The organism is Methanolobus bombayensis (assembly GCF_017873415.1).
Taxonomy (GTDB): domain Archaea; phylum Halobacteriota; class Methanosarcinia; order Methanosarcinales; family Methanosarcinaceae; genus Methanolobus; species Methanolobus bombayensis.
This window is the reverse complement of record NZ_JAGGKD010000002.1, coordinates 57672-288357: the sequence shown is the minus strand read 5'-3', so window position 1 is coordinate 288357 and position 230686 is coordinate 57672. Positions and strand designations below refer to the sequence as shown.

Annotated in this window: 208 protein-coding genes and 1 tRNA gene (2 of these 209 only partly in view); 109 read left to right on the top strand and 100 right to left on the bottom strand. The window is 37.8% G+C overall.

Going from position 1 to position 230686, the window contains the following annotated elements; translation table 11 throughout:
• Together tes and J2746_RS03625 are read right to left on the bottom strand one after the other, a co-directional pair.
• Positions 1-452 carry the beginning of a tetraether lipid synthase Tes gene (tes, locus tag J2746_RS03630; protein WP_342451783.1) on the bottom strand. The gene continues 1027 nt to the left of window position 1, outside the view, so 452 of the gene's 1479 nt are visible here — the first part of the coding sequence; its start codon is at positions 450-452; its stop codon lies beyond the left edge, outside the window.
• Positions 453-585: 133 nt separating this feature from the next.
• Positions 586-1371: a TrmB family transcriptional regulator gene (locus J2746_RS03625; protein WP_209616444.1), complete on the bottom strand. Its 786-nt coding sequence runs from the start codon at positions 1369-1371 to the stop codon at positions 586-588.
• 104 nt (positions 1372-1475) lie between these two features.
• Here J2746_RS03625 and J2746_RS03620 point away from each other — a divergent pair, with 104 nt between their 5' ends.
• From J2746_RS03620 to J2746_RS03605, 4 genes are all read left to right on the top strand, one after another.
• Positions 1476-3797: an efflux RND transporter permease subunit gene (locus tag J2746_RS03620; RefSeq protein ID WP_209616441.1), complete on the top strand. Its 2322-nt coding sequence runs from the start codon at positions 1476-1478 to the stop codon at positions 3795-3797.
• The gene (locus J2746_RS03615) at positions 3794-4858 is read left to right on the top strand and encodes a COG1361 S-layer family protein (protein ID WP_209616438.1); all 1065 of its coding nucleotides are present in this window, start codon (positions 3794-3796) and stop codon (positions 4856-4858) included. The genes J2746_RS03620 and J2746_RS03615 overlap by 4 nt, the downstream gene beginning before the upstream one ends.
• 45 nt (positions 4859-4903) lie before the next feature.
• A complete protein-coding gene (locus J2746_RS03610) occupies positions 4904-5695 on the top strand; it encodes a TrmB family transcriptional regulator (protein WP_209616435.1) in 792 nt (263 codons plus the stop codon).
• 1674 nt (positions 5696-7369) lie between these two features.
• On the top strand, positions 7370-7723 hold the full coding sequence (locus J2746_RS03605; protein ID WP_209616431.1) for a hypothetical protein: 354 nt from the start codon (positions 7370-7372) through the stop codon (positions 7721-7723).
• Positions 7724-7874: 151 nt separating this feature from the next.
• Here J2746_RS03605 and J2746_RS14945 read toward each other — a convergent pair whose 3' ends face one another.
• From J2746_RS14945 to J2746_RS03585, 4 genes are all read right to left on the bottom strand, one after another.
• Entirely contained in the window at positions 7875-8276 is a 402-nt protein-coding gene (locus tag J2746_RS14945) for an ArsR family transcriptional regulator (protein WP_209616689.1), read from the bottom strand.
• Positions 8179-8433: a peptidyl-tRNA hydrolase gene (locus J2746_RS03595; protein ID WP_209616428.1), complete on the bottom strand. Its 255-nt coding sequence runs from the start codon at positions 8431-8433 to the stop codon at positions 8179-8181. The genes J2746_RS14945 and J2746_RS03595 overlap by 98 nt, the downstream gene beginning before the upstream one ends.
• A 13-nt stretch (positions 8434-8446) precedes the next feature.
• Positions 8447-8620, bottom strand: a complete 174-nt coding sequence (locus tag J2746_RS03590) for a hypothetical protein (RefSeq protein WP_209616412.1) — start codon at positions 8618-8620, stop codon at positions 8447-8449.
• Between the two features lie 82 nt (positions 8621-8702).
• Positions 8703-9887 carry a transposase gene (locus J2746_RS03585; protein ID WP_209616409.1) on the bottom strand — a complete coding sequence of 395 codons (1185 nt, stop codon included), beginning with the start codon at positions 9885-9887 and terminating at the stop codon, positions 8703-8705.
• A 185-nt stretch (positions 9888-10072) separates the two neighbouring features.
• Between J2746_RS03585 and J2746_RS03580 the strand changes: the two genes are divergently transcribed.
• The 9 genes from J2746_RS03580 (at position 10073) to J2746_RS03540 (ending at position 17160) form a co-directional block, all read left to right on the top strand.
• Complete coding sequence (locus J2746_RS03580; protein ID WP_209616406.1) at positions 10073-10402, top strand: hypothetical protein; 330 nt, start codon at positions 10073-10075, stop codon at positions 10400-10402.
• Positions 10389-10709 carry a helix-turn-helix domain-containing protein gene (locus tag J2746_RS03575; protein ID WP_209616403.1) on the top strand — a complete coding sequence of 107 codons (321 nt, stop codon included), beginning with the start codon at positions 10389-10391 and terminating at the stop codon, positions 10707-10709. The genes J2746_RS03580 and J2746_RS03575 overlap by 14 nt, the downstream gene beginning before the upstream one ends.
• 265 nt (positions 10710-10974) lie before the next feature.
• Positions 10975-12156 (top strand): MFS transporter, encoded by a 1182-nt coding sequence (locus J2746_RS03570; RefSeq protein ID WP_280921212.1) that lies wholly within the window; start codon positions 10975-10977, stop codon positions 12154-12156.
• Positions 12157-12216: 60 nt separating this feature from the next.
• Complete coding sequence (locus tag J2746_RS03565; RefSeq protein WP_209616395.1) at positions 12217-13695, top strand: sulfatase-like hydrolase/transferase; 1479 nt, start codon at positions 12217-12219, stop codon at positions 13693-13695.
• Positions 13696-13749: 54 nt separating this feature from the next.
• Complete coding sequence (locus J2746_RS03560; RefSeq protein ID WP_209616392.1) at positions 13750-14547, top strand: metallophosphoesterase; 798 nt, start codon at positions 13750-13752, stop codon at positions 14545-14547.
• Between the two features lie 80 nt (positions 14548-14627).
• Entirely contained in the window at positions 14628-14852 is a 225-nt protein-coding gene (locus J2746_RS03555) for a sulfurtransferase TusA family protein (protein WP_209616389.1), read from the top strand.
• Between the two features lie 30 nt (positions 14853-14882).
• Positions 14883-15302: a DsrE/DsrF/DrsH-like family protein gene (locus J2746_RS03550; protein WP_209616385.1), complete on the top strand. Its 420-nt coding sequence runs from the start codon at positions 14883-14885 to the stop codon at positions 15300-15302.
• 39 nt (positions 15303-15341) lie between these two features.
• Complete coding sequence (locus tag J2746_RS03545) at positions 15342-16508, top strand: cysteine desulfurase family protein (protein WP_209616382.1); 1167 nt, start codon at positions 15342-15344, stop codon at positions 16506-16508.
• Between the two features lie 16 nt (positions 16509-16524).
• On the top strand, positions 16525-17160 hold the full coding sequence (locus tag J2746_RS03540) for an iron-sulfur cluster assembly scaffold protein (RefSeq protein ID WP_209616380.1): 636 nt from the start codon (positions 16525-16527) through the stop codon (positions 17158-17160).
• A 391-nt stretch (positions 17161-17551) separates the two neighbouring features.
• Here J2746_RS03540 and J2746_RS03535 read toward each other — a convergent pair whose 3' ends face one another.
• Complete coding sequence (locus tag J2746_RS03535) at positions 17552-18019, bottom strand: hydrolase (RefSeq protein WP_209616376.1); 468 nt, start codon at positions 18017-18019, stop codon at positions 17552-17554.
• A gap of 161 nt (positions 18020-18180) precedes the next feature.
• Between J2746_RS03535 and J2746_RS03530 the strand changes: the two genes are divergently transcribed.
• The 3 genes from J2746_RS03530 (at position 18181) to J2746_RS03520 (ending at position 20320) form a co-directional block, all read left to right on the top strand.
• The gene (locus tag J2746_RS03530; RefSeq protein ID WP_209616374.1) at positions 18181-18717 is read left to right on the top strand and encodes a DUF2284 domain-containing protein; all 537 of its coding nucleotides are present in this window, start codon (positions 18181-18183) and stop codon (positions 18715-18717) included.
• Positions 18718-18792: 75 nt separating this feature from the next.
• A complete protein-coding gene (locus J2746_RS03525; protein WP_209616343.1) occupies positions 18793-19599 on the top strand; it encodes a ribonuclease III family protein in 807 nt (268 codons plus the stop codon).
• Positions 19600-19765: 166 nt separating this feature from the next.
• Positions 19766-20320, top strand: a complete 555-nt coding sequence (locus tag J2746_RS03520) for an LbetaH domain-containing protein (RefSeq protein ID WP_209616340.1) — start codon at positions 19766-19768, stop codon at positions 20318-20320.
• A 111-nt stretch (positions 20321-20431) separates the two neighbouring features.
• Here J2746_RS03520 and J2746_RS03515 read toward each other — a convergent pair whose 3' ends face one another.
• The 3 genes from J2746_RS03515 to J2746_RS03505 all read right to left on the bottom strand — a co-directional run bounded on the left by J2746_RS03515 (position 20432) and on the right by J2746_RS03505 (position 21713).
• The gene (locus J2746_RS03515) at positions 20432-20947 is read right to left on the bottom strand and encodes a dihydrofolate reductase family protein (RefSeq protein WP_209616336.1); all 516 of its coding nucleotides are present in this window, start codon (positions 20945-20947) and stop codon (positions 20432-20434) included.
• 27 nt (positions 20948-20974) lie between these two features.
• Positions 20975-21160, bottom strand: a complete 186-nt coding sequence (locus J2746_RS03510; protein WP_209616332.1) for a hypothetical protein — start codon at positions 21158-21160, stop codon at positions 20975-20977.
• 124 nt (positions 21161-21284) lie between these two features.
• Positions 21285-21713: an NTF2-like N-terminal transpeptidase domain-containing protein gene (locus J2746_RS03505; RefSeq protein WP_209616328.1), complete on the bottom strand. Its 429-nt coding sequence runs from the start codon at positions 21711-21713 to the stop codon at positions 21285-21287.
• Between the two features lie 212 nt (positions 21714-21925).
• Here J2746_RS03505 and J2746_RS03500 point away from each other — a divergent pair, with 212 nt between their 5' ends.
• Positions 21926-25390: a nitric oxide reductase activation protein NorD gene (locus J2746_RS03500; protein ID WP_209616325.1), complete on the top strand. Its 3465-nt coding sequence runs from the start codon at positions 21926-21928 to the stop codon at positions 25388-25390.
• A 108-nt stretch (positions 25391-25498) separates the two neighbouring features.
• On the opposite strand, the gene J2746_RS03495 is transcribed toward J2746_RS03500, so the two are convergent.
• Positions 25499-28414, bottom strand: coding sequence for a GLUG motif-containing protein (locus J2746_RS03495; RefSeq protein ID WP_209616322.1), 2916 nt, complete (start codon positions 28412-28414; stop codon positions 25499-25501).
• A gap of 343 nt (positions 28415-28757) precedes the next feature.
• On the opposite strand from J2746_RS03495, the gene J2746_RS03490 reads away from it, so the two are divergent.
• Complete coding sequence (locus J2746_RS03490) at positions 28758-29453, top strand: flavodoxin family protein (protein ID WP_209616319.1); 696 nt, start codon at positions 28758-28760, stop codon at positions 29451-29453.
• A 134-nt stretch (positions 29454-29587) separates the two neighbouring features.
• Here the strand turns inward: J2746_RS03490 and J2746_RS03485 are convergent, their stop codons facing one another.
• Positions 29588-30001, bottom strand: a complete 414-nt coding sequence (locus J2746_RS03485) for a PPOX class F420-dependent oxidoreductase (RefSeq protein WP_209616317.1) — start codon at positions 29999-30001, stop codon at positions 29588-29590.
• 195 nt (positions 30002-30196) lie between these two features.
• Positions 30197-30982, bottom strand: coding sequence for a helix-turn-helix transcriptional regulator (locus tag J2746_RS03480; protein WP_209616314.1), 786 nt, complete (start codon positions 30980-30982; stop codon positions 30197-30199).
• Positions 30983-31337: 355 nt separating this feature from the next.
• Here J2746_RS03480 and J2746_RS03475 point away from each other — a divergent pair, with 355 nt between their 5' ends.
• Complete coding sequence (locus J2746_RS03475) at positions 31338-34193, top strand: PGF-pre-PGF domain-containing protein (RefSeq protein ID WP_209616311.1); 2856 nt, start codon at positions 31338-31340, stop codon at positions 34191-34193.
• 364 nt (positions 34194-34557) lie between these two features.
• Positions 34558-35115 carry an FKBP-type peptidyl-prolyl cis-trans isomerase gene (locus J2746_RS03470; RefSeq protein ID WP_209616307.1) on the top strand — a complete coding sequence of 186 codons (558 nt, stop codon included), beginning with the start codon at positions 34558-34560 and terminating at the stop codon, positions 35113-35115.
• A 333-nt stretch (positions 35116-35448) separates the two neighbouring features.
• On the opposite strand, the gene J2746_RS03465 is transcribed toward J2746_RS03470, so the two are convergent.
• The gene (locus J2746_RS03465) at positions 35449-35895 is read right to left on the bottom strand and encodes a PEF-CTERM sorting domain-containing protein (protein ID WP_209616303.1); all 447 of its coding nucleotides are present in this window, start codon (positions 35893-35895) and stop codon (positions 35449-35451) included.
• An 835-nt stretch (positions 35896-36730) separates the two neighbouring features.
• On the opposite strand from J2746_RS03465, the gene J2746_RS03460 reads away from it, so the two are divergent.
• A complete protein-coding gene (locus tag J2746_RS03460; RefSeq protein WP_209616300.1) occupies positions 36731-37951 on the top strand; it encodes a TolB family protein in 1221 nt (406 codons plus the stop codon).
• Positions 37952-38430: 479 nt separating this feature from the next.
• On the opposite strand, the gene J2746_RS03455 is transcribed toward J2746_RS03460, so the two are convergent.
• Both J2746_RS03455 and J2746_RS03450 read right to left on the bottom strand, forming a co-directional pair.
• Positions 38431-39069 carry a hypothetical protein gene (locus J2746_RS03455; RefSeq protein ID WP_209616298.1) on the bottom strand — a complete coding sequence of 213 codons (639 nt, stop codon included), beginning with the start codon at positions 39067-39069 and terminating at the stop codon, positions 38431-38433.
• 100 nt (positions 39070-39169) lie between these two features.
• Entirely contained in the window at positions 39170-39961 is a 792-nt protein-coding gene (locus J2746_RS03450) for an META domain-containing protein (RefSeq protein ID WP_209616295.1), read from the bottom strand.
• A 421-nt stretch (positions 39962-40382) separates the two neighbouring features.
• On the opposite strand from J2746_RS03450, the gene J2746_RS03445 reads away from it, so the two are divergent.
• Positions 40383-40967, top strand: a complete 585-nt coding sequence (locus tag J2746_RS03445) for a YkgJ family cysteine cluster protein (RefSeq protein ID WP_209616292.1) — start codon at positions 40383-40385, stop codon at positions 40965-40967.
• Positions 40968-41024: 57 nt separating this feature from the next.
• Here the strand turns inward: J2746_RS03445 and J2746_RS03440 are convergent, their stop codons facing one another.
• Positions 41025-41450 (bottom strand): hypothetical protein, encoded by a 426-nt coding sequence (locus tag J2746_RS03440; RefSeq protein ID WP_209616289.1) that lies wholly within the window; start codon positions 41448-41450, stop codon positions 41025-41027.
• A 159-nt stretch (positions 41451-41609) separates the two neighbouring features.
• Between J2746_RS03440 and J2746_RS03435 the strand changes: the two genes are divergently transcribed.
• Positions 41610-42161, top strand: a complete 552-nt coding sequence (locus J2746_RS03435) for a YkgJ family cysteine cluster protein (protein WP_209616286.1) — start codon at positions 41610-41612, stop codon at positions 42159-42161.
• Between the two features lie 95 nt (positions 42162-42256).
• Here the strand turns inward: J2746_RS03435 and J2746_RS03430 are convergent, their stop codons facing one another.
• Positions 42257-42448 (bottom strand): TRAM domain-containing RNA chaperone, encoded by a 192-nt coding sequence (locus J2746_RS03430; RefSeq protein ID WP_209616283.1) that lies wholly within the window; start codon positions 42446-42448, stop codon positions 42257-42259.
• Between the two features lie 334 nt (positions 42449-42782).
• On the opposite strand from J2746_RS03430, the gene J2746_RS03425 reads away from it, so the two are divergent.
• Positions 42783-43091, top strand: a complete 309-nt coding sequence (locus tag J2746_RS03425) for a (2Fe-2S) ferredoxin domain-containing protein (RefSeq protein WP_209616279.1) — start codon at positions 42783-42785, stop codon at positions 43089-43091.
• An 87-nt stretch (positions 43092-43178) separates the two neighbouring features.
• Here J2746_RS03425 and J2746_RS03420 read toward each other — a convergent pair whose 3' ends face one another.
• Complete coding sequence (locus tag J2746_RS03420) at positions 43179-44255, bottom strand: KamA family radical SAM protein (protein ID WP_209616276.1); 1077 nt, start codon at positions 44253-44255, stop codon at positions 43179-43181.
• Between the two features lie 238 nt (positions 44256-44493).
• Here J2746_RS03420 and J2746_RS03415 point away from each other — a divergent pair, with 238 nt between their 5' ends.
• The 5 genes from J2746_RS03415 to J2746_RS03395 all read left to right on the top strand — a co-directional run bounded on the left by J2746_RS03415 (position 44494) and on the right by J2746_RS03395 (position 48341).
• Positions 44494-45114, top strand: coding sequence for a hypothetical protein (locus J2746_RS03415; RefSeq protein WP_209616273.1), 621 nt, complete (start codon positions 44494-44496; stop codon positions 45112-45114).
• Positions 45115-45173: 59 nt separating this feature from the next.
• Positions 45174-45935: a formylglycine-generating enzyme family protein gene (locus tag J2746_RS03410; protein ID WP_209616271.1), complete on the top strand. Its 762-nt coding sequence runs from the start codon at positions 45174-45176 to the stop codon at positions 45933-45935.
• Positions 45936-45980: 45 nt separating this feature from the next.
• On the top strand, positions 45981-46352 hold the full coding sequence (locus J2746_RS03405; protein ID WP_209616268.1) for an iron chaperone: 372 nt from the start codon (positions 45981-45983) through the stop codon (positions 46350-46352).
• A gap of 482 nt (positions 46353-46834) precedes the next feature.
• Entirely contained in the window at positions 46835-47560 is a 726-nt protein-coding gene (locus tag J2746_RS03400; protein WP_209616266.1) for a hypothetical protein, read from the top strand.
• 175 nt (positions 47561-47735) lie between these two features.
• Positions 47736-48341, top strand: coding sequence for a hypothetical protein (locus tag J2746_RS03395; protein WP_209616263.1), 606 nt, complete (start codon positions 47736-47738; stop codon positions 48339-48341).
• A gap of 68 nt (positions 48342-48409) precedes the next feature.
• On the opposite strand, the gene J2746_RS03390 is transcribed toward J2746_RS03395, so the two are convergent.
• The 3 genes from J2746_RS03390 to J2746_RS03380 are packed head-to-tail and all read right to left on the bottom strand — an operon-like array spanning position 48410 to position 51154.
• The gene (locus J2746_RS03390) at positions 48410-49195 is read right to left on the bottom strand and encodes an alpha/beta fold hydrolase (RefSeq protein WP_209616260.1); all 786 of its coding nucleotides are present in this window, start codon (positions 49193-49195) and stop codon (positions 48410-48412) included.
• Positions 49173-50444: a radical SAM/SPASM domain-containing protein gene (locus tag J2746_RS03385; protein ID WP_245249974.1), complete on the bottom strand. Its 1272-nt coding sequence runs from the start codon at positions 50442-50444 to the stop codon at positions 49173-49175. The genes J2746_RS03390 and J2746_RS03385 overlap by 23 nt, the downstream gene beginning before the upstream one ends.
• A gap of 26 nt (positions 50445-50470) precedes the next feature.
• Positions 50471-51154, bottom strand: coding sequence for a hypothetical protein (locus J2746_RS03380; protein WP_342451769.1), 684 nt, complete (start codon positions 51152-51154; stop codon positions 50471-50473).
• Positions 51155-51494: 340 nt separating this feature from the next.
• On the opposite strand from J2746_RS03380, the gene J2746_RS03375 reads away from it, so the two are divergent.
• A complete protein-coding gene (locus tag J2746_RS03375; protein ID WP_245249961.1) occupies positions 51495-52100 on the top strand; it encodes a methyltransferase family protein in 606 nt (201 codons plus the stop codon).
• Between the two features lie 132 nt (positions 52101-52232).
• Positions 52233-52517 (top strand): ferritin family protein, encoded by a 285-nt coding sequence (locus J2746_RS03370; protein ID WP_209616255.1) that lies wholly within the window; start codon positions 52233-52235, stop codon positions 52515-52517.
• A 16-nt stretch (positions 52518-52533) separates the two neighbouring features.
• Here J2746_RS03370 and J2746_RS03365 read toward each other — a convergent pair whose 3' ends face one another.
• The 3 genes from J2746_RS03365 to J2746_RS03355 form a co-directional block, all read right to left on the bottom strand.
• Positions 52534-53151, bottom strand: coding sequence for a VTT domain-containing protein (locus J2746_RS03365; RefSeq protein ID WP_209616252.1), 618 nt, complete (start codon positions 53149-53151; stop codon positions 52534-52536).
• 141 nt (positions 53152-53292) lie between these two features.
• On the bottom strand, positions 53293-55689 hold the full coding sequence (lon, locus tag J2746_RS03360; RefSeq protein WP_209616249.1) for an endopeptidase La: 2397 nt from the start codon (positions 55687-55689) through the stop codon (positions 53293-53295).
• A gap of 79 nt (positions 55690-55768) precedes the next feature.
• Complete coding sequence (locus J2746_RS03355; RefSeq protein ID WP_209616245.1) at positions 55769-56188, bottom strand: MarR family winged helix-turn-helix transcriptional regulator; 420 nt, start codon at positions 56186-56188, stop codon at positions 55769-55771.
• A 164-nt stretch (positions 56189-56352) separates the two neighbouring features.
• Between J2746_RS03355 and J2746_RS03350 the strand changes: the two genes are divergently transcribed.
• From J2746_RS03350 to J2746_RS03335, 4 genes are all read left to right on the top strand, one after another.
• Positions 56353-56580 (top strand): ChaB family protein, encoded by a 228-nt coding sequence (locus J2746_RS03350; protein WP_091710625.1) that lies wholly within the window; start codon positions 56353-56355, stop codon positions 56578-56580.
• Positions 56581-56687: 107 nt separating this feature from the next.
• Positions 56688-57344 (top strand): YggS family pyridoxal phosphate-dependent enzyme, encoded by a 657-nt coding sequence (locus J2746_RS03345; RefSeq protein ID WP_209616242.1) that lies wholly within the window; start codon positions 56688-56690, stop codon positions 57342-57344.
• Positions 57345-57477: 133 nt separating this feature from the next.
• Positions 57478-58164: a YIP1 family protein gene (locus J2746_RS03340; protein ID WP_280921211.1), complete on the top strand. Its 687-nt coding sequence runs from the start codon at positions 57478-57480 to the stop codon at positions 58162-58164.
• A gap of 115 nt (positions 58165-58279) precedes the next feature.
• The gene (locus J2746_RS03335; protein ID WP_209616238.1) at positions 58280-59173 is read left to right on the top strand and encodes a hypothetical protein; all 894 of its coding nucleotides are present in this window, start codon (positions 58280-58282) and stop codon (positions 59171-59173) included.
• A gap of 39 nt (positions 59174-59212) precedes the next feature.
• On the opposite strand, the gene J2746_RS03330 is transcribed toward J2746_RS03335, so the two are convergent.
• The 6 genes from J2746_RS03330 to J2746_RS03305 all read right to left on the bottom strand — a co-directional run bounded on the left by J2746_RS03330 (position 59213) and on the right by J2746_RS03305 (position 63237).
• Complete coding sequence (locus J2746_RS03330; protein WP_209616235.1) at positions 59213-59998, bottom strand: helix-turn-helix transcriptional regulator; 786 nt, start codon at positions 59996-59998, stop codon at positions 59213-59215.
• 43 nt (positions 59999-60041) lie between these two features.
• Positions 60042-60830, bottom strand: coding sequence for a helix-turn-helix transcriptional regulator (locus J2746_RS03325; RefSeq protein WP_245249960.1), 789 nt, complete (start codon positions 60828-60830; stop codon positions 60042-60044).
• Positions 60831-61055: 225 nt separating this feature from the next.
• Positions 61056-61454, bottom strand: a complete 399-nt coding sequence (locus J2746_RS03320) for a hypothetical protein (protein WP_209616219.1) — start codon at positions 61452-61454, stop codon at positions 61056-61058.
• 130 nt (positions 61455-61584) lie between these two features.
• Positions 61585-62103 (bottom strand): pentapeptide repeat-containing protein, encoded by a 519-nt coding sequence (locus tag J2746_RS03315; RefSeq protein ID WP_209616217.1) that lies wholly within the window; start codon positions 62101-62103, stop codon positions 61585-61587.
• Positions 62104-62192: 89 nt separating this feature from the next.
• Positions 62193-62549, bottom strand: a complete 357-nt coding sequence (locus J2746_RS03310; protein WP_209616214.1) for a hypothetical protein — start codon at positions 62547-62549, stop codon at positions 62193-62195.
• Between the two features lie 31 nt (positions 62550-62580).
• A complete protein-coding gene (locus J2746_RS03305) occupies positions 62581-63237 on the bottom strand; it encodes a hypothetical protein (RefSeq protein WP_209616211.1) in 657 nt (218 codons plus the stop codon).
• A 211-nt stretch (positions 63238-63448) separates the two neighbouring features.
• Here J2746_RS03305 and J2746_RS03300 point away from each other — a divergent pair, with 211 nt between their 5' ends.
• On the top strand, positions 63449-63964 hold the full coding sequence (locus tag J2746_RS03300; RefSeq protein WP_209616208.1) for a PGF-CTERM sorting domain-containing protein: 516 nt from the start codon (positions 63449-63451) through the stop codon (positions 63962-63964).
• Positions 63965-63967: 3 nt separating this feature from the next.
• Positions 63968-64606, top strand: coding sequence for a CDGSH iron-sulfur domain-containing protein (locus tag J2746_RS03295; RefSeq protein ID WP_209616205.1), 639 nt, complete (start codon positions 63968-63970; stop codon positions 64604-64606).
• 46 nt (positions 64607-64652) lie between these two features.
• Here J2746_RS03295 and J2746_RS03290 read toward each other — a convergent pair whose 3' ends face one another.
• Positions 64653-65120 (bottom strand): metal-binding protein, encoded by a 468-nt coding sequence (locus J2746_RS03290; protein ID WP_209616201.1) that lies wholly within the window; start codon positions 65118-65120, stop codon positions 64653-64655.
• Positions 65121-65210: 90 nt separating this feature from the next.
• Between J2746_RS03290 and J2746_RS03285 the strand changes: the two genes are divergently transcribed.
• The 3 genes from J2746_RS03285 to J2746_RS03275 all read left to right on the top strand — a co-directional run bounded on the left by J2746_RS03285 (position 65211) and on the right by J2746_RS03275 (position 68103).
• Positions 65211-65693, top strand: a complete 483-nt coding sequence (locus tag J2746_RS03285) for an META domain-containing protein (RefSeq protein WP_209616198.1) — start codon at positions 65211-65213, stop codon at positions 65691-65693.
• 53 nt (positions 65694-65746) lie between these two features.
• Entirely contained in the window at positions 65747-66601 is an 855-nt protein-coding gene (locus J2746_RS03280; RefSeq protein WP_209616196.1) for an HD domain-containing protein, read from the top strand.
• Positions 66602-66732: 131 nt separating this feature from the next.
• Positions 66733-68103, top strand: a complete 1371-nt coding sequence (locus J2746_RS03275) for a hypothetical protein (protein WP_425342641.1) — start codon at positions 66733-66735, stop codon at positions 68101-68103.
• Positions 68104-68134: 31 nt separating this feature from the next.
• On the opposite strand, the gene J2746_RS03270 is transcribed toward J2746_RS03275, so the two are convergent.
• Positions 68135-69307, bottom strand: coding sequence for a type III PLP-dependent enzyme (locus J2746_RS03270; RefSeq protein ID WP_209616192.1), 1173 nt, complete (start codon positions 69305-69307; stop codon positions 68135-68137).
• Between the two features lie 274 nt (positions 69308-69581).
• Positions 69582-70313, bottom strand: coding sequence for a hypothetical protein (locus tag J2746_RS03265; protein WP_209616190.1), 732 nt, complete (start codon positions 70311-70313; stop codon positions 69582-69584).
• Positions 70314-70468: 155 nt separating this feature from the next.
• Here J2746_RS03265 and J2746_RS03260 point away from each other — a divergent pair, with 155 nt between their 5' ends.
• Both J2746_RS03260 and J2746_RS03255 read left to right on the top strand, forming a co-directional pair.
• The gene (locus tag J2746_RS03260; RefSeq protein WP_209616188.1) at positions 70469-71908 is read left to right on the top strand and encodes a ribulose-bisphosphate carboxylase; all 1440 of its coding nucleotides are present in this window, start codon (positions 70469-70471) and stop codon (positions 71906-71908) included.
• Between the two features lie 32 nt (positions 71909-71940).
• A complete protein-coding gene (locus tag J2746_RS03255; RefSeq protein WP_209616186.1) occupies positions 71941-72720 on the top strand; it encodes a CPBP family glutamic-type intramembrane protease in 780 nt (259 codons plus the stop codon).
• A 454-nt stretch (positions 72721-73174) separates the two neighbouring features.
• On the opposite strand, the gene J2746_RS03250 is transcribed toward J2746_RS03255, so the two are convergent.
• Together J2746_RS03250 and J2746_RS03245 are read right to left on the bottom strand one after the other, a co-directional pair.
• A complete protein-coding gene (locus J2746_RS03250; RefSeq protein ID WP_209616184.1) occupies positions 73175-73600 on the bottom strand; it encodes an FKBP-type peptidyl-prolyl cis-trans isomerase in 426 nt (141 codons plus the stop codon).
• A gap of 130 nt (positions 73601-73730) precedes the next feature.
• Positions 73731-76070 carry a nitric oxide reductase activation protein NorD gene (locus tag J2746_RS03245; protein ID WP_209616183.1) on the bottom strand — a complete coding sequence of 780 codons (2340 nt, stop codon included), beginning with the start codon at positions 76068-76070 and terminating at the stop codon, positions 73731-73733.
• A gap of 226 nt (positions 76071-76296) precedes the next feature.
• On the opposite strand from J2746_RS03245, the gene J2746_RS03240 reads away from it, so the two are divergent.
• From J2746_RS03240 to cas1 (J2746_RS03220), 5 genes are all read left to right on the top strand, one after another.
• Positions 76297-77016, top strand: a complete 720-nt coding sequence (locus tag J2746_RS03240; RefSeq protein ID WP_209616181.1) for a hypothetical protein — start codon at positions 76297-76299, stop codon at positions 77014-77016.
• A gap of 523 nt (positions 77017-77539) precedes the next feature.
• Positions 77540-79633: a vitamin B12-dependent ribonucleotide reductase gene (locus J2746_RS03235; RefSeq protein ID WP_245249959.1), complete on the top strand. Its 2094-nt coding sequence runs from the start codon at positions 77540-77542 to the stop codon at positions 79631-79633.
• 47 nt (positions 79634-79680) lie between these two features.
• Entirely contained in the window at positions 79681-80337 is a 657-nt protein-coding gene (locus J2746_RS03230) for a phosphoribosyltransferase (RefSeq protein WP_209616178.1), read from the top strand.
• Between the two features lie 191 nt (positions 80338-80528).
• Positions 80529-81965, top strand: a complete 1437-nt coding sequence (locus J2746_RS03225; protein ID WP_209616175.1) for a TrkH family potassium uptake protein — start codon at positions 80529-80531, stop codon at positions 81963-81965.
• Positions 81961-82815 carry a CRISPR-associated endonuclease Cas1 gene (gene cas1 / locus J2746_RS03220; protein ID WP_209616674.1) on the top strand — a complete coding sequence of 285 codons (855 nt, stop codon included), beginning with the start codon at positions 81961-81963 and terminating at the stop codon, positions 82813-82815. Before J2746_RS03225 ends, cas1 (J2746_RS03220) begins: the two co-directional genes overlap by 5 nt.
• Before the next feature lie 165 nt (positions 82816-82980).
• Here cas1 (J2746_RS03220) and J2746_RS03215 read toward each other — a convergent pair whose 3' ends face one another.
• From J2746_RS03215 to J2746_RS03205, 3 genes are all read right to left on the bottom strand, one after another.
• The gene (locus J2746_RS03215; RefSeq protein WP_209616172.1) at positions 82981-84534 is read right to left on the bottom strand and encodes a class I SAM-dependent DNA methyltransferase; all 1554 of its coding nucleotides are present in this window, start codon (positions 84532-84534) and stop codon (positions 82981-82983) included.
• A gap of 3 nt (positions 84535-84537) precedes the next feature.
• Entirely contained in the window at positions 84538-85740 is a 1203-nt protein-coding gene (locus J2746_RS03210) for a restriction endonuclease subunit S (protein WP_209616169.1), read from the bottom strand.
• 103 nt (positions 85741-85843) lie between these two features.
• Positions 85844-88204, bottom strand: coding sequence for a DEAD/DEAH box helicase family protein (locus tag J2746_RS03205; protein ID WP_209616167.1), 2361 nt, complete (start codon positions 88202-88204; stop codon positions 85844-85846).
• A 152-nt stretch (positions 88205-88356) separates the two neighbouring features.
• Between J2746_RS03205 and J2746_RS03200 the strand changes: the two genes are divergently transcribed.
• The 3 genes from J2746_RS03200 (at position 88357) to J2746_RS03190 (ending at position 90996) form a co-directional block, all read left to right on the top strand.
• Positions 88357-88716 carry a hypothetical protein gene (locus tag J2746_RS03200; RefSeq protein ID WP_209616165.1) on the top strand — a complete coding sequence of 120 codons (360 nt, stop codon included), beginning with the start codon at positions 88357-88359 and terminating at the stop codon, positions 88714-88716.
• Positions 88717-88738: 22 nt separating this feature from the next.
• Positions 88739-89626 carry a hypothetical protein gene (locus tag J2746_RS03195; RefSeq protein WP_209616163.1) on the top strand — a complete coding sequence of 296 codons (888 nt, stop codon included), beginning with the start codon at positions 88739-88741 and terminating at the stop codon, positions 89624-89626.
• Between the two features lie 293 nt (positions 89627-89919).
• Complete coding sequence (locus J2746_RS03190) at positions 89920-90996, top strand: NERD domain-containing protein (protein ID WP_209616161.1); 1077 nt, start codon at positions 89920-89922, stop codon at positions 90994-90996.
• A 67-nt stretch (positions 90997-91063) separates the two neighbouring features.
• On the opposite strand, the gene J2746_RS03185 is transcribed toward J2746_RS03190, so the two are convergent.
• On the bottom strand, positions 91064-91276 hold the full coding sequence (locus J2746_RS03185; RefSeq protein WP_209616160.1) for a hypothetical protein: 213 nt from the start codon (positions 91274-91276) through the stop codon (positions 91064-91066).
• Between the two features lie 133 nt (positions 91277-91409).
• Between J2746_RS03185 and J2746_RS03180 the strand changes: the two genes are divergently transcribed.
• Genes J2746_RS03180 through J2746_RS03170 form a run of 3 tightly spaced genes read left to right on the top strand, consistent with a single transcriptional unit; the run spans position 91410 to position 96875 of the window.
• Positions 91410-94088: a type I restriction endonuclease subunit R gene (locus tag J2746_RS03180; protein WP_209616158.1), complete on the top strand. Its 2679-nt coding sequence runs from the start codon at positions 91410-91412 to the stop codon at positions 94086-94088.
• Positions 94085-95509 carry a class I SAM-dependent DNA methyltransferase gene (locus J2746_RS03175; RefSeq protein WP_209616156.1) on the top strand — a complete coding sequence of 475 codons (1425 nt, stop codon included), beginning with the start codon at positions 94085-94087 and terminating at the stop codon, positions 95507-95509. Before J2746_RS03180 ends, J2746_RS03175 begins: the two co-directional genes overlap by 4 nt.
• Entirely contained in the window at positions 95493-96875 is a 1383-nt protein-coding gene (locus tag J2746_RS03170; RefSeq protein WP_209616154.1) for a restriction endonuclease subunit S, read from the top strand. Before J2746_RS03175 ends, J2746_RS03170 begins: the two co-directional genes overlap by 17 nt.
• A 147-nt stretch (positions 96876-97022) precedes the next feature.
• On the opposite strand, the gene cas1 (J2746_RS03165) is transcribed toward J2746_RS03170, so the two are convergent.
• The gene (gene cas1, locus J2746_RS03165; RefSeq protein WP_209616151.1) at positions 97023-98237 is read right to left on the bottom strand and encodes a CRISPR-associated endonuclease Cas1; all 1215 of its coding nucleotides are present in this window, start codon (positions 98235-98237) and stop codon (positions 97023-97025) included.
• Positions 98234-99094, bottom strand: coding sequence for a hypothetical protein (locus J2746_RS03160; RefSeq protein WP_209616135.1), 861 nt, complete (start codon positions 99092-99094; stop codon positions 98234-98236). The genes cas1 (J2746_RS03165) and J2746_RS03160 overlap by 4 nt, the downstream gene beginning before the upstream one ends.
• A gap of 170 nt (positions 99095-99264) precedes the next feature.
• Here J2746_RS03160 and J2746_RS03155 point away from each other — a divergent pair, with 170 nt between their 5' ends.
• The 4 genes from J2746_RS03155 to J2746_RS03140 are packed head-to-tail and all read left to right on the top strand — an operon-like array spanning position 99265 to position 103116.
• The gene (locus J2746_RS03155) at positions 99265-99405 is read left to right on the top strand and encodes a hypothetical protein (RefSeq protein ID WP_209616134.1); all 141 of its coding nucleotides are present in this window, start codon (positions 99265-99267) and stop codon (positions 99403-99405) included.
• Positions 99402-100046 carry a hypothetical protein gene (locus J2746_RS03150; protein WP_209616131.1) on the top strand — a complete coding sequence of 215 codons (645 nt, stop codon included), beginning with the start codon at positions 99402-99404 and terminating at the stop codon, positions 100044-100046. Before J2746_RS03155 ends, J2746_RS03150 begins: the two co-directional genes overlap by 4 nt.
• A 26-nt stretch (positions 100047-100072) precedes the next feature.
• A complete protein-coding gene (locus J2746_RS03145; RefSeq protein WP_209616128.1) occupies positions 100073-100423 on the top strand; it encodes a hypothetical protein in 351 nt (116 codons plus the stop codon).
• Positions 100420-103116: a DNA polymerase domain-containing protein gene (locus J2746_RS03140; protein ID WP_209616125.1), complete on the top strand. Its 2697-nt coding sequence runs from the start codon at positions 100420-100422 to the stop codon at positions 103114-103116. Before J2746_RS03145 ends, J2746_RS03140 begins: the two co-directional genes overlap by 4 nt.
• Before the next feature lie 301 nt (positions 103117-103417).
• Here J2746_RS03140 and J2746_RS03135 read toward each other — a convergent pair whose 3' ends face one another.
• Together J2746_RS03135 and J2746_RS03130 are read right to left on the bottom strand one after the other, a co-directional pair.
• On the bottom strand, positions 103418-104761 hold the full coding sequence (locus J2746_RS03135; protein WP_209616122.1) for an ApeA N-terminal domain 1-containing protein: 1344 nt from the start codon (positions 104759-104761) through the stop codon (positions 103418-103420).
• 149 nt (positions 104762-104910) lie between these two features.
• A tRNA-Leu gene (locus tag J2746_RS03130) sits at positions 104911-104994 on the bottom strand.
• Positions 104995-105080: 86 nt separating this feature from the next.
• Between J2746_RS03130 and J2746_RS03125 the strand changes: the two genes are divergently transcribed.
• Entirely contained in the window at positions 105081-105854 is a 774-nt protein-coding gene (locus J2746_RS03125; protein ID WP_209616120.1) for an MBL fold metallo-hydrolase, read from the top strand.
• Between the two features lie 51 nt (positions 105855-105905).
• Here the strand turns inward: J2746_RS03125 and J2746_RS03120 are convergent, their stop codons facing one another.
• From J2746_RS03120 to mtaA, 4 genes are all read right to left on the bottom strand, one after another.
• Positions 105906-106448 carry a DJ-1/PfpI family protein gene (locus J2746_RS03120; RefSeq protein ID WP_209616116.1) on the bottom strand — a complete coding sequence of 181 codons (543 nt, stop codon included), beginning with the start codon at positions 106446-106448 and terminating at the stop codon, positions 105906-105908.
• Positions 106449-106721: 273 nt separating this feature from the next.
• Positions 106722-108710 carry a methyl-accepting chemotaxis protein gene (locus J2746_RS03115; RefSeq protein ID WP_209616114.1) on the bottom strand — a complete coding sequence of 663 codons (1989 nt, stop codon included), beginning with the start codon at positions 108708-108710 and terminating at the stop codon, positions 106722-106724.
• Positions 108711-109026: 316 nt separating this feature from the next.
• Positions 109027-111078 carry a methyl-accepting chemotaxis protein gene (locus J2746_RS03110; protein WP_209616111.1) on the bottom strand — a complete coding sequence of 684 codons (2052 nt, stop codon included), beginning with the start codon at positions 111076-111078 and terminating at the stop codon, positions 109027-109029.
• Between the two features lie 355 nt (positions 111079-111433).
• The gene (gene mtaA, locus J2746_RS03105; protein WP_209616106.1) at positions 111434-112471 is read right to left on the bottom strand and encodes a methylcobamide:CoM methyltransferase MtaA; all 1038 of its coding nucleotides are present in this window, start codon (positions 112469-112471) and stop codon (positions 111434-111436) included.
• 233 nt (positions 112472-112704) lie between these two features.
• On the opposite strand from mtaA, the gene J2746_RS03100 reads away from it, so the two are divergent.
• A complete protein-coding gene (locus tag J2746_RS03100; protein WP_209616102.1) occupies positions 112705-113514 on the top strand; it encodes a COG1361 family protein in 810 nt (269 codons plus the stop codon).
• A gap of 8 nt (positions 113515-113522) precedes the next feature.
• The gene (locus tag J2746_RS03095) at positions 113523-114476 is read left to right on the top strand and encodes a DUF7490 domain-containing protein (RefSeq protein WP_209616098.1); all 954 of its coding nucleotides are present in this window, start codon (positions 113523-113525) and stop codon (positions 114474-114476) included.
• An 86-nt stretch (positions 114477-114562) separates the two neighbouring features.
• Here J2746_RS03095 and J2746_RS03090 read toward each other — a convergent pair whose 3' ends face one another.
• The 4 genes from J2746_RS03090 to J2746_RS03075 form a co-directional block, all read right to left on the bottom strand.
• A complete protein-coding gene (locus tag J2746_RS03090) occupies positions 114563-115156 on the bottom strand; it encodes a Maf family nucleotide pyrophosphatase (RefSeq protein ID WP_209616095.1) in 594 nt (197 codons plus the stop codon).
• 114 nt (positions 115157-115270) lie between these two features.
• The gene (locus tag J2746_RS03085; RefSeq protein WP_209616077.1) at positions 115271-116356 is read right to left on the bottom strand and encodes a DUF7544 domain-containing protein; all 1086 of its coding nucleotides are present in this window, start codon (positions 116354-116356) and stop codon (positions 115271-115273) included.
• 56 nt (positions 116357-116412) lie between these two features.
• On the bottom strand, positions 116413-116814 hold the full coding sequence (locus J2746_RS03080) for a tetratricopeptide repeat protein (RefSeq protein ID WP_209616074.1): 402 nt from the start codon (positions 116812-116814) through the stop codon (positions 116413-116415).
• Positions 116815-116903: 89 nt separating this feature from the next.
• On the bottom strand, positions 116904-117221 hold the full coding sequence (locus J2746_RS03075; protein ID WP_209616071.1) for a cobalamin B12-binding domain-containing protein: 318 nt from the start codon (positions 117219-117221) through the stop codon (positions 116904-116906).
• A 315-nt stretch (positions 117222-117536) separates the two neighbouring features.
• Here J2746_RS03075 and J2746_RS03070 point away from each other — a divergent pair, with 315 nt between their 5' ends.
• The 3 genes from J2746_RS03070 to J2746_RS03060 are packed head-to-tail and all read left to right on the top strand — an operon-like array spanning position 117537 to position 121912.
• Positions 117537-119024 carry a small ribosomal subunit Rsm22 family protein gene (locus tag J2746_RS03070; RefSeq protein WP_245249958.1) on the top strand — a complete coding sequence of 496 codons (1488 nt, stop codon included), beginning with the start codon at positions 117537-117539 and terminating at the stop codon, positions 119022-119024.
• Between the two features lie 35 nt (positions 119025-119059).
• Positions 119060-121525 carry a U32 family peptidase gene (locus J2746_RS03065; protein ID WP_209616068.1) on the top strand — a complete coding sequence of 822 codons (2466 nt, stop codon included), beginning with the start codon at positions 119060-119062 and terminating at the stop codon, positions 121523-121525.
• A 42-nt stretch (positions 121526-121567) separates the two neighbouring features.
• Complete coding sequence (locus tag J2746_RS03060) at positions 121568-121912, top strand: hypothetical protein (protein WP_209616066.1); 345 nt, start codon at positions 121568-121570, stop codon at positions 121910-121912.
• Between the two features lie 17 nt (positions 121913-121929).
• On the opposite strand, the gene J2746_RS03055 is transcribed toward J2746_RS03060, so the two are convergent.
• Complete coding sequence (locus J2746_RS03055; RefSeq protein WP_209616064.1) at positions 121930-122718, bottom strand: winged helix-turn-helix domain-containing protein; 789 nt, start codon at positions 122716-122718, stop codon at positions 121930-121932.
• 202 nt (positions 122719-122920) lie between these two features.
• Between J2746_RS03055 and pncB the strand changes: the two genes are divergently transcribed.
• The 4 genes from pncB to J2746_RS03035 all read left to right on the top strand — a co-directional run bounded on the left by pncB (position 122921) and on the right by J2746_RS03035 (position 127858).
• On the top strand, positions 122921-124129 hold the full coding sequence (pncB, locus tag J2746_RS03050; RefSeq protein WP_209616061.1) for a nicotinate phosphoribosyltransferase: 1209 nt from the start codon (positions 122921-122923) through the stop codon (positions 124127-124129).
• Between the two features lie 772 nt (positions 124130-124901).
• Complete coding sequence (locus J2746_RS03045) at positions 124902-126137, top strand: ABC transporter substrate-binding protein (RefSeq protein ID WP_209616059.1); 1236 nt, start codon at positions 124902-124904, stop codon at positions 126135-126137.
• Complete coding sequence (locus tag J2746_RS03040; protein ID WP_209616056.1) at positions 126134-126829, top strand: GTP-binding protein; 696 nt, start codon at positions 126134-126136, stop codon at positions 126827-126829. Before J2746_RS03045 ends, J2746_RS03040 begins: the two co-directional genes overlap by 4 nt.
• A 15-nt stretch (positions 126830-126844) precedes the next feature.
• Positions 126845-127858, top strand: a complete 1014-nt coding sequence (locus J2746_RS03035; RefSeq protein WP_209616054.1) for an ATP-binding cassette domain-containing protein — start codon at positions 126845-126847, stop codon at positions 127856-127858.
• Positions 127859-127930: 72 nt separating this feature from the next.
• Here J2746_RS03035 and J2746_RS03030 read toward each other — a convergent pair whose 3' ends face one another.
• Complete coding sequence (locus J2746_RS03030; protein WP_209616051.1) at positions 127931-128704, bottom strand: hypothetical protein; 774 nt, start codon at positions 128702-128704, stop codon at positions 127931-127933.
• Positions 128705-128802: 98 nt separating this feature from the next.
• Here J2746_RS03030 and hgcA point away from each other — a divergent pair, with 98 nt between their 5' ends.
• From hgcA to J2746_RS03015, 3 genes are all read left to right on the top strand, one after another.
• Positions 128803-129882 (top strand): mercury methylation corrinoid protein HgcA, encoded by a 1080-nt coding sequence (gene hgcA / locus J2746_RS03025; protein WP_245249957.1) that lies wholly within the window; start codon positions 128803-128805, stop codon positions 129880-129882.
• Entirely contained in the window at positions 129882-130175 is a 294-nt protein-coding gene (gene hgcB, locus J2746_RS03020; protein ID WP_209616048.1) for a mercury methylation ferredoxin HgcB, read from the top strand. The genes hgcA and hgcB overlap by 1 nt, the downstream gene beginning before the upstream one ends.
• Before the next feature lie 243 nt (positions 130176-130418).
• Positions 130419-130625: a TRAM domain-containing RNA chaperone gene (locus tag J2746_RS03015; RefSeq protein ID WP_209616045.1), complete on the top strand. Its 207-nt coding sequence runs from the start codon at positions 130419-130421 to the stop codon at positions 130623-130625.
• Positions 130626-130882: 257 nt separating this feature from the next.
• On the opposite strand, the gene eif1A is transcribed toward J2746_RS03015, so the two are convergent.
• The 3 genes from eif1A to J2746_RS03000 all read right to left on the bottom strand — a co-directional run bounded on the left by eif1A (position 130883) and on the right by J2746_RS03000 (position 134153).
• Positions 130883-131218 (bottom strand): translation initiation factor eIF-1A, encoded by a 336-nt coding sequence (gene eif1A / locus J2746_RS03010; RefSeq protein ID WP_209616664.1) that lies wholly within the window; start codon positions 131216-131218, stop codon positions 130883-130885.
• 309 nt (positions 131219-131527) lie between these two features.
• Positions 131528-132820: a DEAD/DEAH box helicase gene (locus J2746_RS03005; protein WP_209616042.1), complete on the bottom strand. Its 1293-nt coding sequence runs from the start codon at positions 132818-132820 to the stop codon at positions 131528-131530.
• A 193-nt stretch (positions 132821-133013) separates the two neighbouring features.
• Positions 133014-134153 (bottom strand): DUF2254 family protein, encoded by a 1140-nt coding sequence (locus J2746_RS03000; RefSeq protein ID WP_483414099.1) that lies wholly within the window; start codon positions 134151-134153, stop codon positions 133014-133016.
• A 389-nt stretch (positions 134154-134542) separates the two neighbouring features.
• On the opposite strand from J2746_RS03000, the gene J2746_RS02995 reads away from it, so the two are divergent.
• Positions 134543-134866: a Rieske (2Fe-2S) protein gene (locus J2746_RS02995; RefSeq protein WP_209616037.1), complete on the top strand. Its 324-nt coding sequence runs from the start codon at positions 134543-134545 to the stop codon at positions 134864-134866.
• A 29-nt stretch (positions 134867-134895) separates the two neighbouring features.
• Here the strand turns inward: J2746_RS02995 and J2746_RS14620 are convergent, their stop codons facing one another.
• Positions 134896-135234 (bottom strand): hypothetical protein, encoded by a 339-nt coding sequence (locus tag J2746_RS14620; RefSeq protein WP_245249955.1) that lies wholly within the window; start codon positions 135232-135234, stop codon positions 134896-134898.
• A 36-nt stretch (positions 135235-135270) separates the two neighbouring features.
• Positions 135271-135648: a class I SAM-dependent methyltransferase gene (locus tag J2746_RS14615; RefSeq protein WP_245249954.1), complete on the bottom strand. Its 378-nt coding sequence runs from the start codon at positions 135646-135648 to the stop codon at positions 135271-135273.
• Between the two features lie 237 nt (positions 135649-135885).
• On the opposite strand from J2746_RS14615, the gene J2746_RS02985 reads away from it, so the two are divergent.
• Positions 135886-136929, top strand: coding sequence for a hypothetical protein (locus J2746_RS02985; protein WP_209616034.1), 1044 nt, complete (start codon positions 135886-135888; stop codon positions 136927-136929).
• Positions 136930-136968: 39 nt separating this feature from the next.
• On the opposite strand, the gene J2746_RS02980 is transcribed toward J2746_RS02985, so the two are convergent.
• The 7 genes from J2746_RS02980 to J2746_RS02950 all read right to left on the bottom strand — a co-directional run bounded on the left by J2746_RS02980 (position 136969) and on the right by J2746_RS02950 (position 147685).
• Complete coding sequence (locus J2746_RS02980) at positions 136969-138042, bottom strand: PKD domain-containing protein (RefSeq protein WP_209616032.1); 1074 nt, start codon at positions 138040-138042, stop codon at positions 136969-136971.
• 155 nt (positions 138043-138197) lie between these two features.
• Positions 138198-139538: a bile acid:sodium symporter gene (locus tag J2746_RS02975; RefSeq protein WP_209616029.1), complete on the bottom strand. Its 1341-nt coding sequence runs from the start codon at positions 139536-139538 to the stop codon at positions 138198-138200.
• A gap of 375 nt (positions 139539-139913) precedes the next feature.
• A complete protein-coding gene (gene mtaB, locus J2746_RS02970; protein ID WP_209616026.1) occupies positions 139914-141293 on the bottom strand; it encodes a methanol--corrinoid protein co-methyltransferase MtaB in 1380 nt (459 codons plus the stop codon).
• A gap of 11 nt (positions 141294-141304) precedes the next feature.
• Entirely contained in the window at positions 141305-142069 is a 765-nt protein-coding gene (gene mtaC, locus J2746_RS02965; RefSeq protein WP_209616023.1) for a methanol--corrinoid protein MtaC, read from the bottom strand.
• Between the two features lie 640 nt (positions 142070-142709).
• Entirely contained in the window at positions 142710-145841 is a 3132-nt protein-coding gene (locus J2746_RS02960) for a PAS domain S-box protein (RefSeq protein ID WP_209616020.1), read from the bottom strand.
• A 282-nt stretch (positions 145842-146123) separates the two neighbouring features.
• Complete coding sequence (gene mtaC, locus J2746_RS02955) at positions 146124-146888, bottom strand: methanol--corrinoid protein MtaC (protein ID WP_209616018.1); 765 nt, start codon at positions 146886-146888, stop codon at positions 146124-146126.
• A 428-nt stretch (positions 146889-147316) separates the two neighbouring features.
• On the bottom strand, positions 147317-147685 hold the full coding sequence (locus tag J2746_RS02950) for a VOC family protein (RefSeq protein WP_209616016.1): 369 nt from the start codon (positions 147683-147685) through the stop codon (positions 147317-147319).
• A gap of 255 nt (positions 147686-147940) precedes the next feature.
• On the opposite strand from J2746_RS02950, the gene J2746_RS02945 reads away from it, so the two are divergent.
• Together J2746_RS02945 and J2746_RS02940 are read left to right on the top strand one after the other, a co-directional pair.
• Positions 147941-148273: a carboxymuconolactone decarboxylase family protein gene (locus tag J2746_RS02945; RefSeq protein ID WP_209616013.1), complete on the top strand. Its 333-nt coding sequence runs from the start codon at positions 147941-147943 to the stop codon at positions 148271-148273.
• A 190-nt stretch (positions 148274-148463) separates the two neighbouring features.
• Positions 148464-148784 (top strand): DUF6951 family protein, encoded by a 321-nt coding sequence (locus tag J2746_RS02940; protein WP_209616010.1) that lies wholly within the window; start codon positions 148464-148466, stop codon positions 148782-148784.
• Between the two features lie 160 nt (positions 148785-148944).
• On the opposite strand, the gene J2746_RS02935 is transcribed toward J2746_RS02940, so the two are convergent.
• From J2746_RS02935 to J2746_RS02915, 5 genes are all read right to left on the bottom strand, one after another.
• A complete protein-coding gene (locus J2746_RS02935; RefSeq protein WP_209616007.1) occupies positions 148945-150237 on the bottom strand; it encodes a PAS domain-containing protein in 1293 nt (430 codons plus the stop codon).
• Between the two features lie 194 nt (positions 150238-150431).
• A complete protein-coding gene (locus J2746_RS02930) occupies positions 150432-150755 on the bottom strand; it encodes a DUF6951 family protein (protein ID WP_209616004.1) in 324 nt (107 codons plus the stop codon).
• Positions 150756-150970: 215 nt separating this feature from the next.
• Positions 150971-151771, bottom strand: a complete 801-nt coding sequence (locus J2746_RS02925; RefSeq protein ID WP_209616001.1) for a formylglycine-generating enzyme family protein — start codon at positions 151769-151771, stop codon at positions 150971-150973.
• Positions 151772-152130: 359 nt separating this feature from the next.
• Entirely contained in the window at positions 152131-152463 is a 333-nt protein-coding gene (locus J2746_RS02920) for a DUF6951 family protein (protein WP_209615998.1), read from the bottom strand.
• A gap of 61 nt (positions 152464-152524) precedes the next feature.
• The gene (locus tag J2746_RS02915) at positions 152525-152845 is read right to left on the bottom strand and encodes a DUF6951 family protein (RefSeq protein WP_209615995.1); all 321 of its coding nucleotides are present in this window, start codon (positions 152843-152845) and stop codon (positions 152525-152527) included.
• Between the two features lie 115 nt (positions 152846-152960).
• Here J2746_RS02915 and J2746_RS02910 point away from each other — a divergent pair, with 115 nt between their 5' ends.
• Positions 152961-153131, top strand: coding sequence for a hypothetical protein (locus J2746_RS02910; protein WP_209615992.1), 171 nt, complete (start codon positions 152961-152963; stop codon positions 153129-153131).
• Here J2746_RS02910 and J2746_RS02905 read toward each other — a convergent pair.
• From J2746_RS02905 to J2746_RS02895, 3 genes are all read right to left on the bottom strand, one after another.
• Positions 153121-153285, bottom strand: a complete 165-nt coding sequence (locus J2746_RS02905; protein WP_209615988.1) for a hypothetical protein — start codon at positions 153283-153285, stop codon at positions 153121-153123. The genes J2746_RS02910 and J2746_RS02905 overlap by 11 nt on opposite strands.
• 107 nt (positions 153286-153392) lie before the next feature.
• Positions 153393-154127 carry a DUF3307 domain-containing protein gene (locus J2746_RS02900; RefSeq protein ID WP_209615985.1) on the bottom strand — a complete coding sequence of 245 codons (735 nt, stop codon included), beginning with the start codon at positions 154125-154127 and terminating at the stop codon, positions 153393-153395.
• Positions 154127-154837 (bottom strand): hypothetical protein, encoded by a 711-nt coding sequence (locus tag J2746_RS02895; protein ID WP_209615982.1) that lies wholly within the window; start codon positions 154835-154837, stop codon positions 154127-154129. Before J2746_RS02895 ends, J2746_RS02900 begins: the two co-directional genes overlap by 1 nt.
• Positions 154838-155106: 269 nt before the next feature.
• Here J2746_RS02895 and J2746_RS02890 point away from each other — a divergent pair, with 269 nt between their 5' ends.
• The 4 genes from J2746_RS02890 to J2746_RS02875 all read left to right on the top strand — a co-directional run bounded on the left by J2746_RS02890 (position 155107) and on the right by J2746_RS02875 (position 159975).
• Positions 155107-155850, top strand: coding sequence for a protease inhibitor I42 family protein (locus J2746_RS02890; RefSeq protein WP_209615980.1), 744 nt, complete (start codon positions 155107-155109; stop codon positions 155848-155850).
• Between the two features lie 227 nt (positions 155851-156077).
• Positions 156078-156272, top strand: coding sequence for a hypothetical protein (locus J2746_RS02885; protein WP_209615977.1), 195 nt, complete (start codon positions 156078-156080; stop codon positions 156270-156272).
• Positions 156273-156487: 215 nt separating this feature from the next.
• Complete coding sequence (locus J2746_RS02880) at positions 156488-158599, top strand: M4 family metallopeptidase (RefSeq protein WP_209615973.1); 2112 nt, start codon at positions 156488-156490, stop codon at positions 158597-158599.
• Positions 158596-159975: a PqqD family peptide modification chaperone gene (locus tag J2746_RS02875; protein ID WP_209615969.1), complete on the top strand. Its 1380-nt coding sequence runs from the start codon at positions 158596-158598 to the stop codon at positions 159973-159975. The genes J2746_RS02880 and J2746_RS02875 overlap by 4 nt, the downstream gene beginning before the upstream one ends.
• A 15-nt stretch (positions 159976-159990) precedes the next feature.
• Here the strand turns inward: J2746_RS02875 and sfsA are convergent, their stop codons facing one another.
• The 3 genes from sfsA to J2746_RS02860 form a co-directional block, all read right to left on the bottom strand.
• Positions 159991-160746: a DNA/RNA nuclease SfsA gene (gene sfsA / locus J2746_RS02870; protein WP_209615966.1), complete on the bottom strand. Its 756-nt coding sequence runs from the start codon at positions 160744-160746 to the stop codon at positions 159991-159993.
• A 45-nt stretch (positions 160747-160791) separates the two neighbouring features.
• Complete coding sequence (locus J2746_RS02865; RefSeq protein ID WP_209615963.1) at positions 160792-161406, bottom strand: hypothetical protein; 615 nt, start codon at positions 161404-161406, stop codon at positions 160792-160794.
• A gap of 124 nt (positions 161407-161530) precedes the next feature.
• Positions 161531-162214, bottom strand: coding sequence for a hypothetical protein (locus tag J2746_RS02860; protein ID WP_209615960.1), 684 nt, complete (start codon positions 162212-162214; stop codon positions 161531-161533).
• Between the two features lie 157 nt (positions 162215-162371).
• On the opposite strand from J2746_RS02860, the gene J2746_RS02855 reads away from it, so the two are divergent.
• From J2746_RS02855 to J2746_RS02825, 7 genes are all read left to right on the top strand, one after another.
• Positions 162372-165212 carry a type I restriction endonuclease subunit R gene (locus tag J2746_RS02855; protein WP_209615957.1) on the top strand — a complete coding sequence of 947 codons (2841 nt, stop codon included), beginning with the start codon at positions 162372-162374 and terminating at the stop codon, positions 165210-165212.
• A 3-nt stretch (positions 165213-165215) separates the two neighbouring features.
• Complete coding sequence (locus J2746_RS02850) at positions 165216-166421, top strand: restriction endonuclease subunit S (protein ID WP_209615954.1); 1206 nt, start codon at positions 165216-165218, stop codon at positions 166419-166421.
• Between the two features lie 63 nt (positions 166422-166484).
• Positions 166485-166706, top strand: coding sequence for a type II toxin-antitoxin system HicB family antitoxin (locus J2746_RS02845; protein ID WP_245249953.1), 222 nt, complete (start codon positions 166485-166487; stop codon positions 166704-166706).
• On the top strand, positions 166707-166949 hold the full coding sequence (locus tag J2746_RS02840; protein WP_209615951.1) for a type II toxin-antitoxin system HicA family toxin: 243 nt from the start codon (positions 166707-166709) through the stop codon (positions 166947-166949).
• A 78-nt stretch (positions 166950-167027) separates the two neighbouring features.
• Positions 167028-168533, top strand: coding sequence for a type I restriction-modification system subunit M (locus J2746_RS02835; protein ID WP_209615948.1), 1506 nt, complete (start codon positions 167028-167030; stop codon positions 168531-168533).
• A 73-nt stretch (positions 168534-168606) separates the two neighbouring features.
• Positions 168607-169020 carry an HIT family protein gene (locus J2746_RS02830; protein ID WP_209615945.1) on the top strand — a complete coding sequence of 138 codons (414 nt, stop codon included), beginning with the start codon at positions 168607-168609 and terminating at the stop codon, positions 169018-169020.
• Between the two features lie 111 nt (positions 169021-169131).
• Positions 169132-169329 (top strand): transcriptional regulator, encoded by a 198-nt coding sequence (locus tag J2746_RS02825; protein ID WP_209615943.1) that lies wholly within the window; start codon positions 169132-169134, stop codon positions 169327-169329.
• Between the two features lie 310 nt (positions 169330-169639).
• Here the strand turns inward: J2746_RS02825 and J2746_RS02820 are convergent, their stop codons facing one another.
• Complete coding sequence (locus J2746_RS02820; RefSeq protein ID WP_209615940.1) at positions 169640-170032, bottom strand: secondary thiamine-phosphate synthase enzyme YjbQ; 393 nt, start codon at positions 170030-170032, stop codon at positions 169640-169642.
• Between the two features lie 116 nt (positions 170033-170148).
• The gene (locus J2746_RS02815; RefSeq protein WP_209615936.1) at positions 170149-171411 is read right to left on the bottom strand and encodes a diaminopimelate decarboxylase family protein; all 1263 of its coding nucleotides are present in this window, start codon (positions 171409-171411) and stop codon (positions 170149-170151) included.
• Between the two features lie 370 nt (positions 171412-171781).
• On the opposite strand from J2746_RS02815, the gene J2746_RS02810 reads away from it, so the two are divergent.
• The gene (locus J2746_RS02810; protein ID WP_209615933.1) at positions 171782-172288 is read left to right on the top strand and encodes an Hsp20/alpha crystallin family protein; all 507 of its coding nucleotides are present in this window, start codon (positions 171782-171784) and stop codon (positions 172286-172288) included.
• 123 nt (positions 172289-172411) lie between these two features.
• Positions 172412-173113, top strand: coding sequence for a pirin family protein (locus J2746_RS02805; protein WP_209615930.1), 702 nt, complete (start codon positions 172412-172414; stop codon positions 173111-173113).
• 28 nt (positions 173114-173141) lie between these two features.
• Here J2746_RS02805 and J2746_RS02800 read toward each other — a convergent pair whose 3' ends face one another.
• Positions 173142-173876, bottom strand: coding sequence for an SIR2 family NAD-dependent protein deacylase (locus J2746_RS02800; protein WP_209615927.1), 735 nt, complete (start codon positions 173874-173876; stop codon positions 173142-173144).
• 380 nt (positions 173877-174256) lie between these two features.
• On the opposite strand from J2746_RS02800, the gene J2746_RS02795 reads away from it, so the two are divergent.
• The gene (locus tag J2746_RS02795) at positions 174257-176971 is read left to right on the top strand and encodes an ATP-binding protein (RefSeq protein ID WP_209615924.1); all 2715 of its coding nucleotides are present in this window, start codon (positions 174257-174259) and stop codon (positions 176969-176971) included.
• An 11-nt stretch (positions 176972-176982) separates the two neighbouring features.
• Here J2746_RS02795 and J2746_RS02790 read toward each other — a convergent pair whose 3' ends face one another.
• The gene (locus J2746_RS02790) at positions 176983-178917 is read right to left on the bottom strand and encodes a hydantoinase/oxoprolinase family protein (protein ID WP_209615921.1); all 1935 of its coding nucleotides are present in this window, start codon (positions 178915-178917) and stop codon (positions 176983-176985) included.
• A gap of 247 nt (positions 178918-179164) precedes the next feature.
• Here J2746_RS02790 and J2746_RS02785 point away from each other — a divergent pair, with 247 nt between their 5' ends.
• From J2746_RS02785 to J2746_RS02775, 3 genes are read left to right on the top strand one after another with little or no spacing between them, the layout of a single operon-like run.
• A complete protein-coding gene (locus J2746_RS02785; RefSeq protein WP_209615919.1) occupies positions 179165-179740 on the top strand; it encodes a helix-turn-helix domain-containing protein in 576 nt (191 codons plus the stop codon).
• Between the two features lie 22 nt (positions 179741-179762).
• On the top strand, positions 179763-180179 hold the full coding sequence (locus tag J2746_RS02780; protein ID WP_209615917.1) for an acyl-CoA thioesterase: 417 nt from the start codon (positions 179763-179765) through the stop codon (positions 180177-180179).
• Positions 180180-180197: 18 nt separating this feature from the next.
• On the top strand, positions 180198-181844 hold the full coding sequence (locus J2746_RS02775) for an AMP-binding protein (RefSeq protein WP_209615914.1): 1647 nt from the start codon (positions 180198-180200) through the stop codon (positions 181842-181844).
• 75 nt (positions 181845-181919) lie between these two features.
• Here J2746_RS02775 and J2746_RS02770 read toward each other — a convergent pair whose 3' ends face one another.
• Together J2746_RS02770 and nudC are read right to left on the bottom strand one after the other, a co-directional pair.
• Positions 181920-183830, bottom strand: a complete 1911-nt coding sequence (locus tag J2746_RS02770; protein WP_342451782.1) for a DUF2341 domain-containing protein — start codon at positions 183828-183830, stop codon at positions 181920-181922.
• Positions 183831-184034: 204 nt separating this feature from the next.
• On the bottom strand, positions 184035-184937 hold the full coding sequence (gene nudC / locus J2746_RS02765; protein ID WP_209615909.1) for an NAD(+) diphosphatase: 903 nt from the start codon (positions 184935-184937) through the stop codon (positions 184035-184037).
• Between the two features lie 97 nt (positions 184938-185034).
• On the opposite strand from nudC, the gene J2746_RS02760 reads away from it, so the two are divergent.
• Positions 185035-185718: a 2,3-bisphosphoglycerate-dependent phosphoglycerate mutase gene (locus J2746_RS02760; RefSeq protein WP_245249952.1), complete on the top strand. Its 684-nt coding sequence runs from the start codon at positions 185035-185037 to the stop codon at positions 185716-185718.
• A 28-nt stretch (positions 185719-185746) separates the two neighbouring features.
• Here J2746_RS02760 and J2746_RS02755 read toward each other — a convergent pair whose 3' ends face one another.
• The 6 genes from J2746_RS02755 to J2746_RS02730 all read right to left on the bottom strand — a co-directional run bounded on the left by J2746_RS02755 (position 185747) and on the right by J2746_RS02730 (position 191374).
• On the bottom strand, positions 185747-186139 hold the full coding sequence (locus tag J2746_RS02755) for a thioredoxin family protein (protein ID WP_209615906.1): 393 nt from the start codon (positions 186137-186139) through the stop codon (positions 185747-185749).
• Between the two features lie 125 nt (positions 186140-186264).
• A complete protein-coding gene (locus tag J2746_RS02750) occupies positions 186265-187686 on the bottom strand; it encodes a 2-oxoacid:acceptor oxidoreductase family protein (protein WP_209615903.1) in 1422 nt (473 codons plus the stop codon).
• A 2-nt stretch (positions 187687-187688) separates the two neighbouring features.
• Entirely contained in the window at positions 187689-188747 is a 1059-nt protein-coding gene (locus tag J2746_RS02745; RefSeq protein WP_209615901.1) for a 3-methyl-2-oxobutanoate dehydrogenase subunit VorB, read from the bottom strand.
• 15 nt (positions 188748-188762) lie between these two features.
• A complete protein-coding gene (locus J2746_RS02740; protein ID WP_209615899.1) occupies positions 188763-188996 on the bottom strand; it encodes a 4Fe-4S dicluster domain-containing protein in 234 nt (77 codons plus the stop codon).
• A 123-nt stretch (positions 188997-189119) separates the two neighbouring features.
• Positions 189120-190793 carry an AMP-binding protein gene (locus J2746_RS02735; RefSeq protein WP_209615896.1) on the bottom strand — a complete coding sequence of 558 codons (1674 nt, stop codon included), beginning with the start codon at positions 190791-190793 and terminating at the stop codon, positions 189120-189122.
• Positions 190794-190819: 26 nt separating this feature from the next.
• Positions 190820-191374 (bottom strand): helix-turn-helix domain-containing protein, encoded by a 555-nt coding sequence (locus tag J2746_RS02730; RefSeq protein WP_209615893.1) that lies wholly within the window; start codon positions 191372-191374, stop codon positions 190820-190822.
• Between the two features lie 348 nt (positions 191375-191722).
• Here J2746_RS02730 and J2746_RS02725 point away from each other — a divergent pair, with 348 nt between their 5' ends.
• The 3 genes from J2746_RS02725 (at position 191723) to J2746_RS02715 (ending at position 195490) form a co-directional block, all read left to right on the top strand.
• Positions 191723-193156: a DUF92 domain-containing protein gene (locus tag J2746_RS02725; RefSeq protein WP_342451763.1), complete on the top strand. Its 1434-nt coding sequence runs from the start codon at positions 191723-191725 to the stop codon at positions 193154-193156.
• Positions 193157-193281: 125 nt separating this feature from the next.
• Positions 193282-195039 (top strand): ATP-binding protein, encoded by a 1758-nt coding sequence (locus J2746_RS02720; RefSeq protein WP_209615890.1) that lies wholly within the window; start codon positions 193282-193284, stop codon positions 195037-195039.
• 49 nt (positions 195040-195088) lie between these two features.
• Positions 195089-195490 carry a Mov34/MPN/PAD-1 family protein gene (locus J2746_RS02715; RefSeq protein WP_245249951.1) on the top strand — a complete coding sequence of 134 codons (402 nt, stop codon included), beginning with the start codon at positions 195089-195091 and terminating at the stop codon, positions 195488-195490.
• 15 nt (positions 195491-195505) lie between these two features.
• On the opposite strand, the gene J2746_RS02710 is transcribed toward J2746_RS02715, so the two are convergent.
• Positions 195506-197158, bottom strand: coding sequence for a PAS domain-containing sensor histidine kinase (locus tag J2746_RS02710; protein ID WP_209615887.1), 1653 nt, complete (start codon positions 197156-197158; stop codon positions 195506-195508).
• 730 nt (positions 197159-197888) lie between these two features.
• Between J2746_RS02710 and J2746_RS02705 the strand changes: the two genes are divergently transcribed.
• The gene (locus J2746_RS02705; RefSeq protein WP_209615884.1) at positions 197889-198305 is read left to right on the top strand and encodes a PaaI family thioesterase; all 417 of its coding nucleotides are present in this window, start codon (positions 197889-197891) and stop codon (positions 198303-198305) included.
• Between the two features lie 49 nt (positions 198306-198354).
• Here J2746_RS02705 and J2746_RS02700 read toward each other — a convergent pair whose 3' ends face one another.
• Complete coding sequence (locus J2746_RS02700; RefSeq protein WP_209615880.1) at positions 198355-199203, bottom strand: methanogenesis marker 8 protein; 849 nt, start codon at positions 199201-199203, stop codon at positions 198355-198357.
• Between the two features lie 36 nt (positions 199204-199239).
• Positions 199240-200541, bottom strand: a complete 1302-nt coding sequence (locus J2746_RS02695; protein WP_209615877.1) for a phenylacetate--CoA ligase family protein — start codon at positions 200539-200541, stop codon at positions 199240-199242.
• A 269-nt stretch (positions 200542-200810) separates the two neighbouring features.
• Between J2746_RS02695 and J2746_RS02690 the strand changes: the two genes are divergently transcribed.
• The 4 genes from J2746_RS02690 (at position 200811) to J2746_RS15005 (ending at position 208064) form a co-directional block, all read left to right on the top strand.
• Positions 200811-202097, top strand: coding sequence for a M1 family aminopeptidase (locus tag J2746_RS02690; protein WP_209615874.1), 1287 nt, complete (start codon positions 200811-200813; stop codon positions 202095-202097).
• Between the two features lie 244 nt (positions 202098-202341).
• Positions 202342-204930, top strand: coding sequence for a PAS domain-containing sensor histidine kinase (locus tag J2746_RS02685; protein ID WP_209615871.1), 2589 nt, complete (start codon positions 202342-202344; stop codon positions 204928-204930).
• 256 nt (positions 204931-205186) lie between these two features.
• Positions 205187-207841, top strand: a complete 2655-nt coding sequence (locus J2746_RS02680; RefSeq protein WP_209615868.1) for a PAS domain S-box protein — start codon at positions 205187-205189, stop codon at positions 207839-207841.
• Positions 207842-207929: 88 nt separating this feature from the next.
• Positions 207930-208064: an ATP-binding protein gene (locus J2746_RS15005; RefSeq protein ID WP_209616650.1), complete on the top strand. Its 135-nt coding sequence runs from the start codon at positions 207930-207932 to the stop codon at positions 208062-208064.
• Between the two features lie 49 nt (positions 208065-208113).
• On the opposite strand, the gene J2746_RS02670 is transcribed toward J2746_RS15005, so the two are convergent.
• Both J2746_RS02670 and J2746_RS02665 read right to left on the bottom strand, forming a co-directional pair.
• Positions 208114-209415: an APC family permease gene (locus tag J2746_RS02670; RefSeq protein WP_209615866.1), complete on the bottom strand. Its 1302-nt coding sequence runs from the start codon at positions 209413-209415 to the stop codon at positions 208114-208116.
• Positions 209412-210719 carry an APC family permease gene (locus J2746_RS02665; protein WP_209615863.1) on the bottom strand — a complete coding sequence of 436 codons (1308 nt, stop codon included), beginning with the start codon at positions 210717-210719 and terminating at the stop codon, positions 209412-209414. Before J2746_RS02665 ends, J2746_RS02670 begins: the two co-directional genes overlap by 4 nt.
• Before the next feature lie 222 nt (positions 210720-210941).
• Here J2746_RS02665 and J2746_RS02660 point away from each other — a divergent pair, with 222 nt between their 5' ends.
• On the top strand, positions 210942-213971 hold the full coding sequence (locus J2746_RS02660; protein ID WP_209615858.1) for a PAS domain S-box protein: 3030 nt from the start codon (positions 210942-210944) through the stop codon (positions 213969-213971).
• 259 nt (positions 213972-214230) lie between these two features.
• On the opposite strand, the gene J2746_RS02655 is transcribed toward J2746_RS02660, so the two are convergent.
• On the bottom strand, positions 214231-215601 hold the full coding sequence (locus J2746_RS02655) for a monomethylamine:corrinoid methyltransferase (protein WP_209615855.1): 1371 nt from the start codon (positions 215599-215601) through the stop codon (positions 214231-214233).
• 477 nt (positions 215602-216078) lie between these two features.
• Between J2746_RS02655 and J2746_RS02650 the strand changes: the two genes are divergently transcribed.
• A complete protein-coding gene (locus J2746_RS02650) occupies positions 216079-217683 on the top strand; it encodes a BCCT family transporter (RefSeq protein ID WP_209615852.1) in 1605 nt (534 codons plus the stop codon).
• An 89-nt stretch (positions 217684-217772) separates the two neighbouring features.
• Here the strand turns inward: J2746_RS02650 and J2746_RS02645 are convergent, their stop codons facing one another.
• The 3 genes from J2746_RS02645 to J2746_RS02635 form a co-directional block, all read right to left on the bottom strand.
• Positions 217773-218618, bottom strand: a complete 846-nt coding sequence (locus tag J2746_RS02645; RefSeq protein ID WP_209615849.1) for a DMT family transporter — start codon at positions 218616-218618, stop codon at positions 217773-217775.
• Between the two features lie 213 nt (positions 218619-218831).
• Entirely contained in the window at positions 218832-219428 is a 597-nt protein-coding gene (locus J2746_RS02640; protein ID WP_209615846.1) for a flavodoxin family protein, read from the bottom strand.
• 23 nt (positions 219429-219451) lie between these two features.
• Positions 219452-220012 carry a class I SAM-dependent methyltransferase gene (locus J2746_RS02635; protein ID WP_209615843.1) on the bottom strand — a complete coding sequence of 187 codons (561 nt, stop codon included), beginning with the start codon at positions 220010-220012 and terminating at the stop codon, positions 219452-219454.
• Positions 220013-220251: 239 nt separating this feature from the next.
• Between J2746_RS02635 and J2746_RS02630 the strand changes: the two genes are divergently transcribed.
• Complete coding sequence (locus J2746_RS02630; protein ID WP_209615840.1) at positions 220252-220545, top strand: putative quinol monooxygenase; 294 nt, start codon at positions 220252-220254, stop codon at positions 220543-220545.
• Between the two features lie 5 nt (positions 220546-220550).
• Here J2746_RS02630 and J2746_RS02625 read toward each other — a convergent pair whose 3' ends face one another.
• Together J2746_RS02625 and J2746_RS02620 are read right to left on the bottom strand one after the other, a co-directional pair.
• Positions 220551-221420, bottom strand: coding sequence for a DMT family transporter (locus J2746_RS02625; RefSeq protein ID WP_209615837.1), 870 nt, complete (start codon positions 221418-221420; stop codon positions 220551-220553).
• Between the two features lie 426 nt (positions 221421-221846).
• Positions 221847-223148 (bottom strand): PEGA domain-containing protein, encoded by a 1302-nt coding sequence (locus J2746_RS02620; RefSeq protein WP_342451781.1) that lies wholly within the window; start codon positions 223146-223148, stop codon positions 221847-221849.
• Positions 223149-223389: 241 nt separating this feature from the next.
• Here J2746_RS02620 and J2746_RS02615 point away from each other — a divergent pair, with 241 nt between their 5' ends.
• The 5 genes from J2746_RS02615 to J2746_RS02595 form a co-directional block, all read left to right on the top strand.
• Positions 223390-223863: a YqaA family protein gene (locus J2746_RS02615; protein ID WP_245249950.1), complete on the top strand. Its 474-nt coding sequence runs from the start codon at positions 223390-223392 to the stop codon at positions 223861-223863.
• A gap of 284 nt (positions 223864-224147) precedes the next feature.
• Positions 224148-226151 carry a type I restriction-modification system subunit M gene (locus J2746_RS02610; protein WP_209615831.1) on the top strand — a complete coding sequence of 668 codons (2004 nt, stop codon included), beginning with the start codon at positions 224148-224150 and terminating at the stop codon, positions 226149-226151.
• Positions 226148-227482, top strand: coding sequence for a restriction endonuclease subunit S (locus tag J2746_RS02605; protein ID WP_209615828.1), 1335 nt, complete (start codon positions 226148-226150; stop codon positions 227480-227482). Before J2746_RS02610 ends, J2746_RS02605 begins: the two co-directional genes overlap by 4 nt.
• Positions 227479-229275, top strand: coding sequence for a GmrSD restriction endonuclease domain-containing protein (locus J2746_RS02600; RefSeq protein ID WP_209615825.1), 1797 nt, complete (start codon positions 227479-227481; stop codon positions 229273-229275). The genes J2746_RS02605 and J2746_RS02600 overlap by 4 nt, the downstream gene beginning before the upstream one ends.
• Positions 229276-229318: 43 nt before the next feature.
• Positions 229319-230686 carry the 5' portion of a type I restriction endonuclease subunit R gene (locus J2746_RS02595; RefSeq protein ID WP_209615821.1) on the top strand. It continues 1641 nt past the right edge of the window, so the window shows 1368 of its 3009 coding nt (coding positions 1-1368); it begins with the start codon at positions 229319-229321; its stop codon lies off the right edge, out of view.

Below are 230686 nucleotides of genomic sequence, written 5' to 3'. Positions count from 1 at the left end.
ACAGTTGGTTCACCACCAGAAAATTGGACCGCACAGCATGGAACAGGTTTCTGATTCCTAAGCATAAGTAGCATATTCTGAATCTGTTCTTCATTTGGCTCATAAATGAATCCACTTCTTTTTGCATTCGCAAAACATACAGGACAGTTAAGATTACATCTATTTGTTACATCAATGTTTGCCAGAATAGTGCTGGTTGTATGTTTTTCACATAATCCACAATCAAGAAGATGATTCTCGCTCTTTATTGCAGGATTTAAAACACCTGTGCCTACTACATGAGATTGACAGAACTTATTATAAAGTTCAAAATCAGACCAATAGATATCTTGGAAAGTACCATGATTAGAACAATACTTGGAAAGGTAAACGCTGCCATCTTCTGTGAAAATTTCAGCAGGAATTTTGTCCAAGCATTCCGGACAAAGTGAGATTGTATTTTTTATGTGCAACCTTTGTTTTTTATTTAGCTCATCCGTTTCGCTATTTTTTGAAACTACATTTATACTCAAATTGCAGTCTGTTGTGCATTTGCTAGTCATTTGCTCACCATTTTTATTACTTTTATCTGCTATGGATACGAGACTATTCTATTGATGCAGATTGATTCCACTCTGCATCAATGAAATGCCTGAAAACACGAACATGCTCTTTCCCACAGTACCATGTAGCATTGAGGTTAGGAGGAAATATTTCATCATTGACAGTGACTACAAGAAGTTCTTTCTCATCAACAGAAAGGATACCACCCATTAGAGGACTAGAATTGTTCTTTTTATTATACACTTTGACTTCAGCACCGGGCAACTCTGTGGCAATTTCATCTGCATAAATTTTATCATTGACAGTTATTTTAACCTTCACGCCCTCACTGATTTTTTCACGAATCTCTTTCCAAATACTGCCCATAATAGGATAAACAGCAACAATTTGGTTCAATGGAACGTATGACGAAGAAAAAAGAATCTCTTTATTGGATGATTCAAGCATTTGAAGTATCTTGTCAGTGACATTCTTCACACCATTAATATTCCATGCCGAGTTATCTTCTAAAGTCCCTTCCTGTTTTTGATAGATATTTTCAAGTTGTTCCAGGGAAAAATCCACAGCAACCGCGTAATCTTTTGTCAACAGAGTGATTATTCTTTCGGGTTCCTGTGCTTTATATCTCATTGGTTTGGAGTTCTGAATCTCGATTAACCCTCTGTTTTTAAGTTTGTCTATTACACCATACACAGCAGAACGTGGGACACCCGAAAGAGTATGGAGGTCAGCTGCATTCCTGCTTCCGTACTGCGTTAGTGCTGCCAGAATTTTGGCTTCATAGGCTGTCAAACCTAATTGTTGCAGAGATTCTATTAACAATTGCATAATAACATTGATATAAGTATCTTCTATTTACTATCTTCGGTACAACAATAAACTAGTATTAAATAACTATTCATATTGTTAGTATTCTATTACTAACAGATATCATGTCTGCAAAAAAAATATTTGAACAAATTGGAGCTGTGATTGAGAAATGGCCTCTGGGAATAATTATCGTTGCGATTCTCATGATGCTGATTGCATTTCAAGGAGCAGGCTTGATAGAACATAAAAGTGGAACAGACACTTTTGTAGAAAAAGACTCTGACCTCTATCAGAACTATGATCATATCTACAAGCAGAATTTTGGAAACGAAGTTATAATGGTGCTCATCGATTCTGATGATGTAAGGGAATCTGAAGTCATCGAAGCAATTGATGATTTTGATACGCTGATAGCCCGAGATAAGGATGTAGAGAATGTTATCAGTATGGCATCACTGATTAAGAATACTGCATATTCCGTCACCGGCCATTCTGAAATACCCAATAATTACGATTCCATTCTGTCAATAATTGATTTACTGCCTTCTGCTTATGTTGACCAGTTGATGCCTGACAACACGCATACTATTATTATGGTGCAGTTGCCGGGAAACATAGATGAAGACAACAAGGAAAGAGTGCTTACGCGGGTAGAGAGAACAATTGAAGTGGTTGATTTTCCCACAGGCACAAATGCTGTTGCAACAGGTGAACCTGCTTTTATGATTGCGATGTCCGAAGAGATGAGCTCAAGTCTCCAAACAATGCTTATCCTTGCATTTGTCCTGATGATCTTTGCATTGCTTATGGTATTCAGACATGTCAGGTGGTGTCTGATGCCATTGCCTGTAGTTCTTATAGGTTTGATATGGACTTTTGGTGCAATGGGTTATCTGAACATACCCATGACGATGGCATCCATGGCAGTATTCCCAATTCTTATCGGACTTGGTGCCGACTATGCAATTCAGTTCCATAACCGTGTGGAAGAAGAACTTGCAAAAGGTGAGAGTGTCGAAGAAGCCATTATTGATACAATCACACATACTGGTCCTGCTGTTGGGAGTGCTGTTGTAGCCACATGTCTGGGTTTTATCGCTCTTTTAATATCCCCGGTTCCTATGATACAGGATTTCGGCAAAATGAGTCTTGTGGGTGTGCTACTCTGTTACATTGCTTCAATGTTTGTTCTTGTATCCATCTTATACCTACTTGACAGACGAGAAGAGAAAAAGAAACGCAGGTATCCTGCAAGACAGGCTTCTGTAAAAAAAGCAGAACAAAAGGAAACAGCTATTGGGAAAGTACTTTCCCATGTTGCCATGTTCTCTGCAAAAAGACCTTTGATCATCATTGTGCTGGCATCTGTTCTTGCAGCGGGAGGATTGTATGCTGATGAACATGTAGGTGTTCAGACCGAGACAAAGGATTTTGTACCACAGGACATGCGGGCTTTGCAGAATCTGAATAAACTAACAACAGTGGTGGGTGGAATTGATCAGATAAACATTATTGTCAGAACAGATGATGTCCTTGATCCAGACCTGCTGCAATGGATGTTAGATTTTTCTGAAAGAGAAGAAGAAAGCAATAGCTATATAACAGGTTCAAGCAGCATTGCCTCCCTGATCGAATCAAGTCATGGTTCGATTCCCTCAGATAAGGATACCATTACTTCTGTCACTGATAGCATGTCCTCGGTTGTAACGGATCAGTACATCGAAGGAAGCAATCTTGCTGTAATAAACCTGAAACTTGAGAGTGACCTTCCTTCTGAGCAAATCACAACAGCCATTGACCTTGTCAAAAGTGACATGGAATGGTATGATCCTCCAGCAGGTACTACGGTAACTGTCACAGGTTCAAAGGTAATGACAAATTCCATTATAGATGCCCTGACATCCGGCAGGACAACTATGGGTTATCTTGGGATGGTAATTATCTTCTTGGGAATGCTTGTGATCTACAGGGACTGGCTGAAGGCTGTATCCACAATATTACCAATTGTAATGGTAACAGGCTGGATAGGGGGAGTGATGTATCTCCTTGACATGCCATACAATCCGCTGACTGCCACTCTTGGTGCTCTTGCAATAGGCATTGGAGCAGAATTCACAATATTGATGCTTGAACGTTACTTTGAGGAACGTGAAAAAGGCATGGAACCATATGATGCAATGGAAAAGGCTGCATCTTCAGTTGGTCCGGCTATCATTGCATCAGGTTCTACTGTCATATTTGGCTTCTCAGCCCTTATTGTATCCTCGTTCCCAATGATAAGTGATTTTGGAAAAGTTACAGTGATAGCTGTTGCATTTTCCTTGTTGAGCACAGTTATTGTGCTGCCACCCATCATGGTAAACCTTGATAGGTGGAGAATAAAACACCAATCTTCAGATAAATTAGAGAACAAAAATACAAAATATAGCAAGGTGAATGTATGATATCCCTTAAAAATGTAAAGATGCTCACGATAGCACTCTTGGTGCTAAGTTGTATGCATAGTGCGTCTGCAAGCATAGATGAAGACGTTATTTCAGAAATAGCAAGTGATTACTACGATCTTTACGGTTCCCCTCATCTAGTAGCAAACCTCGCCTGCGATGATGTATTTGAGAGAGGTGAAGATGCTGTCCTGTACGTGAACATCATGAACGATGGTCAGATCACAGGACTTGAAGCCGATGAGGATGAGATTGAGGATGATTTCAGAGATGGACAGATTGGTGAGACACTTACCAGGACTTACATGGCAAGTGAACTCGCTTCTGACAGAGCCATTACAAAAGCTGAGGATATAACAGCAACACTTTCACTTGTAGACCCGGATACTCCCATAGACATAAAACTTGATACCCTGCTTCTGGGTTCAATTAGTTCAGGTAAATCCTTAGAATCACCTGCCGAATTCCCTATAGAGGTATATGACAATGCAGAAGCTGGTACTTACAGATTGAAACTCAATGTGAAATACAGGTACCAAAAAGATTCTGCTGTAACTCCTCCCTACGGTGACACATACTACTGGCATGAAGAAATGAACCAGACAATGTACCTTGATATTTTTGTAGAGGAGGAACCATATTTCAAGGTGATAAAGACAGAATCTGGTCTTCAGAAGGGTGATAAGGAAACCATCAACATAACCTATGCGAACATTGGAGATGATGTTGCATACGACTGTATTGCAAGGATAAGTGTTGTGGATCCATTCACAACCAGCGATGACGAAGCATATCTTGGTGACATGTACCCCGGAGATTCAAAGACTGCAACTTTCGAGGTTAATGTGGCAGATGATGCTACAGTGAAACCCTATGCGATCAGCACTGAAGTGAAGTATACTGACAAACACGATGAAAGTCAGTATTCCGATGATCTCAAGGCTTCGGTGAATGTTGGTGAGTCCGAATCCAGCCTGAATGGAACTACTATGTTAGGTGCTGTAGTCCTGGTGGGTATTGTCAGTATACCACTGTATTTAAGGTCCAGAAAAAAGGAGTAGAGATGAAGAAAATAACAAATAGGATGTAATAACGTAAGTACTATGATGAATTCATTAATAGATTCTCTTCAATTGTTTGGCCTCACGTCCTATGAAGCAAAGATCCTTGTTGCACTGACGCAGTACGGAAGCAGGAATGCAGCGGACATCCATGCTCTTTCGGGTGTCCCACGTTCTGCAGTTTATGGTGTGATAGACCGCTTAAATGACAGAGGTATAATCGAGGTCCAGAATACAAAACCGATGCGTTATAGGGCTCTATCCCCAGATATCGTTATTGACAGACTCAAGGCTAACTATGAAGATGCTATCAAGTTTTGCAGGGAACAGCTTGAGAACATCTATAGTGAAAATGCGGAACACACAGAAGAAAACTCTGCATGGAATATCAACGGTGTGAAGAATGTCAATGATAAGATACTGCAAATGATGGAATCTGCTACCGAGGAGATTATTTTTGCATCCTTCTATCCTTCACTAACTCGTGTGATAGAAGTTTACCCTATAATGGATGCCATCAAGGATACTATCCATAAGAAAATTGCTATGGGTGTAAAACTGAAGCTTACAGGACGTGAAAAGAGCCACGTGGGAGATCTTGTAAAGGAGTTTCCTGGAGTACAGGTCCGTACGTACAGCAATGGAAAAAGAACCCAACCTCTTAAAGGTGGAATACTGGTCATTGACAACAAAGGGATACTTGTTATTACTATTAATGATGATGTGGTTCCAATAAGCCTCAATGCCACATGGTACAACGGAAAAGAGCATGTTCAGATCTTCAAGCATTTCGTAGATACCGAGTGGGAATCTTCCACTCCATTTGAAATTGGATGACTGGTTTGCAATATAAAGGCAAAAAAGCAAGGTTCGAATGATTTAACGGAGGCAGGTCAATGATTTTATCTCAATGTTCTTTATTTGGTTCAAGAATGATTGAAGATCTCGTTCAGTATAACATGAATATTTAGCAATTATTTCATGAGATTACACATGAATCCTAAAGTCTTTAACAATAATAAAATAACAATAAAATTGATATTGCTATGTTTGACATACATCACTTTATTTATTTTACTTTTAATTGCCAATATCACATTATATATCATATATTATTAATGTTTATCACCATATAATGATTTATTCAAAATTTGACTCTGTAGAAAACCTATCGAAATCAGCACCTATAGCTAAAATTCTGCGATAGCAATCATTATTAAGGGTTACATATCGAATTTCTATTGACTTGGATAATAGCTTGAATTTTGAGGATTTCTACAAAGCCTTTTAAACAAAACCAATTTAAAGCATTTAGAAACAGTAGTGCTGTATTTGATCCCATCTCTGAAGAAATATCTCTGAATGTTGAAAAAATACTTGCGAAAACAGTATCATCAGATTCTCAATTAGCAAATATCGATTTATCAGAATTAATACAAGAATATAAATCTGGAAATAATGATTTCAATGATCTTATTTTACAAGATGTTTGTAAAACAAACAACTATATCCTCGTCACAAATGATTGCGATTTTCATTGTAATGACATCGATATTCTTACGGCGAATAAAAAGTTGTTAAAATCAAATTGAAATCTTGATGATATTTCTTTTAAGCCCCTCATACTGCACATAGTTCCATATGTGTAGGAAAAACATTCAAGGACGCTAACTTTGAGTGTTGTGATTAAAAAAGTCAGGTGTACGGTCTTGATGAAGATATGACCGTTAATATGTCTGATCATTATATCCTGTTTTGTTAATTTTATGATTGATGGTGATGTGGATTAAGGTGTTATTTCACCTTTTCTCTTTTAAGTATCCTATAGACTTTTTAGTTTCTTTTTGAATAAAACCCTTTTTTAGTTGTTTTAAGTCGAATGTTTTTAAATACGAATGTTACCGTATAGAAATGTAGCGCGGGATGATAACCTGCTATAACATACAGGTACCAACTAAGAACCACCCCGAAAACAAAATATTATCCCGCTCACGTTATTGTTGGCCACTCTTCATGCTTTGCTCCCTTTACAACTACTGAAAAAGAGACTTTTGTTGTGGCCAACAATAGTATGTTATCCCCTTGAATACTGATTTTTTCAGTGTTCATACAGTTAATAAATTCAATTATAATGTTGAAAGCTCTACAGGTGTGTTTCAATACATTGAACATCAAAAAAAGGTAATTGTTCTAAAAAGACATTGATTTTGATCCATCTTGCCCTAATATCTTACTTACAACTTGCTCAAACATTGAATCATAATGATACTTATGACAGTACACAAAAGATCAATTCGAAAGCAATAGCCAATAAAAAATTGAAACTCAATGTCCGGATGTGGTAATATGGATGTGTCGAAAATATCAAGATTCAAGTTGGCAAGGGATAGCGATTTCAAACCGATGTCTAATGAAGAAATGTATAGCCGAGAAATTGCAGACTATGGTAGCGAACATTATATGGGATATAGGTTTATGGAACGCCTACCATTAAATCAAAAAATAGTATTATTGGCACTCGCCAAAATACATGAACAGGTATATCCTATCCCTAAATATGTGTACCACTCTGAGATACTCCATGTTTGCATAGAGTGGACGAGAGATACTGAACTTGAAAAGATTAATCTTCCGAATGATACCTATACCACTCTTCCGTTCCCTGTGGGTACTGTTCGGAACTGTTTAGAGGGAATGGCATCGACCTATTTACCTCATTTTGTGGAAGCCCGATACATGTCTAAAAAAGACAAATCAAGAGGATATCGGTTCACTGAACGTTTGTCACTCGACAAGGTAAAGAAAGCCGTGACAAGAGATGAGCCTTTGCTAATCCCTTTACTTGATGCCAAAATTGAATTATAATAATAGATATGTTATGTTTTCGGTATCGTAACACTTAATTTATTTGTGTGAAATCTTCGATGTGATCGCAATTCAAAAGCAATATCCACTAAAACAAGGATTGAAAACAAGAAATGATACTGGAAGAACGGGTTAACGTTCTTCAAAACAATTATTCTTCTGCAATATTTACTTTAACTTTCAAGATGCTGATAGGTTCAAGTTTTTTCCACTCAACTGTGCAACTCTTGTCAAAAACGTAATCATTAACGTTCTTATCTGAGAAAACACCGTCCACGTCATAGACAAAGAAACCTTCCTCACCATTGGTTGAAACAATATTGTCCTGACCGTGAACGTCTTTCACTTCAACAATTGCTGCTTTTTTGAGTGCTTCCAGCAATGTAGCACCTTTTTCAACTTCAACTGTTCTAATAGGTGCGAATATGTTAAGCGCATTGAAAATATTCTTATTGTTAAGCTGCAGAACATGGGTCTTTCCATAAATCTTGCGCTGTATAAGTTCTGCATCTTCCAGTATGTTTGCGTGTTTTGCAGCAACTGGTACAGAAATACTGAGTTCCCTTGTCGAACCATTCTTTAATATCACCAAGATGGTCCAGATTTTTGAGGATTGGAGTTATCGATGCATGAGCAACCTGAACTCCAAGTTTCCCGGGAGACAATTCCACATCTTCAGGTATCACTATAACTTGTTTGTACTCCCACATGCTTTTTCACTCTTTAGATAGCTTTATTTTTTGATAATTTAGTCTTATTTTTTCTAGGCTTGTTCCAGTAAGGGGATTTACATTTTGGACATATCACAGGGTCTTCATTTATTTTAGTACGTGGTACCCATTCATGTCCACATCTTCCACATTTATGTCCATCTTTTTGTATTTTTACAGTTGCCATGTAATAAAAATAACATCTATGATATTTAGATATTACTAAACAGAGTTTTAATAAACTATACTTATAAATTATATAGAATAAACTAGAAGTTTGCTGCGGGCGAGCATGCAACTGTAATTAACAATGAAGATAGAAAACTAATGGCTGCTATTTGACGTTTCCCTTGTCGCTTGAAAGGATCTGAAAATATGCAAGCGTTAATTAAAACCCATAAATTGTATAATATAATTGAAAATAGGAAAAGAAATAGACGAATTCTATAGTCTGTTGCAGCTGTTTTTGTTCTAAATATATTGCACATTCTATAGCTAGTTTCAATACCCCATCTTTTAGAATATAATAAGTACAACTCTTTAATTTCATCAGATGAAAGAGACATATTTGTAGCAAATACACCTATTTCTTTTTCGTCATTTGCTTGGTTATTATTTTTTGACCTTTTATCTGATTCTACAAAAATCAATTTAACTAAAGTACCTTTATTTTTCGATTTCAACCTATATAACCGGGTTGCTGGTAGTTTAACTTTTTCTGCTAATTTTTTTATATTTTTGGATTTTTTTGCAGGCATCAAAAAATGAATATCCATTTTTTTTAATGTTGAGATTATAGCAACCGAATAAAAGCCTCTATCAAAAAAAACTCTGTTAATTTGAACTTTTGATTTAGCATAATACAAAAGATTTTCGACTATAGCTTTTAAATGTTCACTATCACGTGATTCAAGTGGTAATGCCCTTAGAACAAACCTTTTGTTTTTTTCGACTATAGTTACGGTTGCAAATTGATAAGCTTTTGTTGTCCCTCTCTCAGCTTTTGTTCCAACAACCATCTTAGTATCGCGTTTGCCATAAAATTTTATACTTGTCCAATCAATTGCAAGATCAACTTTACTATTAAGTAACCCTTGTTTTTTTGCTTCCCTAAAAATAGAATCAAAAACAAATGTGAATCTTTTTAGTATTTCGTCTATATCATTTTTTTTGATGTGATAACGAACAGTATCTCCATTTGGAACATTTGAATATCCATCAAATATTAATGATTCAGAAGCATTTTCTATAAAATTATTAGTCAATGCTCCTCTCATTACTACATGTAATATGTCTCTATCTGAATAGAGACAATTATGCTTCATGGTAAATAAAATAGAAGGATTTATAATGCTTTTAAAAGCATGTCCTATTTTTGATCCTATAACATTTTTATTTTCATGATTGCTAAAACAGAAATCATCTAGCTTTTTTTGTTTTGTTTTTTCAGTCATTTTCAAATGTCATCTTATTTTTTATCAAGTTTCATTTGAATCACCGAACTTAGCAATGTTTTATTGCTATTTATACTTACTCCAATCTAATCGTACGATTTGTGATATAATATCAAGTATCGTACGAAACTATTAATAAGATTTCGGCCATTTAATTATGAGCAAAAAATGCTTGAGTGGAGACTATGGAAAATCAAAAAAGATCATTAAAAAATACGCAGCGTCCTAGCCATAGAATACCAATCAATGAATTAAACGCAGAATTTCTTAAAAAAAGAAAATCACACATCGAAGAAACAGATATTCTGCAAAATAATAACGAGATCAAAAAGAAAGTTAAAATTAGTTATGATGGGAAGCAGTTTTTAATTCGCATACCAAATGAAATCAGTAAATACTATAGTTTAAGAAAAGGCGATGAAGTAGAGATAATAATTGAAGAAACAAAAACTACGACTGAAACTATCAGAGAAGTTCCCATCACATTAAAGGTAGTCGAAGATGTCAATACTTGAAGAGTCTTTTAACAAATATGAAATAGCAGTTATGTTCGTTTTGTTTAAGGCTGGAAGAGAATTAACGACTTCTCAGGTATCTTCTAAAGCGGACATTGCATGGGCAACTGTTAAGAAATACTTGGATATTTTAGAGGAAGAAGGTTATGTTTACAAAAAAGAAGTAGGAAATAGAGTATATTGGATGTATGCTTCTCATTTTAAAGCACTTTCTGACAAGGAAAAAGAAAAATGGATTCTTTATAGACCAACTCCATTCATTCCAGAAACAAAAATTGTTCAACAAACCCTCCATGATTATCATTAATTATACATCTATTCTTGATTCATTTTTATCAATTTTTCTTGATTTGGTATTTCAAAGGCAAATCATGGATTGATTTTTTGTAGATTAGTCTACATTTTATTCAATAATCTTTTTACAATTATTACAACAAGTCTAATTAGCTTTTAGAAATACTGTTATATGTAAAGTTGCAATTCACGGGATTATATCTTGAAACTAGTTGAAATTAGTTATAATGATAGGTACTTTCGGATGTACTGAAGATAGTCATCCTTGAAGGAATTATATGAAAAAAGAGCGCTTCTTAATTTATTCCACTGTATTTCTCATTATGGGATTATCAAATTCAATAATTCCAGTATTACCGGAAATTGCATCTGCTTCTTTAGTAGAATCCGGAACCATAGCATATACTTTGCTTTTTTCCGGTTATTTCATTGGAGCTTTACTCACCTTGATTCCTTTTGGGTTGCTTGCTGATCGTTTTGATCATATGAAACTTATCGTTTTTGCTGTTGCACTCACAACACTCTCTGGGATTATGCTTATCCTGACTGAAAATACATTCATCATGATACTTGCAAGACTACTGGAAGGCGCAGCTTGCGGAGCTTTTTTCCCACCTGCTTATGCAATACTTGCTGAATTTAATAAAAGAAAACAATATCTGGGTGAATTCAATTTTCTCCTGAATGCAGGATTGGCAACAGGTACAATAACTGCGGGCTTTCTGGCAGGTGGACTACTTAAAGGAGCAATTGTACTTTTTACGGCATTAGCAGTATTGATATTCAGCACCGCAATTATAATGAATTGGATTCATAGAACTAATTTATACAGTAATATTGATAAAGATGAAAATAAGATCATGAAAAATAATTTTTCAAAAACAGGTAGAACAAAGTCCACATTATCCATTAAAAACGAAGCAAAAAAAGTACTCAAAATCGCATTAGACCCTGATTACTTCAAAACATGGTTCATAACTTTCTTCATTTTTGGAATAACTGGTGTTATGCTGGTCTACTATCCACAATACAGCAGTAACATGCTTAGTAAACCGGAATTGGGCATTGTAATAGCCATAGTTTATATAAGTTCCATGGCAACCAACCTCATTGCAGGAAGATCTAAGGTTGGTTACGGAAAAATGATAAGCTCAGGAATTATTCTGGCTTCTTTGGGAATACTCACATCTATCTGGTTCCCTTTTACAGGTTTTACACTTCTTGGCATTGGTTCAGGCATGGGAATGATAGGTTTGCCAGTTGCAGTTTCTTTCATGAACACTGATAAAGGCTTAAGAATGGGAATATTTACTACTTATACTTATATGGGACTTGCATTCCTTCCTATGATCGCAGGATACCTAATAAATTATGGGTACCAGACAATGTTTATAGTAACCTCGATTTTTATGATCCTTACTCTTTTATTAAGAGGTAATGTCCAAAAGAATGTTCGATAATAAAAATAAAATAGAACTAAATAGAAACTTTATTATGGAGAAACAATATTTTCAGGACATATGGCACATGCTAAAAACGTAAAAAGAATTATTCCTGAAATAAACAAAAATATTTACTTCCCATCTGTTTTTTGCATACTTTTGTTAATATTGTGTATATTCACAATTCAGGCAAATGCAAACGATGTTGTAGAAATAGGTGAGGTAAACACTCCACATGGTGCCGTGATTCTTATTGCTGATGGACTGAGCTCATGTTATATTTACCCGGAATATACCCCCTATGCAATAGACGGGACAATACTGGAAAAAGCAGATGTACCCGGAATACTTGAAATATCAAATAACAATTGCAGAATACTTGATGTAAAAGTACCTCAGACTTTCACAGAAGGGGGTCATTCAGTACTTGCCACAGGGTATTCAAAATCAGACGCAGCACTCACCGGATCTTCAGGAACGACATTTTATGATGTTGCGCATAACTATGACTATATGACCTTTGCAATAATGGAAAAAGGAGATTCTTATGGTTTTTGCAGCAAACAGAATGTAGTCATCCATGATGTCGATAATTCCATTAATGAACCCGAAATGGTAATCGAAACGAATTTCCTTTCAGAAACTACCAAAAAGATTTCCTTTGACATTGTAGATGTCATGCAGTCTCAATCTGGTGGTTTACAGGAACAACTAGATCAATATCCAGAAGGATCAATTGAACGCTACAATGAATATAATATCTGGGCAATAAAAACCGGTATAGATATCATTGAATATATGAAAATGGAGCATCCTGAACAAAACTACATTCTTACAATAAACGTCGGCGCTGTTGATTGTGCAGGTCACTATAAGAAGAACAGCGGGTATATCGAGTGTATAGAAGGTATAGATAATGCCAGTTATACATTGTATGAAACCTGTCAGGAGCATAATCTTGCTTTCATATTTACCGGTGACCATGGGATGGCATTTCCTGAAAATGATTCTAAAGGTGGACACCAATCAGATAAATATTCAAAAATGACAGAATCACAAAAAGTCCCGCTGATAATAGCTGCAAATGATGTTGATAACGGAATAATAGATGAAAAAATTGGCCAGGAAGATATTGCCCCTACAATTCTTGAATTGCTAAATATTCCGGGAAAACTGAGACTTGCAGATGGGAGAGCAATCTCACTGAAAGATTATGTCAATCTGGAAGTAAACGTTCAAAATGAAGGAGAAATAACACTTTCCAGAAATAATAGCATATTATTCAGGGGAAAAATTACAGAAAACACAGCTTTTTTGGGATTAGAACCTGATGTTGAATATGATTTGGAATTTGTCCTGACATCAGATAATAGCATTACCTATGAAAATTCATTTATCATGAACTCCGATTATATACTTGATATCCCAACATCAGAACAGGGTTCCAAAAGTGATAAATCCTATCAGAACTCTCGTTATATAGTAGGAGGAGTTCTCATCGGAACGGTGAATCTTACAGGATTATTATTGATAAGAAGGGTTCTGAAGGAAGAGTAATATTCAGGCACCTGGGATCATAGATTTGTTACTGGCTGTTACAAGGTTGATAGCATGAAACAAGAATTATGCAGACTCCTTGAAGAAAGTTTTGATGTTTTTAATTCAGAGGATGCATTATTACGTGTAAGCTCATCTAAAGCACTGATAGTCGGAGACATACATGGAAACCTGGAAGCACTGGAATTCATCCTGTATATCCGAAAGGCACTGAAATGTGACCATATTATTTTTCTTGGAGATTACGTTGACAAAGGACCTCATTCATCTCAGGTGCTTGAACGAATTCTGACAATGAAATTAAGAGAGCCGGACACTTTCATTATGTTACGTGGAAATCATGAAACCAGAGAAATGAACAGAATTCATGGTTTTTATGATGAAATACTGGACGAAGAACTATTTCAGAATGCAAACCGGACATTTGAAGAAATGCCAATTTCTGCAGTCCTCAACGATTCTATTTTTTGTGTACATGGTGGTATCCCCGGACCTGTTGATCTGAAAAGCATAAATAAAGAGGAAGCATTCCCTTTTTTGTGGAACGACCCTTGCGGTTGTGATGGTATGAGCGCATCGATCCGTGGTTCAAGGCCCCAATGTTTCGGAGCAGATATTTTTAGTGAGTTTATGGATAAAAACGAGCTATCTCTGATGATACGCGGGCATACTGCACTCTTTACGGGTTATGCCTGGTGCTTTGACAGAAAACTGCTTTCAATTTTTTCCTGTCCTGAATATATTGGAAAATCTAACAATGCTTCTTTTGCCCTGCTAAATGATAATGAATTGTCAATATTTGTCTTTGGGAGGACGGGTAATTGTTATTCATTGCTTAGAAATTATTTTTGATTCACAATTGTTAAATATGCTTAGTGAATATATATTATATAAACGAACATATTCTGAAATTCTGAATATGGGGAGATCAGATGACAGAAACAAACATTGACGTAAGAGGACAAACCTGTCCTGTCCCTCTAGTAGAATGTCGCAAAGCTATCCGAAAAGCTTCCCCTGGTGATGAGATAATCATACAGGGAACTCATCCTGCATCCAAAAAAGAGATACCTATGGCCTGCGAAGCAATGGGGATCGAAGTAGTGGAAGTAGATGAGACTGATGACAAAGAGTGGAAGATTCGCATTAAAAGATAAGTTTATTTCAGGATAAAGGGGGTTAAACGCATGACGGAAAAGGCAGTAATTGTTGCACATAGTGGCGACCTTGACAAGATTTATAGTGCATTGATACTTGGAAACGGTGCACTTTCCATGGGAATGGAAGCATCTATTTTTTTCACATTCTGGGGTCTGCAATGTCTTAAAAAAGGGGGACTTGGTAAAGGCCCTCTTTCAAGGATGAATTTGCTGGGACTTGGAAAATGGATGGTCAAAAGCAGAATGAAAAAAGCCAATGTTGCTTCACTCGAAAAACTGATGAATGATTACAAGGAGCTTGGCGGAAAAGTTATTGCCTGCGAAATGACAATGGAGATAATGGGAATAAAAGAAGAAGAACTGAACAGCGAATGGATTGACGAATACGGTGCAGTTGGCACCTATATTATGGAAGCAAAAGATGCAAAGATAACTCTTTTTATCTAAGTATCTGAGCAATTTTAAGAAACAACCAGGGAGTGACGCATGTTAGACGAAATGACATATCTGGATAATTCAGCAAGTACACGTCTGGACGAAAGAGTTCTGGATGCAATGAAACCATATTTCTTTGATACCTATGCAGTGGCAACATCCGAATTCGGATATTCCATGGGAATTGATGCAAAAGAAGGTCTGGAAGAGGCCAGGGGAATAATAGCAAAATCACTTGGCGCCACCTCAGAAGAAATTGTTTTCACATCAGGTGATACCGAATCAAGCAATATGGCAATAAAAGGAGTATGTGCAGCCCTGAAGAAAAAGAAAGGTCAGCATATTATTGTCTCAAAAATTGAGGATTTCCCGGTACTCAATACAGCAAAGAACCTTGAAAAACAGGGCTGGGATGTAGATTTCATAAGTGTTGATGCAGAAGGAATACTTGACCTTGATGAGCTCAAAAGTAAACTCCGGGATGATACGATACTTGTTTCAATTCAACATGGAAACCAGGAAATAGGTACACTTCAGGATATTGCATCAATTGCAAAGATATGCAAGGAAAAGGACGTTCTGTTCCATACTGATGCCACACACAGCTACATGAGAGTTCCAATAGACGTGACAAAAATACCAGTTGATTTGGTCACCATGTCAGCTCATACAATTCACGGACCAAGGGGAGTTGGTGCATTATATGTACGAAAAGATACTCCACTTGAGAAATGGATGGACGGAGGTTTCCAGGAGTCAAACCGCCGTGCAGGTCTGGAAAACATTCCCGGAGCCGTGGGTTTTGCCAAAGCTGTGGAACTTGTAACTGATAAGGAAACTGAGTTCCTGACAACACTACGGGATTATACTATTAAAAGAGTGTTCGAAGAGATTCCACACGTAACACTGAACGGAAGCAAAAAACAGAGAACACCACAGAATGCAAACATAACTTTCCATTATGTAGAAGGTGAATCCATGACCCTGCACCTTGATATGAGAGGATTTGCAGTGAGTACCGGTTCTGCATGTTTCAGTCGTTCGCTTGAAGCCAGCCATGTGATCCTTGGTATTGGCGGTGACCATGAAAGAGCACACGGTTCCATTAGATTCACATTCGGACGGTATAACAGCATGAATGATGTGGATGCTGTGGTAGATGCAATTAAAGAAATAGTAAGCCAGTTAAGGGCAATAAGTCCCCTTTACAATAAATGAGGAGTGAGGTAAGATTATGAAATTCCCGTATACAGAAAAAGTGCTTGAGCATTTTAAGAATCCACGCAATGTCGGAAAACTGGAGAATCCTGATGGGAAAGGACTGGAAGGAAGTCCTGCATGTGGCGACATGGTTGCTGTTTACCTGCAGGTGAATCCTGATACACAGGTGATCGAGGATATAAAATTCGAGTCATATGGATGTGCTTCAAACATTGCTACCGCTTCTATTATTACTGAGCTTGCAAAGGGCAAGACAATTGAAGAAGCTAAGAAAATCACATGGCAGGAAGCTACAGAAGAACTTGGCGGACTTCCACCAGTAAAAGCCCATTGTTCTGTTCTTGCTGTCGAAGGACTTCGTGCTTCTATAAGAGATTATGAAGAAAAGCACGGCCTTGTCAGCGAGCAGGAACCAACCACCCCCGATGTTATCAGAAGCAGGTTGAAGCATGTAATGAATCCCATGGCCGGACTTGATATTGTAAGAACTGAACTGGTCACTAAAATGGAGATCAATGACGGTGTTGTCAGGATACTTATAGACCTGCCATCCAATCATCAGTTTGCAGCAAACATTAAAGAAGAGGTTACCGAGAAGCTCGAATCCCTCTGGGACGTAAAAGAGGTTAATGTTGTCTTTACCGAGTAAAGATTTTGAAAATGGTGTCTTTTCTACATCATTTTCTTTTATTTCAATCATGACTTTTATATTATTGATTATATCTTTGGAACCTATCACCACTATAAATAGATTTATTTGTTGTTTTTCATATCATAGTAACTCATTATTATTCCAAAAGATGCAATAATGAGACCTAATGTTCCTGTGCTGAATCCCGTGGGTGGACTGCCAAAAAAATAATATTGTGTTCCCAGGAAATGAAGTATGAAAGCAATTCCCAACAGCGATATTGTTATTGGTAATGAACTTTGTCGATTATTCATATATATCGCAACAACATTTGTACTTCAAATATAAAAATATTGTTTAATTCAGCTTGCCTATAAACGATTATCAAATTAGCTCATCTATTTCTTTTTTAATTAACATCAGCTATAATTACAACATAATTTGCCCCATATTTTTTAGCGCACTTCGGACAGGTAGTATACCACATGAACCATTTATTTATTTCATAACCCTGTTCCTTTGCATATACTTCAAAGTCATCGCACCATTTTTTAGTATCCTTGAAAGGACCTTCATAGACCTTGCTTAAGAACTTACCACTTATATTCACGTTCTTTGTGTCAGGAATTTGTTTGTTAACTGCCAGATATACATCCATGTTCCATTTTGACGTATGATCCGAGAGACAGAGATTATCAATAATGCCTGCTCCTGCATCCCTGACTTTTCTGTCAAGCTTTCTCATTACTCTGCCAAAGTTGACCGGCATATAGAAAAGTGTTAACACTTTGTCTTTTACGAATTTCTTGTTATCCCACTCGATTACTTTTCCATCCCATGGTTCGGGATCGAATTTTGGACAGCATTCTTCTTCCATTTGACATCACTACCCCGTTTAGATAATTGAATTTGTGATATCTAGATATAAAAAATCAACGTAATTTTAATTCAACTTTTTTCAAACAAATCCATAGTTGTTACTAACTAACTGGATTGCGATTATTTTTTAAGTAATCATGTTCAATTTTGTACCATAAAATGAAAAAAGAAATTCAGTCACTATTTGATAAAGCAAAAGAGCTCAACCTTTCAGCATTCATGCTTGATGTCTCCGATATTGATGTTGAGAACAGGGTCAGAATGAAGTGTGCTTACGGATGCAGAGGTTATGGTAAAAGACTGAGCTGTCCGCCACATATAATTTCAATTGATGAGTTCAGGAAAGTGCTCAATGAGTACAGCTCTGCTATTCTGCTCATAGAAGAACATGATACTTCCGGAGAAAAAGGCATATTAAAAGCATGGTCACGATTGCGTAAGGGTTCTTTCCACAAAATGCTGGAACTTGAACACACGGCCTTCAGGCATGGTTTTGTTTATGCACAATTGCTTCGTCCAGGTGCATGTAATGAATGTGATACTTGTGCAGAGCAATGTAATAAACCTGAAATGAGGCGTTTTCCACCTGAAGCAGTGGGAATTAATCTATCCATACTAATGGAAAAGAAAGGACTTGAAATTGAATACTGCAATTTTAACAGAGTTAAATGTATTGGAATACTTCTGCTGGAATAACAAAGAACAGTAAGAACGTTTGGAAATCAGAACCAGAAATAATTTAATTTGAACAGTGAAAAATGGGGTTAAAAAGTGAGAGTAAATCCTAATCTGACCGTTAATAAAGATGACCTTGAAGAGTTTCAGGAGATCATAGGTTTCAAATTTAAGGACAAAAGTTACCTCATTCAGGCACTTCTGCATGGTTCACTTTTTAGTGGGGACAAAGAAAAACTGAGTGAATTCAGGAAGATTAACGGACTTGAGAATAAGGACTACGAGAAGCTGGAATATCTTGGAGATTCTGTTCTTGGACTGATAATCGCAGAATATGCATATCACGATAATAGCATAAATGAGTATGCCAGATCAAAAGGACTCACAATAGAAGGAGTTGCCACTAAAATAAGGACTGTGCTGGCTTCTAATGAAAGCCTTAAGCCTGTGGCCAGAAAAATCAAAATTTCAAACTTTGTTCTGTCGGAAGGACATGTAAATATTGATGGAAAACTATCCGACATCATGGAAGCACTTATTGGTGCTATCTACATTGACGGCGGATGCAATAATACTGGCAATAATGATCAAACTGTGGGAAACTATTTTGCTGCAAAGGAATTTGTTTATCGATTCTTTGACATTGAAACTGCCCTTGAAAGAATATCTGCTTTCAATCCAAAAGGAATGATTCAGGAATTGTTCCACCAGAAAGGAATTGGTGATCCTTGTTACAGACTGATAGAAGAGGAAGGACCAGATCATGAAAAACAATTCACAGTTGGACTCTATCTGGATGATAAATTGCTTGCCATCGGTTCAGGGAACAGTAAGAGAAAAGCTGAGAAAGCGACTGCTAACACCTATTTGAGAAAATTGAAAGAAAAGGAACCTGAAGATTGAAATGAGGAATATATTTCATCCCGGATACTGGTTTAAATGAACTCGTTCTGGCAATAGTTATAAATAAATTATCACTATTTATCATTATATAGTTTTGGTTAGTAGTTACTATATCATTTAACTGTAAAAACCAAAAATCATGCACAAAATAAAGGTGGTAATAATAATGCTTTATCCAAATCCCAAGAACCAGCATCCAAAGATAAGTGAAACAGCATGGATATCAGAAAATGCAGTCATTGTAGGTGATGTTACAATAGGAGAGAATGTTTATGTGGCCCACAATGTTATAATCAGGGCTGATGAACCCGGATCATCCATTGTTATCGGAGATAATTGTAATGTCCAGGATGCTGTAATTATACACGGACTTGGGGGTTCAAAAGTCGATGTTAAAAATAACACTTCACTTGCACATGGTTGCATCATACATGGACCCTGTACGATAGGAGAAAGATGTTTTGTTGGATTTGGAGCGGTCGTATTTGACTGCAATATAGGCGAAGATGTGGTCATTCTTCATAATTCAACAGTCAGAGCTGTTGATATACCCTCATGTAAGGTTGTAAATGACGGACAGATCATCACAGAACAAAAGCTGGTAGAAGACCTTGACGATATATGCCATGATCTTGAGAAGTTTAAGGCATCTGTCATTGATGCAAATCTTGAACTTGTGGAAGGATATTGCAAGCTGGCACAAGATTCAGAGTGTAAGTGAAAGTTGTCGGAACAATCAGATTTAAATGGGCTTGTGCCTGTTTATTTTTTTTCACTTTTTAAAACTAAGCTTGAGAACAAATCTTCTTACACAAATTCAAGTAATAAAGATTTACACTTTATGTAACTGATAGACAAGTTCCACGATACCTGACTCATATTCATGTGAAGAGCTTAGATCAAGTTTTATGTTATCCTTAATGTCCTTGAAAAGCGGTATTCCTTTTCCAAGAATAATAGGTTGTATTACTATTCTTAGCTCATTGATAAGTCCGCTATTAAGAAGTAAAGAGATTATAGAAGCACCGCCTACAACCCATATGGCCTTTCCATCTTCCTGAATCAGACTTTCAGTAGTCTTCACAGGCCTATCTGAAAATATCACGTTGCTGTCTTCAGAAGTCAGATGCTGTTTTGTGAATACATAACATTCTTTATCTTCATATGGCCAGTCTCCAAAACCAATTACCTGATGATAAGTATTGTACCCCATGAGCAGTGTATCGATTGCAGCAAGGAATGTATCAAAATCATATTCCTCATCCCCTACAAGCCAGTCAACGTTGCCATCTTCTGATGCTATGAAGCCGTCTAAGCTACATGTTATTAGCAAGATAACTTTTCTCATTTGAACCTACAATTAATAAGAAGAAAATTATTTGTCTTCTTTTACTGCTGCTGTTGTTAAATACACAAAAGGAATAAACCACATGGCAATAAGTATGTACATTGCTATCTGACCGTATTGTGTACCTTCAAGTAAAAAATCTGAGATGATTATTGCAAGTGCAAAAAAAACCGAAATTGCAATATCCAAAAATACTGCTTTTTTAGAGTTCATGAATTTCTTCTTATCGTTAATTTTTATTTAGGTTTCATTCAAAAGTCACTAATAAGTCCTCTGTACAGGAAAGGAAGATAGCAATTAACTTCTTCCGACTTTACAGAATCTTAATTTATGTGTTTCAGGTAAGTACGTATGGGAATTCTTTGAGTTTCCACTCATCTTCCTGTTTTACAAGATCAATTTCTTTTGTTACCTCATTGTATTCTGGTTCTACCTCAATTAAGTTCTCAAGTGAGAATTTAATACTAACAGAGGACTCATTAACAAGTACATCAACTACTGCCGTATTTTCATTAACATATTCGTTGGTCACTTCTATGAACTCATACTTATCAGGATTTACATCTTTACAGATATCTACGAAATCAGAGAGAGAAGTTTCCTCTTTATAAGCTGCTGACATCATATCATAACAGGCATCATAATTTTCCAGGCTGAATTCTGATGCAAAGTTTTCCACTGTTTTTGTCGGAGTGCTTCCGATACCCGCACATCCGCAAGTCAGAAGAACTGCCAGTACCACTGTTATCATTATTGTTTTTTTCATATTTTTCATCTACCGCATCAAACCTGGATTATTGGTTGCATAAAAATGTTCTGTTAGTATTTGCATCTTTTTGTATAAATTTCCGATCGTGCGGCGAATTCAGTCATGATTCTAACCTTTGAGATGCCATATATGAAATAGCATGCACAGAAGATATAAGGTCAAAAAACCAAGATTAGTATGATGAAAAAGATTTTTGATGACACGCATACATGAATAATACAAACAGAGATGAAATTTCAAAATTGATCAGTTATTATTATCCGAAAATTCAGAAAGATAGGATAGAAACAATAGTTGCAAATTTTGAAAACTTTTCTTATGATGAAGTAAAAACTGTACTGGAACAGGGAACCAGGACTATAAAAAAAGGAAAGAGACTTCTATTAGCCTATTTGAGATCAGCACCCTATGTCTACAAACATACCAGCAATCATGAATTCGAAAGCTGGTTGTCTGCACTGTCTGAAGTATCAAGATTTAGTATATTCTGTGCCGAGGATTTTATTGATTCGTCTCCAGTGATAATTGAAGCCGGTGGCTTGAAGCTTCTTAACATATGGACTACCATAGGACTTTCTATTGAAGGGAAAAACAAAAAAATCCCAATATCTTATTTTAAAAACAGCGGAAATGTCTTAATTGAAATTGATTACACAGAATTTAAAGATCTTGTTTCATATGGGGAAAAGCTAGGGACAATGAACGTAAACGTTGCAGAGTCGTACTTTCAGAATCTTTCCATATTGACAGAACTTTTTATTCAAGAAGATCTTCGGTACTTCTGCCTGATAATTGAAAAAATGCTTCAGAAAAACTGGAAACTTGCCGTTGATATGCTTAATAATAGTAAAAAAATGTTCTCATCAGTTCCTGAATCTAAAACCAGGACAGTCCTTACTTCAATAGATATATTACTGGAACATGGAGAAACTCCTTCAATGGCATTGTTCGATAATGCATACCGTGTTGTTTCTTTTCTCGATGATAATAGTTATGATAGATGGATAGGTCTTGCTTTTGAAATTTCTGAAATTGATACCAAAGCAGCAGTTTCCTTTCTGAAAGAAAGTCCGGAGATTCTCAAAGTTATCGATATTGAAGAGATAGAGGAATGGATGGCTAAAGGTTCGGATAAACTTTCAGGTAAGGGAATGGCTTTTCAGAAATTCGTTCAAGGCAGTTGTAAAAGACTAAAAGAGAATGTTCAACGCACAAGAAAAAGTGAACGTGCATATTTAATTGACATAGGAATTCATCTTGCAATTATCAATCCTGAATGTGTTGAAAGCTTTTTTGAATATTCTCCTGAAGTTTTGAGAATACTCAATGAGACCCGATTCAATAAATGGATAAGCATCGGTGAAGAAATTTCAGCTGAGAGCTCTGTTTATGGTTCTGGTTATTACAGGGACTCGTTGGCTGTTTTCAGAAATCGCTCTTCTTCAGTACATGAAGAGATCCTTAAAATGGCAACAATTTTACTCAACAAAGAAAGAATACTTGTCAGTGCTTTTATCGGGAATCTCCCAAAGGCCATCGATGAACTGGAAACTTCGGAGATAAAGAAATGGGCCGGAATAGGAGTAAAAATACACGAACTTGATAAAAGACTTGCAGTGGACTATTTTTCACATTCTCCTTTGCTGCTCTCTGATCTGGGTATAAGTGAACTGGAAGAATGGGCATTGAACGGACTGTTAATCTCAGAGGAGAAAACATTACTGGGAAGACCGTATTTTTCACTCAGATCAAAAGGCTCAAAGGACTTTATTGAAAAACTCACAGGTTCGGTTGATCTCAGAAAAGTGTCAGGTATCCTTCACTATTATGGACTGGGGCTTGCAGGTGTGAGCTTTAGTATCCGTTCCCGCAAAGAGCTATCCATCGGGAAGGAAAGTATTGATATAAATCCTTTAGTTTCGGGCAGAACTATCTACCTGGCACCAAAAATGGACATCTATGGAGATTTCAATGACAATTTCCATATCTATAAACTGAGTGTTATGCATGAAATAGGACACGTTCTTTTCAGCTCAACTAAAATATCTCTGAAAGAAGCATCCGGGATAATAAAGAAAATATCAGACCTATATACATATCCGGAGCAAGGTAATAAAAAGACGGGTTCAGATATTGAAACAAATAACCGGAATATGGATATTAAAGATATTATAGGAATGTTCCCACATACTGTTCTGGCAGCAACCATGTTTGGTATTCTTGAAGATGCGCGTATTGAATACATGATAATGGACCGATACAGAGGTATTCGCCAGGAACTTGAAAAAATCCGGCATAAAATGTTAGTACCAAGACCTGAAGCTACAGGAGATCTGGAAATTTTCGTGGAGTCGGTGCTATGGCTTTCGACAGAAAATGAACCTGCTTTTGAATTGATGGAAAAATATAAACCTGTTCTCAATAAGGTACGTCATCTTCTCAATACCAGACTGCTAAGTTCTGATTCATCCATTCTTGATTCCCTTGATGTGACTTTTGAAATATACAGAATACTGGATGAAATTTCAGGTCCTCTGGAAAAGAAAGAATACAGAATGCTGAAGAACATAGAGTATCGTGGTGCTGGTATAGATATCTGCGAAAAGAAAAGAATACAGAATCAAACGATTTCTGAAAATGTAATCAGCAACTTTATTCCGGAAACCGGGACTAAAGTTTCTGAAGAAAAGGAAAAAAATCAAGATAAAAATGAGAGAGAGGAAAGAGTACAGGCAACTTACGCCATTGAAAAGAACTGGAACATACTTGGTAATTACAGATATGATGAATGGGATTTTGTTATCAATGATTACAAATCCGGATGGTGTACCGTAAATGAAATAGAACCTGCAGGAGGTACTACGTATTATTATACGGATGCCATCAGGCGTTACCACAATGAAATTGCGCTCATAAAGCATATTTTCAGTGTAATGAAACCGGTGGATTTCCTGAAACTGAGACAGCAAACTGACGGCACAGAGATAGATATAGATAAAGTTATAGATTCACTTATCGAAAAGAAATGTGGTGTCAATCCTGATGACAGATCCTATGTCAGATGGGATAAACAAAAGAGGGACGTTGCAACTCTTTTCCTTGTGGATGTAAGTGCCTCAACCAGCAAAAGACTGGATGAAGGAAAAAGAACTATAATTGACGTGGAGAAGGATGCGCTTGTAATTATGATCCATGCACTTGAAAGTATTGGTGACAAATACGCTATAAATGCTTTTTCGGGTCACAGACGCAATGGAGTTGAATATTTTGTTATCAAAAGTTTTGATGAAAAGATGTCAGATACTGTTGCAAAGAGGATAAGTATCCTGGAGCCGGTATCAAATACGCGGCTTGGTCCGGCTATCCGACATTCCATCCGTAAGCTTGAAAAAGTCGATGCGAAGACAAAAATGATAATACTGCTATCAGATGGTGAACCCTACGACACATGCAAAGGTGAAGGAGCCTATCAGGGAAGTCTGGCGGAAGAGGATACAAAGATAGCAATACAGGAAGTGAATGCCATGGGAATGCATTTGTTCTGCATCACAGTAGACTCAAATCCCGGAGAATATCTGGACAACATTTTTTCCAACATTGGTTACACTATAATAGATGATGCCAGGAAACTACCTGAAACACTCCCTGTTCTGTACAAAAGGATCACGACATAATAAGAACATGCTCCATACTTCACAAGATAATACTAAGTAATGACAGTTTTTTGCAAATAACATGTACAAAAAATAAAAAGGTGAACCTGTGAAAAAGGAAAAGATAGCTTATTCCTTCTTCCTTGTAAATACCAGTGCAATTCCAACTATAATTAACATAGGTATGACTATTGTTGAAAACTCAGGTATTTCTTCATTGTCAACAACCTCAGTTTTATCTGAACAAGAAGCAGACTCATGCTGCTCACAGTTCATTATTGCAGAATTAATTATAGTACCACATACTACTGCTTTTGTTGTAATAAGGAACTTTACAGACTCACCTGAAGATAAAGCTCCCAAATCTATAATCACACATTTGGTGCTCGAATTGAATTTGGCATTGGGTGCCGATATAAAATTCAATTCAGAAGGAAGAGGGTTGCGAATTGAAACATTTGTAAGTTCAATACTTCCTGTGTTCTTCAAACTAATCTCATATATTAACTCTGAACCAAGTGATGTTTTATCGACATCATCTGTAATTGTAAAAACAAACTCCGGTTCTTCAGGATAATCTTTTACAATAATACTAATACACTGGGAATCTGTTGATCCATAACCATCAGTGACTTCAAAAAGTATATCATAGACACCTGCATCATCCTGCCCGGTAACCCACGAACCTACACCGGTTTTATTATTGAAACCCTGGAAAAGGTCTTTTCTGGAACAATTGAAGAATGGCACATCACCGTCCAGGTCTTCAAAATCCGCATTGATATACACTGCCTCTCCTTCATTTATTTCAATATCAGAAAGCCCTGTGATTGTAATAGGATTATTATCCAATTGAACACTTGATGAAACGGGCCTTGATAGGGTATTCTTGCTTTTATTGAACGCATAGACGACTATTGAAGATGTTCCATGTGAGTCTAACGGTGTGTCATTAAAATAATGATATGTTGTCCCATTATGCCAGATACCATTTACACTGACATTGAACGAATCCGTATTTGCACCGGAATTCCATGACCAATTTACATAGAAATTACCTTTGTCAAAAGAGAGATCTGTTGGTGTTGATGGCATATCTCTATCAATGAATACACGTAAATATGGGTATCCATCATTAATATCAGGATGAATAGACCATATATTCTCAAAATCCCAGTTAACGTAAGTATTAGACATGTAAGGATATTTCATTTCAATAATGGTTCGAGCTTCCCCACCTGCACTTGTTGACTGACCTGATGTTTCAGTGTTCCAGTAAGAATCATTTATCGTTGCATTATACCAATGCCTTCCGACAAAACCACCTACTCTGCTATTTCCTGAAACTTCCCCTATAGAATATGAATTGCCTATGGTCATTGGACCGAACATATTACATCCTATAAATCCCCCTACCTGATCGTTCCCTATAACGTCTCCAATAGAATATGTGTTGTTTATTGCAGTCAGGCTATTAGATCCAATAAATCCTCCTACCTGATCATTTCCACTGACATGTCCGGAGGAACATGAACTACTTATTATCGATGTTTTATATCCTCCTAAAGATTGAGTATACCCAACAAGGCCTCCCACCATATTATTTCCCGAAACTGCACCAGTGGAATAGGTATTTTCAAGAATTGATTGATAACTATGTCCTACAAGTCCACCTACCTCATCAACTCCAAAAACATTTCCAATAGAATGGGAATCTATTGTCGTAGCATATCTACTGGATCCAACTAAGCCACCTACCCGTTCCTTTCCTAAAACTTCACCAGAAGAATCTGAATTGCTTATTGTGCCACTGCCAGTATTGTAACCAACAAGACCACCTGCACTATTATTTGCACTAACATTTCCTCTGGAATAAGAATCAGATATAATTGATCCTGAGTTCTGGCCAACAAGCCCGCCGATATAGTAGTTTCCAATTACTTCTCCCATAGAATATGAGTTCGCTATTATGGCATCATTATAGTTCCATCCAACAAGCCCTCCCACATGATTATCGCCAATGACCATTCCAGTGGAATTGGTTCTGCTTAGTGTGCCACCTTCATTATATCCAAGAAGTCCACCGACAAAATAATACCCCGTAACTTCACCTGTAGAATAGGAATTTTCTATTTCTCCGTACCAATTCCTTCCAACCAATCCACCTATACGACCATTTCCAGAAACATCTCCTGTAGAATAAGAATCTATTATGCATCCATCATGCCCGGACCATCCATTAGTTCCAACGAGTCCACCAATATGCATATCTCCAGTGACATTTCCAGTAGAATAGGAATTGATGACTTCGCTATCACAATTCCCTCCAACGAGTCCACCTACTGTATCGTATCCAGAAATGTTTCCAGTAGAATGTGAAGAAGTAATTCTACTACCATGATTGTTTACTCCGATAAGGCCTCCTACCTCAGAACCTTGTGTAATATTTACATCTGAATAGGAACAACTTACTACTCCATTATCATTATACCCAACAATTCCACCAACATGTAAATATCCGGTAATTTCTCCGGAAGAAGACAAATCGGTTATCGTACCACCATCATTGTGACCAATTAATCCACCTACATTATTTCTTCCAGTAATTTCTCCAGTAGAATGTGAATCGCTGATGATGCCACCATTGTTATATCCAGCAAGACCTCCAACATAGTAATTCCCCGTAACATTAAATTCTGTAAGGCCAACGTATTTGATTTTAGAACCCTGTCCAGTATATCCAAATAATCCTACATAAAAAGATGAAGACCTGTTGATGTATAAATCATTAATACTGTGGTTGTTTCCTTTCAAAGAACCTGTGAATTGAAGATGTGTTTTGTAATTCCCAACAGGTTCAAACCCAGCGCCATCGTTCCATTCAGATGTAGCGCTTGCATCAATGTCATTGATCAGTACATAATTTGCAGTCAGATTCTGGTTCATGTCCTGCAACTCATAGACATTAGATATCTGATATGGATTTGTTTCTGAGCCATCACCACCAGAAAATGCTGATGCTGGTGGAAGGAAGAGAAAAATCAATAAAGCAATTGTAAATAACTTTAAAAATAAAATGACTGGGTTTTTATATCTTAATTGTTCAATTTCCAAACTATTAGTACTTTTATAGGCCCACATAAAAATTCCCCTGTGTAGATATCATTTTTTTGTAGTATATAGAGATATTTGAAGATGCCTTTCAATAGTTATTTTAATAAATATCAAATTCTGGGCTTTGTAGAGATCCTCATTTGAATAATCACTGAGATAGAAATTGCATTTTTAGTGCGAGCAAATGCCTGAAATACATTTCTTTTTATAAGATTATATTTCAATTAAAGTTAGAGGAGAGTTTCTCTACAAAACCCAAAATAGGAGAATTAATATGAAAATAACTGTTTTTAATGGTAGTCCCAGAGGAAGGAAAAGCAATTCCCATCGAATTGTTGATCCTTTATTGGAGGGGGCCAGACAAGCAGGTGCTCAGACAGAAGAAATATTCCTGACTGAGTATAATATCAATCATTGTTGTGGTTGTTTTAGTTGCTGGACTAAAACTCCCGGAAAATGTGTAATCGATGACGATATGTCTGATCTTATAGATATTTTTTATGAATCGGATTATGTAGGAATGGCCACTCCAGTCTATGGATTATTCATGACCTCAATATTAAAAAAATTCAATGAAAGGCTGCTACCTACTGCAACTCCACACATTCACAAAAATGAAGATGGAGGCTGTTATCACGAGGAAAGAATGCACTATCCACGTTTTTTTATGATTGCAAATGCAGGATTTCCCGGAGAACACAATTTTGATCTATTCAAAGCATATATGGCGTCTCAGAATCCCGTACTGGAAGTCTACCGAAATAGTGGAGGAGTATTAGAGGAATGGCCTGATGAAAATGTCAAAAAAAGAATAAACGAATTTTATGATGCGCTGCGAGAAGCCGGCAAAGAAATGGTAAACGAAGGTCAGGTTTCAGAAGACATAATTAAAAGTATTCATGCCGAACTGATAAGTGATGATGAATTTATAGAGGGTGTTAATCAGTACTGGGATGAAGCACAGGCTTAAAATCTTCTTTGCAAGCTACCTTCTTATTCATCCAGTAATTAAACTCTTCAATAATCTTCTTAGCTCCTGAAGGTTTTAAACTGAGTGAATTATCCATTTTATCCTTCAATAGGCTGATAACTGAGAGAAGAAGATTAATCAGTAATATTAGTATATCCAAGAATTTTAGTCGGCTTCAATATTACCAGAGAGTATCCAGTTTCAGCACTATATCGTTTAGCATAGTTTTCATCATCCATATATCTACCACTTATGCGAGCAGACCAATATTTGAGAGGTTTCTGGTTCTCAGGAATTGAGACCCTGCCTTCAACAATCACATAAGAGAATGGTGGCTGCTCATCATCAACACATAAAGCAACTCTTGGATCTTGTCGAATATTTTCATTTTTCAGATATCCATCCCTGGTTATAAAAACGATATTTCCATTATCGTCCAAATCAAACCATATAGGAGACACATGTGGACTTCCATCTTTTTTCAGAGTGGCAAGCTTACCGGTACGCGGACTTTCCAGCAGATATTCCCGAATTTCATCTATATTCATTTTTTTCAAAATAATCACTTCGTTTGTATGAAAATTTCCAATCACTTATTAAAATTTGGTTATTAGAAAGCCTTTTCTTTAACTCTAACTAAGCTACTACAATTCTTATAATGGGAAGTCTCTGTGCACATTTGTTCTAAAAGCACAAGTGGTGGTTGTGTATCATTTAGTTGTTTATAAAAAAATATATTGTGTTTAAAGCTCTGTTATTGGCGTAGAGTTCTCCAAATAGTAGTCGAAAACTTCCTTTCCCCATTGGAGGGTACCTGAACCTTCGCAAAGTAGATATTTATTATCGAATTCACCATTTATTGTCAATAGACTCAGCATTAAGTTATGATCATTATATCCAATATACATAAAATCAATATCCATAGGATGAACATAAATGTGAACCAGTTCGTTTTCTATTATTTTCTTAAAGTCTGTATAACGATTTGCTAATAACGAATCAAATAAATCCTGGCTAATTATATCATAAATCTCTACATTGTTTTCAATCATTTCAGCGAATAGCTCAGGAAAGTTATGATGAGTTATTTGAGTAATTAAATGAAAGGAATCTGACCTGATAATTTCCTGTTGGAATTTGTTGTTAAGTTCATACAATTCGTTCAGACAAGGTTCTATTATTTGACAATTTCCGAGTTCATTTATTCTTTCAAGTAGGTGAGGAGGAATAAAACCAAAGTCATGAGTACCCCAGTAATCAATATCCTCATCAAAAAGTTCGGTGTTATTCAGTAAAGGAACCATTTTTTCAACAATAAGTTTCCCAAGTTTTGTTAGTTCATAGGTGTCATCATGTTGAAAAATCAGATGATGTTCCTTCAGGATCTTCGTTTGGGGAAGCAATGAATGTCTGGTTGTGTCCAATAACTCAAGTAGAGTGTCCATTTCTTTTGGTCCATCCTGCAAGAACAATAGCACATCCTTTCGTTTTTCAGAAGCAAATATCACATCAAGTAATCGTTTTTTCACTCAATTCACATCCTGCGACCAGACCTTATTTCAATTCTAAGATATATGTACTTTTATGTTTGCTTCCTTGCCGATATACTAAAGTGCAGCAGGCTTGACCTTGTCACTCTTTTCATTGATTGTTGTTCCATTACCAACAAGCATGAAATTGAAAGTCTGTAGAAAATAGGAATCTACTTATAATCACAGCCCAATCTTCTAGCAGGAATTTCAAATAGGTGGAGGAGTGTGCAAGAAATAATTAATTGTTTTATTAGCTTTAGCTATTCTTTTTTCAGGAACATCAGGGGTGGATACAAACAAAGTTGGATTTGCGGAAGCATATCAGTCTTAAGCCTGATGTAAAGGTGAAATTATGACAAAAACAACATGGAAAAAAATAACCAATTATACTGCTTACTTTTTAATATTTTGTGTATGTTTTTTGGCAGGCATAGGACTTACAGCAGCTGCACCATCGGCGTCAGTAGATCCGCAGACCAGTGAGTACGGTGCAAATGATACATTCCAGGTCAATGTACTTGTCGATTCCAATACATCTGACCTGCGTGCTGTAAGCCTGCAGTTGGATTACAATTCTTCTATTCTCATGGTGAAAAGTATAACCAATGAAAACTTGCTTGGAGCCGGAGCACTTGTTGAGCCGGAAAGTGGTGATGATGGTATAGGTACGATTACATATGGTATTGCATCTACCGCCGGGACATATGAATCTGTATCTGGTATAATGTTAACCATTGAGTTCACTGTATTAGCCGATGCAGCAGATGGCCCCTATGTCCTTGATCTGAACAATGTAGTACTCAAAGACAGCAATAATGTTGATTTACCTGGTACGATGAACGACGGTTTTGTCATCATAAACACGGAAACATCATCAGGATCGAACAATTCACCAACCGCTTCTATTTCGTTCATCTCTCCTGATCCTGCAGTTAAAGGTGCAGATATTATTTTCATTGGTTCAGGAACAGATTCAGATGGTGTGGTCACAGGTTATAACTGGAGTTCAAGCATTGATGGCTTATTGAGCATCTCTAATAACTTCTCCACATCATCTCTGTCTGCAGGAGAACATACGATCTATTTCAAGGTTCAGGATAACGATGATGTCTGGTCATCCGAGGTTACAGAGAAAATAATAGTCGATGATGGTGCTCCTTTTGTCAATATAAGTGTTGGATTTAATAGCAATATAAGCGTGAAAAATCCGGTAGCTATAATTCTCAGCAGCAGTGATATGTTCTCACTTGGAAGTGAGTTCTCGATTGTTAACAGTTCAGGATATACGGTTTTCACTGAGAACCTGACAGAATCTATAATTTCCGGTGAATATAACTTGACCTTGACATGGAATGCAAGCAAACAGTTTGGTGAACCAGTTTCTGACGGGACTTACACCGTGATCCTGACAAGTTTTGACGAATTCGACCATATAGCGTCAGAAGAAATAGGGGTTGTCGTAGATAACACCGCTCCTATTATTGATATTGATGACATCTTTGGTAATGGCACTCAGGGAAAATATGTATATAGTAACTTTGAACTTATGGTGAACACATCAGTATCCGGGGATGCTAACTTTGTGGAATACATCCTTGATCCTGCTTTTTCAAGTTACAACACTTGCATAAATGCAGAGTTTATCAACAATAAATGGACAGCTGTGTTCGACCTTTCATCACTTGATGAAGGAATATATAACCTTAATGTAACTGCATCCGATGCTGCATTGAATACTAATTCCACGATATCTGACATACTGGTGGTAGTCGATCACACATCTCCTGTATTTTCCTCAGTAACTTCTCAATATAATGATACACATAGGAATATCTCTATAAGTGTTTCCGAAAACATGACTGACAATCCTCTTGTTGAAGTGAACTCTGAACCGATCATAGTCCATCAGGATGGCAACAAATGGACAGGCTGTTTCCCACTGGGTACTGAGAATCTGTTCTATGTGAATGTAACAGGAACTGATCTTGCAGGTAATAGTGGTGAAAGCACTTCCATAATGTACTTCGACACTGTAAGCTATGAGGATGGAACTGGTCTATTCAACAGTAGTAAATTTGGTATGTTCATTATTTTTAATGGAACAAACGATACTACTGGTAGTATAATCGTAACAGAAAGTACTCAACCAATAGAAGATTTGACTGATGGTTCTATAGGTCTTTATTTCTTTGATGTCGATCTGGATGAGACTCTTGCAGAGAATATGTCAGGTGCATTGATTGCAATACCTACAGATTCAGTGGTTTTGCCTGATGGAATGACAGAAGAAGACGTTTCCATTCGTTACTACAATGAAACTACATACAAATGGGATAATTGTTCAACTTCAATAGATATTATTGACGGCAAAGAATGCTGGACAACCTATGTGTCTCATTTCTCGACTTATGGACTTACTGTGAGTGATACAGTAGATGATGAAATAGGCAATGTAGATCATAATTCTAAAGTCGATGTTAGCTCTTCATCAGGTGGTGGCGGCGGTGGAGGCACTACCGGTGAAAAGTATGAGAACATCCTTGTAAAGGATGTGCTAAGCATATTCATCAATAAGAACTCCCACATCAATTATAAGTTTACGAAAGAAGGTAATGCTATCACATCTGTCCAGTTCGATTCTCTGAAGAACTCCGGTAAGATATCAACAATTGTTGAAGTGCTGAAGGAAAGATCATCATTTGCAGATGTTGATGCTCCAGGAATTGTCTATCAGAAGGTAAACATCTGGGTTGGTAAATCCGGCTTCGTAAATCCGGATAATGTTGAGAATCTATTGATTACTTTCAAGGTTGAAAGGTCATGGCTTGAAGAGAACAACATTGAAGAAAGCACAGTGAACCTGTACAGATATTCGGATGTTTCGTGGAATCCACTTCCAACATCTGTTGTGGAGGAAGACGATGAATTCATTTACTTTGAGGCAAGTACGCCGGGATTCTCTCCTTTCGCAATTGGATCAGAAGAAGTAGAGAAAGCTGAGGTTTTAGATAGTGTCAAAGAGAACATTCTGAAGTCAGTTAATGATGCACGTTCAGAAGAAACTACAGCAGAAGAAACTACAGCAGAAGAAACTACAGCAGAAGAAACAGAATTCACAAATAGTTCTGCATCCATTTTAGGTATGCTGGGAGGATTTTTCTTACTGCTTGTATTTGTATTTGTTATGTATAATAAAAGGCAGAGTTAAAACTCCACTTTTATTTTTTATTTTTGCATTGTCCTCCCATGAACAGTTGGAATAAAAGTTTTCTATGCTATTACATTTTTCTTAATTTAATACAAAGGACTATTAAAAATTCCATTGTCCGTGCGTTCTTTGGATTTCAAGTGTCTCCTTTGAAAAAGAACAATGTCACCTTCAAATTCAGGTTCAGGATGGTCGCTATATTCTGTTATTGTCCTCTTAAGTTGCTTGAAATAATGTGAAGTTATTTTCCCTCAATATGAGACAAAAAGACAGTATTCACTATTCTTATATACTTTGAAGTTTCACATTTAATTGTTAGAAAATTATTAATGTAAATTGGTCTTCTGACAGGGAGATGATGTTTATGGATCTAAAATGGGGTGGGCATGTGAAGAATATCTTATTCATAATATTGATTTGTTCATTGCTGATCAGTGGGTGCACCGAGTCTGACAATGCCACAAAGGTAGAGCAAGGGGACTTTGTTTCTGTGAATTATACGGGAACTCTGGATGATGGAACCATATTTGACACTTCCATGGAGGAAGTTGCAAGAAGAGAAGGTATTTACAATTCTAACAGGAACTATGAACCTTTATCTTTTGTAGTCGGAGAGGGACAAGCAATGAAGGGTTTTGATGATGCGGTGATGGGTATGGAGGTAGATGATATCAAAACAGTGGTTATACCTCCGGAAAATGTATATGGTGCCTATTGTCCAGCACTTCTGATATCTGTACCTGTGGAAGAATTACACGCAGCTAATATCACTCCGGTCATTGGTCAGAAAGTGACCACTCAAAATCAGGTTGGTGTTGTAGTCAACATCACCGACAAAAATGTTACTATTGACTGTAATACCCGGCTGGCAGGTAAGGCTCTGACATTCACAATAGAAATGGTCTCAATAGAGAAAGCCTGATAATATGGATTTAGGTGGAAAGGGACAGAACATAACTCACATAATAAACTGTTTCCTTTAAGCTACTTTTTTGTTAATCCAGGTATTAAACTTCTCAGTAACCTTCTTAGCTCCTACGAAGTTTTCAAAGAGTGGTTATTATTTTCAACTCCAGAGGAGAAAGGTAATTTGAGATTAAGGATAGGATTACACTCAAGCGAATGAAGAATAGGATCTTAAGTGGAAGGAAATTCAATTTAAATACACAGAAGGAGGGGAAATCAGTCAAAGCTTATTGAGTCATGAATAAAATTAAAAACAGATGGAGGCTAAAAACCTCCAATCAATTAATTATTAATCCTTCCTGCGCCGGAAGAAGAATGCAAGACCAATTATTGCAGCTACTGAAAGCGCAATTGTTGGGAATTCAGGAATCTCCTCCCCGCCATCGCAGAAGCAAAATGTTACATGACTAATATCCTGAGTCGTAGGTGAAACAAGGTTGTTATCGCTGTATGCTGGATTATCACAACCATATGTATAAGTGTTGTTATTAGTTCCTGCCTTTACGTAAACTGCACATACCGGATTGGTTGAGCTCCAGTTAAAACTAACCATAGTTGCATCGTGAATAGTCACGCCGTTTTGTGTGTTGCCATCCAAAACACCTGACCATCCATCAAATTTTGTGTAAGATGCTCCCTCACAACCAGCATATGTACATTCATCATCTTCGGAGGCTGCTATAGCCAATGATATGCCCAACATTAATACAAGAATTGATACTAGTATTCTTTTCATTTAAACCCCCTATCCTATGCTACATTTTGAGTATTTCCACTATCAGATATACCCAATATACTTTTTCTTTTCCATGAAGATATTCTTTTCGAACAATTCTTACTTAAGATAAAATGGCGGATATTTAATTTAAGAAAGCAATTGATAAATAAACAATAATTTGTATTATTTTTAGTAGAAATAGTAAAAAAGTAAGGTCTACTAATGTATTTTGAAGATGTCATCTTGGTTTTTAGATGTTTTAATAAAAAAAACTATTCCAGTATCGGTATCTCATTACTTCTGATTAATCCTAAGGAATATTATTTCGCACATCGTATATATCATGAGCAAAAAACTATTATTTGTATTCTGAACTAAAGCAAACATTGTACCACCATCTTAATTAGTTTAGAATACTCTTATGCTGCAGGACACCGATAAAAGATCGGTGTCATTTTTTTATAATGATGCTCAAGTTTGTTTATTTTTTCATTATTACTATTATCCTGCACCACTGTTTTGAAATATATACCAAAAAATGGTAAAAGAAAATGGTGTGCTTTTGTGCACACACAACTTTCAACAGTTTTTAAAATCTCATTAAATACATGTGTGTATATTTTAAACTTCAATATAAATCTATGTTGAATTTATTTCTGAGTAAAATTTTGTATTCAGAATTTGTGAAATTCATCTCCATTTTTGATTAGTAATAATGTTTAGGATAAAAGCTTCAAAAATCATATTCCTTTGCAATCTAATAACTATTACATAAGTGCTTTTTCAAGCATTTAAATTGCATAATGGGAGGGGTTTTATGAAAACCAGAAACAAAATCTTGATTTGTTTTTTTATGATGTTACTCACAGTAAGCATGGAAACTGTAGAAGCTAATGGTCCCATACTTGCGCAAGGTATCGAAGAACAGATAACTGTGAACGTATCAGGTCAATATGATCCCGTGATTTACAAAGACATAATTGTCTGGCAAGACCTGCGAAATGGAAATCGCGATATCTACATGTACAATATCACTTCAGACACTGAATTCCAGATAACTGCAGACATATACTACCAGACAGCTCCTGCAATATACGAAGATAGAATTGTTTGGCACGATAACCGTACTGGAAATCGTGATATCTACATGTACAATATCACCTCTGGTGAGGAGTTGCCAATAACAACAAACAAATCCAATCAACTATATCCCTCAATCTATGGTGACTTGATAGTATGGACTGATTACCGTTATGATAATCTAGGTGATATCTACATGTACAATATCACTTCAAAAAGTGAATCTTCTGTAGCTGTATACGACCAATCTCAATGGTCTCCTGCAATCTATGAAGATTTCATCGTTTGGGGAGACGTCCGTACTCTTGATATCTACATGTATAATACCACTTCAGGTGTCGAAGACCAGGTAACTAAAAATGAATCCATTCAACAAACCCCGGCAATCTATGAAGATCTCATCGTTTGGGAAGATTATCGTAATGGTAACATTGATATTTACATGTATAATCTCACTTCAGGCAATGAATCCCAAATAACCATAAATGAATCCGCTCAGTTTGACCCTGCAATTTATGAGGATATCATTGTTTGGGAAGATTACCGTAATGGTAACATTGATATTTACATGTATAATCTCACTTCAGGGACTGAACACCAGATAACTACTAATAAAGATTCCCAAACAGATCCTTCTATCTATAAAAACAAGATTGTCTGGACGGATGGACGTAACGGAAACAAGGATATATATATGTTCACATTGGATAGTATTGAAAAAGATCCTGCAGAAGCGATTGACAATCTCAAAGAATATGTTAATTATCTGCACGATGTAGACTCTTCTACCCAAAAAGTCTTCAATGTAAAACTTAACAATGTAATCAATAAGCTTGATAAAGATGATTATGACAAGGCCGTCAAGAAACTTAAGGATTTCATTAAGTTCGTTAATGAAATGGTAGAGGAAGGCAGACTAGATACAGCCCAGGCTGACTTTTTAATCGATCAAGCTGAGAGAACCATTAATCTGATACAGAATTATGAGGGCTAACCTGCCCTTCTTAATTTTTTTGCCTGGCCTTTGATTTTTAATGTACTCCTGAACTTTATCTAAATTACTCAACAGAAACCGGAAGTTTTGACATCCGGAGAATCAGTAGTGAGTTTTATTATACGTCCATAAAATAATTCACAGTAATAGGACCGACAGTGGCTTATATCATTGAGTACATATAGAGAATTGGTCATAAGGGAGTAAGCTGTAAAATGAAGTACCGTTCTGGATGGAATAAAACCCTATCCCGTAACAAACTTCATTTATGCGTAACTTTGAATGAAGCAACATTCAGGACAGAATAAATCCTGATCCTGTAATAAACTTCATCAACGCATAGCTGAAAAATGAAGCGAAATTCAGGACGGAATGAAACCCGATCCCGTAACAAACTTCATTGCCTTGTGGCCACCTTACTAATTCTTTAATCGATCACAGAGTTTATTATCTCGCATTAATGCTGTTTTGGTAAATATTCATTCAGACTCTGATTTTAAACAATCATCAATCCAGCCTTTGATTTTCCTTTTTTGCAGGAAAGATATCATCTGCTTTGTGTTTAGTCTATTTGGTGCAATGATTAATTGTTCGTTTTTTGATTTAATGTAAAAACGCCTGTAAGCACCAATTGGTTTATCCATTGCACCAAAAAAGGCCACAACTCTTATTTCCAGAATATTTATTGGATAATCATCCGATTTTTTCAGTTTGTGTAAAAGAGAAGAGAACCGGCCAAGGCAAATGAAATCTCCTGGAGATAGAGTACTTTGCTGAATATTCTCTATGGGTGTCACCTGACCTGTTTGGATCTCAGTAGCAAATTGTTCGTAATCACTGACAATCATTTTATAGATATGATCATTTTCTCCATATCCCAGTACAAATATACATGGAACATTCAATATTTTCTCACTCATATTGATAAGCAAGCAACGCGAATTTCCACTGGAATCCGGGACTTGTTGAATAAGTATCCTCGGATGGTTCCGGTTTCGATAGTCCCGGTATAAAAGATGAGCATAGAACCCCCATATTCCTACAGTTATAATGCTCACAAGGGATGTAATAGTAGCAGTATTCTCACCTACTATAGACAGGAAATTATCCCAGATCATACATATTATTTTAAGATTTGTCATTATAAATGCTTGCTGGGATTCATTTCATGCAAAATATCAATGAAAATTAAAAATAAAATAAGGAAGAAATAAAAAATCAGATTAATCTGATTAATTCAGCCTGTCCGATAGGTGGAATACTTTTTGTTAATGTTGGTTCAAAAAACACTCTTAATTCCATTCCCTCTTTTAGATTTTCTGCGTCAAAAAGACCTCCATTGGGGTTCACTATTACGGTTTCATCAGATATGACAAATTTTATTCCTTTTGCGTACCCTGAACTGCTTATTTCCTCGCTTTCAAGCAAGAATGTTAGATGAGACTCTCCATCATCAAAAGAAGATATTGTTCCATTAACAATACTGAGTGGTTCAGATTCTTCATTGTTGTCTGCCGCTCCTTCCTCTTTTACAAATAACATGCTTTCACCACTATCTCCAATGCCGAGGATAAGCTGTTTATTGTCAATAGAGACAGTTGTAACATTACTTAAGAGAGACAGATATTGATCATCAAGAGAATCCTGGCCACAGTATGCAAGTGTTATTGGTCCTGGAACCAATGTCAGCGCATTCTCTTTCAGTGTGTAACTTCCACTACCCTGGTTGCAGTCAGCCTTAATGTAATAGGTGCCATCTTTTTCAAAAGAAATAGTGTAGCTTTCCGGATTTGGGATTGCAGATTGTCTGTCAGTTTCATCCTCAACAAGTTCCGACCATTGCCATTCAATGTCAGCGATATCATCAAGAGAAATGTTTTCAGATTCCACTGCTTCGCCATTAATATCTTCTGAATCATCCAAGGTTTCAGTACAACCGGAAACTAAGAGGATGGCTGTGACCAGGGTGCATATGAAAAGTAAAGACAGTATTTTTCGTATAATTTGCATATATTCATACTCCTTGAATTCCAATATAACAGGATATTATATAGGCACTTCCTAAACTTCAAACTGACTTGAAGTATTCTTTATCGCTGCAATCCAATAAGACAGATTAATTCCATATTTACAAATTTGCTTCAAGTTAAATGATAGAATTTCTGTGCTCCCAAAATAGACATGCATTTCTTAAGTTTTAGATAATTTCTTTCGTTTTAATGAACGTAAGATACTGAATATTAGTTGTTATTTTTGTAAAAAAAAGATTTATTCTGGTCTTATTAATCATTAAAGCATTCTAATCTATTTTTTAGGTTGTAATATGTTTCAAAACTTTTTTTTAAGACCAAAACCATTATATCTACTTTTAGTATCTATACAATAGATTCAGAATCTTCTGAATAGATTAAAAATAGGTGAAAATGAGTAAATGGAAATTAGCGCTGCTGTTAAAAAATCGATTCGTTATAGCGTAGTTCAGAACATCTTGAAACATTATCCCTGTCCTGATACATGTGGAGCACATTGCTGCTGTAACGGACAGATACACTTTTTTGAAGATGAAGTAAAAATTCTAACTGTCATAGACAGTGAAAAGGCCAAAAAGATTACAAATGAAGGTTTATGTGCAGGGCTGTACCAGATGAATGTACCCTGCTCTTTTCTAAATGCATCCGGCAGGTGTGGAGTGTACGAAAACAGACCTACAGTTTGTGGTATGTATCCGTTCAAGGTCAACACATCCGGGAACTCTGTTGGACTGCAGCCATGCCCTGTTGGATTTTTGATTATCCGGGATTTTGCTGAATTAATAGTTGGATCATTTTCAAAATCGAAAGCTTCTGATGAAGATAAAACCAGAATAAAAGAAGAATGGCAAAAAAGCGTAGCTTTATATGAAGCAGAACTTGTTGATTTCCATTCTAAATCTATTCTTAAAGAAATGCAGATACCTTTTGATGAGCTTGAAATTTTTTCAATGTTCCTGTCTTCAAAAAAAGCTAAGAACAGCTAGCATTTGATAGCTAGTCCTTTTTTTGAAAATCTATTTTTTTCAGACTTGATAAAGTCTTTATTTCTTATTCTCAGGAATTAATCCAACGCCAATAAATCCTGCCAAAAAGAGAACAGCTTCTCCTATATAATTTGATAGTATTTGATCATAACCAAAACCCAATAGATTCGAAATTATAATATTACTTCCAAATATTTCTTCAATTATTAAATTTGAGTTTATTGTCTGAGCCACAACAAAACACAAACCCAGATAAATACCTCTGCCTTTGGCTGTTCCCCACCTATCTTTAGCAATCAAGTGATCAACAATAGCTGCCGGATAACCAACAGTGAAACCAATAATCAGACTTGGGAGAAAACCAAACCAAAAATAACTCTCATAATTTGCAGGTAGTAGATCAGCTATTAATCTACTGGATAGCTCTCCACCTATCAGAAAAAACAGCCCTGCAAATACATTTCGTGCACTAAGTATACCCATAATACCAACCTCCACAATGACGTTAATTTGTTAGTACTTCAAATTTTTGTTTTTAAATCTTTTTTTGGAAGTTAAAATCAGAACTAATTCTTTACCTGGATATATGCCTGATAAGATCATTTCGAAATATTAAAATAGAAATCAATCCAGCATATTATTATGTACAAAAAAAGAAGGCTTAGTGATTTGCCTTTTTTTGAAACTGTTCAGGAGATACTTTCCCATTATTCACGTCCATCCACATGTCCTGCTATCTGCTGTAAAATGACAGACATTAATCTTGATGAAAAAGATCTGGAAATATTGGGACGGGCATCAAAGTATAAAGCAGATCAGATCAAATACTGCAATTATGATGGAGAATATCAATACAAAATACCTCCTCCTTGTCCTTTTCTGGAAACAGATAAATGCAGTGTATATGACTGGAGACCAACTATGTGCCGCATGTTCCCCTTTAATGTCTGCAACAAACCAGATCTATTACTTTTGTTTCCATGTGATATGGGAACCTGCATATTCGAAGATTATATTGAATATTCTGATAAAGTACTAAGAAAACCTCCTCCTTCTGAAACAATAGAGAGCTTCAAGCAATCGCATGATTCATTTCTCATGAAACTCAGTGAAGGTTTACCAATTCCCATGTTGGCTTTTAAAATTGACAGTCTGTTACCATTTAAAGAATATCTCCGGTTAAGACTGGAGTAAAAATCAGCTAATAAAATGTTCTTTATGTAGGCCAAATTAAAAAAGTAAGGAAACCAACAATATGATTTCCTATATGTTGTAAACAATTATAAGATTTAAGCGACTTCGCCAAATGCGAATTTGCTCATTACTTTATTGATTTTTATGTTTACTTCATCACCAATTTCTGTCTCAGGGACAAAGATCACAAAACCGCTTACTCTTGCGATTCCGTCGCCTTCTCTTGCAATATCTTCAATTGTTACATCATAGTTTTCTCCAGCTTCTACTGGAGCAGTTGAATTCATGTTATCAAACAAATATTTCACGTCCTAATTGATTAGCTTAAAAAGAGATACAACCATTGGTTGAAAATACGAAAAAACAGTAACACAGTAAAGTTATACTATCCAAACTTATAATCTATCAAATTAGTCTCAAACTCTAAAAGCACTTCTTCAATGGCAGGTATAGTATATATAACTGCTCCTGTAAAAATAAAATTAAATTATTTTAGAATTAATATTTTTAAGATTGAAATCGATTTGTAAGATAACTATATGTACTATAACATCAGTAACTGCCTTCCTAGTATATTGCATCAGAAAGATAGTTTGAAGCAGAAACCCAAGGAGGCTTATCATGCAAAAACCAGAAACACACATATTCGTTTGTGCAAGCACAAGACTGAACGGAATAGTAAAGGGAGCTTGCCAGAACAAGAAATCACATAACCTTGTAGCAACGATTTCCGAAGAAGTAATGGACAGAGACCTTGAAGGTGAAGTAATGGTCACTGCTACCGGATGTGTTGGTCTTTGCGAGAAAGGACCGGTAGTAATGATATATCCTCAGCAGATATGGTATGGCGAAGTCACTGAAGATGATGTCGATGACATACTTGATGCGGTCGAGGAAGGCGGAGTCGTCGACAGGTTGATCATATCATAAGAATCAATGAATTTTTAAAGCGAGTTATTCAATTAAATTGAAAAACTCACTTTTTATTTGGTTACTTAATTATCACATTACTCTTGTTCACTCGGGAATATTAGGTATTTCTGTAATTTCACCGCGGTGATTCCTCAGCACATATTTTTCCTCATCCTTATCCATTATATAGTAATCCGGCATGAGAGGGATTTTTCCCACATTGGTCGCTATCACATACATCGGTTGTGCCAGACCCGTTGTATGGCCTCTGAGACCATCTCTTATCACTTCAGCTCCTTTTTCAACAGGAGTTCTGAAATGGTCAATACCAGGTGCAGGCTCACAATAGAAAATATAATATGGCCTGATCCTGGCGTTCAGCAACTTTTGATGCAACTCACGCATGACCAGGGCATCATCATTGACACCTTTCAAAAGGACAGCCTGATTTCCTACATTAACACCGGCCGATACAAGGTCATAGACCGCACGTTTTGTTTTTTCTGTGATCTCCTTAGGATGATTACATTGGGTATTGAGCCAGATAGGTACATCATGATAGCCACCAAGAATTCTCTTCAGGTTATCAGTTATCCTGTGAGGCAAAACAATAGGCAAGCGTGAACCAATTCGGATCATTTCCACATGAGGTATAGACCGAAGGCTCTCGATTATATATTCTATTTTTTCATCAGGCAGTAATAGGGGATCTCCTCCGGTTATCAAAACATCACGGATCTCAGGATGTTCACGAATCCATTCTATGCCTTCATCAACATTAAAATCCAGTTCCAGATTGCCATCAACCACTAGTTCTTTCCTGAAACAGTGCCTGCAGTAAATACCACACTTCTTAAAAACAGTGAAGGCAACCCTGTCTTTGTATTGCCTTGCTATACTATCAGGACGAACTTCATCAGTTTCCCTGTTCTCTTTCCAGAGAAGATAATCCTGCATTCCGTAGTTATTATGTTCTTCTTCAAGAGAAGGAACAACCTGCCTTCTAATTGGACATTCAGGGTCATCTTTGTCCATAAGAGAAGCGAAATAAGGAGTTGTACCCCAAATAGTATCAAGCTTTTTTATAGCTTGTTTCTCAGGTTCAGTTATGTTTATTATTTCTTCGAGCTTTTCAAGAGTATTTATTTGGTTTTTTATTTGATCTTTCCATTCATCATTCATTATATTGAATGCTCCTTCTCTAAATAGATGGCTCATCAATTATAGTATTTGTGAATCATATTAATATTATTGTCACTGTGTGGAAAGTTATTATTTATTTCGATAAAATCAAGCACGTGAAAAGATTTCTCTGCTATTTATCCTGCGTTAGTACCTGAATAAAAGAACATATTCACCACTGTAATGGTAAAGTTATTTAGACTAGTTGTTACGATAAATTATACATAAAGTGATAAATATGGCTGACCAGGTTGAATCAAATGAATCTCAGGATGTAAGCGACATAAAGCCCGAAGAAGCGAATGCTGAAATCCTGAACTGGGACTTCAATGAAGTACCTAAGTATCTTGTTTATTCCAGAAGAATGGAAATGGACAACCCTCAATATATTCTTGAAAACCTGAACCTTACAGGGATTGTTCATAGCCACTCAGGCTGGAGATGGACTAAAAGGATGTTATTCAATGGATTTGAATATCAGATTGATATCTTTGAAAATTGTAAATTTGTTAAAGAAGGACAGGATATTTCTGTAATATGGAATGACGATGAACCAAATAGCAAGAAATACAGAGTTGAAATGAAACCTATCAGAATAACAAAAGGAATTATTGATTCTCTTTTTTCAGTGGATATTCAGCATTATAAGTATAGCTTCTTTAATAAATACGATAATTATATCTTTAATTATAAAAATGAAATAATAAACAATATCAATGAACTTTCCAGGGTTATTAATGTGGAATGCAAGTCGCATGCAGCAAATTCCTGTAACTACATAAGAATCAATGACTTAAAACAAATAGAAGAGTTTGTTGCTAATCTGATTAAAATAAAAGAGAACGCAAAGGAAATATAAGTACATCAACAAATATAATAGACGTAGTCTTCAAAAAATAGAACCACGGTTGCTTAAAAATGGATAGTTTTGATTTCAGGCATAAAAAAGATGAACATATCAGAAATGAGCATGGAAACACAGAAACAAACAAACCAGATTCTGTAAAGAATTCTATTGGAATGGAATTTGTGCTTATCCCTGTCGGGGATTTCTGGATGTATTCAAATACTCTCCATCATAAAGACCCGGTTCACAGGGTAACCATTTCAAAACCATTCTATCTTGGTAAGTATCAGGTGACGCAAGAACAGTGGGAAATTGTTATGGGGGAAAAACCATCCTGCTTTGAAGGAAATCACAGACCTGTAGAATGTGTTTCCTGGAATGATGTGCAGGAGTTCATTAAGAAACTGAATTCAAAGGAAACATCAGGAAAATATCGTCTTCCATCGGAATCTGAATGGGAATACGCTTGCAGAGCTGGCACAAACACACTTTATTCTTTCGGCGATTCTGATATAGATTTAAGTGAATATGCATGGTATTATAGCAATTCATATCATAAAACACATCCAGTAGGCCAGAAAAAACCCAATTCCTGGGGACTGCATGACATGCATGGCAATGTGTGGGAATGGTGCCTGGATGAAAATCAAAATACTCCGGAGCTATCCACAATTTACAAAGCTTCCTGGGTTATTGCGGGCATTTCCGGTCTGGCTTTACGTGGTGGAGGGTGGATCAACTATGCTGACAAATGCAGAGCATCTTCCCGCAGTAGCTACCATTCTGATTATGGATCCTACTCTGTAGGCTTTCGTCTTCTGATGTCATTATGACATGTTTCTTTACCTTTTAAGTATCTTAAATCAATACAAAATAATATGGGTAAAAATACTTCCAATATAAAATTTTATGACATTGATGGATATGTTTCGATGTTCCCGGAAAATGTGCAAAACAAACTGGAAGAGTTACGCATGGCAATCCGGGAAACTGCACCTGAAGCAGAAGAAACAATAAGTTACAAAATGCCAACATTCAGACTGAACGGTATCCTGGTTCATTTTGCTGCCTATAAAAATCACATTGGATTTTACCCAAATCCTTCCGGAATTGCTGCTTTCAAGGATGAACTTTCCGGATATAAACATGCTAAAGGTTCTATTCAGTTCCCAATTGATGAACCGCTTCCTATAGACTTAATAAAAAGGATTGTAGTTTTTAGAGTGAAGGAAAACAGGGGAGAAAAATAGTAGTAATAAACTCATCATAAATATCTAGTTTACAAAATAACTTTTTTTTGAATAAAAAAAGACTATAAAGGCGATACAGAGAGTTACATCAGTCAATATTTCAAAATTATTTAGACTAAAATAATTAATCGTCTCATTAATTGAGCCCCAGGAAAACCAAATTAGAAAAACATAAAAAGATGTTTTTTTCAAGTTAATTATTCCATGTGCTATGATTAGGGAAATCAACGCGTAAAAAAAGTAAATATAATATGTAAATTTCGTATTTGCCATTTTTCCTAAAATGTATAAATTTTGATTTGTAAAACCTAGTATTAGGTGTGATATTGCGCCTAAACCAACAAATATTCCAGAAATGACAACTCCCCTAGGTTTTGATTTATCTATACCAGGCATTATATAATTATTTTTAGATTTCATTATGAATCCTCATTGTCTCACAAACCTTATATCTAAAAAAGTTTATTTGTAAGTGAAATTATGTGGAAGTGAATTCAATAAAGAGAATAATATTATTGTTGCTATTTTTGCTGCTTACACCAGTTAATATTGCATATGCTGAACTCGATGCTGATTACAATGCCTACAAAGAAAAATGGGATCTGCTATACGAAGACAAAAGTGATTGGTTATGCTTTGATTATTCAATAGATTATTCAAGAAATCATCCCGGATGGGGGATGGTCATTCTTTCGCCATCACCGGCTTTCAGGTTTCAGCCTCATATGGCCAATTACAAGATAGAAGGAAATATGCTTTATATCCATGAGCCACAGGCAAATCTTACATATGAACTTGAGATCGTGAATGGATCACTGACTGTTCCTTTCTATGAGGATTTTCCCGATGATTTCTCAAGTCAATGGGCGCGGCCGACTTATTTCCATTTCATTCCGAATGAGTCAGGAGTTCTCAGGACGTATTATTCACTTCAGGATAATCGTAATGAGTTCTTCGACTATGAAAATGTGAGCACTAATGATATAGCTATAAACACTACAATAACAAAATTTGGTCAGAAAACTGAAATTAAGGTATGTGAAAATAGTAGCGTTGATCAAACAAGGAAAAATAATTCGATTATTGAAAATAATACACCAATTGAAACCGTTTTACTCAATAATAGTATTGATGGTGGAAAAAATATCAATTCTGAAAGCTTCGCAATGCGAATAATTCATTTTACAAAGTCTCTTCTTGGAATCTGAATGTTATAATTCTTGTTCTGGATTTATTCTTCTTTTTTTGTTAGTTAAGATTGTATGCCTTTATTTAATAGTGCGTTAAATTCAAGTATTAGAAACTAAGTAAAAGACTTCCGTATAATAGTAAACGCAACATTAACTCGTTTGCTGAAACTCAAATTAATCCGGAGTTATTATCATGAAACTGCCCACACAAGTAAAACATGCTTTGATAGAAGCAATGATAGCACAATACACTGAAGACTATCCCTCATGTAAGATAAGTCAGGAACCACTCAGGTTCCAGATTGCTGTGGGCAAAATTCTTGAGGATACAGAAGTTTTCGGGATTACAGAATCTGATATCAAAGAAACAGTAACATCAAATCCGGATTCTCTATTACTCACAGATGATTCTGAGGCTGTACAATTTATTCCTCCATTTACCAGAAAATGTGATTCTTACAACAAACTTCTTGATTATATGCAGGAAAGCACAAAAGCCAACAGGAAATTCACAGTTGAATACGACCCTTCAATCAGAGAATCCCTGATATACAACTTCTTTAGCGGTAAAATTGTGCTTATGGTACCCGAAGAAATGACAGGTCTTTCCCAGTTAAGATTTGCTCTCATGGCAGGAGGAAGCAAACTACGTGCCATCATTGATGACACAGGCGGATGGATCTACGTATTTCCAAAACATATCATGGAAGCCATGGAATGTGGCAAGATGCCTGCCAGGGATACAAATGTAAATATGGTGATCGCAAGTTATCTTGCAGATGTTTTTCCAGATGAGTAATAATATGATTACAAAAAATATGATAAAAACAAGAACATAAATTCTCATGTTCTTGTTTGTTTTTGCTTCTAATTCTTATTTTCAGATTCAAGATAATCAAAAACAATATCATTGAATCTGCTATATTGTTCGATGGAACAGACATGACCACAGTTTTCAATAATCTCAACCCGGGTATTTTTCATTTTATCACTGTATTTCAATGTATCTTTTAAGAACAGATGATCTTCGCTGCCGGAAACAAAAAGTATCCCGATTTTATCGTCAAGTTCATCCAGCCATCTTAGACTTGGTTTTGTCTGAGGAATGAGATCCACCCATCTGCAAAATTCATCATAACCCAGTTTTTCAGCTTCACTTACAAAAATACTCCTTGATCTGCGATGATTCTTCCGTGGAAGTATGATGTAAGCAAAGAACCTGTAGAGGATCATATAATTGATCCATCTTTTGAAAGTGATTGCCAGATAAAGCAGTAAGTTAGTTCTCAGGTTGAATTTTACAATTCCACCTCCCATAATAAGAGAATTGACCTTTTCAGGATAGAGAACAGCAAAACGCAGGCAAACAAGAGTACTAAAGGAAAAACCCAGAAAATTAGCCTTTTCAACTCCATGATATGTCAATGTATCGTTTATCAGCCTGCACACTTTATTGATGCTAAGATCAACGAACTGTGGCTGACTATGCATTTCAAGTACAAGCAGGTTGTAATAATCTGAAAAGAACTCAGTCTGTTTTTTCCATGTTCTGGCACTGCCACCGAATCCATGAACGAATACAAGCCACTCGGCAGAATCACTTTTGAAGTGAGTCTCTGAACTAAACATTTCAAACTTTTCTTCGCCTGCCATCGGTGATTCCTTTTTTAAAGGCAAAGTACCTCAGAAACCTGGGGAAATTCTTCCTGTTATGCTCCGGCATTTTCCGGAAAAGTTCAGCAGCCATATCCTCCCACTCCTTTGCCCGTTCAAAGCTCTTGCTGGCAAGTTCCTCGGCAGATTCCGGGTTTGCCAGATGGGTTGACTTTGCACCACCGGCTTTTACAACATCAATAATCGCCTGCGGATTATCAATCAAAGGACATGGACGCAGAGGATTATCTGAAAAAGGCTGTGCTTCCCTGAATGTGGTGAAGAACTTTGACCGCAGCGCATCTTCAAGTGAAACATCATAGATATTGGAATCCGAATAATGACAGAAAGCACACGGTTCGACATCACCTTTTGCATTTATATGTGCAAAACCAACCCCTGCACCTATGCATCCAAAACAAAGATGACCATTGTTCCAGAAATCAACTATCACATAGTCGTGTTTTTCACAATAGTCTCTGATCTTTTCATGTACATAAGCACGTTCTTTTGCTGTACACATAAATGAAGTATCAGCTGTGCTGCCAACAGGAATATACTGGAAAAGCCAGCCAAACCATGCTCCCTTCTCACGCATCAGGTCAAGGAACTCATCACTGGCAATTGTCTTATAGTTCTTTGAGTGATAGCAGGCTGAAAATGCAAAACCGATGTTTCTTTCTCTCAGGATATCCATAGCATTTATGGCTTTAGCATAAACACCTTCTCCTCTCCTGAAATCAGTCTGCACCTGCGTCCCTTCAATACTTATGAAAACATTCAGGTTTCCAAGTTCAGCCATTACATCAGCAAACTCTTCATTGATAAGGGTTGCATTGGTAAAAGCACCAAAAGTCATCTTATTGTGCTTTCTGCAAAGTTTGATGATGTCGTTTTTCCTGAGTAACGGTTCGCCGCCTGTCATCAGACAATCCATAATTCCAAGCTCTTCAGCCTGGTTAAGAATGTCATCGAACTTCTCATAGGAAATATTATGACCACTTTCGTAATCCTTTGACCAGCAGCCTTTACATTTCAGATTGCAGTCACTGGTAGGATCCACAAGGAGAACCCTTGGTATCGAACATTTGTGCTTGAATCCGTTGTACAACTCTTTCAGTGTGATGAAATCTCCCATTGTCAGATGACTTACAACACCTTTTGCTGTAAAAAATTGTTTACTCCTGTACACATAAGCCTTATGATGCGGGAAAGGAGGAATTTTTTCCCTCTTCCCATTGATCATCATGTATTTCAACAGAAGACCCCGCAAACTTACTTCTTAGTTACGGATACTTTCTGTGGAATAACCCCGTCAAACACAAACTCGCCTTCTGAGTTGGATGTCAGACTGTTTATTTCAAGTCCCGGAACAACGGTATAAATACGAGGGAAATATTCTTCCATTGTGTTCACACTATCTTCTTCCAGATATTTGTCTGATAGAGGCACAGGTCCAAGATAAAAGCTTTCAGGATCACCGTTCAACTGGTTGTTTGTAACACTGATCTTTCCTTTGCTGTAAATGTTAAGGGTATCCGGCAAAGGAATCGGAACATCATCTGCAACATCAGCATATAGATCACTCTTCAATTTTCCAATGTCAGCAGTGCTTGACCCTTCCATTGTTCCATCAGGAAGTACTTTTACCTGCAGGTCATCGAACCACCAGAATCCAGGTGCAAGTTCATTTAGAAGTGCCGTAGATTCCTCTGCAGTTAACGTGAACTGTTTTTGTTCATAGTCAGAGAACTCAAAATTATAATCGTTGATAGATTTCTTTTCAGCATTCTGTTTGTACTCTTCAAGTTCTTCACCGGTCATGCCTTCAAATTCTATCTGCATTCCGGTCTTTTCAAGAGCACTCTCATAATCCTCATGAGTGTATGTGACACCAAGGTCCTTGGGTCCAAACAATGAAAAACTACCATATACCCAGAAAATGCTACCTAATACCACCAGGCCAACAGCCAACAAGACAAATTTCATGTTTCCTTTATTGTTGCTAATTGTATCACCAGCCAACTACAAATATAATTTATTAAATATTATAATGATCGCACCATATATATAAACCAATATCCTAACCTGGTTCATAAATGTGGATAGTTAAAGATCATCAGGTCGGTGTCCTGTTCTTTCAAGCAAAGAGAAGATATTGAATAAAACAGCGACATTTATGTCATTGAACACAGGATGAATATATTCTTTGCTATCTAATGCTAAAGCTATAAAAAAAGAAATCATCACAACTCCTAAATAGAACTTTCTTTAAATGCATAGATGGAGGTTGAAGGTTTTGTTATCATCTACACTGATTCTTGTTCTTTGTCTTTTGGGATTTGCATTAATTCACAGTCTTCTTGCAAGCCTGCCGGTCAAGAAATTCATAAGGCGGTCGTTAGGATCAAAAGCAGACAGTCTGTACATGCCTGTCTATAATCTTATTGCCGTAATTACTCTGATTCCACTGGGATATGTGCTATATAATAATCCAGGTCCTTTCATATATATCGTGCCATCTCCATGGCGCTGGTTCATGGTGGCAGGTCAGGTAATTGCTTTGATAGTTGGTCCAAGAGCTTTAAGAGATGCACCACACCGGTTCAGGCTGAGAGCCCAATTATCAGCAGCAAATACTCCCGAAGCAGGTCATCTTGATATACATGGAATCTATCGCTGGATAAGAGATCCTTTCCTGCTTTCAGGTCTTGTCATCATGTGGTTAACACCCTTCATGACAACAAACCTGCTTATAATTTACATTCTGACCACTATCTATCTGGTAATGGGTTCCATACACTGGGAAAGCAGACTTATCGCCCAATTTGGTGATGAATACCGCGATTATCAGAAGAATGTCCACAGAATAATTCCAAGGCTCAAAGCATATTATGAAGAGTAGTTAATCTTAACTTTTTTTCCTCTTTGTTAAGAGTAAAAAATGTATAAGTGAGAACTTATCATGGTAATGCTACTGAAATTTCTTTCCAAAACATATATACAATTTAATTAACACATAAACAGGTGATTCAAAATGATGCACGAAGATCGCAGCAAAATGTCAGAAAAGACCTTGAACATGAAAAGAGCTATCGATTCCTTAAGAGAGGAACTTGAAGCTGTAGACTGGTACAATCAAAGAGCAGACGCATGCACTGACGAGAACCTTAAGAAAATCCTCATTCACAATGCCGATGAGGAAAAAGAACATGCAGCAATGCTTCTTGAATGGATCAGGCAGCATGATGATGCCTTTGCACATGAACTCAAAGATTACCTTTTCTCAGAAGAAGAAGACATCGCAAGCCTTGAAGAATAAGGCTTAATCTTTTTTATTATACAAGACTGTATCCTAATTTTGAAAGCTCCACAAGAGTAACTATCAGAGCAAAATTTCCTACTAATAAGGGAACTATCATTTTTTTAAATGGGAACTCCACGATTGCCAATGCAATTGCCAGTATATCACTTGGAAATGGTGTGAGTGAGTAAATGAATATCAAAACCACTATCAATTTATCTCCGACTTTTTCAATATAAGATACAAGCCAGTTGATTTTGTCCTCATATCGGTTTTTGATACATTGCTTGCTTTTTGAGCCAAGATAATAAAATAACATGTCACCAAGAGTTAGACCTATACTTGCAAGTAAAGCGACCATAAAAGTATTTACTCCACCCACAGCAATTGTAACCAGAGCTGCGTAGAATGTAGTTGAAGTAAAAGTTGAAACTCCTCCTACAAGAGCTATCAGGAAAACAAAGGCATAAATGTTATTTACCCCTACAAAATTTACAATCTCTTTAGGGGAATAATAATGCAGAAGAATTGACCATGAAATTATGAACAGCACAATGAATAAAACTGGCTTTACACTTCCATTTTTATTACTCAATGGACAAATTTCAGTTTCATCATTCTGTGAAACATCAGTACTATTTGTTTCCTGCATACTTCCTCTTGTTTGTGAGTTGGCATCTTGCTTAATTTACAAAACTCTGAATTACAAATGAAAATGATATTACTTATTAAACCCGGTTCATCCAGAAAAGGAAAAAAGCAGGAAAATGGAAGCAAAAGCCTCCATTAAAAATTAGATCTCATTTATTCCATAATGGTGCATATGCTGTCCGGAATAACATAGCACTGGCCTGTGCAGGTCAATATTAAGAGCTTCTTTGAGGACATCTTCAATTGTATTAACAAGTACGAATTCCAGTTCACCTTTTACATCCTCAGGTACGTCTTCAAGATCTCTTTCATTTTCATGAGGGAGAATGACCTTCTTTATACCTGCTCTGTGTGCTGCAAGCACCTTCTCTTTTATTCCACCAACAGGCAGAACAGCACCACTAAGAGTAACTTCACCTGTCATGGCAAGTTTTGAATCAACTGTTTTTCCTGTTATAAGGGATGTTAGTGCCGTAAGCAGCGTAACACCTGCCGATGGTCCGTCTTTTGGTGTGGCTCCCGATGGTACGTGGATATGGATATCACTTTCTGCAAAATCAAAGTTGTTTGAAGTGTTTGCAAGCCTTGACTTTACAAGACTCAGTGAAATTTGTGCTGATTCTTTCATCACGTCACCAAGCTGACCTGTTAGTGTGAGTTTACCCTTACCCGGCATGAAAGTGCCCTCTATGAACAGGATGTCTCCTCCTACAGGGGTCCATGCAAGTCCGGTAACAACGCCCGGTACATTTTCTTTGCGAGCTTCATCCAGACGTATAATTTCTTTACCAAGAATCTCTTTCAGCATATCAGGATGTACCATATATGGAAGTTCAGTCTCACCAGATACAATCTTTTCAGACGCGAATCTTGCAGTCCTTGCAAGCTGCTTTTTAAGGCCTCTAACTCCTGCTTCCCGTGTATAGCGGTCAATTATACCGTTCAGTGCCTCATCTTCTATCATTAGCATATTCTCATCCAGACCATGATCTTCCAGTATATCCGGAAGCAAATGGTCCTTTGCAATTTTGATTTTCTCATTCCTGGTATAACCTGATATTTCTATGATCTCCATCCTGTCAAGCAATGGAGCGGGAATTGTTGAAAGAGAGTTGGCTGTGGCTATGAACAATACCTCTGACAGATCATATGGAACTTCCAGATAGTGATCAGAGAATGTATTGTTCTGCTCCGGGTCTAGAACCTCCAGCAAGGCACTTGCAGGATCGCCGGAATATGAAGATGAAAGCTTGTCTATCTCATCCAGTATGAATACGGGATTCCTGGTTCCTGCCTTTTTGATACCCTGAATGATCCTTCCCGGCATGGCTCCGATATATGTCCTGCGGTGTCCGCGTATCTCAGCTTCATCCCTGACACCTCCAAGACTTACACGTACATATTCCCTGCCAAGAGCATCTGCAATACTTTTGCCCAGACTGGTCTTACCTGTACCAGGAGGGCCTGTGAACAGGATAATCGAACCCTGCTTCTCATGCTTTAGTTTCATTACAGCAAGATGCTGGATAATTCTCTCCTTTACTTTGTCAAGACCGTTGTGATTGGTCTCAAGGACCTTACGTGCTTCATTGATATCGATGTCCTTTTTCTCCTCTTTTGTCCATGGGAGATCAAGCAGAAGGTCCAGGTAATTCCTTATTATATTGGATTCAGGACTCTGGGGACCTGCAGATTCCAGTTTCCTAAGCTCTGAAGTAGCTTTCCTGTGAACCTCTTCAGGCATGTTAGCATTATCTATTCTTTCCTGGTAGCCACCTGCACCTGAAATAGGGTCATCGGCTTCGTTAAGCTCTTCTTTGATAACTTTGATTTGTTCACGCAACATGGCTTCACGATGTGACTTGTTCATTTTCTCGCCAACTTTCTTTGCAAGTTCCATCTGAAGCTGTATGTTCTCTTTCTGCTTTACCAGTAGGTAGAAGAATTTCAAATAACGTTCACGAATAGAAAGTGTTTCAAGAAGTGATTGTTTTTCTTCAATGTCCACTGGCAGATAAGGCATGACATATCCCATAATCTGGTCTATTGATTTCATCTCGTCAATAGGCTCTATGAAATGTTCAGAACGCTGGAAGTGTTTTCCTATATTTTTTATGGTGTGCTTTGTGTCATTAAGAATAAATGATCTCAGTTCCTCATCAAGGTCCTCTACATCAGGAAGGTCTTCGTATGTTGCATAGAACATCTCATCTTTCTGGTACAAAGAAGCGACTCTAACCCTGCTGGCTGATCTGGCAGATATCACATAACCTTCGTGGGCAGGGGTTACAGATTCAATCTCAAGAAGGTTTCCTACTCTGTAGAGATCATCTTCTGACATTTCAGTAAGCTTTGCTTCCTTTTTCATGGTCAGGCCTACTGCATATGTTTTTTCCTGTTCATCTTCCATCTTTAAGAGCAATATCTCTCCGGCATTTCTGTCAGCCAGGAATTTAGTGTGGCTTTCAGGATAGACTACTATCTCAGAGAGCCTGATTACTATACTCTCATTTTCTATGTTGTTTTCTTCTGTTGTCATTATAATAGTCTCGATTTCCAGCCTTTTTGACTGTGTATGTAGTTAGTTCGTCTTTACCTAATTAAAAATTCACAAAAAATCATTTTACCTTTTCCAGAATTCCCACAAGCATTTTTACCTCATCATCAGTTAATGAGTACATCATTTTTTCAGTTAGCTGAAATAAAGCTCTCTGTTCAGAGCGACATATTGTCTGTCCTTTTTCAGTAAGACAAATATGAAACACCCTGCCATCATCCGGAGATTTTTTTTTATAAACACATTCCATTCGAATGAATTTGTTGATCATCTCAGAAATTGTGGGTTTGGAATTGCTGGTAACTTCAGCCAGCTTGCTGAATGTTATTTCACCATAACTGTCGATTACTTTCAAATAGCCTATCTGTTTCAGGGTGATATCAGGTAATCCGCATCCACAAAGGATCTCAGATGAACACTCACTTTTAATTTTGAAAAGGTTTTCAAATATCAAAAATAAATGTTCTTTATTCTCCGTCATATATCGACCCAGATACTTAGTTAGGTTTTACCTAATTATATAGTTTTTGCTCTTTTATGCTATAATTCATTTAGCAATAAAGTGTCAGGAAAGATTTATACCATAGCAAATAAAACGTAGAACATGTTGTAAGAAGAATATCGCAATATACGGGGGAGTGAAAAATGCCTTACGATAAATTAAGTGAATTACCTGATGGTGTAAAGGATAATTTGCCAAAACATGCTCAGGAGATATATAAAGAAGCATTTAACAATGCATGGGACCAGTATAAAGATCCGGAAGACAGAAAAGGAGATGCGTCACGTGAAGAAGTTTCTCATCGTGTCGCATGGTCTGCTGTGAAACAAAAATATGAAAAGAACAGTAATGGGAACTGGGTAGAAAAATAAGTAAATTTATTTTTTTGATATGATTTCAGAATACAGTTTATCTTATAAGAGAGGAAGTAATCAATAGGATAAAATATATCTTAACAAAGTTATCGCCGGGAACACAAATGTCTGTCACTGAGAACATAACCTCTATCCTGAATGAACTTGAAAATACAAAGCTTATCTGTGTTACAAAAACCGTTAACCCTGAAAGAATAAATGAGGCCATCAGAGCCGGAGCTACCATAATAGGTGAAAACAGGGTCCAGGAATTCGAGGAAAAAGCTGATAGTCTCCTTCAATGTAAAAAACACATGATAGGCCATTTACAGACCAATAAGGTCAAGAAAGCCGTTGAATATTTTGATGTAATACAATCTGTAGATTCCTTAAAAGTGGCCCGGGAAATAGATAAACGAGCCAGAGATGCTGGTATAATCCAGGAAGTGTATATTCAGGTAAATATAGGCAATGAGCCACAGAAATACGGTTTCAAGCCTGATGTTATAAAAAAGGGAATTGATGAAATATCATCGCTCAAAAATATCCATGTTACAGGAATGATGTGCATTCCACCTTATGTGCCACCAGAACAGGCACGTCCATATTTTAAGGAAATGAAAGCACTTTTTCATGACCTGCTATTAGAAACCCAGAGAAATGATAACATCGATCTTAAGGAACTTTCCATGGGAATGTCCGGTGACTACAGGGTTGCCATTGAAGAAGGTGCCACTATCGTTCGTATTGGTTCGGCTATTTTTGGTAAGCGGAAGTATTGAACCGTAAAAACATCCACCATTCTTCTTTTCTAATTATTTTAGCAAACTTTTTATAGAGAGCTACTTTATTTTGTAAAAAACTTTTTGATAAGAGTTATTTTTTATAGATATTATTTTAAGGTTGGATAAAAGTATGCTGGAATTATTTAAAAATCCGAATCAGTTTTTCAGGAACAAAATGAATGAGCCGGAAGAGCTGAAAAAGCCATTTTATATTATCATAAGTCTCTGGCTTGCCAGATTGTTCATTCTCGCCATGATTTTTGTGCTGCTTATCCCTAATGATTTCTCAAAAGCAGCAACGTATTTACCTTCTATTCCTTCTGATATGTATGTGTTGTTTATTATTATTCTGCTAATAGTTTTAATTGTTTCTTTTATTGGTATTCTTTTTTTGTGGGTAAGCACTGCTGGTGTTTTTTATCTATTCTCTGCCATATTCCGTGGAAAAGGCAGCTTTAAAAGAGTACTTGAGTTCACATCATATGGTTTTATACCATACATCATAGATACCATTACAGGCCCACTATATTTTTGGATGATAATCCCTGAAGTTGATTTTTTCTCTATGATAGAAAACCTGGATCAAACCGGGAACACTGATGTTTTTGTAAATGAACTATTATATGCAAACCTGCCTTTAAATATAATAAGCACTCTTTTTTCGACATTGCTATTTATTCTGGCCTTAAATATCTGGATAAATGGAATGAAATATGGAAGAGACCTGTCAACAAAAAAGGCAATACTTACAGTTGGAATTCCTGCGACTTTCTATGTAATTTACAGAGTATTTATGTTCATGCTTTATTTTATCTGACATCCGCTTTTACAGCGTGAAAAACAAATCATAATCGATTAATTTTTATGATATGTTTTACAATCCAGTATTGTTTAGAATTTTACACAGTTAATACAAAAAAAGGTGGTTATTTTTGAAAATATTGATTATACTGGTAGTATTAGTGACAATTTTATCAATGTCCGGGTGCGTAGAAGAAGAACAAAGTACTGCCAGCAAGAATATTGAACTTGCAACTTCTCTTATGTCTTCCGGAGAGGAACTAATTGAAGATATGGATACAGATGCACCCACAGATGCACGAAACAGGCTTTATGCAGCTAAAGTCAGTTATGAAGAAGCACTTGAAATTCTGGAAAATATCAGCACAGAAGATGAAGAAGAACAGAAACTTGTTGACGTAAATACAATAATCTGTGATTATTATCTGGAAAGCATAGGAGCAGAAGAGGATCTTCTTGATTGTTATGATCATCTCTATAAAGCCCGTACTTACATTGCTATTGAAGAATATGATAATGCACATGATGAGATTGCAAAATTCGGAATTTCTCTTGAAAGTTCTGTTCCAAATCTTGAAAACGCCAAGGAACTTTCATCAGAGATAAAAATGGATGATGTCCCTCTTGAATTAAAACCAATTCTGGTACTTGACAGGGAATCTGTTTACACGAACCTGGATATTGTGTCAGAGCTTCAAACTCTGAAAAAAAGTCTTTCTTCACAGGTATATGGATGGGAGAATTATGACAAAGCTCTTGAATATTTTGAAGACGAGGAATGGGAAGAAGCTCAAGCCTGTTTTGAATATGCTGCATCCAACCTGACAGAAACAAAAGAAATACTTTCAGACCTTGAAGACTCAGAATACTCAGAACTTTCAATATCTGCAATTGAAAGCAGTACTGTCTATGATCCAAGTATAACTTTTGCAGAACACTGTGCAAAAGCATGTGAATACATGGCTGAAGAAAATTATGATAAGGCAGATGAAGAAATTGAGCTTGCTCTTGAAGCTTATGAATAAATAACAGTGAATGGTTCAATCTGAACCGTTTTTTCTTTTTCATATCTCTGTAATCAATGTAGCATCTTTTTCATAATAGTCATGAAGGTCTTTTCCCCATTTACGTCCTTCGGGACTCATACAAACAATCTGTTTATTGCTGAATTCATTATTATTGAATAGTAATCGTAACAAAAATCCGTTATCAGTTACTGTCAGAGAGCATACCCCTATACTTTTTGAATACGAGTGAATTCTGAGATTATCAAATGAAAGGAAATACTGGCACCTATCAGGCATTTCATTTACAAGTTTATCAGTAAGTTCTTTGCTATCAATAACAGAAATGTTGATATTATTATCCAGCAATTGTTGAAGCACCGGAATAGTTCCCGGATGCATGAAAGTAAAAACAAAATACACTTCTTTTGATCCGAGTGCTTCTGCAAGATATTCTGCATTCAGTTTTTGAGCATCAACATGGTCTGGTTCTATAAGAACAAAATCCTTAATTTCACGTATACGTTTTAGAAATTGTTCCGGGATACCATCTATATTATGGGTTGAAAAATAAGAATTACCTTTGTCCAGTGTTTCAAGTGTTTCAAGGAAAGGTTTTACTTCATCTGCCAGTAATTTACCAATTCTTGTGAGCTCATAGTTGCTTCCGTAATGTGAAACAATATTATTTTGTTCCATAATTCTTAATTGTGGAAGTAATGATGTCCTTTTTGTTTTTAAATGTTCAAGAAGAAAATTTATATCTTTTTTCCCACCCTGTAGCAATAAAAGGACCTTTTTTCTTTTCTCAGAAGCGAAGATGACATCTGTCAATGACTTATTCATGAAGGCTTATCTCCTGCTAAAAACATATAAACAAATTTCTACATTAGACATGATTAATAGGTTTTGCATCTTCCAAATAATAATCAAAAAGATCCTTGCTCCATCTATACGCTTCCGGACTACAGCAGTAAACCTGTTTGCTGCTGAATTCATTGTTATTGAAAAGTAACCGCAAGACAAAACAATCATCATTTATGGATAGAGAGGATATATTCAGCTCCTTTCTGTAAATAAAAAACTTGTTATTCTCATTATTTAAAGCATTTTTAAATTCATCTGAAAAATCATTTTGCATCTTATTGAACAAATCCTGGGTGATTATCATTGTGATATCTATGTTCTTTGCAGTATAGTGAGAAAGGATGTCAGGAAAAGTAGGATGCATAAAAGTGAAAACAAATTTCAATGACTTTGTTGTCTTTGCTTTTTCAAAGAATTCCTTGTTTATCTCATATGTGTTTACAAGACTGGGTTCTATTATCTTACAATTCCTTATTTCGCTGATCCGTTCAAAAAGATGATCAGGAATCGATTCTGTGTTGTGGGTACTCAAATAATGGCTGTGTTTGCTAAGTGTCTCAATAGTATCCAGAAATGGTTTCATTTCATCGACAACTATCTTACCAATAGTTGAAAGACCGTAAGAATCACCTGTTTGATAAATAAGTGAATGTTCTTCAAGAATTCTCATTTGAGGGAGCAATGCAGGTCTGTTTGTATCCAGGCTTTCTAAAAGATATGTCATTTCCTGAGGACCGTTTTTTAACATTAGAAGTACGTTTTTTCTTTTTTCTGAAGCAAATATGACATCTACTAGTTTTTTATTCGTCAAAACTTAACCCCCGGTAAAAAATATACATTCTATCTTTTAAATTGAAATTAAATTTAGTTGCTATTTAAATTTATAATTGCTTTTCTGAATATGTAGACATGATTATTCATAAGCTTTTACATTTGAACCTTCTCTGAATGTTGTTTTTGATATTTTATCATAAATTAATTAGTAAGTATCTTATTTAATAAAGTACTTTCATAATTCACAAAATAGTTTTTCTGGTCAGATACTAAGTTCTTCAATATGAATTTTATTTTCAGAAACAGAAATTGATGGCTCATTCCATGGGTGATAGTTGATAAGAAGGGAGGCAGAAGAATTATTATTAAGAGTACTTTCAAAGCGGCAGCCACATTCTTTATCAATAAAATAAGTTTTCAGAACAAGAATTGGAGGTTTGGGTTTTTTTAGAACCTCATGGGGTTCCAGAAAATAATCTTTTTTGTGTATAGAATTATTTTGCGGGTCAAAGATTTCTACTGTGATTTTATGACTTACAGTATCATTATTCTTTATTTCGTAAAATGGTGTGGGTCCTCCTACAATCAAAAATGGCAGTATCACATACAAAAATAGGAATGATAATAATATACCGCCTGCAATCTTATATTTAGTTTTCATATTTCACCCACTTTTGAAAATATATCAAACTTACAAATAAAGCAGAGATATATTTGAAGAAGAAATTATCATTATAGTATTTCTTTCTTTTTATTAGTATAATTTAAATTGCATTATTATATATTGTTGTTTAGTCTATTTCAATATCATAGATACTTAATAGGGAAATAACTTCAGGAATAGAGAACTTTGTCTTTTTGAAGGAATTATTATTAGGATCTATGGAGTAATCCTTTGCATTCCTAAAAGATGCATAACTAAGGTTTGTGTTCCTGAAAAGACTGTTTTTAAGATCTGAGCCTTCAAAATTTGTATTTTTAAGGTTAGTATTTACAAAATCACAATCATATATCTTACACTCGTTAAATTCTGTGTTATCCAGATCCATATCTGAGAATATACAATATGAAAGATAGCAATTCTCAAATCCAATATTCAGTATAAAATCATTGCATTTTGAAAAATCCAGACCTACAATTTTACAATTCCTAAATTTTACCTCTTGAAGCCGCGTGTTATTTAGGTCAACATTTAATAATTTGCAGTTGTCAAAATTGCAATCGATGAATTTAGTGTTCCTAAATGAACTTTCTGCAAGATCGATATCTTTGAAATCGTTTTCTTCAAATTCTTCGTTCTGATATTCCATAGCTTATTAGAGAAAACGATAATCTATAAAGAATCTTCTAAAATGAAATAAAGGAAATTAATTAATCCTTCATAAACTTTAATGTAGGATCAGATAAAAGAATTCATTAACAATCCAGTGATAAATGATATAAGATTACAAACAAATGATAAAGCAAAAGCCCTTTTAGCGGTAACTTTCAGAACATAATAATAGATCACACCTTCAGCCAAAATAACTGATGTTTCACCGGCTACAACAAGAATATTGTATGAAGTAATGAATTGAGGTAGTAAGAACCATAGATACGGTAGTGTTGAAAATGAAGCAATGATTCCTGCAAATAAAACAAGAGAATTACTGATATCATCAATTTTGAAGTAATTTCTTATTAGCAAGAAAAGAATTGATGTCTCTATCAACAGTGTCAGGAAAAACGATACAAGGAATCTATATTCATATAACATTTACTTTTGTTTCATTTTAATCAGAATCTTTTCAGCAATCATTTCCAAATAGCTTTCTGAAGAAACACAGTATTGTGTCTTTAAGATTTAATTCGCCCTCAGATGAATTGACATCTGACGTTTCATTAATTTTACTAGCTTCCTTTGATTCCATACTACCATTTACTAAACTTTCAGTTTCTGTTTTCACTTTTGACTCATTGAACACTACTCTCATATCCGGTATTGAAGGTTTACCGTATGTTTCCTCTCTGTCAATGACTGATCCGTAGAAAGAAACTTTTCTTTCTGCATAGAGTATCAAAGCTGTATCATTAAAGCCTGCCACAGAATAGTATATTTCTTCCTTTGTCAATGGATTTGCAACAACAGTATGACCCCAATCTACATTAAAATCAAAGTTGTAGGGTAATATGTTGGGATCAGACTCGAAATCGATATTCTCGAGTCCTTTATTTTCAAAATAATCTTTTTCAATAGCATAGACCGTAAGTTTGTTGGCTTTATAGAATTGTGTCAGGCATTCACTGGAATTAATTATATATGGATTTTCGCATTGTATGACCGGACCGGTGATGTAACCTACAAAAACAACATCATGATAATCACCGAGATTTGATATGCTTACACATCTATCGTAAACTTTCATTCCCGGTGGTAAGATGTCGCCATTAGCAGGCATTATCAAGATTAATAAAACTGTAATTAAGACTAAAAGACTACTTAGTATCTTCATTTTGTTTCCTTCGTCTCCTCTTATTAAAAAGAAAACATACAATAAATATTTTATTATGTGTATTATTTTTTAGGGTGTTGCGTAGAAATAAAAGATTTGATCTATGGAATACTTAAATATTACCTGCCCAAAATAATAGTGTTGATAAATGCGGAGTGTATATATGAAATGGAAATTTGTTATTGGGCTACTTTTATTATCGCTAGTTCTATTCGGAATCCACACAGCATCTGCAAGACCAAATTACATGGCAGCATTCGTTGAACAATATGATTTAACTGACACACGACTTGCAACCTGTGATACATGTCACGTAAATCCAAATGGAGGAGGCATACGTGACAGTTACGGGATCAGTTATTCAGAAAATGGTAAAGATTTTCTTGCCATAGAAGAACTTGATTCTGATGGTGATGGTTTCACAAATATCGAAGAGATAAATGCACTGACATTTCCAGGACATTCAGATGATTATCCTGAAGTGACAGAAATTACTGAAAGAGAAACAGAAACAGAGGATCATGAAAATGAAATCAACACAACTGTGACCACTGAAGATGCAATACAAACCGGCAGCGACTCAGATGTTGAAAATACAACAACAGACGTGCAATCTCCCGGATTTGGTATAGTGCTTGCTGTTTTGGGATTTCTGGCAGCTTTGTATGTAAAAAGGTAAAACATGAACAAGGGGAAAAAACCTGTTATCAGAGTTTCAAAAGACGGTCCTTTTATTGTAAAAGATCTCAAAATACTCAGAAACTCAAAAGGTGTTTTCATAGAAACAACCCCATCCATGGCTCTATGCAGATGTGGTGATTCTGAGAAAAAACCTTTTTGCGATGGAGCTCACCTGCATAACGGCTTTTCAGAGAAGAAAGAAGGCGGCAAACATCCTGACAAAAATGAATCATTTGCCGGAAAAGAGATAACGATCCATGACAACAGGGCTGTTTGCTCACATATAGGGCATTGCATTCTGAAACTCCCGGAGGTTTTCAGAAAAGGTAAAAAACCATGGGTAGACCCGGATGCAGCTGATTCTGAAGAGATTGCAAAGACTATCAGAACCTGTCCATCAGGAGCTTTGAGTTACACAATGAACAAAGTTCTTCACAAGGATTATCCTCACGAACCTGAAATATTCATGGTTAAGAATGGTCCCTATCATGCAATAGGTGGCGTCGAGCTTGAAGATAAGCAAGGTTTTAAACCGGAAACTATGGACCATTATGCTCTCTGCAGATGTGGGAAATCAAAAAATAAACCATTTTGTGACGGAACGCACATTGATACGGAATTTAAGGACAGGGTCAATTAACTCTTTTATATTTCCATTAAGCCTGTCATTCTAATGTAGATTAGATTTAGAAAAATACCTTCATTTTTGAGACCACATTGTCTGCAATGATATGCATTTCAATAGAAAGAACTATTCCTGAAACCCCTGCTATAAGCAGACTGGAGGGTATTGACTTAAAATCAATTCCTGCCATCAGAAAAAATGCAGCAACTATTACTGCAAGGTTAAGTACGATAGACAGAGGGCCGAAAATTGGATGGTGTGATAGTCCACGGTGCTTGAATATTTCTTTATATGGCCACCAGAGTATTTTGAGGATACCCCATCTCCTATAGGGTTTGCTGCTGATGTCAAGATCAGGACTCAGGAACAATGTGGCAAAAATATAGGCTGCTGAAAAAGCAACTATTGTGTAATTATTCAGATAAATACTGGAAGGATCCATACCTTCTTTGATTATTAAGTAAAAACCAACTAGTACTGCTGTCAGCACTGCTGCGTTTATAGCATTATGTGTTTTTCCATCAGGCATACGTTTCATCCCCTGAGATAATACTCAGAAAAGACTATGACCGGATAATATATAATCTTCTTCTATTTATATTAAAATTCAGGAGGTAAAATGTTGAGGCTTATAGAGAAGGTGATTAAAACAGCACTAATTCTGGCAATTATCACAATTATAATTTCAGTTTCTGCCTGTCTGGATACAAATACAGAACTGGAGAATAACGTTGAAAACACGGAAGTTACTGTAGAAAGTATTTCAAATGTAACATGGGAATGGACTGGTACAATTGAAGAAGATGCAAAAACACCGCTTGTTGTTCCCGACCCTAAGAAATATACGATCAGATTCATGGAAGACGGGACCTATTATATTGTTGCTGACTGCAACACGGGAAGCGGAACCTATATCCTGCAAGACAGTAGCATTAACTTAAATCCAGGACCAGTGACACTTATGGAATGCGGAGAGGATTCTATTGGCAATAAGTATCTTGCATATCTTGGAAATGTTGATTCAGTGGTGCTTGAAGGAGAGCAGTTGAAACTGTATCTGAAAGGCAATGATGATAGAATGCTTTTCTCACTCCAGTACTGATCATTTAATGAATACACAAAATATAATGCCTTTAATTGCCATTCTAGCATCAAATGAATGAAGAAAAATTCAATGATCTTAAAATCTGGTTTCACAACTATGTCAGATCCTTTTATAATGATGATAATTTTATCCGGCAGAATGTGATACTAAAAGAAGATCACAGCATCAGAGTATGTGAAAATGCTAGCCTTATAGCTGCTTCTGAAAATGTTGATGCTGAAGATTATTTTCTTGCAATGTCAATTGCACTTCTTCATGATGTGGGGCGTTTCGAGCAGATCAGCAAGTACAGGACATTTAAAGATAGTGAATCAGTGAACCATGCTGTTCTGGGTGTGAAAGTACTGAAGTCTGAAAAAGTTCTTACCAGCCTTCCGATAACTGAAAAACGAATTATCCTTTTTTCAATCGTTAATCACAACAGGTTCAGAATTACAGGAACTCCTGATAAAAGAACTCTTTTCCATGCAAAACTCATAAGAGATGCAGATAAGCTTGACATCTACAAGGTTCTGTTGGATCACCACCGTAAAAGGAATGAAGAACCAAATCCTGCTCTTGATATGGGCCTACCGGATAATCCTAATTACTCTCCGGAAATTGTACAGGAGATAATGGAAAACAAGGTTGCAAGTATCGGTCATGTCAGGACGTGCAATGATATGAACCTCACCCGTATGGCCTGGCTTTTCGATATGAATTTCAGAGAAACTTTCAATCTTGTAAAAGAACGTGGTTTCATTGATAAATTGGTAGCAACATTGCCCCAAAATGATGAGATCAACTCTCTTAAGTCTCATTTGAATGAATATATGGATTCGAAACTAAAGGACAAAAAACCTTTATCAAGCAGAGTTACCTGTAAAAAGAGTTTTACAGGTCTTTGTAAAGGAAATTATAGATAAATATCATTTTAGATATACTGAAATAGTATACAGACAAAACAATTATCATCTTAAGCAATAAAAAAAGGTGACCTGATATACAGAGACATGACAGTATTCTGGCAGTTTTTCTAATTACTATTCTTTTGTTTGTGTTTTCTTCCGGATGCATCTATAATGAAACACAGGATGTATCAGAAAACAGGGATACAGGCATGCATTCGAGTATTGATGAAACACTTGATTCTGAATTGTCTGGTTTATCATCAGATTCAAATTCTGTAAACTACACACAAACACTCAAAACAACCCAGGTCCTGGAAATCGATAATGGTTACTCAATTAAAATTCTGGAAATAAACAAACAAAGTGAAAACATACGTGTATCCTTCAGGAAAGATGGAAATGAATATAACACCAGGATCTTGGTTTTAAACAAAAAATACAATGTAAAAGATACAAATGGAGAAAATGTAATCTACAGCATTAGTGTTGCTAAAATAGCTGACAACAGTTTTACAGTGGATATTAGCTACACAATATATCCCGCAATATTCCTTGAAACCGGAAAATATGAAGGGAAAAATAATGAAATAGATGTCAGAATAAACAGTGATAACATCAACCGTATCTATCGCTGGGAATATGACAACACAGAGTTCTCAGTTGAATACAAATATGATACTGAATCTTATGATCTGTATTCACAAAGGATCCGTAACAGGGATTTTAGCCATTTTGTAAATGACCCTTACGATGATGATCTTATATCCATGATCACAGAACAGATTACAGGACTTGCTGAAGAAAAAGGTTACAGCAGGGAAGAAATCCCCTATATTGTAATGGCTTTTGTGCAATCCCTTCCTTATGTAAGCGACAGTGTTTCTGCAGGTTATGATGAATACCCTCGTTTTCCCTTTGAAACTCTTTATCATGGAGGCGGTGATTGCGAGGATTCATCCATTCTTCTGGCATCACTGCTCTATGATATGGGTTATGGAGTTGCACTTGTTGAATTCCCGGGACATATGGGTATTGGTGTAAAAGGTGCAGAAGCACTTGAAGGCAGCTATTATAATTATTCAGGTGTTCGATACTATTATCTTGAGACCACAAATACTGGCTGGGAAGTGGGTGTGGTACCTAATGAATATATCAACCTTGAAGCCACGGTTCAGCCTCTACCCAAACCATATCCGCAACTTATGGTAATATTCAGTGGAAATGCAAGAGGTAACGGATATGTAACCTATGCAGACCTTGAAATAGCAGTAACTAATGTTGGCTCGGCAACTGCTGAGGATGTGGTTATTTATACAACTATTGAAAGTAAAACGGAGAATATGATATGGGATGAACTCAGAACAGATACGGATTCTGATCTGGACGTGGACGAAACTGTGGTCTACACAGTAACAGGGCTCAGTGTTCCTGAAGGAGAATCTTACCGGGTAGGAATATGGGCCTTGGGAGCAAACGCAGAAACAGAATATGTTTATAGTGACTGGGCCGTAGCCTGAAGTAAAAAATAAAAGGTTTTTTTGTTATTGATCAGATTACATAGGCTTTCAGGGATGGAAAACCATTAAAGGCAACTGAACTGTAACTTTGTGTGTAAGCTCCTGCTGTGAATATGAAAAGTCGTTCATTCTCTTTTAGACCCATGGGCAGAGTGTATTTGTAACGTTCATAGAGAATATCCATACTGTCGCATGTAGGACCGGCCAGAATTACTTCTTCTTCAAACCCCTTGCTTTCTGAATATATTGGATATTTTATGGATTCATCAAGTGTCTCTATGAGTCCGCCAAATTTTCCTATGTCAAGATATACCCATTTGTACTGATTCAATTTTGCCTTTTTTGAGATCATTATGACTTCTGTTACAATAACACCTGCATCTGCCGTTAATGAACGTCCAGGTTCTATTATGATTTCCGGATGATTATCTCCAAAGTCTTCTTTTATGAAGCGCAGTATCTCATGTGCATAGGTTTCAAGTTCATTAGCAGGTGACACATATTTAGCAGGAAAACCTCCACCGAGATTTATCATTTTAAGTTCAATGCCCTGAAGTCCCACGGCTTCAAACAGATATTTGCATTTTGAAAGGGCATTGTCCCATTGCCCTATATCCCGTTGTTGTGAACCTACGTGGAAAGAAAGACCATATGGATCAAGTCCCAGTTCTTTTGCCTGGAGTATAAGCTCATAGATCATATCCGGATGTGCTCCGAATTTACGGGACAGTGGCCAGTCTGCACCATCACTTTCTGTGAGCAGGCGGAAAAATACCTTTGAATCTGGAGCATTTCGTGCAATCTTTAGCAGATCACTCTCAGAATCGGTCGCAAAAAGGCGTATACCATTTTGATATGCATAGGCAATATCTTTTTCTTTTTTGATTGTATTGCCGTAGCTGATTCTTTCAGGACTCACACCAAGTCTCAAAAGCTGGCCTATCTCATAGACAGTTGCAGCATCAAAATTAGAACCTTTATCTCTAAGGGCTGAAATAATCTCATCTAAAGGATTTGCTTTTACTGCATAATATATTTTAACATATGGCATGTTTCTGACCAATTCATCATACATTTCTTCTACCTTAGACAGATCTATAATAAGAAATGGGGTTTCTTTATCCTTTGAAAAGTCTTTTATTATCTTAAAATCATCTTCTGAGATAAAATCACTTAAATGGAATTTATATTGCGCTTTTCTCATACCTACTCCTTTTAGATTATTTATTAAATCTTAATATTGGATATTAATAGTAATAATCAGTTTTAAACAGATATTTTTGATTATAAGTTGATTATAAAGCGCAAATAGTATTTTAAGTATTTAAAACTAATCATAATGACTATTAAGCCTATAAAACCAATAAATTATTGATTGAAAAGCCAAGTGAACTAAATAACAATTAATAATAATAATAATAAAAAGATATTTAAATCTGATAAATACTTGACGAATATTGCTGCCTTTTGTGGCAGTTCTATACATCAGATTCATCTATATGTTCAGGGAATGAACCAAGTTCTAGTGTAGTGTTCACAAGAATCTGCTGGCTGAACGGCATTGTAATTAAAACAGCCAGCGTGTAAATTAGCATATTCAGGACAAAAGGCCATTCCATAAACAGGCCCACATAATATGGCAATGAGCCCATAAGTGACAGAACACCTACTATAAGGCTTATAATCACACTTGTCATGATATTTGCTTTTACTATTCTGGTGCTTTCTGAAAAAGCATCCGTTACATCATATCCTTTGATGACATAGAGGGGAAGCAGGTATAGCATGAAAAAGAATGGGATCAGAACAATACAGATAACTACAAGATAGAGTATGGCTGCTATTGCTATACTTACTGATTCTGGTAAAAAGGAACCTGCTGCAACTATAAAACCAAATGAAAGCAATCCCACAATAAAAAGTAATATCATTGCCACAATTGCCACCAAAACACCGATTATCATAACAAAAAGCATGTATTTCCAGCTACGGACAAAATTACCGAATCTGAATCCATCCAGAATATCCATACACTTTACCATTTCCTGCCTTGATCCTCTCACAAGCATTATAATAAATCCGTAAAGTAAAGGTGGGGCAGTAATGACAAGCATTGATCCGATAGTAAGAACTATGGTCGCTACTCCATACGCAACAAAATTACTCATAACTGTTTTCAGTGAATTGCCTAAAAGATTACCATATTCCATTTGATCACTTTCTAATTTATATTATATAAGTAAGAATAATTAACGAATAGATCATATTCTATTAAAAGTTATGTCTTTTTAAGACATTATTAAATAAACTGAGTAAGCTGCAACTTGCCAAAAACTAAAATAGATTGCATGCTCTTTTTTACTATATGAGTTCGATTCAAGAAGATCTGGTCAAATCGCTTAACTCCAAACAGGAAGCATATGTTAATCTGGAATTGCCCGATCCGACAAACGGTGAATATCTGCTCGGTGTTTTCCATCTGAAACCCGGGGGGAAATTCAACATGTTACAGGCTGCAGCTGAAGTTGCAGCAGAGTCATCAACAGGTACTAATTTTAAGGTTAATACAGAAACCCCTTTTTCAAGGGTCATGAATGCCCTTGTGTATCAGCTAGACACAGACCGTGAACTTGTGTGGATAGCATATCCATGGAGACTTTTTGACAGGGGAGGAAATGTACAGAATATACTCACCTATATAGTGGGTAATATTCTCGGAATGAAGGAAGTTGCAGCCCTGAAACTTCTGGATGTGTGGTTCCCACCATCAATGCTTGAACAGTATGATGGCCCGGGCTACACAGTTGATGATATGAGAAAATATCTTGATGTCTACGACAGACCTATCCTTGGAACAATAGTCAAACCAAAGATGGGACTAACATCTGCTGAGTATGCAGAAGTATGTTATGATTTCTGGGCAGGTGGCGGCGATTTTGTTAAGAACGATGAACCACAGGCCAATCAGGATTTCTGTCCCTACGACAAAATGGTAAAACATGTGAAAGAAGCTATGGACAAAGCTGTTCGTGAGACCGGACACAAAAAAGTACATTCATTTAACGTTTCTGCTGCTGACTTTGACACCATGATCGAAAGATGTGAAATGATAGTCAATGCAGGGTTTGAGCCTGGAAGTTATGCATTCCTCATCGATGGAATTACAGCGGGCTGGATGGCTGTTCAGACACTCAGAAGGAGGTATCCCGGTGTTTTCATTCACTTCCACAGAGCAGCTCATGGAGCATTTACAAGACCTGAAAACCCACTTGGATTCTCAGTGCTTGTTCTCTCTAAGTTTGCAAGACTTGCCGGTTCATCAGGCATTCACACAGGAACAGCAGGTGTAGGAAAGATGAAAGGAACTCCTGAGGAGGACGTTGTTGCAGCACACGAGATACAGTACATGAGTGCAGAAGGCCACTTTTTCAAACAGAGCTGGTCTAAGATCCCTGATTCCGACAAGGATGCCATCAATATCGTAAATGAAGATATTGCTCACCATGTTGTACTGGAGGATGATAGCTGGAGAGGTATGAAGAAGTGTTGTCCAATTGTCTCAGGTGGTCTGAATCCTGTAAGACTAAAGCCTTTTATTGATGTAATGGGAAATGTTGATTTCATCACCACCATGGGATCAGGTGTTCATGCACATCCGGGAGGAACCCAGGACGGAGCTAAGGCTCTTGTACAGGCATGTGAGGCTTATCTTCAGAACATAGATATTGAAGAATACGCAAAGAATCATAAAGAACTGGAACAGGCAATAGAATACTTCACTAAAGCGTCAAAGGACGCCATGTGATTTTTAATTTTTAATAGAACAGGCTGGCAGGAATGAAGTTCAAAGATATCAGAGATGTTGTAGACTGGAATATCTACTGGCTACTGTTCATGGTGGCTGAATTCTCATTACTGGCAGCACTTCCATATGCCATAACGATGTCAGGTGATGCACTGTATGACCAGGCCATGGCAGTGCCGGTTATCCTTGCTTCACAGTTTGCCAGATCAACAGTGATATTCCTTGCAGGTATATTCACAGGCCTTTACCTTGGCAAAAAAGTTGGTCTGAAAACACCTGTACTCAATTCTCTTTTTGAAGATAGGCATTTACCTTTTGATTTTAAACCTGCATTCACACAATCTTTAATATTTGGTATAATCATATCTCTGTTTATTCTGATTCTTGACACACTTATATTTACGAGATATTCGGAATCATTGCTGATCTATCTGACAACTCCCCCTCTATGGGAGCGGATTTTATATTCGGTTTATATAAGCGTGGTCGAAGAGATTGTTTTGAGATTTTTTTTAGTGACACTTCTGGTTTGGATCTCCTGGAAAATAAAGAAAACTTCACAAGGTAATCCTACTGATATTGGTGTATGGATCTCGATTATAATAGTAAGTTCTATTTATGCCCTTATTTACCTGTTTTTCTCCAGAGAAAACATGGATATTGCACTTGCTATGCGTATTGCTGTCTTTAACTGGGTTGCAGGAACCGGTTTTGGTTGGATATACTGGAAAAAAGGACTGGAGTACTCCATCATAGCCAACTTTGTTGCCACTGCGATGCTTTTCGTAGTGTTTGGTTCATTGGTGCATTAATATCTTGACTATCAATAACCAGTAATATAATAATTGATTCATACAGAAAAATAAAAAGTAAATCAGAGAGAAGAGAAGGCTTATGGGAATTCTCTTTGACAATAACCCCGGTCTTAAAGACCTGAATCCCCTTTGCTCATACTCCACTATTAATTTGAATAATAAATGTTACTAAAGCCTGAACGTAACAAACCTTGTGTGTGGTTGTGGGAGTAATGTGGTGGTTTGTTAGCGTTCATGTGCTTTTGTAATTTTACTTTAGTTTCTTCCAATCAAGGCCATATCGTACCACCGAATGGTCATGCAATCTTCTGCATGTTCAGCTTGAATGACTGCAGTTCATAGTATATTATTCAGATATATAAATATATGCATACTCTACTATATAATGAGTATCATCATCATCATATTCTCAATTTAGACTGTTAGTTATGTTTTAAATAATTGTGCCATATCAAGCTTCAACAATTATAATCTTAAATGTAAGAGCCTTACCTGCAAGAGGATGGTTTAGATCAAAAGTAACTTCATCTTCTGTAAGATCGATTATTTTGGCAGGAATTGTCTGACCATGAGGAGCCTGAACCCAGAATGTCTTACCAACTTCCATCTCCATACTTGACTTTACAAGATCCCTTGATACAGTATCTATCAAAGCATCCTTGTATTCACCATATGCATCTTCAGGCTCAAGTCTGAATTCTTTTTCCTCACCAACCTCAAGACCTCTCACTGCGTCATCAAAACCCTTTATTACATTGCCGCCACCCACTGTAAATTCTAAAGGCTGGCCATGTGTCTCTGAAGCATCAAAAACAGAACCATCATCAAGTAAACCGACATATTCTACCTTTACTGTATCTCCTTCTTTAATCGCCATATTATCAACTCTTAATTCTGACTTCTGGAGCAAAGGAGGGTCTCGGCCTTACTTAGTTGTTTTGGTGATAACGATTACCTTATAATAAAACAAGGAGGTTGAGGATAAACATATTGAAAATAAGTTTGGATTAGGTTGTTATCCTCTTATACAAAACCGGAAGGGTCTCCGGAAGTAAACTGGCATCATCTATTATAGTATATTCTGAATCCGAGAATATATTGTCCAGATATTTTCCGGGATCAGGATCAACGGTTATGCAGAATAAATTAATTCCCTTTGAATTGCTTTCCATAATCGCAATTCTGGTATCTTCTTCAGCAACGCTTTCTTTATATGCATTCTCTCCCCGGGAGATGTCGAAGGGTTCACCATCAGAAAGCAGTATGATTATCTTTGTTTTTGCATCTATTCTTTCCAGTTTCCTGATGGAATGCCGGATGGCAGGTCCGAGTCTTGTATTGGATACGGGCTCAAGTACACTAATCCTGCGTGCAACATTATCTGATAAATCCTCTTCGAACTCCTTTATGGCAAAATATTCTACATCATCTCTGTCTTTGCCGGAAAATGCATAAATTCCGTAGCTATCACCAATACTTTCAAGGGCCTGTGTCATGATGATAAGGGAATCTTTCTCAACATCCAGTATGCTTTTTTCTTCAAAGTTCACTGGTTTGTGGGTAGAATAGCTCACATCTACCAGAAAAAGTGTGGCGACATCCCTATCATGTTTATCCCATCTCATGTAAAGCCCATCGTCGGGATTGACCCCACATTTCTTCTGTATAATGGAATCAATGCAAGAATCTATATCTATCTCTGTTCCATCACTTTGCTTTTTCATTCTGCGAAATGTTTCAGGTCTCATTCTGCTGAAAACCTGTTTGATTAGTGCGATTTCGTTCCTGTATTGTTCTGAAGCTTCATCATAGTACCCGCCTGACATTCCAAAAGGTTCAACCTCATTGACAGTACACCAGTCTGTTTTATAATCATTGATAATACCGTCCCATTCATCATACATGTAGCTTCCAAGTATGTTCCAGTTCTTTTTCTCAGCATAAGTGGGTTGAAATTTTGCCTTTTCTTCATGCAGAAGTTCTTGTTCTTCTGTCAGTTCCGGTTTGCTTTCAGGAATGAAATTTCTGATAATATTCTCATTTGAACAGGCAGATAAAGAATTCTTCCTGTTATACGCTCCGATGCTTACACCACGGTAATCGAGGTTTTTCAGAACCCCATACTCTTTCTGGCTTAATGGTCCTTCATGCTCATCGAGTATTTTGTATATGTTGAATGTTGCTTTAAAGGAATCGAGTACAGATGAATCGTCTCTGAAAACACTTTCTTCAAGCAATGGTCTTATCTGAGCTAGAAGAAGCTTTGTTCCTTTGTTTAAATCATAAACTGGTTCATGCCCAATGGAAATCCAGAGAAGTGCTTCCATGAACTCTTCAATATTGCCTTTAGGAACGGGTCTTGTCAGTAGCATCTGATACCTTATTTTTTCAAGGTCGCCCCTGACTCCCCTGTACCGCTCCATTATCATGTACTCGACCCTGGCATCCTCAAGAACACCAAGTATAGTCCCTGCCAAATCCTGATTTGGAAAAAGGGATATGACATCTGAAATAGCAATTATGCCCTCTGCCTGCATCCCGGAAAGAGGTAGTCTTTTCTTCATTGTTGAGTACCTTCTTCGGATTTCAGTCATCAATTCTGCCGTTCCATCGCGTTCCAGTTCATTGGAAATGAAATGAATATGGCCTACTTCATGCATTATGCTCAATTTGTATATCTTAAAATTATCTTCGAAATACGCATATTTCTTAATCCTGGGAGCAAGGTAGATAGTATTGCCTGCAATCACAGGATTTATAGAATCGCCATCAAACTCTTTTCCTAAAGCTGTGCGGGAAAGAATATTAAAATTGACACCTGAAAGTCCAAGAGCGTAATATCTTAGAATGTTTATTATCTCACTCAACGCCACTGAACCTGTAAGTTTTTCAATTAATTCCTGAGAAGCTTCTGATTTTAGGGAAAAATAGGACTTTCCAAGGGATTGGTCCTTTTCAGAGATAGAAAGACCGTTCAAAGCCCACTCTTCAAGTTCACTAAGATCCAGCTTTTCTAATAAAGGAGCTGAACAAGAAAAATAAGTTATTGCAAAATCTTTATTTTTATCAAATATCTTTATCCCGATACCTGCCCATTTCCTGATCCCTTCGGGATTTGTATTTTCTGCTGCAAAAGAGATATTTTCAAAGAAAAGCCCTGCAAGCATCCAGTTTTTATCAAGCAGCATTCTGGCGGTCCTTAGAAGTTCCCCATGATAAACAGAACTGCTGCTTTTCAAAACACTGAGGAAATTCTGCTGGTAATTTCTTCCAGGGAAATTGGAGGCTATTTGCTGAAGAAGCTTTGTTTCGGTAGAATCATCATGCACGGTGTTTTTGTTTGACAAAATACATCTTCACTCCAAGAAGTCTCAGTTTTCGATTGCATTCGCTTTTATTCAAGTTGTTCCTGCTTCTTTGTTTTTAATGCCATATATTCACTGTGCAGGCTGCATTTAAATTCTGCGAAAATTATGGTAACTTGATAATTCCAGACAATAACAGTAGTAAAATAGCTTTTTTTGGCATCTTCCGGTAAAAATATATATAATTTAAATGCCATGTGGACGTTTGATGGCTGACAACAATACCGATCACAGAGAAAGGATTTACTCCTTGCAGAACGAAACGATCGGACTATTGTACAACGCTCAGAACGAAACAAAATCTAATGTCAGAGAAATAAATTGTTATCTTGGAAATCTTATTCCTTCTTCCAGCCGACAGTCACTGTATCTGTTTCCCTTCACTGATTCTGTTAATCTTGATACGCCCATAAAAGCCACTAAAGAGATATTCCTAAATCAAATTATTCAGGTTGAAAGCAACAATAATCTAAGGATTCCTATTGACTATGACAGTGTTCTGAAATTCATCGATAATATGGAAACCTATGATGCCTTTAAGGTAGCTGAACATATTAAAAATGAGTATTTCCTGAATGATGAACATATATTAAAAAGGATTAAAAGCGATTGCAGACGTCTGATTCCCATTGATAACGGTTCTTCCTCAGAAGACATAGACAAAAGAAATGGAACTATTATCAAATTAAAAGCATTAAAAAATCCAGAGCAATCACTCAACTGCCTCGAAAGTCTAGGGAAGCTTGTTGACATAACTCTGAACAATACTACTCCCTCTGAAGCAAGAGGAATTGAGATTCATCCCGGAGGAGCTCATATAGATGAGAGAATGAGACTCTACTATTTTAAGAATGGAAATGTTCGTCTCGTATTCGATGAGCTTAAGCATGCTGAAATGATGAACGATGCACTTGGATTATCATGTTAATGTAATCATTTCAGTTTGAACTCGGCCATAAAAGATAGATATTACTTCACAACCTGCGTTAAATAAATGCTCATAATAAATACTTCAAGCTTTTGTAAATTCCCAAAAAATAACACTTATTATGTATGCAAGGGTGACTATGCCTAAATTCTCCCAATTACCAGTATACTGTAGAATAAGAACAACTATTGCATATGTTATGAGTTCTGATAATATTTTTTTAAAATTCATGGCCACATCCAAATTTAATTTGTGTACTTGATAATCTTTTAACTATATCAATTTTTCTATTTTGTCTTTGGACACAGATTTTTCATTATTGGCGCATAATGTAAAAGGAATCTTTTTTATCTTGCACAGGTTGTTTAATATAAGTTAAATTTATTGATAAATTATACAATAATTATAAGCATATTTGTGAAGTTGCCGGCATCTGCAGACCCTAATTTATGTAAAAATAAATATATATTTTATAAATCCGTATATCGGAAAAATATTTAATTGGAACAATCATCAATTTTAAATGGGATACGGGATGGAGAAAATAAGGAAAAGAGATGGCCGGATAGAAGTCTTTGAACCTGAAAAGATAACCCTGGCAATACAGAAAGCATTTTTAGCTGTAGGAGAAAAGAACGGAGACAATATCAGGGACATTTCCAATCATGTACTGGAGGTTATTGAAGATAATTTCAAGGACAGAATTCCCGATGTAGAAGATGTGCAGGATACGGTTGAGGCAAGTCTTATCAGGCATAGATATCCAAAAGTAGCAAAGGCTTACATTCTATATCGCCAGAAAAGAGCAGAGCTGAGGGAAGCAAAGAAGTTTTTGAGGGTGGATTACGATGAGCTCAAACTCAGTATTAATGCCATCAAGGTACTGGAACAGAGATATCTGCTGAAGGATACTGAAGGCAACATAATAGAGACTCCTTCGATGATGTTCAGAAGAGTAGCCAAATCTGTAGCCTCCGTCGATCGAAGATATGGAGATAATGAGAAAAAGACAGAAGAAGAATTCTACAGGATCATGGCAAACCTGGAGTTCCTACCTAACACTCCTACTCTTATGAACGCCGGTACTGATCTGGGTCAGTTGAGTGCATGTTTCGTACTGCCTGTGGAGGATTCCCTTAGGGGCATCTTCGGAACTTTGACCAATATGGCCCTGATACACCAGTCGGGAGGTGGAACTGGATTTTCCTTTTCTAGATTGAGGCCAGAAGGAGATATAGTAAGGTCTACCAAAGGTGTGGCTTCGGGACCTGTATCCTTTATGAGGATCTTCGATCAGGCTACTGAAGTGATAAAACAGGGTGGGAAGAGAAGAGGAGCCAACATGGGTATCCTGAGGGTTGACCATCCAGATATAATAGAATTCATAACATCTAAGGAAAAAGAAGGATTCCTGGATAATTTCAATATCTCCGTGGGAATTACCGACGAGTTTATGGAAGCTGTCAAAAAAGACAGAAAATATAATATTGTAAACCCCAGAACCGGAGAAAGCACAGACCAACTAAAGGCAAAGGAAATTTTTGACCTAATCGTAACCATGGCCTGGCGTACCGGTGATCCGGGTCTGGTCTTTTTGGATGAGATAAATCGCAAACATCCAGTCTCTCATATTGGAATCATTGAAAGTACCAACCCTTGCGGAGAAATACCTCTCCTTCCCTACGAATCCTGTAACCTTGGATCTATCAATGTTTCCAAAATGGTAAAAGACGGTGATATCGACTGGGAGAAGCTCAGTGAGATCACGAAATCAGGTGTGCATTTTCTGGACAACGTTATTGATATCAATAAGTATACACTGGAAGAGATTGAAAGAATCTCAAAGAACAACCGTAAGATAGGCTTGGGTTTGATGGGGTTTGCTGAGATGTTAGCCATGCTTGCAATACCTTACGATTCGGAGGAATCCATAGAGACCGCCGAAAAAATTATGAGGTTCATAAAGGAAGAATCCATTAAGGCTTCAATGGAGCTTGGTGAAAGAAGAGGGTCTTTTCCTAACTTTGAAGGTAGCATGTGGGAAAATGAATGTAAGGCAATGAGAAATGCCACTGTCAATACAGTAGCCCCAACCGGGACTATAAGTCTGATCGCCAATGCAAGTTCAGGCATAGAACCCATCTTTGCCTTATCCTTTTCAAGAAATGTCATGGGAACCCGGTTGCTGGAAGTGAACCCTGTGTTCGAGAAGATTGCAAAGAACCGCGGATTCTACAGTAGTGATATCATGATAGAAATAGCGAGAACAGGTTCACTCAAAAGTATAGCTGATATACCCGATGATATCAAGCACGTATTTGTTACATCCCTGGACATTGATCCGCAATGGCATGTCAGGATGCAGGCTGCTTTCCAGAGGTACGTCGACAATGCCGTTGCCAAGACTGTAAATCTGCCAACCAGCGCCACACAGGAAGACATCAGGAACATATATATGATGGCCTATGAGCTGAAATGCAAAGGAATCACGGTTTACCGCTATGGAAGCAAGACAAGGCAGGTGTTAGTTATCGATGGCTTGAGAAAAGAAGAGGAGGGAATTGTAGCAGATTCGGAATTCTCTGGAGACCCGAGTATCGGAGAGTGTCCATTCTAAAATATTTTCTTATTCTTTGATATTAGGGGAGAATAGAGAGTGATCATATGTTTTTCATAGACAGGAAAGATGCAGGCAAAAAACTTGCCCATGAACTGGAAAGATACAAAGATAAGGATGTACTGGTACTGGCCATACCAAGAGGTGGTGTAGAAGTTGGTTGTGAGGTTGCTAAATATCTGCACAGCTCATTCTCACTTTTAGTTACAAGGAAATTACCATTTCCCGACAATCCAGAATCAGGTTTTGGAGCCATAGCAGAAGATGGCAGTATATTCGTATTCAGTAATGCGGCACTGTGGTTATCTCAGAAACAGATAGATAAGATAATGGAGGAGCAGACAGAAGAGATCCATCGGCGGATTAAGACCTTAAGGAAAGGAAAAAACCTGCCAGATATTCGCGGCAGAACTGTTATACTGATAGACGATGGTCTTGCAATGGGTTCCACTATGCGTGCTTCGATAGCATTATGTAAGAATAAGGATGCTGGAAGGATCGTAGTTGCTGTACCGGTTGCAGGTGGGGAAGTTGTTAAGGATATCGGACAGATGGTAGATGAAATAGTTGTTCTGGAAAGTCCTCCGGATTTCAGAGCAGTTGCACAGGTTTACCTTAACTGGTATGATGTTTCGGATTCAGAAGTACTTAAGATTATGGAAAGTGGTTGCGGTAAGAGTGAAAAAACAGAATTTTATTTTTAAAAGGGATAAGATATTTTAAATATTTGCATATGAATTATAAATCATGTTGGAGGAGTTATGATTTTATAATATTTCAACTCATTAATTCTATCTAATAGATTCGGTTGAATAAAATCAAAGTCATGAGTTTTCCAGTACTCAGTATCAAGTATTTCAAGGATGTCTGTTAAATAACAGGTGGTGTGATTGGTTTGAGATCTCGCGTAGTTCTGGGAGTAATGGGCCAAATTCTTTGGATGCTTGCTGGATTTATGATTATCCCATTGATCGTTGCTCTTTATTATGAAGAACCCCTGTATATTTTTGTTGTTCCTTTTATTTGCGCAATAATTATTGCTTATTTATTGACACTATATTTTAAAAGACAGGATGTGCAATGGAATCTAAAGGAAGGTTTTTTTATTGTTGCATCAACCTGGCTTATTGCAGCACTGCTTTACTCCTGTCCCTATATACTTGAAGGCGTGCCTCCTATAAACGCCTTATTTGAATCCATGTCCGGAGTAACAGCTACAGGAGCAACTGCACTTCCTGATATAGAGGGCCAGAGCAAAAGCCTGCTTTTCTGGAGAAGTCTGACCCAATGGATTGGTGGTATGGGGATTATCATGTTGTTCATTGTTATCCTTCCAAAACTCGGCGTTGGTGGGAGGCAAATGTTCCGTGCAGAGGTTCCGGGTCTTCAGGAAGAAAGACTGCGCCCGAGGATCAGGGAGACTGCTAAGATTCTGTGGCTCGTTTACATTGTATTGTCACTTGCAGAATTTATCCTACTTATGAGCGCAGGATTGTCTCCGTATGATTCTATCACTCACACATTTACATCCATCTCATGCGCTGGTTTTTCTCCCAATTCAAACAGCATAGCAGCTTTTGGTGATCCCCTGGTAGAAAGTATTTTTGTTGTATTTATGTTCCTTGGGGGAGCAAACTTTGCCCTACATTACAAAACGATAGTTTTTGACAGGAAAAGTCTGATAAGGGATCAGGAATTTAAGTTCTACTTTTTTATAATTGTGTCTGCGACACTTGTTCTTGTTTTCGAGCTCATCAGAGCTGAAGTTTATTCTGCTACTGAAGCCTTCAGATACAGTCTTTTTCAGGTCATTTCCATTCTGACAACTACAGGCTATGCAAGTGTGGACTTTAATCTCTGGCCGGATTCTCCAAGATTTATACTTTTTTTGCTAATGTTTATAGGAGGTTGTGCAGGTTCTACTTCAGGCGGTGTGAAAGTAGTGCGCTTGCTTCTTCTTCTAAAATACACACAAAAAGTTCTTATAAATGTAATTCATCCAAAAGCTGTCGTTCCAGTCCGCTTTAACAACAAAAAAGTCCCTGACGAGATTATTCAGTCTATAGTTTCATTCCTTGTGATATATGTCCTGATATTCGCTGCCAGCTCAACCCTGCTTTCCATGATGGGGATGGATTTTATCACCACTCTGAGCGCTTCCATCGCAACCCTTGGCAATGTAGGGCCTGGTCTTGGTCTTGTAGGACCGATGGCCAGTTTTGATAACATACCGGATCCAGGGAAGTTGATCCTCATCGCCAATATGTGGATCGGTAGGCTTGAAGTGTTTACAGTTATAGTGCTGTTGACACCGACTTTCTGGAAACATTGAGTACAAAAAAGAAGATGTTAACTTACTAAACCATTGTTTAGAGGAAAATTTCTTTTCTTTTTCAGAGGATTCTTCAAAGCTTGCTGATGCCAGTAATATAAATGAAATTATGGGTATTGAAGGCGGAGTTGCTTGGAAATATTGGAACGAGTTTAACAAGGCTATTCCAGATGAATATGATTTCTGTTCAAGGATAGATCAATACAGGAGAGCAACAGGAGCAGGAGACAAAGTAAATGTCATGTTCAATTATGGTTATGCTTTGCTAGAGGCGGAATGTCTTAGGGCTATCAACGCTGTTGGGTTAGACCCTCATGTTGGTTTTTTGCATGAAATGAATACTGGAAAGAACAGCTTGGCCTACGACCTGCAAGAACCATTTAGATTCCTTGTTGATTTAGTGGTTATCAACCTTGTTGAGTCTGAGAGAATGGAAAAGAAGGATTTCATCAGAACAGAGAATTATTCACTTAAGCTAAGACCCAGTGGAGCTAAGAAGCTAACTGAAGAGGTCAATTTGTGGTTTAACAAGAGAGTCAGTTACAAAGGAAATATGACAATGTGGAGTTATGTCATGTTCCTGAAGACTAGAGAATTAGCTCAATATCTAGTTGGTAAAAGAAAAGACATTGATTTCATTGTCCCTCAGTATGAGACAAAGCGACAGGACACAAGCGACATACGACAAAAAATTCTAAGTATTTCTTATTCTGATTGGAAAAAACTAGGTTTTTCAAAGGGAACTTTGCATTATATGAAGAAAAATGCGAAGGCTGATAAGCCTTTTACGCTTAATGCACATAATAAAGAACGTTTGGATAAGTGGGAAAAGCTTGTTGCAAATGGATAATTTTGATGGAGGCACGTAGTCTCCTTTGTCTCCTCATGCCATAATTTAGGAGACAATTCTAAGAGACACAGGAGACAAATGCAAACGATAGACATAAGACAGACACAAAGGACAAAGAGACAGACTCAGGAGACAAGTAAGAGACACAAAATAAATGATTGAAACTCAAGTTAATTCCTTGAGTTTCTGTAAGCTTTCATTAATCTTTACCTGAGATTCTTCAATTATCTTTATCAACTCAGCAGGTTTTGGAATTTCCTTTTCAGTGATATTAGGATTGACAGCCTTGAGATCATAGTCCTTTTTCTTGATAGCAGCAATATCCACATACCAACTTTTTTCGCTGATCTTATCTTCTTCCTTGTCTGAATGTAGTCTCATTAGGAAATCATCAAATTTATCAAGTGTCAAAGGATTTTTCTTCAGAACTTTGACATCTGACATATCATAGTACCAGACTTTCTCAGTACTCTTACCTTTTGTAAAAAACAAAAGATTTGTTTTAACACCGGCTCCTGCATTCACAAATACTTTCTGTGGAAGACTCAGGATACACCAAAGATTACACTCATCCAAAAGCTTTCTCTTAGTCTGAACAAACGCATTTTCATTGGTTCTGAACAACACACCTTCATCAATGACCATGGCACAGGTTCCATCATCAGCTAAATGATCAATGATGTGTTGTATGAACAAAATTTGAGTGTTGCCTGTCTTGAAGGCAAAGTTAGCCTTTGCATCTTCTCCTTCTTTCCCTCCAAAGGGTGGATTGGTGAAGATGTAATTGAATTTGTATGGTGCATCCTCAAAGAGATCCATGTATGTTACTCTACCACTGAGGGTATTTTTCAGACCTATATGTGGTTGATCAATTCCATGTAAAACAAGGTTTGCAAGAGCTATAGGGAAGGCTGTAAAGCTACTATCCAGACCCCAGAAAGCATCATGTTTAAGATGGTTGTAATCTGAAGCAGAGAGTTTTAAGTCGGATAGTTCTGGATTGGTTAAGTAGGTGTAATTTTCAGCCAGAAAACCACCTGTACCACAGCCAGGATCATAGAAGGTTGCATACTCCTCATTATGCTTGACATTAGGCTTAACAGCTCTTATCATAGCTCTGATTACTTCTCTTGGTGTAAAGAACTGTCCTCCGTCATTGTTCTTCTCACCCATTTTAAGAAGCAACCCTTCATAAATTTGTGACAGAGGGAATTGGTGTGTATCGTCTATATTTTCAGATGTCAAATGTTCAACTTTGTCCAGAACATCCAATAAATTCTTTTCACTACCAAGTCTTGTATGAGTAAGATTCCTAAATATCTGTGAGATAATTTTTTGCCTTTTAGTAGCGTGCGGATTCTCTTCATGATTATCGAAAGCTTTCAGATATGGGATTAAATCTTCATTAACAAAATCAAGAAAAGCGTTCATATGACTTGCTTGGAGTTCTTTTCTCTTTTTGCCATTTGGACTGCCCCAGTCCTTCCATCTGTAAGGATATTCTAGAGAAGGCTCAAAGTTATCACCAACTGCCTCACTTTGAAGCTGTTCTTCTTCTTCCTTCTCATCCAGAATCCTCAAAAACATCATCCAAGTAAGTTCGGGAATATACTCCATTGCGCCTTTTGTATTATCTCTACGCATGATGTCGCAAATTGATTTTATGTAAGCATTCATGCTGGATTGATCGGAAACGCTTCTTGCATTATTTTTAGCCATGATTTAAACCTTCTCTGGGATTTCGTATTTTCCGAATATTTCGTTTAGGATTGATGCAGGAAGTTTATTAACAGCCTCAAGTTGACTATTAATTTGATTCATCAATATTTTTGACAATTCATTAATCTCATTTAATTGCTCAACAATCTGTTGTTGTGTTTCAAAAGGCGGAAGAGGAATATCAAAATTTTCAATTTTAGTTTTTGTCAAAGCTTGTCTTGTTGCTCCTGATTCTGAAGCCATTATGAATTTTTGACAATTTGGATTTGATATATAGTAAGATAAATATTGTGGGATCAGGTCCTTATTTGTCCTAATTATACTTACATGCTGATTGACATTAGCCGGACACATTTCATCAGGGACTACACATACTCTTCCAATTGAAGCACCTGTAATGTTAAGAAGAACATCATCTTTCCTAACTCGGGTATTTTTCATAGAAGCATCAATTTCTTTTGAAACATGAGCTAATCCCTCTTTTTTGAAAGAATTAAAATGAACATTCATACTCCGTACAAAAGGGATCCCTTCATCTAGATAAACGGATTTACCTCCCCGTGGAGTAGACCCACTTCCTATTTTTGATGTTAATTTCTTTAATTTAATTACGGGATAATTCTGTGTAATCACTTCTTCAAAGATCCCTTTTAAATATGCATTATTCAAATCACTAGCAGCTTTTAGGTTTCCTTCAACTCTCTCTTTTATTCGTTTAATTTCTTCTATTTGATTATGAATTTTAATAACAATTTCTTGTTGAACATCAAGAGGAGGTATAGGGATAACTAAATTGGACAAATGAGATTTCGATATTGATTTAAACGTCGATCCTGTTGAATTATTTTCTAACTCTGGTTTTAGGTATTGCAATAAGTAATAAAGAAACAAATTATCACCATTGCAAAGAGAAATTGAAGCCAAACCACGACCTATACAGTAATCCATGTTTGAAACGTTCACATCGCCTACAGGAGCCCTTACAGAAATCAAAACACTACCCATAGGAGCCATCTTCTTTGGTTCAGTAGTATATTGTATGTTGTTTGGTGAAATTTCTCCAAATTCTGCTTTTCCTTGTAAAAATGGTTCACCATCGCCTTTTTGATTATAAGATGTACCTGGTGGTGACTGACCCATAATAATTTTAGCAGCATCACTTAACTTTCTCCATTTCCACCCATCAGGTAATTTTTCTTTTCCCATTTTAGAACTTCCAGTTAATTCATACTTTAAGCTGCATATTGAATTTGGCCTTAATATAACACTGAAGAATAAAACAGTTTGCAAGTGACTTGATTGAACATATTCAAGCAGCCAACAACTTTTCTTTTACATCACTGATTAGAGTACTTACCCTCACTCCAATCTTTCCAAGGGCTCTTATGCCACCAGCAACTTTCACAGAAGGGACATTAAAAACATCTTTGCGTTCCAGTTCTTCAATACCATTTTCTCTAAACTGGTCCGCCAATGCTTTGATTACTTCTGAAGAATCAGACGGCAAACTCATTAACCAGTCTTTGTTTTTGTAATCAAATGCTTCAACTCTTTCATCCCTTGTCTTGGCCGGAACACCGAACCCAATTTCTGCGAATAAATCAAAAAGATCACAATCATCCAATTCAAGCAATTCTCGCAATAGATATGCACCTTGATTGCCACCTGGTAGGGCTGAAACCAGATGTTTTCTATCTTCAGGATTAATCCACATTTCCCTTAGGAGATCTATGTCCCTTGCTTGATCAACAAGAGAAGCTGCTAATTGCTCTTTATATTCCTCTATAGTTACAGGCTTTTCTTTTCCTGTGGCATCATCACGCATCAAGATAAAAGTTCCTTCATCCTTAATCTCCACTTCATAGCCCTGAACCTTTGCAATCTTTCTTTTGTCACTTGCACCTTTTTTTGAAGGCTTTGAAGGAGCAGACCTTGGATTGGAAATAAATTCTTCACCAAAGAGTCTTGTGACATTAGTGTAATCATAGAGCCTGAACATATACTTATTAAAACCTTCATCAATTCTAGTTCCACGGCCTACCATTTGGTAGAACTGGATGGGTGAATTAACATAACTAAAGAATACAATATTTTGAATACAAGGAATATCAACGCCTGTTGTTAGTAAGTCAACAGTTGTTGCTATGAAATGAGAGTTTTGACTCCCCCTCATGTTTGCAATAAGCACTTCCTGAGATTCACCAAGAGTTCCTGCTGAGATACCTTTTTGAGTACACTTGAAAGCAAATTTCTCACATTCCGGTAATCTTCTTTCAACATAGAGATTGTTTAATGTGTTGGCCACATCACCTGCATGTTTGTCATTTACACAGAATATAATTGTTTTCTGTTTGAGACCACCTGTTTCCTCAAACATATTCATCAGATCTTTACACATGGCTTTAACTCTGTCAGGTAGAATGAGATCCCTTTCATAATTTTTCTTGCCATAAGCTTCTCTTGTATCATGAATTGTCAGTAGGTTACCTGTCTTTGCATCCCTAGCACCCATATCAATAATTTCCTGTCCACTGAGAATCCTACCATCAATATCAGGTTGTCTTTTAACAATCTCACAGGCTGCAAGATAACCGTCTTCCCATCCTTTATGATATGGATATTCATAAACAGGCTCACCAAAATACTCTATATTATTTTGGCTGATTTCCTCATCCTTTCCCCTCTCATCGGAACTGCCTCCACTAATCTGCCTTGGCGTAGCCGTCAAGCCAATCTGCACTGCATCAGGGTTGTTTTTCAGAACAATGCTCCACTTGTTCCAAGCACTTCTATGGCACTCATCAATAATAATGTGGCTAAAGTAGTTCTTTGGGAAATGTTCAAGGAAAAACGATTCATCCCCTTCATCATCAATACCAAGGGCCTGATAAGTTGAAACAATAATACGAGCATTCTTCTTTGGATCTTTATTTTCCACAAAGTCTGCATTATCACCAAATACAGCAAACATTCGACCAAAGCCTTGTTTTCTTAATTCGTTTCTGTCACAGACAAACAAAGCCTTTCTGAGTTGTCCCGTTTCAGCAAGCTTATAAAGTATCTGAGAAGCAATCCTTGTTTTACCAGATCCGGTAGCAAGAGATAATAAAACTCTATTCCATTTATCCTGCTTTGAAGCAATCTTTTCAAACGTAGCTCTAATAGCTGCATCCTGATAATAGCGTCTTTCAGATTGCCCACCTTTATATGGTACAAGAAGAGGTTTTGAGGCGTCATCATCAAGGGATAATCCTTTTCCACATTCATAGTGAGACTTCAAGAACTCAGGTGTAGGGAATTTGTCAAGGGGAAGTTCCTTGCTAAACTGTTTACTAAAAGCATCATAGGACACAAAAAGATGTCCATTTGTTGAAAACACAAAAGGAACATGAAGGTATTTTGCATACTCTTTGGCTTGATCAATTCCAAGATCTGCAAATTCATCTTCTTTTTTAGCTTCAATAACTGCCACAGGTAAAGGACTTTCACCTTTAGCTGCTGGCAAGCACAAAAGATAATCAGCTTTACCACTTTTCCTTTTTGTTTTGCCGTTTATAATTTCAACAGCACCAGCAGTAGTTTCACGTCTAATAAGATCCTCTTTCCAACCGATTAAATGAAGTTGTGGATCAATAAGCTTAGCTCTGGTGTCTGCTTCGTTATATCCCATTTTTACCATCAATAAATTATTGTGCAGTAAGAATTGTGCAATAAATTATAAATTTCTTATGTTTAAATAAAGCTCATGTGACTAAACAGTCTTGATTATCATATTTTATTGATAATACATATTTATTTAAATTTGAAGCATAATTTCTTTATATGCTTGATTTAATTCAAGAAAATCTGGATCTCATGCTTACAGGTTCTACAATGGCACTTTTTGGTGGTATTTTCTATACAGCCACAGCTTATTCATTTAACAGTGGGGGGAAATTTTGCAGTAAAGAGAAAGCCCTTTTAATCTTTCTGATTTCAATTCCTCTAAGTGGATATATCACTTTATTTGTAGAAGAGTTTTGGCAAGGTATTACACCACAATTTTCATTGCTAAATATGTTAGGTGCAGTTATAATAGTGGGTATGTCCGCAGTAAACAATTCTGTTAAAAATTGGAAATATACAGATGAAAAGTCTCTTGTGATTTATGCTATCGGAGTTATTTTGCTATTCACCTTTTAACGAAAAAGGAAAAACAGGAAACATGAGTGTAGATTCAGAAGCATTTAAAAAGCTTAAGCCAAAAGCCAAGGATGAAATTGTTAAACGCTTTAATGATATTGAATCCGAATTAAATATAAAAATTCCAACTACCTTTATGCAATTGGTTGATGAGGAATTTGAGGCAAATTACCCCAACAATCTAGAAGAATTTTGTAATTGGATTTCATGTGTTTATGACAATTTCATATCTTTTTCAGATGACTTAGTTGTACAAAGTGAAAAATTAGATTCACAATGCATAGATTTTATTGATAGATTAATAACTCAACTTTATAGTAAGACGAATGGAAACGGACTTGGTAATAATTCATGGTCCCATTTTCCTAAAATCTGGAATTTACATCAAATTGCTAGCGATATGGATAAAATCAGCTACGTTGATCTTTCAGTTGAATTCACATTAAACCAGATACTAACAGCTTATGTGCAAATCTATGAATTGACAATCCACTTTTTAGTAGATATCACTCAAAAAATAGCTTATAAACAGAGAAGAGAAGATGGAGAATCTAAGAAATTCTGTAAGTTATACAGAAAAAGAAAAATGAATGATATGACACTTTCTAGAGGCGAGTTAATCAATTTTTTAAACACACAAGATTTCTTGAATGGATGGAATTGTAGTATTATTCAAGACTCTTATATTAGAAATAAAATTGCTCATGCTGATTACTATTATGAAAGTGATTCAAAAAAGCTAATTTTTGGGAATAAGTCTTATGGAGTAGAAACTGTAAGGAATATTTTTTACAGTCTTTATGGATTTTATTGTTATTTACTTCTCACATTTTTAGAAGAGGGTAACTTTTTCGATTTGCTAGATAAAATGAAAGAAATTAAAGAGTCAATCGAGAATTTAACATCCTAAAATTCTGCGTATCTAAAATTCAAGATACCTATTACCCAATGCGCAGGTGCGGGGATATATATAACGTAAAAAAAGTGTACGCTTTTGAAGAGCAAATTTCTACCTATCATTTATTTTATACAAAAATATCATTATCATGAATTTTATTTCCATTAGAATATCTATAATTTAAATAAAAAAAGTTATAAACTTTTGTACATATATAGAACTATAAAATTATTCTAAAGATAGATATATTCAAAAATGTATGTTAGAAATAATTTTTAAATTAATAGTTGAAAGGTGTATTTTCTGTGGTAGTTCAATATGGGAAGTCAGGAGCGGAAAAAGATTTAATAAATCTTGTCCAAAAAGAAGGATTTTCAATAGAGAGCTTAACTGAAATAGATTTTATTCTGAAGAATATTAAAGAACAATACGAAGAAAAAAAGCCAATAATCTATGATCAAATTAAATTAGAAATAGACGGCTTAAAGATAAACATTGAAACTGCTGAAAATACTCTAGAATTACAAAAATCTCAGGTTAGGAAAGATATTGAAATAGAAACTGAAAACTTAAAAAAAGAAATAGAAGAATTACAGTCAATTAGCTTTGAAATAAAGCACTTGCTTAATTACTTTTCAAGCAAATTAAGGTTGCGTAGTTCTATTAAGAAATTAAACCACTTGGAAACAGATGTCGAGATTGAAATAAACAAACGACTTGAAGGTTCACAGTCGTCACTTGAATCTTTAAAACGTCAATTAAACTATCTAGAAAACAATACAGATAACGAAGTTAAATCTAGGCTATCCGACTTAGTGTCACAACTTAGTAAATTAAAAGAGATAAAGAAATCAAATGAATATAAGGGAGCTTTAGGAGAATTAGCTGTTATTAAAAACTTATGTGAACTTTCTGATAATTATTATCTATTTAATGATTTATACCTTGAGTTAAGTGATTACATAAGGTTTAAAGGCTCATCTTTGAAATCTGCTCAAATAGATCATCTTGTAGTAGGTCCCACTGGAGTATACGTAATTGAAACAAAGAATTGGAGTAAAAATTATACACAAGCTGTCTTTAATGATGGGTCTTATACTCCATTTGACCAGATTCAAAGAAGTGGTTATCTTGTATATCGTTATTTAAACAATAACAAATATGGAAGTACACTCCAAAGAATCTACTACAATTTAGCTGAAGATGAAGTAAAAGTAAAATCTATAATTGCAGTAGTTGGCTCCAAAATTCCTTTTGGAAAAAATCGTTATATTAAAGTATTATCGTATAATGCTGTTAATTTATATATTAAAAAAGGCAATCCAATTTTAACAGCCGAAACTGTAGATGAAATAGCAAATAAATTGAGTTTGAAGTGCTGAAGATGTTAATAAATAACTATTCTTACTATTTCCAATAATTTGAATAATAGCCTTTTGAAATCTACTTCTACATCCTATTTTTTACATAAAGTATCAATACAATTATGGCAAATGCAGGTAGCCCAATCCAAGCTATTCCTGGCATTGTAACTGAATGTCCAGCAATGTCTCCGGTTTGTGGAGTTGTCAAAAAGTTTAATAATATCATCCCACCAAAAACACCGAAGATCACTACAAGAAATATTACAAATACATTAAAAGATTCGTCATCTGAAAACATATCACTAATAATGTTATTTATACTTATTATTTTTTTGTTATTGTTTTTTGAATAACTATCAATATGAACTTATTTATATACATAAATAGAATATCTTGTGAAGTTTACTTACTAAGAGTACCGAGGAATTCCAATGCAAGATCTCACTGAAAAACAGACAAGGAAAAAACTCATTGATCCTTTGCTGGCTGCAGAAGGTTGGAAAGTTGTACTTTATGGTGACAAAAAAGAATTATCAGAGTACAATAAATGTGCAATTGGAGAATATCCCACTTCTAATGGTCCCGCTGATTATGCGTTATGTGTGGATGGAAAAATACTTGGAATAATTGAAGCCAAAAAACTTACTTTAGGTCCACAAAGTGTCCTAACACAGGCAGAAAGATACTCAAAAGGGGTATCTGATAGTGAGTTTAATTTTGATAGTTTTAAAGTTCCTTTCTTATATTCAACAAATGGTACAGAAATTTGGCATCATGATGTTCGTGATCCTTTAAATCGTTCAAGAAAAATATCAAGTTTTCATACACCTGAAGCTCTAGTTGAAATGATAAACTTTGATGTTGATACTGCAACAACCAACTTCTTTTCTATTCCAGATAATCAGAAGATGAGACCATACCAATGTGAAGCATGTGACTCTATCGGGGAGGCCATTGATAGTAAGAAAAGAACAATGATGCTTGCAATGGCCACAGGAACCGGGAAAACATTTACTGTTGTAAATCTCATCTATCGGTTAATGAAAGCAGGTGTTGCTAAGAGAGTATTGTTCTTAGTGGATAGACGGGCACTTGCTGCACAGGCTGTAAGGGCTTTTTCATCTTTTGAAACGGAACAAGGTCTAAAGTTTGATAAAACATATGAAGTTTATAGTCAGCGTTTTCAGCGTGGAGACCTTGGTGAAGACGAGAACTTTGATGTAAATGCTATGCCTGAATCTTACCTGACCGATCCTAAAACAGAACATAGTTTTGTATATGTCTCCACAATACAGCGAATGACTATTAACTTGTTTGGGAAAACATCTGTATTTTCATGTTGTGATGAGAGTGAGGATGAAGATGTAAGTCAGTTGGATATTCCAATTCATGCTTTTGATCTAATTATCGCTGATGAATGTCATAGAGGTTATTCTGCTCAGGAGATCTCTACTTGGAGAAAGACACTTGACCATTTTGACGCTATAAAAATAGGACTTACAGCTACTCCTGCTGCTCACACTTCTGCATATTTCAAAGATATTGTCTTCAAGTACAGCTATGAACAGGCTGTAAGGGAAGGTTATCTTGTTGATTATGATATTGTAGCTTTGGAATCCGGAGTTCGTATGAACGGTATTTTCCTTCATGAAGGGGAAGCTGTCGAAGTTATTGATCCTGAAACTGGGCTTCGTGATATTGACATGCTTGAGGATGAAAGAGAGTTTTCAGCGGAGAAAATAGAACGAGAGATAACGTCTATTGATTCAAACAGGAAGATCCTTGAAGAGATAAAACGCTATTCGGATGAGCATGAAAAGAAATATGGACGTTTCCCAAAGACTCTGATTTTTGCTGTGAATGATTTAGCTTTTACTTCTCATGCTGATCAAATTGTTGACCTTGCAAGAGATGTTTTTGGTAGAGGAGATTCTTTTGTTCAGAAGATTACAGGTAAGGTAGATCGGCCTTTGCAAAGGATAAGAGAATTCAGAAACAGAAATATGCCTGGAATTGCTGTGACCGTTGATCTTCTTTCAACAGGAGTTGACGTTCCTGATCTTGAATATATTGTTTTCTTGAGATCTGTTAAATCAAGAATTCTCTTTGAGCAAATGATGGGAAGAGGAACTAGGAAGGGTGAACACTATCCTGATAAGTCCCATTTTGTTGTCTTTGATTGCTTTGCAGGAACACTTATTGATTATTTCAAATCCGTTACAGGTGTGACAGCGGAACCTCCACAAAAACAAGTTAAGCCTATTAGTAAGGTTATTGAGGATATTTGGAATAACCGGGATAGGAAATATAACACACGCATTCTAACAAAGCGTCTCAACAGGATAGACAAAGAGATGAGTGGGGAAGCACGTGATATGTTCAGTGCTTTTGTCGAAAACGGTGATCTCAAGAGCTTTGCTATTTCTCTTGAAAGAAGGCTTGAAGAAGATCTTACCGGAACTATGGCAATCTTGCGGAACAAAGACTTTTTGAATCTACTTGAGAACTATCCAAGGCCAAAGAAGACTTTCTTAGTAGATTATGGAGAAAGGGATGCAGTTTCATCTACATGGATAGTAAGAGATGCTTCAGGTAACGAGTATAAACCTGATGATTATCTTGAAATGTTCTCTGAGTTTGTGAAAGAAAACCCTGAAAAGATATCTGCTATTAGTATTCTTCTTAATCGACCACAGGAATGGAGTACAGATGCTCTTGAAGAGCTGAAGAAAAAACTGGAATCCTCACAGCAAAGGTTTACAGTTGAGAATCTTCAGCGAGCTCATGAAGTCAAATATAGTAAAGCTCTTGTAGACATTATCTCAATGATAAAACATGCTGCCTCTGAAGAAGAAGCTTTACTAACAGCAGAAGAGCGTGTAAGCAATGCCTTTTCTAAGGTTACAATGGGGAAGAGTTTCACAACAGATCAGCTTTTATGGTTAGAACGCATCAAAGCACACCTGATAGCGAACCTCTCTATCGATAAAGAGGACTTTGATTATATTCCAGTGTTTGCCGATCACGGTGGATGGAACAGAGCCAACCGTGTTTTTGAAGGTGAACTTATAACTTTGATATCTGAATTTAACAGGGCAGTTGCAGCATGAGCGATATTGTACAAAAACTATGGGGTTTTTGCCACACCTTAAGGCATGAAGGTATTGATTATGGAGATTATATTGAGCAAATCACTTACCTGTTATTTCTGAAAATGGCTGATGAAAGAGGCATTAAAATGCCTGAAGCCTGTGACTGGCAATCCCTGAAAGAACAATCTGGTACAGAACTTACAGAGCATTATAGTGATGCATTGAGAACTCTTGGTAAGCAGGAAGGGCTTCTTGGTGACATCTTTGCAGGTGCTCTCTCTCGTTTCCATAACCCTGTAAGTCTTAAAAAGATGATCACGCTTATAGATGAGACTGAGTGGACAGGACTTGACATTGATGTAAAAGCAATGGCTTTCGAGGGATTACTGGAAAAGGCAGCTAGTGAAGGTAAAAAGGGTGCAGGGCAGTATTTCACTCCACGTATAGTTATCCAGATGATCGTAAGATGCATGCAACCAGACCCACGCGCCAGTAGGGAGTTTGCTATAATGGACCCTGCATGTGGTACAGGTGGTTTTCTTGTGTCTGCCTATGAGTGGTTAAAGGAGGTTACCGCTGGAGGTGCTGTGGACCGTGACCTTGCAAAGCGTATCCGCCACAATACCTACTATGGACAGGAGCTTGTGGAACGTCCTCGCCGGTTAGCTCTTATGAATCTGTATTTGCATGGTATTGAACCTGAAATCAAACTGGGGGACTCCATTTATGAGATACCTGAATCTAAAAAGTTTGATGTAGTTCTCACTAATCCTCCTTTTGGAACAAGAGGTGCAAATCAATCTCCCGGACGTGAAGATTTTGTTGTCGAGACATCCAACAAACAACTGAATTTCATCCAGCATGTTATGACCATTCTGAAACCCGGAGCCAGAGCAGCTATTGTAGTACCTGATAATGTACTTTTTGCAGATCAGGCAGGAGAAGTTTTTAAGGTGCTCTGTGAAGACTGTGATCTACATACAGTCTTGAGATTACCTGATGGGACTTTCACACCATATTCTCCCGGAACAAAGACAAACGTGATATTCTTTACCAAAGGCATTCCCACAGAACATACCTGGGTCTATGATTGTCGTACAAATGTTCCAAAGATCACAAAGAAAGATCGTCCACTTACCAAAGAACACTTTGAAGAGTTTGAAAAATGCTTTGGTGATGAACCCAACGGTAGGGCGAAGCGTAATGAAAAAGACTCACAGGAAAATCGCTGGCATAAATTCCACATTTCCGAACTCACGGAAAGAAATTACAAGATTGATTCGCTCAAATGGCTAAGGGATGAATCTCTAGGCGATACACAGGATTTACCTGAACCTGAAGAACTTGTAGCTGAGGTAATAGATGAACTTGAAGCCGCAGTAAGTGAGTTGAATGCAATTCTGGACCTAATGGGGAACGGCTATGCAACAGAAGAGTGAACTGCCGGAAGGGTGGGAATTACCTTATTTAAAAGACATTTTAGAAATAAATCCGTCCAAACCTAAACAAGGTGCTGTTCCCTCAGATACTACTGTTACTTTTGTACCAATGCCAGCAGTTGATGCTGATTCTGGTTCTATAAATGCTCCTGAAGTTAGAACATTTTCAGAAGTCAGAAAAGGTTATACTGCTTTTCAAAATGAAGATGTGATATTTGCAAAAATCACTCCATGTATGGAGAATGGGAAAACAGCAATTGCAAGGAACCTACTAAACAATTTAGGTTTTGGGTCCACAGAATTCATTGTTTTGCGTTCCAATGGTGCAATTGTTCCTGACTATCTTCATCATTATATTCGTCAAGATTCCTACCGAAAGCTAGCAGAAGCAAATATGACTGGTAGTGTTGGACAGAAGCGTGTACCCAAAGAATTTGTTCAAAAAACATTAATCCCTCTTCCTCCTCTTTCCGAACAACAGCGCATTGTTGCAGTAATCAAGACACTTTTTGCCCGTTTAGACGCAACACGTGAGCGACTTGATAATGTACCAAAAGTTCTGAAAACTTTCAAACAGGCGGTATTAGCTGCTGCTTGTGATGGACGGTTAACAGAGGATTGGAGGAATTCCAATGAACATGTTGAAGCATTATCATCACCGAAAAACACTACTGAAAACAATGACATGAATCTCCCTATTAGTTGGACATATGCAGCGTTTAAATCAATAGTAAATAACCTAGATGGTAAGAGAATACCTTTAAAGTCTGCTGACAGGAAAAAAAGGCAAGGTTCATACCCTTATTATGGAGCTTCAGGAATTATAGATTATATAGATGATTACATTTTTGAGGGTAAATTTTTATTGATATCTGAAGATGGAGCAAATCTAGTAGCAAGAAATACACCTATCGCGTTTATTGCAGAAGGACAATTTTGGGTAAACAATCATGCACATATTGTTCAAACTATTGACAATATTCCACTAGAATACTTAGAAATCTTCTTCAATGGTTTTGATTTGCAGCACTATATTACTGGAAGTGCTCAACCAAAGTTGACCCAAGGAAGCTTAAACAAAATACAAATCCCTCTCCCTTCTCTTCCTGAGCAAATAGAAATTGTCAGGAGAGTTGAAGTACTCTTTGCTTTTGCAGATTCTATTGAAGCAAAGGTTGCAGCAGCAAGAGAGAAGTCAGATCAACTCAGGCAATCTATTCTTGCAAAGGCTTTTTCAGGGGAGCTTGTACCTACTGAAGCTGAGCTTGCCAGACTGGAAGGTAGAGATTATGAGTCTGCTGAAGTGCTGTTGGAGAGAATTAAAGCTGAGAGAGCGAGCAGTATGAAAAACAAAAAGAAAAAATAATCTGTCTCTTAGTTGTCTCCTGAGTCTGTCGCTTTGTCCGTTGTGTTTGTTTCTTGTTTATCGTCTACATTTGTCTCCTGTGTCTCTTGGAATTGTCTCCTAAATATAGCACGAAAAGACAAAGGAGACTACATGTCTCCATCAAAATCAATCATTTGCAACGAGCTTTTCCCACTTATCCAAACGCTCTTTATTATGTGCATTAAGCGTAAAAGGAGTATCCGCTTTCGCATTTTTCTTCATATAATGCAACGTTCCTTTTGAAAATCCTAGTTTTTTCCAATCGGAATAGGAAATACTGAGTATTTTCTGTCTTATGTCGTTTGTATCCTGTCTCTTTGTCTCATATTGTGGTTCTACAAAATCTGTCTCCTGTCTCTTACCAACTAGATACTGAGCTAATTCCCTAGTTTTCAGGAACATTACATAACTCCACATTGTCATATTCCCTTTGTAATTAACTCTCTTGTTGAGCCATAGATTGATCTCTTCAGTTAGTTTCTTAGCCCCAGTGGGCCTCAGGCGCAAGGAATAACTTTCAGTTCTAATGAAATCTTTCTTCTCCATGCAATCTCTTTCTATGAGGTTTAAAACAGCAAGATCTACTAAGAACCTGAAAGGTTCTTGTAAGTCATAAGCAAGACTATTCTTGCTAGTATTCATTTCATGCAAAAAACCCACGTGGGGATCTAGCCCCACAGCGTTGATGGCCCGGAGGGCCTCTGCCTCTAACAAAGCGTAGCCATAGTTAAGCATAGTGTTTACCATGTCCCCTGCCCCGTTGGGCCTACGGCCCGAATCAATTCTTGATTCATGATCATACTTTTCAGGAATAGCTTGTGAGAATTCATTCCAGTACTTGTAGGCAACACCACCCTCAACACCCATTATTTCCTTTATGGTCTTGGTTTTCTTGAGTTTCTCCAAGTCTTCTGTGAAATCGTAGTCAATTTCAGGATATCTTTGTTTAAGGTGTTCAAGTACCACTTGGGTCTTATCAAACTTGGCCTCAATAAAGTTCTTGGCTATTTTGACTCTTGCTTTTTCATCTTCAAAGGCATGATACTGAGAAAACCTTGTCTTGACATTAGTACTCTCAGGTGGAAGCATTGTTGTCAGTAATTTTCCATCCCAGTTGAGAATTGAGATCTGAACATTGTGTTTTATAAGCCATCTTATAGCATCCAGTGTAAGGTTTCCATTCTGAGCGTAGATAATGATGCTATCAATATCCATTCTTTTTGGAGAGAACACATATTCCTGAGGTTCTTCAGTTGTCGAGAATCTCCCATCTTTGACACACATTTTGGCATTATTTACACGAATATCGATGCCGTTGCCATTCAACAGTAAAAATCTCATTTAAGATCACTCCCCAGAGTATTAACATTTCCATCAAGCAACGCTATATCTATACCCTTTCTTGCCTGATCCCTTATTTGAGAAAGAACTTTGGCATTATTGTGCTTACCCTTATTTCTCAACTCAATTTCAAGATTGAAAAGCTTCGTTCTATTCTTTTCGATCAACTTGGCAGCATATAGTTTGTCATACTCGTCTTTTACATCTGCAAAGTTTTCCATTGTTTCGGCATCTTGGACAAGTTGTTCAATTACAGTCTCATCATTATACTTGCAAAGTAAGGCAACAATATTTCCTCGAAGAACAGGACGTTGTTTAGACATAGGTGGTATGTTTTTCAAAAGCGATCTCAACTTGGTAAGCAGTAAATTGATGTCGTTTGGTTGAATATTTTTATCCACAATATAGTGGTGAATAACTACCATTAGTTGATACGATAATTCAATGTCCTTTTCACTAAGATTTTTAACCAGAATATCTAATTGCAAAGGTTCTAAAATGTAATAATTTCTATAAGTATCCATTTCCCCTAAAGCAGCTATTTTAGCTTCAGAATCACAATCATTAAAGAGTTTGAAGACAGCATCAATATGCTTTTTTATTTCCGTATTCTCCTTTAGCAAAAAGTACTTTTCACGATAATCTGTTGGATTGATACCATATTTTTTGACTTGTTTAGCAGACAATTTTACTATGAATCCAGCTTCATTCAAGTATTCTAAGTGTCTAATAATTGTTCTTTCGCTGCGCTCACCTCTAAAGGCATCTATAATATCTTCCCTCTTTACAATTCCATAGCTAGAGAGGTATTCTTTCAAATTTTCATCTAAGTCTTTGCTTTTTCCTTGTTTACTCATGTGAATACATCTTTTTTTACAAATGTCATATTTCTTGAATATAGGACAAATAGCTCCAAATAGGAATCATATTTTCTTAATTAGATGCCAAATTACATCAAATTAGATGTTATATTGTATGTCAAATTTGAATATAAATCATGCGGTAATTTCAGGTATTGGTGAAAAAAATGACACCTAGAAACCGCTTAACAATAACATTATCTCCCTATTACAGAGAGAAACTCGAATTGATGTCAGACTTCTTTGGATGTTCCCAAGCTGAAGTTGTAAGAATTGCTTTAATGAAGCTCTGGGAGGAAGAAAGATGAGCAGGCCAAGATTCTCTAAGGAGTATAGAACCTATGGTGAATGGCTCAAAGCCATGCCAAGAGATACCAGGTATGCAAAAGAAATCATTAGAAAACATAAGCTAAACCCTTCAGCTACACTTAGCACTCTCCGTAAAATGAGAGTATCGGATGTATCTCCAGCTCTGAAAGCTTATGCTATGCTTTCTCCTGAAGAGGTCGACATGAGAAGTAGAGCCCTTCTGGCTCTGAGTGATCTAAGAAAAGGCAAAAACCTTACTTTAGCTGCAAAGCAGCAAGGAATCAGCTTAAAAGATGCTCTAAGACATCTTGGTAATGCTGTATTCAAAAAGAATGGCAAATGGGTTGCAACAAAAACAGACAGCATTGAAAGAGGTAGATGGATTTACTCGAATGGTAAAAGAATCAGTGTTGTAGTCAATAGCTCAAGGGATGGATCTCTTATCAGTAGATATCTGGCTATTGTCAAAATTGCTGTGAAAAACGGGGATAAGAACCTACTTGAACCATTTAAAGATGTCAAGATAAGGGGAGTAGATGGTAAAGAATACTCACTTGAAACTGATCTTGACAAGTTGTATGAGCTTAAAGAACAGGTAGAGGATTCTGAATCTCTTCCAGTATACGACAACAGAATCTGAGCCTTTTAAATTGCTGAGGGTTAAGCTTGTCCAACGAAGATTTCATTATGCAGATAAAACAGCAAGCTAAGGATGAACAGCTTGTTAAAAATGGTATCTGTGAAATCTGTGGAGAAACCAACCCTTATGCACTGAAAATCTACGAAAATCATCACATTTCTACAAGAGGCTTTTCGGATGAAACAAGGGTTCTGTGTCTGAACTGTCACGCTGCTGTAACGCATTTTCAGAATGAATTACCACCTAAGTTCAGATCAAGCAAATTACCTCTAGAGAAGAGAATAAACTACATTTTGCTTACACATGCAGCATTAAGAAAACGTATGGATGAAGTTGAAATTGATCTTTTAAAACAAAGTTATGAGGGAATTGAATGAATAAACTAGCTTTGCGAACATACCCTACGAAAAAAGAAACTAAAAAGAAAAAGAAGAGTAATTTTAAATATGAGAAAGAAATTCCTGAATTTACCAGAGTTCTTACTTTTGATACAGAAACAACGGCTGATGAATATCTTAACTTAAAATTTGGTTACTTTGATGTACATGAGAATGATGTTTTTCATTATGGTGGACTTTTCTGGGATGAGAGACATGTTTCAGAAAAAGAACATAAGGAACTAATAAAATTCTCTGAAAAACATAACATACGCTTGTTTCCTCTTGAAGAGTTCGTTAGACTCTTTTATCTAGAAGTTTATGAAAGAAAAACTCTCTGTATCGGTTTTAACCTTAATTTTGATCTATCACGGATCATTCTTGACTATGGTCATGGAAGGTACTCAGGTAAAGATGGTTTTTCTTTTTTACTCACTGAGGATACAACATACCCTAGAATACGTATAAAGCATCTCACAGGGAGATCTTTCAATATTGAATTCACAAGAGCAAAAGGCAAGTATAGGAAGGGAAAAACATTCAAAGGACATTTTCTGGATGTACAGAAGTTAGCTTGTATTTTGACAGATAACAAATCTCTTAATCTTGAAAATGCCTGTAAGATATTTGATACACCAATAAAGAAGGAAAAAACAAAGAAACACGGTGTGATAACTCAAAAATACATTGCTTATAACATTACAGATGTAAAATCTACATACGAGCTATTCAAAAAAGTAAGACAGGAGCATGAAAGATATCAATTAAACATTTCAATGACTGATGTTTACTCTGCTGCTTCTCTTGGGAAACAGGCACTCAAGCAATGCAACATCACACCTTTCATGGATCAAAATCCCGAATTTTCTCCTGAAATCCTTGGAAAATTGATGAGTGGATATTATGGAGGACGATGTGAGTGTAAGATAAGAAAAACACCTACAAAGGTTACTGTGCTGGACTTTTTCAGTATGTACCCAACTGTAACACTTCTCCTTGATCTCTGGAAATTTGTTGTAGCAAAAAGTGTTCAATATACAGATGATACAGAAAATGTTCGTAGATTAATAGAGTCATCCACGTTAGAAGATACACTTAATCCCGATATCTGGAAGAATTTAGTTGTTCTTGTTGAAATTGAGCCTGAGGAAGACATTTTTCCCGTTAGAGCAAAGTATAAGGAAAAGGATGCGACCTTCAATATTGGTATTAATAAAATAACATGGGACAAAAGCCTGTTTTACTTCCTCCCCGATGTTTTAGCTTCAAAGTTGCTTACTGGTAAATCTCCAAAGATTAAGAGGGCTATTAAGTTTATTCCTGAAGGCATTCAGGAGGATCTCAACGAAACAGAGGTCTATGGAGTTCATGTAAATCCAAAAGAAGATAATCTTATCAAAGTCCTTGTTGAACGTAGACAAGAGATTAAACAAAAAATGAAAGTAATCCCTAAGGATTCACATGAGTATGATGTTCTTGATGGTCAACAAAAAGCAGTTAAGATTCTCAATAATGCAACTACATACGGAATTTATATAGAAATGCATCCAAAAGATGAGGAGAATTTGACTGCATATAGCAATATTAACTATGAAACAAAAGGGAAATTTGAAGAAACTGCGGCATTTTTCAATCCAATTATCGGTGCATGCATTACAGCAGGATCTCGTTTGTTAATTACGATTGCTGAAAGATATGTGATGGATAAAGGGGAAGTTCATGCATATATGGACACTGACTCTATATTTGTTCCTCCACATCTTGCAGACGAATTAAGCCACCTCTTTGATTCATTAAATCCTTATGATTTTGAGAAACCAATTCTTGAGATAGAGGATGGAATGGAAGACATCTGGTTTTATGGTATCAGCTCTAAGAGATATTGTTTGTTCAGGAAAGAAGGAAACAAAATCATCATTCCTGAAGGTAAGAAACTTTTCTATAAACTACATGGTTTAGGGCATATCACAAATCCCTTTAGTCTTGAATTGAAGGAAGGAGATCATTGGCACAAAAGATTTTGGGATGACATTCTCAAGGTTCACTTCCATCCTGAGGAGTTGATTGATGTATTGGAGAAATATGACAATTATGCCGTTATCTCTAACTTCACTGTATCAACTGGAACTATTTGGACACGCTTCAAGAAAATGAATGAAGGTAAGGGTTTTGCTGAGCAAATCAAACCTTTTAACTTTATGCTTGTTGGAAGTGGTGCAAAAGTCAATGAAAAAGGAGATCATATTAAACCAGTTGCTCCTTTTAATAAAAATCCCCAAGTGGTACTTGGAAAAAAATTCATAGACTACAAAACAGGAAATGTCCTACAGGGTAGACATTACTGGAAGCCGTTGAGTGATGTTTTTCTTAGTTACATAAGCCACCCAGAAGCCAAATTTGAAGGGGATATTGGGATTCTGCAACGGAGACATTTGAAACCTAAAGGATGTGTTTATATTGGCAAGGAAGCCAACAAAATTGAGATGCAGGAATTGGATGGTATTAATGTTGAGGTCTATCCTATCATTGAAGAGGTGAGGGAATTTATACTCAACTTAATTCCGTCAGAAGCTAGAGAAATAGGGATTAAGCACAGGAGTTCACTGAAGCAATTGAAGGATAGGGTAAGAGAAGGTGACTTTAATATGAGTACTAAGGAGATGAAAAAGGTGCTAAAAACATTGTACTATTAATTTTTCATCTTTCCTTTGTTTAAACAATATATAAGTACTGTAAGAGAATAATAGACAATACTAAGAAAAAATGTGAAGTGATTAAAATGGGTGAAACATTAGAATTCTTGGAAGGTATATGTGAAGGCTGCGAGCATTTTGACAACTGTAGATGGGACTACAATCCTGAAGAATGCCCGCACGCGGATTTCAGCTAAATAAATGCATATACTGTGCAGGAGTTAGGAGAGTTTCTCAACCTAACTCTTCTAGGAAATAATACTTTCAATAAATTAAATAAGTTAATGATAAGTTTAGTTTATTAACTTCCATCATCCTTGAATATCTCATATACTAAGCACATTGCTACGACTTTTTTCATTTCATCAACATAATCAGATAATTCATGATAATTTAATGAAGTGTAATCAATATTTTCATAATGAGTGAAAGTATCACGATGATTTCCTATATACTGGGCAAATGAATCCCTTTCTTTGCTTTTCCACTTAAGTAAATCCTTATCATTGAGACAACTCAAAATCGTTCTAATTCTTTTTTTGAATGTATGCTGATTCAAGTATCCTAGCTTATTAATGAAAGTATTAGTTACAGGCTCTTCTACATTCTGCCTAATAGATTCAGATAGAATAAAATATATTTCTTGAAATTCTTCTGCTGATTCGAGATAGGTTCCTCTAAAGCATTTTCTGTGATAAGATTCAATAGCTTGAGCTAAACCTAAAAATTTAAACTCTAAATACATCTCACTACTGTACAAATTTCCACAATACAAATTGATTATTGGTTTCAACTCTTTCGATATACGAAACCAACTACTAAAACATAAATTAGATTTGTCCTTTAAATCTTTGTAAGTAAACAGGATATTTGAATCCTTTACTTTTTCTAAAGTAGGGTTTGTTTCATAAAAGACCTTAATATCAAGATATATGTCTTTTTTAGTCTCAAAATGGGTAATTTTATGATTTTTCTTTTTTCCAGTAATTGAAATCGGGTAAACGGGTATGTCTAATGCCAAGGATAAAAAATTCCTCAAATCAAATAATACCCCTTCCATTAAATAATTAAAATGAACTGCTTCATTTAAAGCAAATTCAAAATAGCTATCTTGTTTTAATAGTAAAGACCTAGTGCTTGGTTTAATAAGCAATTTGCTTATTAAGGATAAAGTGAGTTCAGATGATTCATATAACTTTTCTTTTTTTCGTTCTAAATCACAGTTAAGAGATATACTTGCTTTTCCATCATTGTTTTTACGGAAAAAATCATTAAAGAAAGAGGGAAATTCTGAAAGCCAATAATCAAGATTGGAATAACTCACTAAAATCTCATCAAAACAGATATCTTCTTCTTCAAAGAAATGATATCCATCAAATATGAAGAGAACTTTGAAAGTTGCATTATCACTTTGTTCTATATGTAAGCATTTATAGCATGTAACCTTACGACCGCCTACCAAACCTAGTATAATATCATGATTAACCAAAGCATTCTGCGAATTCAAAATTTTGGTTTCATATTGAAAAGAACCAATTAACTCTAAAGATCCACCATCTGAAGAATTAAATTGCAAAATACCACTTACTTTATCTTCTTCCTTAGTAGGCAACCACCAAGTTCCTTTCATCTCAAAAGAGTCCATGTAAATACTATACCAAATCTAACATTATAAATTTAATTGCAACAAAAATTATTGAAATAAATTTGCAAAATAACATACAAATTAAATTTTGAATCTATGCATTATAAAGCGTACACTTTTTTTACGTTATATATATCCCAATGCGCAGGTGCGAGGGGAGGGATTTGAACCCTCGAAATCCTTCGATACTGGATCTTAAGTCCAGCGCCTTTGACCAGCTGGGCAACCCTCGCAGGAAGAATAAGTGACGACTGCCGGTCATACGGTTTTAAACACCAGATAATAACAATTAAGTTACTTAAGTCTTATTATAGCTATTATGAAAATCACTTTTCTTGGCACAGGTACCGGGATACCACAGGATGGCAGAGTTCAGTCCGGTTTGTTGATGGATACAGGAGATTCCCTTCTGCTTTTTGATTGCGGGTGCGGGGTTCTTGGAAGGATTTACGAAAGCAGGCACGACCATAGGGACATAGACGCTATCATAATCACACATCTGCACCTGGACCATGTGGGTGATATACTTGCCCTGCTCAAGGCAAACTGGCTCGTAGGAAGGACAGAAATGCGCATATACGGACCACAGGGCATAAAAGAATGGTATACAAAGACAATGGAGGTCTACGACTATCTCAAGGACAGATTTTTCGTAGATATCACAGAACTTTCACCAGGTGAGGAGTTCATCCCTGAAGGTACGGATGGAAAATGCAACTGCACCATCAGAACCGCAAAAACCACACATACGGAAGAATCCCTGGCATATCGTGTTAAAAGCAACAACAAAATTGTAGTTTACACAGGTGACACAGAACCATGCGAGGAAGTCATGGAACTGGCAGAGGATGCAGACGTACTCATACATGAATGCTCTTTCCCGCTGGGATTCCCCATGACCAATCACACAACGCCTGATATGCTCACCCTCATGATGGAAGAGCACCCATTGACCTCAAAGGAGCTTTACCTCACACACCTATATCCTCAAATGCAGGGACATTACAGGGAAGCTGTGCATCATATCAGTAAATACTACAAAGGGAAAGTGGTTGTTGCCAAAGACCTCATGTCAGTTGAAACTGAGGATTAAAGGTAAAAAGATCACAAAAGAAAAAAGGATAAAAAAAGCCGGAAATCCGGCTTACATATTCCCAAGGGCTTCTACAACAGCCTCACCAAATTCCTCGGCACTTGCAGGATCCCTTCCGGTGACAACATTATCAGTGACGATCACACTTTCATTCTCATAGATAGCGCCACCTTTCTCAAGCTCCTTTATAGATTCCGGATCCTTGAATACAGTAGCTCTTTTATTCTCAAGAACACCTGCCCTTGCAAGGACCACAGGGGATATGCAGATAGCAGCAACAACCTTTTCCTGCTCAAAAGCATCCGCAACCAGTTCCTGAAGATCCTTATCAGACCACAACCGTTTTCTTGAACCGGGACCACCTGAGATAACGATGGCATCATAATCCATTACATTCGCCTTAGAGATTGCAACATCCGGCTTTACAGACCTTCCAAGCACTCCCGTAGCCTCATCTGTCGTGTTACTTGCAATAGTGATGGTTATACCTTCATCCTCAAATACTTCTCTTGGTTCAAAGAACTCCTCATCCCTGAAATCTTCCTGTGCAACAATCATCAAAACTTTTTTGCTATCTAGATCTGATCCTGGCATATTATCACTTTGCTATCAACTTCTCCAAATCACTTTTAAATTTCATACTCGATACTGAACAGTCCTTTAGGACATTTTATTTTTATACTGCTAATTGGATAATTTTTCATTTCAAATACTTATAATTGACGAGCAATATGCAAAATAACAGAACAGCAATATAAAATCATTGGCAGGAAATCATTCTGACAAAATTGATCATCAGATTAAAACTTAATACTAAATTAAAGAAAGAACAAAATAAAAAAAACCGGAGTGAAAAACGTTCACTCCTTATTCGGTAATATATTTGGACACAATCTCCTGCATATCAGAAGCCATCTGAGCAAGTTCCTGGGAACTCTTGGATATTTCCTGTATGGTAGCATCCTGTTCCTGCACTGCTGCAGAAGTCTGCTCAGTACCTGAAGCAGAACTCTGAGAAATTGTTGCAACCTCATCTACCGTGGCAGTAACCTCTTCTATGGAAGCTGATTGTTCCTGTGCCGCAGCAGCGATATTCTCTGCCATAAGGGCAATACGGTTACTCTCTTCAACGATCTTCTGTACTGCTTCAACAGTACCTGTAAGTGCAGTCACACCTTCAGCCACGGTCCTGGTACCATCCTCCATTGAAGACACAGCTTCATGAGTGCCATCCTTGATCTCAGTAAGCAGGTCAGCTATCTGTGATGCCGCAGTTCCTGAATTCTCAGCAAGCTTCCTTACCTCATCCGCAACAACAGCAAACCCACGTCCGTGCTCTCCTGCCCTTGCAGCTTCAATGGCAGCATTAAGAGCCAGCAGGTTGGTCTGGTCTGCAATGCTGGTAATGATATCAACGATCTCTCCTATCTGGTTGGATTTTGATTCAAGGTCCTTTATGACATTTGCAGAGCCATTTGTAGCTTGCTGGATAGCATCCATCTGTCTTAGGAGGTCCTGAGACTGGTCTCCCACACTGGCAATGAAATCCCTTGAGGAATTTGCTGCTTCTGCTGCATTCTGCGCATTGTTTGCAATATCCTGTATACCTATAGTCATATCATTCATTGTCCTGGAAATGTCATCAGTCCTTGATGACTGCTCTACGGATCCTCTGGCAATCTCATTTACAGTAGTTGCTACCTGTGTTGAAGAAGCTGTCATTTCTTCAATTGAAGCTGACATCTCCTCAGCAGTGGATGCCACATTATCAGCACTTTTGCTTACAACATTAATTACCGACGAAAGCGAGTTCAATATCTCATTCAGTCCGGCAGGAATAGCTGTAAAGTCAATATCCACATCTGTTTCAGCTCTTGTATCTATCTTACCTTCAAGAGCATCATCTGATATTTGCTTAAAGTCTGCGACAATATTCTGTATTCCACCTGAAATTGACCTGCTGATAAGTAGTGCAGCTCCTGCTCCAAGTATAGTGAAAGCCAGAACTGCTGCAATAAGACCATTCCTGATGGCTCTTACAGGAGCCTCAAATTCATCAACATAGGTTCCGGATATAATTATCCAGTCCTTTGCCTCATAATAGGCATAACCCATAGCTTTGTCACGGCCTTCCCAGTTATAGTTGATCCTTCCTTCTTTATTTGCGATGATTTCCTGGGCAAAGTCATGCTGAGCAACATTATCACCTTCAATGTTCGGGTGAATAATAAGATCACCATTAGAATCCATCACATACATATAACCCGTTTCACCAAAGACAATATCACTCATCTGTTCTTTGATTATTTCGCGATAATGTTCTTCAGGAATACCGACAAAAAGAACACCTATCACAGTTCCGGAATTGTCAACAACTGGTTCATAAAGGCTCAAATACCATTCTCCAAGTACATTTGCCCTTCCTTCATATGTCTGCCTGTTTTGCACAACAGCTCTGTAAATATCATTGTTCAGGCTGGTTCCGACTACACGATTACCGTTCTCATTACGAATTGTAGTACTTACGCGAATTGCTTCACCGTTCTGAACCTGGAAAACAGTTACATCACCGCCTGTTTCCTCAGCAATCTTGTCAAGAACAGCATAATTGCCATTAATAGTGTACTGATCACCAAACATCATGTTTCCATTAGCAATAGACGGATTACCAAATGAATCGAGAGTATTACCTGCAACTTCAAGATTTGATTCCAGTTGTTCCTGACCTATTGAAAAAACAGCATCAATATATTGTTTTTCCATGAAAACCTGTTCGTCAAGTCTTTGATACAACTGTTCGTGAATTGCGTTTGAAGTCTGATCATATGCAAAAATTCCCACTGCCGTAACCGGCAATATAGTAAGAATTAATGCAAATATTATTATCTTTTTACTTATAGTAACGTTTTTGAAATTGAAAGATTTGCTAAAATTCAGATTACCACATCCTCAAAGTCTCTGGTATTTAGTTAAAATATACCAAATTTAAAGTGTATATCTTGCACAATAATCGCTTTTATAAATATCAAAAATATATAAAACTAATGTATATCTAACAATACTTCTATCAAAAATACAATTAAAAATAAAAGTATATAATTGAAGAATAATAGAAAAAGAAAAAATTATTAAAAAAAGGAGAGGGATGCGACCCTCATATTAACTACAGAATTTATTCTGTCACGTACTTTCCAACAAGTTCCTGCATCTCGGAAGCCATCTGAGCAAGTACCTGGGAGCTTTTTGATATTTCAGTTACTGTAGCACTTTGCTGTTCCATGGATGCAGATGTTTCTTCTGTACCTGCAGCAGCTTCCTGTGAAATGGATGCGACCTCATCAACCGTTGCAGTAACCTCTTCAATAGAAGCAGACTGTTCTTCTGCAGCAGCAGCGATATTCTCTGCCATCTGAGCAATCCTGTTACTTTCCTCAACGATTTTCTGAACAGCTTCCACAGTTCCTGTGAGAGCCACAACGCCATCTTCAACAGTCTGTGAACCGGTATCCATGGATGATACTGCTTCATGAGTTCCACTCTTGATATCATTAAGTAGTTCTGCGATCTGTGCAGCTGCGGTTCCTGAATTCTCGGCAAGTTTCCTTACCTCATCTGCAACAACAGCAAACCCACGTCCGTGTTCTCCTGCTCTTGCAGCTTCAATGGCAGCATTAAGAGCCAGCAGGTTGGTCTGATCGGCAATACTTGTGATAATATCCACAATTTCTCCGATCTGGTTTGATTTGGCTTCAAGATCCTTAATGACATCTGATGAGTTATTGGTGGCGCTCTTGATTGCATCCATCTGGTCAAGCATATCTTTTGACTGAACACCTACGTTAGAGATAAAGTCCCTTGCAGCAGTTGCTGCTTCAGCTGCCTGCTGAGCACTATTAGCAATATCCTGAACACTCATTGTCATATCATTCATTGTCTTTGCCACATCATCTGCCCTTGAAGACTGCTCCTGTGATCCTCTGGCAATCTCATTGACCGTATCTGTAACTTCAGCGGAAGCTGCTGTCATCTCCTCGATTGAAGCTGACATCTCCTCAGCAGTAGATGCTACATTATCCGCACTGTTTCTCACAACATCTATTACCGAAGTGAGCGAATTCAATATCTCATTCAGGCCGGCAGGGATTGCTGTAAAGTCAACATCCACATCCGTTTCAGCTCTAGTATTGATCTTACCTTCAAGAGCATCATCTGAGATCTGTTTAAAGTCTGCAACAATACCCTGAATTCCACCTGATATGGATCTGGCAACAAGGAAAGCAGCTGCTGAACCAAGTATTGCAAATACAAGAATTGCTGCAACAAGACCATTCCTGATAGCTCTTACAGGTGCTTCGAACTCATCAACATAAGTTCCTGAAGCAATTATCCAGTCCTTTTCAGGATAATAAGTATAACTTATTGATTTTTCACGTCCGTTCCACATATAATTGAGTCTTCCTTCTTTGTTTGCCACTATTGTTTTAGCAAAATCATTCTCAAGAAGGTTATCTCCCTCAACACTTGGATGAATAATTACATCACCGTTTGAATCCATTACATACATGTAGCCGGTTTCACCAAAAGTGATTGTAGACATCTGTTCCTTTATCTGAACACGGTAAACTTCTTCAGGTATACCTATTGAAAGAATACCTATAGTATCTCCATTCAAATCCTTAATAGGCTTGTAGTAAGCCATGAAGTATTCACCAAGAACATTGGCACGTCCACTAAATATGTTGCCATTAGTAACTACTGTATTGTAAACTTCATCGGAAATCCTTGATCCCAGGGCACGACTGCCATCGGAATTTGTAGTTGTTGTAGCTATCCTTGTTGCATAGCCATTCTGTACCTGGAATATGGAAACCTCACTTCCGGTTTGTTTTTTAACACTATCAACTATAGTGTTATCTCCATTTACAACATAATCACTACCAAGGACCATTTCTCCATCAGATACTGACGGATCACCATGAGAGTAAAACACTTCATCAGCAACACCCGCACTTGAAACCAGATTTTCCTGAGCTATAGTAAAAATAGCTTCAACATATTGCTTTTCCATGGCAACCTGCTCATCCAGTCTTTCATGCAGTTGTTCCCTGATTGCATTTGCAGTTTGATCGTAGGCAAAAATACCAACTGCCGTCATTGGCAGTATTGTAAGGATCAATGCAATAGCAATGATCTTCCTGTTAATTGTAATGTTTTTGAAATTCAAATGATCGCATCCCTATCTCTTTTATTTAAATATGATAAAATTCTTGTTTCTGCATTTAATGTGGTATTATGTTACACACTTGCACACAGTATTATATAAATACTATCTATATAAAAGTAATGTTGTAAAAATAGAGCTGGATATATTTTTCCAGCAGATTCTTGTTGTGTTGAAATAAGCATGCGCAGCTGCGAAAATTAATAGTTTCTAAAAAAAACAACACGTGATTATATATATTAAGTTTTTATAAAATACATAAAAGCATCATTTATGATTTGGGAAAATACAAAAATTATTTGATGTATTTTTCATCAAATAAAAATTAATATTCGCAAATTAAGTCAAAATCACAGAGTCACCTGGTAGATACTTCCTGATAATATTCATCCCTGGAAGCTACAAAAGCCTTTATGTTATCAACTGGTGTTCTTGGAGCAATTCCACAGCCCGGTGCAAGTATTCCTGCACCATCCCTGATGCATTGCTTTGCCTCTTTTTTGATCTGGTCTGCAGGCTTGCTTAATAAAGTCGCTGCAGGTGAAACATTGCCTATAAGACATGCTCTGCCAGAAACAATGCTTTTTGCATATGAAAGATCGGTTCTCTCTTCAATGCTAAGTCCTCCAAAGCCTGAATCAGCCATCTGATCCATTATATCTGTTGCATCACCGCAAATATGGAGGATGCTGTGTCCTTTCATGTTGGCGGTCAGAGACCGATATTCCGGAAATACAAGTTCACTGAAAAGTGGTGGTGGTAAAAGGTCTGGGCCTGCTTCGGAATCTATTATCACAACGGCGTCAACTCCCCTTTCAAAAAGCAGATTCGCATATTCAACACACACTTCTGTTCCTAGTTTAATCAGACGCTTAAGAAGTTGCGGTTCGGTTATACACCAGCGCAGATAATTCTTTGCACCACATAAATAAAATGCAATTGAAGCAGGTCCGATCATTCCGGCAATAACTGGAATATCTTCCTGAGATTTGTTTTTAATTATCTCCGCAGCTTTGAGCATGATACTTATTCGTCTGCTGTCAGCCAGGCTATCGGGAAGTAAAAATTCCTCTGCGTCTTCCTTGGTTTTACATGGAAAATCAAGTTGATATGGTTGAGTATCAATGGACCCTTCATTGAAAGTGCAACCCAGTGTCTCAGCTATCACAGTAGTGCAGAACGGAAATCTCACTGCTTCAAGGCCGGCAACCTCATTACCTGCAATTGCAAGGGTTGCCATGCTTTCTGGATCGTAGTGAGCCTGTGGCCATTTAGCACCTGTTATTTCCATGAGTTCCACTACTCCTGTTTGTGTTACAGAGCAAACAGGAACCTTATCTACCTCTTTCCCTTCAAGACAACGAATAAAACGTTCTTTTGCAGTAATACCAGACATATGGAAACCTCAAATCGTAGCTGTTTATGTGTATATGAGTCCAGAGCATATGAAATTAATTCAGGGAACGTTCTGTAATTGTAACATCTGGAATGAGTGAAGATGAATTATTGAACTTTTTAGAACAACAGGTACTTACAGCTTATTTTTAATTAAAAATTAATATATCACTACAAAAAAATATCAAAGCCTATTTAAACTTTTAAGTACTTTCAAAAGTGAGGTACTTATATATGACAGAACTAGTCCGAAAGATGATTATAGCGATGTCCATACTGGCCATTGTGCTGGTATCAGGATGTACGGATACTACGCAAACTGCTGATCCGGTAAGTACTGACAATGTTTTTGTCAGCATCAGTCCTGTGGTTGTTAAAGAATTCCAGGATCAGGACATATCGCTTGTAGTAACGAACAATGACACACAAGCAATTGACTCCGTAACGGTATCGAGTTTCATTCCATTAACAGTTTCAGGAACAGGATCTGTGAATATAGCAGGAAAAGAAACTACTGCACAGTCTTCAGCCCTGAATGCAAAGATCACAGCACCTGCATTTGACACAGATGTTAACGATTCTGCAGTCACAGTAAGTTATCTTTCAGGAATGGATGAGGAAGGAAAACAGATCACCAATACTAAATCCGTACCTGTTAATGTTACCATAATTCCTGATGTAAAGCTACAGTTCCTTGGATTTGTCGAGGATATGGACTCACTGCGTACAACATCAGCCGAAACCTGGGAACTTAAGAAAGGGGAAAATGCAACTATTAGTTTCTCTGTGAAAAATCACGGACAGAGCACAATACCAGCAGGTCTACTTACAGTTGTATTTGATGTAGACAATGAACTCATCGCTGAAGATGCTTCAATGAATATTAATGAATCCATGGCCAGAAGCGGAACATCATACACCAAGGGTATTCAGATACCGGTGAAAGATGATGCTCCTAACGGGGAAACGGATGTATATGTAAAACTTATGTACGACGATCATGTCGTAGATGAGCAGACACTGATACTAACAGTTAAGCTGTAGGCGATAACATGAAAGTTATGAACCTTCTGCTTTTCTTTTCCATTTTTGTTTTTTGTGTATCCAGCGGATGCATTAATCAGGATGTAATTGAAGAGACGCCACACCCGAGAATCACCAATATGGATGTGATGTCCACACCGGCCAATGAAGAGTTCGAACTTAAAGTGACAGCTTATATACAGAACCCATTGAACACTGACACCGGTTCACTTTCCCTTAAAGTGAAAGCAAAGGATCCATCTACAAATCTGATCATAGCTGAACATGAAGAAAGTGTTGGCTACCTGAAAGCAAATGAACAATCATACAAGACCATTTCTTTCAATGTGGCAGGAGACGGTGACAAAATTGTACTTATCGAGCTTTTTGAGGATGGCAGTCTTGTAGATGAATCTTCAACCCATGTAAGACTGGTAAGTGAAGTTACAGAAGAAGTACCAAATGTAATACTTACTGACCTTATGATAGAAACCATTCAGGCAACGAACTATGGAGAAGATATTATATTCGAAGCTTCACCTGGACTTTATAATCAGGGAGAAGAAGCGAATAAAATAACGGTTGTTGTTACTGCAATTGTAGACGATTATACAAGATACACAGGCAGTGCGATTGCATCCAACCTGGAGCAGAGTCAGAAAACAAGAGCTACTGTCAGAATGACAGTTCCAGCAGATAAGTCTTACAGTTTCAATGTGGATGTTATTGTGGATGGCGAAGTCACTTCCAGTGCACAAACAACGTCTTCGATAAAACTGCATGACCTTAAACTGGAAACTCCTACAACATACTCACTTGTTGAGTCTTCCTCCCCCATAGCAGAAGAAATGCCTGCTGAAGAAGAAGAAGAATCAGTTGAGGAAACTACAGAAGAAGAGAGTCCTGGATTTGAGACACCACTGTTTGTTGTGGCCATTCTCTGTGCAATGGGAATTCTGAGACGCTGGAAAAAAGATTGCTGATCATTAAGATTGGCTCTCTTTTACTTTTTTATTGAATGATTTTGTTTCCCGCATCATTTAGTTAGTTTTCAACGTATAATTTAGTTTTAGTAGCAATTGTTATCTAAAACATTAATCCCGAATTTCTCAAGCATTTTTGACAATCTGAAAAGCGGAAGTCCGACAACATTATAAAAATCACCTTCGCTCCTTTCAACCAGGATTGCACCTTTTCCCTGAATTGCAAACGCACCGGCTTTTCCTTCAGTTTCACCAGTATCGATATATTTTCTGATAAAAGAATCTGACATTTCACGCATCCATATGTCTGTTACCTCATGTTCAGTTATCTGTTTCCCGGTAGCAACATCCATCACAGTTATTCCGGAAATTGCCTGTATTTTTTTCCCACGCATCTTCTTAAGCATCTTTGCGGCATCTGCAGCATCGACAGGTTTCCCCATTACATCCCCATCATAAACAACAACAGTATCGGCAGAAATAATAATTCCTTCCTCCATTTTTCCTGCAACATCTGCGGCTTTTTCCCTGGAATGATACATAACCAGATCTGCAGGAGTTAGATCAGCGATTGTTTTTTCATCATATGAACTGATAACTACCTCAAAAACCGGACCAATAAGCATGTTAAGCAGTTCACTTCGTCTTTGTGATGCAGAGGCAAGTATAACCTTTTTCATATCACCAACAAGGCTGGAAAAGAATATCAGTTATCCGGTAAACCGGGATAAATAATAGAAAGAAATAATAGAAAAATAGTTGATGGCAAATATTGTTGCCATCCTTGTATGAAATTATTCATCGGATTTTATTGTCCCTTCAGACAACTGTCCTGTACTGATAGCGTAAAAGACCTGTTGCTCGTCAAACATTGGCATTTTGAGATTATACCATTTTTCCATAAAGCCCAGCATGTGGTATTTCATGAAAACGGAAAATGGCATACTGATCATAGCTGACACGAAGATAAGTAGCAAAATCTGCACTACCAACACTGCTACTACAAGTGACCATAACAACAGTTCAGGCAATATTGCTTTGAGAATAAAGTAAAATGCCAGATCGATCAGTCCCAAAACTAACAGCAATATCACGAGTATTATAAGAGACAAAATACCTGCAATAATAGCAACAACAAGTCCCAGAACAGCGCGTCCTATCCAGTAAATAATTACTTGTTTCCAATCAGTTCTGAATTGTCTGAAAACGCCTCCAAGTGCAGATAAGATACCGGAGTTAGGATACATGGATACGGGAATTGCCATGTTAATGAAAGAACCTAAGATCCCTAAAACAATGACAAGTAGAACAACTGCGGTAATGAACCCAAAGATCATGCCAATTATCGCCAATGCTCCTCCAGAATCGAATCCGCTTTCCCCTATCACAAATATGAAAGGTAACGCCACTATAGCCATAGTTAAAAGAACTAATACCATCAACACAAGGCGCAGGATATAAAGTGATAGACCTTTACCCATATATTTTTTGAAATATTTACGCACTCTGACATTGTTACTTACCAGAGATTCAACAAACACGAATTCCATTACGCTGCCTATGTACCCCAAAATAATAACTAGTACAAAAATGATTGCTAAAATACCCAGTATTAAAGCCATTTCGGAATATGAAGATAAATTGTGAGCAAAATCACTCATAAAATCTGTAAAACCATTGGGAACCCAGGAGAAATCCGCATTACCTGAAGATGAATCAAAAGAACTACCGTTTCCTCCACTGTTGAAACTTCCTATTCCACCAATAAAAAGAACTATAATTGCAAGTTTCAGCCATTTCATGAAATCTAAAGGCTCAAAAAGACATGTACGTGTTCTTTCAATAGCCCTGTCAACCGCATCTATTACATACCAGCTCATGTAAATAAATAGAAAGGGTTTGCATAAATAACTGATGATTTGAATAAGTTGAGGACTCAGTTGAAAAACGAATTTAACTTTCTGTTGTTCAAAGCTCCTATTATAGTAGCTTTCAACATGAGAAAACCATCGTCATCAGGATAATAGCTTATTGCCATATCAAGTATTTCCAGTGACTTCTCAGGCATTGATGCGTGCAAATATGCATCTGCAAAAGTGATAAGAACCTTTTTAGAGAATGGATCAATAGACAGAGCTTCTTCCAGTAGATCAATTCCCTTTTCGTAATCACCTTTAAGACAATAAGCAAGACCTTTCATGGAAAGGGCTTCTTCAGCATCCGGTTTTTCTTCAAGGATCATATCAAGACATGATATAGCCTCTTCATAGTTTCCGTCAGCTATCAGTATGTCCGACTTTCGCATCAGAAGACTTTCGTCTATGGAAGAACTTCCCATAATAAAAAATGGATGTTTATCACTAATAAATATTTCAGTCCGAATAAATCAAAATAAATTTGAGCATAAGGCAGGATCGGAGTTCTGCCTTATGCACTCATGGCTATATTACCGAACATTTTCAGGTCGAATTGTTTTTCATTTGCACAGCATTTGAGAAGGGAAATACCCTTTTCCATTATTCTGGAGGCGGCGAATATATGCAAAAGAGGGATGTCACCCTTCTCATATCTGTCACCCATTTCTTTCATTCCTTCAATAAATCCAAGTTCAATAAGATCGACAGGATCCATGCCGGCATCAACCGCTTCCCTGACGGCAGATTCAGCCTCGTTACTATCGAAATTCAAGATAGATTCCCGTGCCCTATCCAGTATTTTCTGGAACATTGGTTTTTCAGATTTCATTTAAACAATCCTTTGTTGATAATTTATCTCTCGTCCAAAGAGACCTTCTCAATAATGGTTGCCATGATTTTTGGATATAATCCAATTTAATTGTTTTAAGACAACTGAATTTGATTACAACCATATACTATTTAAAACTCACGCCTATAGCATAATATATAGAAGCTAATGAGGTAATACAACTCGAATACATATAATTTCAGTAAAGTATCAATCAATCAATCAATCAAAATTATCCATCAATCACTTATCAATCACCTATTAATCAACTATCAATCACCATATTTATCATGGGGAACAAGCTATGAACTCATAATGTCAGACAGGGAGATCATATCCACATTCAAGTATGTTTCACGTATGAAAAAGGAATTCATGTTATCGGAATTGAAAAATTATCTGAAAGAAGAGGCTTCGGTCCGGGAGATCTACAGAGCTATCAGACCTCTGCATTTTGATCTTGGTGTCGACATTATAGAAGAAAAAGATGATTACCGTATTCTTCGTTCACCATCCGGAAAACAAATGAATCTGAGCGAGGAGGATATGAGGAAAAATGACCTTTTCTTTAAGTCTCCTGCTGTGTCCAGAAAACTTGAGCGCCTCATTGAGAAATACATTGAGAAGAAGACCAGTAAAGAATGGGATGATCCGCAGATACTTGAAAAAATAAGAAAAGCCATAAGAGTGCAGAAAAACAGTTACTGGAAAGAAGGCAGTGGCAGGAAGATCAGCTATGAAAAAGGGTACAGCATACTTGGCTATCTGGCATACCAGTTTCCTGTGTATTTCGTGCAATTCCAGTATTTATTCTATGAAATGGCAAAGGACGGTCTGCTCAAGACCCGCATAAAAATACTTGATGTCGGTAGTGGTCCCGGCACTATACCCCTGGCTATTATTGATATTTATAACCGGCTCGAAGATTACAGAGCTGAAATACATTCTGTTGAAATATTCGATGAAAATATAGAAGCCTACAATTTCCTGGTTCCGGAGTATGCTTCATTCAAATCAAATGTTACTGTGGAAGAACCAATCCGAAACGACATCTCAAAGCTCGATATTGAAAACTTACCTGATAAAATAGATCTCATGGTTTTTTCCAATGTTCTCAACGAGGTCAAAGACCTGAATCTCCGGGAAAAGACCGAGCTTATCATAAAAATGTCTGAAAAACTTACAGAAAATGGCAGTATCATTATAATAGAACCTGCTGACAAAGTAAATTCAACAGGGATGCGCAGACTTAGTATCGAACTAAAGAAAAAAGGCTTGAAGATATACAGTCCATGCACATTCCTGTGGTCAGGAGAATGTACTCTTAAAGATTGCTGGAGTTTTGAACATAAAAAGGACATAAAGCCTACAAGACTAATGGAAGCGCTTTCCCAGTGTGACGAACCATATCGCTACATTAATACTGACATCAAATATTCCTATGTCATACTTAGAAAGGACAAGCTTGCAAAGCACTTTATGGAGTTTCCTGCAAAATCAAAGTTTGCCCGTTTATCACATATCTCGAAGCATAACAAAAAGCACATCAATGTAGCATGCTCGGTTATGTCAGAAGATCTCGGGGATGAAAAATATAAACTTTACAGGATATGTGACGGAACTTCTAAAAAGGCAGTTTATGCTGTGATCCCATCGCACAACCTTTCTGAGCATAATGAAGCCCTTACAAAAGCCCGATATGGAAGTATAATCAAAATATACAATGTGCTTGTCAAATACAATGAAGCAAATGATTCATATAATCTGCTCGTAGGAAAAGGGACTGTTATTGAATCAGAATAAATTACAGGAACAATCCATAAAACCTAACGATCTGCATGTACATTAAGACCTATTCAGAATGCACACCACCGGAAGTACTGGCCCCCGCCGGTGATCCTGACGCTTTGAGAGCTGCTATTAAAGGTGGAGCTGATGCCGTTTATCTTGGCGTGGGAGAGTTCAACGCACGTCAGGGTGCTAAGAATTTTGAAATTGACGAGCTCAGGGAGAACATAGAACTTGCACATTCATACGGAGTCAAGGTTTTCCTGGCGCTGAATATTCCCCTGAAGCAGGATGAGATGCAATCGGCTATTGATGTTGTTCACAAAGCCTATTCTTATAAGATAGATGCTATTATTCTCGAGGACCTCGGACTTTTCTTCCTTTTGAAAAAACACTTCCCTGACCTGCCACTGCATGCAAGCACTCAGATGACAATTCACAATCCACAGGGAGTTGATTTCATTGGCAACGCAGGAGCTTCAAGGGTCATTCTCTCAAGGGAGCTTACAACAGACCAGGTCAAAAGTATAATTGACAGGACGAACATTGAAATTGAATTGTTTGTTCATGGTGCTCTTTGTTATTCATTTTCAGGAAGATGTCTTTTCAGTACAGCGATCACAGACAGGAGCGCAAACCGTGGAGCATGTTTCCAGCCATGCAGAAGACCTTATAAAATGTCAATTGATGGTGAGATAATTGACAGTGAGATCGTCGGGGAGTACCCAATAAGCTGTGCAGAACTTTGCACCTTCCCGGGTCTTGCAGACATAATAAAGACCGGTGTTAAAAGTCTTAAGATCGAAGGCAGGATGAAAAAACCCGAATATGTAACAGCAAGTGCCAGAACCTACAAAGCTGTTGCCGAAAAGATTTGCAAAACAGGAGAGAACTTCAGTGATGAAGAACTGGAGGAAATGGAAACTGAGCTTGCAAAATTGTTCTATCGGGGATTTACCAGAGGTTTTGTACTTGGTGAGAAAGACGTAACCCAGCGAAAATACAGCGCAAATTACGGAGCCTATCTTGGAAAAGTGACAGACATTGTCAAATCCAGAGAAGAAGGAAGACTTACTATTGTACCGGAGCAGGATATCAAAGTTAATGACGGGATCAGCATAAACACGAAGATCAGGATAATCGGCTGCCGGATAGATGGAATTCTTGTTGATGATAAGCCCGTGGAAATCGCACATAAAGGCGAAACAGCAACCCTGCTGATAAGTCCCAAAACAAGCAAATCTGTAAGGAAATCTGACGAAGTATACGTGTCCATGGACCCGCAGATGCTTGAAAGGTTGCAGAACATGGAGTTAATGACAACTCCTCTTACTATAACCATCCATGCACGTAAAGGAGAAAAACTGAAGGTCGAAGTTGAAAGCTACAATCTGAAAACTGAAGCAATCGGAGATTACGTTGTGGAGGAAGCTAAGAAAGCTCCTACCGACAGAGAACAAATAATAACAACTCTTGCCAAACTCGGTGATACAACTTTCCACGCAGAAGATATAATTCTGGATATTGATGACAATATCTTTATTCCACTCGGAGTGCTTTCCAGTACCAGAAGAGAAGCTGTTGACGAGCTTTTCGAATCCAGGTTCCAGATGCATGGACGTAACCGTCCATGTCCTGATGTTTCAGCTGATCTCAGCCACAAAAAGAAAAGAAAAAAAAAGAACTTGCCACTGCTGAGTGTTGAAGTTGCAGATATAGACTCGGTCATTGCTGCATCCAAATTCGGTGCTGACATAATTTATGCTCCCATCAGGCTCTTTGATGAAATGATGAACGAGGAAAATATCCTCAGAACAACCGGACTGAAAGAGAAGAACATCGAACTGGTTTTAATGACACCGGCAATCAGTTTTGAAGAAGAAATGCCTGAAGTTAAAAGATTGATGCAAAAGGTTATTGGTGCAGGATTCAAAGTTGCATGTTCCAATTACGGAACTATCCAGCTTGCAAATGAACTTGGAACTGAATTTGTAGCACAGAAAGAGTTCAATCCTTTCAATGCATGGACCTTGAATGCATTTAGCAATTCAGGAGCTTATCGCGTTACCCTTTCAACTGAACTCAATCTTAAGGAAACAAAAAGTGTTTGCAGGAATATAAATCCTGATATTCAGGTGGAAATCATGGTTTACGGACGTGAACTTCTTCTTGAGACAAAGAACGACCTGCTGGGACCACTTTTCAAAGACGGTACGATCAATGAGAATAGTGAAGTGTTGCTTATTGACAATACCAAGGGTTCGTTCCCGGTCAAAAGAAGAAATGAGCGTACTCTCATTTACAATTCTACTGTTCTGGATCTGATGGACAATATTGATAAGTTAACAGAAACAGGTGCAGATGTGCTGAGACTTGATCTTTCCCTCTACGGCAGAGATAATGTAAAAGATATTACACGCAATTTCAGAAGGGCACTTGAAGGAAAACAGATCAAATTGAAGAACACCATCGATGAGGAGTATGATCAGGGACATTATTTCAAAGGTGTTCTGTAAATACATATCAAAACACAATTAAAAAACTATCAGGTAATTACCATGGCAAGAGAACTTTCCCCAAAAGACATAGCAGTATTGAAAAAGGTAGCTCCGGAATGTGAGGGACTGGAATGTGCAGGATCAAAGGCACCATACAGGTCAATACTTCCTCCCCTTTCAAATCACTATGCGAAAAATGAAGATGATTTCAGGAACAGAATATCTGCTCTTGATACTGACGACCTGGAATATCTTCTGTCACTTATAAAGACCGGGGAAGAAAGCCTCGGATGCGTTCAACCCCATTATATGACTATTGTTCTTGAAATAATAGCTGAAAAGCTTGGAAAAGAAAAGGCTCAGGAAGTTATGGCAATTTACACAAAATGGAAGGAGTGCGATTGAAGCTAAAAATAACTTAGCTAAATACTGTTGAGCTTCTCAATAAGCTCAGCCATTCCTTTTAGTGTCATGTGGCCTTTTCTTGTTATCATATAATCTCCACGTTCACTTCTCTGGAGTATCAGGCCTGTGTCAAGAAGTTTTTGAATATGGAACAGAAGATTGCCGCCTCTTAAACCTGTACTTTTTGATATGTCTGAAAAACTCCGGGTTGAGAAGTTCAGCAAACGGAGTATGGCAAGACGTTGTTTATTGGCAAGGGGCTCACATATCTGGCTTACTATATCATCCGATACTTCTTTTATATCTATGGTACCCATAGATGATTGTTCTTCTGAGGCTGAGACATTGAACGAGCGTATGAGGTCCATTTGTTTATCGAAGATTTGAGAGGCAGTTTCAATGCATGAATCACAATTTTCAAAAGCTGCTTTTTCTTTTAGCTCATTGAACCTGTTCCTGAATTCAGCCAATGAGTCCTCATTAACCTTATTCTCCAGCAAAAGAAGCGCCATCTCCTGTAGGAGACCGGAAAAAGAAAGTTTGCAAAAAGCACCTTTATCGCATTCATTATCAAAACCCATATTAAGGCTTTCTTTTGTGTCAGCCATCATGTATTGGACCAGTGGTCTGGAGAGGCCGCCTTTCATTTCCATGAAAAGGGCATCGGCATGCCTGTGACCTGAAATCTCAAGTGCCCTGTTGACATCTTTTTTCAGGGATTTGATCTCAGACCTTAGACTCCTGAACTCTTCCAGATAGATGTTGTCTTTGGCAATTTCTCCACTACTGATTATATTGCTGCTCAAGATTGATACTTCCCTTTTGGATAGTACATAATACTATTAGGAAACTATATTAATATGTACCGTCTGGAATTATGGATTATTCTTGAAGAAATAATGAAGAAATGAAGTGAACACAATCAAACATGATATATAGATGGAGAGTGTAGGCTAGTTAGCAGCTTTGCAGCGATTACTTATTACACACTTAAAGGGATGAATCAACTTGATTTGCTCAATACTGGACAACGATCTTTACAAACTGACCATGCAGATGGCAGTTCTTGAGTTATTCCCCCAAGCCTCTGCAGAATATCGATTCACTAACAGGGGAAAACAGCGTTTCACACCTGAGTTTGTGGAAGAACTTAAAAGAATAATCAAAGAAGATATACCCTTACTTCAGCTCACAGATGATGAATACAGGTGGCTCAGGGAAGAATGCCCCTATTTTAAACCCAGTTACGTTGAGTATCTCAAAAACTACCGTTTTGATCCTTCTGAAGTGAGCGTATCACTGAATGAGGAAAATGACCTTGATCTTGTTGTAAAAGGGCCCTGGCACAGCAGTATTCTCTGGGAGATAACCCTCATGGCAACCATTTCAGAGTTGTATTTTGATATGATCGAAACGGACTGGAAAAACTATGATAAAAATACAGGAAAAGGTTACCATGAGCTGCTGAAAGATTACGGCAAGCTAATGGAAAAAATAGGCGTGCAGCTTGAACAGAACAATTGCAGTTTTTCGGAATTCGGAACCCGCAGAAGGCGCAGTTCTGAGATACATGATGTTGCTGTCAGGGTGTTACATAAATGCAAAGCCTTTTCAGGAACAAGCAATGTCTATCTTGCAAAAAAATACGGGGTTAAACCCACAGGAACCATCGGACATGAATGGATAATGGGTAATTCAGCACTAATCGGCATGCGTAATGCCAATCTTTTTGCACTTGAGAAGTGGGTAGATGTTTATAAAGGCAATCTTGGTATCGCACTTTCAGACACTTTTGGTTCAGAGCCTTTTTTCAGGAATTTCAACCTGAAACTTTCCAAGCTGTACGATGGAGTACGTCATGACAGCGGTGACCCGCTTGTGTTTGCAGACAGGGTTATTACGCATTATAAGAAAATGGGCATTGATCCGCTGAGTAAAGTTGTGGTATTCAGTGATTCACTTTCTGCTGCTAATGCCATAGAGATAAAGAAAATGTGCGAAGGACGAATAAACAGCATTTTTGGAATAGGGACCAGTCTTACCAATAATCATGAGTTCTTCCGTGAAAGTCCGCCTTTGAACATGGTAATAAAGCTCCATAGTGTGAACAACATACCTGTTGTGAAACTTAGTGATGATGAAGGAAAAGAGACAGGGGATAAGGATGCTTTGCGTGTAGCTAATTACATTTTTGGTCGGAAAGGACTTGACGATTAACAGGACAATGAAAATGAAGTAATTTCCTGAAGGTCATATATCAGATAAAACTGGTCCATTGTGACATGAGTCCCAGTAAGATCATTAAAGAAAAATATACCAGAAATATCAAAAGACCTTTTTTGATTTCGATATAAGTGCTGCTTTTCATTAAGGACTCACCATTACAATATTGGCTTCTGTACTATATATACATTCTGAAATAATAACATGGAAAAATTTAAAAATTGCATAATGCAAGTATTTTTAGTTAGAAGTTAATATGAAATTGGGGCTTGAAAAGAGAGACTTTGTCTCCTGGAATACCTCATGAGATACATCAAAGTTGGTAGTAAAAAGACAATAACCCATCAACAAACACAATCAACTGGCTCATACTCCACTTCTACCTTTATTATAAGATGTAGAATTATATCATCCTTTCGGATATGGTCTGAGGGAAAGAAATGAGACTAAGAAATCTACATCTTACATTATATACGTTTTTATTTTGTGTTTGTTGACTGAAAACCAGTTGTTTTCAATACTACATAAATATATCCACAAATTAATATATCATTATTATGAGGTACATTTCTACAAATGTTCCCCAGTTAACGTACTAACTTTTTACTAATCCATATTTAATAGGAAATAGATTTCTTAGATGATAATACTTATATGTTGTTATTGCTATTTTGATACCTGAGAATTAAAAACAGACCAGAGAAAGCCAGGCTGTACGAACAAAAAATATCAATAAAACACCAAGAGTAGCAGGGAAAGGAATTATATGAAGAAAATTGACGAAACTATGAGTGTATACCAGATTTTGAACGAATATCCCTTTTTACTGAAACTATTCAAACAGCATGGAATGGAGAAATTTGAAAACAAGGAAGTTCTCGAAAAGCTCGGACCTCTGCTTAAATTAAAAACTGCCCTTTCAATGGTATCGATAAATAAGGAATCGTTCATTGAACTTCTTAATCAGGCAGTGACAGACAATGAATCAAGAGGGGATTTCACACTTGCTGATTCTCCTGAAAGGCAAAAGGAGCTAACACTCCTTGCGCTTTTACCATGTGGAATGAAGATGCCTTTTAACAGGGCACTTGATGCATTTTCGGCTGGATACAGCAAACAGACCGGTAATGTGCTCCATTCTCTTGTGGAAGGCAATGTCAATCATGAGCTTTCATATTATGCATATATGGATTCGGTCACATCCATAGAAGAACTACCGGACATAATCATCAGTTCGGACATTAACAGTTTCTACCACAAACCCTTCCAGGAGAATTTCCTCAAACATGAATATTTCGTTGATCTTGGTTCATCGCCCATGAACGGTGATTTTGCAGAAATTGATTTTGCAGATCCGCAGGGTCAGTTTACCATGCTCTCCGGAAACCTTCTCGTACTGGTTACAATAGATGAACTCATGGAAGGACAATCAAAACCAGATTCATGGGGAGATATCCTGAAAGATGATTTCAGGAACAAGGTTGTTATGAGAGGACAGAAAGGCTTTTTCTGTAACGGAGTATTACTTCCTTTCTACCAGATGTACGGTAATGAGGGTATCAAAAAACTCGCATCATCAGTATATATGGGACTACACCCATCCCAGATGGTAAAAATGATAGACAGCAAGAAGGATGATGTGCCTCCAATTTTCATCATGCCACATTTTTTTACCCGGAAGATCAAGGACAAATCCCGTGTAACAATAACAATACCTTCACAAGGAGCCATCGTAAGTCCTGTACAGATGCTGGTTAAAAAGGATGCAACTGAAAGAGTTAAGGAAATCACAGATTTCCTCTGTGGAGTGGAGTTCGGTAAAATATCTGCAAATGCATACTTCCCCACAACAAATCCAGAAGTTAATAACAAGCTCGAAGATGTCGATTCACTTTACTGGCTCGGATGGGATTTCCTGCTGAATAATGATATCGGTGCTCTGAAAAAGGACATAGCAGAGATATTCAACAAGCAGTTCATGACAACCGGAGGTGTCGTTTGAGACTTGTTACGGTAGCAGGTCCTCCATCGTCTGGAAAAACCAGTGTAATTGTCAAAACCATTGAAGAGCTCAGGAACAAAGGCTTCAAGGTAGGTGTGGTTAAATTTGACTGCCTGTCGGCCCAGGACGAAGAAGTCTATTCTGCTTACAGTATTCAGGTCAGGACCGGCCTTTCAGGAGGACTCTGTCCAGATCATTTCTTTGTCAGCAATATAGAGGAAGCTCTTAGCTGGGCCAAGGAGAAACAATTCGATTTCCTCATTACAGAGAGTGCCGGTCTCTGTAACCGTTGTTCACCGCATATCAAGGACATCCTGGCTATCTGTGTCATTGATAACCTGAGTGGTGTTAACACACCGAAAAAGATTGGACCGATGTTAAAGCTTGCTGACATTGTTGTCATTACCAAAGGAGATATCGTATCCCAGGCCGAACGTGAGGTGTTTGCGTACAGGGTCAGGCAGGTCAATCCCGGAGGAATGATCGTTCATATCAATGGTGTTACAGGACAGGGTAGTTTCTACCTTGCAAAAATAGTGGAGCAATGCTCTTCAGTTGAAACTCTCCAGGGTGAAACGCTCAGATTTACAATGCCTGGAGCCCTGTGTTCATATTGTCTTGGAGAGAGAAAGATTGGTGATGACAGGCAAATAGGTGTTTCAAAACTTGTGAATTTCAGAGGAGAAGATTAGAAGGAGAGTACCTGAATGAGGACAGATATGCTTCACAAGACAATAAATGAGCTTATGGAAATGATGCCATGGATAGAGGATTACTTCTCTTCGTTCTCCATTGACCCTGAAAAACTTGGTGACAGCAAGCTGGAAGAACTTGGAACGATTCTTGGTGAGAACTATTTCGAGGAGAACGGAGGCAGTTATAACACTTTTATTGATGGATTCTTCCTGTTCATTGAACAGGTCAGGGCTCTTCAGCAGGATAGTGGATTCACTGTTAATTCCCTGAAAGTTCTTCCCGGAAAAAATAAGAACGGAGAAAAAGAGACTTTTTCAGTTGAATTGAAAAAAGGAGAGGTAACAGCAATTGTCGGTCCCACAGGGTCAGGTAAATCCCGTCTGCTTGCTGATATTGAATCCCTGGCACAGGAAGATACACCTACAGGAAGACGAATACTGATCGATGGTCGCTCTCCCGGTGATGAGGAACGTTTCTCAACTGAAGGACGCTTCATTGCACAACTTTCCCAGAACATGAATTTCGTCATGGATCTCAGTGTAGAGGATTTTTTGACATTGCATGCTGAAAGCCGTATGGTTGATGAGGTTTCCCACATTGTCCGGAAGATATACGATACTGCAAATATCCTTGCAGGCGAACCTTTCAGCATGGAAACGCCGGTTACCGAACTCTCAGGAGGACAGTCAAGAGCACTGATGATAGCAGACACAGCACTTCTAAGCCCTGCATCCGTTGTACTTATAGATGAAATAGAGAATGCCGGTGTTGACAAAGTAAAATCCCTTGAACTTCTGGTAAGTAATAACAAGATCGTCCTTATCAGCACTCATGACCCGCTTCTTGCACTGTCGGCTGACCAGCGTATTGTCATTAAGAATGGTGGAATCTCAAAACTCCTGAAGACCACAGATGATGAGAAAACGCATCTGGAAAGCCTTGAGAAAATCGATAGGAAGATCACACTTATGAGAGATCAGTTGAGGACCGGGGAAGAGATTGATTTGAGTGATTTGGTGATGTAGGTATGGTTGAGAAATAAACATCGCCAGAATTGTCAACTAAATAAGGAAAAAGAAAAGTTTAATATTAGAAAATTAATCAAGCTTTTCTTCTATTATTTGTGCAATTCTGATTGCTTCTTCTATACTTTTATCTTCCTCACCATTAGTAACAATCTCTACAACTTCATGATTAGAAGTATAAAATCTCAATGTAGTAATTGATACATCTTTTGATGTTGGTTCCGTGAAATAAAAACAATCCACTCCAATGTTACAAGTTCCATATTTCCAACCTTCTATAGATGAATCATCATCTTCTTCAAATCTGTTCCTTAAAGGATTTATGAGTCCATCAAATCCATCTTCCGAATCATATTTGAATAAAGTTATGGATGTAACCTTTAATGAACCGGAGGAAGATGAGTTCTCCAACCATCCAGAATATTCTCCAACATTGCGCATATCCACAGGTAAATTATCTGTGAGATATGTTTCTGGTCTTGCCCCTACATAAAAAGAGTCAGTTTTTAGTACTGCAAAAATTCGATACTCAAGGAAAACAAGTTCAGGAACATCAATGGGTTCAATTATCAAATCAGGAAAGGAAATAAATTCAGAATCTGGTTCTAGAGGCATTGAATCATCAGCTATTTTAGTGGATTCTGAATCTGATTCTACAGTAAATGAATCTATAGAAGAGTTTTCATCGGACATTCCTGTAGTATTTCCATCTTCATTACCTACGCAACCTGATAAAAGTAGGCATCCAATCATTATACAAATAACTAGGATTTTTTTCACACCAACAACCTCATGATTTTTCTTAATATGAATACATACAACTTTATATGTATTTGTTATTTTCATTCAGGTTTGAAGTTTTAATCAATAAATATAAGTGCAGCTTCTCACCATACTACTAATTGTTCAAATCTTTTTGAAATAGCACATTACAAGGCGAAAACATGGACAACACCAGAGATACAGGTTCATGCTGCAAACCTGATAGTAAAGCGGATACAGATCAGTTCATTCAGATGATAGGTCTGGACAAAAACAGCCCTGCACCGGTAATCCGTGAAACAACAAGTACGTTAACATTCAATGACAGGTTTGACCATTTCCTTGCACGCTGGGGAGTAAAGCGTTCAGGACACAAAGTAAAACCCGGCATCTACAAACTTGGCACTCCCAATACTGACTCTCCTGTCTTTGTATCAGCTAACTATACACTGAGTTTCGATGCACTTCGAAGTTCACTGAAAAATATCGACTGTTATATTCTTGTAATTGATACAAAAGGTATCAATGTCTGGTGTGCTGCTGGCAAGGGAACATTTGGCACTGATGAGATAGTATATCGCATCAGGTGGTCAGGGCTCGATAAGATAGTCAACCATCGTAACCTCATATTGCCACAGCTTGGTGCACCTGGTGTTTCTGCACACGAAGTAAAACGCAGGTCAGGATTTAAGGTAGAATACGGACCTGTACGTGCAGAAGACCTGCCGGAATATCTCAGGAACTACACCGCAACACATGATATGAGGAAGATCAGGTTCACTTTCCGTGACCGGTTGGTACTGACACCAATAGAGTTCATCCATGTCATCAAACCGACTTTTATCGCTGCAATAATCCTCTACCTGTTGTCCGGTCCCTTTGCAGCGATTCTGGCAATCGTAACAGCATTTGCAGGAACAGTTTTGTTCCCTGTTCTGCTGCCTTACCTGCCTGCACATGACCTCAGTATCAAGGGAATTGTTTTAGGATGGCTTATAGCATTGCCTTTTGGGATATTCCATGCAGCAAATACTAACATGCCCCTCTGGAAGGAGATACTGGTATTGATGGCAATGTTTCTGATAGTACCGGCAGTTACAGGATATCTTGCTCTTAACTTTACAGGTTGCACAACCTATACATCAAGGACCGGTGTTAAGAAAGAGATATTCAGATATGTGCCCTATATGGCATTGAAAGCGGGCATAGGAATGCTTTGCCTAATCATTCTTGGAATCATACACCTGATGGAGATGATCTGATGTTGAATTCATATATTGAAAATACGCTTCAATTCTATCAAGAGAAATGCATCAACTGCCTAATTTGTACGCAGGTCTGTCCCCATGGAGTGTTCACAGAAGGAAAAGAACACGTAGAACTCACTAAACCCTCAGCATGCATGGAATGTGGAGCTTGTGCAGTCAATTGCCCTGTTGAAGCAATCGATGTCCAGAGTGGTGTTGGCTGTGCCTGGGCAATGATAGGTGCAGCCCTGAAAGGCAAAGATATGGATAGCGATGCATGCTGCTGTGGTGAAGATGGATGTTGCTAATGACAGTCTAAAAAGTATTAATAAAAAGAATAAGGTTTTCAAAAACAGAAAGCACCGAAGAAGAAAGAATCGTGCATAATCCTTTTATAGAAACAAACCTATGATAGAGTGCTTTAAAATAAGGTTGTTTTGCTAAACGTAGAGGCACTAATGTCATTTACTTAAATTGTAGATTACTATTTTGCATTATGTTTTCAGCTTACTCTTATATTTTAGGCTAAATTAAAAAGACGTGAATTTAAAATGTTTAACAGAGAAGAATCAACAGCGCCAGTAGATGCAGGCGAGACATACGACGTAACAATTGAAGATATCGCAAGAGAAGGCGACGGAATTGCAAGAGTAAGCGGTTTTGTAATCTTCGTACCAGGCACATCAGTCGGTGACGAAGTAACCATCAAGGTAACAAAAGTTCTGAGAAAGTTCGCATTCGGCGAAGTCGCAGAATAAACACCTATCTTCTTATTGAAGTATCATCTACGATACTTCAACTTTTTTTCAAAACTTAGATTTGAGTTTTTTTAAACTATTTTACTTATACAGCATATTTTACATTTAGTTCATAACCATGACCTTCGGTCAGGAACATTCAGAAATATAAAGGAAGTATAAAAACTACGTAGAATGTAATTTCAATTTGTGGTTAAACTCTAAGTTTAAATTAAAAATAGGTTTTAGAAAAGATGAATTTTGGAATTCATCTCATCTTACTTAAGGAAACCTTTACGATCCAACCAGTTTACCTGTGGACGTGTGTACTTCCATATGACATCAGCTTTCTCATCCTGGATCTCCCAGGGAGTTGCAATAACGATATCTCCTTCACGTACCCACATTCTCTTCTTCTTGGAACCAGGTATCCTGCCCATACGGACAACTCCGTCCATACACTGCAGTCTTACCCTGTTAGCTCCAAGCAAACTGGAAACCGTTGCCAGAACCTCACCATTCTCTTTACGTGGGGTTCTTACCCTGACAACTTCACCGTCTGTGTTTCCGCCGTTTGCGTTACTTTTCCTTTTTTTACTTCTATAATTAGCCAGATTAATACCTCGATTGTGTAAACTTTTATTCCTGCTTTATTCAAAAAGAACTACATTTCTGATAAATGCTGTCAGCTTTTTCACGGCATCAAAATATCCAATTCAAATAAAACGAATATTCGACTTTATCTTATTACTGTAAAAATAAGTTTTTTAAACAGTAGGTGGATAATTGGTTCTAGCCTATATGATAGGCTCAAAGTATATAATATGTACCATGTAACTGGTAGGTTTATTCAGGAAAAAAGTTTTCTTTACAAGTGTTTTTCCTGAAAAATCCCATATTATCCTAATATACCAGAACAATCCTCATTTATTCTCTGAAAGCATTATCTTTACAAGACCAGCAGCAACATCCATGGAAGTACAATCCTCGTCCAGCATTTTCTCAACCCAGTGGATATACTTTCCAAGGTGCCCTTCATCAACTGTCTCTTTCACCCTCTTTGCCAGCATATTTGCCTTGAAATCTTCAGCATCACTTCTTGTAGGCACCTTGCGGCACTTTATTTTGGTTCGTGTATACTTCTGGATATTCTTGATCTTGTATATTTCCCTTGCAGTGACAAAAGTGAATGCTATACCCTGTCTTCCTGCACGTCCGGTCCTTCCGATCCTGTGAACATAAGATTCCTCGTCCTGCGGCATGTCAAAGTTGAACACTACTTCAATATTCTCAACATCAATACCACGAGCAGCCACATCAGTAGCAACAAGAATCTCTATCTCACCATTCCTGAAACTTCCCATGACCTTCTCTCTCTGGTTCTGCTTCATATCACCATGAAGGCCATCTGTCAGATATCCCCTGTTCTTAAGTTTTAAAACAAGTTCATCCACCATCTTTTTGGTATTACAAAAAACAAGACATGATTTCACATCATGAATATCTATCATTCTGCAGAGAATGTCAGGTTTCATATGATGTTTGACCTCAAAATATGCCTGCTCCATATTAGGAACAGTAACCACTTTATGGATTGTCTTGACAAGTTCAGGATTCTGCTGATATTTCTTTGTCAGCTTCATTATTGGCTTTGGCATAGTAGCTGAAAAAAGAATTGTCTGTCTGCCTTCAGGAATACTGGCAAAAATACTCTCAATATCTTCCCTGAAGCCCATATCAAGCATTTCATCAGCTTCGTCAAGTACAAACATCTGCACACTGTTTAGATTTAAAGTCTTTCGTTCAATGTGATCCAGTACTCTTCCCGGAGTGCCTATTACTATCTGCACACCTCTTTTAAGAACCTTGATCTGTCTGTCAATGTTCTGTCCGCCATAAACTGCCAGTATCTTGGTACCGGTGTATTTTCCAAGTTTTCCTATTTCGTCTGCAACCTGGTTTGCAAGCTCCCTGGTAGGACAGAGCACAAGAACCTGGGTCTTTTTGCTTCTGGAATTTACCATTTCAAGCGCAGGTATGCCGAATGCTGCTGTTTTACCTGTTCCGGTCTGTGCCTGACCGATAACATCCCTGCCCTCAAGAATAAAAGGAATAGCTTTTGACTGTATTGGTGTGGGTTCCTCAAAACCCAGTTCTTTAATTGCCTTTTCAAGATTACGCGATAAATAAAGGTCTTTGAAAGTTGATGATTCCATGTTATATTTCCTGTGATGGTATGGCATTTATGTAAAACATAGAATGTGATTTCTCATCTTCAATGATTTTAACCAGCCATGTTTTAAAATTAAGTTTCAAACGTTCCAAATTGTTTTGGTAATACAAAACAAAAAAGATCAGTGCTCCTTTAACAGCAACACCGGAATTAAGCTTGTCGGTGTTAATACCTTATTATTCCTGCTTGATAGCTGCCATTATTTTATCTATTTTAACACATAAACGCCTATATTCAGGAGTTGTTTCAAACTCCATAGATAATTTAAGCGCATCAAATTGATCCAAAGCCTGGTTAACTGAACATTGCTTATCATTTTCACTGGCTCTCAAACCAAGTCTGCTGATATAAACAATTATATCTTCAATAATCCAAGGTTCAATTCGGTTTCCTACACATGCAATACCTATTGAACCAATGGAATTGATAATCCTTGATGTTTCACCATCGAACTCTTCATCCAGTCCATGCTGACCAATGTCATAAAGGTAATTTATTACAGTAGAAAGAATATTTTTCTGATTGACATCTGCAGCAACAACACCTATTTGTTCCATTGAAGATGCCGCCTGTAAAACTGCTTCTCTGCTATCTGTCTTTTCAAGCTTAGTCCATAAATATTCAAGATTTCTGATAACAATGAAAGTAGCATCTTCATCGTAGTGATTCAAGGTGAATTTCCCGAATCTCGCCAGTCTTGAGAATATGTAATTAGCTATTATTTTGCGCTCAGTAGTTTCAAGACTGGTATTTGAAAATATTTCTTTTGACCTGATACCTATGATGTTCAAACCATTCCTTGTTGTTTCAAAATCATGGTTCAACATTGAACTGCTTACGATATCTATTATTGGCTGTATCGGGTCTTTTTCGAGAGGATCTGTTGAATCAGAACTTATAGCTGTTGTAATATTAACGGCTGTAAGTTTCGTTGCCTGCATGTTCAATAATGTTGAAGGTTTAAGTGTTTTAAGGGTTCTGAAAAGATACGGGAATAATATTACAAAGGAATAGATTCCTGTATGATATACAAACGATATGTGCATGTTTATCTCTTCATTGCTTTTATCCGGAATTGCCTTTAAAATAAAAAGGCTGTAACTCATTGATGCAATATAGATGATCATCAATATCCAGAAATCAGGGTTGTATGATTTTAGCAGGTCTATCATTCTCACAGAATATGAACTGGAAGCCATTTCCACAGCAACAAGACTCAAAGTTACAATTATTGCCATTATGGCAGCTTCACTCTGTATCAGAGCGCTTATCATGTAACGGGCACTTGCCATGCTATAGTCCGAAGGACCGAACATATAAACAAAGTAATGAGATATTCCCAGACTTAATAAAAACAGAATAGCATAGAACATTATGCGTTTTGACCATAACCGCAGAACATCTACCGGTAACCTATCGTTAGCTAATATTTTTATTTGTTTTATTGTATTGATGATTTTCATTCCTGAAATTAATTACAGGCTTTATGAATGAAGCCTGCTACTGCTATTTATTGCTAAATATATCTGTTTTGTCCGTTTATGTACTTTGGGGTTAATCGTAAATTAATTGTCAGCCTGCCAGGAAATGACTGGAAATTTATTTATAAACGAAGATCAGAGAATCTTATAGGAGAATGTTTCAAACCATCACAGATTGGAAACAATTCTTTCTTCATAAAATCAAAGGTTAAAGAGGTTAGAAAATGCCTGAGTGGGTAGCTGCTGTTAAGGAAGAAGATCTTAAAGATGAAAAAATTAAAGTTGTGAACACAGGGAACAAGCAAATAGCTCTTGTTAAAAAGAACAATGAAATATACGCACTTGATAACGAATGCCCTCATGAGGGATGCCCTCTTAAAAGCGGAACCCTTGAAGAGTACACACTCAAATGTGCCTGTCATAACTGGGGTTTTGATATAAGGACCGGAGAGAATGTAGACACTGGCGAATATATCGATATGGACGATCCAAAAGTTGAAACCTACGAAACAAAAATTGAAAACGGGATGATAGAGATCCTTGTATAAATTCTGAGCTCTAGACAATTACCATAGTATTATTTTGTGTTCTTCTGGAAGATGAGGAACACATAACCATATTCATCAGGATACTTTTTGAATATATCTATCTCTTTTCTGGCAAACTCAATTATCATTTCCGCATCATTTTTCCCTTTTAACTGTTCACTGATATCATCAAGCCTTTTTTCCAAGTGAACATAGTATTCATCCCACCAGGCAGTTGCAGGAAGCTTAAAACTTGAGATCAGATCATATCCACAGCCCGTTATCACTTTTTCAGTGTCAGGTATATTCTTTATATCCGGATAACATTGCTTCCAGAATTGTACTGCTTCCTCTGCCGGATTGTCTATGAACCATGCAGCTTCTGTCAATGCAATGTATCCCTCATTTTTAAGGAACTGTCTCCATTATTCAAGTCCTCTTTCAAAACCCATGACAAATATAGAACCCTCTGCCCAGATAAGATCGAATTCCCGGGTTTCAAAAGGTAGCTTATCCATGGAAGAACGGACTGTAGTAATCCTGTCATCAACACCTTTTGCCTTTGCATTCTCCATTAGGGTATCAAGATATGGCTGGTAAACATCAACTGCAGTTATGTGACAATTGCCGCAGATCTCTGCAAGGTGTATTGTCTGCATACCAACCCCACATCCAATATCAAGGATCTTCGAACCTTCAGGTAAGTATGGAATAGACCTGAATGCTTTTTCAGTACATTTATTGCTGCAGGGGCCTTGTCTGGGTAATCCATCAAATATCTCAAAAATAGTTGATTCTTCCATAAAATGGAAAGGAAAAATGAATATAAATATTTTGTGTGAGAATCCAATTTTTGTACTGACAAAAAAACCATAATCATACAAACAAAAGCCAGTCCGAAATACCCGAATTTAACTTCAAGTCAGTTTGAAGTTTTCAATATTGTTTAATAAATTGAAAACATGTTCCAGACTAATCTTCAAGATAGTACAAAACTAGAAATAGTAAAAACAAACCAACTAATAACGGGAGGGTTATTATTGAAGAAATTATTTTCAATTTTCATATTAGCATTATTTCTTATAAGTGCTGGCTGTGCTGAAGTGCAGGATAATACTGATGAAAATACCATTTCCGATGATGCAACAATTGTGCATCTTTCATACGGTGCTTTCACATTACCTGAAATGGCAATTCAGAAAATGGTTGTAAATTCCACATCAGTGAATTTCAGTTATTACAATTACCAGAATGAGTTAACAGCCAGATATGTCAAACCCATAGATCAGGAAACAAGAAATGAGCTGATTGCTCTTTTCAACAACAATGATTTCATGGAACTGGATGAACTGTACGAACCACAGGAAGGACAACCCATTATTGCAGATAGTGGCACCGTTGAGATTCAGGTTATGCAGGATGGTGTGACTAAAATTGTTAAGGTGGAGCCTTATGCATCAGAATATATGCCGGATAACCTGAAAGAGATCAATGATGCGCTCCTGGAACTCAGACAATATGCACTGGCACCCACTGAAGATGAAAGAAAGGAGATTGCCAGTGAATGGATCATGAACGCACCTACATACAGCTTTGATGGTTCTGACCTTGAATTTGTAAATTATCAGGTAAGTGACGAAAATCCACGTGAAGCTATGTTGAACTACACATTCATAAGTAATCATGGGGGTTATGGTAACAGGTCCGACCAGATGATAATTCAGGTAATTACAGAACACAACATTGAAATTGTACTTTATAACAGAAATGTGAATTCTGCAATAATTGATGGAGTATGGGATGAAATGAATCAGGTTATGCTGGAAGAAACTGTTACAATGATATCAGATGAGATGAATTGCAACCAGACACCCTGGCAAACCTGGTACAGTGAAGGCAACATCAATTTCCTGAAAGAACCGAGTGAAGAAGAACTTATAGTTGCATACTTTGCTACAATCTACAACATTGAAGTTTCAGATCTAAGCTCTGTCAGCCTGGAAGACGAAATGTGTCAATTTACAATAAAAATCAAAGAAAGTGACGTAGAAACACTTACAGAAATAGGATGGCATAAGGCTTAAAGCCCTCCTACATCATTTTTATTCCATTGAATACCATGATTATTTGAATTTATCAAGATAATATTTGAAAAAATATTCAACAGTAACAGTTGTTACATCAGTATCAATATTACCAGCATTATCCATAACAGTGAGTGTTACTGTATAGGTACCCGCTGTGTTATAGGTGTGGAACGCATTTTCATCGACAGCAGTGCTACCATCACCGAAGTCCCATGTATATGACATTATAGTTCCGTCCGGATCATGAGATCCTGTGCTTGATAATTTGATCTTTTTTCCAACTCTTGTTTCATAAGGTCCATTTGCATATGCTATCGGTGGAAAATCAGAAGGAAAAACTTCAATTGTTATGACCTTTGTATCGGTCAGATAACCATCGCTTACTGTGATCTCAAATAAGTTATCACCTATATTAGAAGAGTTAGGTGTCCATAGAAAGGTACCTGTTGAACTCTCAAAGGATGCACCTTCCGGAAGGGAAGTAGCTGAGAATGAAAGTACATCGTTGTCAGGATCAGTTGCCTGGAACCTAAGGTCAAGTAGATTATTTTCAGTCACCTGTACAGATTCAACATCTTCCAGCACGGGTTTTGAATCTACCAGAATAGTTGCTGGATCACTCACGAATTCTATAGGGTTTGAAGATGTGTCACTCATTATAACATTAGCAAGTCCTATATCAAAAAAACCTGTATCCTCTCCTGCCACAACAGTCATTTCTGCAACCGTACCTGCTTCACTTGCAGATACATTTCCAAGAACAGCAGAATAAACCGTTCCGGAAGAACTGGAAGAAGGAGTATTTTTTAGTTCAAATGCCACTGATGCTCCGGACTGTGAGAAAAGATCACCTTCACTAACACTAAGTACAGAAAAATCGGAAGATGGGAGTAAAACATCAAACTGCACACCTGATATCGGTGTAACCGGAGCTATATCAATATCAATAGTGAAAGTGCTTCCCGGTTCAACCTGATAACCGGAAGGTGTTACACTTATCTCACTGACAGAAAGCTCTGTGGAGCTACTATTATCTATCAAACCGGGTAGAGAAACTATAGCTATTAGTGTGAATATAGCAAGTAAATGAAATCGTTTTGAAGAATCCATAAAAGGCACCTAAAAGATTGAATCTTTGTTTGTGCTTATTAGTATGATGTACATGGAATCCATATCCATGTACATGCAACTTGATAGTTCAATATCAAAAGCAGCATTTGAAAATAATAGAAATGTGGACAGATATTCTCAAAATAGAACATTTCTCACACATTAAGATTCATTTTGTCAATTATATCTGACTCGGTAATCACACCCTTGTAATTTCCTCTGTCATCAATTATCAATGCCTTGTATTCATGTTGTCTTTTCATCATGGAAATTACTTCCTTTAATGGAAGTCTCTCTTCTATTTTCAATATTGGAAGTAATTTTATAGCTTTTAGTTTTTCATTCAATGGTATACCATCGGCAAGAAGGTTGATTATCATTTCAGAGGAAATAATACCAGAAGGGTCTTCATTTTTGTTCAGGACCGCAAGAGAATGAATGTGTTCTTCATCAAGTAGTTTTATCGCATCATGCAGGGTCGATTCATCATGCAGTGCAAAAATACCTTCTTCCATAACATCCTTTGCTCTGTCTATAGACTCTCCAAATATGATATTTGTAAATTTAACATACCACGCAGCAGACTGAACCTGAATGATATAGGCCAGTGCAATGATCATAGCAATATCAGAGCCCTGTGTTCCAAATACAGCCATTGCAAGAGCAAGAGCTATTGAAAGATTACGCATGACAGTACCATATACAAGAGCAATACCATCCTCACGGCTGAACAAAAATTTGGCAACCAGTGTACTCAATATAAAGTTTAGGGCATAGAATATCGCAAGTGGAACCAACAGGTCTACGAGCATTGAAGGCTGGGATACTATTGTTTTGGACTTAAGGGACATTGCAACGAATACAATACCCAGAACACCCAGAGTAGAAAGCATAGGGAACTTCTTTTTAATATCCTTTTGATATTTTGCCTCTCCATATTTCCATATAATATATCGCTGGGTAGCATAACCTGCAATCATAGGCAGAAATACAATCAAGGCTATTTGCTTGAATACATTAAGCAACGGAATCTCAATAACCGCACCCATCAACCACTTTGCATACAGAGGAGTTGCCAACGAGCCTGCAACAAGACCTATTACTGTCATTTTGATTGCAGCATTAAGGTTTCCTTTCGCAAATCCTGTCCATGAAATAGTCATTCCGCTTGTTGGAAGCAAAGATGCAAGAAGCAGTCCCAATGCAACCAGAGGATCATCTGCAAAAAATATCCTTCCCAGTCCAAAAGCTAAAAATGGGATTATTGCAAAATTTATCAACTGCGTTGCAAACTGTACCTTCGTATCCCCTCCGGAAAATACTTTTTTAATCTGGAGGTTAACCATCATCGGATAAACCATCAGAAAAGTAAGAGGAATAATAAGAACTTTCAGAAATGAAGGATCATAATTATAACCGAATACAATTCCAAGCACCATAAACAAAGGTATGCTGTATACAAGGTTTTTCTGCAAATAGGATATTCTTTTCCACATTTCTTCACCTCAAATGAATGCAATAATAAATTATTCAGTACATTATGAAAATTAGAATGTAATTTAAACACTTTCAAGTGCGGACATTTCTCACTGTGAAAAAGAAGTACTCTTTTCAGTGAAAGTGAATATAGAAAAAGGGAATCTGAATAAAGATGAGAAAAGTATCAAAGGCTTTACAGGAGAAGTGACAGGTACTTGCCATAAATTGAAGGTTGTGGAGTTGGAGGTAGAATTGATGGCGTTTGACCCTTTTTACTGTAAAGCCTATGATTTTTATTGTGGAGTTAATTTGTAAGTGATAATTGTGATTAAGTTTCGTTTTTGAAATATGAAAGAAAGAAGTTTTCGTAAAGAAAACTTCTAACACTACATTTAGAGAGCGTAGTTCTCTGGCTTGAATACTGGTACTTCCTTCTTGAAGCGCTCCATGCATTCGCTCATGAATGTCTCGGACTCTGAGGTGATTGCGTCGAGTTCTGCGGTTGCCTTCTCGAGTGCACCGAGTTCGAACTTTGTCATCTCAAGACCCTCTGCGTTGTTCAGGAGGTCGCAGCATGCTACTGCAGCGTTCTTTGCACGGAGGAAGACGTCGTCTGCATCCTTTACGATTGCTTCACCGACGGTGTATGCGTTGTCGTATGCAAGGACATATGACTGTGGGTCTCTGAATCTGTCGGAAGCCATGAGGAGGTCTCTGAGGATCTTCTCGTTTCCTGACTTAAGAGCTGTGTTCATAAGAGCACAGTCGTAGTTGAGGGATTCTGACCAGCACTGTACTGTTGTACCACCGAATTCACCGTGGTATTCAACGGACTCGTTTGACCAGAGGTCACAGCACTGCATGATAAGGTTACCCATTACATCTGAGTGTGCACAGGTTGATGTCTTACCTTCAAAGGACATTGGCATACCGGAGATTGCCTTTACGATGATGTTCTCGTATCCACAGTCCTTTCCTGGACCTACTGCGCCAGCTTCGTATGCTGCGAGTGATCTTGGAGCGGAGATTGCTCTTGCGAGGATTGCGAGTGTGTGTGCAAGGTTCTTGTCAAGAAGTCCACCTGCAATGAACATTGCAGTATTTGCCTGTGCACAGTCTGTGTCACCAGCAGCTGTTACGCCCTTCTTCTGTGCTACACCTGCGATTTCCTGCCAGAGGTATTCCATGTCCATGGTACCGAGGCAGCCTATTGCGTAAAGCATACCTGGAACGTCGTTCCTGAGTACTGCGTAGTCGAAGATTTCCTTTCCACCCATTGATTCGATGGAGAGAAGGTCTGCACCGCTTTCTGCAATCTGTTCGAAGGACTCCATGACGGTTGTCATCTTGTCGCCTCTGAGTTCCATGAACTCTTTGTGCTCTCTGATGTCACCAGGGGTATGTCTCAGTGCACATTTGATTCCGTATTCTTCATGGTACTCTTCCATGATGGTCTTCTGTGCGTGTGCTACAGCTGCTCCCCATGATGGGTTGTTGGTCATCTGCTGTACGTGTTCTGTCTCAAGTACTACGGATGGGAAACCGACCTGGACCATTCTTGCCATAATGTCTTTTGTGATCCTCTGGTACTCGTTTACGAGTTTCTCCATGGACTCACCGGCTTCTGGCCTTGGTGCGTAGTTTACTTCTGCGGTTGTGTATCCTGCTCCGATCTCAAGGTCAAGACCTGCTTTTACAGGTTTCTTTGCGTTACCGAAGACCATTTCATCTGCTTCGGAATATGCCATTGTTGTGAATCTGTTAATTGCCATTTTTAATCACCTCAGTGCTGGTGGAATTTCTCTCTCAGTGCTGCAATGTCTGCGCCTGCAAGGATAGCGTCTGCCATCTTTGGTGCGTCTGCTGCTTCTTCTCCGTATACACCAAGTGAGTAGGTTGAAACGAAGTCCTGGTTTACTGCTCCGCCACCACATGCGAATGGCATTGTGATTCCGCTCTCGACGAGAAGGTCGTTGACTTCCTTGAATGCATACATGGTTGTTGTCATGAGTGCAGTTCCGGTCATCATGATTGGCTCATGTTCCTTTACAGCTGCAAGTGCTTCTGCGGATGGTACGTCTCTTCCGAGGTCGATAACTTCATAGCCGTTTGCTCTGAGGAGAGCTGCTACGATTGACTTACCGATGTCGTGTACGTCACCTTCTGCGACCATACAGACAACCTTGCCCTTCTGGACAGGTGCTTCGTTGGACTGGGTCTTACAGAAATCGATACCATCAAGCATTGCGTCTGCGGACATCATTACGTTTGGAAGGAAGATTACACCCTGGTCGTAAAGGTCTGTTACTACCTTCATACCTACCATAAGTGCATCGTCGATGAGTGCAATTGGGTCCTTGCCTGCTGCGATTGCTGCTTCAAGACCTTCTACTACATCATCTTCTTCACCCTCAAAGATCGCTTCTGCGATTGGCCTGTATAACTCCTCTTTTGGATAGAGTTCTGCTGCCGCCTCTTCAGGGGTCATTGATTTTTCCATTTTAACGTTGTATCTGATAAGGATACCTTCTTTGTCTACTATTAACATTCTATACCTCCTTCAATTTGGATAGTCTAGTTTATTGAACTTGAATCAAGTTCAATCCAATCTACACAAAAAGGTTCTTCCGAACCTCAAATCATGCACTTTTTTTATCATATATAAAGGTTGGCTTGGATACATACACATATATAAATATAACTATAGACAGGATAGCAAACGAACTCAGAAAAATAAAATAAATGAGCCCATAGATGTTGTTTTTACAATAAATATGATTTTATGAATTTCGTTGACTAAAAAATATAGGCAAAGACTTATGAATAATGAATGGAAATTTATGGAATGAAAGGGCATATAAAAATAAATGTATTGCAAACAATATATGTTATATGTTCATTACAAAAAAATCAAATATATAGAGTCTATTGAGGCTGTTTTTTAATATTATACAATTAACATTGATTTAAAATTGGTTAACACAGGAAAACACATAAATATAAGGTCAGTTTGAATTTTAGATTTAAAATAAATGAATTTATCAATGTGAGAGACAAAATATCAAATTAAAAACCAGATATGAATAAAAATAAAAGTAGATGATATTATAATAATTACTAAATAAAATATTGCTGATTTGTTAGATAAAATTTTCTTGAACAAAAAACATTCATCCAACAACTATATATCATACCCTTTCCCGGGTGACGCATATTGTTATTGTTTCATCCTCAAGTTGCCCCATTGAACAGCGCATTTCAACAGGGATGAGCTCACCTGAAACGGTTTCAAAGGGGTTTGTACAAACGACTGCCCTGCCATCCAGGATTTCCTTGAATTCAGCTGCAGCTTCAAGAAGCATTTTTTGTGGATAAAGATTAATAAGATTCATCCCGATCAAGTCATTTTTGGTGTAACCAAGTCTTTCAAATGCATAGGGGTTAGCATAAAGTATGCACCCGTCCTCATCAAGCATGAAGACCATGTCTTTCATAACTTCAAAAATGACCTGAAGGTTTCTGATATTTTTCTGTACATCTACCTGCTCACGCATACGCCCTATAACGGGACCTATTTGAGAAGCCACAGCCTCAAGGGAATCCCTTACTTCAAAAGGAACAGCATGTACACTGTGAGATGAAAGCATCAGTATAGCTACAAGTTCCATGCCATATCTGATAGGAATTAACGCTGTTGCTTCCAATCTTTCATGAGCCTGTTTTTCACCAGGAATCATGGATGTAAGCTCATAATATCGCGTGTAAAGAGGATATTCTGTTTTCAGAAGACGTGCATAGATAGACGAACCAGAATAATGCCTTGCATTTTTAACAAACTCATGAGAAAGACCTGAATGTGCCACTATATTCATATCCCCTGTGACATCATCAACCAGATAAAGGGCACCACAATCCAGGTCATCCATCTGTGTAGTGAATTCCACAAGCTGGGAGAACATGTCACCAACATCACCCATAGGACTTAAAAGCATACCCACATCATTGCCAATCTGCATAAAATTCTTGACATTTTTACGTTCGGTAATATCTACGATGATACCCTGAATATACTTAAGATTACCTTCAGCATCACGTTTTATGACAGACCTCTCATCTACCCATCTGACCTCTCCTGCCTTTGTAAGTATACGATATTCAAATGAAAGATTGTCCTCACCAGAGAAAACATCATATTCCATAGTTAGCCTTTCAACATCAGAAGGATGGATGATATCACCATAAAGGATCTTTCCTGACATAAGGTCCTCTGCCTGGTAGCCAAACTGCGATATGTTCTCGGAAACAAACTCAACTTTCCAGTCTTCATCCGGTTTCCAGAAAAATACAACTGCAGGACTGCTCTTGATTACAGTTTCCAGGACCTTTTGAACCTCAATCAGCTCAAGGAGTTCCTTTTCTTTTTGTTTCTGATCGGTTATGTCCCTGATAATAGCCATTATAGCCGGACTGCCTTCATGCTCTATTATAGAAGAGTTGATCTCAGCTGGAGTAGTTCCTCCTTCTTTTGATACCAATTCAATCTCATATTTCAGGGAAGACTTACGATTCTTTTCAAGACTCTTTCGGAATTTATTCATAACCATTCTCTTATATTCAAGGGAAAGAAAATCTTCAAAAGGTCTGCGAAGTATCTCTGTTTTGGAAAAGCCTGTGATATCGCAGAATTTCATGTTAGCAAAAACAAGAATTCCATTCTGAACAATTATAATGCCGTCGTTTCCTTCTTCTACAAGAGATGAATATTTCTTTTCCGAAGCTTTAAGCTCTGCCTCGGCTTTTTTTCTTTCGGAGATGTCCCTGACAGCCATCATTACAGACGGTTTATCCTCGTGCAGTATGTAAGACAAACTTATTTCAGCAGGGAAAGTATCACCAGATTTCCCCAGAAACTCGATCTCATCATTGCGACGAATGCTATGCTTATCTTTAAGCACTTTTTTAATTCGTTTTCCTACCATACGCTGGTATTCGAGGGGAACATGGCTGGTGAAGGATTTTCCAAGTAGTTCCTCCCTGGAAAAACCTGTAAGCTCTGAAAATTTGGAATTAATGAACTTAAAATTCTCATTGTTGAGTATGATGATACCATCATTACCTTTCTCCACAAGGGTGGAATACTTCTCTTCTGAAGCTTTTAACTCTGCTTCAGCTTTTTTTCTTCCGGAGATATCCCTTACAGTCATCATTACCGAAGGTTGATGCTTATACAATATGTAAGAAAGACTTATTTCAGCAGGAAAATTACTGCCATCAGCTTTCAAGAACTCTATCTCATCATTTCTCTTAATACCACGCTTGTCTTTCAACACTTTTTTTAATCTCTTGGAAATCATGCGATGGTATTCAAAAGGAACACTGGATAATAGATCTTCACCTGAAAGGGGTGGGTTTTCAGCACCAAGCATCCGGATGAACTTTGAATTATTAAAAACTATTTTCCCGTTCTGTAGTATAAGTATTCCGTCATTTCCTTTTTCTACAAGCATGGAATATTTTTCTTCAGAAGCTTTAAGTTCAGCCTCGGCAAGTTTCTGAGATGTTATATCTTCTATTGAAACCAGGATCAACTTCTGCCTGTCCATTCCTGTATCAAGAGGACGGGCAGTAAGCCTCATTGTCCGGTTACCAAGACCACTTATATTACATCCAACTTCAATAGAATCAAAAAAATATTCTTGCTTCAAAGCCTTATCAAAAAATGAATTTATTTGGTGTTTATTTGCATTATTTAAGCTTAGGAAATGTTTTCCTTCAGTATTTTCAGGCTTTAACTTAAAAAGCTCATAGAAATACCTGTTAGCAGAAAAAACATGAAATGTGCTATCAAGGATCAGGAGAGGGTTCTGTATACTGTCAACTATACTTTTACAATAAATCTTTTCTGCATTGGTATCGAACTGAAAACCCTTTTTTACAGATATTATCCCATGATAAAGATAACCATTATCCCGGGAAACCTCAGCTGTTCTTTCGCTGACTTCGCATATAGTGCCTTTTTGGCATCTCAATCTATAATCTGCAACGAAAAAAGGGCTGTCAGCACTGTTGACATAATCTGCATAGTCCTGTTCAATATCATCAACATCAGATGGATGAACAATATCCATAAATCTGATTTTTCCGGAAATCAGGTCATCCGGATCGTAACCTAAAAGTGATATGTTTTTGGATACCGAAACAATTTGGTTTTTGTCAGTACCTTTCCATAGAAAAGAAAGAATAGTATCTGACAAAAGGCACTCATTATTTCCCTTCTGGGATGAATGCGCCTTTTCCTGTTTTTCTTCAGTAATGACCATATATTTCCCATCCAATGTATTGTTTCCTTACGACATCAGACATAATAGTATTTAACTTATGAATGTAAACATATCTCAACCTTTTGTTATTATTACATGCAAAACTCTCTTTCTCACACCTTTTTAAACACCGGAAAAAAGGAGATGTTAAATACATGGAGATGAAAGCATTAATTGGCTCTCATCTGAATATCATACTTCCTTCAATCCAATCTACACAAGAAGGATCTGTGTTTGGATGTGAGCCACCTTTTTTAATTGTACGGCACTGCAGTAATAGTTTCAATGTACATGAAACTGTTCCCTTATTTCCTGTATATTTTTGTTCTTGAGAATAAGATCTGCGATCTTAGGTACAATTGCAGCATCTTCACAATATATACCCAAATCATAATTCATAACAAAGTCCTGAGTTACAGCTCCACCACCACATACCAGAGGAATCATGATATCATTTTCAAGAAGCCGGTTGTTAACTTCCATGAAAGAATACATGGTTGTTGTCATCAGGGAGGTTCCTGTGATCATTATAGGTCTGTATTTAAGTACGGCACTAATAACCTCATCTGTTGGCACATCACTACCAAGATCGATTACTTCATATCCATTTGACTTCAAAAGTACGGTCAGTATTTTCTTACCTATATCATGGATATCTCCTTCCACAACATAGGATACTACAGTACCCTTGAATTCATGAGCCTTGCCTGATATCTGCTTACAATACTCAATGCCGTCAGTCATTGCGTGTGATGAAATCATCACATCAGGAAGGAACAAGTCTCCATCCTCATATAGTTGGGATACTATATCCATCCCGACCATCAGTGCATCATCGATAAGGGATATGGGATCTTTTCCGACACTAACTGCTTCTTTAAGAGCGAAAATCACTTCATCCTCATCGCCTTCAAAAACTGCTTCAACAATATTGCGCAACAGTATGTCCGAAGGGAAAAATTCTCTTGCTATCTCATCGGGAGTTAGTTCGCTTTCAAGTTTAACATTATATCTAACAAGAATCCCTGTTGGATCAATATCCAGCATTGTGCCTCCTTTTTTCAAAAATTGTAAAGTGCATGTGTGCAAAGTGCATACAAAGTATTTACAATAATAAATATTTATTGTATATACACCATGTTATTGGGTACTAAAATTGCAAATATGATATGTAAATGTAACGTTTAAAAAAATATAATAATATCTTTTTATTAAGTTCTATCCCAATATAAAAACAATAACAACAAGCTACTTAATATTTTATTGTAAAACGATACTCAGCCTGAAATTAGATTTATTGATTTATTCTGGCAAATATATTTTTTGATTCGTTGTCATTTACTTACGATTCTAATTCACAGGATAAGCATAGTGGATACAATATAAAATTGCAGTTATTATCATTTCACCCGTTAAATGTGCAAGAGAAAAAAAAAATAAAAAACAGTATGAACGACGACTTCCAAATCATATACTCATTTTGCATCAGGGTCCTCTTCCCATATACCAAAAATATTCCCTTCGGTATCCTCACACATTGAAAGATAGCCCCAGCCGGGAACAGGCATAGGCTCTGAAGCTTGTCCGCCTGCATCTTTTATTTTTTTAATGTATTCATTCAGCGATGGGACACCTATAAAATTTGTAACGCCTTGTCCAGGTTCTTCCCTGTTACCCATGCCGCCCGCAATACCTTCATTTCCTTCCAGATCTTTAGTTGTAAATATATAATAATCCATATCAGGAAATGGTTTTTCGAATGTCCAGTCAAAAAGTTCAGAATAGAATTTCTTTGACCTTTCAAGATCTTCTGTTGGTATATCTATGTGAACAAAAGTTGCCATATGTTAACCCCGTTAACAATAAGCTATTTGGATACTTATAAGTTCGTATCACCATAAAAAAGGTATTATCTACATTTTTGCTTTCTGCCTATGAATCCTTAATAAAAAACTAAAAACTTTTATTTTACTTCGATAACCAGACCCACAATTAAGCTTAAATAGCTATTTCAACATATTTTGAAGTAATTGTCACTTAACCAATAGGGCCAGTGTCACATTAACACTGTTAACTTGGACAATAAAGGAGATTAAACCATGAGGATGCTAGAGGAGTTCTTCCCGGAATTTACCGAAAAACTTGATGAGATCGACAAACTGTACGCAGAAAAAAGACCAATAGATGAGAAAACATATCAGTTCCTTTGCTTTGCTCTTTCCATCAAAGCCAGATCAAAACCCTGTGTTTTAAAACATTTTAAGGGTGCCATGGACGCAGGAGCTACCGTAAAAGAGCTTTCCTACATACTTGCACTCACCATGAGAGAGGCAGCAGGTGCCGATGACTGCTGGACACATGATGTACTGGGAGACTGGCAGGAGATACTGAAAGGAAATGTCTGCTGCAGCTGTTCAGGAGATAAGGAATAAGAACATATGAATGTGTCATAAGACACATTTTGTTTTTTCATTATCAAGAAAACAGAACTGCGGAAAAACAAGCTTTTTTTGATTTTAACAAAAACTTTTAAAGCCAGCCTGGTTCAATCCATTATATTAATAATTGAATAACAGCACACAAAAAGACTGCTATCCGATTAAATCAACAAAGGAGAAAAATATGACATCTAGTGTAAAAGTTAATTCAACAATATGTGGTTTTAAGCATAAGATCAGCGGCGAGCTTGATGGGAAAACGGTAATAACAGATATACAAACTGATTGTGACAAAGTAGCTAAAATATCACATATGGAAATTCCAAAAAAGCAAACTTTTGGAATCAAAGAGAATTACGCAATGGATCAGGCTGAGGGGAAATGCTGTCCTATATGCATTGTTCCAGCTGCAGTCATGTATGTGTGCAAAATGGAACTGGGGATGCTATCAAAAAATCTGGCGAAACAGGCAGGCACAGTCGGCATAGATTTCAATGAAGATTAGCTTTTATCGTAAATTGATTTTGTACAACTAGAATTTGAATTAAAAATATAACCCTGGCATGATGTGCCAGGGTTATTCATCAATAACCTAAAGTCAGGCTCCATTAATTGATTCCAGTTCTTTTTTAGAGTATTCAAATTATAAGTAAGTTACTTACCCTTCATTCATTTTTTCGTTCAGTAATGTCCTGGATAACACCCATATAATGTGTCACAACCCCTTCATCATTACGCTGGATGAATGTTTGCTCTTCCACCCATCTTTCATCACCGGACTTGGTTCTAATCCTGTATTCTTTGACAAAGACTTTTCCACCTTCTTTGACAACATCTGAAAGTTCTATCTGAATATAAGGTAGATCATCAGGGTTAACTATGTCACCATAAAGTATTTCTCCTGAGAGGAACTCATCAACTGAGTATCCGAACTGGTTGATGTTGTCTGAAACAAATTCAACCGGCCATAGCTCATTTTCATCTTCAGGTTCTGCTTTCCACAAAAAAGCCACTACCGGGCTGTGGTTGATAATTGTTTCAAGAGCTTGCTTTCTTTCCAGAAGTTCATTCTGCTTTTCAAGTGACTGTTTGAGCGCAATTTCATTTTCTTTCTCTTTTGTGATATCCTGAACAATTCCCTGAAAATGAGTTACATTTCCATCCCTGTCACGCAGGATAAAAGTTTTTTCACTTACCCACAATGTCTTATTGTCTTTTGTTATAAGGCGGTATTCCTGATTGTAATAGTCACTGCCACTATCACACTGCTCAGCAAGTGTGTTTTTAACCATTTCATAGTCATCCGGATGTATCAGATCACTATACATGATACGCCCCTCTACAAAATCCTCAACTGGATAACCAAGTTTTGAAACATTATCCGAAGCATAATCTGCAGGCCAAAACTGCTCATTCCTCCACAGGAACACCATGATAGAGCTATTATTGATAATCTCTTCCAGATGTTGCTTTTTCCTCAATGCATCCTGCATAGTTTGCTCTTTTTCTTTTTGCTCAGTTATATCGAAGATCGTACCCTGATAATGTGCAACATTGCCGGCTTTATCCCGCAGTACATAAGTCCTCTCATTAACCCAGCGCACCTCACCGGATTTTAATATTATTCTGTATTTGTGGTCAAAGAAATCAACTCCTTCGTTGCACTGTTTCGTGAGAGCTTCCCGCAACTCTTCCAGGTCATCCGGATGAACGATGTCAGCATAAAGGATATCACCCGAAAGAAACTCATCTGCTGTATAACCTAAAATTTCAACGTTACCCGAAACATATTCAACAGGCCAGTTTTCCTCTTCATAAGGAACTTCAGCTTTCCAGAGAAAAGAAATAACAGGACTGCTATCCCTTATCCTTTCAAGTTCCTCTTTTCTTTCAAGGACCTTACCTAATGCACTTTCAGAGTATTTATTCTCATCTTGAGATGATTTATTCGGCTTCATATTACCCCCATTTTATCATTTGCCTGATTAGTTAATAAGACTAACCGCATAGTTCCTTAAAGAAAAAACAAAAACAATACTTCAAATTGAAATAAAGTATTTGATTGAATATTTAGAAATGTGTTTCTAAATTTTGTATATATCAAAACAAAAAAAGATACTTTAGGTTTTTTAATTGTTGACGATCAGGAATATCATCCTTCTTTGAACTCAATTGTCATTGTTTCAACCTGTTTTGCCAAGGTCTTTGAAATCATTCCCGACTCCAGCCTGCACACGTGCAATACTCCTGTAGGCAAGATACAACCCGGACAGCAATGAGCTTCCTGTGCCCTGTCCATCACATAATTATCCTTTATGTCAAGGGTTTGCATCATTGGGATTTCCATACTTGACATTTGTTTGACCTTTGAACAGGGTGTTTCAATATCTATAATGATATTCTTCCCGTCAAATTTTCCTTTTATTATATGAATGAAACCGCAGATACTTGAATTTACGTGTACGACCGATTGCATGCGAAATCTCCTTTTTTAACTTTCCTTCATATCTTTATATCTAAAAATTACAGGCATCCTTAATTCAGTTATTCTCAAAATACACTATATAAAGATAGTTAACACCGTGAATATATCTTTTTCTCTCAAAAACATTCGACCTCCAAATATAATGCATGAAGTTTTGTTTTTTCTTCATTTACTGGAAAAGTGAAAAGAATTGAATTAATCATGATCTACACCTCCCTTAGAAGGCGGAATCCTGTAAATCCAAAAGGATCGTTGGCAATGTTAGCACTGCGGAGTGCTGAACAGCAAAATCTGGAAAGACTGCTCCAGCATCCTCCACGATCAACACGAAGAGAACTGGGACTATATTCCCAGGCACTGCCATCTGCAGGAGCATCTTCAAAATTTGAATGCCATTTGTCCTCACACCATTCCCACACATTACCATTCATATCATACAATCCCCAGGGATTGGGTTTTTTCTGACCTACCGGATGAGTTGTTTTTCCTGAATACCATCCATAGTCATTCAGATCTGATTCATCATCTCCAAAATAATATTTACTAGTTGTACCTGCCCTGCAGGCGTACTCCCATTCAGCCTCAGATGGTAAACGGTATTTATGGGTTCCCTCTTTAGAGTTCAGTTTACTAACAAACTCCTGTGCGTCATCCCATGAAACCTGCTCTACAGGATGGTTGTCATGTCCTTTAAAGAAAGATGGATTGCTTCCCATTATTAAGACCCACTCTCTCTGTGTCACCGGGTATTTTCCAAGATAGAATGGTTTTGAAATTGTAACTTCGTGGATGGGGCTTGAAGTAGAATCCTTTTTTGAACCCATCATGAACTTACCTGCCGGGATTAGCAAGAATTCAGTCCCTATAGAATTTGTACAAACTTCACATACATTCTCATTTTCATGGGCTTTGATAGATCCGTTATTAATTTTCTCATTTTCTTTTTGTTCATCATTATGGCTGTAATTATGTTTAGCAATTTGATTTGCTGTTTCACAATGAACCATGTTCAACACCTATGACCTTATATCGGGAAATATTACTATGGCCATTTCATGCGTCAGGAATCAAATGAAATTCAAACTATACAGAAAACACTATGCAAATAAAAAATACTGAAACAACATAAACTTAGAATTCTTTCTAAGATTCCCCTGCAAATTGACCTCAAATAATGACAAACTCCCAAATCGCCATTATTATCCTATAAATTATGGTATATATTCCATAATTATTAGTTGTTGCGCCTTGCTTGCAACGAAAATTTGTTCTCAAAACTATGAGACTTTTACTTTTGAAAAATATATTTGATCTTAGAAGTCCTGACACATTTGCATAAAAAAGATCAATATTAATTTGATAGGAATCATTCGATCTTTTCAATGGAAAGCTCAACTTTACCTATCTGTCTTGCAAGAGCTTTTGATACCTTTTCATTTTCTACCCAGTATGCATTCATAACAGTAGCAGGCACATAACAATTGTCGCATATGCTGTTCTTCATTGACTTCATTAACAATTCATAATAAGGAATATTCTGCTGTGACATTTCAGCATTTGGCAGATCGAAATCACATCCCCACTTTTTCAATTTCTCACAGTCAGTTTCTATATGCACATGCGTCTTTCTGCCTTCAGTAACAGCTGTTATATAAGTTTTATACCCACAAAAAGAATCCACTGATATTGTTACCACCATAATTTGCCCTCCTTTTCAAGATGTAAAAGATTTCCCTATAGCTACTTCGTAATTAATACCTTCATTTGACTTCTTCGAATGTGATGTCAACACCTTCGTATTTCTTTGCTACATCTTTTGGGATCTTCTCATTCTCTATCCAGTAGGCACTCATTACCGTTGGAGGCACATAGCAGTTACTGCAGATTGAATACATTTCCCTTTTTTTGTTAAGAAGATCAAAAGCTACATCCTTGTCCATGAGATCTATTTTCGGAAGGTTGAACTCATTGCCCCATTTTTTGATCTTTTCGCAGGTCGTATTAACATTAATTCGTGTACTTTTACCTTCATGCTGTGCCAGAACCGTTGTCCTGTTTCTGCATATGTTTTCCAATGACATGATTACTGTGATTTTACTGCCCCCGACAAATTGAGAAGAATAAACGGGAATCACTTCCCAATATCTTATATTTATTCAATATGTAGATACCAAGCTTAAACCTTGCGTTTTGGATTTGGAAGAAAAGATTCCTGAACCTGAAATGAAAATAATTTGTGAAAATAATTTAAAAATGGAGGAGACGGGGTGCATTAAGCACCCACATAGACTTCATAAACTGAAGGCGGCAGTTTTCTATTGGAGAGATGGCAAGCCGTTTTTCGCGATAATAGAACCTATACTATAGAAGATGATGAACCTGCCGGCTTCATATTGAAAGCAGGGATATCGCCGTCTTTTTTCCAGTATGATGAAAGCTGATAGGTCATTCTGCTTATCATACATCTTCTGAAATGGTTAATGTTTATCAAACCATATCTCAGTGTTGTTGCTATATCCATGTTTTCACCTTTTCCTTTGCCTTAATCGGCAGTCTATATCTGACTTAATATTATTTAAAGCTTTTTGTATGTTGTATTTAAAACAAGGAAAACAAAAAATACTAGATTTAAACAGCCACTTCTAAAATCCACTTCACAACAATTCCCACAAAAACAGCTATTGTAAAACTTAACAAAGTGCCTATCAAAATATATTCGCTAACCTTGCGGTCGGTTGTGAACCTGAAGATCGATTTTGCAGTTACAAGCAAACCTATTGCCTGATATTGTTCAAGTAATACAAATGTCAGGAGCAGGAATCTCTCAAGACGGCCAATCCAGAGACCCGCATTAAAAAGGCCTTCACCTTCTTCGCCATCCTTATCATGATGCCAGGGTTCCGTAAATTTATCAATTAATATTCCGCTTGGCCAGATTACAATAAAGTATGCCAGGATCAGAATCCAGGTGTTTGTACTGTTCAATTGATTAAATGGAATACCTGAAATTATATTTTCAAATCCTATAATCACTGCCCAAACGAGTACTATTGTCAGCAGATGAGCAAACTGGTCAAGAATGAACCACTTCAGATTATCCTGACGTGTGGACTTAAACCCATCTATTGCAATATGTGAGACAGTATAGATAAGGAAAAGCCAGATAAAACCGTACTCTCCGGAAAAGATGTATGCAAGTAAACCCGCAAGAATTCCATGTATGTAAAGCCATTTTGAATGCCATTTATTTTTAAATCGATCACTGACCATCTTCTGATTCTGGAATACAAAATCTGCAAGTACATGAGAAAGAAGAAGTCTTGCAAGCAGTGAAACATCCAGATTCACAAAGGCGGTATCCATTATTCATTCCCCATAAGGAATATCTCCGGATATTCAAATAAGCTTGCATAGTTGTCCAGGAACTTTCTCAGGACATCAAACCCTGCGGCTTTAAGGCTCTGGGAGATAGTTGACTGGGATTTTCCAAGTTTTAATGCTATCTCATCCTGTGTCAGGCCACTGAACTTCTCAAGAAGTATCCCTTTCTGGACACCTGTCCATCTGGCAGCCATGTTATCAAAAAAAGCGCATTGTGATTCCAGAATCAAATTCAATGCAGGATTTGCAGTTGTTATAAGAAGGTGTTTTCCCTCCTCTTTCATGTTGTCCAGTTTCTTACCCGAAAGCCTGAAAGCCTGTCCGTCAGCCTCCCCAACATTACCTGAATAAGGAAGATATTCCACACTACCAATTCCGATTGAGATTCTGGCTGCGAGTTTGTTGTTCTTTTCACTGAAAACACCGAATTTCAAAAGAAGAAGAACCGATGCAAACAATGCATCCTCCGGCTCATCCAGCATGATCTGGAAACTGTCGCCCCGGGATATATCAACCGGCAGGAGAACACCACTACCCGGATCCAGGCAGTTACTTATAAATGAAAAAGAATCGTGAAGAAAAGTCAGGACTGAGTCCCGGTCACTATAATTCATATCAGACGAACTTATAAGATCACCTGTTATAACCGCATATACTTTTCTTTCACCAGTCATCTCTTTCTGTCCTTTCACTTTCTGCACCCCCAGAAAGATAATCTTTAAAACTTATAATCTAATTATATCATATTATAAACTTATTATTTATTAATATCGGTTTTTAAACTTATATAATATTGACACTACTCTGATTACCCTATTATTTACAGATCTCACATTTAAAAAACACAACAAAAGGATATCTTACTTCAACAATAACCAAAGACAAAACCGAACTTAAATAAATCTGTATATATCTGAAAAACAATCCTGTAATTAATAAATACAGGAGATGAATGTTTACAATGAATATAAGATTGCTCACAGTTGCTGCAGTTGTCTTGCTGGTTTGTCTGGCGTCTGGATGCATATCGGACAGCAATAATACCAGTAGTAACAATACAACTATTGGTAACAATGCCACTGCGATAAATGTTGAAGAAGAGCAGGCAGAAAGAACAGACAACGATATCGGTACAATTGGTACAATGACAGCGATTGTTCATAACTTTTCAGAGAACGACAGCCAGAGTACTGTCTATGCTATTGCTGGAGACATCATTACTATTGAACTTGAAGAGAACCCTACAACCGGATATTCATGGAAAATGACATACAGTGAAGGACTTAAACTTGAAGAGGACAAGTTCCTTGAAGCAAGTACAAATGTAAGTCTTGTTGGTGCAGGTGGTTCTCATATGTGGATTTTCCAAGTCATTGAAACAGGTGAACAAAACATATCTGCAATTTATAAACGTCCGTGGGAAGAGATAAAAGGAACCGAGGACAGCTATGAAATGACAATCGAGGTAATTCCTGAAAGCGAGCTTATAATTGATGACGGAACTGTAATATACAACAATCTTGAAGGCGGCTTTTACGGAATAGTGGGAACGCAAGATGCAAAATATGACCCAATAAACCTGCCTGATGAACTCAGAACTGATGGAACAAAAATTAGATTCACAGCCTATCCACGTGACGATATGGTAAGTTTCCACATGTGGGGAAAGATTGTAGAAATAAGGACAATTAGTCCGATATTGTAACTAGACTTTTATCTGTACTTTAAAATAAAAATAACAAAAGAATGTTCGGAGACTACGAAAGTATCATCTTTTTTCATATGAGATACTTTCCAATCTCTTGTTTTGGCATCGTAGTTGAACGGTAAAAACATTTTTTAAGCTTCAGAACTGATAGAATTTCAGGAAAGTACATGACATGCTTTGAATATATAGTGCAATGAAGAACAACACAATACATGGGGTTTAATATGGACAAAAAGAATGCTAAAAAGAAAGAGATTGAAGATATTGAAATACCAAGTCTTGATGAACAGATAGATACGTGGTGCACAGTACCTGAATCAAATGATGATACAAAAAGTGCAGCAGATCTTGAAGTTGATGCATGGTGTGACAACACTACTGTGGAAGAAGAGAAGAAAAAAACAGAGAAAAAAGATTAAGTCCTTTACTATACTTTTAATTTATTTTAAGATAATAAATAGACTTCCAGAGCAAACTTTATAGATTATTAGAGGGAAATTATAATTAGGGTACTAAGCAATAATAGATTCTAAATCTGGCTGGGCTGGGGAGCCTCAGGAGTGGTTTTTAATCTCATTCGGGTACCTGTATATGAAACAATAGTATAGTGAAAACTATAAAGGGGAGATAGGGAATGTATGAACCTGCCAGGAAACAAAAGGATATACTCGATAAGCTAAGAAGTGTCGATGAGAACGTAGATGTTAAATGGGACGAACGTACCGGCATTCCATTAAGACTTAAAGGCTTGCTTGCAAAAGCAGAACAAAAGGATCCGGGAAGAGCTGCCATAGAATTTATGGATGCTAACAAAGACCTCTATCTGCTAAATTCTGTCAGCAAGGAAATGCTTGTTAAAAGGATCGATACTGACCGTATTGGCAACAGACATGTGCGCATGCAGCAGGTCTACAGGGAACTGCCTGTTTTTGGCAGCGAGATAATAGTCCACATCGATGCAGATGATAACGTAAAAGGAACAACCGGAAAGCTGACTCCAGACATCGACCTGCCAGATGAAGCAAAGATCACAGGAGAAGAAGCACTTAAGTTCGTTCTTGAGGATGACAAGAACAATTCCAGAAGAAAACTGCATGCTGAACCAAAACTGATGATCCTTTCACAATTTGTGGAAAGACCCCATCTTGTGTGGCATGTTTCAGTTGATGGAATTGATAAGGATCTTGGTGGGGATGACACACCTGCCAAATGGGAATATTTTGTTGATGCTCTCACCGGAAAAATTGTCTGGAAATATAACAACGAACAGGGACACACAAGGACCACAGGTTCGGGAATCGGAACTTATGCAGGTTCTGTAACCATAAATACACTGCACGATCACGGCACAGCCAAATACCTGCTTGAGGATCAATGGGTACCAAGTTCTGCAAGAGTAATCACCCATGATGCAAACGGCAGCTATCCTCCTGCCTCTGTATCGGAAGATAGCAATAATAACTGGTCTGCTTCCGGACAGGGGCCTGACGTTGATTGCCACCTTTATACAAGAATGGTCTACGACTACTACTTTACCGTACACGGACGTGACAGCTATGATGATGCAGGAGCTGACATGCATATTTATGCAAACTGTGGAAGCGGCTGGAATAATGCTACATGGAACGGAAGTTATGTCAAGATAGGAAATGGTGACGGCTCAAGATATAATTCTCTCTGTGCGCTTGATATTATAGCCCACGAGTGGACACATGCAGTTACAGAACATACAGCCGGACTGGTCTACAGTAATGAATCAGGTGCACTTAATGAATCAATGTCAGATGTCTTCGGTGCTTTAATATCAGGAAACTGGCTCATAGGTGAAGACGCCTGGCTGCCTGCAACAGCACCTGCCCTGCGTAATATGGAAGATCCGACAAATGGCGGACAATACGACCCTGCAAATCCGATAGACAGTTGCAGAGATGGTCACCAGCCGGACCACACAAGTGATCAATACACAGGATACTCGGACAATGGTGGAGTCCACATCAACAGTGGAATCATGAACAAGGCTGCTTACCTGATAACCACTGGCGGAACACACAGAGGAATCAGAGTATGCGAGGGACTTGGACGTGATGTGCTTGGACTACTATATTATCAGGCACTTACGACCCATCTGGTCTCAAGCTCAGACTTCAGCGATATGAGAGATGCGGTACTGGATTCACTTGATGATCTCTACTCGACCAATCCGCATTATTCACGCTGGAGAGCAAGTATAATAAATGCATTTGCTGCTGTGGGAATAGGTACAGCTGTGACATGTCCGTTCACATGCTGGATAGCACCGATGATCTGTCCGCCATCTCCACATGTGCTATGTCCGCCATCACCAGGCTTTGTATGCCCGCCTGCACCATACATATGTCCGCCTGCACCGGACTTCGTTTGCCCTCCATCACCAATGGTAGTCTGTCCACCCTCACCATATATAGCATGTCCGCCATCTCCGGGACTTTCATGTCTGCCCGGACCGGACCCCCTGCCATATGACCCCTACATTCGTGTTAAAAAACCGGTCATAACACTGAAAACTGATATCATAGAGATCGTAGGCATCGGACCGGAAATTGCAACTCTGTTCAAGGGAAGGTCAATTTCAACACTTGGAGACTTCCTGAAGGCAACAGAGAACACAAAGAAGATAACTGAGCTTTCAAAAGCACTTGGAATCTCAGAAAACAGGATACATGACTGGAGAAAGAAGACACTTGTGATGCTCGGGGAAGTCAAGTGATAGAGAAGGAATCCGGCATATTGACAGCAGAAACATACAATGTGGATACCGGAATAAACTTTGACAGCAGGATTCCGGACAAATCTGCTGTCCCTTATTTTCCTTTCAGAATAAATAAGGAAGATGACATCTGGATAACAGAAGACCCCCTTAGTTCGGAAGTTCAGGAACTGAATGAACCTGCATACTGGCTGCTTAAAATGTGTGACGGGTACCGGACACTTGAAGACATAATCACACAATTGAGTACATCTTTCCACTCTGATAAAGAAACTGTAATGGAGAAAAGCATGCCAGTACTCGATGAACTCACAAATCGCGGACTTTTGTGGTGGCGCAGTGAAAGAATGAATTACTGGAAAGTCCCTGCTCCTGCTGGTGTTCTCTGGGACCTTACATCAAAATGTAATCTCAGATGCAGACATTGCGTTGTAAGTGCCGGAGAGGAATGCAGCGATGGACTGTGTTTTGAAGATTGCTGCAGGCTTATCGATGAGTTTGCTGATTTTGAAGTCGGACAGCTTATACTAAGCGGCGGCGAGCCTATGATAAGAAAAGACTTTTTCGATATCGCAGAATATGCCGCTTCAAAGGGTATAATGATACAGGTAGCCACCAACGGAACACTGATAGATGAAGATGCTGCTGAGAAGCTTGCAAATATCGGTGCAAGGGCACAGGTGAGCCTTGATTCAAGTGTACCTGTTATACATGATGATTTCCGCCAGTCTTCAGGTTCATGGAAAAGGACAGTGGATGGAATAAAGTTGCTTGTGAGAGCCGGTGTTCCGGTCACACTGGCGGCTGCAGTAACCACAATGAATGTCGACAATATCCCTGAACTCTATGAACTTGGAAAAGAACTTGGAGTGCAGACATTCAGAATATTGCCTTTTGTCCCTTCAGGACGTGGAAAAGGTGCATTTGATCTGGAAGTAAAACCAAAAAGAATGCGTGAACTTACTGAATTCCTTCTCAGTAAAAGGTATTCTGATGGACCTGAAATTGCACCAATGGAATTTGAATGTACTTTCCAACCAATTCCGGAACAGGGGGTCGAGACTAATCCGGATACAAGAATTGGATGTGATGGTGCTATCGGATATTGTACGGTCACTTCAAAAGGTGACGTTCTCCCATGCAACTATTTTGAGGGAGCAGATGTTGAGAATGTGAAAGACAGGTCTTTCCGTTGGATCTGGGATAATTCACGTTTTCTTAATTATTTCAGGAGCCTGAAAGCCTCGGATATGAAAGGGAAGTGCAGCCGGTGCCAGTGGCTTCCTGTATGCAGGGGAAGTTGTATTGCGGCTAATTTCACAAGAAGGGATATTTTCCAGGCTAACTGTCACTGCTGGCTGGTAAATGAAAAATAAATTTCCATTTCGTTTTTAGTAGAGGATATTTTTGCAGAGCGGAAGCTGTGAGTGATAAATAACTGTATTGTCTTCGAATGAAAACTTAAGTGGAAATACTTTAACACCGGCTTCCAGTGCTTTTTCAAACGTTTGTGCAAAGTCAGGATCAATTATACCATTTGCAGTGAAGCATTCTGCTTCAGGTCTGAATATAAGGATCAGAATTGCAGCTTCGTGACCCTCTGACCTGGCTTTGATAAGTTCATCAAGATGACGTTTTCCGCGGGTTGTCGGAGCATCGGGGAAAGATGAAATTCTTCCTTCTGCCAGCGTACAGCCCTTTACCTCTATCCAGATATCCTTGTTTCCTTTAACCAGTAGATAATCAAGCCTGCTTTCACCATACTTCTGTTCTGGCAGAACGGCATCGACATTGCTGAAAAGATTAATAATGTAGTTCTCAATTATCCATCCTGATATCTGCCTGTGAAATGCTGAGTTAATAAGGATCCAGTTATCACCGGACTTTCCGGCTATCATATCCCACCCGGTTTTTCTTTTCGGGTTACTGGCTTTTCGAAGTAATACCCTGTTTCCCGGATATAGAATATCGAGAAGCCTGCCCGGATCATGCACGTGTACCTTTTCCTGTCTTTTGGTATCACCATCCTCAATTTCAACAATAGCTAAAAAACGATTTGATCTTTCAACGAGGATGCCTTCAACGTCGGTTTGGATACTGAGGACTTTTTTAGATAAGGCGGAAGAGGAAGAGGTTTTCTGTGTCATAATTATTTCCTTGAATTATCGGAGTATCTGACTGCTAAACAACTGTTAACTGGAAATCGTTTGTGCCTTTAACTGTGAATCAAGCTGTGAAGCAACGGAATTTGCAATCTCGCTTTCAATGTGATTCTGGTATGACCTGTAAGTGAAAAGTCCTTTCGTCTCATCGTGCAGGTTTATATCTCCCTGTATAAGTAGCTCAGAGTCATCGACATCACTTGATGAGAACACAACTGTTTTTTGCGTGTCCTTTCCTGTGATATCAAGATACTGAGTCTTGCCTGTTGAAGAAAATCCGAAGCGGACCTGAGTGTCAGAACTAGAATACACCGGCGTATAGGATTTGCTTATACTGATGACATTCACAAATGTAAACTGTGAGGCATAATCATCCTTTATTTCATCCACAACTGTTACTGAGTAACCGTATTCCTCAAGGGAATTAACAACTTTCTTTTCCAGCACATCGATGTCTTCGTTGTCCTGATGGACATAAAGAATAAGATTACCGGACAGATCAGTTTTGTTCCCAATAGAATATGCACTTACGGATGAATCAGAATTTGTGGCACTTGATTTCAGACCTATATCCAGATATATAACTGAAACAAGTGCCAGAACGATCAAAAGTACAAGAAATGCATATTTTCTTATCAAGCTCAACTGTAACCCTCTCTTTAATGATTACAGAAAAGGTATTTAGTAACTCTGCCTGAATGTAAATCTTTTTTTATAAGTTTGCATAAAACATGAAATGAGAATAAAGATGAGTGGATACTACATCTATTCATCCTAATGCTTTTAAAGTCGACAATGCTGCTTTTTTAACAAAACCCCTGCATTCGATATTTATGGAACCCTGGTTCAGTGATGTTATGAAATATCCCAAAGGATCATTACTTTTTACTATTGTGTGAATTGTATTCTCATTGCTGGTGAGTGTTACTGTTGAGTCGATTTTTTCGTCTGATGTCAGCTTGTTGAATTCTGTAACCAGTCCATCCTCTGTACGTACTTTTATCCTCAGTTCACTGTTGTCATTCATAGATATCTCAAGAAGAATGACATCATTACCGGCTATTTTTTTGACAACTCCCGGAACCTCCTCTATTCCGTCATTGTAGTATTCGGTGTATTTTTTTAGCAAACTGAAAAGATTGGTATTAACTGATTCCTTCTTAGCTTGCGATGGAGTTGTATCTGAGGATGAAGCAGTGTTGGAAGTGGCATGTGAATCTGTACTATAAACTGAACTACTGCCTGAATTATATGTTTTTGAGGATTTTGCGGATGTGTCCTTTTCAGAAACTGCGTCATCCAGTGAGCCCAGAAGATCATGTTCATTAATCTCAACTTTGATCTGATCTACCACTTCTGCCACTGACTGATTGGAAAACAGTATCAAAATCATCATTATGGCTATAATTGCAATAGCTTTTTTTGACTCCGGTCTCTTAGTGTCCACTCTCATATAATGTACTATATGTGTCGGGTTTAAAAAGTATATGTTCATGGAGAATTGTGTTTGTGGACAGAACAAACAGGATGATGATTTCTCACTATAAACTTATTTATACTTAAAAATAGAATCTGTTTTACAGTTTAATTATTCATATGTGGAGATTTCTATGCTCAATCTCAACGAGTTACAAACACGGAAACAGAAGATCGATGTTCTTCTCAAAGAACATGGATGGGATATTTCTGATAGGTCAAAAGTCATCGATGAGGTTGATACAAAACAATCTGATTTTGAAAAACAGCTCTACAAACAGGTAAATGAAACCCTGAAGAACGATTTAGAGAGCAAATATGTTGATTATCTATTACTTGATAGTCTGGGCGATCCAATTGCTATAATTGAAGCTAAGAGGACATCTAAAGACCCAACCATAGGACAAAAGCAGGCTGAGCAATATGCCGATGATATCAAGGCTCAGACGGGTAAACACATTTTCATTTATCTTTCAAATGGCTATGATATATGGTTCTGGGATAGAGAACGCTATCCTATGAGACAGATAAAAGGATTCCATTCTCAAAGAGACCTTGAGAGAATGAACTTTCAAATTCAGAGTGCCAGAATTGAGCATGATATTGAAATTAACAAAAAGATTGTTGACCGTCAAAAAAGCGTAGAGGTCTCAAAGAGGGTAGTTGAACATATTCGCAAAGGACACAGAAAAGCTTTGATTGTCATGGCAACTGGTACGGGAAAGACCCGTGTTGCAATGGCTATAATAGACCAGTTGATGCGTGAAGGACGTGTTCAGAATGTTCTGTTCCTGGCTGACCGTAGGGAGCTTAGAAAACAAGCTTATGAGAAAGGGTTTATGAAATTCTTCCCTGACGAATCAAAGGAGAAGATTCTTTCTGGCAATTATGATCCAAATAAAAGGTTATATGTTTCCACTATTCAGACATTTCAGGAGATTTACAACCAGAAAGATAAGAATGAAAAATACATTATTTCACCGGGAGAATTTGATCTCATATTTTCTGATGAAGCACATAGATCAATCTATTCCAAGTGGAAAGGTATATTCACTTATCTTGATGCTATACAGATAGGATTAACAGCTACTCCGGCTGATATGGTTGACAGGGACACTTTCAGATTCTTTGAGTGTGATGATGACTCGCCTACTGCCCTTTATGCTTATGAGGATGCTGTAAGAGATGGCGTTCTATGTGATTTCAGGAAAAATGTATCAGGTGCAAGAACACATTTCCAGATAAATGGTCTCAGACCTGATGACCTCACAGAAAGTGAGCGAGAGGAATTAATTAACAAAGGCATTGACCCTGATACTATTAACTTTGAAGGTACTGAGCTTGAGAAAAAGGTTGCTTTGAAAGGAACATCTGAAGCTATTGTCAGGGAGTTTATGGAAAACAGTCTTACAGACCAATCAGGCACATTACCTGCAAAGACTATTTTCTTTGCCATATCAAAGCTTCATGCCAAGAGACTCTGGGAAGCTTTTGAGAGACTCTATCCAGAATACAAAGGTCAGCTTGCAAGGATTATTATTTCTGATGATTCCAGAGCATCACAAGGTATCGATGATTTCAGGGACAAATCATTTCCAAGGGTTGCTATTTCAGTTGACATGATGGATACTGGTATTGATGTGCCGGAAGTCTGTAATCTGGTTTTTGCAAAACCTGTGTTCTCAAAGATAAAGTTCTGGCAGATGCTTGGCAGAGGTACCAGGGCTGATGCTGCCTGTGAACAAAGGGACTGGCTGCCTAACGGTAAGAAAGAATACTTCAAGGTGTTTGATTTCTGGAACAACTTTGAGTATTGGGACATGAACCCGGAAGGCGTAAAGAACGAGTCGCCTGAGGCTATTACAAACCGTATATTCCTTTTCAAGCTCAAACAACTGAATGAGTTGATGAGTCGAGGGAATGATGAACTTGCAGATGAGGTTAAGACTGGCATTATTGAAGATATTAAATCTCTGCCTCAGGATTCTATTAGCGTTAAGGAACATCTTCAGGATGTAGAAAAGGCATTGTCGCCTAAACTATGGGATAATATAGGACTTGACCCGGTTGATTTCCTTCAGAAGAAGATTATGCCACTGATGAAGTTCAAGCCAGGTGTGAACCTGAAAGAGGCTACATTCTCCCTGAAATGTGAGAAACTCGGCCTTGCGATACTTCAGAATAATACTCATGAAATTGAACGCCTGAAGGAGTCTATTGCTGAGATGGTGGAACATCTTCCAAGGACTCTGGATAAGGTGCAGGATAATGAGGAATTCATTGATGAGATTCTGTCCCGTTCTTTCTGGAATAGTGTTAGTTTTGAGGATGCTAAGAGAATGGTGGATGAGATTGCACCTCTTATGCCTTATATGTCCAGAGAACCAAGAGAAGCCATTGTTATTGATATGGGAGATACCATTGCAGAAAGGAAACAATGGACTATCAAAGATGATGAAGCCGAATATGTGACTACATACAAAGCTAAGGTAGAGGTTTGGATAAAGGAACTTGCAGAAACTCATCCTGTTGTCCATAAGATACTAAATGATGAGATTCTTACAGAAAGTGACCTTCAGCACCTTGAAAACACTCTTTTTAACTCAGAATTGACCCTAGACGAGTCAAGATTCAAACAGATGTACCACAGGCAGAATACAAGCCTTGTAGATCTCATCAAGCACATCCTAGGTCTCTATGACTTCCCGTCCCCTGAAGACACCATCAAAGACGCTTTCCAGACCTTCATCATTGAGAACAACAAGCACTACACAGCCGACCAGCTTAATTTCATCCGCACTCTCCAAACCGTTTTCCTTAGAAAGAAACACATCGAGTTCTCAACCCTCTGGAACGCTCCCTTTACTAATTTTGGCACAACTGCCCCAATGCCTATGTTCTCTCAGGAAGAATTAAATGCCTTTATCGATATCTGCAATGGAGTCGAAAGAGAGATTTTTGGTTCAGAGGCATAACGGATGAAAAAAGAGTTACCTGATGGGTGGGAATGGAAGAAGTTAGGTAATGTAGCAACCGTTGGTGCTGGAAATGGAGCACCACAGGGAGACAATTACTACGAAAATGGTGAGCACCCATTTGTAAGAACTTCTGATGTGGGTCAATATGGCCAAACAATCTGTTTAAAAAGTCCAAGGGATAAATTGAATGATATTGCCTTGGAAAAATTTAAATTAAAATTTTGGCCAAAAAATACACTTCTTATTCCAAAAAGTGGAGCATCCACATTTTTGAATCATCGTGCGCTTTTAGGAGAAGCAGCGTATGTTTCCTCACATCTTGCAACAGTAATTCCTAATAACTGTTTATTGCCAGAATATCTATATTATTGGTCTTTGAGTCTCGATGCTAAACATTTGACACCAAATACAAATTATCCTTCTTTGAAGTTATCAGACATTGAAAGTGCTAATATACCAGTCCCACCTCTTGAAACCCAACACCATATTGTATCCATCCTCGAAAAAGCCGAAGAAAATAAAAAAATGCGGGCACAGGCTGATGAACTTACACAGCAACTCCTGCAAAGTGTGTTTTTGGAGATGTTTGGAGATCCTGTTACCAACAATAAAAACTGGGATACTAAAAAACTCAAAGACTTATGTCTTGACATATATGGTGGAGGAACACCATCAAAATCCAAATCAGAATATTATGATGGCGAAATACCTTGGGTCACTCCTAAAGATATGAAACAGGATTTCATATCTGACAGCATTGATCATATAACAGAAAATGCCATCTCAAACAGCTCTGCAAAAGTAATACCTTCTGATTCTTTACTGATGGTAATTAGGAGTGGAATTCTAAAAAAGAAACTACCTGTGGCAATTAACACTTGTGACGTTACATTAAATCAAGATATGAAGGGGTTTGTTTTTGATAAAAAAATTGTAAGCCCTTTGTTTATGCTTTATTACTTCAAATCCTACCAAAAATATCTATTGAATCGTGTTAGATCTGTTACTGCTGATAATTTAGAGTTTCAACAAATCAAAATGATTGAGGTAATTCTTCCTGATATTGAATTGCAAACCAAGTTTGCAGCAATTGTAAATAAATTAAAGCAAACAAATGAACAGCAAAAAAAATCATCCACAGAAATCGACACGCTTTTCAACGCTCTCATGCAAAAAGCCTTCAATGGGGAACTGATAGCGGAGTAATGGGATTAACTCTTAATATCTTGCAAATATATCTTATTTTTAAGAAAAACCAGAGGAATACAATTGATAAGAGAGTTTACTGTTGTAATAGAGCAGGATGAAGACGGTATTTATGTTGCATCCGTGCCCGAACTTGAAGGATGTCACACACAAGCCGAGACTCTTGATGAACTCAATGTGCGGATAAAAGAGGCAATCGAGCTTTACATGGAAGTCACATCAGAAGATGATATCGGGAATCATCTGGACTTCATAGGCATTCAGAAAGTCAAAGTTGGCATTTAAATGACAGAAATAAAGCCTCTTCCTGCAAAAAAGGTCATAAAGGCACTTGAAAAGCTCGGGTTTGAACAACTCAGGCAAAAAGGAAGCCATCTTTTCATGAGACATCCTGACGGCAGGACAACCATAATTCCCATCCACTCAAAGAAAGACATAGGAAAAGGGCTTATAAGAAAGATAATCAACGATGCAAAAATAAGCCGTGACGAATGGATAGAGCTGCTAAAACAACTTATTATCTTCTAATCATCATCCTCTAATTACCATTTTCTAATTATAATCTTCTAATATTGTCCGTCAGTTCTGAAAAACAAAAGTGATACAATGAGACTCTCACCTGAAATCAAAACAAAGATAGACTCACTCTGGGACAGGTTCTGGAGTGGCGGTCTGTCAAATCCACTGCAATCCATAGAGCAAATGTCCTACCTCATCTTCATGAAAAGGCTTGAAGATATGGATGTTCTGGAGCAGAGACGTGCTAACTCTATGGGAAAAGAGTACAAGTCCATCTTTGAGGGAAACGAAGAATGCAGGTGGTCAGTCTGGAAACACAAATCTGCCGAAGACATGCTCAAACATGTAAGAGATGTAGTATTTCCTTTCATAAAGAACATTCATGACGGTGAGAAGACTCTGTTCTCGGAACACATGAAAGATGCAGTATTCATTATTCCAAAGCCTACGCTTTTGCAGGAGGCTGTTGGCATTATCGATGAACTCAATATATCAGCTCAGTCAGCAGACGTGCAGGGTGATCTCTATGAATATCTGCTAAGCCAGCTTGCGACAGCCGGTAAGAACGGGCAGTTCAGAACACCAAGGCACATTATCAGGATGATTGTTGAGCTTGTAGACCCTGACATTAATGACAGAATATGCGACCCTGCATGTGGTACAGGTGGTTTCCTTTTCTCAGCCTACAAACACATACTCAGGAATTATACCTCTCCTGAAATGATAGAACAGGACAAGGAAGGAGATTATCACAACCTGATAGGTGACAATATTGCAGAACAGGAACACTGGGATAAGCTGCATAATGACACCTTCTACGGCTTTGATTTCGATTCAACAATGGTGAGAATTGGACTCATGAACATGGTGCTTCATGGTATTAAGTCCCCTCATATTACCCTTACAGATACTCTCTCAAACCTATATACTGAAGAAGACCGCTATAATGTGATCCTTGCAAACCCACCTTTCAAGGGTAGTATAGACAAAGATGATATCAATGACAAGCTAACACTGAACACAAAGAAGACCGAACTTCTCTTTGTAGAAAACATGATTCGTCTGCTTGAGATGGGTGGAAAGTGTGGTGTAATTGTTCCTGATGGTGTGCTCTTTGGAAGTTCCAAAGCACATAAAGACCTTCGTAAGATGCTCCTTGAAAAATGCCAGCTTGAAGGAATTGTTTCCATGCCATCTGGTGTATTCAAACCCTATGCAGGAGTCTCAACTGCTGTTCTGATATTCACCAAAGGCGGGGACACAGAAAAGGTCTGGTTCTATGATATGGAAGCAGACGGTTACTCTCTGGATGACAAAAGAGCTCCAATTGATATGAAGGGTGATATTCCTGACATATTAGAGAGGTTCAGGAACAGGAAAACAGAGAATCCGGAAGACAGGAAGGGTAAATGCTTCTATGTTCCATTCACTGAGATTAAGGAAAATGGCTATGATCTCTCAATATCTCGATACAAAGAGATAGAATATGAAGAGATTGAATATGAAAAGCCGGAAGTTATTATCCAAAAGATAGAGCAACTGGAAGATAAGATAAAGGCTAATGTTGCAGAATTGAAAGAGATGTTGAATTAATATACTGCTTTCACATATAAACCCAACAACAATAATTAAATATCCAGAGCTTCAAAGGAAGAGGGTGATACATATGGATTGTCTATTCTGTAAGATCGTTGCCGGTGAGATTCCTTCACATAAAGTATATGAAGATGATTTTGTTTATGCGTTTCTGGATATATACCCCTGTGCAGAGGGACACACAATCGTTCTTCCGAAAAAGCATTTTGGTAAATTCACTGACATGAGTGAAGAGGATGCAGCTAAACTGTTTGCTTCAGTCAATAAGATCGCAAAGACAGTTGGAAAGACTCTTGAACTCGAAGGGATGAATATTGGAATCAACAACGGAGAAATAGCCGGGCAGACAGTGGCACATGTTCACGTTCACATAATTCCAAGGCGAGCAGGTGATGGAGAAGGTAACATGCACACCATCGTGGAACTGCATCCCTCCACGGAAAACATTGCTGAACTTGCTGAAAAGCTCAGGAACTCATTTTGAAACGAACGTTTAATCATCCGATTCAGTAAAATAAAAAGAAACGCTATCTATTGCATCAATTATTTATTTCACAATTCCCTTTATAGTAAAATAATTGCAGGAGAATAAAATATGGCAGATGATGAACAGAAAGTACTCGACGCATTAAAAGACTCAGGAAAACCAATGAGACCCGGAGAAATCGCTGAAGTAACAGGTATGGAAAGCAAAGAAGTCAGCAAGATCCTTAAGAAACTCAAGAGCTCAGATGCGATCTGTACTCCAAAAAGATGCTTCTATGCACACGCTGACTACGAGAAGTCAGAGTAATTAGAAACAAGATCCAATTACTTTCTTTTTTTCACTTTTTTACCTCAACTATATGCTATATTATGGACTTATATTATTGGCTCTTTGGGTCATGGATAACTAAAGTGATCCCGGAGGGTCCGACGAAGCCGGAGCTTTCCTATAAGAAAAAACAAAATACTCTGTATAATACCATGAAATACATTCTTTGCAGAAATTCTGTGGAATTAATAGCAGGACTGCAATAGTGTTTGGAACTATCTTCTGTGTAGCAACATTGAAATGAGCCGCCTTCGGCGGATAGTTACTTTGTTTTTAGATTGTGACTGTTTCATTCACTACTGATCACAGTAACCGTTACCTCTCTTGTTCTCGGGCCATCCATTTCCACAAGGAAAATGCTCTGCCATGTTCCAAGATGCAAACCTCCATCAATAACAGGGAGTGTTTCACTGCTTCCAAGCAACATTGCTTTTAAGTGCGAATCTGCGTTATTGTCGATTCGGTCATGAGCATAACCGGCATGTGCAGGGACGAGTTTCTCCAGCAATCCGAGAATGTCTGACACAAGACCGGATTCATTCTCGTTGATAATTATCGATGTTGTTGTGTGCTTTGTGCTTATCACACAGATGCCTTTCTGAACTCCGGTTTCATCCAGTTCTTTTCTTACTCTGTCTGTAATATCAATGAGTTCCATCCTTTTGTTCGTCTTGATCTGCATAGTTGTCACTATTATCTGATATTATTCTGGCTGTTAATAGTATTGTTGTAATATTGAACTGCATGAAGAAAAAAGGATGAAAAGTGAAAGAAAAAAGAGAATGAACACTTCAGCATTCATTCAAAATCTGCAAGACCTTCAAAATCAAGGGTTGCGAAATAATCCTCTATTGTCTCGGCTCTTCTGATCTGTACAAAGCTGCCGTCCGGTCTCAGGAGGAATTCTGCTGACCTGAGCTTACCATTGTAGTTAAAGCCCATGGCATGTCCGTGTGCTCCTGCATCATGGATAGCAAGTATGTCACCTTGCTCTATTTCCGGGAGGAGCCTGTCGATTGCGAACTTATCGTTATTCTCACAGAGAGAACCAGTTACATCATAAAGCATCTCATGTTCCTCATTCTCTTTGCCAAGAACGGTAATGTGATGGTAAGCAGCATAGAGAGCCGGACGCATGAGATTGGCCATACATGCATCAAGACCAACATAGTCCTTGTAGATGTGCTTCATATGGCGTACACTTGACACAAGATAACCGTATGGTCCTGTGATGACCCTGCCACATTCCAGGAATACCTTCAGTGGATGCAGATCATTTGCCCTGATGGTCTCATCGTATGCCTTTGCAACACCCTTCGCGATAACATCGTATGGTACTGGTTCCTGGTCAGGTCTGTAAGGAATGCCGATTCCACCTCCAAGGTTCACGAATTCGAATTTGATGTCAAGCTCCTTTGAAAGCTCGGCAATAAGCTCAAAGAGTATCTTTGCAGTCTCAATGAAATAAGTAGGATCAAGCTCATTGGATGCAACCATGGTATGCAATCCGAATCTTTTCACACCTTTCTCCTTCATCATGCGGTAGCCTGTAAAAAGCTGCTCTCTTGTAAATCCGTATTTGGCTTCTTCCGGATTGCCTATGATAGCATTTCCTTCCTTCAGAGGTCCGGGATTGTAGCGGCAGCAGACAATCTCAGGTAATCCGGCACATTCTTCCAGAAATTCGATGTGGCTTATATCATCAAGATTAATGATAGCTCCAAGTTCTTTAGCCTTGATGAATTCCTCTGCAGGAGTATCATTGGAACTGAACATGATATTCTCACCTACAATTCCCGTCTTTTCGGAAAGCAGAAGTTCAGGTAGTGAACTGCAGTCAGCACCGAACCCTTCTGTCTTTAGCAACTTCATGATATATGGATTTGGAAGTGCTTTTACAGCAAAATATTCCTTGAAACCATTGACAACACTGAATGCCTCCTTGAGTTTTCTGGAATTTTCTATAATAGCCTTCTCATCATATACATGAAAAGGTGTAGGATAGTTTTCTATGAGCTGTTCTATTTCTTCCTTTGTGAATGGAACTTCTTTTGAAACCATATATTTTCCTCGTTAATATCTGGTTCCTTAAATCTCGGTACAAAGATAAATAGTTGTTTGGAGAAACATTATATAAGTTGAATAAAGCAAAAAAGATGAAAAAACAAAGGTATTCGTTCATATTTGTCTGTTACATTGATACTTCTGACCGAGAACTTAATAGTAAATAAAAAAGATAGATAGATATGCAGAAAAAAGAGAGAATTAAATATCACTTGCTCTCTTTTTTCAGGCAGCTTCATTCAGAACGCAGGATATATATAGAACTTGTTCGCATATGATAGAACAATTGAGGTTACACTAAAAGACCAACAAATTGTTAACCAGGAATAGTCCGTTACGAAACCCGTTTCAAAAAGAGGATATAGGAATGAACGACAAAGATCATTACTCCGGTGATGACGAAGCGCCTGACAGAATAACAAGTATCGATGAACTGATAGAGCACATCATGGAAATGTTCTCCGAAAGCATCACAGAAGAAGATGGAAAAGCTGTGATACGCGGATTTACAATCATCGGTCAACCAGGTAAAAAACCTACTGTATTCGGGTTCAAGGGACAAAGCGAAAGTGAAGTTCCTGACTATGAAGAAGATGAGAGGACGGGAGACTTCTATATTTTCAATCAGGAGCCTTTCATAGATTTCTTTGAGACCGAGGACAAACTTGTACTGCTTGCAGACCTTGGTGTTGAAGAAAAACATGTGGAATATTATCCATATTGTTCCCATGTCGAGATCGGTGTCATAACAAATAGCACCGGTTATTCAAGAGTGATAGACCTTCCATGTGACGTCGACCCGAAAAGTATGGTCACAAGTTACAGGAATGGTGTACTGGAACTTACATTCGATCGTGCCGCTGATGAAGAATAAGCGGCATTGTTGTTATTTTTGATTTCATTATCTGGTTTTGACTTTTAATTTGCGGATAGCATCGGGTTTACAGTCAAGTACTTAAACACCAATATCAAATTATCCGAAAAAAAGGAAGATAATATGATAAAGGTAGTTAGAGCAGATGAAAGGCATTTCGTTGAAAACGATTCAATAAACGGTTACTGGATTTTCTCATATTCGGATTATCTGGATATGCAAAACACACACTTCGGAGACCTTAAGGTATTTAACGATGAGATACTGAAGACAGGAAAATTGTACAAACCTGAATCTGTTAATGATAAAGAGATCGTCACCATTGTCCTCGAAGGTGAACTTAGTCATGAGGATAGCACCGGTGCCAGGGAAACATTGAAAGCTGGTGACGTTCAGGTGCTTTCAAGTGGAAGCGGAGCTACTTTTACAGACATGAACCTGTCCGGCAAGGATGTGCATCTCTGCCGCATGTGGATCGAGCCGCTCATGCAGAATATGAAGCCTGCCTGCAGGCAGGAAAACTTTGACCTGGACAACCGAAAGAATGAACTTGTTCCCGTCGCTGGTCAGGGATATCCTGGAGCAGTTAAACTCAGAGCCAATACTACGGTATATATGTCAAAAATCGATTCAGGAAAAGTTGTTGACATACTTACTGATGTCTCAAGGTATGTATTCATTTACGTGCTGGAAGGAGAGATCACAACCTGTGGTGAGAAACTTGGAAAGAATGACCAGATACGCATAAATCAGAATGAGGAAATTGTTATTGAAGCAAATTCAGATGCTTGTTTCGTTCTTGTGGATTCCACTGGAATCTATTGATATCTGAAAATTGAAGACTTAAAAACGATTACTTGTCATTGAGATAAGATGAAAGGTGATTGAAAAAATCACCCAGTTCATCATATTTCAAATATGCATATCCATCTAATGGCGTTGGCATATTATTTACAATCACAAGTTTCCCACCTCTTTTCAGTGAATAAAGAGGGAGACTGGCTGCCGGATGAACTACAAGTGATGAACCTATGACCACAAAAAGGTCAGCTTTTGAACTTGCTCCCATTGCATTTGTAATTGCGCTCTCGTCCAGCATTTCACCAAAGAATGTTATGTCCGGTTTAATGAGTCCATTACATCTGGTGCAATAAGGAACCGTCTCTTTTTCCAGAAGTTCACGAACATCAGCGTAGGAATAGTTCTCTCCACAGGAAAGGCATCTGTGATTTGCAGGTGAACCGTGGATCTCTATCACATTAGATGATCCTGCTTTCTGGTGAAGCAAGTCTATGTTCTGGGTAATCAAAGAATTGATGAAACTTTTTTTCTCCATCATTGCCAGAGTCCTGTGTATAAGGTTTGGCTCTTTGGTATCCAGGTCATAAATGAATTCCCTTGCATGGGTATAAAAATATGCAGGATCCTTGTGGAAATATGCCAGATCAAATATCTTATTGGCATCATACTTTGCATAGAGACCGTTACTACCTCTGAAATCCGGAATTCCGGAAAAAGTGGAAATGCCGGCTCCACTCAGAAAGACACAATTCTCAGACTTTTCCAGAAGGTCAAGAAATCTCTGCATAAATGTAGTTTATTTCCTGGAAATATAACGTTTTCTTCAACAATTGACTTTTCATAAAACTTTTTTTTATCAAAGGCATTTGAACATAAATGCTAACGTCGGACATAGTAACTATAAAAATATAACGCTTTCTATTCGAAAATGTTCAATTATTTGACCAAGAAGTAAATAGATCCACTAACTAATTTACAATTGAATATATTTTGATTGAAAATATATTTTTGTTGATTCGATTTGAATAAATATATATACTAAAAGGATTAAGCAATGTTATAAAATCATTAGAATGTTGTAGCTGCAACCATATTTATGCATTAAAGATTGTGATAAGGATGAAAAACATAGCCACAAACAAATTAGTATTACTGATTTTATCTTTTTTGATCATTTTGGCTATTATCCTGTTCCATCTATACATTCTTGAAGGTGAACAAAAAATTATCTGGATCAGCCTGTTGATAATACTTTTCTGTTTTGTAATAGCTCATAATCTCAAAATAACAGCATTGAAAAAAGACCTCGAAACCGAAGTACAAAAAAACAAGGATGCTCACGACAGGCTCATGGTGAAATACCAGATAGAAAGTACCCTATCTAAAATATCATCAATGATCTCATTTGCCGACAATCTGGATGAGAAGATAGAAGAGTCACTTGGCATGCTTGGTAAACTTTGCAGTGCTGACCGTGCATATGTATTCAGAATTCTGGATGATGAATATAATGTAAGCAATACACATGAATGGTGTGCAGATGATGTCGAGCCACAAAAAGAAATACTTCAAAACTTATCTGGTTCTGATTACAAATGGTGGCTTGATAAAGTGGCACAAGAAGGATCCATTCACATAAAAGATATTGAAAAACTGCCACCTGAAGCTAACTCTGAAAAAGAGCTCCTGATGAGCCAGGATATAAAATCACTTATTGCACTTCCATTCTTTATAGAAAATGAAATTGCCGGTTTTATAGGCTTTGATAATGTAAGGGAAACCGGCGAATGGACTAAAAAAGATATTGAGGTACTTAATACATATTCAAATATACTTGCAATGGCGTTCAGGAAAAGATCCATTACAGAAGATCTGAACCTGGAAAGAAGACAACTGTTGTCAATATTTGACAGCATTGAAGAACCTGTATATGTATCTGATCCTTATACCTATGAAATATTATATGTTAACAAATTCCTGAAGCAGATACTTGAAGAGAATCCAATTGGGAAAAAATGTTATAAGGTACTCCAGGGATTCGGTGAACCATGCGACTTTTGTACAAATCCCCTGATACTCAAAAATAAAGACCGTACATACAAATGGGAATATCATAACCCAATATCAGAAAGAGATTATCTGATCATGGACAGGATAATAAAATGGATTGATGGCAGCGATGTACGTTTGGAACTGGCACATGATATCACAGAAATCAAACAGGCCGAAAGGGCCATAAAAGAAAGTGAAGAGAATTTCAGAAAAATAATAGACAATTCACCGCTTCCTATAGCTATTATGAATTCTCTTGGAGAGTTTGAATATACGAACCACAAGTTCACTGAAATGATAGGTTATACTGTTGATGACATCCCCACAATCAGTAAATGGTGGGAAGCAGCCTATCCAGATCCTGATTATCGCAGGAAAGTACAGGAAAACTGGAATGATATATCAAAAGAAAAGGATTCCGGAATTAGTGGAGAATGGATAATAAAATGTCTGGATGGAAGTGAAAGGCAGGTTGTTTTTTACTATGCGAAAACCAATAGCAGGATTGTCTTCATACTCAATGATCTGACAGAACTCAAAAAAACAGAAAAAGCTTTGATGATTGATGAATCATGCCTTGAAACATTACATGAATTAAGTTACATGAATGGTTTTTCCATTGACGATATTTGCAATTTCGCACTTTCAGAAGGAATCAAGTTAACAGGAAGCGAAGCAGGAGTTCTTGGTTTCTTTGATGAATATAAAAAGCTGTCCTCCGTTATTATAAAACCTGAAAATATGTTAAAGATGCATGGTTTTACCGATAATGATCTGATATACGGATTGGAAAGTTGTCACAGATGGACAGAATTACTGGAAAATAAAAAACCCCTTGTAATGAACAAGCCAGATGAAATAGAACTTGAGAGATGCCCTGACATATTCAGGAAAATGAGAGTCTGGTCATATATTGCAACACCCATACTCTATGAAAATGAAGTTGTTGGTTTCCTTGCAGTTGCAAATAAGAAAGATGATTACACTGAAAACAATATCCGACAGCTATCCCTTATCACCCAGATGGTGGGTGACATGATCCTTCTTAAAAGGTCAGAGGATGAACTTAAGAAATACAACATGAAACTGGAAGAGATCAATGATGAACTCAGGGAAGCGAACGATGAACTTCATTCACTGGATGAGATGAAGAGTAATTTCCTTGCAACCATGAGTCATGAACTGAAAACACCTCTTATCTCAATAATGGGCTTCAGTGAACTTGTAGGTGATGAAACACTGGGTCCGCTTAACAAAGAACAAAAAAGAGCTATGAAAGTTGTCAACAGCAATTCAGGACAATTAAAACGTCTTATCGAATCGTTACTTTTCATGAGCACACTGGAAGCGAAGAATTACGAATATGAATACTCTGAGTTAAGAATACCACAGATCGTAGAAAAAACGCTTTCCATAATTTCGATGGAGAATACTGATAAGAACCTGACAATAGAAAATACAATTCCGGATTCCCTGCCCTTTGTAAATGGTGATTCAAATTATCTTAGTGAGGTTTTTATTCATCTGATAGATAACGCTTTTAAATTTACACCATCAGGTGGCAGGATTTCAATTTCAGCAACAATGGAAGAAAAGAGAATACATATAATCATTGAAGATACAGGAATTGGAATACCTGAAACAAAGATCATAAAGACATTTGATAGCTTTTACCAGCTTGACAGTTCCCTTACAAGGAGATATGGTGGTGCTGGCATTGGTCTTAACATTTGCAAGAGGATTACTGAAGATCACGGAGGAAGGCTCTGGATCGAAAGTGTGGAAGGTTCCGGAACAAAGGTCCACGTTACTCTTCCTGCAATTAATTGAAGATTGACTTCTCATTCCTTCAATATCATCATTGGGTTGCCAATACCCACAACTATCACTTTTGTTTCCAGTGGTGGATGAGACCAGTTATCTGGAGACACGGTTTTCTTTGATACTGTCACTTTAGTATCCTGTTTTAAGATCCCACAACGCATTTCATAATCAAGTACCAGCTCGTTACCGACATTTGTTGCAAATTCAACTGCATCCCCGTAACTTTTGAAACGCTCTCTACTAACAGGAGAAAACACAAGGAAATCCTCATCCGGATTTTCCAGAGATGCGGGCCTTATCATGATCTCTATTCTTTTGACACCTTTACCTGCAAGTGCTCCAACTGCATTTCCAACATCTGCAAATTCAGGAACCACTACTTCGGCATCAATAAGAGAACTAAGTTCACTGTCATAAGCTCTTGAAGGACCTCCAAGAAGCACTACAGGAAGCTCAACCTTGAATTTTGCAGGATATTCATTGTCAAGCAGGTCAGCGATCATCTCCGGTGGATGATGTGGAAGAATATAGGACATAAGATCTGCTGCCATGTTCTTTGCCACAAGCTCCCTCACATAAGTACAAAGATCGTATTTTCCCTTTGTAGTATAGCGTGCGAGATTCATGGCACCTATCTCTGAAGCCTGTACATTCCATTTATCATAGATACCAAGAACGTGCAAAGCATCCGTGGGTGTGAAACCTATTCCCTGTACAAGCCTTTTTTGTATAAGAGAATTCAGAACATCAGAAGGAATATTCTTTCGAAGAGCAGAATTAATCTCGGAAACTGACACAGGTTCACTACCGATCATTGATAGGAGTCGACGTGCATCAGCTTTAAGATCAAAAGCTTCATAGGCTGTTCTGACAAAGAATTTGGTAGGCTGGAAATTCTCATCCATTAAATTTCTTGAAACAACCCTGTTTCTTTTGAGCTTGTTCAGAAGATCAGGATACATTGTGGAAGCAACACATAGTGGAAGAACTCTTCTGGGTCCCACATGTACTTGTGAATCCTGAACCCATATGTGACTGTCACCTCCTGTTGCAGAGGTTTCCATTTTCATAGCTCTTACACGGGTCTTCCATCCACCTACAACAGCACCGGAGCTGCTTATCTCAGGCACTCCGTTGTGAATCATTGAAACATCAGTGCTGGTTCCCCCAATATCAATAACAGCACATGTTTCCATTTTTGAAAGATAGGATGCACCAAGCAAGCTGGCAGCAGGACCCGAGAATATCGTTTCTATTGGTTTTTCCAGTGCATCCTCTATATTGTAAACCGAACCATCACATTTGAGCATCAGAAGACGTGCATCAATTCCACGTTCACGGACATCTTTTACAACAGAACTTACAAACTGGTGAGTGATAGGGATAAGCTGGGCATTGAGGATAGCAGTTACAGCTCTTTCATAGGCACCGAGTTCCTGTGAAAGCTCATGACCACACACAACCGGCATTTCGGTCATATTTGTGATAATTTCTTTCACCTGAAGTTCATGCTCAGGATTTCTTACACCAAAATATCCGGAAACCGCATAAGCAGAAACCTGCCTTTTTGTGCTGCGGATGAAATCCTCAACAGCGCCCACATCAAGTTCACTGAACTGGTCACCTCTGGTGTCATGTCCACCCTGCACGCATATCATATATTCAGAGGGGAATTCGGTTTGAGCAGGTTTTTCACCTATAATGATAAGAGCAACTGAAGTTCCAGTTCCTTCAAGTAACGAATTTGTGGAAAGTGTTGTGGAAACTGAGACAAGATTCACGTTTTTAAGAAGTTCCTGATCAAGTGAATCCAGCACGTTCTTTATACCTTCCTGGAGATCAGGATATGTGGTGAAAGCTTTTTTAGAATCAACTATCGCACCGTCTGAACCTCTTATGAGCACTGCATCCGTATATGTTCCGCCAGCATCTATTCCAAGACCGAAATGCATCTCTTATCACCTGTTTTGAAATAAATTGAAATACAATTATAGATTGGTTCGTAGCTATTTAAACATATCCATTTCAATAATTGTTGAAACAACTTATACATTATTTAAGATAATATATTTAGGATCCTGGAAGCAAAAAGAAGCAGACTGTTCCGGTTCTAATGTTCATGATAAATCAATACTTTTTTAACTGAGCATACCATAAGCCTAAGAACACGTTTTGTGACAAAAAACAAGAGGATTAACGATGGCAGATAAGAACATACTAGGTGACAAAATACGCCAGATACGTGAAATGCAGAAAATGTCTGTGGAGGATCTTGCAAATAACAGTAATACAAGCACAGAACTGATAACGCAACTCGAAAACGGAGCGCTTGTTCCTTCTCTTACTCCGGTCATGCAGATCGCAAGAGCTCTGGGAGTTCGTCTTGGAACATTCCTGGACGATGCACCACACACAGGACCGGTAGTTGTTAAAAATGGTGAATCTGACAATGTTGTGAGATTCTCCGGTAACTGCGACACATGCGAAAAAAGCACACTGGACTTTTTCTCACTGGCTAAAGACAAGGCTGACAGACACATGGAACCTTTCATCATAGATGTCCACCCCAGGTCAGGTGAGGCAAAGCAATCATCCCATGAAGGAGAAGAATTCATTTACGTGCTCGGCGGCGAGATAGAGATACTTTACGGAAATGACAGCTTCACACTTTCAACCGGTGACAGCATATATTACGATTCCGTTGTTCCGCATCTTGTTCATGCAACAGGAAGCGAAGATGCAAAGATACTGGCAGTGGTTTATGCACCTTATTAATTAAGATCAGAAGTAGATGAAAATGTTCAAAACAACTGTTACTCCAAGATTCGGCGACATAGACGGACTGAAACACGCCAACAACATTGCGATTGCCATCTGGTTCGAACAGGCCAGAAACCCGGTTTTCAGAATGTTTACACCTGACCTTGATCTGAGTTATGAGAACTGGAAACTCATCATGGCAAGGACTGAATATGACTATGTAGGTGAAATGTTCTACGGATACGATGTTGAGATCATTACCTACATATCAAGGATAGGGAACTCGTCCTTCGTAGTTACACAGGAAGCATGGCAAAACGGGACAAAAGGAGCAGTAGGCAGGTCAACAATTGTGCATTATGATTTTATGAACAAAAAGTCTGTGCCAATTCCTGATGAAATCAGGAAACAACTGGAAGAACACCTGCAGGAAGAAAATAACAGTTGTAAATAAGATTCCGGAGATTTAATCATGCCATTTACAAATGAGACCATCGGTGATTTTTTTGAGAATACTGTCAGGAACGATCCAGACAGGGAATTTGTCGTCTATCCTGACAGGGACCTGAGGTTCACCTATAAAGAATTTGATGAACGAGTTAACATGCTGGCTAAAGGCCTGCTTGAACTTGGAATAAAAAAAGGGGATAATGTTGGTATATGGGCTACCAATGTTCCCGACTGGCTTACCTTCCTGTTTGCCACTGCAAAGATTGGTGTCGTACTGGTCACTGTGAATACCGCATATAAGATCCATGAAGTCGAGTATGTTATGAAACAGGCTGACCTGAAAGCTATTGCTATTATCGATGGGTTCAGGGATGTAAGTTACATTGAGACAATCTATGAGCTTGTTCCTGAGCTAAAGACCCAGAGCCGTGGAAACTTAAGAAGCGAAAAGTTCCCACACCTGAAGAATGTTATTTTCATTGGCCAGGAGAAACATCGTGGAATGTACAGTACCAGAGAACTGTTCCTCCTTGGACAGCACGGCAGTGATCAAAAAATCCGGGACATAATGAAGACACTTGATAAGGATAATGTCATTAACATGCAATACACCTCCGGTACGACAGGTTTCCCAAAGGGTGTGATGCTGACGCACTACAATATTCTTAACAACGGTTATTACATCGGTGAAAGACAGAAATTCACAGAAGAGGACAGGCTTTGTCTCCCGGTGCCCCTGTTCCATTGTTTTGGAATAGTGCTTGGTGTGCTTGCAACTCTCACACATGGTGGTACACTTGTTATGCTTGAGCTCTTCGACCCACTTATGGTTCTTGCAGCAGTACAGAAAGAGAAATGTACAGCCCTTTACGGCGTGCCAACAATGTTCATTGCAGAGTTCAGCCACCCAATGTTCAAGATGTTCGATCTTTCATCACTCAGAACAGGTATAATGGCAGGCTCACCATGTCCGATAGAAGCCATGAAACGCGTCATCAATGATATGCATTGCAAGGATATTACAATCGCCTACGGACTTACAGAAGCATCACCTGTGTTCACCCAGACAAGTACGGATGACTCAATTGAGCGCCGTGTCAGTACTGTTGGAACTGCAATGCCAGAGATCGAAGTTAAGATCGTTGATCCGGAAAGTGGTGAGATCGTAAAACCGAACGAACAGGGAGAGATCTGCTGCCGTGGTTACAATGTCATGAAAGGATATTATAAAATGCCTGAAATGACAGAAAAGGCAATCGATAAAGATGGATGGCTTCATAGTGGTGACCTTGCAACTGTTGATGAAGAAGGTTACTACAAGATTACAGGCCGTATCAAGGATATGATCATTCGTGGCGGAGAAAATATCTATCCAAGAGAGATCGAAGAATTCCTTTTCACCATGCCTGGTGTTAAGAATGCCCAGGTTGTCGGTATACCTGATGAGAAATATGGTGAGATCGTTGGGGCTTTTATAGTCAAAGCCGAGGATTCAGACATCACAGAAGAAGATGTCAGGGACTTTGGTCTTGCAAGAATAGCACGCTACAAGGTCCCAAAGCATGTTTTCTTCGTGGAAGACTATCCACTCACAGCAAGCGGAAAGATCCAGAAGTTCAAACTAAGGGATCTTGCTGTGGAACTTCTTGAACAGAAAAACGACCAGTGACCGGATAATCGGAAAAAAATAAGAACAAAAATAAAATTTAAAAAAAATTAAAAAGGAAAATGATGTGTTCTCACATCACTTTTCTTTTATCCTTCTTTTTTGAATATAGGAAACTACCAATACACCGACAATTCCGGCTATTGCCAATGTTGCTGAGAATCCCGGAATACTGCTGCCGTCACTTTCAGTTTCTTCTGCAGTGTCCTGAATGCTTGCATAAGCATCATATTCTTCGTAAACAGCAATTGATGTTCCCACAAATGCACTGTCATCTGCATAATAATCCTCAAGCTCAGAAAGAAGACTCTGCACATCAGCATCTGTCAGGAAATCCTCATTTACTGAAATGCCGATAAGTGCTTTTCCTTCTGATGCCCTTATTTCACCCATTCTGGATGCTACAGAATCAATGATATCTGTCCTTGTTTGCGGATTTGTTTCTCCGAGTTCGTATGTCTGAAGGATTATCAGATCGGCTGTTTCCGAAACTCCTGAAATGTCAGACAGAGTATAAGATGTAGGAATATCAACTGCAATTGCAAGTTCATTACCTGTTATTTCCCTGGTATCTTCAAGCAGAAGAAGATTTAAAGCACACGCATTATCAAGGTCATCAGTGCATGGATCAAGAGCAATATCAACACCGTCAAATGCTGAAAGTGATTTGCTGTTGTAGTCGATTACCTCTTCAAGCACATTCTTCACGTAAACAGAGTTATCCTCATTAGTGTCACTGTTCGGATCGTTGAATATCATTGCATAGACCTGCATATCATGGTCGTGTGCTGTCTTAACGAATCTCTCAAGGTTCCAGATGTTATACTCGTTTGTCAGAACCATGATTGTGTTAAGTCCGCTTTCTTTCAGTTCAACAATGGCATCCTCGTCATAATCACTAGTATTGAAGATGCGTATTGCGGTCATGATACCACTTGCAGGAGTTATGTTAATTCTGACAGGAGCTTCTGCGGTAACTTCCTGTTCCTGCACTGAACTTTCAAAGCTTACAGTAGGTTCTTCAGGAACAAAATTACGTACATAGGCATAGTCTATAGATACATAGCCGGTATTATCTGAAGCGTCAGAGTATGAATTCGCAGATATGTATACTTTCATATCCTCAACAGGAACATAATTGTACTCTTCAGTTGACACAATATCCATTTTACTGTCCCTGACGCCATCCTTATACCAGGCAAGGTTTCCAAGTTCATCATCCATGTACCAGGTAACTCCAATGGTGTACCAGTCACCTTCGATCTCGTCAATATCTGTCAAATCAGAAGGATAATAGCGTACATCTTCCTTATCATTTTTAATGGTCCAGCTTACCTTTGTTTCATTTTCAAGCTCTGATACAGCAAGTATCTGATTTTTAGTTTCCTTCTGAGGATCAACAAATCCCTGAGTTATAACAGGGCCTCTGCTATCTTCTCCGGTAGTTGTTTTTGACCTTTTTACTACGAACATGGAATTTATTAAAAATTCATCCTTGGATTTAAGACTTGAAACATCCTCCGGATGGAACTTTGGAACTATGAGTTTACACACTCCACTGGAAACTTCCTGCTCACCACCACCGGTTGTAAATGATTCCCAATTACTGAAAGTACTTCCGCTGAACGAATCAAAGAACTCAAAGGTTCCCGGGCCACTTGCAATCTCGCTAGCTTCGGGATTTCCATAATGCATTATGATTTTAGTGTTACTATTGGCAGGAATCGAAGGTACTTTCACCCATAAGGTTGCTGTCTCTTTTCCAGAACTCCACTCCTCGACCCAGTGTTTAAGTTGTGAATCACCGGATGTAAAACGAATGTCCTGTCCCTCAGATTGAGCAAGTGAAAAATCAAAGTTAGAATTATTCAGAACTATAGGAATCTGATAATTTGTAAGACTGCTTCCTGAGTTCTCCTTAATGATAATCTCTTCAGAATAATTCCATTCACCACCACCTGAATATGTTAATGCTGCGCATGTTTGCACAAATGTCAAACTGGCTACTAATATGAAAATGATATAGATTTGTCTGTAAAATGACATCCTAACGCCGTCCTCATGTTTTTCTATTAAGTTTGAAAAATAAAGTCCTGAGTATTATTTGCTGTGCGACTGTATAAATCTTGTGCATTTAAAAATAACAAATGCCAAACAAAAAAGGAAAGTAAAATTAAAATTAAAATTAAACTATCAGGAGTGCCTGCTGATGAAATGTTGTATCAGTTGTCCTGATATGCTATGAGTTCCTGGAATATTTGGAATCTCATCTTTAGTATACCACCCTGCGTCTTCTATTTCAACGCCATCTATCTGAATGTCACCTTCTGCATGTTCAGCAGTGAACCCTATCATAAGCGAATCCGGGAAAGGCCAAGGCTGGCTTCCAAAGTATTTGACGTTCTTGATATTGATACCTACTTCTTCCATTACTTCCCTTACAACAGCCTGCTCTATTGACTCCCCGGGTTCTACAAATCCTGCAATGATACTGTATCTTCCTTTGGGGAAATGAGGAGAACGTGCAAGCAAGAGTTTGTCTTCTTTTTCAATTAATACTATTATTGCCGGTGATATTTTAGGGAAAACTGTAAAACCACATTCTTGGCAATGTTTTGCTCTCTCTTTTTCTTTAAGGTATGTTTCACTGCCACATCTGCCGCAATAAATAGTATTTTTATCCCATTCCATTACGTGAACAGCTTTTCCTGCAAGCGCACTGAGGTTTTCTTCAAGAATTCCATGAAGTTCCCTGAGACCTGCAAAACAAATTTTTTCACTGATACTACATACATCTGTGGAAGATGACTTGAAAGGATCACCTGATACTATCTCATCAGGACATTTTGAACTGTCAAGTTCCATGGAATAACAGGAAGTATCCCTGAGTTCTCCCAGATACTGAGTCCTTATACCTGAAAAATCAAGTCCCTCCACTTCAGACAGGAATGGTAATCTGTAACCACCTTCATCATAGATAAGCAATAATTTGCGGTTTCTGAATGCAAAACAAAGACTGTCACTGTTTTCATCTTTCCGGGGTGGCTGGACCAGTGGCAGGAAATCCGATGCCTGAATTGTGTCCTCTGAGTTCATAACTGGAACAATAGATGTCCGGGTACATTTATGAATATTACCTTAGAACCTTAAGCTTTTAATATGCAGGCTACAAAATACTATTCGGTTTATGGGAATGAACGGGAATGATTCGATGAATTATCTGATACTGTTAAGACACGGACAATCCATATGGAACCTTGAGAACAGGTTCACAGGGTGGGTTGATGTACCACTTAGTGAAAAAGGGATAAAGGAAGCAATGGATTGTGCCACCGAACTTGAGAATGTAGAGATAGATGTTGCATTCACATCCAAACTCATAAGGGCGCAGGAGACTCTTTTTCTAATACTTGCAAAGCAGAAGAAAAGTGGTATTTTCCTGCATGAAAGTAAGAAGAGAAATGAATGGTCACTGCATCCGGTCAGATTCGAGGAAAATGAAATTCCTGTCTTTTCAAATGATGCACTGAATGAAAGATATTACGGAAATCTGCAGGGACAGAACAAACAGGAAGCAAAGGAAAAGTTTGGTGAGGAACAGGTATTCATCTGGAGAAGAAGTTACGATGTGCAACCACCCGGTGGTGAAAGTCTCAAGGATACTTATGAGCGCACAATACCTTATTTTAAAGAAAAAATAGTTCCACAACTTGAAAACGGAAAAAATGTAATAGTTTCAGCACACGGCAACAGCCTGCGCTCTATGATAAAGTTCATTGATAATATCAGTGACGAGGATATACCAAAACTGGAACTTGCAACGGGGAAACCACTATATTACCGGTTTGAGAACGGTGAATTCATTAAGGATGAATAAAAGTGAAACTTATTCATCTATTATTCTTTTACTCATATGGTGAAACCTCGTCTGGCATCGGGGATGTGTGTAGCACACATTCATCACCGTGTCTTATGAGTTCTTCAATTGATTTCCTGAGAATTGAAGGGTAAACAAGACCAACTTCTTCCTTAATGGCATTGCCCTTGCAGAAGAACTTAAAAGTTGGTGTTCCACGCACACCATATTTTCTTGCAGTCATTGGACTGTCAAGTCCGTTCATCATTACAAAAGTGCATGACTTGTGGAACTCAATTGAGTAGTCCTTAAAATATGGTTCAATCTCCTTACAATGAACACAGGTTGGCAGATAGAACATTACAACCATTGGTTTTTCCTGATTTTCAATTAGCTCTTCCCAGTTGGAATCATTAGCTTCTAAAATGTTGCTTTCAGCCATTTTTATCCTCTCCCATAATAAAAGGGGGCTTTCAGCTATTAAAAACTTATCTTCAAAAAAAGAAAAGTAACAGGCGAAAACTACCTGTTTAATTTTTTGATCTTTAAATTTAAGACTTTAATAAATCAGATATTCTCTTTTGCCCATTCAGCAGCCGCTTCAAGAACTGCATGATTCAGAGGAATGAGCTTTGGTTTCTTTGCAAAAGTCTCTGCAAGCGCTGACTTGAAATGCTCCTCTTCAAGTCCTGTAATACCAAGTGCCATGATAACTCCCAACATTACGGTGTTTGCAGCCTTTTCAGAACCTGCATCACCTGCAATCTTTACAGCAGGAACAGCTATGCCTTTGACACCTTCCGGAATATCACATTCTCCTATTGTTGAATCATAGAGTACGTATCCTCCTTCCCTGACATCATTAGCAAACTTTTCCAGTGAAGGACGGTTCATTGCCACAAGGACATCAGGTGTATAGACTACCGGAGAACCAATGGATTCGCCTGATACGACAACTGAACAGTTGGAAGTTCCACCACGCTGCTCAGGACCATATGATGGATACCATGAAACAAAGCGCTGTGCATCACAACCAGCGTGTGCAAGGGTCAGTCCCATACTAAGGACACCCTGTCCACCGAAACCTGCTGCCTTTATCTGAACTTCAGGGAATGAAGGATCAAGTTTTGCGTCAGGTGAGGATTCAGTCTCAAGGTTGAAGAGGTCATCAATTGACTTTCTGTCAAATACACTGTCACCTCTGCAAAGTGATTCGGTCTCATCTGTAAGGTCCCTGTAATTTCCAAGCGGGAATTCCTTTTCCATCTGCTCATTGACAAAAGCAGTACTCTGCTCGGAGTTCTGTCTGAGATTTGTCGGGCAGGTGGAAAGAATCTCCACAAATGCATATCCTTTACCGTCACGCTGTATCTCAAGAGCCTTGCGAATCGCCCTGCGTGCCTTTCTGATGTGTGAAATATCGGAAATTGAAACCCTTTCAATGAAAACCGGAGCCTTCAGGTTGTCAAGAAGCTCACACATGTGCAACGGATAACCTGCAAATCCTGGATCTCTTCCTTCAGGACAGGTTACGGTCTTCTCTCCAATGAGAGTTGTCGGTGCCATCTGTCCTCCGGTCATACCGTAAACCGTGTTGTTGACAAAGAATACTGCCATTTTCTCACCACGGTTAGCTGCCTGGATTGTCTCGTTCAGACCGATTGATGCGAGGTCACCGTCTCCCTGGTAAGCAATAACTACTGAATCATCCTGAGCCCTTGAAACACCTGTTCCAACAGCCGGAGCACGTCCGTGTGCTACCTGGATGTTTCCGCAATCAAAGTAGTAGTAAGCAAAAACAGCACAACCTACAGGACTTATCATGACACTGCGGTCCTGTATTTCAAGATCGTGCATTGCCTCACCGATAAGCTTGTGGATAACACCATGTCCACATCCGGGACAGTAGTGGGTTGCGGTTGGAGCTGCACCACCCTTACGGGTATATTCTGAGTACAGGCCAGTGCTCTTTATCACTTTTTCTGCCATTGTTACTCCTCCCCTGCGATCTTTCTGATGCTGTCAAGGACCTGGTCCATTGTGATCAGGTTTCCACCCATGCGGTGTACAATTTCAGTCGGCCTGCTGCATTCAATTGCCAGTTTAATATCCTCAAGCATCTGTCCGTTGCTCATCTCAACGGAAACAAATGTACATTCCCTTGAGTCTGCAATTGCCTTCAGTTCTTCCTTGGGGAACGGGAACAAAGTCTTTGGCCTGAAAAGACCGACCTTGATACCTTCCTTTCTTGCCTGGTCAACAGCAGATCTGCAAATACGACTGCTGATACCGTATGAAACAAGAATGATTGAAGCATCCTTTGTCATATAATCCTCGTAATCCACTTCCTGTTCCTCAATTGTGGCGTATTTTTCCTGGATCTCATAGTTGAATTCTTCAAGCTGGTTGAAGTCAAGGAAAATGGACGTTACAAGGTTCTCTCTGGTTTCTGCTGTACCACTTACAGCCCATTCATTGTCAATCTCAGGTTTTACTGAAACTTCCGGGAACTGCAGGGACTCAACCATCTGTCCGAGTACACCGTCAGCCATTACAACAACAGGATTTCGGTATTTGCAAGCAAGTTCAAATCCCTTGATAACAAAATCACACATTTCCTGCACTGAGTTTGGAGCCAGTACTATGTTCTTGTAGTTACCGTGGCCTCCGCCTTTGACCACCTGATTGTAGTCCCCCTGCTCAGGACCGATATTTCCAAGTCCGGGGCCTGCTCTCATGATGTCAACTATTACACATGGAAGTTCAGCTCCTGCCATATAGGATACTCCTTCCTGTTTCAGACTTATTCCAGGTCCGGATGATGCGGTCATAACCCTGTGACCTGTGGATGCTGCACCAAAGACCATGTTGATAGCAGCTTCCTCTGACTCTGCCTGTACGAATTTTCTTCCGAGCATTGGGAAATACCTGGAAGCTTCCTGCAATATCTCACTTGCAGGAGTGATAGGATAACCGAAATAACAGTCACAGCCAGCGTATAGTGCTCCTATGACAGCTGCTGTGTTACCTTTTACTAATTGTGTTGCCATGTTCTCACCTTAAGTTCAATCGTCCTTAAGCGGAATGTGTATCTCTATGGCAAGTGGCTCAGGACAGGTATAATAACAGTTGGTACAACCTGTGCAGCCCTCGCCTGCATATTCTATGTAATGGTATCCTCTCTCGTTGAGATCGTCGCTCATTTTCAGGACACCCTTTGGACATGCTACAATACAACGTCCGCAGGCCTTACACTCTATGATATTGATAACCGGGTATGGTTCTTTTTTGCCTGACATAATTCAAATCCTCATTTGAATGAATAAAAATAATATCCCGGATAAGGAATAGTCCCTAAAGACGTTAAATCCCTATTTACTTTATGGTCCGGAACTTAAATGAAAAATGAATGAAAAGGAAAGTTACTGACCTTCCTTATCATGGTCACGTATCTCAACACGCCTTATTTTTCCGCTGATCGTCTTTGGAAGTTCAGGCACAAATTCCACAACACGTGGATATTTGTAAGGTGCTGTGACCTTCTTCACATGATCCTGGAGTTCTTTCTTAAGCTCATCGCCTGCTGTGTAGTCCTTTGTAAGAACGATGGTTGCCTTTATGACCTGTCCCCTGACAGGGTCAGGAACACCTGTGATCGCACATTCAAGAACTGCAGGATGCTCAATAAGTGCACTCTCAACTTCAAAAGGACCTACACGGTAACCGGATGTCTTTATGATATCATCGGCACGTCCTACGAACCAGTAGTAACCATCCTCATCTTTCCATGCCATGTCACCTGTGTGGTAATAACCATCATGCCAGACCCTTGCAGTAAGTGTCTCGTCTGAACGGTATCCGGTGAATATTCCTGGTGGATTTCCGAAGCTTGTGTCAATGCAGATCTCACCCTCTTCACCTGCTTCACATGGCTTGCCTTCGCCATTAAGTAGAATGATATCATACTCAGGTGATGGTTTGCCCATTGAACCTGGTTTTGGTTCAAGCCAGGGATAAGTGGCAACTGAAACAACAGTCTCCGTCTGACCGAAACCTTCCATGAGTTTGAGGCCTGTTATCTTGTAGAACTGCTCATAAACTTCAGGGTTAAGAGGCTCTCCTGCTGTTACACAGTATTCAAGCTTGCTGAAATCATAATTGCTTAGGTCTTCCCTTATAAGGAATCTGTAGATGGTTGGTGGAGCACAGTATGTAGTTACACCGTACTTGATAGCTTTCTCAAGCATTTTATCTGCACTGAATCTCTCATAGTCATAGACAAAAACAGCGCTGCCTGCTATCCACTGACCATATATCTTTCCCCAGACACACTTTGCCCAGCCAGAGTCTGCAACTGTGTAGTGGAGACCATCATCTGTTACATTCTGCCAGTATTTTGCAGTTATAATGTGCGCAAGCGGATAGGTGAAACTGTGCTGTACCATTTTGGGAAAACCGGTGGTTCCGGATGAGAAATAGTTCAGCAGAATATCATCGTTAGTGGTGGATTCCTCGCCTGTTGGGCGTTCAAATTCCTCTGATGCCTTTTCCATTTCCTCGGTAAAACCAAGCCAGCCTTCTCTTTCAAGACCGATAACAAGACGATTCTTGAGGATGCTGCTCACCTCATCATAGGCTTCATCCACATAATCGAGGACACCTTCATCAGGTGCGCAGATTACTGTATTGATGATTGCACGCTCTACTCTGTACGTTATATCCTTCTTTGTGAGCATGTGTGTGGCAGGAACTGCAATGGCACCTATCCTGTGAAGAGCAAGGATGCAGAACCAGAATTCGTAACGGCTCTTGAGCATGAGCATAACGTTGTCACCTTTCTTTACACCCAGGCTCTTAAGAAGATTTGCAGTTTTGTTACTATAATATTGAAGGTCCTTGAATGTGAATATCCTTTCATCACCGTTGTCATCGCACCAGATGAGAGCCTTTTTATCAGGCTGTTCTGCTGCATAGACATCCACAACATCATAGGCAAAATTGAAGTTATCAGGAATGTTTATTTTAAAGTTCGTTTTGAAATCCTCGTAGGACTCGAATTCTACACGTGAAACATATTTATCAAGTAATGAAGTCATGCTACCTCCGATAAATCAAAAATCAGTTACAATATCACAGCCAGGAATTTCGCAGGTTTTCCACCCATTGCCTGCATTCCGTGTTCATAGCCGGAATCAAAGAAGATCGAATCTCCTTCTTCAAGGATCAGTTCGTTGCCATGAATTACCACTTTAAGGGTTCCTTCAAGGACATAATCAAACTCCTGTCCGGGGTGTGAGTTCATTGATATTGCTGTTCCTTCTGGTTTGGGATCAACCCTGACTACAAAAGGTTCAGCCTTCTTGTGAACAAAGTTGGCAGCAATATTCTGGTATTTGTAATCCTTGCGGCGTTCAGCACTTACACCTTTGTCCTTACGTGTGACTGAGAAAATGTTCATTCTTGGAACATCTCCGGTGAGCAGTACAGACATATCTACATTAAGGATCTGGGCGATCTCAAGCAGAATGCTTGCAGGTATGTCTTCTTCACCGTTCTCATACTTAGAATATGTATCAACGGACAGTGCCAGTTTTCCAGCTATTTCCTCAATGGAAACTTCGGAAATATCACGTAATTCCCTTACACGGGCTGCAATTTCTTTGATCTTTTCCTGCATAGAAACACCTTCCTAAATGAAAATGTAAATACATCACGAGAAAGTCCGCAAATCACAAATGATAAAGCGGTATATTATCGCAAAAAGGGATACTACTCCCCGGTATTCTCCAGATAGGTCTGTGGGATTAAGGCTTACTATTATTTTAATATATTTGTTTTAAATGTGTCATGTGTTATCATAACACAGTAGACAGCATTTGTTTTTGTTTAATTACTACAAAAAAGATACACAAGAAACAGGAAAATATATTAATATTATAATAATGGAATAATCATTATCAATATATAGCTTAAAAATTATCTGAAATACTAAGCATATCAAAAATTACCATTCAAAAAACCAGCGATGAATATGGCAGGCATTCCGAATATATTTGAGAATATGGAACATGAATACAGGAGGCAATTACTTCATGCTGCTTTTGGTTTCCTGGTACTATTATTCCCTTTTATCGGATCTGAAATATTGCTTATCCTGAGTTTTCTTATGATCTTCGGGCTCACATTCCTTCCTGAAGACTGGTTCCTTAACCGTTACCTGTACAAGAAACCACTCCCTGGCTCCAGGGAAATGCTTAGTGATAAGATAAATGAAGGACACAAAAGTGCCAGGAACCTTGCATTTTCTGCATTCATCCTGATGCTGATAAGTGCATTACTTGAATTCACTCCTTACAGACTTCCTTTATATGTGATAGCCGGTGCAATAGCAATATCTACTTTTGGAACAAGTTCTGCTAACTTCATAAGACATCGTAAACAACTGGAAATTCTTCGTTGTGGTTCCAACTCTGAAGAAGCTGAATGTTGCCTGCTCCCATCCAGTATTGTCCTTCTGGGCGTAGGCATATTAACAGCATACATAGCAGGAATCTGGCTAATGCACTGGCAGGATATGAGTATCGATCTTAATATGCTTTTTTTCCTGGCAGTTATCGGTTCCATAACAGGCGCATTATTTGAGTCGATCCCATCAAACATTGACAACAACCTGTCAGTACCTCTTGGTTCAGGAATGTCCATGTGGCTATTCAGCTCTTTCGGATACTCAGTTCCACCGCAGCAGATGTTCTTTGCACTTATTTTTTCATTAATTCTCGGTTATCTTGCATACAGAACAAAAATAGCGGACCTTTCAGCACTTTTCGGTGCTGCTCTTCTGGGAGTACTTATAATTGTTTTCAGTGAACTGTTCTGGTTTATTCTCCTGCTCACCTTCTTCATACTCGGAGGAGCCTTTACAAAGTATAAATACAGATACAAGGAATCCATAGGTCTTGCTCAGTCCAAAGGCGGTGTCAGAAGCTATGAGAATGTTTTCAGTAACAGCACTGCTGCGCTTGTTCTTGCAATATGTTACGGGATATATCCGCAATATGCCGATTTGATAATATTCGCATACCTTGGCACGGTGGCCACTGCAACCGGCGATACCCTTGCAAGTGAGATCGGAACAACCGCAAATACTCAACCTATAATGATAACAACGCTGAAACCAACAAAGGCAGGCGTTGACGGAGCTGTTACCGTACTGGGTGAGTTTGCCGCTCTTTTTGGTTCCATGGTCATTGGTTTTCTTCCTGTTCTCTTTGGAAGAGTAGAAGAAGCAGGTATGGCCATAGCCGTGACAACTGCAGGAGGGTTCCTTGGAACGAATATTGATAGTATTCTTGGTGCAACAATTCAGAAACGTGGCTTACTTTCTAACAGTGGTGTCAATTTTGTTGCAACTTTTGCAGGAGCAGGCGTATCAGGAGCGATCTATCTTTTACTAAACTAAGGAAAACTCTGCTCTGTTTTTCTGATAGATAAAATATTCCAAATATTAATATAAGATTAATTAATATAAAATAAAATAATAGATGGAATCATCAGGGATACTAAAAATGCCAAGCGTGAGGAGAAATGCACTGCAAGGGAAAAAATTCAATGGTATCAGAAGGTTTGTATGATATTGAAAGGAATGACAACTTTCTTTGTGATACTGATTATATCCGACTATACAAGGAACTCCCGCTGGGTGTTTTGCTGACAGACAGGGAAATGTATATTCAATACTGTAACCCGGAATTTACAAAAATCACAGGATTCACCATAGAGGAGATATATGGATCATCTATGGATGATATCTTTTGCTGTAACCATAGTGACACAGAAATTCCGGGAAAAAATGATGAAAAAGAAAACGGACAGATCTTTAACTGCAAATGGAACACAAAACTGAATATTGAAAAAGATATCAGATGCAAAAAAGTTAATGTTCAACTTAACGATGCCAGTCAGATTTCAATTGCGTGGTATGTGGAAGATCTCAGTTTTTCCTTTGACAGAAAAGATTTTTGTTCAAATTTGGATGATAATGGTTCAAGTATCCTTTTACATAGAAAACTGGAGATAGAACGTGCAATCTCTTTTGTTTCCTCGGCTCTTGTTGCACCTGAAAATTTAGATAATGTGATAGAAGAATGCCTTGGAAAAACAGGTACTGTATGTGGTGCCAGTCGTGCTTATCTTTTCCGCTTCGACGATGAAAATGATACTATGAGCAATACGCATGAATGGGCCCAAGGAGAGGTTGAAGCTCAAAAAGATAATCTTCAGGATCTACCCCAGGACATGTTCCCCTGGTGGATGAAAAAACTCGAAAATGGTGAGATAATCCATATAAAAGAAGTGTCGGAACTGCCTCCGGAAGCAGCTGCAGAAAAAGAGATACTGGAAATGCAGGACATTACTTCAGTTCTTGTGTTGCCGGTATACGTTGCAGGGAAAGTGAACGGATTTATTGGTCTTGATAATGTAAAAGCCACCGGTAAATGGAGCATGGAAGATGTGACTGTACTTGGAGCAGTTGCAAATATAATAGGTAGTGCCATTGGGGAAAAAGAGGCACAGGATAAGTTAACTGAACGTAATAAAAAGCTCATTATAGCTTATGATGAACTGAAATCCATGGAAATGATGAAGTATGAATTCATATCAAATCTAAGTCATGAGCTTAGAACTCCGCTTAATTCTATCCTTGGATACAGTGAGATACTTAATGAAGAACAATTAGGATCATTGAATATAAAACAAAAAAAATCGGCTAACTCAATATTCAATAGTTCCAGAAAACTGGGTACCCTTATTGATTCATTGCTTTATATGGCAAGTGTTCTTGCCGGTAAAACTTGTTATCAATTTGATCCCATACAGATGGAAAACGTAATTGACAATGCATTGAAGCATCATCACTTTGAAGCTACAAAAAACAAAATATTCTTGAATAAAAAAATAAACGGAAAACTTCCGATGATCAATGGTGATGTTTATTTCCTTCCCCAGCTGCTTTACAAACTGATTGATAACGCCATCAAATTTTCACCGGAAAACGGAGAAGTTACTGTTATGGCAGAGGAAGAAGACCACGGTGTACATATAGTGGTAAAGGATTCAGGAATAGGAATACCTGATGATAAACTTGAAAATATTTTTGATATATTTTATCAGGTAGATGGATCTTCAACCCGCAGATACGGAGGTAACGGTCTTGGACTCCATATTGCAAAAAAAGTTGTCGATGCCCATAATGGCAGAATCTGGATCGAATCTACTAAGGGAAAAGGAACCGATGTCCACATATCCCTCCCTGCTGACCCTAAAAATAAATGCGATCAATAGAATAATATCTACAATAAATTTATATGTTCTCCATGTGTAGAAATTAATGATGGGTGAAATGATAAAGGGAATTGCAAAGGAAACACTGGAATTTATACTTGAGGTTAGCAGATCAACTTATCCTAATGAATTTGCAGGACTCTTACAATCAAAGGATGGAGTCATCACTGACATACTAATCCTTCCAGGAACAGAATCAAGTGAGATAAATGCAGTGCTCAGGCTTTTTATGATGCCGAATATCTCTGCAGTCGGATCTGTACACAGCCATCCAAGTTCTATTATAAGACCTTCAAAGGCTGATCTCAGACTATTCAGCAAAACCGGAACTCATCATATAATAGCCGGTCATCCTTTTGGCCCGCATAACTGGAAATGTTTTGACGGAAGAGGGAAAGAGATTTCATTAGATGTACTTGATGTTGAAATAGAGGATGATGAAATTCTGTGAATTTTTTCTGAAAACTCATTCTGAAAATTCAGTGCTGTTACATATATCCTCAAGGACAGTGGAACTTTCCGAAGATAACATAGGTAATATGACTTCAAATATGCTTCCTTCGCCAGGCTTGCTTTCAAGGCATATCCTGCCACCCTGAACTTCGACAAATTTTTTCACTATGCTCAGACCAAGTCCTGTTCCTTCGAATTTGCGATTAAGGGACCAGTCAAGTTGCACGAATGCATTGTACAATTGCTCCTGATCTTCATCGGATATGCCAATCCCGTTATCTTTCACTATCAAATGTAGTTCATTTTTATCATCCTGAGTGGCGGAAACTGAAACTTTTCCACCTGAAGGAGTGAATTTTATAGCATTACTGATCAAATGATGCAAAATTGTCTTTATCTTGGATTTATCGGCATAGATAACTTTAATCGATGGATCGATATCAAATTCCAGTTTTACACTTTTTTTTAGTGCATGTGAACTAAGTACCTTGTTGATATTAGATATGAGGTTGGGCAGGGAGAACAGATCAATATCCAGCTCCATTTTCCCCTCTTCTATCTCAGCTATATATATCAAAGAATCAACAAGTTCGATGAATCTGGATCCTGCAAATTTGATGATCTCAGCAAAGTGTTTTTGTTCTTCATTCAATTCTCCTGTTTCTTCTGTCAACAGCAGATCGGCATAGCCCAGTATAAGATTAAGGGGTGTACGAAGTTCGTGGTTCATATTACAAAGGAACTCACTCTTTGTGCGTGAAGTGTTCTCTGCCAGCATTTTCGCATCAAGGATTGCCTGTTCAGCCTTTTTTGAGAGAGTAATGTCCTGAAGGGTTTCTATTGCGCCTATTATATCGTTGTTATGATCCCTTATGGGAGCAGCAGTAAAAAGTATCCATTTGTCAAGTGCAGGGAAGTAGTCTTCAGCTTCATAGCCACCTTCCACAAAGGAAGGTTGCAGTTTTTTATCACCATATACCTGTTCGATCCCACTCAGAGAATTATCAATTATCAAGTCTGCAAGTACCTGCCTTTTTTCGTTGTAGAAAGCCATCCATGTGTCCCTTGTACCTATAATATCATTAGCCTTGACACCTGTTGTCTTTTCGCATGCCTTATTCCAGTATATTATCTCATGGTCCTTGTTGATAACAAAAGCAGATATTGGGCTGCCATTAACTATCTGGAACAATTCATTCTTTTTGTCCTGTAATTCAGTCTCAGCAAGCTTTCGCTGGGTTATGTCACGCCCAACACCCACTACACCGATAATCTCATTTTCTTCAGTGAAAAGCGGAGCTTTAAATGTTTCGAGCAGGATTTTCTTACCATCCGCACGATCCATCCATTCAACACTTTTGTAAGAGTGACCGGATTCCAGTACTCTTCTGTCATTGGACCGGAAAAAATCAGCTCTACCTCTGTCAAATATATCATGACTTGTTTTGCCTATTATTTCACTCGTGGGCTTGCCAACATATGTTGAAAACATTTCATTGCATGAAAGAAAAACACCATCTGAATCTTTAAAAAAAACAAGATCCGGAACCCAGCGGAGTAAACCCGACAGAAGAGCTGTTTTCTGGAACAATTCCCTTTTTACAGAATCGGGAATGTCCATCGATTCAAAATCAGTAGTTTCATTTATGTTATCATTACCTAACACACCTAATAACCCCTACTATAGTTTACCAGTTTATAACAACTGACTAAATGCACTCTTTTCTATTTTATTTTGCACCTGTCTAAAAGTTACAATCATTATATAATATGAAATAAAGCAATTACCTTTGTAGATATAAATATTTTGCATTTGGTTTTAAAATTTAAAAATGTTTTATAGAAACAAAACTATAGAAACAAATCAAACAATTTTTGTCCAAAAAAATACTATTATAATTGAAAAATAATATAAAAAATCCTAAAACTTATATAGTATTATGCAATTCAGCCCTTTTTGACTTACAAAACATTGAATAATAAAACAAAATACCTGAAGAATTGTTTTTGCTTTTAAGCAGAAGTATGAAGGGAAAAGAGCACAAATGGACACTGTTATCCATTTGCTCTTTTCTAAACTATCCCAAAAATGGGAATTTCTTTTTGTGGTACAAATCAGACTACACCATGGTAGCTGAGGAATGAGTAGTATGCCATCAGAGTGATCATCAGTGAAAGGAGAAATGTTCCAAAGCTGTATGAGTTAGGATTTACGTGATATTCTATCATGTTTTATCATGATAGACTATTCTCCTATAGTATATATAGTTTGCTGATATTTGTCATGATTAATCATAACATTATTTGTGTAATTACGAACAGTTAACTTGATAATTTAACAATAGATAAGTAGCAGAAAGACAAATTTAAAGGACAATATTCAAATGAGGGTAAATATGGAAAATATTGATGACATACAGAGATATTTCGCACAGGAATGCTTTGCATCAAATTCAGGAATGAAATTGACCGAAGTCTCAAAAGGCTATGCTAAAGCAGAGATGAAGATTGAAAGAAAACATCTAAATGTTCTGGAAACAGTACATGGTGGAGCCATCTTCACACTGGCGGATATGGTATTTGCTGCAGCTTCAAACTCCTATGGAAACGTTGCTGTGGCAATCAATGCAGATATATCCTTTGTTAAAGCCGCAACGGAAGGTACCCTTTATGCAGAAGCTAAGGAAACTTCCATCAATCCTAAAATATCAACCTATGTAGTAAACGTAACTGACGACAGAGGAGACATCGTTGCAATATTCAACGGAATGACATACAGAAAGAAAAACAGGCTTAAAATTCCTGAAAAATGAAATATGCAACCTGACAATAATATCCAAAAATAAAAGAAAAAACGGTTAATCAAACCAGTTTTTTCGGCTGTTTCTTTTCAGGTAATGAAGGAAGCTTTGAGGAACTGACAAACAGCGGCGATTCAACTTCTTTTGCCCTTTCCAGAAGCAACTCCTTTCCACGCTGTGTAAGTCCAAAAAGAGGAACCGAACTGCCTACTTGCACAAGTGGTTTTACCAATTCACGTACATGTTTCGAAGCACAGCTCGTTACAATATCCGCAGAATCCAGCAGATCCTGTGCCATCTGCCTGTCAATACCTGTTACATGTGCACCTATAATAACAAGCTCAAGGTCAAGTTCCTTTTCAAGCTTACGCAGCTCTTTTGCAGTTTCAGGGAAAACAACTGTAACTGCTATTTTTTTGTAACCAAGCTGTGCTGCCTTCCTGGCACCTGCAACAGGATCAATATTTGCATTTGACGGATCAAGAACAATTCCACCACGCTCATTAATTCCATTTATGGTCTCATCTATAGGTTCTGTTTCAACAAGACCTGAAATGCGTGCACCCATTCCCTGAACAAGGTTTGGATTGTTGGATATTACAGTTCCTGCACCATCGCATGCAGTGACAGTTGTATCCAGCAGACCACGGTTAAGGCCTGTCATCATCGTCTCGGAAGCACCAAATCCTACGAAAATATCCATATCTAACTGACGTTTATTTGTGAAGAGACCGAAATCTTTGATGCGGAATTCCATATTCTTCCTGATCTCATCCTTTGTGATCTCAGTTATGCCACGGGCTTTGTCAAAAATAGGGCACCAGCCAATCAAAGGTTCACCAACTTCAGTGACCTTTCCATCTTCTACAACAACTCTGGCCTTTCCGAGAATTTCCATTACATGAGCCATATTTTCACCTTAATATATGAGATTGAACCAAAGTAATCAGATAGCATTCCTTCTGTCAACAACTTTCTGTGATTTACCTGCCGTTCTGGGAATAGAACCTTTTTCAGCAAGTTCCACATTCGTCCTGATGTTGAGAACACTCTTGAGTTCATTCTCAACATGTTTGCGGACTGCTGCAAGGTCTTTTAGTTCACCTGTAAATGCATTTTCCTCAAGTTCAACCTTAACAGTTATTTCATCCAGCATCTTGGCATTCCTGTCAAGAAGTACCTGGAAATGTTCTGTAACTTCAGGAATGTCCACAATGACATCCTCAATCTGTGATGGGAAAACGTTGATACCTCTTACAATGAGCATGTCATCTGCCCTTCCAAGAAGCCTTGAGATACGTGGTGTTGTACGACCACATGAACATTCACTCTCAAGAAGACGTGTAATGTCACCGGTTCTGTATCTTATGATCGGAAGGGCTTCCTTGGTTAAGGATGTGAGTACAAGTTCTCCTTTTTCGCCTTCTGCAACCTGCTCACCGTTCTCATCCAGAACTTCAACATAGAAATGATCACTCCATATGTGAAGACCATCCTGTTCCTCACATTCAAAAGCAACACCAGGACCCATTAGTTCTGAAAGACCATAGGAGTCGTAGGCTTTGATGTTCAGAGCACTTTCAAGCTGTTTCCTGGTATTCGCAGACCAGGGTTCCGCTCCAAAGCAGCCAACTCTCAGAGAAAGCTTATTCACAATATCCATTTCAGCAGCTGTTTCTGCAAGATAGAGTGCGTAAGATGGAGTACAGTGCATTGCAGTGACACCAAAATCCATCATCATTTCAAGTTGCCTGCATGTATTACCGGTTCCGCTTGGAACTGCCATCGCTCCCATTCTTTCAACACCATAATGAAAACCAAGTCCACCTGTGAAAAGGCCATAATTCACAGCATTCTGGAAAACATCGCTTTTATCAAGACCTACCATGGTAAGATTCCTTGCCATAAGATCTGACCATGTATCAATATCATTCTGTGTATATCCTACAACTGTTGGCTTTCCGCTGGTACCCGAGGATGCGTGTATCCTTACTATTTCCTCTTTAGGTACTGCAAAAAGACCAAACGGATAATTGTCTCTGAGGTCGGTTTTCCTTGTGGATGGTAATTTACTGATATCATCTATTGACTTGATATCACCAGGATTTATACCAAGTTGCCTGAACTTCTCCCTGTAGAAAGGAACGTTATTATAGACTGCCGCAGCCGTCTTCTTCAAGCGTTTTAGTTGCAGTTCGGCAAGTTCGTCTTTTTTCATGGTCTCATATTTTGGCTGCCAGTATCTCATTGGAACATCTCCGCAAAATATCCTCTCATGGTAGTACATCTTTAAATGATTTGCTATTATGGCACATGGTAACAGTGACCTATGCAAAAATCAGCAATTGATGATTGCACATAAGAATACATAAAAAACAAACAGTTGCACATAAATTTATAATTTTAACTGAATTATTATAATTCCATGTACAAAATTCCTATTTTCATGTACACGATTTAAATTTTGATGTCATAACGCATTAAATAGTGAACATTAAGTTCTACACATAGATAGTAATGGGATCTTCTAAAAAACGTCAGATACTTGCAGGAACCATGCTCTTCTTATTCCTGTGCACTATTAACCTAACAGCCGCATCAGGCAATAATATTTTCACTGATGTAAGCTCCAGTTATGAACTTATTCCAGAGGAAGGAATAGTCAAAGTATCAAGAGAGATCACATTCCATAACAATAATCCTGATACAAAATACTGGAGAGGATACTACTCCAATTACAATGCTTATCTTCCTGATGGAGCAAATTGCATCAAAGTTTTCGATGATGAAAGAAGCATGGCTTTCAACATGGTTGATGAAGGATATTATGTCTTTTATTTTAACAACAAGGTCTGGTACGAAGACAGTTACAGATTTTATGTGGAATATGAGATCGAGATTAATAAGAATACAGCTGTATTCACAATGAATGAATATGGTGACAACGTTGAAGTAACCCTTGAAGTTCCTTCTGAATTTGAAACCCATCTTAGCAGGAATGATTACAGAGTAGAAGATAAATTGTATTCAAGTGTTTACATATTCGAAAAGGGACAGGATTGGAATAAAGCATGTAAAGTAAACTCAGTAAGAGCTTCACAACGCCTCACATTAAAAGATACAGCTCACCTTACAGAACGTGATGTTGATATTGAGATCAGGTACTGGGAAGGAGAAGAACAGTGGGCACAGGACATAATGAAGACAACAATTGAAAGCCTGAACCTGCTTGAGAAAAACTGGGGAATTGCATACCCACCTGAGTATAATATAACCATAACACAGGCAAACCTGACAGAGACAGGTGGCTATGGCGGTTATAATCAGGGAAGCAACGGAATCTGGCTACTTTACACTTCAAACCATGGAATTCTGGTTCATGAGCTGGCACATTACTGGACACGTGCCTGCAACTTCGACCAGCTATGGATGGATGAAGGTTATGCTGACCTTTATGCATACATAGTGCTAAGCGAAATTGAACCGGAAGAAGCTGAATCAAGGCGTGACCGTTTTCTCAGAAAGTACGAAAACCTATATGGTGAACATGATTTCCCTCTTTCAGACTGGAGTACCCCGAAAACTCTCAACACTGATACTGAGGAACATGTGGATTTCGGATACAAGAAAGCATTTTCTCTGACATACACATTATATGAAACAATCGGAGTAGAAGCATTGCAACAAGCAAATAAGGAATTTGTTGAAAATTCAGATGGTATTGATAATGCAGATTACCTTGAGATAATAGAATCAGTATCTTCTGCAAACACATTTTTTGTTGAAGAATATCTGTACAATTAAAATGAAGAAAAATATAACTTTTTCCTTGTTAGTATTTAAAGAATAATTCTGCGATCCAATTCCGTTTTCGTTTCAGATAGTATAATTAGTCTCAAATAAAGTTGAATATATTTATAAAAATACTTTTTGCAGATATATTTATAACATAAAAAAGCATAAAATAGATAGGTTAGTGTGGAGATTTACTAATTTATGCATTTAGTGAATGCACCTGCCATTTGTTCGCTCATGGGGAAAATGGGAGATGAATGGATATACAAAAAATAACGAAAGCGTAATTACCAACGTTACGAATGTCTTTGAAGTTTTATTAAATGAACCAACTTTAGAAAAATCCCTGAAGTTGCTTACAGACAGGGTCAAATATCTTTTTAATGGACCGGAATTTGTATCGATCAAGATCGGATTACTTGGAAAAGAATGCAAATATTCGGCTTGTGCTAACCATGATATGGTACTTGTTAATGATATTGTTATTAATGGAAAAAATAATGGGTTTATAGAGCTTAGCCTCAAAGGACTGCAACCTGATGTTCATGATAACAGGACCAGAATTGAAGAATACGAAAAAATACTTGGAATGATAACAAAGCTTGTAACGCTTGCTTTTGAAAAAAGGGAAGAAATAGTAGAACTTAAAACCTTTGAAAGAAAACTGAGGGATTGTTACAATAAACTTGAAGATTACATTTTCATGGTTGACAATAAAGGAAACATAGTTGATTTTAATGTTAATTTTGAAACCTGTACAGGACACTCATCTGACGAGCTTCACAAAATGAACATATCAGAACTCATTAACCAGTGTGTCACCAATAATGAAATCCCTTCTATAATAGAAGAAGCAGCTAAAAAAGGACGTTCTGAATGTGAGTTAGAGCATTTGTGCAGGAACGGGGAAAAAGTTCCTATGAATATAACATGCAAGCCTCTGGATGATGACAACAATGACATGTTTATCTGCGTGGGAAAAGACATATCTGAAACAAAAATTGTCGAACAGGAACTTCTGGAATCCGAAAAGAAATACTCAACAATTGTGGAAAAAGGAAATGACGGAGTTCTGATAATTCAGGACGGGATAATAAAATTTGCAAATTCAAAGATGTCCGAACTCACAGGTTACACCCTTGAAGAGATTGTCAACCAGAATTATATGAAATTCAGCCCTTCAAATGATGAACAAAAAGCTTCAGAATGGATGAAACTATGCAGCTTAAAAGTAGCTGACAAAAAAATCTTTGACATGAATATAACAACCCGGGAAAATGAAAATATTTCTGTTGAGATCAATGGCTCGCTTATCGATTATGAAGGAAAGAAGGCAGAACTTCTCATAATAAGGGATATAAGCCAAAGAAAACGTACTGAAGAGCTTCTTAAAATAGAAAGGGATAAACTCTACAATTATCTTGATGTGGCAGGTTCTATAATAGGTATTGTAAATCCCGATCAGGAAGTAATCTTCGTTAACAATAAAGGAGCTGAAGTCCTCGGATATGATAAAGACGAAATAATAGGAAAGAAATGGTTTGATAATTTCCTTCCTGAAAGTGTCCGAGATCTAACAAAAAGTAATTTTGTTAAGGTTATTAACCACGAATTAGATCCCCCACAATATTTTGAGAACTTTATACTTACAAAAGATGGAGAAGAAAGACTGATATTCTGGCATGATGTTCCTGTTGAAGATGAGAACGGTAAACGTATTGGAGTTATCAGCTCAGGTGAGGACATAACCGAAAACAGAAGAATGGAATCAATGCTGATCGAGTCCGAGAACAACCTTAAAACAGTATTCAATAACGTTGACGACCTCATATATATCTGCAGTCCTTATGGTAATTTTATAGATGCGAACAGAGCTATGGTCTCTTCAACTGGTTACACAAGGGAAGAAATGCTTGAAATGTCTCCTGATGATATTGTAAAACCTGAAATGAAACTACTGATGGATAGTTACACAGAACGCATAATGAAGGAAAAAGGCGTTATTTTTGAGATCAGTTTTGTGCTTAGAGACGGATCCGTGCTTCCGCTTGAACTCAATTCCAGACTTATAGAATACAAAGGCGAAAAGGCCATTCTTTCTGTAGCCAGGAACATCACTGAGAGAAAGAAAGCTGAAGAAAGACTAAAAAGATATGCATCTGAACTCAAAAAATCAAACGAACTTAAAGACCTGTTCACCGATATCATACGTCACGATCTGCTCACTCCGGCCAGTGTTGTCAAAGGTTACACAGAAGAACTTCTTGACACAACAAGCGATGAACAATCAAGGATGCTGGCACAGAAAGTCAAGGAAAACAATGACAGATTGATAGAGATGCTTGAAACTGCCACCAAGCTTGCAAAACTCCAGAAAGAAGAGGACATTGGTTTTGAAAAGATAGACGTGGTACCTGTGTTTAAAATGGTCATTGATAGTTTCAGGGAAACAATAGAAACAAATGATCAGACAGTGAATATATATGGAATTAGTGCCTGTCCTGCTGTAGCTAATCCGATCATAGAAGAGGTTTTTGCAAATCTATTGTCAAATGCTATCAAATACAGCCCTTTAAGAAGTGCCATTGATATAACTTTCAAAGAGCTTGACAGGATGTGGAAAGTCACTGTTACAGACCGGGGAGCAGGAATCTCTGATTCCGATAAAGTCCTGCTCTTTAACCGTTTCCAGCGTGCAGATAAAAAAGGAATAAAGGGAACTGGATTAGGCCTTGCTATTGTAAAACGTATAATCGAACTGCATGATGGAGAATATGGTGTTGAGGACAATCCTGAAGGAAAGGGAAGTGTGTTCTGGATCACACTGAAAAAAGCTCTTTGACTTTTTAACTCAGCATTTTTTCCTGAATCTTTCCCATATGCAACTGTAATCTTAAAAAATCAAATCATTCATCTTTAAATAACAGTGGTTCAATAGTAATATTCGCAGGGTTGGTTGCTGTCAATTAAAGGCAGGAAATGCTTTTGAAAAGATAGAGATTTTCAAATGATTTTGTCTTCTGGTATGTTGTCTGATACAATATTCCGGATGTCTTTGCTGTTGACGGATCTGACTTTAAGACAGGCTAGATGATCCTATGGGAAAAAAAAGGTATCATTGGGAGCAGACCGGAGATAATTCATCTCTCTTTTGCTATGAAGAAACTTTGATAGACTATTTTCTCAAAAATGAAGAAACCTACAGGGACCTTTTTCAGAATGACAGAACAGTGGTACTGTTAATTGACCAGAGTACTTGCAAGATCATTGATGCAAATCATACTGCTTCTGAATTTTATGGATGGTCACTGGAAGAACTGAAGAAAATGGATATCAGTGATATAGATGCCGTAATTATGGAATCAAGGAAAGGAAAGGAAAATAGTTCCATTGAATGCAAGAATGCAGGTGATAAAAATTACTTTTTTTCAAAACACATGCTTTCAAGTGGTGAAGTTCGCGATGTAAAGATTTACAGGAGTGACCCACTTAAAAAAGAAAAAGATGTGAATTATGTCGTGGTTCGTGATGTAACTGAACAGAAAAGAACTGAAAAAGATCTGCATCTGGCATTTTTTGCACTTGAGAATGCTTTTGATCCGGTAGTCTGGGTTAAATCAAACGGACAAATGTTTTATGTCAACAAAGCCGCATGCAACCTTCTTGGTTATACTGAAGAAGAACTACTATCAATGTCTGTATCAGATGTGAATCCAAATTTTACTTCATCCATGTGGGATGAACACTGGATAAATGTGAGATCAAACAAAACATATTTTAATGAGTCCAGTGTCCGCACCAAATCTGGAAATATCCTGCCTGTAGAAATAACGGTCAATTATCTGAACTACAAAGGAGAAGAATATCACTGCACTTTTTTCAGGAATATAACGAAAAGGAAGAATGCAGAAGAAGAATTAAAAAAAGCAAGTCACTCACTTGAAAATTCTAAGGATGCTGTCGCATGGTTAGAGAAAAATGGAAATGTATTTTATGTTAACAAAGCTGCGTGTGATCTAACAGGTTATTCTAAAGATGAAATGCTGTCGATGTCAGTATTCAGCTTTGATCCTGAACTTACACAGGAATCATGGAAAGAACACTGGGAAAAACTATGTAATGAAAAGACATCACTTGCAGAAGTTGATGTTCGCACTAATTCAGGTGAAATGTGCCCTGTTGAAATAATTTCCAACTACATGAATTATGAAGGTAAAGAGTACGACTGTACTTTCATAAGGGATCTAACCGAACGTAAAAAGACTGAAAAAGGATTGAATCTTGCTTGTTTTTCACTGGAGAATTTCAGCGATGCCGTATTCTGGACAAGGAAAACCGGAGAATTCTTTTTTGCCAACAAATCGGCCTGTGATTTGCTGGGCTATTCAAAAGAAGAACTTTTGACCATGTCAGTACCGGATATTGATCCGGTTTTCACAGAAGATATGTGGAATGAACACTGGAAACTAGTCACAGAAAAAAAGAGTTTTACTTTCCATTCCATGCATCTGACAAAAGAAAAAAGATTGCTACCTGTCGAAATTTCTGTCAATCACATGATCTATGGAGAGGAAGAATATAACTGTGCCATCATTAAAGATATTTCTGAACGCCTGAAATCGGAGAATGCACTTTCTGAAGAAGTTCACTGGCGCCGTCTTCTAATGGAACAGTCAAGGGATGGAATGGTCATACTGGAAATGGATGGAAGTGTCTTTGAGACAAATCCGGCTTTTGCTGAAATGCTTGGATATACTGTCAGCGAAATTCAAAATATGTATGTGTGGGATTGGGATGCTAATTTTGACCGCGACCATCTTCTCAATATGATCCAATCTTCAGATTTCCAGGGTATATTGTTTGAGACAAAACAGAAATGTAAAGATGGAACTATCCTTAATGTTGAAATCAACTCAAATCTTATGGCATATAGTGGCAAAAAACTCGTGTTTTGTGTCTGCAGAGATATTACTGAAAGGAAAAAATATTCGGATGAACTGCTGAAAGCTAAGATCACTGCAGAAGAGGCAAGCTTAGCCAAAAATGAATTCCTCGCAACCATGAGTCATGAACTAAGGACTCCCCTTAATTCCATCATCGGATTTTCAGAAATTATAAAGGGAGGGGATTTCGGAGAAATAAATGAAGCACAGACTGAATATATAGATTATATTTCAAAAAGTGGAAAACACCTCCTGAATGTAATCAATGATATTCTGGACCTTTCAAAGATAGAAGCCGGAAGAGTGGAACTCAACTATGAAAAATTCAACCTTTCAGATAGCATCAACGAAATAAAAATGTCAGTGACGCCAATGGCCATGAAAAAAGGAGTAGACCTTGAACTTAAATATAATTCTCTGCCAGAGATGATATTTGCTGACAGGACTAAATTCAAGGAAATTATCTACAATCTTGCAAGTAATGCCATTAAGTTTACTCCGGAGAATGGAAAAGTTACAATTGAAGCAGGTACAGTGGACAGTTCAGTATATCTTAATATACAGGACACAGGTATAGGGATTTCACTGAATGATATGGATAAACTTTTCCAGCCTTTCAGGCAGATCAAACCATGTTTAAATCATGATTTTAAAGGAAGCGGACTGGGACTGGCTATTGCTAAAAAATTCATTGAAATGCATGGAGGCAGTATCAGTGTTCAGAGTAATCCCGGAGAAGGAAGTAGTTTTGTTTTTAGGATTCCGAAAGAACCTGAATATGATAATATAAATATTGAACAAACGGATTAAATTTGATATAATCCACACAAGTGTCAAGGACAACGGAATTGGAATCTCCAGTGAGAACAAAGCCTGTCTTTTTGAACCTTTTTAACAAATAAGTAAGTACAGTATCAGAGAGCAGGGTGGAATCGGGCTTGGTCTTGCAATTGTCAAAAAATATGTTGAAATGCACAAAGGCAATATCTGGGTCAGAGCAAACCCGCAAAAGGGAACACTTTTGCATTTGTGATCCCTGTTGAATAACAAATAGAAGGTTTGAATCTGGAATAATCTAATCGTTAAAAATGAATTTTCTTTATTTGCCTGCCAGTATATTTTCTATAGATAAACTCAACTGCAAAAGCAAGGAACACCATTATTATTAATACATAGATATCTGCAGGAGAGTTGGTCAGTACATACCAGATAAGTGCCAGAAAAGCTACGATGCATGCAACAATGCCAGTTATTGATATCCATTTTTTACTTTTGGTTCTCTTATAGACACGAACATTTGCAGCATTTACTGCTCCGAATATCAGAAGAAAACCCGCACTACCCATGATTGAAATGCTGGACAGGTCAAAAAGATTTGCCACAAACAGTGTCATAATTGAAGTCAATAGCAACCCTTCAACAGGTTTGTTCCATATCTTCTTCTCTAATAATTCCGGCAGTTCACCATCTTTTGCGATAATATAGCTCACACGTGAAGCTCCATATAATGTTGCATTGATCGCAGATGTTGTGGATAAAAGAGCTGCAACAGCAATAAGATTGAAACCTAAACTTCCGAGGAACGGTTCAGCAGCAACTGCAAGGGCATAATCCTGTGCCTGAACAATGGTGTCGGTTGAAACACTTGCAACGGTTACGTATGCTATCAACACATAGAGCAGGATAACAAAAAGAACTGCAGAATAATAGGCACGTGGAAGGGTCTTTTCAGGGTTCTTGATATCATTTGCAGTATTGGCTATGAGTTCAAATCCTTCATATGCCAGGAAAATTATCATTCCACCGGCAACAAGTTGGAGTGGATCTGAACCTAAAGTTACCTGGGCAGTTTGTGATCTTATACTCCACAGCCCACCTCCTATGAAAATGGTGAGAATTGCAACTTTAAATGCTACAATCCATTCTTCAGATTTGCCTACAACTTTGGAGCCAATAACATTGATCGCAGTCATCAATACCACAATCGCACTAATGAGAATATGTCTAGAGACAAACTGCATGGAATCAGGGAAAAATGTTGAACCGTAGCTACCAAACGCATAAGCATAGAGTGAAAGCATGACAACATAGCTCAACCAGAGTAATACATTCAGTCCTCCGGTTATCATACCAGAACCAAATGCCTGATTAAGAAACTCCACAGTTCCACCTTCTGATGGATAACGAACAGAGAGTTTTGCATAAGAATAAGATGTTATTAATGCCACCAGACCTGCAAGTGCAAAGGCAATAGGTGTCCCACCTTCTCCGAGTTTAACAGCAAGTCCGAGAACGGCGAAGATTCCTCCGCCGACCATTCCACCAACTCCTATTGAAACTGCGGAAAGGTAGCCTATATTTTTTGCTGAAGAACCTTCACTCATAATTGATTACCACCATTGCTTCTTGTTTTTAGTATTCTGTTCGAACATTTTCTGTAAACCCATTCAACTATAAAACATAATGCAATGATAAAAGCAAAAACCACCAGTGTTGGTATTGAATTCAATATTTCATAATAAACCAGTATCCCAAAAAACACTATACTACTGAGAAGAGATGACCATATAAGATAGCGTTTCGCACCTGTTTCAGCTACCAACCTCATATGAGAGACATTAACTGCAACATAGATCACCAACAGAGATGCACTTGCGATCATACTTATCCCTTCCAGATTTAGAAGATTAATGCATAGAATCACAAGACCTGATGTAATGAAAAGTCCTTCTGTACTTCTGTTCCATACTTTCCTTTCAAAAAAAGCAGGTAATTCACCTTCTTTTGCAATAAGATAACTTACGTTTGCACCCCCATACAGAGATGCATTAATGGCGGAAGATGTTGAAAAAAGAGCTGCAACTGCCATGATTGTAAATCCTGAATTTCCCAGAAAAGGTTGTGCAGCGGCAGCCAGAGCATAGTCTTTGGCTGTTGATATTGTGGAAATGGACAGGTTTCCAATAACTGTGATACTTACAAGAACATAGAGAAAAATTACAATTATCACACTCAGATACAATGCCCGAGGGAGTGTTTTTTGGGGATCAATCATGTCTTCTGCTGCATTGGTAATGAGCCCGAAACCCTGATATGCAAGAAATACTATGCCAGCTCCAAAGAGGATATTTGAGGTTGATGGAAATCCTGTGATTGAAAGATTTGATGGTTCTATGAAGAAGAGACCGGAAACTGCAAAAAGCAGAAGGATACCCACTTTAATTGATACTATAATAAGTTCTGATTTTCCTACAGCCTTTGCACCGATAAAATTGACGGCTGTAAAAACTACTATTATTGCTGTGGCAAAAACATTTGTCCAGATACCTGTAGAATCAAGTGGCACTAATGCCAGTGCATAGAGAGAAAATCCTTTTGCATATAATGCCAGTCCAAAAATGTAGCCTGTCCATAACAACAGATTCAGAGCACCGGTGAGTATTCTATCACCAAACCCATGGATCAGAAATTCAACGGGACCACCTGCGGAAGGATATCTTACTCCTAATTTTGCATAGGAATAAGTACTCAGCAGAGCTATTGCCCCGGCAATTATGAAAGACATATAGACTGCATTACCGGATATCTGGGTTGCCGTTCCAAATATTGAGAATATCCCTGCACCCACCATGGCACCGACACCAATTGATGTGGCTGACCAAAGTCCCATTGATTTGCTTTCGGCCATCAAGAATCCCATTGTTTTCTTGATGACTTGTTATAAAAATTAGTCCCTTGATTATTGTTGGAGCAAGAGCATGAAATTAATAACATTAAAAAACAAGCAGTGATTTATATAATAATAACTGCATGTAATTGAGTAGTAAAAATTAAAAATCTCTCTATTCAAATAAGATGATAGATTTCCTCTTTGTTAAATCTAATTCATAAAGAATAACGAGGAATAATTGTGGGAATTAAGGAAACCGGGTACAGGACATTATTTGACAACGCACATGTCATTATGTTACTTATAGATCCTGATACCCTTGATATCGTTGATGCAAACCATGCTGCATGTGAATTTTATGGCTGGAAGTTAGAGGAGTTTATAGGTAAGAAGATCTTTCACATAAATTCAATGCCTGAAGAGGAAGTCTCAGCAGCGGTCCAAAAGGCAATGAATGAGATAAAAAATCACTTTTTCTTCAAACATCAAATTGCTAGTGGTGAAATACGAGATGTCGAAGTAAATACCTTTCCTACCAGCATCGGAGAAAAAACCCTTCTTTGTTCTATTATTCGTGACCTTACAGGGACAAAAAACTCTGAAGAGATATATGAAGAGAAACTCCAGAACAGTGAAGAGCAGTACAGAAGTCTTTTCACAGAAATACCCATTTCCACAATAATACACGATAAGGACAGTGGGGATATAATTGACGCTAATCCTGCAGCTTATACTTCTTTTGGCTTTTCTTCACTCAAAGAATTACAGGAGAATGATATCTGGTATGAGCATCCATACTCACTAGCAGAAGCTCAAGAATTGATACATAAAACTGTTTCAGGAGGGGCGCAGGAGTTTGAATGGCTTCACAAAAAGAAGAACGGCGAAGATCTTTGGCTTTATGTCCGATTGAGTCCTGTTATGATCAATGGCATTCAGAGGGTCATGTCAGCATCCATCAATATAACTGATCACAAAAATGCAGAAATAGCACTAATGAATAGTGAGGGACAACTACGTACACTGGTAGATACTATTCCTGATCTAATATGGCTGAAGAATCCCGAAGGAATGTACCTTAAATGCAATAGTAAATTTGAGCGTTTTTTCGGTGCAAAAGAAGCAGAAATCATTGGAAAGACGGATCATAATTTTGTTGACAAGGAACTTGCAGACTTTTTCAGACAAAAGGATATGGAGGCATTAGAAGCCGGTAAACCTTCAATGAATGAGGAATTAATCACTTATGCCGACGACGGACACAAAGAATATCTGGAAACTATTAAAAGTCCTATGTATGATTCCAGTGGAAAACTCATTGGAGTATTGGGAATTGGCAGGAATATTTCCGAAAGGAAGCAGGCAGAGAAAGAGCTGTTAGAAGAGCGCAAACGTCTTGCGAACATCATTGAAGGTACAAATATCGGGACATGGAAATGGAATATCCAGACTGGTGAAACTTCATTCAATGAACGCTGGGCAGAGATAGTAGGTTATACGCTTGATGAATTAGCTCCAACCAATATACAGACATGGGCAGAATTATCCCACCCGGACGACTTAAAAGAAGCTGAAATGCTTCTTAGGAAACACTTTGAAGGCGAGCTTGATTATTATGAATATGAAGCACGCTTACAACACAAGAATGGAGAGTGGGTATGGGTACTTGATCGTGGAAAAGTGATCGAATGGGACGAAGAGGGAAAACCACTTCTTATGTATGGAACTCATGCCGATATAACTGAGAAAAAAAGAGCTGAGGCCAGGTTTGCAGAAGAGAACATAAGAACACGTATTTTCTTCGAGCAGGCAAACGATGGAATTGTTGCCATTGATCAAAATGGAAAAATAGTGGAAGCTAATCAGAAATATGCGGATATGCTTGGCTATCCAATGGATGAATTGCTCCAGTTACACGTTTGGGATTGGGATAGATCATTCAATAAAGAGAAGCTAATTGAAGTAATTAGAACTAATGATAAATCATTTACCCATTTTGAAACAAAGCACTTCCGTAAAGATGGGAGCTCATTTGATGTGGAAGTCACTACTAACAATGCAATAATAAATGAACAGAATCTGGCATATTGCATATGCAGAGACATTACTGAAAGAAATAGAGCTGCGGAAATATTGAAACAAGCCGAGCAGAAATACAGACAGGCATACCAACTACTTCATGAAGTTATTGAAAGCCCTGAAGATGTGATCATTTTCGCCCTTGATAGAAATTACATGTATATTGCTTTTAATGAAAATCACCGGAACACTATGAAAAACATATGGAACGCGGACATTGATATTGGCACCTGTATGCTTGATTACATCACAGATTCTTCAGACAGAAAAAAATCAAAAATGAATTTTGACAGAGTACTGGCAGGCGAAGCTTTTACCACTATTGAAGAATACGGCGATTCATTACTTGAAAGACGATGGTACGAGAACGTGTATAGTCCTCTTGAAGATGAGAATGGGAATGTCATCGGTCTTACTCTATTTTTAACAGACATTACTGAACGAAAAAATACAGAAATGGCCCTTCTAAGAGCTAAAGCCCTTGCTGAAGAATCAAACCAGATAAAATCGGAGTTCATTGCCAATATGAGTCATGAGCTTCGAACACCACTTAATTCAGTTATCGGTTTTTCCCAGATATTAAATGATAAAATTTTTGGAGAACTTAATGAAAAACAACTTCATTATGTTTCAAACATACTGAAAAGTGGTAATCATTTGCTGAACCTTATCAATGATATACTCGATGTTTCAAAAATTGAATCAGGCAACATGGTATTCGACCCTGAACCAATAAATATGTCAGAGGTTTTGGAAGAAAGCATAATGCTAATGGAACCTCTTATAAAAGAGAAACATATCGATTTTAAAACCAATATTGAATTAAAGGGTCTTGAAATAAATGCTGACAGGATAAAAATCAAACAGATATTATACAATCTCTTAAGTAATGCAATCAAGTTCACACCTGACCATGGTAAAGTAAGAGTTGATTCTAAAGTAGCAAACGGGAAAGTACACATTTCTGTATCTGATAATGGCATCGGTATTCCCTCTGAACAAAATAAAGCTATTTTTGACCCTTTTAAACAGATCAGCTCATCGATAAGCCGAACTCACGGAGGAACCGGACTGGGACTTGCTATTGTAAAATATTACGTGGAAATGCATTCCGGAGACATAGAAGTGGAAAGTGAAGTAGGTAAGGGAAGTACATTCACATTTGCAATACCAGTTGATACCACCAAGTGAACTACCAGCCAATAAATTGGGTGGCTTCCTGCTTCATCCAGCTTTCTCGAGTGAAAGGTCTGTCCACAAGCTTAAACCGAACATATAATCTCCCATATAACTCAAAACAATTTAGTTAAAATAGTTAAAAAATAGTAACCTGTGAAAGATCCATAGGTTCTCACAACCAGAAATGTTTCACAGATTTGAGACGTTCACATTCAACGAGTTTATTCACAAACTGATTCAATAAAAGATATGCCTAAAATTTCATTCATATTTAGAACATATTTCTATAGTACTCATCTATTTCGCCGATAATCTTAGAGTAAAGCTCCATATATTGTTGATCCGGTTTCATTTCATATTTGGAATTGACAGTGTAACATGATTCAAAATCCTTTCCATGAGGAGCGTCGGAAAGCCTGTCCTCGTACTTGGAATAAAGCATTTCAATGACCTCATTTGCTTCTGCCAGATCTAAATTAAGAGCCATTCTGCTCACCTCTCCCATGAATCTTGACTCAAGACCAGTGGACATATCAGTTCCCTTACTGCCTCCTCCCAGAGGACCTATTAACATTTCTCTTCCACAAACCGTATCTCCTATTGCCTGGGCTGCAGTTTCATAAAACATCATGTCGGTACAACAACCTGCAAGATTCCTGTAATATCTTCCAGTACAATGGTTCATATTGCGGGAGATGGCAAGAGACGCCATATTGGATGACCATATTATTTCTTTAGAAGATGACGATTTAGTATCTGAATCAACGGCTCCAGAAGCATGCAGATTCGCACCTGTTACCAGGCGGGATTGTATGGTCTCTGCAACATCGATAATAGCCAGAGCTTCAGGAGATTCAATGTGCTTTTCACCTAAAACCGGACATTGATCACTAAAATAATTATTTCCGTTACCTTGATGGAATATAGCCCTATAGAATGTCTCGAAATTTGTTTTCAAATTCTCAAGTTGATGGGTTTTATGAACATCATTCTTTGTGTATAATTCATTTGAAGATACTAGCATATAGGCCTGCGACACTGTCGGAGTTGAGGGGCCTATAAGAGTAAGTCCTTCCCTTCCGGCAACTTTTGTTGCAAGTCTTTCAAGCCGTGCTTCCTCAAAAGACACAAACATTTCCTCAGGGCTGTCAAATTTTATGGGATCCTCATTAAAAGTTTGAAGTGAGCCGCCATAGATTCCCTGAACAATAGGTTCACTTGCAGAACTTATGTGTATGTTCAGATAATCCTTTTCAGAAATCTTGCCACCCATTGGTCCACCAATTATTACAGGTGCCTGAGAATCCATTACACACCTTCTTACAACTTCAATTCTTTCTTTAAACCTTCCAATCTCAAGGGCATTGGGAGTTCCGAGAGCCTGTAATACTTCTTCATTATTTACCTGTATCGATCTTCCTGTATCCGTACAATAAACCCCGGTGGTGGTCAGAAGTTCGATAGCTGCTGAAAAAACAGCATCTGCCATATCCATATCATATGGTACAAAATCCCCTTCGTTTATTATGTTATAATCCTCAGCAAGTTCCCGGGATATTTTGAAAACATCCATGTCGTGTTCATTTTCTTTTTTCTCTTCACCCGAAAAAGAACTTCTTAAATATTTATATATATCTGACATACATGATACCTCTTATATTTCCTAGTAGCTTTTAACTTATAGCAATAACTGATAACATAAAATACATAAGTTAATATGATTTGTAATAAAAACCAAATATTATTACTAAGTTACAATATACTGTCATTATAATATATAACCACAAATAAAATACAGATGTTAACAGAAGAGTTTTTAATTTATAGGACAATAAATAAGATGCTTGATGATTAACAATTGAATAATGATTGTATAAATCTCAATCGTGTTCTATTAATGCTACTTGAAGTGGAGTTTTTATTATTAGATATGATATGAAGTTATTTACAAGGGTATCGTTTCTTGATCTTCTTAAAATGATGAAAATCTTTATATTAACTTCTAAGACAGGAAGCCCCTTTCATGTGATCAGAACGAAAGGTAAGGGTAGTTCACCTGCAGCATTTTTGCTTAATTGTAAACTCACTTTTTTTCAAAGTATAAACTGGAGGTAAATGAATGAGAGAAATGCAAAAAGGACTTACTGAATTTTCTGAAACGTTAAAAACACCTACATTATTGGTATCGTTATTTCTGACTTTAGCGTTTGTTTTTGCAGGTACGTTTTACGCAGAGAGTTTTGGTCAATATATGGATAATACTTTTAACTGGATGGTAGGAAATCTCGGATGGTCATTTTTACTTGGTGGAAGTATTTTCCTGTTACTGATTATATACCTGATGTTAAGTCCGCTTGGTGATATCAAATTAGGCGGAGACTACGAAAAACCTGCATATTCCGACCTCTCATGGTTTGCCATGCTTTTTAGTTGCGGAATGGGGATAGGTTTGCTTTTCTGGGGTGTTTCAGAACCTATCTGGCACTATATGTGGCCTCTTTACGAACAACCAAATACAGCTGAATCCCTGCATGCAGCCATGAGATATTCATTCTTCCACTGGGGATTCCATCCATGGGCAATATATTCTGTTGTTGCCGGATCACTAGCATACTTTTCTTACAGAAAAGGATTACCTATGTTATTGAGTTCTACTCTGGAACCCATTCTCGGAAGAGAAGGAATCGATGGTAAGTGGGGAGTTGCAGTAAATACTATCGGTGTTCTAGCAACCCTTTTCGGTATAGCCACAACCCTTGGTCTTGGTGTCATGCAAATTGGAGCAGGACTTGAAGAACTGTTCGGATATGTGAGCGGACCTACATTATGGGTTTTAATCATAACCGTAGTTACAATACTGGCAGTGATGTCAACCAGTTCAGGTATTGACAGAGGAATAAAATGGTTGAGTCAAATAAATCTTGCAGTTGCATTGATTTTAATGATACTCATATTTGTACTCGGACCTACATTATTTACACTTGAGCTTTTTACGCATTCTGTTGGGGGTTATTTGCAGAACCTGCTGCAGATGTCATTCGGAACTGATCCTGCGGGAGTAGGTGTCGAAGGATGGGGAGACTCATGGACGATCTTCTACTGGGCATGGTGGATTGCATGGGCACCTTTTGTCGGCTCTTTCATCGCCCGTGTGTCAAGAGGACGAACTATCAGAAGTTTTATAATAGGAGTTATGCTTGCACCTACCGTTGTAAGTATGGTATGGTTCAGCATTTTTGGCGGGTCTGCCCTTTTTATTGAACATTTCGGAGCAGGCGGAATCGCCAAAGCTGTGGAAGTTGATTCCGCACTGGGCTTTTTCAGTATGCTCAGCTTCTTCCCGTATTCTGATATACTTATCGGAGTCGCAATGTTCTCTGTAGCTATATTCTTTATAACCTCTTCTGACTCAGGCACTTATGTTATCGGAATGCTTACATCAAAAGGTAATCCGAATCCACCACTTCCACTCAGGATCATCTGGGGTAGTCTGGAAGGAGCCGTTGCAGCAGTTCTTCTACTTGCAGGCGGTCTGGGGGCTCTTCAAACAGCTTCTATAATCGGTGGTTTCCCGTTCATGCTTGTCATGCTTTTGATGTTATACTGCCTGATAAAAGCACTTTTCATGGAATTACAGGAAGAGTCGTTACCTCTTGAAAGAGCTAAATTAAGGGCAACTATTAAGGAAATAAAAGAAAAGTATGAACAGAAGGGCAGAGACTGATAGGCAAAAAGCACGGATTTTAAATTATCGGGGTAAATACTAAAAAATACCCCGATCACATTTCTGAAACAGAATTATCTTTAAAAATATCAGATCGATATAAGAATAACAGCAGTCAGGGATGCTACCACCCCCACCCACTGACGCGAATCGAGTTTTTCTTTTAACAACAAACATGCCAGCAATACTGTAACTGCAGGACTAAGTGATGAAAGTATCGTGGCAATATCCAGTCTTCCGGCTCCTGAAGCCAGGGCAAATAAAGTGACTCCCCCAGTATTGAACAATCCTGCAAGAAAAACTATCAGGATTGAATTGTAGGTAGGTTTGGTGACGTTCTTTGTTAGCATCATGAATCCTGTGAGCAAAATCAATGCTGTAATTCTTGAAACTGTTAATGGCCAGTAAATTGCATTGGAACTGAAATGGTCAATAGATATAAAGAACAAGCCAAATAAAAGACCTGCAAGTAATGGATATTCCAGATCTTTGGCTTTTAATTTAGACCCACCTCTCATACTAACAATAAAGCGTATTCCAATAAGTGCAAAAATAAAACCTATTACCTTAATAATGGAAGGAATACCCTCGTTTAAAACTGAATATATCACAGGTATGATTATTGATATTACTGCAGCCAGAGTAGCGACTATACTCATTTTTCCTCTGGCCATACCAATATAGAATACTATCAACCCGGTAGCTGCAAAAAATCCTCCAAGGCCACCCCACATAAGATCTTTTAACGGAGGCAGACTCTCTGAAAATACAAATGCAAGGATCGGGAATGTAATAATACCCATGATCTGTGTGCCCAGAACCACATAGTAAGCACCTGTCTTTCTGGTAGCATATCCTCCTACAAAATCCCCTGCACCCCATGACAATGCAGATGTAAGTCCAAAAAAGATGGCAAGGGTTTCGACAGGTATCATTTTATATCTCCGGTGACCAGGATCTAGATTTCCACATTGAATATTCTTGTGAACATCCAGTCTGTATGTGCCATTACCTTATAGTTGTAGCTACAATTCTTGTTAGAAAGATTATTTAACTTGATAAGGTTTTATCTTGCTTTATTAGTGAGAAAATTTTACTTTTATTATAAAAAGGAGATTAGCGAATAATAAAACACCTGAATAGCATATCTACCGAAGACTGATTGCCAGGTTTTTACCAGCTTCAAATGCCTTTTTTAGAATTGATTCGTCCTTTAAGACCTCACCTTTACTGAAGTAGCCTGTAGCTTCAAACTTGTCAAATATCTCATAACCAAGTGCCTCAAGGGGCATTCCAAGGGCTTCAAGGGCAAATCCCATTTCTTCAGCTTTTACCTGTTCGCAAACTGTAAAGATAAGCGCTTTTCTACCCTGATCTTCAAGTTTACTTGAATAAGGACCCGGACGTTGTTCAGTGAACACGTAAAAAGGATAAAGACGGTCTATAAACGTTTTCATCTCTGCCGTTACATTGTAGTTATAAACGGGAGAACCAAGAATAATACCTTTGCATTCTTCTATTTCAGGATAAAGAAGCTCCATACCATCGTGGAACCTGGTACATGTTCCATCTTTCCTGCAGGCTTCACAACCAATGCAGGATTCAATGGAATACTCCTTCAAATGGATCTTCTTTGTATCGGCACCTTCCGATTCTGCTCCCCTTAAAAAACTATCAAGCAGGACATCGGTATTTCCGTTCTTCCTGGGACTTCCACTAACTCCAAGTATTTTTACATTCTTCATCTTATAACCTCATGCTATTGAATTCATTTGCGGAAAACACCTGTATAATGTGGCCAGAGAAAATAAGTTCCATACACATCGGATATCTTCGTCAGACCTGCATCTTCCATATGCTGTTCAATTTCTGAAGGAAGCATACCATGGTCTTTCCTTGTAGGCTCCCGTATGTAGATGAGTCCTTTTTCTTTGAGCTTGCAAGCAAGAGCATCTATAACTTCCTGTCTGTCCTTTTCAGCTATATCGTGGAGAACAAAATGAATGAACACAGAATCAAAATGATTGTCAGGAAGATCTGCATCTTCTATAGTTTTACAGACGTATTCAACGTTAGAAAGACCAGTCATTCTTTTTTTCGCTTTTTCAAGCCAGAAAGCAGAGGTATCAAGGCAGACAAGACTCCCGTTAGAAAGTTCTTCTGCTATGTATTTAGAAACTGCTCCGCCTCCACACCCAAAATCAAGGGCATTTTCATCAGGTTTAAGTCGTAGTTCTTGAATGTACTTCTTGTACCTTAAACTACCTAAGCGGTTCCAGAGCCATTCCATCCTCAACTCCTCAAAAAAACCAGGATCATTAAAGCTCATAGGGTAATATCAATTACTTATTCCATTAGTTTTTTTCTATTGCCGTAGAATAAAAGATGATCTGAGATTTATCTGTTGACGTTTCGACAAAAGAAAAACGGCTCTGTAGAAATCCTATTGAGATCAATAGCAATAAGTTGAAATTAAGAAATATATTCAATAGCATATAACACTTTATGAATTATTGTTAACTTCGACCTCCATTAGAATACCAAGAATTTGTACAGAGCCGAGATTTTATGAAAATAAAAGTCGTTGCAAAAAACTACTTTAAACCTGAGAAAAGCGAGGATTTCATTGATTTATGCAGGAAACTTGTTGAAGAGACACTGAAGGAAGAAGGCTGCATAGAATACGGATTATATCAGAATTCAGAAAGGTCAGATATCCTTAGCATGATAGAGGAGTGGGAAGACGAACACAGTCTGAAAAAGCACTTTGAATCCGGACATTTCAAGGAAATTGTCCCTTTGGTGGTAGATTTTCTTGAAAAGGAAGCGGAGGTCGATAAATATAGTAACAAAATATTGTGATTACTCTACCTGCGTTCGGAAAGATAAATTCCTGCAAGTACCAGGGCTGCACCAAGCAGCACATAGATATTTGGCACATTTCCTATTACCAGGGTATCACCAATGATCGTCACAAGCGGTATCATGTATATTCCATTAGTCGTGGTGGATGAACCTGCAAGATGTATCGCCCTGTTCCAGAAAAGAAAGCCCAGTGCAGAGCAGAATACACCAAGGTAAATGAGAGCTGCAACAACCAACAGAGCATCATTTTGTGAGAATATCTCTATCCGCAGGTTCTGTGCCTGAAAGACCATTAAGGGAAAAAGAAATGCAGTGCCTGCAAGTGTGAGATCACGGGAGACAATGAACATATTCCTTGAACCCATGCGTTCAATGACTATGGTGTAGAATACCCAAGAAAAGACCGCACCGAACATGAGGATATCACCCATAGGATTCAGATGAAGATTGAACGCACCGTTGAGTACCAATAAGCCAACTCCGATAAAAGCTATCAGGGCGCCCGCATATTTGACCCGGTCCGATAATTGCCTTCTGGAAACATCAAGTGTCAGAAGCAGAACCACAGGCACGGTAGCGCTTATAAGTGATGAATTGGTGGCTGTTGTGAATACCAGTGCTACATTCTCAAGCATCTGGTAACTAGTGATACCAAGAAATCCTGCAATTGCAACATACATGACCTCGTTTCGGCTGTAATTCTCTCTTTTCCTGCAGATGGCAAACATTAGTATGGTTGCCATGAAAAAGCGGACAAATACAACAGTAAGAGGATCCAGAAAGTCAAGCAATATTTTTGTGGCAACAAAGGAAAAACCCCATAGGACAACCACTGTCATCATGTAAAGAAGTCCTTTTTTGCGTTTATCCATTTTTGTCACCTTTAAGCCATCAAATTGAAGACTATCGTGATGATGTTTAGCTATAAATTAATTTTGATAAGCATTTTTTGAATTAAATTCGATGTTTTCTTTGATGAAAATTGGACTCTGTAGAAACCCTCATTTGAGCGACTCATACGATTATGCATGCTTATCATGATTGAGACTATCAACTTTTTGGGATTTATGAGAAAAGTCGCAGTTTTTAACTACCGGTATGCAGAAAATGAGTTGAAGGCAATAGATTATTTTCCATCTTTTCGGATCGTACAATGTTTGCAGAGAGATGACGATGTAATTACATTTCGTTATGTAATAATTTACCCCTAACCAGTTGGAGAGGAAAATTTAGGTTAACAGAGTTCTGATTTTAAATTAAGTTAGATGGTCAATGGGAAATTTAAAGAGTAAGTAATTTCATTTAGTGTTATCAATGGTTCTTCCACATGCTGAACAAACTCCTTCTGTATTTGTCGCATCCTTACAATAAGGACATGCTCCTTGTTTAGAACCAATATTTGTGCGCTGAACAACGGAATCTCTTATGTGCGTTTCTATATAATCCCCATTATGTATGTTATTGACTACAGTTTGATTTTCAATGTTTGTTGTTGCTTTATTCCTGCTTTTAAGCACTTTTCGAGTAAAAATGATTGATATGATTACCAGAAGTACTACGAATACAGCTTCTAATATTTGTGCATTGAATTCAGTAGATTCTACTGTAGAAATTTTATTGGAGGTAATACTGGATGAACTCTTACCATTGACCTGTGTAACCACTTTTTCTGCAATGCTCAGTTTCTCCATAGATGCAGACACTGAAGCTGTAGAATCATCTTTTACAGTAACTGTCCGCTCTAGGTCCTTATATCCATCCTTTACTAATTTGATGGTAAATGTGCCTGGGGGTATACCATCAAGATAGAGGGGGGTAACTCCTTTATAGCTGCTTCCCAAATAAATGCTTGCACCGGAAGGTGTAGAATCAATATCTATGTTCCCATTTTCCTTGACTAATGACTTCTTGTAACTTGTCGAGACGCCTGCACTGATATAAAAAGTATCAGAAACATCTCGGTAACCATTCATACTGATGGATATATCATGTGTGCCAGGTAGGATTCCATTTTTAGTTAGTGGACTTGTCCCTGCATATTTGCCGTCTATATTCACCGTGGCTCCACTTGGAGTGGTGGACACACTAACACCACCTGTTTTTTGAGAAAGGGTTTTGCTTACTGAGCTTTGAGAGTCTGCTGTGACTGTAACACTAGTGCTCACATCATTGTATCCTTCTTTTTTCAGAAGCAATGTGTATTTGCCTTGTACTACATTAGAAATGGTCATGGGGGATGTGCCAATATATTGGCTATTAAGATAGATATCAGCATTCTGAGGATTGGTACTTATGGATATCTGTCCATATGGATTGTCAATATTGAAATACTGGCTGTCCTGTAAGTAATAAGGTCCAAGCGTATTAATGTTGAGCAAATCCATCTCATAGTATTTGACATTGATAATTATGTTACGACTCCCTGATGAAGCAGCTTCTGTAACATCAATAGGAAAAGTGAATGTATAACTGGATTTTTTGTTGATTCTGGATACACTTTGACTAGAAGGGCTTATAACAATCCCACTACTAGGTGAAACCTGTACTGATACTGTAACGTCTTTTACCCAATCATCTCCACTAACTTCTGATACGAGCACTTTCAAGGAAGAAGATTCTCCGGGGTATAAGCTAGGAGTGAAACTAATTTGTGTGTCCACTACAGGCGTTCCTGCATGCGCCGGAGATGTAAAAAATAATAAGAGCAACAACAATGTAGTCATTAGTACATTACTTTTGAATATATCCATGAAATATTTTCTTGTAAGCATAATATTTTCCTTACCCGAACAGCCATACTTCCCAGGATAAGTAAATATATAATAAATGTATTTATAATTTTTGAAAAGAAGGGATAAAGAAAAAATGTTAGATATGACGACAATCCTGACAGATTATGGCTACATTAGTCTATTCATTACAAGCTTTCTAGCTTCAACTATCCTCCCTCTTGGTTCTGAAGGTTTGGTGGCACTGATGATTATTGATAAATTCAATATCTACACAGTAGTTATTGTAGCATCTGTAGCAAATTTTCTAGGAGCGTGTACTTCCTACTACATAGGTTTCACAGGAAGAGGATTTTTCATAAACAAATATATGCGTATCTCCGATGAACAGATTCAGAGAGCTGAGGGCAGTTTTAAGAAATATGGAGGCTTGTCTCTGCTATTCACTTGGCTGCCAGGCATAGGAGATGCCATAGCTGTTGTCGGAGGTCTTTTAAGATACAGATTTACGCAATTTGCTGTATTGGTATTTATAGGAAAAGCGTTCAGATACATGCTTGTTGCATACATTGCCAGCCAGTATTGAAACTTTATGGGTTGGAGTAATATCTCTTCATATTGCTCATCATTTTCAAGCCCGTTTTCATCATAAGGGTGAGCCAGTTCACAACAGATGTCCTGAATAATAGAAGTAATCATGATTGAAAACTGTCATAGACAACTCTAAATTCCAATATTTTTAGCTTCATGCCACCCCGAAAACACTCATTTTATACTCAAATGAATAATTTTATAATGCTTAATAATCAGTACAATATAGCAAATCATCTCAACTAATTATTTTAAACCTTCATCAAAGAGATAGTTAACATGGTCAACGTAACCGAAAACGCCAACTTTATATGGAGTATCGCAGACCTTTTAAGAGGAGACTACAAGCAAGCAGACTATGGTAAAGTCATTCTTCCTCTTACGGTATTGAGAAGGCTTGATTGTGTTCTTGAACCTACAAAGCAGAAGGTTCTGGACTACCTTCCTAAAATGGAAAGCATGAATATCGAGAATACTGACCCTGTGCTCAACAAGGTTGCCGGTTTTAATTTCCATAACCAGAGCAAATACGACTTTGAGAGTCTCAAAGCAGACCCTACAAACGTTGCTGCCAATCTTGCAAATTACATCAAAGGCTTTTCTGAAGATGCCAGGAACATCATTGAGTACTTCAACTTCAATGAGCAGATCGATAAACTTGATAAAGCAGACCTTCTCTATCTTGTTGTCAAGAGGTTTGCAGAGGTTGACCTTCACCCTGACAAGGTCAGTAATGTTGAGATGGGATACATCTTTGAAGAGCTGATACGCAAGTTTTCTGAACTTTCCAATGAGACTGCTGGACACCATTTCACTCCAAGGGAAGTAATCAGGCTTATGGTCAATCTCCTCTTTGTCAATGACAGGGATATACTCACACGCCAGGGAATTGTCAAAACCCTCTATGATCCAGCCTGTGGGACCGGGGGAATGCTGTCTGTTGCAGAAGAATACCTGAAAGACCTGAATCCTGATGCAAGGCTGGAAGTGTTCGGACAGGAACTTAACGATGAGTCTTATGCAATATGCAAGTCTGATATGTTGATAAAGGGTCAGAATGCTTCTAACATTAAGTTTGGTAATTCCTTTACTGTTGACGGACTTGAATTCGAAAAATTCGATTACATGCTTTCAAATCCTCCTTTCGGCGTGGAGTGGAAGAAGGTCGAGAAGTTCATCAAAGACGAAAATGAGAAGAAAGGATATAGCGGTAGATTCGGTGCAGGTCTTCCAAGGATAAGTGATGGTTCTTTCCTTTTCCTTCAGCATATGATATCCAAGATGAAGCAGGATGATAGCGGCTCACGTATAGGAATTGTTTTCAATGGTTCTCCTTTGTTTACCGGAAGTGCCGGAAGCGGTGAGAGTGAGATACGTAGATGGATTATTGAGAACGATATGCTTGAAGCTATTGTAGCTCTTCCTGACCAGTTATTCTACAACACAGGTATCTACACTTATGTATGGATAGTCGCTAACCGGAAGAATGACGAAAGGAAAGGAAAGATACAGCTTGTCAGTGCCATTGATTTCTACTCCAAAATGAAGAAAAGTCTTGGTAACAAGCGCAATGAAGTCAGTACAGAAAATATCGATACAATCACAAAGCTCTATGGTGATTTTGAGGAAAACGAGTTCTCAAAGATCTATGACAATGAAGACTTTGGATACCAGCGTATAACAGTAGAACGTCCTCTGAAGCTTAACTTCCAGGTAAGTGAAGAACGCATCGAGAGACTGAAGGAAGAAAAAGCTTTCATTAACCTTGCTTCAAGCAAGAAAAAAGGTGAAGCAGGTGAAAAGGAAATTGAGGAAGGTAAACGCTTACAAGCTGATATCCTTAAGATGCTCTCATCAATGGATCCGGACAAACTGTACAAGAACCGTGATGATTTCACAAAGGTTCTAAAACAACAAATCAAGAACTCAGGCATTAACGTTAAACCTGCATTCATCAAGACCATTATCAAAGCTCTTTCCGAACAGGATGAAACAGCTGATGTCTGCAAGGTGAAAAATAAACCAGAACCTGATTCAAATCTCCGTGACTATGAAAACGTCCCATTAAAAGAGGACATTGACACCTATTTTGAACGTGAGGTCAAACCTCATGTTCCGGATGCCTGGATTGATGAAAGTAAGACCAAGACAGGTTATGAGATTAATTTCACAAAGGAATTCTACAAATACACGCCTCTTCGCAGTCTCGATGAAATAAGAGCAGACATCATGGCTCTTGAGGAAGAGATGGAAGGTCTGCTCAAGGAGGCTATCAGTGAATGAAGCCATATCCTGCATACAAGGATTCAGGGATTGAGTGGATAGGGGAGATACCCGAGAATTATGTTGTTACAAACCTAAAGCATATTTGCGATAAAATCACAGATGGTTCTCATTTTTCTCCTGAAACACAAGATTACGGGATTCCATACATTACAGTTCAAGACGTGAAGGATGATTTTATTGATTTTGATAACTCAAAACGTATTTCAGAAACAGATTATCTTACTTTAAAAAGAAATGGTTGTCAACCTTTGGAAGGGGATGTACTATTAACAAAAGATGGAACCATAGGTAAAGCAGTAGTAGTAAAAAATAAAAATAACTTTGCGATTCTTTCTTCATTGGGGCTAATAAGACCTTCACCGGCAAAACTTCTACCTGAATATTTAAGGTACTATTTAACTTCAGGATTGAATATTGACCAAATGTTTAGTTTTATAAGAGGCTCTGCACTTACACGTCTGACAATAAAACTAATAGAGCAACTTCTTATCGTCTATCCATCTATCCCGGAACAACAAGACATAATCACATTTTTGGATAAGAAGACTTCTCAAATAGATGCCGTCATTGAAAAGAAGCAGAAGCAAATCGAACTACTCAAAGAGGAACGCACTGCAATTATCAATCATGTAGTGACAAAGGGACTTAACCCAGATGTGCCGATGAAGGATTCAGGTATTGAGTGGTTGGGAGAAGTGCCGGAGCATTGGGAAATCGCAGGATTAACAAAATATCTGGAATCTATTGTTGATTATAGAGGAAAAACCCCTCAAAAGACTGAAGAAGGTATATTTTTAGTAACTGCAAAAAACGTTAAAAATGGAATTATAGATTACAGTTTGTCACAGGAATACATAAACACTGCTGACTATGAGAAAGTAATGAGCAGAGGTTATCCTGAGATAGGGGATGTACTTTTTACAACAGAGGCTCCTTTAGGAGAAGTTGCAAATGTTGACAACGAAGATATCGCATTGGCACAAAGAATCATCAAGTTCAGAGCCAATAAGAACTACCTTGATAATTATTTCTTAAAATTTTGGTTATTATCTTATTCGTTCCAGAGCGATTTGCAACGTTATGCAACTGGTTCAACTGCTCAGGGTATAAAAGCCAGTAAGTTAAATCATCTCAAAGTTGTTTTGCCACCTTTGGTTGAACAAGAATCAATTGTATCCTTTATAGATACTTCTTATTCTGAAACAGAAATCATAATTGGGAATATCCAAAATCAAATCTCTCTCCTACAAGAATACCGCACATCACTCATCTCAAATGCAGTAACAGGCAAAATTGACGTAAGGAATGAAGTGGAGTTAGTTGAATGAAAACGCAAAAATATGCCGTAAATCAGCATCTGATTGAGACAGTATTGAGTTGGGTGAAATCTGGTGAAATAGCTATACCGGAGATACAGAGACCTTTTGTGTGGGATTCTACAAAGGTCAGAGACCTAATGGATTCACTGTATCAGGGTTATCCTATAGGTTACCTCATTGCATGGAGAAATCCCAATGTAAGACTTAAGGATGGTACTGTTTCTGAAGGAAAAAAGATTCTGATTGATGGTCAGCAAAGAGTGATGGCTCTTAATGCTGCTATTCTTGGTCAATACATAGTAAACAGCGACTATAAGAAAGCAAAGATAAGGATAGCTTTCCACCCTATTGAAGAAAGGTTTGAGGTATTTAATACCGCAATTCAGAAAGACAGTTCATGGATTCATGATATAGCTCCATTAATCAATGGAGATGTCGGTTTTATTCGCCTTGTTAAAGATTATTGTGAGAAAAACCCTGATGTTGATGAAGGTCATGTAGAGAATGCTTTTGAGAACCTTAAGAACATCACCAAAAAACAGCTTGGTCTAATAGAATTAGATTCTGACCTTGATATTGAAACAGTAACTGAGATATTCATAAGAATAAATTCCAAAGGAGTACCTTTAAGCCAGGCTGACTTTGCAATGTCAAAAATAGCTGCAAATGAGATTCATAACGGCCCTACTATCAGAAAAGCCATAGACTATTTCTGCCACATGGCAATTGCACCTGAATTCTACGAGCAGATAAGAGATGTTGATACTGATTTTACATCAACCGATTACTTCCAGAAAATGTCATGGTTGAAGAACGAGAATGATGACCTATATGACCCAGGGTACACAGATATGCTGAGGGTGGTCTTCACTTCTGAATTTGAAAGAGGCAAACTGTCAGACCTTGTCGGTTTGCTCTCTGGAAGAAATTTCGAGACCAGAACCTATGAAGAAGACATTGCAAGGAACTCCTTTGAGACACTGGAACAGGGCATTTACAAGTTTATGAATGAACATAGTTTCAAGAGATTCCTGATGATAATAAGGTCAGCAGGTTTTATTTCTTCAAAGCTGGTTCGTTCACAGAACTCCCTTAATTTTGCCTACATTGTTTATCTCAAACTCAAATCACTTGGTTACAAACCTGCTGATATTGAAAAATATGTACGCAAATGGTTTGTGCTTTCAGTTCTTACAGGAAGATATTCAAGTTCTCCAGAATCAGCATTTGACCGTGATATTAAAAATATATCTAGCAAGGATTTTGGTGAGTATCTGAATAGTGTTGAACAAGCAGTGCTTTCAGACACCTTCTTTGATGTAGGACTTATACAGAATCTTGACACATCAGTAGCAAGTAGTCCCTACTTCAACGTATATCTCGCATCACAGGTAAAGACCAAGGACTTAGGATTTTTATCAAAAGACATCACAGTGGACGATTTAATCAGCCACCACGGTGACATCCATCACATATTTCCAAGAGAATATCTGAAGAAAAACGGTCTCAAAAGAGGACGATATAACCAGATTGCCAATTACGTCTACATGCAGAGTGAAATCAATATACAGGTAGGTAGCAAAGCTCCAAACATCTATTTCAATGAATTGAAAGAGCAATGTGCTACAAGTAACACAAAATATGGTTCAATATGTGATGAAAAAGCTCTATTTGAAAACCTAAGGATGAACTGTATTCCCGAAGACATTTTCTCAATGGACATCAAAGATTATGATGAGTTCCTGTTAAAAAGAAGAGCTTTAATAGCAAAAAAGATTAAGGAGTATTATTATTCTTTGTAATAGTATACTAATATAATCTACTTCATGTCTGGAGCACATAATAATGACAACAACAGAAGTCCACACAGAAAAAGCCTTTGAAGAAGCCATCGAGTATCATCTTGTTGAAGAAGGAGGTTACCATAAAGGCAATGCTGATGACTTTGACAGGGAGCTGGCACTGGATAAAGGTGTGTTGTTGTCGTTCCTGAAAGATAGTCAGCCAGAAAAATGGGAAAAATCTGTTTCCATACATGGTGGAGCTGTCGAATCTAAAATTCTGAAAAGACTTCAGGTTGAACTTGACAACAGGGGAATGCTGGATATCCTTCGCAAAGGCTTCACAGATATGGGAGTAAATTACAAAACTGTTTTTTTCAAGCCTGTAAGTGGTCTCAATCCCGATACTCTGAATTTGTACAAGAAAAATAAACTTACAGTTACAAGACAGGTTCATTACAGTCCTAAGAGTGAGAAATCTATTGACATGTTATTGAGCGTAAATGGTCTGCCTGTAGCAACAGTAGAACTGAAGAACCAGTTTACAGGACAGAATGCTGATAATGCCAGAAAACAGTTCATGTTTGACAGGGAACAGAACGAACTGCTTTTCAAATTCAAGAAGAGAGCTCTTGTACATTTTGCGGTTGATACCGATGAAGCATACATGACCACAAAGCTGAATGGCAAGGAAACTCGCTACCTGCCATTTAACCTTGGATGTGACGGAGGTAAAGGAAATCCGGTCAATCCCAATGGTTACAGAACATCATATCTCTGGGAACAGATATGGGAAAAGGATAGCTGGCTGGATATAATTGGACGATTCATGCACTTGCAGGTGGAAAAATACGAAGTCGATGGCAAAGTTGTCAAAAAAGAAAGCATGATCTTCCCAAGGTATCATCAGCTTGATGCGGTTCGTAAGCTCACAGCAGATACACGTAAAAGTGGCACTGGCAAGAACTATCTTATAGAACACTCAGCAGGTAGCGGCAAAAGTAATTCAATTGCATGGCTTGCATATCACTTATCCAGTCTGTACGACGACGATGATAACAGGATATTCGATTCAGTAGTCGTAATCACCGACCGTCGTGTACTTGACAAGCAACTTCAGGACACCATATTCCAGTTCGACCACAAGCAGGGTGTTGTTCAGAAGATTGACAGGGACTCAAAACAACTGGCATCTGCACTCAATTCCGGTACAAACATAATCATCACCACATTGCAGAAGTTTCCATTTATCCTTGACAAAGTAGGCGATATGCCTGCAAGAAAGTACGCTATAATAGTTGATGAAGCTCACAGCTCACAGGGCGGCAAAGCTTCGGAAAAGATGAAAGAGGCACTCACAGTCATCGACATGGAGGACATCTCTAAAGAAGAAAGTGAAAGCTATGGAGATGATGACGACAACGATGCTGAG

Excerpts from the sequence above, each read along its gene's own strand:
- J2746_RS03420 (WP_209616276.1), bottom strand. The coding sequence starts at position 44,255 with ATGAATGATGAATGGAAAGATCAAATAAAAAACCAAATAAATACTCTT.
- J2746_RS03005 (WP_209616042.1), bottom strand. The coding sequence starts at position 132,820 with ATGGAATCATCAACTTTCAAAGACCTTTATTTATCGCGTAATCTTGAA.
- J2746_RS02760 (WP_245249952.1), top strand. The coding sequence starts at position 185,035 with ATGAACGGGAATGATTCGATGAATTATCTGATACTGTTAAGACACGGA.
- hgcA (WP_245249957.1), top strand. The coding sequence starts at position 128,803 with ATGGACAACACCAGAGATACAGGTTCATGCTGCAAACCTGATAGTAAA.
- J2746_RS03095 (WP_209616098.1), top strand. The coding sequence starts at position 113,523 with ATGAAAGTTATGAACCTTCTGCTTTTCTTTTCCATTTTTGTTTTTTGT.
- J2746_RS03530 (WP_209616374.1), top strand. The coding sequence starts at position 18,181 with ATGAAAAAAGAAATTCAGTCACTATTTGATAAAGCAAAAGAGCTCAAC.
- J2746_RS03120 (WP_209616116.1), bottom strand. The coding sequence starts at position 106,448 with ATGCCAGGATCAGATCTAGATAGCAAAAAAGTTTTGATGATTGTTGCA.
- J2746_RS14615 (WP_245249954.1), bottom strand. The coding sequence starts at position 135,648 with ATGGAAGAATCAACTATTTTTGAGATATTTGATGGATTACCCAGACAA.
- J2746_RS02665 (WP_209615863.1), bottom strand. The coding sequence starts at position 210,719 with ATGGCCGAAAGCAAATCAATGGGACTTTGGTCAGCCACATCAATTGGT.
- J2746_RS02755 (WP_209615906.1), bottom strand. The coding sequence starts at position 186,139 with ATGGCTGAAAGCAACATTTTAGAAGCTAATGATTCCAACTGGGAAGAG.
- J2746_RS02850 (WP_209615954.1), top strand. The coding sequence starts at position 165,216 with ATGAAAAAAGAGTTACCTGATGGGTGGGAATGGAAGAAGTTAGGTAAT.
- J2746_RS03210 (WP_209616169.1), bottom strand. The coding sequence starts at position 85,740 with ATGGGAAAAGAAAAATTACCTGATGGGTGGAAATGGAGAAAGTTAAGT.
- J2746_RS02605 (WP_209615828.1), top strand. The coding sequence starts at position 226,148 with ATGAAGCCATATCCTGCATACAAGGATTCAGGGATTGAGTGGATAGGG.
- J2746_RS03140 (WP_209616125.1), top strand. The coding sequence starts at position 100,420 with ATGAATAAACTAGCTTTGCGAACATACCCTACGAAAAAAGAAACTAAA.
- J2746_RS02780 (WP_209615917.1), top strand. The coding sequence starts at position 179,763 with ATGTTCAAAACAACTGTTACTCCAAGATTCGGCGACATAGACGGACTG.
- mtaA (WP_209616106.1), bottom strand. The coding sequence starts at position 112,471 with ATGTCTGGTATTACTGCAAAAGAACGTTTTATTCGTTGTCTTGAAGGG.
- J2746_RS03340 (WP_280921211.1), top strand. The coding sequence starts at position 57,478 with ATGCTGGAATTATTTAAAAATCCGAATCAGTTTTTCAGGAACAAAATG.
- J2746_RS03015 (WP_209616045.1), top strand. The coding sequence starts at position 130,419 with ATGTTTAACAGAGAAGAATCAACAGCGCCAGTAGATGCAGGCGAGACA.
- J2746_RS02700 (WP_209615880.1), bottom strand. The coding sequence starts at position 199,203 with ATGGCTCATGTAATGGAAATTCTCGGAAAGGCCAGAGTTGTTGTAGAA.
- J2746_RS02855 (WP_209615957.1), top strand. The coding sequence starts at position 162,372 with ATGCTCAATCTCAACGAGTTACAAACACGGAAACAGAAGATCGATGTT.
- J2746_RS03215 (WP_209616172.1), bottom strand. The coding sequence starts at position 84,534 with ATGGCTAAAAATAATGCAAGAAGCGTTTCCGATCAATCCAGCATGAAT.
- J2746_RS02860 (WP_209615960.1), bottom strand. The coding sequence starts at position 162,214 with ATGAGAGTGGACACTAAGAGACCGGAGTCAAAAAAAGCTATTGCAATT.
- sfsA (WP_209615966.1), bottom strand. The coding sequence starts at position 160,746 with ATGACACAGAAAACCTCTTCCTCTTCCGCCTTATCTAAAAAAGTCCTC.
- J2746_RS02600 (WP_209615825.1), top strand. The coding sequence starts at position 227,479 with ATGAAAACGCAAAAATATGCCGTAAATCAGCATCTGATTGAGACAGTA.
- mtaC (WP_209616018.1), bottom strand. The coding sequence starts at position 146,888 with ATGCTGGATATTGATCCAACAGGGATTCTTGTTAGATATAATGTTAAA.
- J2746_RS03175 (WP_209616156.1), top strand. The coding sequence starts at position 94,085 with ATGAGCGATATTGTACAAAAACTATGGGGTTTTTGCCACACCTTAAGG.
- J2746_RS03300 (WP_209616208.1), top strand. The coding sequence starts at position 63,449 with ATGAAATGGAAATTTGTTATTGGGCTACTTTTATTATCGCTAGTTCTA.
- J2746_RS02960 (WP_209616020.1), bottom strand. The coding sequence starts at position 145,841 with ATGGTCATTACTGAAGAAAAACAGGAAAAGGCGCATTCATCCCAGAAG.
- J2746_RS03180 (WP_209616158.1), top strand. The coding sequence starts at position 91,410 with ATGCAAGATCTCACTGAAAAACAGACAAGGAAAAAACTCATTGATCCT.
- J2746_RS03430 (WP_209616283.1), bottom strand. The coding sequence starts at position 42,448 with ATGAATTCAACTGCTCCAGTAGAAGCTGGAGAAAACTATGATGTAACA.
- J2746_RS03505 (WP_209616328.1), bottom strand. The coding sequence starts at position 21,713 with ATGAAAAAAACAATAATGATAACAGTGGTACTGGCAGTTCTTCTGACT.
- mtaC (WP_209616023.1), bottom strand. The coding sequence starts at position 142,069 with ATGTTAATAGTAGACAAAGAAGGTATCCTTATCAGATACAACGTTAAA.
- J2746_RS03470 (WP_209616307.1), top strand. The coding sequence starts at position 34,558 with ATGGATCTAAAATGGGGTGGGCATGTGAAGAATATCTTATTCATAATA.
- mtaB (WP_209616026.1), bottom strand. The coding sequence starts at position 141,293 with ATGGCAATTAACAGATTCACAACAATGGCATATTCCGAAGCAGATGAA.
- J2746_RS03260 (WP_209616188.1), top strand. The coding sequence starts at position 70,469 with ATGAGTTCGATTCAAGAAGATCTGGTCAAATCGCTTAACTCCAAACAG.
- J2746_RS03310 (WP_209616214.1), bottom strand. The coding sequence starts at position 62,549 with ATGTTATATGAATATAGATTCCTTGTATCGTTTTTCCTGACACTGTTG.
- J2746_RS03150 (WP_209616131.1), top strand. The coding sequence starts at position 99,402 with ATGAGCAGGCCAAGATTCTCTAAGGAGTATAGAACCTATGGTGAATGG.
- J2746_RS03065 (WP_209616068.1), top strand. The coding sequence starts at position 119,060 with ATGTACATTAAGACCTATTCAGAATGCACACCACCGGAAGTACTGGCC.
- J2746_RS03205 (WP_209616167.1), bottom strand. The coding sequence starts at position 88,204 with ATGGGATATAACGAAGCAGACACCAGAGCTAAGCTTATTGATCCACAA.
- J2746_RS02685 (WP_209615871.1), top strand. The coding sequence starts at position 202,342 with ATGAATGGATATACAAAAAATAACGAAAGCGTAATTACCAACGTTACG.
- J2746_RS02655 (WP_209615855.1), bottom strand. The coding sequence starts at position 215,601 with ATGTCAGATATATATAAATATTTAAGAAGTTCTTTTTCGGGTGAAGAG.
- J2746_RS03590 (WP_209616412.1), bottom strand. The coding sequence starts at position 8,620 with ATGGCAACTGTAAAAATACAAAAAGATGGACATAAATGTGGAAGATGT.
- J2746_RS03615 (WP_209616438.1), top strand. The coding sequence starts at position 3,794 with ATGATATCCCTTAAAAATGTAAAGATGCTCACGATAGCACTCTTGGTG.
- J2746_RS03125 (WP_209616120.1), top strand. The coding sequence starts at position 105,081 with ATGAAAATCACTTTTCTTGGCACAGGTACCGGGATACCACAGGATGGC.
- J2746_RS02925 (WP_209616001.1), bottom strand. The coding sequence starts at position 151,771 with ATGGTTCATTGTGAAACAGCAAATCAAATTGCTAAACATAATTACAGC.
- J2746_RS03450 (WP_209616295.1), bottom strand. The coding sequence starts at position 39,961 with ATGCAAATTATACGAAAAATACTGTCTTTACTTTTCATATGCACCCTG.
- J2746_RS03270 (WP_209616192.1), bottom strand. The coding sequence starts at position 69,307 with ATGAGAAAAGCGCAATATAAATTCCATTTAAGTGATTTTATCTCAGAA.
- J2746_RS02650 (WP_209615852.1), top strand. The coding sequence starts at position 216,079 with ATGAGAGAAATGCAAAAAGGACTTACTGAATTTTCTGAAACGTTAAAA.
- J2746_RS03085 (WP_209616077.1), bottom strand. The coding sequence starts at position 116,356 with ATGAGCTGGTATGTAATAGATGCGGTTGACAGGGCTATTGAAAGAACA.
- J2746_RS02975 (WP_209616029.1), bottom strand. The coding sequence starts at position 139,538 with ATGTGGAAAAGAATATCCTATTTGCAGAAAAACCTTGTATACAGCATA.
- J2746_RS03290 (WP_209616201.1), bottom strand. The coding sequence starts at position 65,120 with ATGCCTGATGGAAAAACACATAATGCTATAAACGCAGCAGTGCTGACA.
- J2746_RS02935 (WP_209616007.1), bottom strand. The coding sequence starts at position 150,237 with ATGAAGCCGAATAAATCATCTCAAGATGAGAATAAATACTCTGAAAGT.
- J2746_RS03060 (WP_209616066.1), top strand. The coding sequence starts at position 121,568 with ATGGCAAGAGAACTTTCCCCAAAAGACATAGCAGTATTGAAAAAGGTA.
- nudC (WP_209615909.1), bottom strand. The coding sequence starts at position 184,937 with ATGAACTCAGAGGACACAATTCAGGCATCGGATTTCCTGCCACTGGTC.
- J2746_RS02930 (WP_209616004.1), bottom strand. The coding sequence starts at position 150,755 with ATGCAATCGGTCGTACACGTAAATTCAAGTATCTGCGGTTTCATTCAT.
- lon (WP_209616249.1), bottom strand. The coding sequence starts at position 55,689 with ATGACAACAGAAGAAAACAACATAGAAAATGAGAGTATAGTAATCAGG.
- J2746_RS03395 (WP_209616263.1), top strand. The coding sequence starts at position 47,736 with ATGAAACTGCCCACACAAGTAAAACATGCTTTGATAGAAGCAATGATA.
- J2746_RS03625 (WP_209616444.1), bottom strand. The coding sequence starts at position 1,371 with ATGCAATTGTTAATAGAATCTCTGCAACAATTAGGTTTGACAGCCTAT.
- J2746_RS02695 (WP_209615877.1), bottom strand. The coding sequence starts at position 200,541 with ATGAGATACTGGCAGCCAAAATATGAGACCATGAAAAAAGACGAACTT.
- hgcB (WP_209616048.1), top strand. The coding sequence starts at position 129,882 with ATGTTGAATTCATATATTGAAAATACGCTTCAATTCTATCAAGAGAAA.
- J2746_RS03230 (WP_209616178.1), top strand. The coding sequence starts at position 79,681 with ATGTTTTTCATAGACAGGAAAGATGCAGGCAAAAAACTTGCCCATGAA.
- J2746_RS03320 (WP_209616219.1), bottom strand. The coding sequence starts at position 61,454 with ATGAAAACTAAATATAAGATTGCAGGCGGTATATTATTATCATTCCTA.
- J2746_RS03075 (WP_209616071.1), bottom strand. The coding sequence starts at position 117,221 with ATGAAATCTGAAAAACCAATGTTCCAGAAAATACTGGATAGGGCACGG.
- J2746_RS03090 (WP_209616095.1), bottom strand. The coding sequence starts at position 115,156 with ATGAAAAAGGTTATACTTGCCTCTGCATCACAAAGACGAAGTGAACTG.
- J2746_RS02890 (WP_209615980.1), top strand. The coding sequence starts at position 155,107 with ATGAATATAAGATTGCTCACAGTTGCTGCAGTTGTCTTGCTGGTTTGT.
- J2746_RS03435 (WP_209616286.1), top strand. The coding sequence starts at position 41,610 with ATGTACAAAAAAAGAAGGCTTAGTGATTTGCCTTTTTTTGAAACTGTT.
- J2746_RS03080 (WP_209616074.1), bottom strand. The coding sequence starts at position 116,814 with ATGGGAAGTTCTTCCATAGACGAAAGTCTTCTGATGCGAAAGTCGGAC.
- J2746_RS03345 (WP_209616242.1), top strand. The coding sequence starts at position 56,688 with ATGTCTGTCACTGAGAACATAACCTCTATCCTGAATGAACTTGAAAAT.
- J2746_RS02705 (WP_209615884.1), top strand. The coding sequence starts at position 197,889 with ATGGAAAATATTGATGACATACAGAGATATTTCGCACAGGAATGCTTT.
- J2746_RS03135 (WP_209616122.1), bottom strand. The coding sequence starts at position 104,761 with ATGGACTCTTTTGAGATGAAAGGAACTTGGTGGTTGCCTACTAAGGAA.
- J2746_RS03255 (WP_209616186.1), top strand. The coding sequence starts at position 71,941 with ATGAAGTTCAAAGATATCAGAGATGTTGTAGACTGGAATATCTACTGG.
- J2746_RS03535 (WP_209616376.1), bottom strand. The coding sequence starts at position 18,019 with ATGGAAGAAGAATGCTGTCCAAAATTCGATCCCGAACCATGGGATGGA.
- J2746_RS02830 (WP_209615945.1), top strand. The coding sequence starts at position 168,607 with ATGGATTGTCTATTCTGTAAGATCGTTGCCGGTGAGATTCCTTCACAT.
- J2746_RS03000 (WP_483414099.1), bottom strand. The coding sequence starts at position 134,153 with ATGTTCGGTCCTTCGGACTATAGCATGGCAAGTGCCCGTTACATGATA.
- J2746_RS02645 (WP_209615849.1), bottom strand. The coding sequence starts at position 218,618 with ATGATACCTGTCGAAACCCTTGCCATCTTTTTTGGACTTACATCTGCA.
- J2746_RS03445 (WP_209616292.1), top strand. The coding sequence starts at position 40,383 with ATGGAAATTAGCGCTGCTGTTAAAAAATCGATTCGTTATAGCGTAGTT.
- J2746_RS02750 (WP_209615903.1), bottom strand. The coding sequence starts at position 187,686 with ATGGCAGAAAAAGTGATAAAGAGCACTGGCCTGTACTCAGAATATACC.
- J2746_RS03610 (WP_209616435.1), top strand. The coding sequence starts at position 4,904 with ATGAATTCATTAATAGATTCTCTTCAATTGTTTGGCCTCACGTCCTAT.
- J2746_RS03510 (WP_209616332.1), bottom strand. The coding sequence starts at position 21,160 with ATGAACTCTAAAAAAGCAGTATTTTTGGATATTGCAATTTCGGTTTTT.
- J2746_RS03580 (WP_209616406.1), top strand. The coding sequence starts at position 10,073 with ATGGAAAATCAAAAAAGATCATTAAAAAATACGCAGCGTCCTAGCCAT.
- J2746_RS02885 (WP_209615977.1), top strand. The coding sequence starts at position 156,078 with ATGGACAAAAAGAATGCTAAAAAGAAAGAGATTGAAGATATTGAAATA.
- J2746_RS03160 (WP_209616135.1), bottom strand. The coding sequence starts at position 99,094 with ATGAGTAAACAAGGAAAAAGCAAAGACTTAGATGAAAATTTGAAAGAA.
- J2746_RS03465 (WP_209616303.1), bottom strand. The coding sequence starts at position 35,895 with ATGAAAAGAATACTAGTATCAATTCTTGTATTAATGTTGGGCATATCA.
- J2746_RS03460 (WP_209616300.1), top strand. The coding sequence starts at position 36,731 with ATGATGTTACTCACAGTAAGCATGGAAACTGTAGAAGCTAATGGTCCC.
- J2746_RS02825 (WP_209615943.1), top strand. The coding sequence starts at position 169,132 with ATGGCAGATGATGAACAGAAAGTACTCGACGCATTAAAAGACTCAGGA.
- J2746_RS03240 (WP_209616181.1), top strand. The coding sequence starts at position 76,297 with ATGGCTGACAACAATACCGATCACAGAGAAAGGATTTACTCCTTGCAG.
- J2746_RS03425 (WP_209616279.1), top strand. The coding sequence starts at position 42,783 with ATGCAAAAACCAGAAACACACATATTCGTTTGTGCAAGCACAAGACTG.
- J2746_RS03200 (WP_209616165.1), top strand. The coding sequence starts at position 88,357 with ATGCTTGATTTAATTCAAGAAAATCTGGATCTCATGCTTACAGGTTCT.
- J2746_RS02640 (WP_209615846.1), bottom strand. The coding sequence starts at position 219,428 with ATGAAGAATGTAAAAATACTTGGAGTTAGTGGAAGTCCCAGGAAGAAC.
- J2746_RS03045 (WP_209616059.1), top strand. The coding sequence starts at position 124,902 with ATGAAGAAAATTGACGAAACTATGAGTGTATACCAGATTTTGAACGAA.
- J2746_RS02880 (WP_209615973.1), top strand. The coding sequence starts at position 156,488 with ATGTATGAACCTGCCAGGAAACAAAAGGATATACTCGATAAGCTAAGA.
- J2746_RS02745 (WP_209615901.1), bottom strand. The coding sequence starts at position 188,747 with ATGGCAACACAATTAGTAAAAGGTAACACAGCAGCTGTCATAGGAGCA.
- J2746_RS03285 (WP_209616198.1), top strand. The coding sequence starts at position 65,211 with ATGTTGAGGCTTATAGAGAAGGTGATTAAAACAGCACTAATTCTGGCA.
- J2746_RS02625 (WP_209615837.1), bottom strand. The coding sequence starts at position 221,420 with ATGGATAAACGCAAAAAAGGACTTCTTTACATGATGACAGTGGTTGTC.
- J2746_RS02730 (WP_209615893.1), bottom strand. The coding sequence starts at position 191,374 with ATGCAGGAAAAGATCAAAGAAATTGCAGCCCGTGTAAGGGAATTACGT.
- J2746_RS03475 (WP_209616311.1), top strand. The coding sequence starts at position 31,338 with ATGACAAAAACAACATGGAAAAAAATAACCAATTATACTGCTTACTTT.
- J2746_RS02920 (WP_209615998.1), bottom strand. The coding sequence starts at position 152,463 with ATGGTGGTAACAATATCAGTGGATTCTTTTTGTGGGTATAAAACTTAT.
- J2746_RS02900 (WP_209615985.1), bottom strand. The coding sequence starts at position 154,127 with ATGGATACCGCCTTTGTGAATCTGGATGTTTCACTGCTTGCAAGACTT.
- J2746_RS03490 (WP_209616319.1), top strand. The coding sequence starts at position 28,758 with ATGAAAATAACTGTTTTTAATGGTAGTCCCAGAGGAAGGAAAAGCAAT.
- J2746_RS03265 (WP_209616190.1), bottom strand. The coding sequence starts at position 70,313 with ATGGAATATGGTAATCTTTTAGGCAATTCACTGAAAACAGTTATGAGT.
- J2746_RS03315 (WP_209616217.1), bottom strand. The coding sequence starts at position 62,103 with ATGGAATATCAGAACGAAGAATTTGAAGAAAACGATTTCAAAGATATC.
- J2746_RS02915 (WP_209615995.1), bottom strand. The coding sequence starts at position 152,845 with ATGTCATTGGAAAACATATGCAGAAACAGGACAACGGTTCTGGCACAG.
- J2746_RS02800 (WP_209615927.1), bottom strand. The coding sequence starts at position 173,876 with ATGCAGAGATTTCTTGACCTTCTGGAAAAGTCTGAGAATTGTGTCTTT.
- J2746_RS02635 (WP_209615843.1), bottom strand. The coding sequence starts at position 220,012 with ATGAGCTTTAATGATCCTGGTTTTTTTGAGGAGTTGAGGATGGAATGG.
- cas1 (WP_209616151.1), bottom strand. The coding sequence starts at position 98,237 with ATGAGATTTTTACTGTTGAATGGCAACGGCATCGATATTCGTGTAAAT.
- J2746_RS02815 (WP_209615936.1), bottom strand. The coding sequence starts at position 171,411 with ATGGTTTCAAAAGAAGTTCCATTCACAAAGGAAGAAATAGAACAGCTC.
- J2746_RS03185 (WP_209616160.1), bottom strand. The coding sequence starts at position 91,276 with ATGTTTTCAGATGACGAATCTTTTAATGTATTTGTAATATTTCTTGTA.
- J2746_RS03575 (WP_209616403.1), top strand. The coding sequence starts at position 10,389 with ATGTCAATACTTGAAGAGTCTTTTAACAAATATGAAATAGCAGTTATG.
- J2746_RS03280 (WP_209616196.1), top strand. The coding sequence starts at position 65,747 with ATGAATGAAGAAAAATTCAATGATCTTAAAATCTGGTTTCACAACTAT.
- J2746_RS03515 (WP_209616336.1), bottom strand. The coding sequence starts at position 20,947 with ATGAGAAAAGTTATCTTGCTAATAACATGTAGCTTAGACGGCTTCATA.
- J2746_RS02680 (WP_209615868.1), top strand. The coding sequence starts at position 205,187 with ATGGGAAAAAAAAGGTATCATTGGGAGCAGACCGGAGATAATTCATCT.
- J2746_RS02690 (WP_209615874.1), top strand. The coding sequence starts at position 200,811 with ATGGGATCTTCTAAAAAACGTCAGATACTTGCAGGAACCATGCTCTTC.
- J2746_RS03355 (WP_209616245.1), bottom strand. The coding sequence starts at position 56,188 with ATGACGGAGAATAAAGAACATTTATTTTTGATATTTGAAAACCTTTTC.
- J2746_RS02670 (WP_209615866.1), bottom strand. The coding sequence starts at position 209,415 with ATGAGTGAAGGTTCTTCAGCAAAAAATATAGGCTACCTTTCCGCAGTT.
- J2746_RS03295 (WP_209616205.1), top strand. The coding sequence starts at position 63,968 with ATGAACAAGGGGAAAAAACCTGTTATCAGAGTTTCAAAAGACGGTCCT.
- J2746_RS03485 (WP_209616317.1), bottom strand. The coding sequence starts at position 30,001 with ATGAATATAGATGAAATTCGGGAATATCTGCTGGAAAGTCCGCGTACC.
- J2746_RS03390 (WP_209616260.1), bottom strand. The coding sequence starts at position 49,195 with ATGGCAGGCGAAGAAAAGTTTGAAATGTTTAGTTCAGAGACTCACTTC.
- J2746_RS02785 (WP_209615919.1), top strand. The coding sequence starts at position 179,165 with ATGGCAGATAAGAACATACTAGGTGACAAAATACGCCAGATACGTGAA.
- J2746_RS03350 (WP_091710625.1), top strand. The coding sequence starts at position 56,353 with ATGCCTTACGATAAATTAAGTGAATTACCTGATGGTGTAAAGGATAAT.
- J2746_RS02720 (WP_209615890.1), top strand. The coding sequence starts at position 193,282 with ATGCACTGCAAGGGAAAAAATTCAATGGTATCAGAAGGTTTGTATGAT.
- J2746_RS02810 (WP_209615933.1), top strand. The coding sequence starts at position 171,782 with ATGAACGACAAAGATCATTACTCCGGTGATGACGAAGCGCCTGACAGA.
- J2746_RS03250 (WP_209616184.1), bottom strand. The coding sequence starts at position 73,600 with ATGGCGATTAAAGAAGGAGATACAGTAAAGGTAGAATATGTCGGTTTA.
- J2746_RS03035 (WP_209616054.1), top strand. The coding sequence starts at position 126,845 with ATGAGGACAGATATGCTTCACAAGACAATAAATGAGCTTATGGAAATG.
- J2746_RS03570 (WP_280921212.1), top strand. The coding sequence starts at position 10,975 with ATGAAAAAAGAGCGCTTCTTAATTTATTCCACTGTATTTCTCATTATG.
- J2746_RS03155 (WP_209616134.1), top strand. The coding sequence starts at position 99,265 with ATGACACCTAGAAACCGCTTAACAATAACATTATCTCCCTATTACAGA.
- J2746_RS02840 (WP_209615951.1), top strand. The coding sequence starts at position 166,707 with ATGACAGAAATAAAGCCTCTTCCTGCAAAAAAGGTCATAAAGGCACTT.
- J2746_RS02940 (WP_209616010.1), top strand. The coding sequence starts at position 148,464 with ATGACATCTAGTGTAAAAGTTAATTCAACAATATGTGGTTTTAAGCAT.
- J2746_RS02610 (WP_209615831.1), top strand. The coding sequence starts at position 224,148 with ATGGTCAACGTAACCGAAAACGCCAACTTTATATGGAGTATCGCAGAC.
- J2746_RS02630 (WP_209615840.1), top strand. The coding sequence starts at position 220,252 with ATGAAAATAAAAGTCGTTGCAAAAAACTACTTTAAACCTGAGAAAAGC.
- J2746_RS03565 (WP_209616395.1), top strand. The coding sequence starts at position 12,217 with ATGGCACATGCTAAAAACGTAAAAAGAATTATTCCTGAAATAAACAAA.
- J2746_RS03540 (WP_209616380.1), top strand. The coding sequence starts at position 16,525 with ATGAAATTCCCGTATACAGAAAAAGTGCTTGAGCATTTTAAGAATCCA.
- J2746_RS03170 (WP_209616154.1), top strand. The coding sequence starts at position 95,493 with ATGCAACAGAAGAGTGAACTGCCGGAAGGGTGGGAATTACCTTATTTA.
- J2746_RS03385 (WP_245249974.1), bottom strand. The coding sequence starts at position 50,444 with ATGATGATCAATGGGAAGAGGGAAAAAATTCCTCCTTTCCCGCATCAT.
- J2746_RS03235 (WP_245249959.1), top strand. The coding sequence starts at position 77,540 with ATGGGATACGGGATGGAGAAAATAAGGAAAAGAGATGGCCGGATAGAA.
- J2746_RS03030 (WP_209616051.1), bottom strand. The coding sequence starts at position 128,704 with ATGAAAATAACAAATACATATAAAGTTGTATGTATTCATATTAAGAAA.
- J2746_RS03455 (WP_209616298.1), bottom strand. The coding sequence starts at position 39,069 with ATGATCTGGGATAATTTCCTGTCTATAGTAGGTGAGAATACTGCTACT.
- J2746_RS03500 (WP_209616325.1), top strand. The coding sequence starts at position 21,926 with ATGAATAATACAAACAGAGATGAAATTTCAAAATTGATCAGTTATTAT.
- J2746_RS03410 (WP_209616271.1), top strand. The coding sequence starts at position 45,174 with ATGGATAGTTTTGATTTCAGGCATAAAAAAGATGAACATATCAGAAAT.
- J2746_RS03550 (WP_209616385.1), top strand. The coding sequence starts at position 14,883 with ATGACGGAAAAGGCAGTAATTGTTGCACATAGTGGCGACCTTGACAAG.
- J2746_RS03415 (WP_209616273.1), top strand. The coding sequence starts at position 44,494 with ATGGCTGACCAGGTTGAATCAAATGAATCTCAGGATGTAAGCGACATA.
- J2746_RS02725 (WP_342451763.1), top strand. The coding sequence starts at position 191,723 with ATGAATATGGCAGGCATTCCGAATATATTTGAGAATATGGAACATGAA.
- J2746_RS03545 (WP_209616382.1), top strand. The coding sequence starts at position 15,342 with ATGTTAGACGAAATGACATATCTGGATAATTCAGCAAGTACACGTCTG.
- J2746_RS03370 (WP_209616255.1), top strand. The coding sequence starts at position 52,233 with ATGATGCACGAAGATCGCAGCAAAATGTCAGAAAAGACCTTGAACATG.
- J2746_RS03560 (WP_209616392.1), top strand. The coding sequence starts at position 13,750 with ATGAAACAAGAATTATGCAGACTCCTTGAAGAAAGTTTTGATGTTTTT.
- J2746_RS03555 (WP_209616389.1), top strand. The coding sequence starts at position 14,628 with ATGACAGAAACAAACATTGACGTAAGAGGACAAACCTGTCCTGTCCCT.
- J2746_RS02820 (WP_209615940.1), bottom strand. The coding sequence starts at position 170,032 with ATGCAGATCAAGACGAACAAAAGGATGGAACTCATTGATATTACAGAC.
- J2746_RS02735 (WP_209615896.1), bottom strand. The coding sequence starts at position 190,793 with ATGACTTCATTACTTGATAAATATGTTTCACGTGTAGAATTCGAGTCC.
- J2746_RS02835 (WP_209615948.1), top strand. The coding sequence starts at position 167,028 with ATGAGACTCTCACCTGAAATCAAAACAAAGATAGACTCACTCTGGGAC.
- J2746_RS03365 (WP_209616252.1), bottom strand. The coding sequence starts at position 53,151 with ATGCAGGAAACAAATAGTACTGATGTTTCACAGAATGATGAAACTGAA.
- J2746_RS02790 (WP_209615921.1), bottom strand. The coding sequence starts at position 178,917 with ATGCATTTCGGTCTTGGAATAGATGCTGGCGGAACATATACGGATGCA.
- J2746_RS03595 (WP_209616428.1), bottom strand. The coding sequence starts at position 8,433 with ATGTGGGAGTACAAACAAGTTATAGTGATACCTGAAGATGTGGAATTG.
- J2746_RS03440 (WP_209616289.1), bottom strand. The coding sequence starts at position 41,450 with ATGGGTATACTTAGTGCACGAAATGTATTTGCAGGGCTGTTTTTTCTG.
- J2746_RS02740 (WP_209615899.1), bottom strand. The coding sequence starts at position 188,996 with ATGTCAGGCAAAAAAGAACCATACCCGGTTATCAATATCATAGAGTGT.
- J2746_RS02995 (WP_209616037.1), top strand. The coding sequence starts at position 134,543 with ATGCCTGAGTGGGTAGCTGCTGTTAAGGAAGAAGATCTTAAAGATGAA.
- J2746_RS02950 (WP_209616016.1), bottom strand. The coding sequence starts at position 147,685 with ATGGCAACTTTTGTTCACATAGATATACCAACAGAAGATCTTGAAAGG.
- J2746_RS03405 (WP_209616268.1), top strand. The coding sequence starts at position 45,981 with ATGGGTAAAAATACTTCCAATATAAAATTTTATGACATTGATGGATAT.
- J2746_RS03330 (WP_209616235.1), bottom strand. The coding sequence starts at position 59,998 with ATGAATAAGTCATTGACAGATGTCATCTTCGCTTCTGAGAAAAGAAAA.
- J2746_RS02905 (WP_209615988.1), bottom strand. The coding sequence starts at position 153,285 with ATGGATATAGCAACAACACTGAGATATGGTTTGATAAACATTAACCAT.
- J2746_RS02775 (WP_209615914.1), top strand. The coding sequence starts at position 180,198 with ATGCCATTTACAAATGAGACCATCGGTGATTTTTTTGAGAATACTGTC.
- J2746_RS02980 (WP_209616032.1), bottom strand. The coding sequence starts at position 138,042 with ATGGATTCTTCAAAACGATTTCATTTACTTGCTATATTCACACTAATA.
- J2746_RS02945 (WP_209616013.1), top strand. The coding sequence starts at position 147,941 with ATGAGGATGCTAGAGGAGTTCTTCCCGGAATTTACCGAAAAACTTGAT.
- J2746_RS03070 (WP_245249958.1), top strand. The coding sequence starts at position 117,537 with ATGTCAGACAGGGAGATCATATCCACATTCAAGTATGTTTCACGTATG.
- J2746_RS03620 (WP_209616441.1), top strand. The coding sequence starts at position 1,476 with ATGTCTGCAAAAAAAATATTTGAACAAATTGGAGCTGTGATTGAGAAA.
- J2746_RS03100 (WP_209616102.1), top strand. The coding sequence starts at position 112,705 with ATGACAGAACTAGTCCGAAAGATGATTATAGCGATGTCCATACTGGCC.
- J2746_RS02715 (WP_245249951.1), top strand. The coding sequence starts at position 195,089 with ATGGGTGAAATGATAAAGGGAATTGCAAAGGAAACACTGGAATTTATA.
- J2746_RS03195 (WP_209616163.1), top strand. The coding sequence starts at position 88,739 with ATGAGTGTAGATTCAGAAGCATTTAAAAAGCTTAAGCCAAAAGCCAAG.
- J2746_RS03520 (WP_209616340.1), top strand. The coding sequence starts at position 19,766 with ATGCTTTATCCAAATCCCAAGAACCAGCATCCAAAGATAAGTGAAACA.
- J2746_RS02805 (WP_209615930.1), top strand. The coding sequence starts at position 172,412 with ATGATAAAGGTAGTTAGAGCAGATGAAAGGCATTTCGTTGAAAACGAT.
- J2746_RS03585 (WP_209616409.1), bottom strand. The coding sequence starts at position 9,887 with ATGACTGAAAAAACAAAACAAAAAAAGCTAGATGATTTCTGTTTTAGC.